General features: G+C 33.3%; 213 protein-coding genes, 3 tRNA genes, 3 rRNA genes, 1 other RNA gene and 3 pseudogenes (2 of these 223 only partly in view). 49 read left to right on the plus strand and 174 right to left on the minus strand.

All coding sequences use genetic code 11. The features are described 5' to 3' along the window. Positions 1–351: the 3' portion of an alpha/beta fold hydrolase gene (locus G314FT_RS09130; protein WP_257700865.1), read on the plus strand. The gene continues 339 nt to the left of window position 1, outside the view; only the last 351 of its 690 coding nucleotides appear in the window; the start codon falls outside the window, past its left edge; it ends in the stop codon at positions 349–351. 39 nt (positions 352–390) lie between these two features. Here the strand turns inward: G314FT_RS09130 and G314FT_RS09135 are convergent, their stop codons facing one another. The 3 genes from G314FT_RS09135 to ppdK are packed head-to-tail and all read right to left on the minus strand — an operon-like array spanning position 391 to position 4,490. Beyond that, a complete protein-coding gene (locus tag G314FT_RS09135) occupies positions 391–1,221 on the minus strand; it encodes a pyruvate, water dikinase regulatory protein (protein ID WP_257700866.1) in 831 nt (276 codons plus the stop codon). Beyond that, entirely contained in the window at positions 1,208–1,840 is a 633-nt protein-coding gene (locus G314FT_RS09140; RefSeq protein WP_079345118.1) for a helix-turn-helix transcriptional regulator, read from the minus strand. Before G314FT_RS09140 ends, G314FT_RS09135 begins: the two co-directional genes overlap by 14 nt. A gap of 13 nt (positions 1,841–1,853) precedes the next feature. Continuing rightward, entirely contained in the window at positions 1,854–4,490 is a 2,637-nt protein-coding gene (gene ppdK, locus G314FT_RS09145) for a pyruvate, phosphate dikinase (RefSeq protein WP_257700879.1), read from the minus strand. Positions 4,491–4,663: 173 nt separating this feature from the next. Here ppdK and G314FT_RS09150 point away from each other — a divergent pair, with 173 nt between their 5' ends. After that, on the plus strand, positions 4,664–5,545 hold the full coding sequence (locus G314FT_RS09150) for a YitT family protein (protein WP_257700888.1): 882 nt from the start codon (positions 4,664–4,666) through the stop codon (positions 5,543–5,545). Positions 5,546–5,561: 16 nt separating this feature from the next. Here the strand turns inward: G314FT_RS09150 and G314FT_RS09155 are convergent, their stop codons facing one another. Beyond that, positions 5,562–5,810 carry a KH domain-containing protein gene (locus G314FT_RS09155; protein ID WP_125958135.1) on the minus strand — a complete coding sequence of 83 codons (249 nt, stop codon included), beginning with the start codon at positions 5,808–5,810 and terminating at the stop codon, positions 5,562–5,564. Positions 5,811–5,823: 13 nt separating this feature from the next. Then, a complete protein-coding gene (gene rpsP / locus G314FT_RS09160) occupies positions 5,824–6,099 on the minus strand; it encodes a 30S ribosomal protein S16 (protein WP_117974025.1) in 276 nt (91 codons plus the stop codon). A gap of 531 nt (positions 6,100–6,630) precedes the next feature. Here rpsP and G314FT_RS09165 point away from each other — a divergent pair. Next, positions 6,631–7,039: pseudogene (locus tag G314FT_RS09165) on the plus strand (IS30 family transposase); the annotation flags it as partial. Positions 7,040–7,097: 58 nt separating this feature from the next. Here G314FT_RS09165 and G314FT_RS09170 read toward each other — a convergent pair. The 17 genes and pseudogenes from G314FT_RS09170 to uvrB all read right to left on the minus strand — a co-directional run. Beyond that, entirely contained in the window at positions 7,098–7,832 is a 735-nt protein-coding gene (locus G314FT_RS09170) for a potassium channel family protein (RefSeq protein WP_257700892.1), read from the minus strand. Positions 7,833–8,004: 172 nt separating this feature from the next. Continuing rightward, positions 8,005–12,246: a 2-hydroxyacyl-CoA dehydratase gene (locus G314FT_RS09175; RefSeq protein ID WP_257700894.1), complete on the minus strand. Its 4,242-nt coding sequence runs from the start codon at positions 12,244–12,246 to the stop codon at positions 8,005–8,007. Between the two features lie 181 nt (positions 12,247–12,427). After that, positions 12,428–12,781 (minus strand): phage holin family protein, encoded by a 354-nt coding sequence (locus G314FT_RS09180; RefSeq protein WP_257700896.1) that lies wholly within the window; start codon positions 12,779–12,781, stop codon positions 12,428–12,430. Continuing rightward, the gene (locus G314FT_RS09185) at positions 12,781–13,101 is read right to left on the minus strand and encodes a PspC domain-containing protein (RefSeq protein WP_117974017.1); all 321 of its coding nucleotides are present in this window, start codon (positions 13,099–13,101) and stop codon (positions 12,781–12,783) included. The genes G314FT_RS09180 and G314FT_RS09185 overlap by 1 nt, the downstream gene beginning before the upstream one ends. Before the next feature lie 17 nt (positions 13,102–13,118). Next, complete coding sequence (gene liaX, locus G314FT_RS09190; RefSeq protein WP_257700897.1) at positions 13,119–14,618, minus strand: daptomycin-sensing surface protein LiaX; 1,500 nt, start codon at positions 14,616–14,618, stop codon at positions 13,119–13,121. Positions 14,619–14,803: 185 nt separating this feature from the next. Next, the gene (locus G314FT_RS09195; protein WP_257700899.1) at positions 14,804–16,108 is read right to left on the minus strand and encodes a murein hydrolase activator EnvC family protein; all 1,305 of its coding nucleotides are present in this window, start codon (positions 16,106–16,108) and stop codon (positions 14,804–14,806) included. 137 nt (positions 16,109–16,245) lie between these two features. Continuing rightward, on the minus strand, positions 16,246–17,631 hold the full coding sequence (argH, locus tag G314FT_RS09200) for an argininosuccinate lyase (protein WP_257700901.1): 1,386 nt from the start codon (positions 17,629–17,631) through the stop codon (positions 16,246–16,248). 4 nt (positions 17,632–17,635) lie between these two features. Next, positions 17,636–18,832, minus strand: a complete 1,197-nt coding sequence (locus tag G314FT_RS09205) for an argininosuccinate synthase (protein WP_257700902.1) — start codon at positions 18,830–18,832, stop codon at positions 17,636–17,638. Between the two features lie 193 nt (positions 18,833–19,025). Then, on the minus strand, positions 19,026–19,703 hold the full coding sequence (phoU, locus tag G314FT_RS09210) for a phosphate signaling complex protein PhoU (RefSeq protein ID WP_257700904.1): 678 nt from the start codon (positions 19,701–19,703) through the stop codon (positions 19,026–19,028). Positions 19,704–19,741: 38 nt separating this feature from the next. Beyond that, positions 19,742–20,494 carry a phosphate ABC transporter ATP-binding protein PstB gene (gene pstB, locus G314FT_RS09215; RefSeq protein ID WP_117974009.1) on the minus strand — a complete coding sequence of 251 codons (753 nt, stop codon included), beginning with the start codon at positions 20,492–20,494 and terminating at the stop codon, positions 19,742–19,744. Between the two features lie 11 nt (positions 20,495–20,505). Continuing rightward, positions 20,506–21,315 (minus strand): phosphate ABC transporter ATP-binding protein PstB, encoded by an 810-nt coding sequence (pstB, locus tag G314FT_RS09220; RefSeq protein ID WP_257700906.1) that lies wholly within the window; start codon positions 21,313–21,315, stop codon positions 20,506–20,508. 13 nt (positions 21,316–21,328) lie between these two features. Then, entirely contained in the window at positions 21,329–22,213 is an 885-nt protein-coding gene (pstA, locus tag G314FT_RS09225; RefSeq protein ID WP_257700908.1) for a phosphate ABC transporter permease PstA, read from the minus strand. Further along, entirely contained in the window at positions 22,213–23,133 is a 921-nt protein-coding gene (gene pstC, locus G314FT_RS09230; protein WP_257700910.1) for a phosphate ABC transporter permease subunit PstC, read from the minus strand. Before pstC ends, pstA begins: the two co-directional genes overlap by 1 nt. 28 nt (positions 23,134–23,161) lie before the next feature. Beyond that, positions 23,162–24,004, minus strand: coding sequence for a phosphate ABC transporter substrate-binding protein PstS family protein (locus G314FT_RS09235; protein WP_257702544.1), 843 nt, complete (start codon positions 24,002–24,004; stop codon positions 23,162–23,164). Positions 24,005–24,249: 245 nt separating this feature from the next. Beyond that, positions 24,250–27,072, minus strand: coding sequence for an excinuclease ABC subunit UvrA (gene uvrA / locus G314FT_RS09240; protein ID WP_257700922.1), 2,823 nt, complete (start codon positions 27,070–27,072; stop codon positions 24,250–24,252). 12 nt (positions 27,073–27,084) lie between these two features. Then, positions 27,085–27,177, minus strand: a pseudogene (locus tag G314FT_RS10565) (UvrB/UvrC motif-containing protein); the annotation flags it as partial. Further along, positions 27,154–29,085, minus strand: a pseudogene (uvrB, locus tag G314FT_RS09245) (excinuclease ABC subunit UvrB); the annotation flags it as partial. The pseudogenes uvrB and G314FT_RS10565, both read right to left, overlap by 24 nt. Positions 29,086–29,271: 186 nt before the next feature. On the opposite strand from uvrB, the gene G314FT_RS09250 reads away from it, so the two are divergent. Beyond that, positions 29,272–30,570: a C1 family peptidase gene (locus G314FT_RS09250; protein WP_257702547.1), complete on the plus strand. Its 1,299-nt coding sequence runs from the start codon at positions 29,272–29,274 to the stop codon at positions 30,568–30,570. A gap of 47 nt (positions 30,571–30,617) precedes the next feature. Here G314FT_RS09250 and G314FT_RS09255 read toward each other — a convergent pair whose 3' ends face one another. The 4 genes from G314FT_RS09255 to G314FT_RS10570 form a co-directional block, all read right to left on the minus strand. Continuing rightward, positions 30,618–31,565, minus strand: coding sequence for an LCP family glycopolymer transferase (locus G314FT_RS09255; RefSeq protein WP_257700929.1), 948 nt, complete (start codon positions 31,563–31,565; stop codon positions 30,618–30,620). 99 nt (positions 31,566–31,664) lie between these two features. After that, positions 31,665–31,889, minus strand: a complete 225-nt coding sequence (locus G314FT_RS09260; protein WP_257700931.1) for a hypothetical protein — start codon at positions 31,887–31,889, stop codon at positions 31,665–31,667. Positions 31,890–31,974: 85 nt separating this feature from the next. After that, positions 31,975–32,271: an aminotransferase class I/II-fold pyridoxal phosphate-dependent enzyme gene (locus G314FT_RS09265; protein ID WP_257700933.1), complete on the minus strand. Its 297-nt coding sequence runs from the start codon at positions 32,269–32,271 to the stop codon at positions 31,975–31,977. Next, positions 32,259–32,345, minus strand: a complete 87-nt coding sequence (locus G314FT_RS10570; RefSeq protein ID WP_423837534.1) for an aminotransferase class I/II-fold pyridoxal phosphate-dependent enzyme — start codon at positions 32,343–32,345, stop codon at positions 32,259–32,261. The genes G314FT_RS09265 and G314FT_RS10570 overlap by 13 nt, the downstream gene beginning before the upstream one ends. Positions 32,346–32,439: 94 nt before the next feature. Here G314FT_RS10570 and G314FT_RS09270 point away from each other — a divergent pair, with 94 nt between their 5' ends. Beyond that, positions 32,440–32,676, plus strand: a complete 237-nt coding sequence (locus tag G314FT_RS09270; protein ID WP_257700935.1) for a FeoA family protein — start codon at positions 32,440–32,442, stop codon at positions 32,674–32,676. Then, positions 32,666–34,579 carry a ferrous iron transporter B gene (gene feoB / locus G314FT_RS09275; protein WP_257700937.1) on the plus strand — a complete coding sequence of 638 codons (1,914 nt, stop codon included), beginning with the start codon at positions 32,666–32,668 and terminating at the stop codon, positions 34,577–34,579. Before G314FT_RS09270 ends, feoB begins: the two co-directional genes overlap by 11 nt. Positions 34,580–34,622: 43 nt before the next feature. On the opposite strand, the gene G314FT_RS09280 is transcribed toward feoB, so the two are convergent. The 5 genes from G314FT_RS09280 to G314FT_RS09300 form a co-directional block, all read right to left on the minus strand. Beyond that, entirely contained in the window at positions 34,623–34,829 is a 207-nt protein-coding gene (locus G314FT_RS09280; protein WP_257700939.1) for a heavy-metal-associated domain-containing protein, read from the minus strand. Positions 34,830–34,924: 95 nt separating this feature from the next. After that, on the minus strand, positions 34,925–36,223 hold the full coding sequence (gene asnS / locus G314FT_RS09285) for an asparagine--tRNA ligase (protein ID WP_257700941.1): 1,299 nt from the start codon (positions 36,221–36,223) through the stop codon (positions 34,925–34,927). Between the two features lie 21 nt (positions 36,224–36,244). Further along, positions 36,245–37,432: a pyridoxal phosphate-dependent aminotransferase gene (locus tag G314FT_RS09290; protein ID WP_257700951.1), complete on the minus strand. Its 1,188-nt coding sequence runs from the start codon at positions 37,430–37,432 to the stop codon at positions 36,245–36,247. A gap of 12 nt (positions 37,433–37,444) precedes the next feature. Continuing rightward, positions 37,445–37,924: a cell wall elongation regulator TseB-like domain-containing protein gene (locus G314FT_RS09295; protein ID WP_257700953.1), complete on the minus strand. Its 480-nt coding sequence runs from the start codon at positions 37,922–37,924 to the stop codon at positions 37,445–37,447. A 25-nt stretch (positions 37,925–37,949) separates the two neighbouring features. Continuing rightward, positions 37,950–40,643, minus strand: coding sequence for a helicase C-terminal domain-containing protein (locus G314FT_RS09300; RefSeq protein ID WP_257700955.1), 2,694 nt, complete (start codon positions 40,641–40,643; stop codon positions 37,950–37,952). A gap of 174 nt (positions 40,644–40,817) precedes the next feature. Here G314FT_RS09300 and G314FT_RS09305 point away from each other — a divergent pair, with 174 nt between their 5' ends. Further along, the gene (locus G314FT_RS09305) at positions 40,818–41,681 is read left to right on the plus strand and encodes a hypothetical protein (RefSeq protein ID WP_257700957.1); all 864 of its coding nucleotides are present in this window, start codon (positions 40,818–40,820) and stop codon (positions 41,679–41,681) included. Between the two features lie 80 nt (positions 41,682–41,761). Further along, complete coding sequence (gene gloA / locus G314FT_RS09310; RefSeq protein ID WP_257700959.1) at positions 41,762–42,136, plus strand: lactoylglutathione lyase; 375 nt, start codon at positions 41,762–41,764, stop codon at positions 42,134–42,136. 295 nt (positions 42,137–42,431) lie between these two features. On the opposite strand, the gene G314FT_RS09315 is transcribed toward gloA, so the two are convergent. From G314FT_RS09315 to udk, 10 genes are all read right to left on the minus strand, one after another. Further along, positions 42,432–42,505 (minus strand) — tRNA-Asn (locus G314FT_RS09315). A gap of 26 nt (positions 42,506–42,531) precedes the next feature. After that, positions 42,532–42,605: transfer RNA gene (locus G314FT_RS09320), tRNA-Asn, on the minus strand. A gap of 11 nt (positions 42,606–42,616) precedes the next feature. Further along, positions 42,617–42,732: ribosomal RNA gene (gene rrf, locus G314FT_RS09325) — 5S ribosomal RNA — on the minus strand. Positions 42,733–42,811: 79 nt separating this feature from the next. Beyond that, a 23S ribosomal RNA gene (locus tag G314FT_RS09330) occupies positions 42,812–45,723 on the minus strand. 180 nt (positions 45,724–45,903) lie between these two features. Beyond that, a tRNA-Ala gene (locus G314FT_RS09335) sits at positions 45,904–45,976 on the minus strand. A gap of 68 nt (positions 45,977–46,044) precedes the next feature. Beyond that, a 16S ribosomal RNA gene (locus G314FT_RS09340) occupies positions 46,045–47,602 on the minus strand. Together the 16S, 23S and 5S rRNA genes with 3 tRNA genes alongside form the textbook arrangement of a ribosomal RNA operon. 285 nt (positions 47,603–47,887) lie before the next feature. Next, complete coding sequence (locus G314FT_RS09345; protein ID WP_257700960.1) at positions 47,888–48,256, minus strand: hypothetical protein; 369 nt, start codon at positions 48,254–48,256, stop codon at positions 47,888–47,890. A 71-nt stretch (positions 48,257–48,327) separates the two neighbouring features. Next, positions 48,328–48,696, minus strand: a complete 369-nt coding sequence (locus G314FT_RS09350) for a CvfD/Ygs/GSP13 family RNA-binding post-transcriptional regulator (RefSeq protein ID WP_257700962.1) — start codon at positions 48,694–48,696, stop codon at positions 48,328–48,330. Positions 48,697–48,825: 129 nt separating this feature from the next. Next, the gene (locus G314FT_RS09355) at positions 48,826–49,410 is read right to left on the minus strand and encodes a peptidylprolyl isomerase (RefSeq protein WP_257700964.1); all 585 of its coding nucleotides are present in this window, start codon (positions 49,408–49,410) and stop codon (positions 48,826–48,828) included. Positions 49,411–49,430: 20 nt separating this feature from the next. Beyond that, positions 49,431–50,063: a uridine kinase gene (gene udk, locus G314FT_RS09360; RefSeq protein ID WP_125957531.1), complete on the minus strand. Its 633-nt coding sequence runs from the start codon at positions 50,061–50,063 to the stop codon at positions 49,431–49,433. A 181-nt stretch (positions 50,064–50,244) separates the two neighbouring features. Between udk and G314FT_RS09365 the strand changes: the two genes are divergently transcribed. Together G314FT_RS09365 and G314FT_RS09370 are read left to right on the plus strand one after the other, a co-directional pair. Continuing rightward, entirely contained in the window at positions 50,245–50,886 is a 642-nt protein-coding gene (locus G314FT_RS09365; protein WP_257700973.1) for an ABC transporter ATP-binding protein, read from the plus strand. A gap of 1 nt (position 50,887) precedes the next feature. Then, a complete protein-coding gene (locus tag G314FT_RS09370) occupies positions 50,888–51,646 on the plus strand; it encodes an ABC transporter permease (RefSeq protein WP_257700975.1) in 759 nt (252 codons plus the stop codon). 51 nt (positions 51,647–51,697) lie between these two features. On the opposite strand, the gene G314FT_RS09375 is transcribed toward G314FT_RS09370, so the two are convergent. The 8 genes from G314FT_RS09375 to lpdA all read right to left on the minus strand — a co-directional run bounded on the left by G314FT_RS09375 (position 51,698) and on the right by lpdA (position 61,002). Beyond that, the gene (locus G314FT_RS09375) at positions 51,698–52,255 is read right to left on the minus strand and encodes a recombinase family protein (RefSeq protein WP_257700976.1); all 558 of its coding nucleotides are present in this window, start codon (positions 52,253–52,255) and stop codon (positions 51,698–51,700) included. A 586-nt stretch (positions 52,256–52,841) separates the two neighbouring features. Continuing rightward, positions 52,842–53,906 carry a butyrate kinase gene (gene buk / locus G314FT_RS09380; protein WP_257700978.1) on the minus strand — a complete coding sequence of 355 codons (1,065 nt, stop codon included), beginning with the start codon at positions 53,904–53,906 and terminating at the stop codon, positions 52,842–52,844. A 12-nt stretch (positions 53,907–53,918) separates the two neighbouring features. Further along, a complete protein-coding gene (locus G314FT_RS09385) occupies positions 53,919–54,821 on the minus strand; it encodes a phosphate acyltransferase (protein WP_257700980.1) in 903 nt (300 codons plus the stop codon). 19 nt (positions 54,822–54,840) lie between these two features. Then, positions 54,841–56,409, minus strand: a complete 1,569-nt coding sequence (locus G314FT_RS09390) for a 2-oxo acid dehydrogenase subunit E2 (protein WP_257700982.1) — start codon at positions 56,407–56,409, stop codon at positions 54,841–54,843. 21 nt (positions 56,410–56,430) lie between these two features. Continuing rightward, complete coding sequence (locus G314FT_RS09395; protein ID WP_257700984.1) at positions 56,431–57,408, minus strand: alpha-ketoacid dehydrogenase subunit beta; 978 nt, start codon at positions 57,406–57,408, stop codon at positions 56,431–56,433. Positions 57,409–57,410: 2 nt separating this feature from the next. Further along, positions 57,411–58,514 (minus strand): pyruvate dehydrogenase (acetyl-transferring) E1 component subunit alpha, encoded by a 1,104-nt coding sequence (pdhA, locus tag G314FT_RS09400; protein ID WP_257700986.1) that lies wholly within the window; start codon positions 58,512–58,514, stop codon positions 57,411–57,413. Between the two features lie 15 nt (positions 58,515–58,529). Then, positions 58,530–59,573, minus strand: a complete 1,044-nt coding sequence (locus G314FT_RS09405) for a PTS sugar transporter subunit IIC (protein WP_257700987.1) — start codon at positions 59,571–59,573, stop codon at positions 58,530–58,532. A gap of 22 nt (positions 59,574–59,595) precedes the next feature. Then, a complete protein-coding gene (gene lpdA / locus G314FT_RS09410) occupies positions 59,596–61,002 on the minus strand; it encodes a dihydrolipoyl dehydrogenase (RefSeq protein WP_257700989.1) in 1,407 nt (468 codons plus the stop codon). Between the two features lie 187 nt (positions 61,003–61,189). On the opposite strand from lpdA, the gene G314FT_RS09415 reads away from it, so the two are divergent. Both G314FT_RS09415 and G314FT_RS09420 read left to right on the plus strand, forming a co-directional pair. Next, entirely contained in the window at positions 61,190–62,089 is a 900-nt protein-coding gene (locus tag G314FT_RS09415) for a LysR family transcriptional regulator (RefSeq protein ID WP_257700991.1), read from the plus strand. A 90-nt stretch (positions 62,090–62,179) separates the two neighbouring features. Beyond that, entirely contained in the window at positions 62,180–63,178 is a 999-nt protein-coding gene (locus tag G314FT_RS09420; protein ID WP_257700993.1) for a D-2-hydroxyacid dehydrogenase, read from the plus strand. Positions 63,179–63,471: 293 nt separating this feature from the next. On the opposite strand, the gene G314FT_RS09425 is transcribed toward G314FT_RS09420, so the two are convergent. Genes G314FT_RS09425 through opp3b form a run of 4 tightly spaced genes read right to left on the minus strand, consistent with a single transcriptional unit; the run spans position 63,472 to position 67,467 of the window. After that, entirely contained in the window at positions 63,472–64,422 is a 951-nt protein-coding gene (locus G314FT_RS09425; RefSeq protein WP_257700995.1) for an ABC transporter ATP-binding protein, read from the minus strand. Positions 64,423–64,434: 12 nt separating this feature from the next. After that, positions 64,435–65,475, minus strand: coding sequence for an ABC transporter ATP-binding protein (locus tag G314FT_RS09430; RefSeq protein WP_257700997.1), 1,041 nt, complete (start codon positions 65,473–65,475; stop codon positions 64,435–64,437). 22 nt (positions 65,476–65,497) lie between these two features. Beyond that, the gene (gene opp3C / locus G314FT_RS09435; RefSeq protein WP_257700998.1) at positions 65,498–66,526 is read right to left on the minus strand and encodes an oligopeptide ABC transporter permease; all 1,029 of its coding nucleotides are present in this window, start codon (positions 66,524–66,526) and stop codon (positions 65,498–65,500) included. Then, entirely contained in the window at positions 66,526–67,467 is a 942-nt protein-coding gene (gene opp3b, locus G314FT_RS09440; protein WP_257700999.1) for an oligopeptide ABC transporter permease, read from the minus strand. The genes opp3C and opp3b overlap by 1 nt, the downstream gene beginning before the upstream one ends. A 95-nt stretch (positions 67,468–67,562) precedes the next feature. On the opposite strand from opp3b, the gene G314FT_RS10575 reads away from it, so the two are divergent. Beyond that, the gene (locus tag G314FT_RS10575) at positions 67,563–67,898 is read left to right on the plus strand and encodes a DUF3899 domain-containing protein (RefSeq protein WP_423837504.1); all 336 of its coding nucleotides are present in this window, start codon (positions 67,563–67,565) and stop codon (positions 67,896–67,898) included. Positions 67,899–67,931: 33 nt separating this feature from the next. Here G314FT_RS10575 and G314FT_RS09445 read toward each other — a convergent pair whose 3' ends face one another. From G314FT_RS09445 to G314FT_RS09510, 14 genes are all read right to left on the minus strand, one after another. Then, positions 67,932–69,593, minus strand: coding sequence for a peptide ABC transporter substrate-binding protein (locus G314FT_RS09445; protein WP_257701001.1), 1,662 nt, complete (start codon positions 69,591–69,593; stop codon positions 67,932–67,934). A gap of 229 nt (positions 69,594–69,822) precedes the next feature. Beyond that, a complete protein-coding gene (locus G314FT_RS09450; protein WP_257701003.1) occupies positions 69,823–70,200 on the minus strand; it encodes a DUF956 family protein in 378 nt (125 codons plus the stop codon). Positions 70,201–70,302: 102 nt separating this feature from the next. Beyond that, positions 70,303–71,214 (minus strand): PTS system mannose/fructose/sorbose family transporter subunit IID, encoded by a 912-nt coding sequence (locus G314FT_RS09455; protein WP_257701005.1) that lies wholly within the window; start codon positions 71,212–71,214, stop codon positions 70,303–70,305. An 18-nt stretch (positions 71,215–71,232) separates the two neighbouring features. Next, complete coding sequence (locus G314FT_RS09460) at positions 71,233–72,051, minus strand: PTS mannose/fructose/sorbose transporter subunit IIC (RefSeq protein WP_125957540.1); 819 nt, start codon at positions 72,049–72,051, stop codon at positions 71,233–71,235. A gap of 21 nt (positions 72,052–72,072) precedes the next feature. Next, positions 72,073–73,059: a mannose/fructose/sorbose PTS transporter subunit IIA gene (locus tag G314FT_RS09465; RefSeq protein ID WP_257701013.1), complete on the minus strand. Its 987-nt coding sequence runs from the start codon at positions 73,057–73,059 to the stop codon at positions 72,073–72,075. Between the two features lie 17 nt (positions 73,060–73,076). Continuing rightward, complete coding sequence (locus tag G314FT_RS09470) at positions 73,077–73,592, minus strand: mannose/fructose/sorbose PTS transporter subunit IIB (RefSeq protein ID WP_257701015.1); 516 nt, start codon at positions 73,590–73,592, stop codon at positions 73,077–73,079. A 140-nt stretch (positions 73,593–73,732) separates the two neighbouring features. Beyond that, on the minus strand, positions 73,733–76,546 hold the full coding sequence (locus G314FT_RS09475) for a sigma-54-dependent transcriptional regulator (protein WP_257701017.1): 2,814 nt from the start codon (positions 76,544–76,546) through the stop codon (positions 73,733–73,735). A 161-nt stretch (positions 76,547–76,707) separates the two neighbouring features. Beyond that, the gene (locus tag G314FT_RS09480; RefSeq protein ID WP_423837505.1) at positions 76,708–78,222 is read right to left on the minus strand and encodes a flavocytochrome c; all 1,515 of its coding nucleotides are present in this window, start codon (positions 78,220–78,222) and stop codon (positions 76,708–76,710) included. A gap of 163 nt (positions 78,223–78,385) precedes the next feature. Next, positions 78,386–79,903, minus strand: a complete 1,518-nt coding sequence (locus G314FT_RS09485) for an AcpB/EbpR/MafR family transcriptional regulator (protein ID WP_257701019.1) — start codon at positions 79,901–79,903, stop codon at positions 78,386–78,388. A 141-nt stretch (positions 79,904–80,044) separates the two neighbouring features. Further along, positions 80,045–80,287, minus strand: a complete 243-nt coding sequence (locus G314FT_RS09490; RefSeq protein ID WP_257701021.1) for a hypothetical protein — start codon at positions 80,285–80,287, stop codon at positions 80,045–80,047. Positions 80,288–80,307: 20 nt separating this feature from the next. Further along, on the minus strand, positions 80,308–80,970 hold the full coding sequence (locus G314FT_RS09495) for a hypothetical protein (RefSeq protein ID WP_257701023.1): 663 nt from the start codon (positions 80,968–80,970) through the stop codon (positions 80,308–80,310). A gap of 160 nt (positions 80,971–81,130) precedes the next feature. Further along, entirely contained in the window at positions 81,131–82,516 is a 1,386-nt protein-coding gene (gene gad / locus G314FT_RS09500) for a glutamate decarboxylase (protein ID WP_423837506.1), read from the minus strand. 65 nt (positions 82,517–82,581) lie between these two features. After that, positions 82,582–85,035: a YhgE/Pip domain-containing protein gene (locus G314FT_RS09505; RefSeq protein WP_257702552.1), complete on the minus strand. Its 2,454-nt coding sequence runs from the start codon at positions 85,033–85,035 to the stop codon at positions 82,582–82,584. A gap of 11 nt (positions 85,036–85,046) precedes the next feature. Further along, positions 85,047–86,471 carry an amino acid permease gene (locus tag G314FT_RS09510; RefSeq protein WP_257701025.1) on the minus strand — a complete coding sequence of 475 codons (1,425 nt, stop codon included), beginning with the start codon at positions 86,469–86,471 and terminating at the stop codon, positions 85,047–85,049. 301 nt (positions 86,472–86,772) lie between these two features. On the opposite strand from G314FT_RS09510, the gene G314FT_RS09515 reads away from it, so the two are divergent. After that, a complete protein-coding gene (locus tag G314FT_RS09515; protein WP_257701027.1) occupies positions 86,773–88,239 on the plus strand; it encodes a helix-turn-helix domain-containing protein in 1,467 nt (488 codons plus the stop codon). 2 nt (positions 88,240–88,241) lie between these two features. Here the strand turns inward: G314FT_RS09515 and G314FT_RS09520 are convergent, their stop codons facing one another. Further along, entirely contained in the window at positions 88,242–89,069 is an 828-nt protein-coding gene (locus G314FT_RS09520) for a LysR family transcriptional regulator (protein ID WP_257701029.1), read from the minus strand. Positions 89,070–89,177: 108 nt separating this feature from the next. Between G314FT_RS09520 and G314FT_RS09525 the strand changes: the two genes are divergently transcribed. Continuing rightward, a complete protein-coding gene (locus tag G314FT_RS09525; protein WP_257701031.1) occupies positions 89,178–90,182 on the plus strand; it encodes a YeiH family protein in 1,005 nt (334 codons plus the stop codon). 46 nt (positions 90,183–90,228) lie between these two features. Here the strand turns inward: G314FT_RS09525 and G314FT_RS09530 are convergent, their stop codons facing one another. The 4 genes from G314FT_RS09530 to G314FT_RS09545 are packed head-to-tail and all read right to left on the minus strand — an operon-like array spanning position 90,229 to position 92,220. After that, positions 90,229–90,774, minus strand: coding sequence for a cysteine hydrolase family protein (locus G314FT_RS09530; protein WP_257701033.1), 546 nt, complete (start codon positions 90,772–90,774; stop codon positions 90,229–90,231). An 11-nt stretch (positions 90,775–90,785) separates the two neighbouring features. Then, positions 90,786–91,478: a 5'-methylthioadenosine/adenosylhomocysteine nucleosidase gene (locus tag G314FT_RS09535; protein WP_257701035.1), complete on the minus strand. Its 693-nt coding sequence runs from the start codon at positions 91,476–91,478 to the stop codon at positions 90,786–90,788. Between the two features lie 12 nt (positions 91,479–91,490). After that, positions 91,491–91,661 (minus strand): cell wall synthase accessory phosphoprotein MacP, encoded by a 171-nt coding sequence (gene macP, locus G314FT_RS09540; protein ID WP_257701037.1) that lies wholly within the window; start codon positions 91,659–91,661, stop codon positions 91,491–91,493. A 10-nt stretch (positions 91,662–91,671) separates the two neighbouring features. Next, complete coding sequence (locus G314FT_RS09545) at positions 91,672–92,220, minus strand: NUDIX hydrolase (protein ID WP_257701039.1); 549 nt, start codon at positions 92,218–92,220, stop codon at positions 91,672–91,674. A gap of 183 nt (positions 92,221–92,403) precedes the next feature. Between G314FT_RS09545 and G314FT_RS09550 the strand changes: the two genes are divergently transcribed. Together G314FT_RS09550 and G314FT_RS09555 are read left to right on the plus strand one after the other, a co-directional pair. Beyond that, positions 92,404–93,075 (plus strand): 5-bromo-4-chloroindolyl phosphate hydrolysis family protein, encoded by a 672-nt coding sequence (locus G314FT_RS09550; protein WP_257701041.1) that lies wholly within the window; start codon positions 92,404–92,406, stop codon positions 93,073–93,075. Further along, complete coding sequence (locus G314FT_RS09555; protein WP_257701043.1) at positions 93,075–94,268, plus strand: toxic anion resistance protein; 1,194 nt, start codon at positions 93,075–93,077, stop codon at positions 94,266–94,268. The genes G314FT_RS09550 and G314FT_RS09555 overlap by 1 nt, the downstream gene beginning before the upstream one ends. 42 nt (positions 94,269–94,310) lie before the next feature. Here G314FT_RS09555 and G314FT_RS09560 read toward each other — a convergent pair whose 3' ends face one another. Further along, on the minus strand, positions 94,311–94,757 hold the full coding sequence (locus G314FT_RS09560; RefSeq protein WP_257701044.1) for a Fur family transcriptional regulator: 447 nt from the start codon (positions 94,755–94,757) through the stop codon (positions 94,311–94,313). Positions 94,758–94,823: 66 nt separating this feature from the next. Continuing rightward, the gene (lspA, locus tag G314FT_RS09565) at positions 94,824–95,279 is read right to left on the minus strand and encodes a signal peptidase II (RefSeq protein ID WP_257701046.1); all 456 of its coding nucleotides are present in this window, start codon (positions 95,277–95,279) and stop codon (positions 94,824–94,826) included. Between the two features lie 191 nt (positions 95,280–95,470). Here lspA and G314FT_RS09570 point away from each other — a divergent pair, with 191 nt between their 5' ends. Continuing rightward, entirely contained in the window at positions 95,471–95,683 is a 213-nt protein-coding gene (locus tag G314FT_RS09570; protein WP_117972725.1) for a cold-shock protein, read from the plus strand. Between the two features lie 17 nt (positions 95,684–95,700). Here the strand turns inward: G314FT_RS09570 and G314FT_RS09575 are convergent, their stop codons facing one another. Beyond that, the gene (locus tag G314FT_RS09575) at positions 95,701–96,126 is read right to left on the minus strand and encodes an EbsA family protein (RefSeq protein WP_257701048.1); all 426 of its coding nucleotides are present in this window, start codon (positions 96,124–96,126) and stop codon (positions 95,701–95,703) included. A gap of 84 nt (positions 96,127–96,210) precedes the next feature. Here G314FT_RS09575 and G314FT_RS09580 point away from each other — a divergent pair, with 84 nt between their 5' ends. The 6 genes from G314FT_RS09580 (at position 96,211) to ald (ending at position 103,126) form a co-directional block, all read left to right on the plus strand. Then, the gene (locus G314FT_RS09580) at positions 96,211–96,630 is read left to right on the plus strand and encodes a reverse transcriptase-like protein (protein WP_257701050.1); all 420 of its coding nucleotides are present in this window, start codon (positions 96,211–96,213) and stop codon (positions 96,628–96,630) included. 67 nt (positions 96,631–96,697) lie between these two features. Beyond that, a complete protein-coding gene (gene cls, locus G314FT_RS09585) occupies positions 96,698–98,137 on the plus strand; it encodes a cardiolipin synthase (RefSeq protein WP_257701052.1) in 1,440 nt (479 codons plus the stop codon). A 168-nt stretch (positions 98,138–98,305) separates the two neighbouring features. Beyond that, positions 98,306–99,709 carry a TrkH family potassium uptake protein gene (locus G314FT_RS09590; RefSeq protein ID WP_423837507.1) on the plus strand — a complete coding sequence of 468 codons (1,404 nt, stop codon included), beginning with the start codon at positions 98,306–98,308 and terminating at the stop codon, positions 99,707–99,709. Positions 99,710–99,849: 140 nt separating this feature from the next. Then, complete coding sequence (locus G314FT_RS09595) at positions 99,850–101,193, plus strand: Mur ligase family protein (protein WP_257701054.1); 1,344 nt, start codon at positions 99,850–99,852, stop codon at positions 101,191–101,193. A gap of 1 nt (position 101,194) precedes the next feature. Then, positions 101,195–101,881 carry a type 1 glutamine amidotransferase gene (locus G314FT_RS09600; protein WP_257701059.1) on the plus strand — a complete coding sequence of 229 codons (687 nt, stop codon included), beginning with the start codon at positions 101,195–101,197 and terminating at the stop codon, positions 101,879–101,881. 126 nt (positions 101,882–102,007) lie between these two features. Next, a complete protein-coding gene (gene ald / locus G314FT_RS09605; protein ID WP_257701061.1) occupies positions 102,008–103,126 on the plus strand; it encodes an alanine dehydrogenase in 1,119 nt (372 codons plus the stop codon). 47 nt (positions 103,127–103,173) lie between these two features. Here the strand turns inward: ald and manA are convergent, their stop codons facing one another. The 6 genes from manA to G314FT_RS09635 all read right to left on the minus strand — a co-directional run bounded on the left by manA (position 103,174) and on the right by G314FT_RS09635 (position 110,539). After that, on the minus strand, positions 103,174–104,136 hold the full coding sequence (gene manA, locus G314FT_RS09610) for a mannose-6-phosphate isomerase, class I (RefSeq protein WP_257701063.1): 963 nt from the start codon (positions 104,134–104,136) through the stop codon (positions 103,174–103,176). A 52-nt stretch (positions 104,137–104,188) separates the two neighbouring features. Continuing rightward, positions 104,189–105,211, minus strand: a complete 1,023-nt coding sequence (locus G314FT_RS09615) for a serine hydrolase domain-containing protein (protein WP_257701064.1) — start codon at positions 105,209–105,211, stop codon at positions 104,189–104,191. Between the two features lie 74 nt (positions 105,212–105,285). Next, entirely contained in the window at positions 105,286–106,170 is an 885-nt protein-coding gene (locus tag G314FT_RS09620; protein WP_257701070.1) for a VOC family protein, read from the minus strand. Positions 106,171–106,297: 127 nt separating this feature from the next. Beyond that, entirely contained in the window at positions 106,298–108,142 is a 1,845-nt protein-coding gene (locus tag G314FT_RS09625; protein WP_257701072.1) for an ABC transporter ATP-binding protein, read from the minus strand. Then, the gene (locus G314FT_RS09630; RefSeq protein WP_257701074.1) at positions 108,139–109,857 is read right to left on the minus strand and encodes an ABC transporter ATP-binding protein; all 1,719 of its coding nucleotides are present in this window, start codon (positions 109,855–109,857) and stop codon (positions 108,139–108,141) included. The genes G314FT_RS09625 and G314FT_RS09630 overlap by 4 nt, the downstream gene beginning before the upstream one ends. Positions 109,858–109,861: 4 nt before the next feature. Continuing rightward, positions 109,862–110,539, minus strand: coding sequence for a TetR/AcrR family transcriptional regulator (locus tag G314FT_RS09635; RefSeq protein WP_257701076.1), 678 nt, complete (start codon positions 110,537–110,539; stop codon positions 109,862–109,864). 151 nt (positions 110,540–110,690) lie between these two features. Here G314FT_RS09635 and G314FT_RS09640 point away from each other — a divergent pair, with 151 nt between their 5' ends. Both G314FT_RS09640 and G314FT_RS09645 read left to right on the plus strand, forming a co-directional pair. Beyond that, complete coding sequence (locus G314FT_RS09640; protein ID WP_257701077.1) at positions 110,691–111,680, plus strand: NAD(P)/FAD-dependent oxidoreductase; 990 nt, start codon at positions 110,691–110,693, stop codon at positions 111,678–111,680. A 65-nt stretch (positions 111,681–111,745) separates the two neighbouring features. Beyond that, positions 111,746–112,252: a phosphatidylglycerophosphatase A family protein gene (locus G314FT_RS09645; protein ID WP_257701078.1), complete on the plus strand. Its 507-nt coding sequence runs from the start codon at positions 111,746–111,748 to the stop codon at positions 112,250–112,252. A gap of 5 nt (positions 112,253–112,257) precedes the next feature. Here the strand turns inward: G314FT_RS09645 and G314FT_RS09650 are convergent, their stop codons facing one another. Genes G314FT_RS09650 through G314FT_RS09665 form a run of 4 tightly spaced genes read right to left on the minus strand, consistent with a single transcriptional unit; the run spans position 112,258 to position 115,663 of the window. Then, positions 112,258–112,896 carry a TIGR01906 family membrane protein gene (locus tag G314FT_RS09650; protein ID WP_257701080.1) on the minus strand — a complete coding sequence of 213 codons (639 nt, stop codon included), beginning with the start codon at positions 112,894–112,896 and terminating at the stop codon, positions 112,258–112,260. A 3-nt stretch (positions 112,897–112,899) separates the two neighbouring features. After that, entirely contained in the window at positions 112,900–113,664 is a 765-nt protein-coding gene (locus G314FT_RS09655; RefSeq protein ID WP_257701082.1) for a TIGR01457 family HAD-type hydrolase, read from the minus strand. A gap of 10 nt (positions 113,665–113,674) precedes the next feature. Continuing rightward, complete coding sequence (locus tag G314FT_RS09660; RefSeq protein ID WP_257701084.1) at positions 113,675–114,277, minus strand: YutD family protein; 603 nt, start codon at positions 114,275–114,277, stop codon at positions 113,675–113,677. A gap of 18 nt (positions 114,278–114,295) precedes the next feature. Then, on the minus strand, positions 114,296–115,663 hold the full coding sequence (locus G314FT_RS09665) for a bifunctional metallophosphatase/5'-nucleotidase (protein ID WP_257701086.1): 1,368 nt from the start codon (positions 115,661–115,663) through the stop codon (positions 114,296–114,298). Positions 115,664–115,744: 81 nt separating this feature from the next. Here G314FT_RS09665 and G314FT_RS09670 point away from each other — a divergent pair, with 81 nt between their 5' ends. Continuing rightward, on the plus strand, positions 115,745–116,218 hold the full coding sequence (locus G314FT_RS09670; protein WP_257701088.1) for a methylated-DNA--[protein]-cysteine S-methyltransferase: 474 nt from the start codon (positions 115,745–115,747) through the stop codon (positions 116,216–116,218). Positions 116,219–116,228: 10 nt separating this feature from the next. Here the strand turns inward: G314FT_RS09670 and G314FT_RS09675 are convergent, their stop codons facing one another. From G314FT_RS09675 to gpsB, 10 genes are all read right to left on the minus strand, one after another. Further along, positions 116,229–116,978 carry a tyrosine-protein phosphatase gene (locus G314FT_RS09675; protein ID WP_257701089.1) on the minus strand — a complete coding sequence of 250 codons (750 nt, stop codon included), beginning with the start codon at positions 116,976–116,978 and terminating at the stop codon, positions 116,229–116,231. Positions 116,979–117,096: 118 nt separating this feature from the next. Further along, positions 117,097–117,681, minus strand: a complete 585-nt coding sequence (locus tag G314FT_RS09680) for a hypothetical protein (protein ID WP_257701091.1) — start codon at positions 117,679–117,681, stop codon at positions 117,097–117,099. A gap of 60 nt (positions 117,682–117,741) precedes the next feature. Then, complete coding sequence (locus tag G314FT_RS09685; RefSeq protein ID WP_257701092.1) at positions 117,742–117,918, minus strand: hypothetical protein; 177 nt, start codon at positions 117,916–117,918, stop codon at positions 117,742–117,744. Continuing rightward, a complete protein-coding gene (locus G314FT_RS09690; protein WP_257701093.1) occupies positions 117,918–118,598 on the minus strand; it encodes an NAD(P)H-dependent oxidoreductase in 681 nt (226 codons plus the stop codon). Before G314FT_RS09690 ends, G314FT_RS09685 begins: the two co-directional genes overlap by 1 nt. Before the next feature lie 65 nt (positions 118,599–118,663). Next, positions 118,664–119,554 (minus strand): beta/alpha barrel domain-containing protein, encoded by an 891-nt coding sequence (locus G314FT_RS09695; RefSeq protein WP_257701095.1) that lies wholly within the window; start codon positions 119,552–119,554, stop codon positions 118,664–118,666. A gap of 111 nt (positions 119,555–119,665) precedes the next feature. Continuing rightward, positions 119,666–121,009, minus strand: a complete 1,344-nt coding sequence (locus G314FT_RS09700; protein WP_257701097.1) for a TrkH family potassium uptake protein — start codon at positions 121,007–121,009, stop codon at positions 119,666–119,668. A gap of 103 nt (positions 121,010–121,112) precedes the next feature. Next, complete coding sequence (locus tag G314FT_RS09705; protein ID WP_257701099.1) at positions 121,113–122,615, minus strand: carboxypeptidase M32; 1,503 nt, start codon at positions 122,613–122,615, stop codon at positions 121,113–121,115. A 1-nt stretch (position 122,616) separates the two neighbouring features. Continuing rightward, positions 122,617–123,774, minus strand: a complete 1,158-nt coding sequence (locus G314FT_RS09710) for a THUMP domain-containing class I SAM-dependent RNA methyltransferase (RefSeq protein ID WP_257701101.1) — start codon at positions 123,772–123,774, stop codon at positions 122,617–122,619. Between the two features lie 78 nt (positions 123,775–123,852). After that, positions 123,853–124,225: RNase P RNA component class B (gene rnpB / locus G314FT_RS09715), an RNA gene on the minus strand. 17 nt (positions 124,226–124,242) lie between these two features. Further along, positions 124,243–124,671 (minus strand): cell division regulator GpsB, encoded by a 429-nt coding sequence (gene gpsB, locus G314FT_RS09720; RefSeq protein WP_257701102.1) that lies wholly within the window; start codon positions 124,669–124,671, stop codon positions 124,243–124,245. A 255-nt stretch (positions 124,672–124,926) separates the two neighbouring features. Here gpsB and recU point away from each other — a divergent pair, with 255 nt between their 5' ends. Together recU and G314FT_RS09730 are read left to right on the plus strand one after the other, a co-directional pair. Continuing rightward, positions 124,927–125,547, plus strand: coding sequence for a Holliday junction resolvase RecU (gene recU / locus G314FT_RS09725; protein WP_257701104.1), 621 nt, complete (start codon positions 124,927–124,929; stop codon positions 125,545–125,547). Next, complete coding sequence (locus tag G314FT_RS09730) at positions 125,537–127,783, plus strand: PBP1A family penicillin-binding protein (RefSeq protein ID WP_257701106.1); 2,247 nt, start codon at positions 125,537–125,539, stop codon at positions 127,781–127,783. The genes recU and G314FT_RS09730 overlap by 11 nt, the downstream gene beginning before the upstream one ends. A gap of 47 nt (positions 127,784–127,830) precedes the next feature. Here G314FT_RS09730 and nth read toward each other — a convergent pair whose 3' ends face one another. The 3 genes from nth to G314FT_RS09745 form a co-directional block, all read right to left on the minus strand. After that, the gene (gene nth, locus G314FT_RS09735; protein ID WP_257701108.1) at positions 127,831–128,475 is read right to left on the minus strand and encodes an endonuclease III; all 645 of its coding nucleotides are present in this window, start codon (positions 128,473–128,475) and stop codon (positions 127,831–127,833) included. A gap of 8 nt (positions 128,476–128,483) precedes the next feature. Next, on the minus strand, positions 128,484–129,188 hold the full coding sequence (locus G314FT_RS09740; protein WP_257701109.1) for a DnaD domain-containing protein: 705 nt from the start codon (positions 129,186–129,188) through the stop codon (positions 128,484–128,486). Between the two features lie 410 nt (positions 129,189–129,598). Further along, positions 129,599–130,525 carry an NAD(P)H-dependent flavin oxidoreductase gene (locus G314FT_RS09745; RefSeq protein ID WP_257701110.1) on the minus strand — a complete coding sequence of 309 codons (927 nt, stop codon included), beginning with the start codon at positions 130,523–130,525 and terminating at the stop codon, positions 129,599–129,601. A 235-nt stretch (positions 130,526–130,760) separates the two neighbouring features. Here G314FT_RS09745 and G314FT_RS09750 point away from each other — a divergent pair, with 235 nt between their 5' ends. Continuing rightward, positions 130,761–131,372 (plus strand): FMN-dependent NADH-azoreductase, encoded by a 612-nt coding sequence (locus G314FT_RS09750; protein ID WP_257701112.1) that lies wholly within the window; start codon positions 130,761–130,763, stop codon positions 131,370–131,372. Positions 131,373–131,460: 88 nt separating this feature from the next. Here the strand turns inward: G314FT_RS09750 and G314FT_RS09755 are convergent, their stop codons facing one another. The 17 genes from G314FT_RS09755 to G314FT_RS09835 form a co-directional block, all read right to left on the minus strand. Next, positions 131,461–132,687 carry a hypothetical protein gene (locus G314FT_RS09755; protein ID WP_257701114.1) on the minus strand — a complete coding sequence of 409 codons (1,227 nt, stop codon included), beginning with the start codon at positions 132,685–132,687 and terminating at the stop codon, positions 131,461–131,463. A gap of 201 nt (positions 132,688–132,888) precedes the next feature. Continuing rightward, a complete protein-coding gene (upp, locus tag G314FT_RS09760; protein WP_257701116.1) occupies positions 132,889–133,518 on the minus strand; it encodes a uracil phosphoribosyltransferase in 630 nt (209 codons plus the stop codon). A gap of 81 nt (positions 133,519–133,599) precedes the next feature. After that, positions 133,600–134,838, minus strand: a complete 1,239-nt coding sequence (gene glyA, locus G314FT_RS09765; protein ID WP_257701117.1) for a serine hydroxymethyltransferase — start codon at positions 134,836–134,838, stop codon at positions 133,600–133,602. A 57-nt stretch (positions 134,839–134,895) separates the two neighbouring features. Next, positions 134,896–135,933, minus strand: a complete 1,038-nt coding sequence (locus G314FT_RS09770; RefSeq protein ID WP_257701118.1) for an L-threonylcarbamoyladenylate synthase — start codon at positions 135,931–135,933, stop codon at positions 134,896–134,898. A gap of 14 nt (positions 135,934–135,947) precedes the next feature. Continuing rightward, positions 135,948–136,787: a peptide chain release factor N(5)-glutamine methyltransferase gene (gene prmC, locus G314FT_RS09775; protein ID WP_257701120.1), complete on the minus strand. Its 840-nt coding sequence runs from the start codon at positions 136,785–136,787 to the stop codon at positions 135,948–135,950. Continuing rightward, on the minus strand, positions 136,780–137,850 hold the full coding sequence (prfA, locus tag G314FT_RS09780; RefSeq protein WP_079347721.1) for a peptide chain release factor 1: 1,071 nt from the start codon (positions 137,848–137,850) through the stop codon (positions 136,780–136,782). Before prfA ends, prmC begins: the two co-directional genes overlap by 8 nt. Next, positions 137,843–138,439, minus strand: coding sequence for a thymidine kinase (locus tag G314FT_RS09785; protein ID WP_257701126.1), 597 nt, complete (start codon positions 138,437–138,439; stop codon positions 137,843–137,845). The genes prfA and G314FT_RS09785 overlap by 8 nt, the downstream gene beginning before the upstream one ends. 113 nt (positions 138,440–138,552) lie before the next feature. After that, entirely contained in the window at positions 138,553–138,906 is a 354-nt protein-coding gene (locus G314FT_RS09790) for a prepilin peptidase (RefSeq protein ID WP_257701128.1), read from the minus strand. A gap of 68 nt (positions 138,907–138,974) precedes the next feature. Then, the gene (locus G314FT_RS09795) at positions 138,975–140,456 is read right to left on the minus strand and encodes a DEAD/DEAH box helicase (RefSeq protein ID WP_257701129.1); all 1,482 of its coding nucleotides are present in this window, start codon (positions 140,454–140,456) and stop codon (positions 138,975–138,977) included. An 89-nt stretch (positions 140,457–140,545) separates the two neighbouring features. Further along, positions 140,546–141,124 (minus strand): TVP38/TMEM64 family protein, encoded by a 579-nt coding sequence (locus tag G314FT_RS09800; RefSeq protein WP_257701131.1) that lies wholly within the window; start codon positions 141,122–141,124, stop codon positions 140,546–140,548. A 114-nt stretch (positions 141,125–141,238) separates the two neighbouring features. Then, positions 141,239–142,222 (minus strand): ornithine cyclodeaminase family protein, encoded by a 984-nt coding sequence (locus tag G314FT_RS09805; RefSeq protein ID WP_257701133.1) that lies wholly within the window; start codon positions 142,220–142,222, stop codon positions 141,239–141,241. A 13-nt stretch (positions 142,223–142,235) separates the two neighbouring features. Beyond that, entirely contained in the window at positions 142,236–143,114 is an 879-nt protein-coding gene (locus tag G314FT_RS09810; protein WP_125957650.1) for a sulfite exporter TauE/SafE family protein, read from the minus strand. 2 nt (positions 143,115–143,116) lie between these two features. Then, positions 143,117–143,926, minus strand: a complete 810-nt coding sequence (locus G314FT_RS09815; RefSeq protein ID WP_257701136.1) for a TrmB family transcriptional regulator — start codon at positions 143,924–143,926, stop codon at positions 143,117–143,119. A gap of 236 nt (positions 143,927–144,162) precedes the next feature. Next, a complete protein-coding gene (locus G314FT_RS09820) occupies positions 144,163–144,966 on the minus strand; it encodes an ABC transporter ATP-binding protein (RefSeq protein WP_257701141.1) in 804 nt (267 codons plus the stop codon). Between the two features lie 18 nt (positions 144,967–144,984). Further along, entirely contained in the window at positions 144,985–145,860 is an 876-nt protein-coding gene (locus G314FT_RS09825) for an ABC transporter permease (protein WP_257701143.1), read from the minus strand. Between the two features lie 26 nt (positions 145,861–145,886). After that, positions 145,887–146,846 carry an ABC transporter substrate-binding protein gene (locus tag G314FT_RS09830; RefSeq protein ID WP_279348156.1) on the minus strand — a complete coding sequence of 320 codons (960 nt, stop codon included), beginning with the start codon at positions 146,844–146,846 and terminating at the stop codon, positions 145,887–145,889. Between the two features lie 386 nt (positions 146,847–147,232). After that, entirely contained in the window at positions 147,233–147,835 is a 603-nt protein-coding gene (locus G314FT_RS09835) for a carboxymuconolactone decarboxylase family protein (protein WP_257701145.1), read from the minus strand. Positions 147,836–148,014: 179 nt separating this feature from the next. On the opposite strand from G314FT_RS09835, the gene G314FT_RS09840 reads away from it, so the two are divergent. Beyond that, a complete protein-coding gene (locus G314FT_RS09840; protein ID WP_257701146.1) occupies positions 148,015–148,380 on the plus strand; it encodes a YxeA family protein in 366 nt (121 codons plus the stop codon). A gap of 136 nt (positions 148,381–148,516) precedes the next feature. Here the strand turns inward: G314FT_RS09840 and G314FT_RS09845 are convergent, their stop codons facing one another. Beyond that, positions 148,517–149,437, minus strand: a complete 921-nt coding sequence (locus G314FT_RS09845; RefSeq protein ID WP_257701148.1) for an RluA family pseudouridine synthase — start codon at positions 149,435–149,437, stop codon at positions 148,517–148,519. Between the two features lie 259 nt (positions 149,438–149,696). On the opposite strand from G314FT_RS09845, the gene G314FT_RS09850 reads away from it, so the two are divergent. Then, positions 149,697–150,722 carry a lactonase family protein gene (locus G314FT_RS09850; RefSeq protein ID WP_481000445.1) on the plus strand — a complete coding sequence of 342 codons (1,026 nt, stop codon included), beginning with the start codon at positions 149,697–149,699 and terminating at the stop codon, positions 150,720–150,722. A gap of 44 nt (positions 150,723–150,766) precedes the next feature. Here the strand turns inward: G314FT_RS09850 and G314FT_RS09855 are convergent, their stop codons facing one another. The 6 genes from G314FT_RS09855 to G314FT_RS09880 form a co-directional block, all read right to left on the minus strand. Beyond that, positions 150,767–151,279 carry a DUF3278 domain-containing protein gene (locus G314FT_RS09855; RefSeq protein WP_257701157.1) on the minus strand — a complete coding sequence of 171 codons (513 nt, stop codon included), beginning with the start codon at positions 151,277–151,279 and terminating at the stop codon, positions 150,767–150,769. A 5-nt stretch (positions 151,280–151,284) separates the two neighbouring features. Next, positions 151,285–151,485, minus strand: a complete 201-nt coding sequence (locus G314FT_RS09860) for a helix-turn-helix transcriptional regulator (protein ID WP_257701159.1) — start codon at positions 151,483–151,485, stop codon at positions 151,285–151,287. Between the two features lie 147 nt (positions 151,486–151,632). Continuing rightward, on the minus strand, positions 151,633–152,574 hold the full coding sequence (locus G314FT_RS09865) for an NAD(P)-dependent oxidoreductase (protein WP_257701160.1): 942 nt from the start codon (positions 152,572–152,574) through the stop codon (positions 151,633–151,635). A gap of 15 nt (positions 152,575–152,589) precedes the next feature. Beyond that, positions 152,590–153,810 carry a peptidase T gene (gene pepT / locus G314FT_RS09870; protein ID WP_257701161.1) on the minus strand — a complete coding sequence of 407 codons (1,221 nt, stop codon included), beginning with the start codon at positions 153,808–153,810 and terminating at the stop codon, positions 152,590–152,592. 54 nt (positions 153,811–153,864) lie between these two features. Next, positions 153,865–153,996, minus strand: coding sequence for an LPXTG cell wall anchor domain-containing protein (locus tag G314FT_RS09875; protein ID WP_257701165.1), 132 nt, complete (start codon positions 153,994–153,996; stop codon positions 153,865–153,867). Between the two features lie 279 nt (positions 153,997–154,275). Continuing rightward, entirely contained in the window at positions 154,276–155,931 is a 1,656-nt protein-coding gene (locus G314FT_RS09880) for a peptide ABC transporter substrate-binding protein (RefSeq protein WP_257701166.1), read from the minus strand. Between the two features lie 240 nt (positions 155,932–156,171). Between G314FT_RS09880 and G314FT_RS09885 the strand changes: the two genes are divergently transcribed. From G314FT_RS09885 to G314FT_RS09915, 7 genes are all read left to right on the plus strand, one after another. Next, a complete protein-coding gene (locus G314FT_RS09885; RefSeq protein WP_257701167.1) occupies positions 156,172–157,629 on the plus strand; it encodes an ABC transporter substrate-binding protein/permease in 1,458 nt (485 codons plus the stop codon). Continuing rightward, positions 157,622–158,344 carry an amino acid ABC transporter ATP-binding protein gene (locus tag G314FT_RS09890; protein ID WP_257701169.1) on the plus strand — a complete coding sequence of 241 codons (723 nt, stop codon included), beginning with the start codon at positions 157,622–157,624 and terminating at the stop codon, positions 158,342–158,344. The genes G314FT_RS09885 and G314FT_RS09890 overlap by 8 nt, the downstream gene beginning before the upstream one ends. 52 nt (positions 158,345–158,396) lie before the next feature. Then, entirely contained in the window at positions 158,397–159,548 is a 1,152-nt protein-coding gene (locus G314FT_RS09895) for a pyridoxal phosphate-dependent aminotransferase (RefSeq protein ID WP_257701170.1), read from the plus strand. Positions 159,549–159,610: 62 nt separating this feature from the next. Then, positions 159,611–159,874 (plus strand): hypothetical protein, encoded by a 264-nt coding sequence (locus G314FT_RS09900; protein WP_257701171.1) that lies wholly within the window; start codon positions 159,611–159,613, stop codon positions 159,872–159,874. Between the two features lie 122 nt (positions 159,875–159,996). Beyond that, on the plus strand, positions 159,997–160,875 hold the full coding sequence (locus tag G314FT_RS09905; protein WP_257701172.1) for a cation diffusion facilitator family transporter: 879 nt from the start codon (positions 159,997–159,999) through the stop codon (positions 160,873–160,875). A 20-nt stretch (positions 160,876–160,895) separates the two neighbouring features. Then, positions 160,896–162,035, plus strand: a complete 1,140-nt coding sequence (locus tag G314FT_RS09910; RefSeq protein ID WP_257701173.1) for an NAD(P)/FAD-dependent oxidoreductase — start codon at positions 160,896–160,898, stop codon at positions 162,033–162,035. Further along, positions 162,036–162,191, plus strand: coding sequence for an SPJ_0845 family protein (locus G314FT_RS09915; RefSeq protein ID WP_257701174.1), 156 nt, complete (start codon positions 162,036–162,038; stop codon positions 162,189–162,191). Positions 162,192–162,222: 31 nt separating this feature from the next. On the opposite strand, the gene G314FT_RS09920 is transcribed toward G314FT_RS09915, so the two are convergent. Further along, positions 162,223–162,504 carry a glycine cleavage system H family protein gene (locus G314FT_RS09920; RefSeq protein WP_257701182.1) on the minus strand — a complete coding sequence of 94 codons (282 nt, stop codon included), beginning with the start codon at positions 162,502–162,504 and terminating at the stop codon, positions 162,223–162,225. A 16-nt stretch (positions 162,505–162,520) separates the two neighbouring features. Next, positions 162,521–162,877 (minus strand): arsenate reductase family protein, encoded by a 357-nt coding sequence (locus tag G314FT_RS09925; RefSeq protein ID WP_257701184.1) that lies wholly within the window; start codon positions 162,875–162,877, stop codon positions 162,521–162,523. A 158-nt stretch (positions 162,878–163,035) separates the two neighbouring features. Here G314FT_RS09925 and G314FT_RS09930 point away from each other — a divergent pair, with 158 nt between their 5' ends. Continuing rightward, positions 163,036–163,689 (plus strand): metal-dependent transcriptional regulator, encoded by a 654-nt coding sequence (locus tag G314FT_RS09930; RefSeq protein WP_257701186.1) that lies wholly within the window; start codon positions 163,036–163,038, stop codon positions 163,687–163,689. A gap of 26 nt (positions 163,690–163,715) precedes the next feature. Here the strand turns inward: G314FT_RS09930 and G314FT_RS09935 are convergent, their stop codons facing one another. The 5 genes from G314FT_RS09935 to obgE all read right to left on the minus strand — a co-directional run bounded on the left by G314FT_RS09935 (position 163,716) and on the right by obgE (position 168,528). Next, positions 163,716–164,900: an FtsW/RodA/SpoVE family cell cycle protein gene (locus G314FT_RS09935; RefSeq protein ID WP_257701187.1), complete on the minus strand. Its 1,185-nt coding sequence runs from the start codon at positions 164,898–164,900 to the stop codon at positions 163,716–163,718. 4 nt (positions 164,901–164,904) lie between these two features. Next, complete coding sequence (locus tag G314FT_RS09940) at positions 164,905–165,333, minus strand: LapA family protein (RefSeq protein WP_257701188.1); 429 nt, start codon at positions 165,331–165,333, stop codon at positions 164,905–164,907. Between the two features lie 18 nt (positions 165,334–165,351). Then, positions 165,352–166,083, minus strand: coding sequence for an SDR family NAD(P)-dependent oxidoreductase (locus G314FT_RS09945; protein WP_257702556.1), 732 nt, complete (start codon positions 166,081–166,083; stop codon positions 165,352–165,354). 81 nt (positions 166,084–166,164) lie between these two features. Next, a complete protein-coding gene (gene rnz / locus G314FT_RS09950; RefSeq protein ID WP_257701190.1) occupies positions 166,165–167,094 on the minus strand; it encodes a ribonuclease Z in 930 nt (309 codons plus the stop codon). 117 nt (positions 167,095–167,211) lie between these two features. After that, positions 167,212–168,528 (minus strand): GTPase ObgE, encoded by a 1,317-nt coding sequence (gene obgE / locus G314FT_RS09955; protein WP_279348157.1) that lies wholly within the window; start codon positions 168,526–168,528, stop codon positions 167,212–167,214. 305 nt (positions 168,529–168,833) lie between these two features. On the opposite strand from obgE, the gene G314FT_RS09960 reads away from it, so the two are divergent. Beyond that, entirely contained in the window at positions 168,834–169,595 is a 762-nt protein-coding gene (locus G314FT_RS09960) for a peptidylprolyl isomerase (protein ID WP_257701192.1), read from the plus strand. A gap of 45 nt (positions 169,596–169,640) precedes the next feature. On the opposite strand, the gene G314FT_RS09965 is transcribed toward G314FT_RS09960, so the two are convergent. Continuing rightward, complete coding sequence (locus G314FT_RS09965) at positions 169,641–170,174, minus strand: hypothetical protein (protein ID WP_257701198.1); 534 nt, start codon at positions 170,172–170,174, stop codon at positions 169,641–169,643. 221 nt (positions 170,175–170,395) lie between these two features. Between G314FT_RS09965 and mvk the strand changes: the two genes are divergently transcribed. The 4 genes from mvk to fni are packed head-to-tail and all read left to right on the plus strand — an operon-like array spanning position 170,396 to position 174,511. Beyond that, on the plus strand, positions 170,396–171,346 hold the full coding sequence (gene mvk, locus G314FT_RS09970) for a mevalonate kinase (RefSeq protein WP_257701205.1): 951 nt from the start codon (positions 170,396–170,398) through the stop codon (positions 171,344–171,346). Then, entirely contained in the window at positions 171,340–172,341 is a 1,002-nt protein-coding gene (gene mvaD / locus G314FT_RS09975; RefSeq protein ID WP_257702560.1) for a diphosphomevalonate decarboxylase, read from the plus strand. The genes mvk and mvaD overlap by 7 nt, the downstream gene beginning before the upstream one ends. A gap of 13 nt (positions 172,342–172,354) precedes the next feature. Further along, complete coding sequence (locus G314FT_RS09980) at positions 172,355–173,464, plus strand: phosphomevalonate kinase (RefSeq protein WP_257701211.1); 1,110 nt, start codon at positions 172,355–172,357, stop codon at positions 173,462–173,464. Positions 173,465–173,470: 6 nt separating this feature from the next. Next, the gene (fni, locus tag G314FT_RS09985) at positions 173,471–174,511 is read left to right on the plus strand and encodes a type 2 isopentenyl-diphosphate Delta-isomerase (protein WP_257701213.1); all 1,041 of its coding nucleotides are present in this window, start codon (positions 173,471–173,473) and stop codon (positions 174,509–174,511) included. A gap of 32 nt (positions 174,512–174,543) precedes the next feature. Here the strand turns inward: fni and G314FT_RS09990 are convergent, their stop codons facing one another. Genes G314FT_RS09990 through G314FT_RS10030 form a run of 9 tightly spaced genes read right to left on the minus strand, consistent with a single transcriptional unit; the run spans position 174,544 to position 180,438 of the window. Further along, on the minus strand, positions 174,544–174,879 hold the full coding sequence (locus tag G314FT_RS09990; RefSeq protein ID WP_257701214.1) for a DsrE family protein: 336 nt from the start codon (positions 174,877–174,879) through the stop codon (positions 174,544–174,546). A 1-nt stretch (position 174,880) separates the two neighbouring features. Further along, positions 174,881–176,071, minus strand: coding sequence for a nucleotidyltransferase (locus G314FT_RS09995; protein WP_279348158.1), 1,191 nt, complete (start codon positions 176,069–176,071; stop codon positions 174,881–174,883). Positions 176,072–176,125: 54 nt separating this feature from the next. After that, a complete protein-coding gene (locus tag G314FT_RS10000; protein WP_257701218.1) occupies positions 176,126–176,866 on the minus strand; it encodes a class I SAM-dependent DNA methyltransferase in 741 nt (246 codons plus the stop codon). Then, the gene (gene rsfS / locus G314FT_RS10005) at positions 176,866–177,207 is read right to left on the minus strand and encodes a ribosome silencing factor (RefSeq protein WP_257702562.1); all 342 of its coding nucleotides are present in this window, start codon (positions 177,205–177,207) and stop codon (positions 176,866–176,868) included. The genes G314FT_RS10000 and rsfS overlap by 1 nt, the downstream gene beginning before the upstream one ends. 27 nt (positions 177,208–177,234) lie before the next feature. Continuing rightward, positions 177,235–177,834 (minus strand): bis(5'-nucleosyl)-tetraphosphatase (symmetrical) YqeK, encoded by a 600-nt coding sequence (gene yqeK / locus G314FT_RS10010; protein WP_257701220.1) that lies wholly within the window; start codon positions 177,832–177,834, stop codon positions 177,235–177,237. After that, positions 177,824–178,462, minus strand: a complete 639-nt coding sequence (locus G314FT_RS10015; RefSeq protein WP_257701222.1) for a nicotinate-nucleotide adenylyltransferase — start codon at positions 178,460–178,462, stop codon at positions 177,824–177,826. The genes yqeK and G314FT_RS10015 overlap by 11 nt, the downstream gene beginning before the upstream one ends. Positions 178,463–178,473: 11 nt before the next feature. Continuing rightward, positions 178,474–178,785, minus strand: coding sequence for a ribosome assembly RNA-binding protein YhbY (gene yhbY, locus G314FT_RS10020; RefSeq protein ID WP_257701224.1), 312 nt, complete (start codon positions 178,783–178,785; stop codon positions 178,474–178,476). 20 nt (positions 178,786–178,805) lie between these two features. Continuing rightward, positions 178,806–179,915 (minus strand): ribosome biogenesis GTPase YqeH, encoded by a 1,110-nt coding sequence (gene yqeH, locus G314FT_RS10025; RefSeq protein WP_257701232.1) that lies wholly within the window; start codon positions 179,913–179,915, stop codon positions 178,806–178,808. Then, positions 179,908–180,438 carry a YqeG family HAD IIIA-type phosphatase gene (locus G314FT_RS10030; RefSeq protein ID WP_257701234.1) on the minus strand — a complete coding sequence of 177 codons (531 nt, stop codon included), beginning with the start codon at positions 180,436–180,438 and terminating at the stop codon, positions 179,908–179,910. Before G314FT_RS10030 ends, yqeH begins: the two co-directional genes overlap by 8 nt. Positions 180,439–180,784: 346 nt before the next feature. Here G314FT_RS10030 and G314FT_RS10035 point away from each other — a divergent pair, with 346 nt between their 5' ends. Together G314FT_RS10035 and G314FT_RS10040 are read left to right on the plus strand one after the other, a co-directional pair. Further along, entirely contained in the window at positions 180,785–182,176 is a 1,392-nt protein-coding gene (locus tag G314FT_RS10035) for a CAP domain-containing protein (protein WP_257701243.1), read from the plus strand. Between the two features lie 116 nt (positions 182,177–182,292). Then, entirely contained in the window at positions 182,293–182,586 is a 294-nt protein-coding gene (locus tag G314FT_RS10040) for a bacteriocin immunity family protein (RefSeq protein ID WP_257701246.1), read from the plus strand. A gap of 43 nt (positions 182,587–182,629) precedes the next feature. Here the strand turns inward: G314FT_RS10040 and purD are convergent, their stop codons facing one another. From purD to G314FT_RS10115, 15 genes are all read right to left on the minus strand, one after another. Further along, positions 182,630–183,883 carry a phosphoribosylamine--glycine ligase gene (purD, locus tag G314FT_RS10045; RefSeq protein ID WP_257701248.1) on the minus strand — a complete coding sequence of 418 codons (1,254 nt, stop codon included), beginning with the start codon at positions 183,881–183,883 and terminating at the stop codon, positions 182,630–182,632. A 14-nt stretch (positions 183,884–183,897) separates the two neighbouring features. Next, on the minus strand, positions 183,898–185,442 hold the full coding sequence (purH, locus tag G314FT_RS10050; RefSeq protein ID WP_257701250.1) for a bifunctional phosphoribosylaminoimidazolecarboxamide formyltransferase/IMP cyclohydrolase: 1,545 nt from the start codon (positions 185,440–185,442) through the stop codon (positions 183,898–183,900). Beyond that, positions 185,435–186,013 (minus strand): phosphoribosylglycinamide formyltransferase, encoded by a 579-nt coding sequence (gene purN / locus G314FT_RS10055; RefSeq protein ID WP_071457274.1) that lies wholly within the window; start codon positions 186,011–186,013, stop codon positions 185,435–185,437. The genes purH and purN overlap by 8 nt, the downstream gene beginning before the upstream one ends. After that, positions 186,010–187,056, minus strand: a complete 1,047-nt coding sequence (purM, locus tag G314FT_RS10060) for a phosphoribosylformylglycinamidine cyclo-ligase (protein WP_257701253.1) — start codon at positions 187,054–187,056, stop codon at positions 186,010–186,012. Before purM ends, purN begins: the two co-directional genes overlap by 4 nt. Before the next feature lies 1 nt (position 187,057). Beyond that, on the minus strand, positions 187,058–188,476 hold the full coding sequence (gene purF, locus G314FT_RS10065; RefSeq protein WP_257701254.1) for an amidophosphoribosyltransferase: 1,419 nt from the start codon (positions 188,474–188,476) through the stop codon (positions 187,058–187,060). Next, positions 188,461–190,683, minus strand: a complete 2,223-nt coding sequence (purL, locus tag G314FT_RS10070; protein ID WP_257701256.1) for a phosphoribosylformylglycinamidine synthase subunit PurL — start codon at positions 190,681–190,683, stop codon at positions 188,461–188,463. Before purL ends, purF begins: the two co-directional genes overlap by 16 nt. A 1-nt stretch (position 190,684) precedes the next feature. Next, positions 190,685–191,365, minus strand: coding sequence for a phosphoribosylformylglycinamidine synthase subunit PurQ (purQ, locus tag G314FT_RS10075; RefSeq protein WP_257701258.1), 681 nt, complete (start codon positions 191,363–191,365; stop codon positions 190,685–190,687). Positions 191,366–191,367: 2 nt separating this feature from the next. Next, positions 191,368–191,619 carry a phosphoribosylformylglycinamidine synthase subunit PurS gene (gene purS, locus G314FT_RS10080; RefSeq protein WP_257701260.1) on the minus strand — a complete coding sequence of 84 codons (252 nt, stop codon included), beginning with the start codon at positions 191,617–191,619 and terminating at the stop codon, positions 191,368–191,370. 2 nt (positions 191,620–191,621) lie between these two features. Beyond that, positions 191,622–192,335: a phosphoribosylaminoimidazolesuccinocarboxamide synthase gene (gene purC / locus G314FT_RS10085; RefSeq protein ID WP_257701262.1), complete on the minus strand. Its 714-nt coding sequence runs from the start codon at positions 192,333–192,335 to the stop codon at positions 191,622–191,624. A gap of 217 nt (positions 192,336–192,552) precedes the next feature. Next, a complete protein-coding gene (purB, locus tag G314FT_RS10090) occupies positions 192,553–193,848 on the minus strand; it encodes an adenylosuccinate lyase (RefSeq protein WP_257701263.1) in 1,296 nt (431 codons plus the stop codon). Positions 193,849–193,862: 14 nt separating this feature from the next. Next, positions 193,863–194,993 carry a 5-(carboxyamino)imidazole ribonucleotide synthase gene (gene purK, locus G314FT_RS10095; protein WP_257702564.1) on the minus strand — a complete coding sequence of 377 codons (1,131 nt, stop codon included), beginning with the start codon at positions 194,991–194,993 and terminating at the stop codon, positions 193,863–193,865. Then, on the minus strand, positions 194,977–195,462 hold the full coding sequence (gene purE / locus G314FT_RS10100) for a 5-(carboxyamino)imidazole ribonucleotide mutase (protein WP_423837510.1): 486 nt from the start codon (positions 195,460–195,462) through the stop codon (positions 194,977–194,979). Before purE ends, purK begins: the two co-directional genes overlap by 17 nt. Before the next feature lie 73 nt (positions 195,463–195,535). Then, the gene (locus G314FT_RS10105) at positions 195,536–196,942 is read right to left on the minus strand and encodes a gluconokinase (protein WP_257701265.1); all 1,407 of its coding nucleotides are present in this window, start codon (positions 196,940–196,942) and stop codon (positions 195,536–195,538) included. A gap of 128 nt (positions 196,943–197,070) precedes the next feature. Continuing rightward, positions 197,071–200,073: an ATP-binding protein gene (locus tag G314FT_RS10110; RefSeq protein ID WP_257701267.1), complete on the minus strand. Its 3,003-nt coding sequence runs from the start codon at positions 200,071–200,073 to the stop codon at positions 197,071–197,073. Between the two features lie 201 nt (positions 200,074–200,274). Further along, positions 200,275–202,299: a urocanate hydratase gene (locus tag G314FT_RS10115; protein ID WP_257701269.1), complete on the minus strand. Its 2,025-nt coding sequence runs from the start codon at positions 202,297–202,299 to the stop codon at positions 200,275–200,277. A gap of 247 nt (positions 202,300–202,546) precedes the next feature. Here G314FT_RS10115 and hutI point away from each other — a divergent pair, with 247 nt between their 5' ends. Continuing rightward, the gene (hutI, locus tag G314FT_RS10120) at positions 202,547–203,812 is read left to right on the plus strand and encodes an imidazolonepropionase (protein ID WP_257701271.1); all 1,266 of its coding nucleotides are present in this window, start codon (positions 202,547–202,549) and stop codon (positions 203,810–203,812) included. A 78-nt stretch (positions 203,813–203,890) separates the two neighbouring features. Here the strand turns inward: hutI and G314FT_RS10125 are convergent, their stop codons facing one another. The 8 genes from G314FT_RS10125 to ftcD form a co-directional block, all read right to left on the minus strand. Continuing rightward, entirely contained in the window at positions 203,891–204,769 is an 879-nt protein-coding gene (locus G314FT_RS10125; RefSeq protein ID WP_257701273.1) for a YitT family protein, read from the minus strand. Positions 204,770–204,793: 24 nt separating this feature from the next. Continuing rightward, positions 204,794–206,092, minus strand: coding sequence for a histidine--tRNA ligase (gene hisS / locus G314FT_RS10130; RefSeq protein WP_257701283.1), 1,299 nt, complete (start codon positions 206,090–206,092; stop codon positions 204,794–204,796). A 133-nt stretch (positions 206,093–206,225) separates the two neighbouring features. Beyond that, positions 206,226–207,779 carry a histidine ammonia-lyase gene (hutH, locus tag G314FT_RS10135; RefSeq protein WP_257701289.1) on the minus strand — a complete coding sequence of 518 codons (1,554 nt, stop codon included), beginning with the start codon at positions 207,777–207,779 and terminating at the stop codon, positions 206,226–206,228. Between the two features lie 71 nt (positions 207,780–207,850). Next, a complete protein-coding gene (locus tag G314FT_RS10140; RefSeq protein WP_257701290.1) occupies positions 207,851–209,200 on the minus strand; it encodes an APC family permease in 1,350 nt (449 codons plus the stop codon). An 86-nt stretch (positions 209,201–209,286) separates the two neighbouring features. Further along, positions 209,287–209,898, minus strand: coding sequence for a HutD/Ves family protein (locus G314FT_RS10145; RefSeq protein ID WP_257701292.1), 612 nt, complete (start codon positions 209,896–209,898; stop codon positions 209,287–209,289). 17 nt (positions 209,899–209,915) lie between these two features. Then, entirely contained in the window at positions 209,916–211,592 is a 1,677-nt protein-coding gene (locus G314FT_RS10150) for a formate--tetrahydrofolate ligase (RefSeq protein WP_257701294.1), read from the minus strand. 43 nt (positions 211,593–211,635) lie between these two features. Then, entirely contained in the window at positions 211,636–212,262 is a 627-nt protein-coding gene (locus G314FT_RS10155) for a cyclodeaminase/cyclohydrolase family protein (protein WP_257701296.1), read from the minus strand. A gap of 13 nt (positions 212,263–212,275) precedes the next feature. After that, positions 212,276–213,175, minus strand: a complete 900-nt coding sequence (gene ftcD / locus G314FT_RS10160) for a glutamate formimidoyltransferase (RefSeq protein ID WP_257701305.1) — start codon at positions 213,173–213,175, stop codon at positions 212,276–212,278. A 596-nt stretch (positions 213,176–213,771) separates the two neighbouring features. Between ftcD and glmL the strand changes: the two genes are divergently transcribed. Next, positions 213,772–215,154 (plus strand): methylaspartate mutase accessory protein GlmL, encoded by a 1,383-nt coding sequence (glmL, locus tag G314FT_RS10165; RefSeq protein ID WP_257701306.1) that lies wholly within the window; start codon positions 213,772–213,774, stop codon positions 215,152–215,154. Between the two features lie 45 nt (positions 215,155–215,199). On the opposite strand, the gene G314FT_RS10170 is transcribed toward glmL, so the two are convergent. The 12 genes from G314FT_RS10170 to G314FT_RS10225 all read right to left on the minus strand — a co-directional run. Beyond that, entirely contained in the window at positions 215,200–215,493 is a 294-nt protein-coding gene (locus G314FT_RS10170; RefSeq protein WP_257701308.1) for a hypothetical protein, read from the minus strand. A gap of 110 nt (positions 215,494–215,603) precedes the next feature. Beyond that, the gene (locus G314FT_RS10175) at positions 215,604–217,130 is read right to left on the minus strand and encodes a glucosaminidase domain-containing protein (protein ID WP_257701309.1); all 1,527 of its coding nucleotides are present in this window, start codon (positions 217,128–217,130) and stop codon (positions 215,604–215,606) included. Positions 217,131–217,321: 191 nt separating this feature from the next. Then, positions 217,322–218,041 (minus strand): MIP/aquaporin family protein, encoded by a 720-nt coding sequence (locus G314FT_RS10180; RefSeq protein ID WP_257701311.1) that lies wholly within the window; start codon positions 218,039–218,041, stop codon positions 217,322–217,324. A gap of 10 nt (positions 218,042–218,051) precedes the next feature. Further along, positions 218,052–219,878, minus strand: a complete 1,827-nt coding sequence (gene glpO / locus G314FT_RS10185; protein WP_257701312.1) for a type 1 glycerol-3-phosphate oxidase — start codon at positions 219,876–219,878, stop codon at positions 218,052–218,054. A gap of 17 nt (positions 219,879–219,895) precedes the next feature. Next, a complete protein-coding gene (gene glpK, locus G314FT_RS10190) occupies positions 219,896–221,401 on the minus strand; it encodes a glycerol kinase GlpK (RefSeq protein ID WP_257701313.1) in 1,506 nt (501 codons plus the stop codon). Between the two features lie 152 nt (positions 221,402–221,553). After that, positions 221,554–223,047 carry a helix-turn-helix domain-containing protein gene (locus G314FT_RS10195; RefSeq protein ID WP_257701314.1) on the minus strand — a complete coding sequence of 498 codons (1,494 nt, stop codon included), beginning with the start codon at positions 223,045–223,047 and terminating at the stop codon, positions 221,554–221,556. Beyond that, positions 223,037–224,347 (minus strand): FAD-dependent oxidoreductase, encoded by a 1,311-nt coding sequence (locus G314FT_RS10200; RefSeq protein WP_257701315.1) that lies wholly within the window; start codon positions 224,345–224,347, stop codon positions 223,037–223,039. The genes G314FT_RS10195 and G314FT_RS10200 overlap by 11 nt, the downstream gene beginning before the upstream one ends. A 90-nt stretch (positions 224,348–224,437) precedes the next feature. Beyond that, positions 224,438–224,950, minus strand: a complete 513-nt coding sequence (locus tag G314FT_RS10205) for a GNAT family N-acetyltransferase (protein WP_257701317.1) — start codon at positions 224,948–224,950, stop codon at positions 224,438–224,440. Positions 224,951–225,027: 77 nt separating this feature from the next. Further along, positions 225,028–225,930, minus strand: a complete 903-nt coding sequence (locus G314FT_RS10210; protein WP_257702567.1) for an AEC family transporter — start codon at positions 225,928–225,930, stop codon at positions 225,028–225,030. Between the two features lie 351 nt (positions 225,931–226,281). After that, positions 226,282–227,778: a right-handed parallel beta-helix repeat-containing protein gene (locus G314FT_RS10215; RefSeq protein WP_257701318.1), complete on the minus strand. Its 1,497-nt coding sequence runs from the start codon at positions 227,776–227,778 to the stop codon at positions 226,282–226,284. Between the two features lie 167 nt (positions 227,779–227,945). Then, complete coding sequence (locus G314FT_RS10220; RefSeq protein WP_257701319.1) at positions 227,946–229,883, minus strand: CDP-glycerol glycerophosphotransferase family protein; 1,938 nt, start codon at positions 229,881–229,883, stop codon at positions 227,946–227,948. Between the two features lie 22 nt (positions 229,884–229,905). Beyond that, positions 229,906–230,686 carry the 3' portion of a glycosyltransferase family 2 protein gene (locus tag G314FT_RS10225; RefSeq protein ID WP_257701320.1) on the minus strand. 641 nt of this gene lie beyond the right edge of the window, so 781 of the gene's 1,422 nt are visible here — the last part of the coding sequence; its start codon lies off the right edge, out of view; its stop codon occupies positions 229,906–229,908.

Below are 230,686 nucleotides of genomic sequence, written 5' to 3' on the forward strand. Positions count from 1 at the left end.
AAGATGGTACTGATTTCTCCAAATATAAGATTTGATCAATTAAAAAAGAGTAAGCAACTCCTTTATCGCTCCCTACATGCTGTTAGCGAACAATTATTACGTTTAAAAAAAGGAGCTAGGGTATTACGTTTAGCCATGAAAAATCTTCCTCTGACAACTAATTATCGTGAAAAATTAAAAATGCCGATTTTATTTATTTTTGGTGATAGAGATATTATCGATTTAAACAAAATGGCTCCCTTTATTGACTCATTAAAACAAGCTAAAATGGTTGTATTAGATAAAACTGGACATTCTATTTTAAAAACTAGACCTCTTCTAGTAAATAAAGAAATTAACTCGTTTATATAAAAATTCGTGATACGCTAGCAACTGCGTATCACGAATTTTTTAATTATGTTTATAAGCTTCTTCAATTAGTTGAGCTGATTCTTCAATTGATCGATTTTCAACGTTTATCACAATTGCCCCTAAAGAATCATATAAATCATGAGCAAAACTCAGCTCTTCTTTTATTCTGTCTAGGGAGACATAAGACGAACTGCCATTTAAACCAAGTGAATCTAAACGTGATTGTCTCACACGCATAATATACTCTGGACTAGCTGTTAAGCCTATCACTGGCACATTGTTCAACTGGAATAATTCTTTGGGGATTGGTACTTCTGGTATCAATGGTAAGTTGGCGACTTTGACCGAACGATTAGCTAAATACATACTTAGTGGTGTTTTAGATGTACGTGAAATCCCTAAAATCACTAAGTCTGCTTTTCTAAACCCTTTTGGATCTTTCCCATCATCATATCTCACAGCAAATTCAATGGCTTCAATTCGTTTGAAATACTCCTGATCCATTAAATAAAGTGAGCCACTCTCATGAGTTGGTTCCATATGTGTTCTGTGTGACACTTTTGTCATTAATTCTGTCATGTAATCAACATACTCAAGTCCTGTACTTTTAGCAAAATCGGCACAGACTTTATTTAATTCACTATCAACTAGTGTTGTCACCACAATCGCTTTTTCGTTTAAAGCATCAGCTAATATTTGCATTAACACTTCTTTCGAATCCACAAAGGGAAACTTTTTAATATCATAGTTTTCAAGTTTTGGGAACTGTGCTAATACTGCATTTATAATGCGCTGAGCTGTTTCTCCAATTGAATCTGATATAACAAATAGTTGTAGTTGTTTAAATTTACTCTCTCTAAAGTTGTTCATGTTTTAGTTCTCTCCCTAACTTAATAAAGTGCTGCACCACTTTGGTTTTTGATAATTTACCAACGACTTGATTGGTTTCTCGACTTAATACGGGTAGTGAATCAATTTCATGGGCGCTCAATAAACTACCTGCCTCTAAAATAGTCATATCTGGGTAAGTAACCACGAGATTAGGCATACGAGTCATAATAATCGCAATCGCTAAATCCAAATCTTGATTATTTAACAAGCTTCGTAATAAATCTTTTCGTGACACTAAACCGATTAAGTCCTTTGATTCTTCATCAATGACATAAAGTGACCCACAATCATACATAAATAGGGATGTGGTAGCATCTTTAATTGTTGTATGAGGATAGATAATGACAGGATTTGACATGACTTCATCTACTTGAACATCAAATAAATGTTCCTGTAATAATGGATCAAATGGTAATCCTGAATAGATATAGCCTACTTTTGGTCTGGCATCAAGAATACCAGTCATCGTTAAAACAGCTAAATCACTTCTTAATGTTGGTTTAGTTAATCCTAATTGTTCTGCGATTTTATCTCCACTAATCGGCTCATTCGTTTTGACAATCTCGATAATCTTTTTTTGTCGCTCGCTTAGTTCCACAAAGACACCTCTTTTATTCGTTATTAGACGCACGACGGATGGTACTTTGAGCTGCTGCAATATAAGCAATCGGAATTCTGTATGGTGAACATGACACATAATCCAAGTTAATATCATCAAAGAATTCGATTGATGTTGGGTCGCCACCTAATTCCCCGCAAACACCTATTTTTATCGTCGGTGTTGTTGAACGACCTTTTTCAACGGCTGTCTTAATCAATTCTCCCACCCCATCTTTATCAATTGTTTGGAATGGATCAACTGGTAACACGCCTTTTGAAACATATTCGTTAATATATTTTGCTGCATCATCTCTTGAAAACCCGAACGTCATTTGCGTTAAGTCATTTGTTCCAAAACTAAAGAAATCCGCAGTTTTTGCAAGTTGATTGGCAATTAAACAGGCTCTAGGTAGTTCAATCATTGTCCCTATACGGTAAAAGACATTGATATCTTCTTCTTCCATCAAAGCATCTAGATACAATTCAATTTTTTCTTTTAGTTCACTTAATTCTTTTGTTGTTCCCACTAATGGTATCATAATTTCAGGTGTTACGTCTAAACCAGTTTCACGTTTCATCTCAATGGCACTTCGAATAATCGCTTCACTTTGCATAATATAAAGTTCAGGATACGTCATACCTAAACGACAGCCACGGTGTCCAAGCATTGGGTTCACTTCATGTAATTCTTTCAAACGACGTTCAATTTCATTTTTACTCACATTCATCTCTTGAGCTAAAAGAACAATATCTTCTTCTTTCGTTGGCATAAACTCATGCAATGGTGGGTCTAGTAAACGAATAACCCCTGGCAAGTCATTTAATGTCTCAAATATTTCTTTAAAATCGTCCATTTGATAATCTAAAATAACTTTTAACGCTTTTTCGCGTTCAATATAGCTATTTGATAAAATGAAACGTCTCATTTGAATCAAACGTTCTGCACCAAAAAACATGTGCTCTGTACGAATCAGTCCGATACCATCTGCACCAAAGTACAGTCCTGTTTTGATATCACTGACTGTTTCAGCATTCATTCTCACATCAAGTCGAGCATGCTTTTTAGCCCAAGCCATAACTGTATCGAAATAGTGAGAGGTTTCTGTTACTTCCACTTCTAATTCTCCAAGGTAGATAACACCATTAGAGCCATCGACTGAAATCACGTCACCTTCGTTTAATTGACCTCCTGGATACACCACACGTTTTAAAAATTCGTCGATTTCTAATTCGCTACATCCAGCGACACAACATGTTCCCATTCCACGAGCAACAACTGCTGCGTGAGACGTCATACCACCACGACTTGTGACAATAGCCTCACTTGCTACCATTCCTTCGATATCCTCTGGAGACGTTTCTTGACGCATTAGAATGACCTTCTCACCTTGTGCTGCCCACTCTTTTGCCGTTGCTGCATCAAAACAAATTTTTCCAACAGCCGAGCCAGGACTAGCTGGTAACCCAACGTCAGATACTTTCACCGCTTTTTCTAATGCTACTTTTGAAAATTCTGGGTGAAGTAAATGACTGATCATATCAGGATTTAATGTCATTAAAGCATCTTCTTCTTGAATTAATCCTTCTTCAACCAAATCAACCGCAATTTTCACACTTGCTTGAGCTGTTCGTTTTCCATTTCGTGTTTGTAAAATATATAATTTCCCTTTTTCTACAGTAAACTCGATATCTTGCATGTCACGATAATGTTGCTCTAACAAATGAGCTAGACGAGTAAATTCTTCATAGACTGCAGGTAAATCATTTTTCAATTTTTCGATTGGTTCTGGCGTACGAATACCTGCTACAACATCTTCACCTTGTGCATTGATTAAGTACTCACCAAATAATTTATTTTCACCAGTCGCTGGATTTCTTGTAAAGGCAACACCTGTTCCACTGGTATCTCCACTATTTCCAAAAACCATTAGTTGAATATTAACAGCTGTTCCAATATCATCCGGAATACGGTTTAACTCGCGGTAAATATGTGCTCGCTCATTATTCCAAGAATGAAATACTGCTTCAATCGCTAAATGTAATTGTTCTTTAGCTGATTGTGGGAACGGTTTCTTTTTGATTTCTAAAATAATACGTTTAAATTCTGTTACAATGCTCTTTAAATCGTCACCAGTCAAATCACTATCTAATTTTACCCCATGTTTTTGTTTATAAAATGTTAAATAATTTTCGAAATATTGCATATCAATTCCAAAGACAACGTTTCCAAACATTTGCAACAAACGTCGGTAGCAATCATAGGCAAATGCTTCGTCCTCTGTTAATGAAGCAAGTTGTTCTACTGTTTCATCATTTAATCCCAAGTTTAAAATGGTATCCATCATACCAGGCATTGAAAATTTTGCTCCACTGCGAACAGATACAAGTAATAAATCTTTATCGCCTTCAAATGATTTATTGGTTTTCTTTTCTAACAAACTCAAATGCTCATCTATTTCTTTTTTTAATTCATCTGATAATTCTTTTGTTGTATTTAAAAATGACATACATGCTTCAGTCGTAATAGTAAACCCTGGTGGAACTGGTAAGCCTAAGCGTGTCATTTCAGCCAAGTTTGCTCCCTTACCACCTAATAGGTCTTTCATATCTGCATTGCCTTCATCAAACTGATATACTTGTTTTAACACACTAACTCCTCCAATTAACTTTTATTAGTACCTGTTATTTATTATATAGTACGTCATATATAAAATCAATAAGTATTTAATAGGCTTTATTAAAAATATTTTAATGAATAAATCAAAATTGCTTTTAAATTTTTTAAAAATAAGTTACGATATATTTTCAAGGAGGAGTCATTATGGTACAAGCTGTACAAAAAAAATTGGGGACTAGATTTAGCGATACATTGTTCATTATCATCGGAACATTCTTTGTGGCATTTGGATTCAATGCTTTTCTATTACCGAATCATATCGTTGCTGGAGGGATTAATGGTTTAACCATTATCTTAAATGAGACACTAAATTTAACGCCAAGTATTGTGTTATTTTCTGTTAATATGGTCCTGTTATTATTAGCTTTTTTACTGTTAGGAAAAGAAGTTTTTTTCAAAAGTATTTTAGGAAGTCTGTTAGTTCCTTTTTTTGTGTCCTTACTCAATGGATTTTCTTTAGATCATATTGAACCTATATTATCCGCTATTTTTGGTGGAATCACTATTGGTATTGGTGTGGGATTAGTCTTTGTTGGAAAAGGGTCTACAGGTGGTACTGCACTAATTGCATTAATCATTCAAAAATTTGTTCCAATTAAGTTAGGTATTATTTTAGGAATGTGTGATGGTTTAGTTATTTTATGCGCATTGTTTGTATTCGATGTTCAAACAGTGTTATTTGCTCTTATCGCTCTGTATCTAACTAGTCGGATGGTCGATAGAGTTCAAGTAGGTCCAAAATCATCCAAAAATGTCTTAATTATTTCAAATGACTACAAAAAAATCAGAGCTCAAATTGTGTCTGATTTAAATTTAGGAGCTACTTTAATTCCAATAGAAGGTGGATTAAACTTAGAAAATAAAAAAATGGTTATGGTAGTTATAAAAGAGGAACAATTCATGACACTAAAAGAATCAATTTTATCAATTGATCCATCAGCTTTTGTTGTGATAACAAGTGCTCACGAAGTCGTTGGTAGAGGTTTTACAACAGATAAACAAATAAAAAAAGCAAGCGTTAGATAAATCTAACGCTTGCTTTTTAATTATTATCATCTAGAATATTCAAACGAATTCTTTTAGAATCATTCGTACGAACACTGTAAACAATCGTACGAATTGCTTTTGCAACACGACCTTGTTTACCAATAATTCGACCAATATCTTCTGAAGCCACTCTTAAGTTGTACTCCATAAATTCTTCAGATTCTTCAACATCTAAACGAACAGAATCAGGTTGACTAACTAACGGACGGACAATGGTTAATACCAAATCTTTTGCATCAGTCATTCATATGTCCACCTTATTTTTTAGTATATTTAGCTTCGTGATGTTTTTTCATAATTCCTTCACGAGATAAAATGTTACGTACTGTATCAGAAGGTTGAGCTCCTTTTGATAACCAGTCTAAGATTAAGTCTTCTTCAACTTTTACTTGAGCTGGATCTGTTAATGGGTTGTAAGTTCCCACTACTTCGATGTAACGTCCATCACGAGGTGAACGAGAATCTGCTACTACCATACGATAAAAAGGTTTCTTTTTAGAACCCATACGTTTTAAACGAATTTTAACTGCCATTATTAAGGCACCTCCAAAAATTTTTTGATTTGTTTTAATCACAAAGCATAGTTTAACAGTTTTAATTACTCTTGTAAAGTGTTTTTTCTTTACAGGTTAATTTTTTTGTTTAACCCAAATTTTATGTCGCTTGTCTGATCTTTTGTTCCAGTTTTTCAGTCGAAAAATAATTATAATTGACCATTCGATAAAAAGAAAATGCGATCGGCATACTGTTCTAAATTATCCAATAAATGAGAGACGATTATAATCAGTTTTCATTCATTTCTTTTTTTACCATAATCATTGTCTCATATCAAGTGAATACTTACCTACTAAACCATTAATATAATATGACATATTCAATTCATTAATTAACTCTTTAATGGATATTTTTGATTTCTAAATCTTTTTATACATCATTAAATGCTCTAAACCAGTTTTATGATTATACAAACCTTGCTGGTCTAACATCTTTATTTTTTATAAAGTTTAATTTGCTTCAATTTTGTCGTATTTCATTATTTAATCATACCATCAACGTAATAAGGACTATCAAAAGTGATTATTACGTTAAAACCAATAGGCAGACGAGCAATAGATGTCGAAAATAGTTTAAATAATTGGTTTAAAAAGTTTCCATGCCATCTATTTAAATCAACCACATTCGATTGTGGTAAAGAATTTTCTAATTGGAAATCAATCAGCAATCTAAATGATCTTGATATTTATTTTGCCGATACAGGAACACCTCACAACGAGGCTTAATGAAAACTCTAATAGGTTATTACGTAAAGATAGTTTGCCTAAACAAATGGATTTCAACGAAGTGGAGAAATCTTTTATCCAATCTATCGCATCTAAAAGAAATAATATTCCTAGAAAATCATTAAACTATAAAACACCATTGGAAGTATTTTTGAGTTATGTAGACAATGATATTTTGTCTAGCTTAATTTGACAAATGAAATAATATAAAATAAAACAGCCTCATATAAAAAATCGAGGCTGTTTGTTTATCATTTTTTAGTATTATCTATTTTTTGTTGTTTCTTTTTTTCTAATGTTAACCAAGCTTCAATTATTTCTAAATCTTCCTTATTAAAAGATTTTTGTTTTAGTAATTCTTCAATGATATCATCTGCTTTTTTATGATTGGTCTTCTTAGAATGACTAATAATACGCGTTAAGTTACTCGTGAAAGTTGAAATAATTCCAACACCTAAGACCATTAGTATCCCACCGACAAGTCGTCCTAATCCGGTTTGAATCATAATATCCCCATAACCAACAGTTGTGACAGTCTGCATCTCCCACCAAATCAAATCCTCATAATTTGTGATATTAGGCTCGATCCATAGTAATGGTAATGGTAAAAAAATAAAAATAATCAAAAAAGTATTAAAAAGTTTTCCTGTACCGGTTTCTCGTAATTTCAAAAATACAGGCAATAAATACCGTTGTCCAAGCGAAGTGATTTGTATACTCTGCATGATAAGCGGAAAAAATTTTACCAAACGAAATGCATGATGAAATGGGATAATCGCAATAAAATCTAAAAAATGATGTTTTAAATAATCCTTTTTATTGTCTGTTTTCCATAATGTATAAAAACTATCTAAAGCAAAAATAAGCAATATTATGATATCTATTATTTCTTTGTATTGAAAATTAATAACATTAACAACGATTGAAATAATAATCAATAGAAACATCATGAGTAAATAAATTTTTTTAAATTTTTCTTGGTTCATTACTCTCTCCTACATGATTAATCTTTAAAATTAAACAATTGTTCTTAAAAATTGAAAAGGAATGATCATCTCATCATTTATAATGACCTAGCCTATCTCATACACACTGATAAAAAAATCATAAAATAACTTTATAGTAAAAATCAAGTTTTGTTTTTAATTTTGTTTATCTCTAAACTTTAACAGTTGGTTGCATATTTTTCTTAGCGGTTGATAGCATCAAACGAATACGATTTAATTGATTAACAACAGATACTCCTGGATCATAATCAATCGCCGCAATATTTGCTCTAGGGTATTGGTGACGCAATTCTTTTATTACCCCTTTTCCAACAACATGGTTAGGTAAACAGCCAAACGGTTGCATACATACAATATTATTAACACCTGTTTTTAATAAATCAATCATCTCACCAGTTAAAAACCACCCTTCCCCTGTATGGTTACCGATTGATAGGACTTTACTTGCATCTTCTGCTAACTGTTTAATTGAGTGGACCCCATTAAATCGTTTCGAATTATTTAACGCTTTTGACATTGGCTTTTCAATTTTCTCAATTAGTTTAATCGCAAATTCTGCATATACTTTATTTTTCTTTGGCATTCCTAGATTTTCATATTTCCAAACTTGATTGTATAAAGAATAGTTCATAAATCCAATCAAATCTGGCACAACAACCTCAGCACCTTCCTCTTCTAATAATCTCACAATATCATTATTAGCAGTTGGAGAATACTTTACAAAAATTTCTCCCACAATTCCTACTTTAGGTTTATTGGTTTCATGTAATGGAATCGTATCAAAGTCACTGATAATTTGTTTCATATTTTTATTAAATAATGTCAAAGAACCATTACGTACATTTTTTTCTACTTTTTTAAGCCATGACTGATGTAATGCATCTATTTCACCTTTATTTATTTCATATGGACGTGTACGATAAACCAATCTCTCAAACAAATCACCGTACAAAACTGCCACTGCAATACGTTTTAACATTGGCAAAGTAAACTTAAATCCTGGGTTTGTTTCGACTCCTTTATTACCTAGAGAAACTGATACAACAGGGACTTGAGAAAATCCTGCTTCTTTTAACGCTTTTCTAAGAAGTGGAATGTAATTTGTCGCACGACACCCACCTCCTGTTTGTGTCATCAGAACACTCACGTTATCTAAATCATATTCACCACTTTGTAAGGCCTCAACAAGTTGTCCAATAGAGATAATCGCTGGATAACAGGCATCATTGTTCACATATTTCAATCCTACGTTCACTGCTTCTTTATCCATCATTGGTAGACACACAACATTATATCCTGATGATTCTAGTGCCACATTAAATAATCCACTTTGATGGATAGGACTTAACATTGGCAACAGTAAGGTATGTTTTTTTCGCATTTCTTTAGTAAACGTAATTTTTTCAGGTTCATCAAATTGAATTTCTGGTTGATAATGATTTCTTTCTCTCTCTTTCATTGCAGCTTTAAGAGAACGAACACGAATACGAATAGCACCTAAATTTAACCCTTCATCAATTTTTAGTACGGTAAAAATTTTACCATATCTATCTAATATTTCTTCCACTTGGTCAGTTGTCACAGCATCTATCCCACAACCAAATGAATTAAGTTGAATCATTTCTAAATGCTTATTCTTTCCAACCACTTTAGCTGCTGCATATAAACGAGAATGATACACCCATTGATTGACTACACGCAAATTGTCTACTTCTTCCAAATGAGAAATACTATCTTCTGTTAACACATGAAACCCTTCTTGAATAATAATTTGTGAAATACCATGATTGATTTCTGGATCAATGTGATATGGTCGACCCGCTAGGACAATCCCTTTTTCACCTTTTAACGTCAACATGCGAAGAGTCTCTTCACCTTTTGCTCGGATGTCTTCTTTAAATTTCTCCAACTCATCATACCCATGTGTTAAGGCATTTGTCACTTCTTCTTGTGTCACATCAAAATCTTTAAAGCACTCATATAAAACATGTGCCACTGAATCAGGATCCGCTAAGTTTAAAAATGGGTTACGATAATCCACTTTTCCCTCTCTGATGTCATCCATATTATTTCGTAACACATCAGGATAACTTTGAACGATTGGACAATTAAAATGATTGTCTGCTGACTTTTCTTCTTGTCTTTCAAAGATAACGCCTGGATAAAAAATCAACGGAACTCCGTCACCAATCAATGACTGAACATGTCCATGCGATAGTTTGGCAGGATAACAGACAGTATCACTCGGTATCGTTTCCATGCCTTTTTCATAGACTGACTTATTCGAGCGTGGTGAGAGTTTCACCCTAAATCCTAAATCGGTAAAAAACGTATGCCACAATGGATAATTTTCATACATATTAAGTACACGTGGTAACCCTATTTCTCCACGAGTTACTTCTTTTTTACGAAGTGGTTTGTATTTAAATAAACGTTTATATTTATAATCCACTAAATTTTCTTTTTTATCTTCTTTTTTAACTTTAATTCTAGCTCCACGTTCACAGCGATTTCCCGTAATAAATTGACGGCCATCGGAAAAAAGTGTCACAGTTAGCATACAATGATTTTCACAAAGTCCACAATCCATCCTATCTTTTTCTACTGATAACTCATCCAGTTCTTCCGAAGATAACATGGTAGACTCATCGCCTAACTCATAATCTTCTAATGCAATAAGCGAGGCACCAAAAGCTCCCATTAATCCAGCAATCGACGGTCTAACAACCTCACGCCCGACAAGTTGTTCAAAAGCACGCAAGACAGATTCGTTATAAAAAGTTCCACCTTGGCAAACGATTTTTTCACCTAATTCTTCTGGTCTTCGTACTTTAATCACTTTATACAACGCATTTTTAACAACAGAATAAGACAAACCAGCAGAAATTTCTCCAACAGATGCACCTTCTTTTTGGGCTTGTTTTACTTTTGAATTCATAAATACGGTACATTTTGACCCTAAATCAACAGGGTTACTAGCTTCTAGTGCCAAGTCAGCAAAATCTTCTACTCCATAATTAAGTGATTTTGCAAATGATTCAATAAACGAGCCACATCCAGATGAACAAGCTTCGTTTAACTGGATAGATGATAAAACACCATTTTTAATCGTCATAGCTTTCATATCCTGTCCACCAATATCTAAAATAAAGTCCACACCTGGATTAAAATAATTGGCAGATTTATAATGAGCTACTGTTTCAACTTCTCCAATATCTATTTTCAATGCGTGTTGAATTAATTTTTCACCATAACCAGTAATCGCTGATTTGGCAATAAAAGCTTTTTCAGGCAATTGTTTGTAGACTGCTTTTATGATACGAATGGTCGTTTCTAGTGGTTCTCCTTCGTTATTACCATAGTAAGAATAAAGAAGATTTCCTTCCTCATCAATCAATGTTAATTTTGTTGTTGTTGACCCTGCATCAATTCCTAAAAAGACTGCTCCTTCATGTGTCGCTAAATCTTTCTTCTGAACTGAGGCTTTATTATGTCGTTCTCTAAATTGATTTAATTCTTCAGCCGTTTGAAATAATGGCTCTAAACGATCAGACGTCGATAATTCTGACATGTCCTCTGTTTCCAACAAGTGAATTAAATCACTTAAAACATTAGCCTTAGACCCTTCAGAAGCAAGTGAAGCACCCATTGCCACAAATAATTGTGGATTGTCAGGAAAAATGACATCTTCATCTTTAATATCTAATGTTTCGATAAATCGTTGACGTAATTCTGACATAAAGTATAAAGGACCACCTAAAAAGGCTATTTTTCCTTTTATTTTTCGTCCAGAAGCTAATCCTGTGATTGTTTGATTGACAACAGCCTGAAAAATACTGGCTGCAATATCTTCTTTGGCAGCACCTTCATTAATTAAAGGTTGCACATCTGTTTTAGCAAAGACCCCACATCGTGAAGCAATTGGGTAAATAGTATGATAATTTTTTGCAAGTTCATTAACACCATTAGCATCTGTTTTTAAAAGAGTTGCCATTTGGTCGATGAAAGCCCCTGTACCACCAGCACAACTACCGTTCATTCGTTGTTCCATTGCACCATCAAAAAAGGTTATCTTCGCATCTTCACCGCCTAATTCAATCGCCACATCAGTTTCCGGTATTATCTCTTCTACCGTTTTCGTACAGGCAATCACTTCTTGGATAAATTCAATATCTAAAATATCAGCTAAACCAATGCCGCCTGAACCTGTGATATTCATTGTTAATGGTTGGTCACCAATTACTTCTTGTGCTTCTTTTAATATTTTAATTGTGGCGGTTTTAACGTCGGAATAATGACGTTCATACTTAGAAAACAATATATTATTGTCTTCATCTATCACAATTAATTTCACTGTAGTTGATCCTACATCAATGCCAGAACGTAATGTCATCCTTCTTTTCCTACTTTCTTTATCTGTTCTTATAGTTCATTTTCAAAACTTTTTCATAAATACCAGTTTAAATCAAAAGACATAAAAAATCTAGCAAAGAGATAAACTAACGGATAATCATATAAATAAACAAAAAAAGCATACAGTGTTAACACACTATATGCTTTACTATCATACAATTTTAATATCTATCGACATGTCTATTAATCACAATGGAATTAATCAATGAAAGAAGTAGCGAAATAAATACTGCTGCTCCTAAACTAGAGAAAGCAAAGTTTTGTTCACCGACAATCACTGATGTAAATTTTAACATAATCCCATTTATCACGAAACTAAACAAACCAAATGTTATGAGTGTAATAGGTAGTGACAAGATATGTAATATGGGTTTTACTAATACATTTAATGCCGATAAAACAACACTTGCCACAATGGCTATCATAAAATTATTAACATAAAACATGGAAGGAAATAATACAGATAATGAGATGAACGCCAACGTATTAATAATTAGACGTTGAAAGTATGTCACTAAAAGTCACTCCAGTCATCTTCTTCTACTTTTTGTGCTTCTTTTCTTGGTCGTTTTGCTTTATATTGTTTAGATGATTCTTCATAATTATAACCGCCATATCCTTCATATGGAGAACGTGGTCTACTTTGTTTATTTGAACCTGGAACAATTAAGGCTAGCAAAATATATAAAATAATTGGTGAACCTAGTGTAAACATTGATAGAATCACATAAATGATTCTTACCAAGGTTGGATCGATATTAAAATATTCTGCAATACCTGCTAATGTTCCTGTTAAAACAATATTATTACTTGATTTTGTTAGTTTTCTTCCCATTTTTATCACTCCATCTATTAGTCATTATCTTTCAAGTAAATACTTCCTGTTGTAGTATTTAAAGATAATTTAACCATATTATCATCTTGTCGAACAAATTCAACCATTTGATTCATTCGCTCTTTCTTTTCTTTTAAAATATCAATGTTATCAAAACGATTTTTAATTGAGCCAAAGTTCGTTTGGCAATCCGCTTGAATACCTACTTGTTTTGCAAGTGATACTTTAATATCACCATTTACTACAGTTGCTTTAATTTTTTTTGTTTTTAAATCATTTGAAGTAACTTTTACTGTTCCGTTAATTAATGATACATTAGTATGCTCAATAACAGATTTACTGATTAATTCACCGTTAACAGTTTGACCAATAAAATCAACAATGTCACTATCTTCTACTTGAATATCACCATTAACACCTTCAACTTCAAGCATAGTTGCTTTAATATTTTTCACCTTCATTTTACCATTTGTTGATTTGAGGAAAATATCACCCAGTAACATATCTTCAACTTTAATATCGCCATTTAACATTTTCACTGATACATGATCAAATAAATGTTGTGGTAAATAAAAATCTAATTCACAACTTAGTCGTTTGTTTGGTACTTGAAATGAAATGTTTTCTTCATCTACAACAATTTCACTACGCTCAATGAATGCTTCAAATGGTGTGTTGTTGTTTAATTTACCATAAAACTTAATGTTTGCAACAACCTTAACATCTGGTTGATTCCATGTTTTAAATTTAACTTTACCATTTGCTACTTTGACATCAATCAATGTAGCTGTACTATTTGGATAAAGAAATTCATGTGTAAAACTATGAGAACTTACACCAGGTACTTTGATGTTAACGTCTTTCCATTCAACATTATCAGAAACGGTAGAACTAACCGCATCCACTGTTTTTTTCAAAAACTCACCAAAGTATTTCCCTGCTTCTTCTACTTTACCAGAAGCATGGTTTATTTTTTCATTGGTTTGTTCTTTCCAATCTTTTGGAATATCAAACCCTAATATTTTTTCTGTTTCTTGTGTATCACGACGCTCTTTTTTTATCGATTTTAATTCTTCATTTAATTCTGCTTTTTCATTAGATAATTGAATATCTGTTTCTTTTAAATAAGCTAAGTCTTTTTTTAGTTGCTCTCGCTCAGCTTCTTTTTCAGGAGTCAATGTGTCTAAATCTTCCATTGTATCAAAGACTGTCAGTTGTTCTTCAATTTCTCGAATATCTTGTCTTAATCCTTGAATTTCAACTGTTAATTCATCATATTCTACAGATTTTCTATTTTCTTCTTCTGCTAATTTTTCTAACACTCTTTCTAATACTTTACTATCATTGTATCCTGTTTTGGATTGGCTTTCTGCTGATTTATAATTTACTTGCTTGGCTTCATTATCAATTAATTTTTCATCTTTTTCTGTGGCAATATTTTCTAATAGTACTAATGCCTCATCAGTAGTTAAAATGCCTTTTTTAACTAAGTCTAAAATTCGTTCACGTTCGTTCATTATATATCCTCCTCTTAACTTCTTTATCTATAACATTACTAACCTACACTCATATTATGTCTTATTTTTAAACAAATGTCATAGGACTTGAGTTGGATTTATTCCTGTATACCAAGACTTATTCGTTTATCATTCTAAAAAATAAAAACCTTAAAATAAATTTTAAGGTTTTTATAGCTTACTGACTAAAACGATAAGATAGACGTTGGATTAATAAATCCATTCCATAAACTAGAACTAATACCAAAATGTAAATGAGCTCCTGTTGAATTTCCTGTTGATCCAACTGTCCCAATTGTGTCTCCTGCGTCAACTACTGAGCCAACACTTGTGCCGATATTTGTCATATGCATATAGTATGTGTACAATCCATTGTCATGTAAAATAATCACGTGATTACCAGCACTTGGATGATAACTTGCTTCCACTACTTGACCAGCTCTAGATGCCAATATTGGAGTTCCTGCTCCAGTAGCTAAATCAATTCCATCATGATGATCTCCTGAGTAACCAGTTGGATCCGTTCTTGAACCAAACCCACTCGTTATCGTATACCCTCCAGAAAGTGGCAATGAGAAGCCATCTTGACTTGGTAGTGAGACTGTTTCTTTTTTATCTTCATCTGTTTTGGTATTATTATTACTCTTTCCAATCGCACTAGATTGCTTAGAAATTGAAAGACTCGATTGAGCTTCTAATTGTTTGGCTTCTGCTTCTTTTTGTTCTTTTTCACGTTGTACTTGTAACGCTTTTTTAGCTGCTGCTTGTTTATCCGATAATTCTTTCAAACGCTTTTTATTTTCTTCAGAAATACGTTTAGCTTCTGCTTTTTGTGATTCATATGCAGATTTATTATCCGTTTCTTTTGATAACTCTTTTAAAATTTTATCTGCCAAAGCAACTTGCTCTGCTTTACTTTTTTCTAATTTTTCTTGTTTTGTTTTTAACTCTTTAGCTGTCTTGTTAACATCATCAACTTTTTTATTTAATGTTTCTTTTTTCTTAGCTAAGGTAGCTTGATCTTTTTTTTGTTCATCCATAATATCTTTATTTGCTGAGACTAACTTGGAATAGGCTACTGTTCGACTAAGTGCATCAGATATTGATTCTGATTCTAAGATAACATTGACTAAGTCTTGATCTTCCTTATTTAACTGCATAGAACGAGCTTGACTTTCTATTTGTTTGTTACGCTTATTAATAATGATTGTTAAATCATCTATTTCTTTTGTTAATGAATTAATTTCTTTTTCTAATGATGCCTTTTCTTCTAACACCTTATTAATATCTTTATCCAATTTCGTAATAGTTGAATTTAAATCAGATAGAGTTTTATCTGATGCATTTTTCTTTGCATTTAACTCATCTATTTTTTTTTGAGAGTCCTCTATTTTTTTATCAACACTCTCAGCATGAATAACAGCCGGACAAACAAATCCAGATAGGGTTGTTGTTAATAAAGTAAAGGCAATAATTTTTTTAAATCTCATGTATAGTCTAACTCCAATTCTATCTCTATTTACCATCTTCATTATAAACTATAACATAAATTCTTCATAAAATGGTTACAAAAAAATTACATTTTTCAATCATACTATCTTAGTCCGCCAACTCTTATATGATCACTTTACTCACTTGATAACGTTGATTTTGCCAGAGAGATTTGATGCTTTACTTGTTCAAAGCCTGTTCCACCAAGACTATTTCTTCGTTTCACAGCTGTTTGAGACTGTAACACATCATATATGTTATCCTCTATTAAAGGAGATAATTCTTTGTAACGAGTTAGAGGAACATCTTGTAAATAACAACCAGCAGTAGTACATTCTAGAACAAGTGATCCTACAATTTCATGTGCTTGTCTAAATGGTACTCCCTTAGAAGCTAAATAATCTGCCAATTCTGTTGCATTAGAAAAATCTTTTTCAGTTGAATAAAGCATTTTTTCTTTATTTATTGTCATTGTTTCAAGCATCCCTGCTAAAATATCAATTGACACACTAATTGTTTCAACAGTATCAAACATACCCTCTTTGTCTTCTTGTAAGTCTTTATTATACGAAAGTGGTAATGACTTCATGATAGTTAATAATGACATCAAATTCCCATAGACTCTTCCTGTTTTACCACGAATTAATTCTGCCATATCGGGATTCTTTTTTTGTGGCATAATAGAAGAACCCGTTGAAAAAGTATCTGATAGTGAAATATACTGACATTCATTAGAGCACCATAAGATTAATTCTTCACACATACGAGACATGTGCATCATCAAAATACTGGCATTTGATAGAAATTCTAAAATAAAATCTCGGTCTGATACAGCATCAAGTGAATTAGTATAAATATCTGAAAACGCCATTAAATCAGCGGTTAACTCTCGATTAATTGGAAATGTTGTTCCAGCTAGTGCTGCAGCTCCTAGTGGTGAAATATCTGTGTGTATCATATTAAAAGTAAAACGATCGCTATCACGTGTGAACATACTATAATATGCCATAAAATAATGACCTAAAGAAATTGGCTGTGCATGTTGCAGATGAGTATATCCTGGCATAATGGTTTCAACATGATCATTAGCTAGCGTCACTAGTACTTCTCGTAAATTTTTTAATTTTTGATTAACTACGCTTAAATGATATTTTAAATACAAATGCATATCTGTAGCAACTTGATCATTTCGTGAGCGAGCAGTGTGCAACTTTCCGGCAACTGCTCCTACTTTTTGGGTTAATAATACTTCCATATTCATATGAATATCTTCATTCGTTACATTAAAAACAAGTTTTCCATCATGATACTCAGTTAATAATTCTTCTAAACCTTTAACTAATGTTTCAGATTCTGCTAAATCAATAATGCCAGTTTGTCCAAGCATTTTAGCATGCGCAATTGAACCTTTAATGTCAAACTCTGCCATCTTTTGATCAAACGTGATAGAGGCTCCAAATTCTTCCACCCAATGCTCTAAACTTTTTTCAAATCTACCGCCCCATAATTTTTCATTTTTCATTCTATTACTCCTTTGAATCATTGACTTCTGCATTAACTTTTGTAGGCAATCCCCATAATTTGATAAAACCAACTGCTGCATCTTGATCAAATGTATCGGCGCTTGTATAAGTTGCTAAGTTTTCATCGTATAAAGAATTCGGTGATTTTCTTGCTACAACAGTGGCATTCCCCTTGTATAATTTCACTTTTGCGGTTCCATTAACTACTTTTTGCGTTTCTTTAATATATGCTAAAATCGCTTGTGTTGCTGGATTAAACCATAATGCATTGTATATTAGATTAGATAATTCGTTTTCTAAAATTGGTTTAAAATGTGACACTTCGCGCACGAGTGTTAAATCTTCAATCTCTTTATGAGCTGTTAATAGTGTCATCGCTCCTGGGCACTCATAAATTTCACGTGATTTAATTCCAACTAAACGATTTTCAACGTGATCGATTCGTCCTACACCATGTTTTCCAGCTAATTCATTCAGTTCTTGTATTAATTCTGCTAGACTATATTTTTTTCCATTAAGACTTACTGGAACGCCTTGTTCAAACTTAATATCCACATACTCAGGAGTGTCTGGTGCATTTTCTGGAGAAACAGTTAAAGCATATGCTTCTTCTGGTGCTTCATTCCATGGGTTTTCTAAAACACCACATTCATTGGCACGTCCCCATAAATTTTGATCAACTGAATAAGGATTATTTAAATCAGCTGGAACTGGCACGCCATTTTCTTTAGCGTAATTGATTTCTTCTTCACGAGACCATTTCCACTCACGAACAGGAGCAATCACTTTAATTTTTGGATCAAGTGAGGCAATTGCCACTTCAAAACGAACTTGATCATTTCCTTTTCCTGTACAGCCATGTGCAATCACTGTTGCATCAACTTGATGAGCTAATTCTACTAATTTTTTTGAAATTAATGGACGACTTAAAGCCGATACTAATGGGTATTTTTGCTCATAGTAAGCATGTGCCTGTAAAGCTGGTAAAACAAACTCTGTCGCAAACTCTTCACGAACATCAATCACATAAGATTCAATAGCGCCAACTGTCAGGGCTTTTTCTTTAATAAAATCTAAATCTTTCCCTTCACCCACATCTAAACATACCGCTACCACATCATAATCTTTTTTCAACCAACTAATTGCTACTGATGTATCCAATCCACCTGAATAAGCTAAAACGACTTTTTCTTTTGTCATATTATATTCCTCCATTTTCTACGAGTTAAATTATGTTCAATATTATCCGTTTCAAGTTACATTGTCAACATATTTATTCATAAAAAAACGCAAAAATTAATATTTATTCTTAGAAAGACATTTAAAGTGAATATAAAAGCTTCAAAATGTATAAAAAAAACACTTAGATAATAAATCTAAGTGTTTTGATTAATTATTCATCTTCATGCATGGTTGCTGCTAATTCGGATATTTTACCTGTTCTTAAGTAGATAATCCACTCACAGATATTGCAAACATAATCGCCGATACGTTCTAAATATCCAGCAACCTGTAAATAATCAGCTCCTACAATAACTGTTTCAGTATCTTGTTCCATCGCTTTAATTGAATGACGATAAATTGATTTAAAATAATCATTCGTTACTCTATCACTTTGAGCAATTTTGATTGCTTTATCACTATCTGTATGAATATAAGCATCCAATACAGAACTAACCATTCCCATTACGTGTGTCGCCATATCAGATATTTCCTCTTCAATCGATAAAACACGTTTGTTTCCTTTTAATCGAATCGTTGCTTTTGCAATTGAAACAGCATGATCTCCCATACGTTCTAAGTCGGAACTTGCTTTCATGATTGTTACAATGCGTCTTAAATCTGTTGTAACAGGTTGTTGTAGAGCAATCATTTCAAAACTCTTCTTTTCCAGACCTAATTCCTGTGCATTGATTTCGCTATCAGATTCAATCACATCTTTTGCTAGTGATTTATCATGGTCAATAAATGCACGTACAGAATTACTAATCGCTGTATTTACATCATTACCCATGTTTTCAAATTTATCATGTAGATTTTGTAAATCTTCTTCAAATTGACTTCTAAGCATTTTCCTTCATCTCCTTCATCTTGCCTTATCTTTTTTGGTTAACCAAACTTACCAGTGATATAATCTTCTGTTTCTTTTTGTCCAGGATTTAAAAATATTTTTTTCGTTTTATCATATTCAATTAAATCACCATTTAGAAAAAATGCTGTTTTATCTGATATACGTGAGGCTTGTTGCATATTATGTGTTACCATAATCATTGTATAGTCATCTTTTAATTCTAACAGCATATTTTCTATTTTACCACTAGAAACTGGATCAAGAGCACTAGTTGGTTCATCCAATAAGATAACTTCAGGTTGAACAGCTAATACTCGAGCGATACATACCCGCTGTTGTTGTCCACCAGACAAAGAAAGTGCACTTTTATTTAATTTATCTTTTACATCATCCCAAACCGCTGCAGCTTTTAGACTTTCTTCCACTATACGATCTAATTCTTCTTTAGAGTGCTTTCCTTCCAATCGTAAACCATAAATAACATTTTCATAAATACTAAATGGAAAAGGATTAGGTTGTTGGAACACCATTCCAATTTGTTTACGTAGTGTGACAATATCTGTTTTTGGACTATAGATATCATTATTTTTATACGTCACTTTTCCTGTAATCGTTACAGATGGAATTAAATCATTCATTCGATTTAACGTTCTTAAAAAAGTTGATTTTCCACATCCTGATGGGCCAATCAAAGCCGTAATTCCACCTTGATCAAAATCCATCGTAATTCCCTTTAAAGCTTCATTATTACCATAATATAAGTGCAAGTCGTTTGATTCAATTATTGACATGACGTTCCTCCTTAACCAAAGTGACCTGAAACATAATCTTCGGTTGCTTGTATTTTTGGACGAGTGAAGATTTTTTTCGTTTGATCATATTCTAACACCTTACCCATGTAAAAGAACGCAGTATAATCACTAATACGAGACGCTTGTTGCATATTATGTGTTACGATGACAATCGTGTAATCTTCTTTTAAATTAATTAATGTTTCTTCCACCTTACTAGTAGAAATTGGATCTAGTGCACTAGCTGGTTCATCCAGCAATAAAATATCTGGTTTCATCGCGATAGCACGAGCGATACAAAGTCGTTGTTGTTGTCCACCTGATAATGCTAATGCACTTTTATGTAAATCGTCTTTTACTTGATCCCATAAAGCTGCCTGTTTTAAACTTGTTTCGACTGCTTCATCCAAAGTTTGTTTATCTTTTTGTCCATGACGTTTTAAGGCAAATGTAATGTTTTCATAAATAGATTTACTGAATGGATTAGGTCTTTGAAACACCATTCCAATATGTTTTCTCATCTCATAAACATCAACTTTTGACGAATTGATGTCAATGTTTTTATAAATAATTTTTCCTGTCACTTTTGTCCCGTCGATTTGATCATTCATGCGATTCAAAGAACGTAAATAAGTTGATTTCCCACATCCTGAGGGACCAATAAGAGACGTGATTTTATTTTTTTCAAATTCTAGTGATACCCCTTTAATCGCCTCATTATCACCATACCAAACATGTATATCTTTTGTCTCTAATGCCAAATTCTGTTTATCTTTATTCATTGTTATGATATGCGTATCATCGGTATTATAAGTTTTCATTTAAATCCCCAATCTAAGCTGATGTAATTTTTTTATGAAGTTTCTTACCTAAGAAACGTGCTAAAAAGTTAAATAGTAACACAGCAATAATTAACACAGCAGAGGCTCCTGCTGATACTTGAGCGCCATCTGGCATGTTACCCTCACTATTAATTTTCCAAATATGAACAGCTAGTGTTTCTGCCTGTCTAAAGATATTTAATGGACTAGAAATGCTTAATGGGTTCCAATTAGTAAAATCAAGTGCTGGAGCACTTTGTCCAGCAGTATAGATTAACGCTGCGGCTTCACCAAAAATACGACCTGCTCCTAAAATAACCCCTGTTAAAATACCTGGTAGTGCTTCAGGAATCACAACACGTGTGACAGTTTCCCATCTTGATAAGCCAAGAGCTAATCCTGCTTCACGTTGTGTATAATGCACAGCTTTTAATGATTCTTCAACATTTCTTGTTAAGAGGGGTAAGTTGAAAAACGTTAAAGCTAATGCACCAGAAATAATAGAAAAGCCTAAACCAGCTTGAATAACAAACACTAAGAATCCAAATAAACCAACAACCACTGAAGGAAGTGAACTTAATACTTCAATAGCTGTACGAATAGCATTAGTAAAAAAGTTTTTCTTTGCATATTCTGATAAATAAATACCAGCTCCTAAAGAAATTGGAATACTAATTAGCATCGTAATAATTAATAAGTAAAATGAGTTAAACAACTGAATCCCAATACCACCACCAGCTTGAAAACTCTTAGATGGTGTCGTTAAGAAACTCCAACTGATATGAGGTAATCCACGACCTAAAATATACAAAATTAAACTAGCCAGGATTAATGTAATAATACCTGCAACGGCGTATAATACGCCTGTTGCTATCTTATCCGCTTTTTTTGCATTCATTATTTCAGCTCTCCTTTTTTACCAATTAATCGTGTCACAATATTAAAGAATAGAGACATTAATAGCAATAGTAAAGCTAATGACCAAAGTGCATTGTTTTCAAGTGTTCCCATAACAGTATTTCCTATTCCCATAGTTAACACACTTGTTAAAGTTGAGGCTGGTGTAATTAAGTTATGTGGCATAAGTGAGGCATTACCAATAACCATTTGAATTGCTAAAGCTTCCCCAAAGGCTCTTGCCATACCAAATACAACAGCAGTTAAAATACCTGGAACTGCCGCTCTTAGCACTACCTTATAGATTGTTTGCCAACGTGTTGCCCCAAGTGCTAATGATGCTTCACGGTAATGTCTTGGTACGGCTTTTAATGCATCAATTGTCATTGATGTTACTGTCGGTAAAATCATAACAAATAAAACAAAAGTTCCAGCCAAAATACCAAATCCAGACCCTCCAAATACATTACGTACAGTAGGAACCACAACAGATAGTCCAATAAATCCATAAACAACTGAAGGGATACCAACAAGTAATTCAATAACTGGCTGTAATACTTTTGTTCCTAATTTTGGTGAGATTTCTGTCATAAAAACCGCTGCACCAATCGCAAATGGTGTTGCAATAATAGCAGATAATAGTGTCACAATAAACGATCCTGTAATCATTGGCAATGCTCCAACCAATGGTTTTCCAGAGTCACTCACAGATCCTGGGTTCCATTCTTTCCCAAAAAGAAAATCAAATAGATTTACTTTATCTTTAAAGAAGGTGGCTAAACCTTTACTCGCTACAAAATAAAAGATAGCAACGACGACGACAACAATAAATAAAATGGCAATAAAACTAATCGTCTTACCAAATTGTTCCAACTTTGCTTTTTTTGACTTTTTTAGCAATTTGCTTTGAATATCTTCCAAAATATATCCTCCTATAAAACAACAATTTTTATTTGGAAATTTCTTTTATATTACCTTCAACATCACGCTCAACTTGCATTTGTGATACTGGTATATAACCAAGTTGAGGAACAATATCTTCTTGTACTTCATCAGTCAACATATATTCTAAAAACTCTTTTGTTAACCCTTTTGGTTCTCCTTTTGTATACATATGTTCATATGACCAGATAACCCATTTATTATTTTTAACGTTATCTTCTGTAGGTTTTACGCCATCAATACTTAACGTTGCCACATCTTTTGTTACATAAGAGAAAGCTACATAACTAATTGCGCCAGGTGTCGTACTAACAATTTGTCTAACCATCCCAGTAGAGTCTTGTTCTTGTGCTCCTTTTACTTTTTGACCATCTAAAACCCATTGTTCAAATGTATGACGACTACCACTTCCTGCAGCACGATTAATCAAAACGACATCTTGATCTTTTCCGCCAACTTCTTTCCAATTGGTAATTTCACCTGTAAATATTTTCCTTAAATTTTCCATTGTGATGTCTGACACACCAACTTCTTTATTAATGATTGGTGTTAATCCAACAATGGCGACTTTATGATCAACTAATAGTTTACTGTCAATTCCTTCTTTTTCTTCTGCAAATAAATCGGAATCACCTATTTGTACGGCACCAGCTTGAACTTGACTTAAACCAGTTCCACTACCTCCACCTTGTACATTAATAAATTTACCTAAATGATTACTACTATATTGTTCACCAGCTGCCTCAACAAGTGGTTGCATGGCAGATGATCCAACAGCATTGATAGATTCTCCATTGTCAACTGCGCCACATCCTGTAACAGTCAATAAAAACCCTACTGATGCGATCATTTTTAACACTCTTTTCACGAATGTCCCCCCTAAATTTTTACAAAAAATTTACATATTGAAATAGTTTCTGACTTATCTCATGATAAACATATAATTTAGTAACATAAATTGCAAGTCTTTTTACATTTAATTTACAATGTAACCGCTTTATAAAAAATCTAATAAATTTATACAATTTCTTTACTTAGAATAACAAAAAACGACAGAAATTAATCTGTCGTTTTCATCATAATATAGTCCTCATTTTAACGTTCCATCACTTCTTTTAAATAATAACCTGTATAACTTTCTTCTACTTTAATAATGTCTTCTGGTGTTCCAGTTGCGATAATGGTTCCACCACCATCTCCACCTTCTGGTCCTAAATCAATCACATAATCAGCCGTTTTAATGACATCAAGATTGTGCTCAATAACCAGGACAGTGTTTCCACTATCCACTAATCGATTCAGTACTTCTAGAAGCCGACTAATATCTTCTGTATGTAATCCTGTTGTTGGTTCATCTAATATGTAGAAATTTTTACCTGATGAACGTTTATGTAATTCACTGGCTAACTTCATACGTTGCGCTTCTCCACCCGATAATGTCGTAGCGGATTGCCCTAATTTCACATAACCTAATCCAACATCGACAATCGTTTGAAGTTTACGATGAATTTTAGGAATCGCTTGAAAAAAGTCAACAGATTCTTCCACTGTCATCTCTAATATTTCTGCAATATTTTTTCCTTTATATCTCACTTCTAATGTTTCAGAATTATATCGTTGACCATGACACACTTCACAAGGAACATACACATCTGGTAAAAAGTGCATCTCTATTTTAATGATACCATCACCACGGCATGCTTCACATCGGCCACCTTTCACATTAAAACTAAAACGCCCCTTTTTATAACCACGTGTTTTGGCTTCATTGGTTTTAGCAAACAAATCACGTATATCATCAAAAACACTGGTATAAGTTGCTGGATTACTTCTTGGTGTTCGACCAATCGGACTTTGATCAATGTCAATAATTTTTTCAATCGATTCATATCCTGTAATTTTATCAAATTTACCAGGTTTAGCTGAGTTACGATTAATTTTTTGAGCAAGTGCTTTTTTTAAAATCGTATTGACCAATGTACTTTTACCAGAACCAGAGACACCAGTAACCGCAACGAATTTACCCATCGGAAACTCAACCGAAATATTTTTTAAATTATTCTCTTTTGCTCCAGTAATTTTAACACGTTCACCGTTGCCTTCACGTCGCTCTTTAGGTACATCGATTTTCCTTTTACCAGATAAATATTGACCCGTTAATGAATGTGGATCTTTTTCCACTTCCTCTGGTGTTCCAGCAGATATAATTTCTCCACCCTGTTCACCAGCTCCTGGACCAATATCGATTAGGTAATCTGCCGCTCGCATTGTATCTTCATCATGTTCCACCACAACTAATGTATTACCTAAATCACGCATCTTTTTAAGCGAATCAATTAACCGATTATTGTCTCGCTGATGTAAGCCAATAGAAGGTTCATCTAAAATGTATAGTACACCTGATAGGTTTGAACCAATTTGCGTAGCGAGACGAATACGTTGTGCTTCTCCACCTGATAATGTTCCCGCAGAACGACTTAACGTTAAATATCCTAATCCGACATTTTCTAAGAAACTTAATCTATCTTTTATTTCTTTTAAAATTGGTTGAGATATCATCGTATCTTGTTCACCAAACGTTAACTTGGACATATAATTTAATGATTTATTTACTGATAAATCACTAATCTCTCCAATATGTTTCCCATCAATTTTTACCGATAAGGCTTCTTTGTTTAGTCGATAACCATGACACGTTTCACACGTTAATTCTGTCATATATAGCTTCATTTGTTCTCTTGTATAATCACTATTCGTTTCGTGATAACGACGATTAATATTTGTCAAAATCCCCTCAAAAGGAATATCAACATCACGCACGCCACCAAACTCATTTTTATAGTGGAAATGGAACGTCTCTTCATCAGACCCTCTGAACAATAAATCTTTTTGTTTTTTTGTTAATTCTTTAAATGGTGTATCAAAATCAATACCAAATTGTTCGCAGGCTTGTTCTAACATATTTGGGTAGTAATTTGAGCTGATTGGATTCCATGGTACAATCGCTCCTTCACGTAATGTTTTCGTCTCATCTGGAACGACCAAGTCTGCATCTACTTCCAACTTAACACTTAATCCATCACACTCTGGACACGCACCAAATGGCGTATTAAATGAAAACAATCGTGGTTCAATGTTTCCAACTGTAAAGCCACAATAAGGACAAGCGTAATGCTCACTAAACAAGATTTCCTCTTGTCCAATAACATCAACTAATACATACCCCTCTGCTAGACGTAACGCCAATTCAAGCGAGTCAAATAATCTAGAACGCACACCATCTTTAATCACAATACGGTCAACAATGATTTCTACATCATGCTTTTTATTTTTTTCTAATTCTGGTACTTCAGAGATATCATACGTTTCCCCATCAACACGTACACGTACAAAGCCATCTTTTTTGATTTTTTCAAATACTTTTTTATGTTGCCCCTTTTTCCCACGGATAAGTGGTGCTAAAATCTGTATTCTTGTTCTTTCTTCTAACTCTAACAATTTGTCAGTCATTTGTTCTGGAGATTGGCTACTGATTTTTGTGCCATCATTAGGACAAATAGGCTCTCCCACTCGAGCAAATAACAACCTCAAATAATCATTTATTTCTGTAACTGTCCCAACCGTTGAACGAGGATTTTTACTTGTTGTCTTTTGGTCAATTGAAATGGCTGGGCTCAATCCATCAATGCTATCAACATCCGGCTTATCCATTTGCCCTAAAAATTGTCGTGCATAAGAAGATAAACTTTCCACATAACGTCGCTGACCTTCAGCGTATAACGTATCAAATGCTAAGGAACTTTTTCCTGAACCAGAAAGTCCTGTAATCACGACGAGTTTATCTCTTGGAATGGTTATATCTATATTTTTTAAATTATGTGCTCTTGCACCACGAATCACTATTTTATCATTTGCCATATACCTTATCTCCTATTTACTTGCTTTTAGTTCTAGCAATGTATCTCTCAATGTGGCAGCTTTTTCAAAATCAAGTGCCTTTGCAGCATCTTTCATTTGTAACTCAATATCAAGTAAAACAGCTTCTTTTCCATCTCTATCCATTGCATTGTATTGTTCTTTAATAGATACTGACTCAGCTGAGTCACCTTCGCTTTCTTTTGTAATGCGAATCAAATCACGAATATCTTTCTTAATTGTTTTCGGTACGATACCGTGTTCTGCATTATATTCTTCCTGAATGGTCCGACGACGACTCGTTTCTGACATCGCGCGTTCCATTGAATCTGTAATCTTATCAGCATACATAATAACTTTACCATCTGCGTTTCTTGCCGCTCGTCCGATGGTTTGGATAAGTGAGCGTTCACTACGTAAGAATCCTTCTTTATCAGCATCAAGTATGGCAACAAGTGACACTTCAGGAACATCTAATCCCTCACGCAATAAGTTAATCCCAATTAATACATCAAATTCACCTAATCGTAAATCACGAATAATTTCCGTTCTCTCAAGTGTTTTTATATCACTATGTAAATATTTCACTTTAATCCCTAACTCTTTAAAGTAATCCGTTAAATCCTCTGACATTTTTTTCGTTAACGTCGTAATAAAGACACGTTCATTTCGTTCAACACGTTCATATATTTCACCGACTAAATCATCAATTTGTCCCATAATCGGTCTTACTTCTATTACTGGATCAAGTAACCCTGTTGGTCTAATAATTTGTTCTACAATGTCATCTGTTTGTTCCATTTCATACGGTCCAGGAGTAGCAGACACATACATGATTTGATCCACTTTTTCTTCAAATTCTTCTAATCTAAGTGGTCGGTTATCTAACGCACTAGGTAATCTGAAGCCATAATCCACTAACATTTGTTTTCTCGCTCTATCGCCATTATACATGCCCCTAATTTGAGGCATCGTAACATGGGATTCATCGACCATTATCAAAAAATCATCAGGGAAAAAGTCGATTAACGTGTAAGGTGCTTCTCCTTCGCGTCTTCCATCCATATGTCGTGAATAATTTTCAATACCAGAACAATAGCCCATTTCTCGCATCATCTCAATATCATAGTTCGTCCGTTGTTCTAATCGCTGAGCTTCTAATAACTTTTCTTCACTTCTTAGTTCTTTTAATCGCCAATCTAATTCTTTTTGAATTTTAGCGATGGCTTCTTCTAAATGCTCTTCGTTTGTCACAAAGTGAGTCGCGGGGAAAATCGCCACATGCTCTCTATCTCCAATAATTTCTCCTGTTAACGCATTAAATTCCCTAATGCGGTCAATTTCATCACCAAAAAATTCAATTCTTAAAGCAAAGTCATCTTTTGACGCTAGAAATATTTCCACAACATCACCGCGTACACGGAAACGTCCGCGCTGAAAGTCAATGTCATTTCGTTCAAACTGAATATCAACTAAATTTCTAAGAAGTTGATCTCGTTCCATCTCCATTCCTTCACGTAATGACAAAACTTGATTTTGATATTCTCTAGGATCACCTAAGCCATAAATACAAGACACAGATGCCACAACAATCACGTCATTTCGCTCTAATAGGGAACTAGTCGCTGAATGGCGTAATTTATCTATTTCATCATTGACACTTGAGTCTTTTTCAATATATGTATCACTTGAAGGAACATAAGCTTCTGGTTGGTAATAATCATAATAACTCACAAAATACTCCACTGCATTATTTGGAAAAAACTCTTTAAACTCACTGTATAGTTGTCCAGCAAGTGTTTTATTGTGTGCAATAATCAGGGTAGGCTTATTAACTTGCTGTATTACATTAGACATGGTGAACGTTTTACCAGATCCTGTTACCCCCATTAATATTTGAGCTTTTTCATTATTTTCTATATTCTTGACTAATTGTTTAATCGCCTCCGGTTGATCCCCAGCCGGCTCATATTTTGACACTAAATCAAAGGTATTGTTTGTTTGTCTATCAATCATGCTGAAACTCCTTTAGATTTACTTATTTTCTCAATTTTATCATACCGAACATACTTTCGCAAAACAGTTCGCTTTATAAAAAAATAATCGATTTAGTGTTATTTTGAAGAATGTTGGAGTAGAATGGAAACAAAAGAAAGGTGTGGTTACATGGTTAAATCAATTTCAAATGAACAAATCAAACATATGGAGCAAAAATATCTTGCTAATCGTGAGCATTTATTAAGCCAACGTGCAGTGATGAAAAATGGTATTTTAGCCTCATCAGAAAATCAAAAAGCAGTTATTGAAAACAATCCCGTTTTCTCTATCGACTTAGATACAGGAAACGTGACAAATCAAAAACAAAGTGGTCGTTGTTGGATGTTTGCAGCCCTTAATACATTCAGACATGATGTCTTAAACAATCATCACATCAAAGACTTCGAATTATCTCAAAACTATACATTTTTCTGGGATAAATTTGAAAAAGCAAATTATTTCTATGAAAATATTATCAAAACAAGCAACCAAGAATTAACAAGTCGTGAAGTGGCGTTCTTACTTGCAACCCCTCAACAAGATGGTGGACAATGGGATATGCTTGTGGCGATTATTCAAAAATATGGTATTGTGCCAAAAACAATCATGCCTGAAACATCAAGTAGTTCAAGCAGCCGTGAGTTAAACACTTACTTAAACAAAAAATTAAGAAAAGATGCTTTAACACTTAGAACCTTAATAGGTAATGGTGCATCCGAAGAAGAAGTTGAAACACGCAAAGTTGAATTACTACAAGAAATCTATAATTTACTAAGTACCTCTCTAGGTACACCACCAACTGAATTTGATTATTCTTACTATGATAATGATGGTAACTATCACTTAGAACAAGGATTAACTCCAACTTCTTTCTATGATAAATTTGTCGGAACTGATTTAGATGATTATGTCAGCATTATCAATGCGCCAACTAAAGACAAACCATATAATCAAGTTTACACAGTTGATATGCTTGGCAATGTTGTTGGCGGAAAAGAAGTTCGTCACCTGAACGTTGATATTGAAACATTCAAAAACTTAGCTATCGCTCAATTAAAAGATGGAGAAAGCGTGTGGTTTGGTTGTGATGTTGGCCAATCATCAACAAGAGATACTGGTATCATGGCAACTGATATTTATAGTGTTCAAGACACGTTGGATATTAACTATGATATGAGTAAAGCTGAACGTTTAGATTATGGCGAAAGTTTAATGACACATGCGATGGTCTTAACAGGTGTGAATTTAATCAATGACAAACCAACTAAATGGAAAGTTGAAAACAGTTGGGGAGATAAAGTTGGAACAAAAGGTTATTTTGTTATGAGTGATGATTGGATGAGTGAGTATACTTATCAAGTCGTTGTCAATAAAAAATATCTTTCTGATGACTTAAAAGAAGTCGTTGAAAAAGATGACGTCACTGTTTTAGCTCCTTGGGATCCAATGGGGGCTTTAGCATAAAATAGAAAAAAGAGTTGGCCACTTTTAAGTGGCTAACTCTTTTTTTATTATTGTAGTTGTGATTTAATTAAATCTTGTACACGAACCAGTTCTGTTTCAGGAATTTCCTGATAAGAAATTCCATCAATCATCACTCCTTCGCCTTGTAAAGTATCAGTTTCGATATGTTTAAAACTATCACGATATTTCATCGCTATTTCAAACATCTCATCAGGTTCCAAATCAGTCTTCATATTATTTTCTATTGCCTTTAGTATATCTTTGTACCGTTTAACACCCGTAAAACCTAATGCCTTATCAGCAATTGCTTCAATGACTTGCTGTTGTCTGGCTTGTCTACCATAATCACCATTAGGATCTTCATACCTCATACGCGTATATGCAAGTGCTTCTTTACCATTCAATTTGATTGGTCCTTTTTTAAAGGTCATACCATCTTGTTCAAATTCAAATTTATTTGTTACCTCTACCCCATCAACTGCATTGACCAATTCTTCAAATCCCATCATGTTAATCCAAACATAATGATTTAAATGCATATCTAATAAATGGTCGACAGTATCCATAGCCATTTTAGCTTGTCCATAAGCATATGCATGAGCTATTTTTTCTACTGAATTATGTCCCACAATTTCAGTCCGCGTATCTCGTGGAATACTAATTAAAGTTGTTTTCTTTTCTTTAGGATTTACTGTTGCGACAAGCATCGTATCTGAACGTCCCACATCATTTCGTCCAAAATCACCAGTATCTAGTCCTAATAATAAAACAGAAAAAGGCTCTCCCTCTTGAATATTTTTATCATCAGATCTTCCTTCAACTGGTTCGCTTACCTTATTCGCCACACCTTTTACATCAAAATAAGTTTTGGCCAAGAAAACTCCTGTTCCTACCATGATTAGTAACAAAATTGTCACCAATACTATTATGGATTTTTTTAATCCACTCGACTTCTTTTTAACATTTTTTTTACGTCTACTTTGTTGATTATCCATCACACATCTCCTAAAAAACCAATTTTATAGCACTAATTTTACCATAATGATTATTAGTCCTATCAGTTTTTTAGGTTAACCTTAAATAATTTTTAAAGTCTATGAATTTTTTATTGCTTTTTCTAGATTTTTAATAGCTAACTCAATATTTTTAGAATGTGTTGCTAAATTGATACGAATAAACGTCCCACTGTGTTTACCAAACCATTCCCCATAATCAATCGCTAAGTTAGCTTTATCTTGGATAATTTCTTTCATTTTATCTTGTGTGATATAACAAGATAAATCAACCCATGATAAATATGTCTGTCCCCTGTTTTTCATATACAATCACTTCAGGTAATAATTCATTAAATAATTGAGTTATTAAATCAAAATTATCATCTATGATTTGATTCAATTCATCTAGCTACTGTTCTCCAAAATCATAACTTGCTTGAGTAGCAATAACCCTCATCAAACTGGTTGGATTGCTAATTATCGTCTTGATAAATTCATCATATCTTACTCTTAAATCAGTTGATGGAATAAAACTATGCGAATGAAGTAAACTCGCTAAGTTAAATGATTTTGATGCAGCATTCAACACAATTAATTTATCAAAATCGACACCATCTACTCCTAAATAACTAATAAATGTATGACCTTTTGCTACAAAATCTTGATGAATCTCATCAAAAATCAATAAGACATCTATTTTTGACAAATATCAGATATTTTCTTTAATTCCTCAAGTATCCACACACGTCCAACAGGATTATGCGTTGAACAAAAAAACAATGATTTACAAACACCTGTATAATGGGTTGATTAAATATTATATTAGGTATAGAATAAAGATAAATTAGGCAAACCTAAAAAGGAAGAGAGTTTTATGAAAACATTATTAAATTTAAAATTGAATGATCAAGCAACCATTGGTCACATTTCACACCCTGATGCTGACATGAAGCAAAGATTGTATGATTTAGGTTTTTATCCAGGAACCACAGTCAAGAAATCACTTATCAGTCCAAAAAGTGATCCAATTGCTTACCGTTTGAGAGGAACAACTATTGCATTAAGAAATTCTGATGCACAATATGTGGAGGTGTATAGCGATGACAACTGAAGAAAAAGAGACCTTTGTTATTGAACGTAAAAAAGAATCGGATGTTGTGATTACATTAGCTGGAAATCCTAATGTGGGTAAGAGTTCAGTTTTTAACGAACTAACCGGGCTAAGACAGCACACTGGTAATTGGCCTGGAAAAACGGTTGATTTAGCCCAAGGACGAACTGAATTTGATGGGCAAGGATTTATATTAGTTGATTTACCCGGTACCTATTCCCTATCAGCTCACTCGGCTGAAGAAGAAGTCGCACGAGATTTCATTCAATCAAATGAATCTCAAGCCACTATCGTTGTCTGTGATGCAACAAGTCTAGAGCGAAATCTAAATCTAGTATTGCAAATCATGCAACTGACACCAAACGTTATTGTGTGTGTTAACTTATTAGATGAAGCGAAAAAGAAAAAAATCCATATTAATTTAGAAAAATTACAAGAATTACTTGGTGTACCAGTCGTTGGAACATCTGCTGTAAAAAAACAAGGTCTTGATACATTAATGGAAAAAACAAAAGGAGTCATTGATGGTGACATTACATCAAATCCATTTATGATGGAAGCTTTGCAACAAATACATGCTGATAAAGAAACTGAAACACTAGCCATTATGGATAGAGCAAGTGTCATTGCAAAAGAAGTCACGATATTTGAAGATAAAAATTTCGATCTAAAAGACCAAAAATTAGATAAACTTCTCACACAAAAAAGCACTGGTATTCCTATTATGATTTTATTATTAATGCTTATCTTTTGGTTTACGATTGAAGGAGCGGATGGTCCTTCAGATTTTCTAGCTGATAATTTTGACAAATTTGGTAATTGGCTTATGACCATTACAACGAGTTGGGGTGTCCCACATATTATCCGTGATGTGTTGATTAATGGCGTGTATAAAGTTTTATCAACTGTTGTTGCAGTGATGTTGCCACCTATGGCTATCTTCTTTCCATTATTTACCTTATTAGAAGATTTTGGGTATTTACCTCGTGTAGCATTTAATTTAGACAAACATTTCCAAAAAGCCGGAGCATGCGGGAAACAAGCATTAACCATGTGTATGGGATTCGGTTGTAACGCAGCTGGTGTTGTTGGTGCTAGAATCATTGATTCTCCTAGAGAAAGACTTATTGCCATTATTACGAATAACTTTGTACCATGTAACGGTCGATTTCCTATTTTGATTACAGTTATCACCGTCTTCTTTACTGGAGGAGCAGTTGGACTCTTAGGCTCAATTAAATCAGCAGCCTTTTTAACTGGGGTTATTTTACTCGGGGTGTTTACGACTATTTTTGTTTCACGTTTATTATCAAAAACTGTTTTAGAGGGGATTCCTTCTTCATTTACATTAGAGTTACCGCCTTATCGAAAACCTCAAATTGGACAAGTGATTGTACGTTCGATTTTTGACAGAACACTCTTTGTATTGTGGCGCGCCATTATTGTAGCTGCCCCAGCAGGGCTAGTGATTTGGGTATTAGCTAATGTTTCAATTGGTGATCAATCCATTTTACAGAGTGTGACTGGATTTATCGATCCATTTGCTAGACTTATGGGATTAGATGGTACTATTCTGATGGCCTTTATTTTAGGTTTACCGGCAAATGAAATTGTTATTCCTATTATGATTATGGGTTACATGGCAACTGGGACTATTACAGACTTTAGTTCGCTTGATCAGTTTAGACAACTTTTACTAAGTAATGGGTGGACTTGGTTAACAGCTATGAATGTCATTTTATTTACTCTTTATCATTGGCCATGTTCTACCACCCTACTGACAATTTATAAAGAAACAAAAAGTAAAAAATGGACATTTGCTTCATTTATTATCCCAACAATCATTGGTGTAGTGATGACTATGATGACAACAGCAATTGCTCATTTGTTTCATTTAGTTTAAAAAACAAAAAAACTCGACTGATTATTCAGCCGAATTTTTTTATTTAAAAGCTTGGTATGTAACCTAAATCTTCAATTTTATCTGCTATATCTTTAATAGCTATCTTTGATTCATCATAGACTACGTCTGCTTCTTTATTTTCTAAAGATACATCAACATCATTTACACCATCAAGTTCTGATAAGCCTTTTTCCACGCGAGCTTTACAATGTCCACAGCTCATTCCATCTATTGCTATTTTCTGTTGCATGTTACTCACCTCTTCTAATTAGTTAGTGTAAGAGTATGTCTTTTTTTATCTGTCGTCAAACAAAAAAGCCCCTTTAAAAAGGGGCTTTTTACTCTCTATGGGTAAATACGGTGTAATAAACGTGGGAATGGACTTGCTTCACGGACGTGATCAATACCACATACCCAAGTAACAGTTCTTTCTAATCCTAAACCAAATCCAGAATGAGGAACTGCACCATATTTTTGTAAATCTAAATACCATTCATAATCTTTGCGATCTAAACCATCTTTTTCAATTTCCGCTAGTAAGTAGTCGTAACCGATGGCACGTTCACTACCACCAATAATTTCTCCATAACCTTCTGGCGCGATTAAATCGGCGCGAATCACCACGTCATCTCTTGTTGGATGTGGTTTCATATAGAAGGGACTCATTGATTTTGGATAGTTTAAAATGAATACTGGTTTTTCAAAATGGTTGGCGATAAATGTTTCATGTGGTGAACCAAAGTCATCCCCCCAAGTAATATCTTCAAATCCATTTTGTTGTAATAATTCCACTGCTTCATCATAAGAAATACGTGGGAATGGTAATTCTGTGTATTTTCTTAATAAGTCTTTATCGCGTTCTAACACGTCTAAAGCATAGTCACAATTTTCTAATACTTTTTCAATCATGAATGCGACATATTGCTCTTGAATTTCTAAACTTCCTTCTTGATCAACAAATGCCATTTCAGGTTCCATCATCCAGAACTCAGTTAAATGACGACGAGTTTTTGATTTTTCAGCACGGAATGTTGGTCCAAAAGAAAATACTTTTCCAAAAGCCATTGCAGCAGCTTCAAGATATAACTGACCTGTTTGTGATAAGTACGCTGGAGAACCAAAATAATCTGTTTCAAATAATTCAGTCGTACCTTCTGGTGCACTACTTGTTAAAATAGGTGGATCAATTTTGATAAATCCACGGTCATTAAAGAATTCGTATGTTGCACGAATTAATTCATTTCTCACTTGCATAATAGCATGTTGTTTTGATGAACGTAACCATAAATGACGATGATCCATTAAAAAGTCAGTTCCGTGTTCTTTTGGTGTAATTGGGTAATCATGACTCTCACCAACCACTTCAATCGTTTGAACCCCAATTTCATAACCAAATTTTGAACGAGTATCTTCTCTGATTTCACCAGTGATGATGACAGATGTTTCTTGATTTAAACTTTTTGCTAATTCAAATGTTTCGTCGCCTACTTCATTTTTTACTACAACACCTTGAAAATAAGCTGAACCATCTCTAAGTTGTAAGAAGGCAATTTTACCACTTGAGCGTTTATTGGCTACCCAAGCACCTATTTTAACAACTTCCCCAACATGTTTTTTTGAATCAATAATGTTTATTGTTTCCACTTTAGCACCCCACTAATGATATTAAATTCGTTTACTATCAATGAATTTGTTTATTTGACTGATTGCTTGTGTCAAAGTATCCATATCTGTTGCATAACTAATGCGCACATGATGACTTGTGCCAAATGCTTCACCTGTTACAACAGCAACATGCGCTTCTTCTAGTAAGTCATTTACCCAATTCGTTACATTATCATACCCACACATAGCCATTGTATCTTTGATATTAAGATATAAATAAAATGCGCCTTGTGGTTTTTCCACCTTCACACCTGGTATTGCCTGAATTAATGGAAATATATCGTTTAATCGTTGTTCAAACGTTTGACGCATTGATTCCACAATATCTTGATTGCCACTCAACGCTTCAATGGCAGCATATTGACTTACTGTTGCAGGGTTGCTTGTTGATTGTGAAATTACTTTAGACACTTGAGACACAATCTCTGATTGACATAGAGCGTATCCAATACGCCAACCTGTCATAGCATAGGCCTTAGATACACCATTAACAACAATTGTTTGTTTTTTAATCGCATCAGACAAACTCACTATTGATGTAAATACATTACCATTATAAACTAATTTAGCATAAATATCATCGGCAATTATATAAATGTTATTTGAAACTGCCCAATTTCCAATTTCAAGTAGCTCTTTAGCTGTATAGACAGTACCTGTTGGATTAGAAGGTGTATTTAAAATTAAGATACGTGTTTTATCAGTTCGTGCTTTTTCTAATTCTTCCACTGTTACACGGTAGTGGTTTTCCTGTGTTGTTTCAACAAATACATTTTTTCCATCTGCTAGTTCTACTTGCGCACTATAACTTACCCAATAAGGTGTTGGAATAATAACCTCGTCACCTGGGTTTAATAAGGTTTGAAATAAGGCATATAAAACATATTTTGCCCCATTCCCAATGAATACCTCATTTGTCTGATATTCCACGCCATAATCAATACGAGTCCGTTCAATAATAGCTTTTTTTAATTCAATTAAACCAGTTGCAGGTGTATAAAAACTTGATGAGCCATCTTCAATTGACTTTATGGCTGCTTGTTGAATCGACTTAGGCGTAGAAAAATCCGGCTCTCCAATAGTCAAATTTAATACATCTACACCCTTATTTTTTAACGCTTTTGCTTTTGCTGCTGCTTGTAATGTTGCTGATTCTTTCAAATTTTTTACTTTTTTAGAGAACCCCATTTTTTCATCCCCTTAAATTTTTAGTGTATCTTCTTTAACTTCTCCTGAGTAAAAATCAACTAAATAATACGCTAAATGGCCGTCTTTACTAGTCGCTGTTATTTCCCATACAGGTTTATCATCAACTAACCCCAGTGATACTTTTTTGATTTTTTTTGTTTCATTCTTTTTCAAAACAGCCTTGATGGCATCATCTTGTGTGACTCCTTTGTTAGCATATATCACAAATGCTTCCTTTCCATTTTCAGGTATCATCACAATTTTTTCTTCATTATTGTTGTCTCTTCCCACAACGCTAAAGGTATTTTCTTGTCTTGTAAACCAATAAAACTCATCAATCTTATCAATATGACCTAAATTTTTGGCAATCGTCACTGCTTGTTTTTTGGTTGAACGATAAGTTGACGTTGAACGATAAAGAATCGCACTTATTATTACAATAATCGCAATAAGAGTTATCGTCAAATATTTTAACAATTTATTTTCACGCATATACTCTCTCCTTTAGGTTATTTTACTAACTTTTATTTTTTAAAAACTGCTTACTATTATCTACTAGTTCAGGTAATGTTACCGGTAAAATATCTAATTCTTTTGGTAAATAGGAGCACAAAATAGTACTATATCTACTATTTATTAATCGATCATCAAGTAACACTAAAATTCCTTTATCCGTTGGACTTCTCAACAATCTTCCTACTCCTTGACGTAACTTAATCCCAGCTTGCGGAATAGCATCCTCATAAAAAGGATTAACTCCTTGTTGCTCTAAGTAATGATATCTAGCTTGAACAATCGGTCTATTAGGTGGTTCAAACGGTAGTTTAGTCATGACCACAATATCTATTGACTGTTTACTAAAATCCATGCCTTCCCAAAAGCTATTAGCACCTAAAATAATGCACTTATTTCCTTGGTTAATCTTCTTTAAAATTTTTTCTTTCGTACCAGAAATTCCCTGGGCCAGAATTAATACTTCACCTTGATTAAAATAATCTATTAAATATTGATAGGTTTTTTCAAGTAAGTTGTGCGAGGTAAATAAAACTAACATCGTTTGTTCATGTGTGTTATACAACTTTTTAACAACTTTATAAATTTGTTTAGAAAACTCTTTTGTTGAAGATAAATTAGGATAATTAATCCCTTTTATCAAGTACAACCTAGCTTGATTTTTATAATCAAAAATAGTTGGTAATGTCTTCTTAGCTACATTATTTAATCCTAATTTATTTTCTAAAAATGATGACTCATTATCTAACTGTAGGCTACCACTTGTATAAATAATTTTTTTAGCTTGATGATACCAGTTATATTGTTGAATGGATAAATTTTCAAAGTTAATCATCGATAAAACTAAATGCGATTTTTTGCGATATGCCCACTTCACAAAATCATCATCATAATCATAAAAAAATTGGTTAAACCATTCAGATATTTCAATGACTCTATTTAAAGTATTAAAAAAATCTTTTTCAATTAGAGTAGAACCCACTTGACTCTTTTCTAATATATCTTTTTTCAAATGTGATAACTCTCTCAATAATACTTTAATCTGTTGAATACTTCGTTTAACCATTGGCACTTGTTGTAGAAATGTTAATAACTCAACCATCACTTCTTCTCTTACCTGATGTAATCTATAGTAATTAAAAAAACATTCCTCTAACCAATCTAGAGATTCTCTCAATTCTTGACTAATATTTCCAATCATAAGCCCTTGTCTTTCCCATAAAACATTAAACTTAGACAAATCACTAGATATTTCAATTAGATGATTTAATTCATAACCAAATTGAGAAAATGATAATTTTTTAGTAGACAAATTTTCTATTAAAGCAGGTAATTGATGTGCTTCATCTACAACAACTAATTCAAATTCAGGTAAAAATGGCTCTTTTTTTTGGCTATCTGCAAATAAAAAAGCATGATTAACAATGATAAAATCAGCAAATCGACATCTATCATTTAAATAATTAAAAAAGTCTTCCTCATAAAATAAAGAGGAATCCAATAATTCCATTTTACCTGTATGTTGAACATGTTGATAAAATATATTATTTTTACTAACATTTACTTCGTCCAAATCACCAGTCGTTGTTTCAAGAAGCCAAACTAATACAGCCATTTGACAGATAGCATATGTTTTTTGAGGTACTGGATTATCTAATGTTTGCTTAAATGACTCCAAACTAATATAGTGTGAAGCACTTTTCACAACAACGCCGTATTTAGACATACCAGTTAACTTATTTAACAGTGGGATATCTTGATAAACTATTTGATTTTGCAACATAATAGTAGATGTTGAAATTAATACTTGTTTAGAGCTATTAACAAAAGATAAAGGATATAGGTAACCCATTGTCTTACCTGTTCCAGTTTCAGCTTCTATAAAGAAATCCTTTTCTTGGCTTTCTTTTGCTAAAAATTGATAAATATCCTCAGACATTTCTTTTTGATTTGCTCTCAAAATATCTAATGCACTATCAAATGTTTCATTTGTATAACCAACATTATAACGATAATCATAATTTTTTTTCTTTAAAACAAGACCATCTATCATCATAAGGTGATTCTCTTTTTTTAATTCTTTTTTTCGTGTCTCATCCAATACCATCTGGAACAGATCATGATTATTAACACCTAGTTCTTTAGATAACTGAGTTAATTTTTCTAATGTCATTTCAGGTAGCTCTCTCAATTTATCAATCATTTTGATAAATCCTTGAGCAGTTACATAAGCATCACTTAGTGCTTGATGAGGATTAACATGCTCTAATGCCATTTCAGATGCCATGTCACTTACCCTAAAACCATTAGAGGTTGGATATAATACTTGAAATATCTCAACAGTATCTAAACAAGGGCTTTTTAAAGGTTCAATACCAGCCCTCACTAATTCACTATTTAAAAAATTAAAATCAAAAAACACATTGTGTGCTACAAACACGCAGCCATCAAGAAGTTGTCTTATTGTGTAAGCCACATCTTCAAAATAAGGCTCGTTTGCCACATCTTTATTTGAAATACCAGTTAATTCAGTGATATGCTTTGGTATTGAGCGTAGTGGATTAATATCAATCGACATTTGATTTACAATTTGCTGGTTTTCGACAATTACACAAGCAAATTGAATAATTTTATCCATTTCTTGATTGGTACCAGTTGTTTCAATATCTACAACGGCAAATAAACTTGATGCTTCCATTACCCCAATCCTCTCTATTTTTACTCACCATTGTATTATACTATATTCTAATAATAAGTCATTAGATAAAAACATTATCTAAATCTAGGTATGTGTTTGTTTTAACCTTCAAACTATGGTTAAATATATTTAGACACAAATTTATATTTTGACATAGAAAGGTATCGTAAGCATATGAAGTACTTGAAGACAGTTGGATTAATCATCATTATTTTTTGGATATTTGCCCTTTTCTTAACCTACACACCAAGTTTATTTTGGTATGCATATCTTTTTATTTCATCCCTTGCGCTTTTTTTAGCTATTACTTTAATCATCTATTTAAATCCAGAAATATACTATAATATAAATGATTTTTTTACTCACTATTTCAAAAGCCATGATGAAATCACTTTAAATGATGAAGATGATTATTACATTATCCCTCATAAAAAGAAAAAAAAGAAAAGAAAAAAGAAGAAACATTATGATATTACTTCATTTCGTCAAAGAAAAGATACCCATTCTGATCATATGATTATTAATACTTCTTCTTCAAATATCAGACATAAAGAATATTTGCATACATGTATACCGCAGATAAAAACACAAGAAAAGCAACAACTACTATTTGAAATTATTTTAACTTTAAAAGAAGAACATTTTTTCTCAAGTTTATATGCCGGAATATCTGATAATGAATTAACTGAAAATTATGAAGAATACCATGATCGCAAAATTTTTGAATTATATGATCACGTCATTCCAAATGCTTATGCTAAAATATTATATGATCCAAAATCGACTAATAATCGATTAAGTATTTTTATACCAAATAAAAAAAATCATGATGCCGATTTTAATTTAGGGTTTATTGCCATTGAAGACAGTTATAAAGCCGATACCTTGATCAATAAATATACTAATATACAAGTCATTCCAACTATTCTTGGTGGAACTTATAAAGAAGTTAAAAAAAATGATGACAATATAATCTATATCAAAACAGATTTTATTCCTTATGATTTAACAATCTCTTTAGCTTTTTATAATATCTAAAAACAAATCGAAAAGCTAGAAATGAGTTCAATATCATGTTAGTATAGTATTAGTTTAATATGAAGGGATGGATAATAAATATGAAAATGGCTCATACATGTGTCAGAGTAAAAGATTTAGATGCTTCTCTTGAATTCTATAAAAAAGCATTTAACTTTGAAGAATCTCGCAGACGTGATTTTCCAGAAAACAAATTTACACTTGTCTATTTAACATTACCAGATGACGATTATGAATTAGAATTAACTTATAATTATGACTCTGAAGGATACGATTTAGGGAATGGTTATGGTCATATTGCTATATCTACAAATGATCTAGAAGGACTTCATTCTAAACATAAAGAAGAAGGTTTTAACATAACTGAATTAAAACATTTACCAAATGTACCACCTTCTTACTACTTTATTATTGATCCAGATGGCTACAAAATCGAAGTCATTCGTGAAAAATAGTTCTAAGTGTTTAAGTGATAGTATTGATTAAATTTCTATTTAATCAATACTATTTTTTTATTTATGAAACAAACATATATACCGTGCGTGAAAGAAATAACTTTAGTATTAAAAAATTCCTTTTGATTAAAACATACCAGATGGCATTTATCAAGATAATCTTGAATCAAAAGACAATACAAAAATATATTCGAGAACAAGAAGCAGATAACAGAATAAGAGGTAGCGTAAGCAAACGAGAGTATACGAATCTATTTAATAAAAAAAAACCTAGAATAAACTAGGTTTTTGATAGCTCCGGCAGTAGGACTCGAACCTACGACATCATGATTAACAGTCATGCGCTACTACCAACTGAGCTATGCCGGATAATTATTAATTTTTTTATTACTGTACTCCGGCAGTAGGACTCGAACCTACGACATCATGATTAACAGTCATGCGCTACTACCAACTGAGCTATGCCGGATAATGATATAAGCACGGCAACGTCCTACTCTCACAAAGGGAAACCCTTCACTACCCTCGGCGCTAAGAAGCTTAACTTCTGTGTTCGGCATGGTTACAGGTGTATCCTTCTTGCCATCGTCACCGCACTTATATGTTTTTTATTGAGTGATGATTCACTCAAAACTGGATGTTAAGTTAGTATCAATATAATTGTCCACCGCTATCTTGGTTAAGTCCTCGACCGATTAGTACTAGTCCGCTCCATACATCACTGTACTTCCACTTCTAGCCTATCTACCTGATCATCTTTCAGGGGTCTTACTTCCTTAAAGGAATGGGAAATCTCATCTTGAGGGGGGCTTCACGCTTAGATGCTTTCAGCGTTTATCCCGTCCATACATAGCTACCCAGCAATGCCCTTGGCAGAACAACTGGTACACCAGAGGTATGTCCATCCCGGTCCTCTCGTACTAAGGACAGCTCCTCTCAAATTTCCAACGCCCGCGACGGATAGGGACCGAACTGTCTCACGACGTTCTGAACCCAGCTCGCGTGCCGCTTTAATGGGCGAACAGCCCAACCCTTGGGACCGACTACAGCCCCAGGATGCGACGAGCCGACATCGAGGTGCCAAACCTCCCCGTCGATGTGAACTCTTGGGGGAGATAAGCCTGTTATCCCCAGGGTAGCTTTTATCCGTTGAGCGATGGCCCTTCCATGCGGAACCACCGGATCACTAAGCCCGACTTTCGTCCCTGCTCGAGTTGTAACTCTCGCAGTCAAGCTCCCTTCTGCCTTTGCACTCTACGAATGATTTCCAACCATTCTGAGGGAACCTTTGGGCGCCTCCGTTACCTTTTGGGAGGCGACCGCCCCAGTCAAACTGTCCATCTGACACTGTCTCCCACCACGATAAGTGGTGCGGGTTAGAATGGTCATAACACAAGGGTAGTATCCCACCAGCGCCTCCATCGAAACTAGCGTTCCGATTTCTACGGCTCCTACCTATCCTGTACATGTGTCACAAACATTCAATATCAAACTACAGTAAAGCTCCATGGGGTCTTTCCGTCCTGTCGCGGGTAACCTGCATCTTCACAGGTACTAAAATTTCACCGAGTCTCTCGTTGAGACAGTGCCCAAATCGTTACGCCTTTCGTGCGGGTCGGAACTTACCCGACAAGGAATTTCGCTACCTTAGGACCGTTATAGTTACGGCCGCCGTTTACTGGGGCTTCAATTTTGAGCTTCGCTATTGCTAACCCATCCTCTTAACCTTCCAGCACCGGGCAGGCGTCAGCCCCTATACGTCATCTTTCGATTTTGCAGAGACCTGTGTTTTTGATAAACAGTCGCTTGGGCCTATTCACTGCGGCTGAACTTGCGTTCAGCACCCCTTCTCCCGAAGTTACGGGGTCATTTTGCCGAGTTCCTTAACGAGAGTTCTCTCGCTCACCTTAGGATTCTCTCCTCGACTACCTGTGTCGGTTTGCGGTACGGGTCATTTGTTTCTAACTAGAAGCTTTTCTTGACAGTGTGACATTGAGACTTCGGTACTTTATTTCCCTACTCATCACAACTTGTTCTTAAAGATAAAAGCATTTGACTCTTATCAAAACTCGTTGCTTGAACGTGCACTTCCAGTCGCACGATCTCATAGCCTCCTGTGTCCCTCCATTGTTCAAACAAAACAAACGAGTACAGGAATCTCAACCTGTTGTCCATCGCCTACGCCTATCGGCCTCAGCTTAGGTCCCGACTAACCCTGGGAGGACGAGCCTTCCCCAGGAAACCTTAGTCATTCGGTGGACAGGATTCTCACCTGTCTTTCGCTACTCATACCGGCATTCTCACTTCTAAGCGCTCCACCAGTCCTTACGATCCAGCTTCAACGCCCTTAGAACGCTCTCCTACCATAGAACCAAAGGTTCTATCCACAGCTTCGGTAACATGTTTAGCCCCGGTACATTTTCGGCGCAAGGGCACTCGACTAGTGAGCTATTACGCACTCTTTAAATGGTGGCTGCTTCTGAGCCAACATCCTAGTTGTTTGTGCACCCTCACATCCTTTTCCACTTAACATGTATTTTGGGACCTTAGCTGGTGGTCTGGGCTGTTTCCCTTTCGACAATGGATCTTATCACTCACTGTCTGACTCCCGGATATAAATGAATGGCATTCGGAGTTTATCTGAATTCGGTAACCCAAGACGGGCCCCTAGTCCAAACAGTGCTCTACCTCCATCATTCTCAAATCCGAGGCTAGCCCTAAAGCTATTTCGGAGAGAACCAGCTATCTCCAAGTTCGTTTGGAATTTCTCCGCTACCCACACCTCATCCCCGCACTTTTCAACGTACGTGGGTTCGGTCCTCCAGTGCGTTTTACCACACCTTCAACCTGGACATGGGTAGGTCACATGGTTTCGGGTCTACGACAACATACTCATTCGCCCTATTCAGACTCGCTTTCGCTACGGCTCCGCTTCTTCAGCTTAACCTCGCATGCTATCGTAACTCGCCGGTTCATTCTGCAAAAGGCACGCTATCACCCATTAACGGGCTCTAACTTCTTGTAGGCACACGGTTTCAGGTTCTATTTCACTCCCCTTCCGGGGTGCTTTTCACCTTTCCCTCACGGTACTGGTTCACTATCGGTCACTAGAGAGTATTTAGCCTTGGGAGATGGTCCTCCCGGATTCCGACGGAATTTCTCGTGTTCCGCCGTACTCAGGATACTCATAGGTGTGTTGTCAATTTCATCTACGGGGCTTTTACCCGCTACGGCTGACCTTTCCAGGTCGATTCGACTATCCACAACAGCTACCACAGCTGAGTCCTACAACCCCAATAAGCAAGCTTATTGGTTTGGGCTGTTTCCGTTTCGCTCGCCGCTACTAAGGAAATCGATTTTTCTTTCTCTTCCTGCAGGTACTTAGATGTTTCAGTTCTCTGCGTCTACCTTCTAATAGCTATGTATTCACTACTAGATAATATCCTATAAAAGATACTGGGTTCCCCCATTCGGAAATCTCCGGATCATAGCTTACTTACAGCTCCCCGAAGCATATCGGTGTTAGTCCCGTCCTTCATCGGCTTCTAGTGCCAAGGCATCCACCGTGCGCCCTTATTCACTTAACCTTTTCTAACCTTACGGTTAGCTTGTTTTTTCATTAACTATTAACTAGCGATAGATAATAGTTAATACATTTCACAGTTCTTTAAAAGAAACTGTTCAACGCGGTGTTCTCGGTTTATGTTGATGTCTAACTTCAACTATCCAGTTTTCAATGAACAATCTATATGATGATTTCTCATCAATGGAGCCTAGCGGGATCGAACCGCTGACCTCCTGCGTGCAAGGCAGGCGCTCTCCCAGCTGAGCTAAGGCCCCTATTAAGAGTAAACCTCTCAAAACTGAACAAAGTAAAAACGTAATGTGTTTTCCGTAATTATCCTTAGAAAGGAGGTGATCCAGCCGCACCTTCCGATACGGCTACCTTGTTACGACTTCACCCCAATCATCTATCCCACCTTAGGCGGCTGGCTCCAAAAGGTTACCTCACCGACTTTGGGTGTTACAAACTCTCGTGGTGTGACGGGCGGTGTGTACAAGGCCCGGGAACGTATTCACCGTGGCATGCTGATCCACGATTACTAGCGATTCCGGCTTCATGTAGGCGAGTTGCAGCCTACAATCCGAACTGAGAACAGCTTTAAGAGATTAGCTAAACCTCGCGGTCTCGCAACTCATTGTACTGTCCATTGTAGCACGTGTGTAGCCCAGGTCATAAGGGGCATGATGATTTGACGTCATCCCCACCTTCCTCCGGTTTGTCACCGGCAGTCTCGCTAGAGTGCCCAACTAAATGATGGCAACTAACAATAAGGGTTGCGCTCGTTGCGGGACTTAACCCAACATCTCACGACACGAGCTGACGACAACCATGCACCACCTGTCACTTTGTCCCCGAAGGGAAAGCTCTATCTCTAGAGTGGTCAAAGGATGTCAAGACCTGGTAAGGTTCTTCGCGTTGCTTCGAATTAAACCACATGCTCCACCGCTTGTGCGGGCCCCCGTCAATTCCTTTGAGTTTCAGCCTTGCGGCCGTACTCCCCAGGCGGAGTGCTTAATGCGTTAACTGCAGCACTGAAGGGCGGAAACCCTCCAACACTTAGCACTCATCGTTTACGGCGTGGACTACCAGGGTATCTAATCCTGTTTGCTCCCCACGCTTTCGAGCCTCAGCGTCAGTTACAGACCAGAGAGTCGCCTTCGCCACTGGTGTTCCTCCATATATCTACGCATTTCACCGCTACACATGGAATTCCACTCTCCTCTTCTGCACTCAAGTCCTCCAGTTTCCAATGACCTTCCTCGGTTGAGCCGAGGGCTTTCACATCAGACTTAAAAGACCGCCTGCGCTCGCTTTACGCCCAATAAATCCGGACAACGCTTGCCACCTACGTATTACCGCGGCTGCTGGCACGTAGTTAGCCGTGGCTTTCTGGTTAGATACCGTCAAGGTGATAACAGTTACTCTATCACTTGTTCTTCTCTAACAACAGAGTTTTACGATCCGAAAACCTTCTTCACTCACGCGGCGTTGCTCGGTCAGACTTTCGTCCATTGCCGAAGATTCCCTACTGCTGCCTCCCGTAGGAGTCTGGGCCGTGTCTCAGTCCCAGTGTGGCCGATCACCCTCTCAGGTCGGCTATGCATCATGGTCTTGGTAGGCTGTTACCCCACCAACTAACTAATGCACCGCGGGCCCATCCACCAGTGACACCGAAGCGTCTTTTATACTTTTGCCATGCGGCAAAAGCAATTATGCGGTATTAGCACCTGTTTCCAAGTGTTATCCCCCTCTGATGGGCAGGTTGCCCACGTGTTACTCACCCGTCCGCCACTCACTTCTTCTCGGTGGAGCAAGCTCCGGTGAGAAGAAGTGCGTTCGACTTGCATGTATTAGGCACGCCGCCAGCGTTCGTCCTGAGCCAGGATCAAACTCTCAATAAAAAGTTGATAACATCTTACGATGTTTAGCTCATTTGTTTTAAAACTTGCTAGCGAATTGTATTCACTAAATATGGTTTGTTTCTACATAGTAGAAACGCCCTACACATTTGGTTCGTCTTACTTTGTTCAGTTTTCAAAGGTCTAAACTTTGTTGCCGTAACAACTTTTACATCATATCAAATTGTTAGTTATTTGTCAACGTTATTTTAAAAATTATTTTTTTATTAAATAACGTCGTTGTGACAACTTCTATATATTACATCCTGTGAATACTTTTGTCAACAACTAATTTAAAAAAGGCACACCACTTACGTTAAAATGTTGTAATACCATACGCAAAGTAGAAGGTTCTTCCCATAAAAACTCTGAATTCAATACACTGGTTTCAATATTCTCTTCATCTAAACTAAATACAAAAAGTGGTAATTTTTCATCTTCAATATTGATATTAGTCAATTCAACTAAATCCATAGCATCAGAATTCAAGCCAACTGATTGAGTCAACTTATCTAATATGCAAGCTAAACTTGTATAATTGGTATCAATAGTTGTTTGAATAAAACTAACTGTTTCTTGATCTTTTTGCACTAAAAATTTTTTATGACCATCTTGTTGATTAAGAATGACTGTCCCAGCTACTCTAGACTGTTCCAATATTACACACCTCTTATTTAATAGTTATAATAAATCGACAAATGCAATTATAACATATTTTCAGAAATATATCAGTTATTTTCCGTAATATCATCTAAAAACCCATCAACCCAATGTGATAAATTCTTATCAATGCTTTCAAAACCTATATTCTTATATCTATTTGTAAAATATTTTTTCTTTTTATATAAAACAGGTGGTGCATCTTGAAATACTCTTAACGATAAACTAATTTTCTTTGTGTACTCATCAATATCAATAATTTGAACTTTCACTTTTTGCTTAACTGTCAATTCTTCTTCTATATTTTTAATAAATCCATGCTTCACTTCTGATACATGAATCAAACCTTGTTGATTATCTCCAAGAGACACAAATGCCCCATAAGGCTGAATCCCTGTTATTTCACCTATCAATATGTCTCCAATTTTTAATGTCATGTCCTTACTTCTCCTAAAATAAATTTTCTTATAGTCATCATTTTAACATAAACATCATAGACTATTCACTACCCTTTACAATATAAAAAGAAAAAGCCACTCACCCAAATAGGCAAGTGACAAAACATCTTATTCTTCTATTAAAACCTCATCGATTGTTACATCATGCATTGGTCTATCTTGTGAATCACGACTGACACTAGCAATTTCATCCACAACATCCATACCTTCAATGACATGACCAAAGACTGTATGTCTAAAGTCTAACCATGGTGTTCCACCATTATGATATGCTTCAATGATTTCTTCTGGGAATCCAGCACCTGCTAATTGAGATAGCATGTTAGATGGAACATTTTTATTTTGAACAATAAAGAATTGGCTACCATTTGTATTTGGTCCAGCATTGGCCATAGATAAAGCACCTCTTAAATTGAATACCTCTTTAGAGAACTCATCTTCAAATTTTTCACCATAAATACTTTCTCCACCCATACCTGTTCCAGTTGGGTCTCCTCCTTGAATCATGAAATCAGGAATAACACGATGGAAAATGATACCATTGTAGTAACCTTTTTTACTTAATTCAATAAAGTTTTTTACAGTTTTTGGTGCTTGTTCAGGGAATAGGGCAACTTTAATGTCACCTCGACTTGTTTTAATTGTTGCTGTTACTTTAGCATTTTCTAAATCTAATTGTGGAAATGTTATCATTTATAATTCCTCCTAATTTGTTATTTTTCAAGTATACTTCTTACTTTAGTTGTTAACAAGTCTATTGCAACTTGATTTTTGCCACCTTCTGGCACAATAATATCCGCATATTTTTTTGTTGGTTCTATAAATTGTTGATGCATTGGTTTAACTACACTTAAATACTGTCCAATGACAGAATCCAATGAACGTCCTCGATCATGCATATCTCTTTTAATACGGCGGATAATTCTTATATCATCCTCAGTATCTACATACACTTTAATATCCATCAAATTTCTCAATCGTTCATCTTCTAGTATCAGGATACCTTCCAATATAATCACTTCTTTTGGCTCTTGATAAATCACTTCTTTACTACGAGTATGTGCTTCATAATCATAGACAGGTTTTTCGATGGCCTTATATTCCATTAAATCTTGTAAATGCTCAATCAATAAATCAGTATCAAATGCAAATGGATGATCATAATTTGTATTTAATCTTTCTTCAAATGATAAATGACTTTGATCTTTATAATAAGAATCTTGTTCAAACAATAAAATTGAGTGATTTGGTAATGCTTTTAATATCGCGCGACTTACACTTGTTTTACCACTTCCAGACCCACCAGTCACACCTATGACAATCGGTCTACCTTCTGCTGCCGTCATTAATATCCCCCGCTCGTTTTTTATTCCTTCTTTGATATCCTACTCTATAAGCCCCATGATTTCAATATAAAGTAAATAAATCTCGACCAAACAAAGTAATTATTATTTAAGCATTAATATTAAATAATAATTATTATAATGATATACTATAGATATATTAATAGAAAAAAGGAGATTACTTATGCATTCATTATTCAATTTAGAAAACGTTTTTTTTAAACCGCAAAATCAAACGATTCTAAACGACATTAATTTATCAATCAACTCAGGAGATTTCATCACTATTAGCGGTCCATCAGGAAGTGGGAAGAGCACCTTACTAAAAGTGCTAGCCTCGATGATTACACCTACCTCTGGAAAATTACTTTATAAAAATAAAGAAATTGACAAAGAAAATATTACTGATTATAGGAAAGAAGTATCTTATTTTTTCCAACAACCTACTCTCTTTGGTGACACTGTTATGGATAATCTGATATTTCCATTTGATATTCGACATCAAGAATTCGACAAATCTAGAGTAACAAAACTGTTAGAGACATTCAAACTTAATGAATCTTACTTAAGTAAAAAGATTATTGATTTATCTGGTGGAGAAACACAACGTGTTGCGTTTGTTAGAAATCTCATTTTTGAACCGGATGTATTGTTGTTAGATGAAGTCACTAGTGCTTTAGATGACGAAAATAAAAATATTATCCAACAATTTATTTTAAATGAGTTAAAGGGAAAAACTATCCTATGGGTAACTCATGATAGCAATGAATTTAGCTTAGGTACACGTCAAATCACCATTATTGACGGGAAATTGGAGGAAAAATAATATGACTGATTTAAATATTTCAAATACATCGCTATTATTGGCAAGCTTGTTAATTGTGATAGCTTTAATTATTGATTACAAAGAAAAACTAGGATTAGGAAAAGATATTTTCGTTTCTGCCATTCGAACTGTGGTTCAATTATTCATCATTGGATATGTTTTAGGGTTTGTTTTCCAACTGGATAATATGATTTTAACCTTAGTCATGGTTGCTTTTATTATTTTAAATGCTGCACATCATGCCGGAAAACGTGCAAACCATTTAGATAAAGCCTTTCAAATTTCTCTGATTTCAATTGGTTTTGGTACAATTTTATCACTGTTTATTCTATTTATATCTGGAACTTTAAAATGGACTCCTTCACAAATTGTTCCAATAACCGGAATGATTGCCAGTAATGCGATGACTGCCGTTGGGGTTGGCTATCGTACAATGTCAACTAAATTTGAAGATCAACGTCAACAGGTGCAAGAAAAGCTTGCATTAGGAGCAACAAAAAAACAGTCAACCTTACCTATCGTAAGAGAAAGCATTAAATCTGCCATGTCACCAAGTATTGATCGGGCAAAAACAGTTGGTTTAGTCAGTTTGCCTGGTATGATGTCTGGGTTAATGTTTGCCGGTATTGATCCAACAACTGCCATTAGATATCAAATCGTTGTGATGTTTATGTTAATTGCGACTACTGGATTTTCAACTATGATTGCCAGTTACTTATCCTACAAACAATACTTCAACGACTTCTCTCAATTAAAATAAACAAAGAAAGACTAGTAAATGTTTTAAATGTCATTTACTAGTCTTTTTGTTTTATCTTTCTTGTACGTATTTATAAGCTGTTCCCAAAGAAATGTTACATTCCTCTGCAATTTGTCTTAATGTATATCTATTGTTGTTATATAAAAATCTAATTTGGTCGATTGTTTCTTGAGAAATTTTTGGACGTCCACCAACACGACCCTTACGACGTGCTTCTTGTAATCCTTTAGTTGTTCTTTCTCTGATAATCATTTTTTCCATCTCAGCAATTTTTAATACCATTTCCAAATAAGCAGCATTGTCAATATCACTATATGCTTCACCTTTTTTAATAACAACTAATCCAATACCTTTTTCTTTTAATTGTCCTAAAAATTCTGCTAATTGAATAACTGATTTTCCTAAACATCTTAATTCATATACAACTAGTTGATCACCTGATTCTAAACTAGCAACAATATCAGTTAATACCGTGTCGCTTTGTGAAATCTCCTCATTCGTTTCCTTTTCAATGGATACAGTTTCAATGTTTAAACTATTTAACCCATCGATTTGTTCTCTCACATAATTTTCCTCACTAGAAGCATAAACATATCCTATTTTTTTCATAGCTCCTACCCCCTATTATTTTTGTTATTAAATTTTTGGTGCGTTTCATTTCTTGGCTATGTTCATACTATATCGTTTTTTAAAAAAACCTGCCATATCAAACTTTACCTAACAATACGTAAAAAATGACAATTAATCATCTTTAAATGAAAGTTCATGAAAATAGCATATTTTGTTATTTAAAATTCTCTAAAAATTCATATAGATACGCAATTATTAATTAAAAAATCATGTTTTTATAAATAAAAGTAACATTATGAATAAAAAAATTTCATTTAACGCATTTTATATTAATTGATAAAATAAACAAGAATAGAATCAATACATAAAAAAAATAAAAAATATTTTACTATTTTTTATATTAGTATGAATGTATCCACGGTTTTTAAAAATATTGAAGGAAAAAACATTTAGTATTAAAGACAACGAATAATTAACAAAAAAATTAAATTAACTAAATCTTTATAAAATCAATATAATGGCAAGATACAACCCTTTGAGTTGTAAACTTAACCCCAACCAAACTGATAAAATTAATAAAAAAGATCAGCTTCCACTCTTTCATTATGAGTAAAAGCTGATTTTTTTATATACTAAATTCTTTAGCTTCTTCTTCTCCTGAGAGAACTCTTAAAGCACCATTTCTTAAAGCTTCCATTTCAAATTCTCCTGGAATACAACTAACAGGAGCAATAAAAGAAACTCTTTCTTTAATCCAATCGACTAATCGATCAGAATAAGCTAAACCACCTGTAATCACAATATTATCTACACGACCACATAAAACAGTTGCTAACTCACCAATTCCTTTTGAAACTTGGTAAGCCATTGCTTCAAAAACTAATCTTGCCTCATCATCGCCTTGATCGATACGATTTTCAACTTCAATCCCACTATTTGTACCTAAGTAAGATATCATACCACCTTTTTTTCTTGTCCATTCAATGACTTCTTTTTCTGTCATCTGATAACAAAATGGAATGAATTCTTTTAGACAAAGACTACCTGTTCGTTCAACCGAAAATGGTCCTTCATCATCAATAGATAAGTCAATCATACGACCTTTTTGATGGGCACTTATTGATGATCCACTTCCTAAATGAGCCACAATTAAATTGCTTTCTTCATAAATTTTACCTGTATCTTCTGCTGTTTTCATTGCAATAGCTCTCATATTTAACATATGCCCAATACTACGTCTGTTGACACCTTTTAATCCAGATATTCTTGATAAATCATGAAATTGATCAACTGTAATTGGGTCATAAATCATTGCAATACACTCATCATGACTAAACTCTTTAAAACCACGTGCCAACAGAGCTCCTAAATTAGAAGCGTGATGCACATCTGTTTTATTTACTAACCAGTCAGTCATCTCATCATTTACTAAATACCCACCTGCATCCACTGGAGGTAGTGACCCTCCACGACCAACGACAGCATCAATATCAGTCAACTCTATATTTTCTTTATCTAAATAATCTTTAATAAAAGTTAATCGATAATCATATTGATCTGCTATTGTAGGAAATTTTTCCAAATCTTCTGAATCATGATACACATTTGTGTTTAAGATTTCTTCTTTGTCTTCAAAATAAGCAATTTTTGTTGATGCTGATCCTGGATTAATAACTAATACTTTTTTCAAATTTTCCACCTCTTACATTGCACATGCAATCATTAATGAATTCATTTTTTCTTCTACTGTTGAGCCACGAGATGTAATAATAATAGGAACAGTTGCACCTAAAACAAGTCCTGCCATTTTTCCTTGTCCAAATGTCATCATACTTTTACCTAATAAATTGCCAGATACAATATCTGGAACAAGTAAAATATCGACTTCACCTGAAACAGGACTGTCATACTCTTTTTCTTTTGCAATATCTTTACTTAAAGATAAATCCAATGAGATTGGTCCTTCAACAAAAATAGAAGTGTCTGCTTGTTTAGTAAATCTTTCTTTTAGTTCGTTGGCGTCTAATGATGCTTGTAACTTAGGATTCACATTTTCACTAGCATCTAACACACCCACATTTGTCTGTTTATAACCAAGTTTTTTGGTTAATGATAAGGCATTATTTAACAATTTTTCTTTTGCATCCACATCAGGAGTAAGTAACATACCACCATCCGTTAAAAATAGTAATTTGTGATAATAAGGGATTTCATTGATTGCAACATGAGATAATGTATCTGAATCTCTTATTCCTGACTCTTTATTCACAACAGCTTTCAATAAATCTCTTGTCTGTATATGACCTTTCATTAACACATCACCTAGACCACTTTTGATGATGGAAACTGCCTTTTCGGCAATTTCCACATCTCCAATAATATCTATAATATCAACGGATAAATCGTCATGCTTTAATTCACTCATTAACTCAGAAATGACTTTTTTATCTCCAACTAATACAGGATTCAATAGACCTTCTTCTTTTAATGTCATCACAGCTGTTAAAGTTTGTTTATCAACTGGATTAGCAACGACCACTTTTTTAGGAGCTGCACTTGTGGTTTTTAATTGTTTCTTTAATTCATCAAATGACTTTAATACCATTTTAGTGTTCCCCTATCTCTTAATTTTTTAACAACATTAAATTAGGATCACCTAGTGCTTTTTTGAATACTGCTAACGCACTTTGCGCTTCAACACCATCCACTAAGCGATGATCAAAGGCAAAAGATAATCTCATAATAGAAGCAATTTCCATTTCACGATCTTGATTTACAATCACTTCATCAGAAATACGAGAAATGCCCATAATCATTGATTCAGGGTAATTGATGATTGGCGTAGACCACACACCGCCAGCTTCAGGCATTCCACCAATATTTGTAATGGTTGCTGAACTGCCACTCATATCATCTCTTGTTAATTCATTATTCATTGCTTTTTTCGATAACTCTGAAATCTCTTCTGCAATCTCAAACACACTCTTACGGTCAGCGTTTTTGATTACTGGGACAAACAATCCATGATCTGTATTGGTTGCAATACCAATATTGATATTTCCACGATGAATGATTTCTGATTTTTCCATATTAACTGAAGCATTCAATGATGGATAAGCTTTCAACATTGCAACCATTGCTTTAACAACATATGGTAAAAAGGTTAATTTAACGTTTTCTTCTTTTGCAATTTCTTTGTATGTATTACGATGCTCGACTAATTTTTCTGTTCGTAACTTATCAAATACTGTCACATGTGGAATTTCAGTACGACTTGTCACCATCGCTTTGGCAATCGCACGGCGTAAAGGTGACATTTTTTCTACCCAATCCTCATTCGCTGGTTGTACTGGGGCAGAGGCTTTTATTTGTTTTGGTTCTTCCACTTTAATTGTGTCAGTAACAGTTGGTTGTGTTACTTCGACTGGTGACCCATTTTCTAAGAAAGCATCAATATCTGTCTTTAATAGTTTATTATTTGGTCCTGTAGGGGTAACCAAAGCTAAATCAACTTGTTGTTGACGCGCATATCGTCTAACAGAAGGTAGTGCTCGTACTACTTTAGATGATGACTCTTTTCTAGTTTGTATAAGGGGTTGACCCACCTGTTTGTCCTCTGTATTTCGGGTAGTAGATTGTTTTATTACAGACTCTCCTGTATTGATTTCGATAATTCCTTCGTCTACTTTTGCTACACCATCTGGAACTAAAATTTTCACCACTGTTCCAGCAACTGGGGATGGTATTTCCATGGTTGATTTATCATTTTGAATTTCGACTAATGGGTCATCTGCTTTTACAGTATCGCCTTCTTTTACAAACCATTGTAAGATGTCTGCTTCTGTTAATCCTTCTCCTACATCTGGTAATTCAAAAATATAATTGTCAGATGTTGCTTGTGTTTCTACAACTTCCTGTGTAACAGCTACTTCGACAGGTTCAGCTGAAACAACTGTTTCTCCTGTATTAATTTCAATAATGCCTTCATCTACTTTTGCCACACCATCTGGAACTAAAATTTTCACCACTGTTCCAGCAACTGGAGATGGTATTTCCATAGTTGATTTATCATTTTGAATTTCGACTAATGGATCGTCTGCTTTTACAACGTCTCCTTCTTTTACAAACCATTGTAAAATATCTGCTTCTGTTAATCCTTCTCCTACATCTGGTAATTTAAATATATAAGCCATGAGTACTCCTCCTAGATTTTTCTATTCAGCCATTGTATTTCTAACTTGTTCTTCAATCGTTTTCGCATTTGGTAACCAAACAGATTCTGCTTGTCCAAATGGGAAATGACTATCTGGTGCAGCAACACGACCAATTGATGCTTCCAATTCATACATAGCGCCTTCTGCAATTTCTGCCATAATCTGATTGCCCACACCTGTTAAACGCTGTGCTTCTTGAACAACCACTACTCGACCTGTCTTCTTAACAGATGCTAAAATCGTGTCAATATCAAAAGGTGCTACAGTACGTAAGTCGATTAACTCAATCGAAATGCCATCTTTTTCTAAGGATTCGATGGCTTTTTTCGATTCATGAACCATCGCACCATAAGTGACAATCGTAATATCTGTTCCTTCTTGTACAACATGTGCTTTGTCTAAAGGAATCTCATATGATTCTTCAGGCACTTCTTCTTTAATCGAACGATAGAGTTTTAAATGCTCTAGGAAATAAACTGGATCATTATTTCGAATAGAAGCGGTTAATAGTCCTTTCGCATCATATGGTCCACTTGGGATAACAATTCGAATACCAGGTGATTGACTAAATAATCCTTCTAAGTTGTCCGAATGTAACTCTGGTGTCCCAACACCACCACCAAATGTCGAGCGAACTGTCACAGGAACTCCTTCTGTTCCTCCCATACGGTAACGATGACGAGCTAATTGACCCAATAATCCATCAATGGCTTCCATAGTAAATCCTGAAAATTGAATTTCAGGAACTGGACGATAGCCACCAAGAGCTAATCCCATTGCCATTCCCATAATTCCAGATTCAGCTAAAGGTGTATCAAAAACACGGTCAATTCCTAATTTGTCACTCATACCATCTGTAACACGGAATACACCTCCGTTTGTTCCAACGTCTTCTCCAAAAACTAAAATTCTTTCATCTCGTTCCATCTCTTGAGTTAAGGCTTCATTGATTGCCTGTACCATATTTTTAATAGCCATCTTTAGTTTTCCTCCTTAAGTTCATACATTTTAATTTCTTTTGCGATGCGTGGTGTAGGAACTTCAAACACATTTCTTAATAATTGAGAAACTTTTTGTTTTGGTTCATTATCTGCTGCATCAAGTGCCTCATTCATTTCTTCCGTTGTTTGATTAATCACTTCTTGCTCCATCTCTTCGTTCCAAATACCTTTTTCACCTAAATGTTTACGCATACGAATCATAAAATCTTTTTCTAACCACTCATCTAATTCCTCTTGTGTACGATATCTTGTTGGATCATCAGACAATGTATGCGGTCCAAAACGATACGTTAATGTTTCGATTAATACAGGGCCATTTCCTGCCATTGTATATTCACGTGCTAACTTCGTCACTTCATATAGAGCTAATGGATCCATACCATCCACTTGAATTCCCGGAATACCTGCTGCTGCTGCTTTTTGAGCTAGGGTTGGTGCTTTACTTTGCATGTCACGAGGAACAGAAATACCATACTGGTTGTTTTGTACAATAAATACTGTTTGAGATTCAAATACTCCAGCAAAGTTAATCCCTTCATAGAAATCCCCTTGTGATGATCCACCATCTCCAATGTAAGTCATCGCTACTTGATCTTTACCATCGCGTTTGTAAGCCATTCCTAATCCTGCTGCTTGAACATATTGCGACCCAATAATAACTTGAGCTGGAAGTCCATGAACTCCTTCCGGTAAAATATTAGCTGCAACGTGTCCGCGATACCATAAAACAGCATTTTTCATTGGCATGCCATGACTAATCAATGGAATCACATCACGATACGTTGGGAATAGAAAATCTGTTTTCTTCATAGCAAATAATGTTGCTAGTTGAGACGCTTCTTGTCCTTCTGAAGGTGGTAAGTTACCAATACGCCCTTGACGACCTGCTAAAATGAGGCGTTCATTAACTGTTCTACCCCACACTAAGTTTTTCATTAATGCTACTAATTCATCATCTGTTAACGAACTCTTTAATCCTTTATTTACTAATTTGGCATTTTCATCTAGTATTTGTACAAATGGCACAGCATCTGCACTTTTTTTCATCATGTCATTAAATAATTTAAATTCTTTTGTAGTCATTCTACTCTCTCCTTTTTAGTTGAAGTTCAATTTATAATCATCCGCTTTTGCTACACCCATTTTTTTATTGAAAACATAATTAAAAATAAAGCCTAAAACAAGTGGTGTAATTAAAAAGGCAAAGACGACTTTTATAATATTTAACGCTGACCATCCATTTGGTGCTAAAGCTAAAGCGTTGATTGGTCCGATTAAACCACTAAATCCAAACCCTGCACTAAATGGTGTTCCCTGTAAATCAAGAAAGGCTGCAAGTGATCCTGTAATGGCTGCATTACATAAAATTGGAACCATAATTTTTGGTTTCTTTAGAACGTTTGCCATTTGCATTTTTGGTGAGCCAATAAAATGTGCTAATGATGTTGGAACAGCATTTACTTTCCAACCAGCAATACATAATCCAAATCCTGCCGCACAAATTCCTAAATTAGCAGCACCTGAAGCGATACCTGATAATGAGATAGCTGTGGCAATTCCTACTGTGGCGATTGGTGACACGATCATCATCGAGAACATCAGAGCAATAGCAATGGCCATTGGAACTGGTTGTAAATCTGTTAGTGTCGCAATAAAATTTCCTAATAACGTTGTCACTGATTTAACATATGGTAGTAACAAAAGACCTAATCCACCACCGATAACGGTTACAATAGTTGGAATAACTAAAATAGTAAATGCTTGTAGTTTTTCACCTAGTAATAATATAAGTAACACAGCAATTGCAGCAGTTAGTCCGGTATTAATAACATCTCCTGAACCTTGGAAAATAAACCCACCATCAGGATTCACTCGTGCTACTCCCGATCCAACAACACACGCCATTCCTAATGATCCAATCTGAATCGGTGTAAATTTAAAGTTAATAGCTACTGCTACTCCAACCACAATAGGCATCAATGTTTGGGCAATACCAGTAGCTGTTAGACCAAATGACCAATCCAGTGCTTTGGATAATTCACTTAATAATGCACCTGGAATTAGCGAAACGACTACTCCCAGTGCGACACCATTTAAAATATTCATTGTATAATCTTTTGGTTTGATTCCTTTAAGTCCCATTTTTTCAACTCCTATAGTTTTTTTAAATATGGATAGGTAAACCTAGACCAACTTCTGCGGCTTCCATGATAGCTTCGCTGACAGTTGGATGTGGATGAACTGTTAAAGAAATATCTTCTAATGTAGCATCTGTTTCAATTGCTAGAGAAATTTCTGAAATCAAATCACTCGCATTGACCCCTGCAATTTGTCCTCCAAGGATTTCTCCTGTTTGTTTATCACTAATGATTTGTACTAGTCCTTCAGTTTTCCCCATAGATAAAGCACGTCCATTACCTGATAATGGAAACTCAGATACAAGAACGTCATAACCTAACCCTTTTGCTTCAGTTTTTGTTAAGCCAGTTGATGATAATTCTGGATCTGTAAAGCAAACAGCTGGCATCACACGGTAATCTACTGACACATCTTTACCTGAAATAACTTCTGCCGCAATTTTTCCTTCATAACTGGCTTTATGTGCTAATGCTAGACCGGGTACAATATCCCCAATGGCATAAATATGTTCCACACTTGTTTGACAAGTATCATCTACTTCAATCAAACCTCTATCAGACATTTTTACACCAATTCTTTCAAGCCCTAACTCACTTGTGTTTGGTTTTCTACCAACTGATACTAAACAATACTCACAATCAATCGATTTTTCTTTTCCATCAATTTCATATGTTACGGTCACACCATCATCTTTGATAGTCGCTTGTTTAGCTAATGCCTTTGTTTCGATGTCTACATTCAGTTTTTTAAATGATTTTTCTACAAATGAGACCAATTTTTTATCAAAGTTTGGTAGTATAGATGATTGTCCTTCTAATATCGTAACTTTTGTTCCTAGATTGGCAAAAACACCTGCTAACTCACTTCCAATATAGCCTCCTCCAATCACTACAAGGCTTTCTGGTATTTCTTTAATATTTAGTAACCCGGTTGAATCCAATACTCTGTCGCTAAATTTAAACCCGGGAATTTCGATTGGCGTACTACCTGTTGCAATAATTGCATTGTCAAACGTATAAGTTTCACCGCCAAATTCATGCATCACCCTCACTTTATTTTCTTCCATAAAGTACCCAGCGCCTTCAATCACATTAACGTTGTTTTTCTTTAATAGAAACTTAATGCCATCTGTTAATTTTTTTACCACTTGTTCATCTTTCCATTTTTGTATTTCTTCAAAATCAATGCTCACATCTTTTGCTTTAATTCCAGAAAAAGAAGAGTTGGTTATATCATGATAATAATGACTTGATTCAATAAGTGCTTTTGATGGGATACATCCAACATTTAAACAAGTTCCTCCCATATATTCTTTTTCAATTAAAGTAACTGATTGTCCAAGTTGTGCAGCTCGAATAGCGGCGACATATCCTCCTGGTCCTGCTCCTATTACCACTGTCCCTAAACTTGATTCAAAATCCCCAACAACCATTTTTGACACGTCCTTTCTTTGACTTTGCTTATGCTTTCTCTGTGAGTTATACTGTATATACTTATTTAAAACCCTGTTAAAGAAAGCGCTTTTAATAACGCACTTTCAGTATAAGTTCTAATGACCTTTTTTTGAAATTGATAATTTCTATAGCAGGATAAATTTTTTATGAAATGAGGAAGTTTTTATGGAGTTTAGGCAGATACGTTATTTTATCGAGATAATTAAAGCTCAAAACTATTCACACGCTGCAAAAAATCTTTTTGTTACTCAGCCAACATTATCTTGGAATATGAATAAACTACAAGAAGAATTGGGTGTTAAATTACTATATCAAGTAGGTAATAAGGTCATGCCTACCACAGCAGGAAGTATCTTATTTAACAAAGGACAAGAAATTTTAGAAGATATTGAACGACTCACTACTGAGATTGAAACAGATAACACATTAGAAAAAAAAGAATTAGTCCTTGGATCAAATGCTGTCATATCACCTGTATTCATGCCATTAATCGAAAAATTTATGGCTATTTACCCAAATTTTTCGATTACTATAGAAGAACAAGGATCAATCAAAACCCAAAAGAAAGTGGCCAAAGGTGAATTAGAAATAGGCATTGTGTCATTTCCTATTAAAGAAGAAAATTTAGAAATTGAACGAAATATTTTTCATACTATGAAGTATGATGCATCAATTTTAATGAGGGATGATCATCCATTAGCTTCAAAAAAATCTCTCAATTTAAAAGATTTAAAAGACTACACCTTCTCATCTATGAGCAAAGACTATGTGTTGTGGCATGTGCTTCAAGGTATGACACGAGATGTTGGCTTTATACCAAAAATTGATATTATGAGTAATAACCATGAAGTATTAGTCAATAATATTATGAAAAACAATACGTTAGCTCTGTTACCCATTCAGTTAAAAGATTTTTATGACAATTCTCCACTAACTTGGGTACCTATTAAAGATAAAATTAAACCATTTGATATTGTCGTGATTCATAAGAAGAACACGCCACTTAGCCCTGCAGCGGCATTATGCTTAGAATTCCTTACCAATCAAAAAATAATAAATGATTAACTAAATCTATAGACCTATCAATTATACTAATTAGAACAATAACACCCTTCATCTTATACTGTACTTATCAGGGTATAAGGAGGAAAAAAAATGAAGAAAATTATGATGATGGGTGCTAGAGAAGATGAAAAACAGTTTGCTGATAAATGGGCTAAAGAAAATAATGTCGAAGTTGTTTTAACTAATGAGGTACTTAATGAAGAAACTTATCACTTGTTAAAAGGATTTGATGGTTTAAGTCTCCAACAAACAATGGGGATTTCAAATGATATTTATGCCCAACTGAGTAAAGATGGCTTTAAACAAATTGCTCAACGGTCAGCCGGTATTGATATGTACAACTTAGATGTTGCAAAAGAAAATAATATTTTAATTACGAATGTGCCAGCTTACTCCCCAAACTCTGTCGCTGAGTTTGCAGTTGGAAGCGTTCTAAATTGTTTAAGACATACAAAATTAATTAATAAACGAGTGACAAATCATAATTTTAGTTGGGATAAATCAATCTTGTCTAAAGAAGTCAGAGAATTAACGATTGGAATATTAGGGACTGGTCGTATTGGTCAGTTAACAGCTGAGATGCTCAAAGGCTTTGGTGCAACGTTGATTGGTTATGATCTTTATAAAAATAAATCATTGGAAGCTATTTTAACATATGAAGATAATTTTAATACGTTTTTAGCATCATGTGATGTCATTTCTATTCATATGCCTCTAACAGAAGAAAATTATCATTTATTTAATGAAGAAACCTTTGCAAAAATGAAGCCTGGTTCTATTTTAATTAACGCTTCTCGCGGTGCAATTGTTAACACAAACGATTTAATTAAGGCTCTGGACTCACATCAATTAGCATCTTGTGCACTTGATACTTACGAAAATGAAATGCCTTTTGTGACAAAAGATTTTAATAATAAACCTATTAATGACCCGGTGTTAGAAGAATTAATACAACGAGATGATGTTATTTATACTCCCCATATTGCTTTTTACACTGAAACAGCTGTCACAAATTTAGTGTCAGGTGCACTTGATTCATGTTTAGCCATATTAAATGGTGAAAGACCGCAAACAATTGTTAATCTATAAATAAAAAAAGCCATCCGTTTCCGCTGATGGCTTTTTAGTATCTCTAGAAAAATTATTTCTGTATATACCGTAAAGACACTCGATAAAAAAACTGATAACTAAAACATAAAACCTTCGCATAATTTAATAGAGTTATTATACGTTGTTCACTTACATTTCTATCATCAGTTTATTGTTTTCTAATACTTTTTTCAATTATTTTCTCAATATAAATAATGACATAGTATCCTTTTAAATACCAAATTCTATTGCCCTATCTAAATTTTCAAGTCACTAAAAAACAGTAGATTTTCCTACTGTTTTTTCATCTCTTGTAATTTTTCTTGATATTTAGGTACTGCTGATTCACTACAATACACATAATGATCTTCACTAATTTCTCTTAATGATAAATCTGTAGCAGTTGTTTTTTCAGGTTTGTAAGTAGTCCTTACTCTATGACGTTCATACTCAGGGTCAGGTAATGGAATGGCGGATAATAAGCTTTCTGTGTAAGGATGTAATCCATACTTATAAATCTCCTCTGCACTTCCAACTTCTACCAATTTTCCATAATACATCACCCCTATACGATCACTGATATATTTAACCATTGATAAATCATGGGCAATAAACAAATAAGTCAGTTGTTGTTTTTCTTGCAACTCTTGTAATAAATTGACAACCTGTGCTTGAATAGAAACATCCAAAGCAGAAATTGGTTCATCACAAATAATAAATTTAGGTTCAACCGCAAGAGCTCGCGCGATTCCAATACGTTGACGTTGACCTCCTGAAAATTCATGTGGATAACGTGTCCCATGACTTGGGTCAAGACCAACAAGTTTTAATAATTCATCTACTCGTTTATTTCGTTCACCTACATTTTTGGCTAACTTATGAATATCAATGCCTTCTGCTATAATATCTCGTACTTTCATACGAGGATTTAAAGAAGCATATGGGTCTTGATAAATCATTTGAACATCACGTCTAAATTGATTCATACGATCACGACCATTTATTGAAGCAACATTTTCACCGTCAAAATTAATCTCACCACTTGTCGGGTTGTATAAACGGATAATACTTCGACCAGTTGTGGATTTACCACATCCAGATTCTCCAACAAGTCCAAATGTTTCGCCTTGATTAATATAAAAACTAATATCATCAACTGCTTTTACTTCATCAGAACGACCAATATTAAAATACTGTTTTAAATGTTTAACCTCTAAAAGTTTATTTCTTTTTGAAACTGTCATATACAACACTCCTTATGCAAACTTTTTCTTGTACTCTTCTTGTCGTTTGACAATCTCTAATGGCGGTGTCACTTTTGGTGCGCCTGGTGCTAATAACCAAGTAGCCGCATAATGAGTAGGTGACACTTTAAAAAATGGTGGAGCTTCGATTGTATCTATTTCCATAGCATATCGATTTCTCGGATAAAAGGCATCTCCAGTAGGTGGATCCAATAAATCAGGTGGAGAGCCTGGTATTGCATACAATTTTTCTTCTTTTGTTTCAAGTGTTGGCATAGAACTTAAAAGTCCCCATGTATAAGGATGTTGAGGATTGTAAAAAATCTCATCAGATGTTCCAATTTCAACAATTCTACCACCATACATTACAGCTACTCTATCAGCTACATTTGCTACAACACCCAAATCATGTGTAATGAAAATAATAGAGGTTTTAATTTTTTGCTGAATATCTTTCATTAATTCAATAATTTGTGCTTGAATCGTTACATCCAAAGCCGTTGTAGGTTCATCTGCTATTAAAATTTCAGGATAACATATCAATGCGATTGCAATAACAATTCTTTGACGTTGACCTCCTGAAAATTGATGTGGATAATTTTTTAATCGTTTTTCAGCATTTGGGATCCCCACTAGGTTTAATAGGTCCAATGCTCTTTCTAATGCTTCTGTCTTACTAACTTTTTTATGTTTTCTAAGAGATTCAGCTACTTGATTTCCTATATTCATTGTTGGATCAAGTGATGTCATCGGATCTTGGAAAATCATTGCAATATCTTTTCCTCGAATTGACTGCATCTCTTTCTCACTCTTATTTAATAAATTTTTACCTTTAAATAAAATATCACCATTTGTTATGCGTGCATTATTTGCTAGTAAACGCATAATTGCTCTTGAAGTGACTGATTTTCCAGATCCTGACTCTCCCACAATTGCTAAGGTTTCTCCTTTATGTAAATCAAAGTTCACCCCTCGTATAGCATGAACTTCACCAGCAAAAGTATCAAAAGAAATATTTAAATCTTTTACTTCTAATATCTTATCTACAGCCATTATGATTCCTCCTGTTAGTTGTTTAGTCATTCATCTTCGGATCAAATGCATCACGCAGTCCATCAGCAAGTAGATTAAAACAAATCATGATGACTGACAACGTAATAGCCGGTGCCCACATTAAATGAGGTAAAAATCGGAATGTTTTATACCCTTCATTTAATAATGTTCCAAGAGATGCTGTTGGAGGTGTTAATCCTAATCCAATGAAACTCAAGAAAGCTTCAAAAAATATAGCAGAAGGGATACTAAACATCATCTGTACAATAATAACACCTGAAATATTTGGTAATACATGTTTAAAAGCAATCTTTGACTGTTTTTCTCCTAATGTTGTCGCAGCTAATACATACTCTTGGTCTTTAATTTTTAACGTTTGTGCTCTAACAATACGAGCCATTGTAATCCAACCAGTAACAATCATCGCGAGAATAATTGATAACATACCTGGTTTAAAAACCATCAACATTAAAATCATGACCACCAAATTCGGAATACCTGATAATACTTCAAGTATACGCTGCATAATCGTATCAACTCGTCCGCCCTTCATTCCCGATACAAGTCCATAAATCACTCCAAATGTTAAGTCAAGTAATGCTGCTGTCAAAGCAATAATTAATGACATACGTGTACCCATCAATAGACGTGATAATTCATCACGACCTAGTCCATCTGTTCCTAAAATAAAATATTCATCTGTTGGAACTTTAGCTTGTTCGTATTTGTTCACTCGAGTTCCACCAATTACTGCTGTCCCATTAAACCCATTAATTGAAACCCCAGGTATTTTGGGTGGTAAATTAATATACTGTGGATTTTGCTTAGTTGGGTTATGTGGTGTGACCCACGTTGAACCAAAAGCAACAATAGCGATAACGATTAATAAAATCATAGAAGTAACCGCTGCTTTATTTTTTTTTAGTCGTCTCCATGAATCTTGCATAAAACTTAAAGAAGGAGCACTAATCTTTTCACTTTCAAATTTTTTTGATGGAGGTAATGGGTTAAATAGGTCTTTTGGTATATCTTTTATATTAATTTTATCCATTAATCTTTTCCTCCTTCTGTCACACGAATCCTTGGATCCACTATTCCATAAAGTAAATCTACTATCAAGATAACCACTACTAACATTGTTGAGAATAAAACTGTAACAGCCATGATAGTTGGGTAGTCATTGGTCATAATTGACTTAACAAATTGTTCCCCAATCCCTGGAATAGCAAAAATATTTTCAACAACTAATGATCCAGTCATAAGAGAAACAGCTAGAGGTCCTAACAATGTAATTAAAGGAATCAAACTGTTTCTTAAACCATGTCTAAAGACAACTTGCATACGACTAAATCCTTTTGCTTTTGCTAGTTCAATATAATCACTACTTAGTACCTCAACCATTTCCGTTCTAATAAATCGGGCAGAATCTGCTAATGGTGACATAGCAAGTGCCAACGTCGGAAGAATCGTTGATGAAAAACCTTCCCACTTGGCAATTGGCAAAATGCCAAGTTTAATGGCAAAAACATATTGTAGTAAAACGGCAAAAACAAAATTTGGTATTGATCTTCCAAGAATAGCTATTAAGGTAGCTATCGTATCAACCCAAGTATTCTGTCGCATAGCTGCAACCGTTCCTAATAATATTCCAACAAGTGTTCCAAAAATAATTGCTTGTGATCCAAGTTGAACAGATGGACCAATGCGCTCTTTTAATAATTTCGATACTGGTTGGTTTTTAAATTGAAAGGAAGTTCCAAAATCACCTTTAGCAACATTACCTATATAAAGTGCATACTGTTCAATTACCGGTTTATCTAAACCAGCTTGCTTATCTAATATTTCCCTTTGCTCAGGAGATAGCTTTTCTTGGTTAGCATATGGTGATCCAGGTAATAATTTCATTAAAAAAAATGTAATCGTTATAATTAACCATAATGTTAACAACATATAGCCTACCCGCTTAAGAAAGTACTTAGCAAAATTCCCCATTTAATTTCCTCCTATTAATTTAAAAACACATTGACTTTTACTTTTCACTTCACTTAAAATAATATTTACTATATCTTTTCAAGAAAGTGGTCATTATGCCTAAAAAAACTATCCTAACTTTACTTTTTTCATACTTCTTTGTTCCAACTTATTATATTATTACAAAAAAACCTATCACAAAAATAACCTTATCTAATGGGTATTTTTTACTAGCCTTACTTTTTTTAATTATTTCAGTAATCATTATCGTACTCTCCTCTGGTTTTTTTGATCGATTTCAAGAGCAAATGCACCAGTTAATTCATCGTAAAAAAAATAGAGAAAAGGAAGAGTTCACTCCCTTTTCTACGACATTCTCTTTTTCTCCAACTTATTGGTTAATAGTTGGTATAGTCCTAGGAGCTAGCAGTTTCCTACTAATAATTTTCTAGTCTAAGTAGTCTAGTGATTGATCTATCATTAGGCTATTTTACTTTGTATGCCCATTTATAATCATAACGAGCGCCTGCTGGATGAACCACTACATTTTTAATTTTTGGTGATCTTAAATGTGCTTCAGCAGATTGGATTAATGGAATCATTCCCATATCTTCCAGGATAATATCTTCAGCATCAACCATATCTTGCCAACGTTTTTCTGGATCCGATACGTCTGTTACACTTGCTGCTTCTACTTTTTTGTCATATTCAGTATTTGAGTATTTTCCTCTATTATATGAACTTCCTGTAACAAATAAATCAACAAAACTACTTGGATCAGCATAATCTGCTACCCAACCACCATACACTGTGCTAAAATCACCGGAGTTAGAACGATCTAAACGAACTGCAAAAGGGACTGGACTTAATTCAACGCTTAAACCATCTAACTCATCTTCAAGTGATCCTTTAATAAATTCAGTCGCTTTTTTAGTCGAATCATCATCTGAAGATAAAATACCTATTTCAAATTTATCTTTTCCTAATTCTTTTTTCGCTTTTTCCCAATAATCTTTTGCTTTTGTTGCATCATAAGAAACTTTATTCTTTGTTTCCTTTGTAAAATCTTTTTTAGTTGTCGGACTATCAGCGACACCATCTGGAACCAATCCTTCAGCAGCCACAGAACCATCTGATAAAATTTGAGTAGCTAATGCTTCACGATTAATTGAATAAGCTATTGCTTTTCTGAAATTTTCATTTTTAAAAGGTGAATCTTTTTTATCTTGATTTAACTCTAAATACCGAACACCCGCTTGTTTGTCAGTCACAAAATCTGGACTATTAGCCATTTGCTGTGCTAACTCTCCATTCAGTTTAATATCTTCAACTTGTCCATCTTCATAAAGACTTAAACTAGTTGCATCAGATTTAACCACACTTACTTTAATCTTATCTAACTTCACATTGTCCTTATCCCAATACGTATCATTTTTTTCATATGACCACTCTGTGTCTGTACCAGGTCCATCAAATTCTGCTAGCACAAAGGGACCATTATATACAGCATTTTCACTTGTTGCAGCATATTTATCTCCATATTTTTCAACAATATCTTGACGTTGTGGTAAGAATGTAGAAAATGATAGTAACTTTTCAAAATAAGGAGTTGGTCTTTCTAAAGTAATTTCTAATTCATAATCTCCAACAGCTTTAATACCTAACTCACTCTTATCTTTTTTACCAGCCGTGATTGCTTCTGCATTTTTAACTGCTCCATGTAAGTAAGCATATTCGGACTGAGTTTTTGGATCAACAGTTCGTTGCCAACCATAAACATAATCTTTTGCTGTAACTGGCTCTCCATCTGACCATTTTGAGTCTTCACGAAGCTTCACCTTATACGTTAGACCATCTTCACTAATTTTTACTTTTTCTTTTGCACCAGCTGGTTCTAACTCTTGTTTATCATTTAACCTGTAAATTCCTTCGTAAACGTTATTTAAAGCAACAGAACTAATTACATCTGTACTCAAGGATAAATCAGCCGTAGGCATCTCTTGTGGTACATTTACTGTAAAAACTTGTTCATCTGCTAATTCCTCTTTCCCACTTGTGCTATCTTCAGTTTTTGCTGTATCATTTCCACAAGCCGCTAACGCTAAAACTGTTACTGACATTAATAAATACTTCATTTTCTTTTTCATCTAGTGCTCCCCCTTTTTAAATTAAAAATAAATTAGATTATTCTAATAATATAATGAATATAATATATGATTGTGATGATAAAATCAATGATATTTCAAATTTAATTTATAAGAGATTTATTTTACTATATTAAAAGACTTTTAAATAATCATTTAGCATAGCATTTCATTTCATAAATAATAAAACTTTCGGCAAAATGAATGTAAACTCATTTTGCCGAAAGTTTTATTATTTATTCTTACCAAATTTTGCTCTAATCCCCCGTTTAACAACATCCATAAATCCAAGCGATTGAACCATTCTTTCTGGATTAACATACTCTCTTATAGCACGTAAGACCATTTTAGGTTTTTTAGAAGAAAAAGTATAGGTTCCATTTTTTTTAGTCTGAATAGCATATCTTGGAATCCATTTACCTTTAAACATAACAGAAGCAATAACATAATCAACTTCTTCCCAAGGTATTTGAATAAATTTTCTTGGATCACGTCCATGATAAAATTCAAACCCCTTATCACCTATCATAATCTCCCCATAATCTGTCAAACCAGTAAATGCTGTTGCATCTATTACTAAATCGATTTTTGTATTAAGAGACTGAACCATCAAGTCACTTCCTTTACTTTTCACTTTTCTTTTAACACTATATCAAAAAATAGCTACTATTTAAAAAAAGAGGCCTATATAAGACCTCTTAAAACTTATTTTTTATAGTAACCCAATCACATGACCTAAGATACCAACAACGAATAAACCGATGATAATAACAATTGGACTTACTTTTTTCTTAAGTAACCACATACAGAAGAATGTTAATAATAATGGTGCTAAACCTGGAATTAATTGATCCAGGTTATTTTGTAATGTTGTCACTTTAACATCACTTAACGCTCTACCTTGTGCGACTTCTTCAAAAGCTTGTCTAACGCCTGCCATACCACTTGGTAGATTAGCCCAATCAACAAAAGCTCCTTTATCAAGAGGCACTTTGGAAACAATTGGTTTAAAGTCTATTGATACCCAACGTTCTACTAAGGCTGCTAAGACAAACATCCCTAAAATAGAAGCACCTTTTGTCACATCTTGTAATAAACCACCTGATAAGTCATCTGTAATTTTTGATCCAGCACGGTAACCAAATTCTTGTGTGTACCACATAAATCCCCAACGAATTAAGTTCCAAGCCACAAAGAAAATAATTGGACCAAGAATACTACCACCTAATGCAAGAGATGCACCAAGCGCTCCAAGCATTGGACGTAGCGTAAACCAGAAAACAGGATCTCCAACACCGGCTAATGGTCCCATCATCCCAACTTTAACCCCTTGAATTGCCACGTCATCAATTTCAGATCCATTAGCTCTTTCTTCTTCTAAAGCCAATGTTACACCTAAAATAGGAGAAGCAATATATGGATGTGTGTTAAAGAATTCTAAGTGACGTTTTAATGCGTCTGATTGTTCTTCTTTTGTTTTGTATAATTTTTTGATTGCTGGAATCATTGAGAATGCCCAACCACCATTTTGCATACGTTCATAGTTCCAAGAACCTTGGATAAATGTTGAACGCCAAGCAACAGTCAAGCGATCTTTTTTTGATAGTTCTATCTTTTCTGCCATTTTTTCTTTCCTCCTAAATTAGTAATCATTTAAAATATCGCCTAATGGGTCACCTGTGTTACTTCCTCCACCTGAAGATGAAGAACCACCCATTTTAGATAAGTTAATATAAATTAACGCAAATGCCACACCTAATGCACCTAATCCCATTAACGTAATATCAGAAACTGCGGCAATAACAAATCCCATTGCAAAGAATGGCCATACCTCTTTTGTTGCCATCATGTTAATAACCATAGCGTAACCTACCGCTACAACCATTCCCCCACCAATTGCCATACCTTCAGTTAACCAAGCTGGCATTGATTCTAAAAAGTGTTGCACCGTTTCAGCTGGAATAAATAAAAGTGCTGCAGCTGGAATGGCAATACGAATTCCTTGCATACATACAGCCATAATGTGTAAGCGTTCAATTTTACCCATATTTCCTTCTTCGGCTGCTTTATCCATCATATGAACGATTGGTACAGCTAATGTACGGACAATCATTGTTAAGAATAATCCAGCGACTGCTAATGGAATAGCGACTGCGATTGATGATGACACTGCATCTTTAACAGAAATTGATTGAGCTCCTAATGCTTTAACTAAAATAATAGCAGATGCTACTGAAGCAAGTGCTGCATCTGGTGCCACTGCTGCTCCAATATTTGCCCAACCTAGAGCGATCATTTGTAATGATCCTCCTAAAAGAATTCCTGCTTCCAAGTGACCTGTAACTAATCCAATTAATGTACATGCAATCAATGGTTGATGAAATTGAAATTCATCTAAAATACCTTCCATACCTGCGAAAAAGGCTACAATAATAACTAAAATGACTGATATAACAGACATGATATCCCTCCTATAAATGTTTTATTTTCCTAAATCAGTTTTTGCTTTTTTAACCAACTCATCCATATTAGCTCGTGAATCATTTGGTACTTTACGAACATCAAATTTAACACCATCAGCTTTTAATTGCTCAAAAGCTTTAACGTCATCTTGTCCCATAGAAAGGACTTTATTTACTACAACTTTTCCAACAGAGTGGGCAAGTGACCCAACATTTACTTCGTCAATCTTCACGCCACCATCAATAACACGAACAACATCTGCCGGATTTTCAAATAACAATAACGCACGTGTTCCACCAAAACGTGGATCTTTTGCAATTTCTATCATTTTTTTCACGGGAATAACATTTGCTTTTACTCCTGGTGGTGCTGCTTGTTCGATTAGTTTCTTACGTAAATCATCTTTTGCAACTGAATCCGATACCACAATGATACGTGTTGGATTGGTTGCTTTTGTCCAAGCTGTTGCCACCTGACCATGTAATAATCGTGAATCAATACGTGCCAACACAAATTTGATTTTCCCATCACCAATGACTGTTCCTGGTGGGATTGAACCCATTTGTGCTTCTGGTTGAGCAACTTCATTTTTCTCTTCTTCTGGTTCAAGTTCTTCTGGGCGAACTTTGATTCCATCTTTTCCTGTTGTTACAATTTGAGACGCGATTTTATGAGCGCTTGTTTCTGATAATCTCATCGCATATGCTTCAATTAACATTGGTAAGTTTAATCCGCTGACAATTGCCCAATGGTCCTTATGTTCTTCAAATAGTGTATTTGCTTGATTAAATGGTGTACCTCCCCATAAATCAACTAAAAAAAGGACTTCCTCTTGCTGATCAAATGTGTCAATTGCTTCGATAATTTTTCTTTTAACATCATCTGGACCTTCACTAGGCATCAATGTAACGGCTTTAACATTTTCTTGTTCACCAAAAATCATTGAACCAGATTGCAAGATTCCTTTAGCAAACTCACCATGACTTGCTAAAATAATTCCAACCATATTTGTGACCTCCTATTTTATATCATTTTCTTTTTGTCAGTTTTTAATTGATTCTTTTTTAATAAATGAATCAAATCAACAGGACTATCAGAAACAACTTTTCTGACATCAATAGTTATTCCTTGATTACTTAAAAAAACAAAAGCTTCCTCATCTTTGTCATCTATTGCCACAGCGTTGGTTATCATATGTTTACCAGTTTGATAACTCATTCCACCAACATTGAGTGTTTCAATTTTCACACCAGATTCTACCACTTTTTTAACGTCTGAAGGATTCGTAAATAATAGCATTGCTTTAATAGAATCATTAAATCGTGGATCATGATAGATTTCTATCATTTTTTTCACTGGAATCACATTAACAACAATGTTAGGTGGTGCTGCTTGAATAAGTAATGTTTTTCTAAGGGCATCCTGTGCCACATCATCACTAACAACAAGAATACGATTTATTTTTGAATGTTTTGTCCAGACTGTAGCAACCTGTCCATGAATCAATCTGTCATCAATACGAACTAATCGAATATCCATATGATGCCTCCTTTTCTTCATTTTAAACATTCTATAAATATATAAGCAAAATTCATGCCAACTTTTCAAAAAACTATTAAATCAGTTAATAAAGCACAAAAAAGATACACTTAGAACAGTGTATCTTTAGTGTATATATACTATAAACTTAATTGATTCTCTATAATATTGACAACATACACTAACTCATCATTTGGTATTTCTAGCTGAAACAATTGTTCTAATAAACTTAGACTTGATTTTAATGAATCAATATAGTTCTTGTTCTCTAATTGATTTAATTCTGAGGTAGTTGCTGACAGCGTATCATTTCTTAATATGCGTTCAACCATTCCAGATAAGTGCATGGTTAAAGAGATATAAAAAGAATACTCTTTTTTATTTGATAAAATATTTCGATCAACCTTCTGACAAATTGTCCACAATGGCTCAATTAATTTAGTCGCATTAATAAAAGTGTAATAATCATTAATATAATCTACACATGTTTTTTTAGCCTTATCTTCAGTTAACGTAAATTCTTCGTCAGATGTAAATGTATGAGATACGATATTTCCAATAAATGACGGACCTTCTTTAGAAAATAGTTGATCCATTGTAATAAACGGAACGGATAAATTAGGATTCTTAATTCCTGTACTTGCTAATAAATGGTATTTTTCCTGTACCAATGGTAATGTCGTTTCTAAATCTACTATTGACATTGTGATTACGTCAATATCTTCTTCCATATATAAAGTAAGGTAATCATTGATTAATTCCTTCATTCGCTGTGCTGTCCCTTGCCCCGATGCACAAATAGCCAATATTGCTTGTGGTTTGTCCTTTTCAACGCTTACTTCAGATGTATCCTTTGCATGGTATCCGTGAAAATAACTTAGAGATTGATATAAATCTGTTAAATCTCCTTCAAGTAAACTCGCTTTTCTACCGGCTTCCAAAACTAATGCTGTTGTCACCATGTCAATAATTTTAACATTAATAGCAGTTTTTTCTTTTATATCCTCTGTAAAAGTTGTCAAAGATCCCATATCTACTAGCAACAATACTCCGCTTCCTTCATCTACTTCACTTACTTCATGTATGACTTTATCTAATGCTTCAGTAGGAGACATGTCAAGAGGCATATCTACGGCACGAATATTATTTACTTTTAACAGCTGACTGACAACTTCCACCATACTTGAAGCAGTACTTCTACCATGAGCTGCAACAACAATCCCTATTCTCCCATCCTTCGCTGATTCATTTAAAGAAATCAACAAAACAGTTAAATAATTGATTTCAGATTGAGGCAATATAACCTGATGTTCCTCTTCAATAATTTGCTTAAACACTTTTGCCACATGATGTTCTTTCGGATATGTTTCTATCATTTTAATGATATTTTCATCATTTCCAGTTTCTATTTGGATACCTTCTTTATAACGATTCAAAAAAGAGCTAATGTGAAGGCCAATTGCATATAAAAAATTTTGTTCAAATTTGTAACCTGCTTGTTCCACAGCGTATTGATACAACATACGCGTTGTTTTAATAACTTTACTATCAATGATTTCTCCTAATTTATTTTCTGAATCAAAATTAAAGCCATGATTACGGTAAAATGATTTCAAGTGAACGTTAATATCCGTTGTAATAAAATGATTGATGGCTTCTTGGTTAAACCCATCTTCTTTTAATAATGCTGCTTTATCACCAATGATTTCATATAAATTATAAGGTAGTTCATAACTATCCCCTTCATAAGTCTCAAACGATTCATTAGGCGAAATTATCATTTTTGATTCTAATAACTGTGTCAACTCAGCCATTGTATGTCGATCACTGGCTAAATGTACGAGTCCTTCTTTTATCCCATCATTTAATTCATCCATCGTAATCGTGACATCCTGTTGATCCATGTGTTTTAAAAATGACTGTGCCGTGACAAGTTGAACATTCGATTTCAATTGCCCTACATTTCCATATGACACACTTCCAATCAATGCTTTTATCACGTCTTCCGTTAAAATAATTCGTCGATTAATACGTTGTGCTTCAATAATCATCATATTTTTTACTAATTCGACTTTTTCTTTTGCACTTCTTTCCTTAAAGTTTGGAAGTTTAATAGTAATAGGAATTCGCCTAACAAATGTATTCAACAGAGCTGAGTTAGGGTCTTCTGTTGTGGCACAGATAATACGGACATTTGCTTCTCTTGTTTTAGTCGACTCTCCTAATTTTGAATATTTTCCATTATCCATAAAATAAAAAATCATTTCTTGTCCCTCTGGTGGCAATCGATGAATTTCATCTAAAAATAAATACCCATTATTTGCTAAAGTCATCAAACCATCTTTTTCTTCATCTGCTCCTGTAAAAGCTCCCTTTATATGACCAAATAAATGACTCATTAATAATTCTGGATTACTAGCATAGTCTGCACAATTAAATACTACTAATTCTTTATTCTCATCTATTATCTGTTGCTGTTTAGCATATTGAAACATAGTATGAGCAAAGTAGGTTTTTCCAGATCCTGTTGGACCTGTAATCAAACAATTTAATCCATTTGGTGGATATAAAATAGCCGCTTTTGCTTGCATGATAGCATTCTTCATACTACCCTTAATGCCAATAATTCGTTTAAAAATATCATCAGAATAAATTAAATTAGATTTAGAAAGTTTTGTCGCATCAGTTTCTTCTTGATAACTTGGAACATACTTTGATAGGGGTTCATGTTGAAAAATCGATTTGACAACATATCTGACTGGCCTACCATCTAACTTTTCTACAATTCCTTCTCTTACTAATGTATTTAGATCTTTACTAGCATTACTACGCTGAATTTTTAAAAATTCAGCAACTTCTTTTGTTGTAACTCCAGATTCGCTAGCTAAATTGGTAGGGGAAAGATTCTTTGTTTGGTTAACAACATAATTATAAACCTGATCAATTCGTTTCATTTGTTTCCTCCTATAAATGATACACTAATATCATTGTATACTAGTGTATTATTACAGCAAAATTAAAATCGCTTTTTTATGTCTCTTTTATATAAAACGATTGTAAAAAAAACTAATCTCTAAAAAAAGAGACTCGATTATCGAGACTCTTAAAACACTAATTATTTAACAAATTTCGCTGATTGTTCTCCAGCTTGACGACCAAATACAATGATATCACCGACTGAATTTCCACCAATACGATTACTTCCATGTAATCCACCAGTCACTTCTCCTGCAGCATACAATCCAGTAATTGGTTGATTGTCTTTATTCAGCACTTCTGTTTTATCATTGATTTTTACACCACCCATTGTGTAATGGATACCTGGTGCGATTTTAATAGCATAGTATGGACCTTTGTTTAACTCATTATCCATACCAGTCTCACGAGAAAATTCTTTATCAGATTTTGCTTCTACTGCTTTGTTCCAATCAGTCACAGTTGTATCAAGTGTTTTACCATCCATATCAATTTCTTTAGCTAATGCTTCAATTGAATCAGCAGATTTTACAAATCCTTGTTTTTCATAAAAGTTAATTGCTTTGACTCTTTCTTTCACTCCAGCATCAAAAATTAAGTAAGCGGATTTTTCAGGTAAAGCTGTAATAGCAGCAGATACATTATCACGTGTGCCCATTTCATTTGTGAATCGTTTACCTTCTTGACTAACTAAAATACCACCTTCACCACGAACAGCTTCACCGATCAATACTCCTTTGTCTTGTTGAACAGTTGGGTGAATTTGGATTTGATCCATATCAACTGTTTGTCCTCCAAGTTTTTCAATCATGCGAATACCATCACCGGTACTGCCTTCTTGATTTGTTGTGACATACCCTTTAAGTTCAGGTTTTTCTTTTTCTAGCATTTCTGGATTAGCTCCATATCCACCAGTTGTCACAACAACAGCTTTACCATGCACTTCTTTTTCTTTGCCTTCAACCGTTACTTTAACGCCATCAACTGTTGAATCATTTTCTAAAATCTCCGTTACATCAGCGTTAACAAAAATTGGAATGTCTTTTTCATGAATATTATTTAATAATCCATGAACTAAGTATTCACCAACTGCTGATCCATCTTCAGGTCTATGAGTTCTTTTTTCACTCATCCCACCAGTGATAGTCAAGTTGTTTAATTTAATACCCATTGAATCTAACCAATCAATGGCACTTGCTGAATGATCAACATAGTAACGTAATAATTCTTTATCGTTTGTTCCGTGTCCACCTTTAAGTGTTTCTTCATAGAATTTATCATTTGAATCTTTAATGCCAGCTTCTTTTTGATATTTTGTTTCTGAAGCATTCATTCCACTTGAAGCTTTCATTGTGTTCCCACCAGCTACTGGCATTTTTTCTAAAATAACTGGATTTTTACCATCTTCTTTAGCTTGTAGAGCCGCTGACATTCCTGCTCCACCAGCGCCAACAATAATAATATCATACTCATTTTTTAAATCTTTCGGATCAGTGTATTTTTGTTCTGACGCACCAGATGTAACATCTGATGTACTTGATTTTGTTGATGTACTTTGTGCTGTTTTATCAGCTGTTTTTTGTCCCCCACAACCAGATAGCATCATTAAAGTAGCAAAACTAATGGTTAATGATTTGAATAGTTTACTTTTCATAAATCTAATCCCCTTTTTTAATTGTTAAATTACTAACATGCTTAGAAAATAATACCCTAAATCTGCTATTTTAACAACAAAAAGTTTAACGATTATTTCACAACTTATTCTTTTTTAATGAAGATAAGGCTTTTTTCATTTGTTATTTAAAAAAGTATTTTATTTAATCTATCATAACGTATTTACATTGATATATGCTCTTAACTAATTTATCCAATTCTTCGTAATCTCTTAAAGTTAACGGAAAATCAAAATATTGGATCGTTGAAGCCATACAGCCATTGCAATCAAAAATATTTGAAACATTTGTTAATATAACATCTGCTTCTTTAGCGTCACATGTATCAATAAATTCAATATGGTATTTTCCAGAATAACGATATGTAATATCTCTTTCTAATAACGTTTTCGTTAAATATGGCAAATCACATTCTAATAAAATACAAATGGTCGGTTCAAAATAGGTCAATGGTTTAATCATAGAAAATAATAGCATGTATTTTTGAACTAAAAAACGCTTTTGTAAAAATATCGAATCATTAGTTTGATTATAAACCTTATCCACTAGACAATGTAACTCTGAATATAGTACGGTGTATTTTTCCTGTGTATCATCCAACATATAACGTCCATCCATTGTCAAAGATACATGATGAAATAATTTACAAAATAGATGGGTACAAAACGTTGTTAGAAAAAAAGACTCATAATAGTTTTTGGGAATAGGCAATAGTTCTTGATGGAATGTCTCAACCAGTGAGTTGGTTACAGCAAATACATCCGAGTTATTTTTTTTATGATAAGCCAACACTTGTCTTGTTAAATTGTCACATTGATAGATATTCATTCTAAGTTGAATTAGTAGTAAATAAAAATAAATTTCAGCTGTTAATTTTTGCTGTCTTTTTAAAAAAAGAAGTTCTAAAAAGGGAGCTTGATTTAAAATCTGATTAATATTGACATAATCTTTCCATTCAGCTTCAAATGTAACTACGTGATTTTTGCCTAATCTGAACAAATTAATAGCTAGCATATAAGCAAGTTGTTTCCTTTGTGTTTGAGTCAAACACATCTCTAATGCTTGATTCAACTCATCGACTACTTCATAAACCTTTAATTGACTAACTTGTTTAAAGGGCCAGTCATTTCCTTTAAAACCATACCATGTTAAATAATAAGTCAACAATCGAATTTGTTTTTCTTCTCCCACTATCCTAAAATTAATATTGGATAAAGACAAATGATATCTTTTCAAATAATGACGAATTTTTTTAAGTCCTTTTCTGACCTTACTCTCACTGATAAAATGATCCATTGAATACTTGGTCACTGATTGGAACTCTTCAAAAAATATTTGTTTTAACATCATAAAAGTTTCATCTTGTTCTAAGACTAATTGTTTAAATCGATTCAATCCTTGACCTTTAGGGGTTTCTAGGTAGACACCTCTATATTTTTCGTAACTTAAATACAATCTGTCCTCTTCTTTTTCGTCTTTATTAAACTGTTCAATGCAATCTTTTAATTGAATCACATAGCGTTGAATGGTTCTTTCCACAACATTCAATTTTTCACTAATATCATGCATGCTATACCATTCATTTTTTTCTGATATGATTGAAAAAATAGATAAAATATTTCGACTATTTGCATCTAATAACATAAATAAATCTGTTTCCATATTTCAATAGCTCCTATATCTTATGACAGTAAACAAAGTGACAGACCAAGTAAAAGGTACAAATTAAGCGGAATAATTTTCATTACCCCGCCCAATATCTATTTATTTAAAAAAGATGTCGACTAAACTGTCATTTATTTTTTAGTCCCATTCATCAACAAGATTGTCTAATTCTTTTTCGTTATAATTATCGTATTTATCAATTTCATGTAAAATCTTTTTAATTTCATGAATGGCTTTCTTTTCTTCAAACCAGCATTTTACTGATTTTTCATGACCTTTTTCCATTTCATCATTAATTTTAGCTAGTGTTTCATCAAGATTGCATAATACATCAGAAATCTTATTAATAGCTTTTTCTTCTTTTTTAGCAAAATCTGTCATTTGTTATCACTCCTGTTTGATTATTTTTGTAATTCTAAAGGTAATTTAACATCATAAGTGTGTTCCACTTTATCACTGTCATCACCTTTTTTGTGTCCATCAAAAGTTAATTTGATTTCTTTGACTTGGTCAGCTTGATCTAATTTATCGAAAGTGAAGTAAACATGGCCGTCTTTTTGTTTATCTTTAGCAAAAATATCTTCCCAGTAATCTCTGAAATGTTTACCTGTAATTTCTGTGCCATCCTTTAATACTAAGACAGCGTCACTTGGATGAATGCTAACATCTTCTTTTCCATCATTTTTCAAAGTGAAGTCCATAGACATTAAACCTTTGTATTCATTGTTTTCTTTATCTTTGTATTTATCTACTTCGACAATTTTCACTTTATCGATTTTAAAATCGACATTTTCCCAGCTTTTATCTTGCCAATCAGTATCATATTTTGCTTCTAGTTTTACTTTAGGATCATTGTCCCCTTTAATGATTTCTTTAAATGAACCATCATCTTTTAAGCTAACACTTTCGACATCAACTTTTTCACCATCTTTTAATGTTTCAGTTGTAGATGATACTGTACCTGCTTCAACGGTTCCTTTTACTTCTTCTTTAGAACCGCATCCACCTAATAGTAATAATAATGTTGCTCCGACAGTGACACTTAATAATGCTGTTTTTTTCATAATTGTTCCTCCTGAATTTAACTAATGTCTAATAAGAATTAGTTATTTAATTAATTTACAATATATATTATATTTTTTAATTTTATCTAATTTATGAATAATATTTTCTGTTTTTTAGATACATTATGAAATACAATTTCACAATTTATTCATTATCTAATTAATGCTCAGGTTTCACCGTTGTTTTAACCGGTTCCTTATGACATAAAATTCTTGCTTGACTTAATTCTTTTATCGCTGCATTAAAATCCTTTGCAAAAGCGTTTGCCATATTTTGACCCATATCTGCACGACACACAAATCGTTGAACAATCGTGTCTTGCATATCCTTAGGAAATGGATAAGATGGAACTTGCCATCCTCTCATTTGTAAACGATCAGACAAGTCATACAGTGACCATTCTACATTAGCATCCTCTTTTAACGTGAAACAAACGATTGGTAAATTTTCTCCTGTATTAAACATTTTAAAAAGTCCAGTTTCTTCAACGGTTTTAGCTAAAGACATGGCTACTTTTTTTGTTCGCTCGTGGATTTCTTTGTATCCATTAAACCCAAAGCGGTAAAAATTATAATATTGCCCAATAATTTGGCTAGCACTTCTAGAAAAATTAATCGCCATTGTTGGCATAACACTACCTAAATAACTCACTTCAAAAACCAATTCTTTTGGTAGATACTCTTCGTCTTTCCATAACACCCATCCAACACCAGGATAAACTAAGCCGTATTTATGACCAGATGAATTGATAGAAACCACATTTTTCAATCTAAAATCCCACAATAAATCTGGTTCGATAAATGGTACAAATAAACCACCGCTTGCTGCATCCACGTGAATCACTAAGTCTTGATTGTGTGTTTGATTGTATTCTTCAACCAGCTCATCTAATTTTTTAATATCGTCAAATTTTCCAGTATAAGTAATACCTAAAATACCGACAATCCCAATCGTATACTCATCAACATAGTCCATGACAGTATCTGTGTTGATACTTAAATGCTCACTATCAACTGGGACTTCACGCATTTCAATATCCCAATATACACAGAATTTTTCCCAACATACTTGATAAGCTGATGAAATAACTAAGTTTGGTCGTTTTGCATTGATATCTAATCCATTTTTCTTAGCACGATCTCGCCATCTAAATTTCATCGCCATCCCACCGAGCATACAAGCTTCACTTGAGCCAACAGTTGAAGTCCCCATCACACGATCTCGGTTTGGTGCATGCCATAAATCAGCAATCATTTTCACGCATTTTTGTTCCATAGCTGCCGTTTGGGGATACTCAGATTTATCAATAGCATTTTTTTCCATTGTTTCTGCCATAATAGCCGTCACTTCTGGTTCCATATAAGTTTGACAAAATGTCGCCAAATTTTGTCGAGCATTTCCTTCATTGATTAATTCATCTTTTATTAATCGATAAGCAATAGATGGATTGATTGGATCCATTCTCATTTTATCTAACATTACTGCTTCTTCTGATGCATTTGATCCAAAGATTGGTACAACTGATTGATTTTTTTCGCTAGTCATAACTAGACCTCCTAATTTTCATTCATATATATGTAAACGAGATAACAATCTCATTTAGGCAATAATTATTTTTCTAATGCTTGTAATTTTTGATTATCATTTAAAGCAGAGATATTTTCTAAATGTTTTCTTTGTAAGTAATCCATTGAAAATCTTAAAAGTATCACAAAGAAGATAAAGATACATAATAAGGTGATAATACTTCTATTAAACATTGGTGCGCCAATCCCTCTTGAGATGGCTTCTCTAAATCCGTAAATGGAATAGGTCATTGGTAAATAAGGATGGATGGCATTAAAGAAACTATTCTGTAATGGTAATGGGAATGTTCCTCCAGCTCCTCCAAGTTGTAACACCAATAAAATCATCGCAACAAATCGACCTGGATTATCAAATGTCATCGCTAAAAACATAATCAAGAACATGTAACTCCATGCCGTTACAATTCCCACTAGATAAAGTTTGCCAACTTGATCGACGGGTAATTTTAATAACAACATGATAGTCGCTTCGATAATTGCCATAATCGTTGATACGACAAATCCCATCGCGACTTTACTTAACCACCAATCGCGACTGGATTGACCTTCCATTGAAACACGTCTGATTGGGAAGATAAAGTTGAATACAATACAGCCAACAAATAACGCAAGTGACATAATGTATGGTGCTAATGCTTGACCATAATTTTTTACTTTACTGTATTCAATATTTTTTAATCCTGTTGGTGCTGCGAACATTTTGACGTTTTTATTATTAAATTTCAAACGACTAACTAATTTATCTGCTTGTGTTAAAGCACTTGCCATTGTTGTTGCGCCAACTCTTAGTTGATTGGCTCCACTCATTAATTTCGGTGTGTTATCGGTTAATTTTGTGAGTCCTTGGCTTAATTCATTGGCTCCACCATCTAAACGTGTAACGCCTGATATTAATTCTGGCATTTTACCTGACATCGTGTTTAATCCATTTGTTAAGGCATCACTTCCAGCTGACAAACGATTAATACCATTTAACGCAACAGGTGCTTCATTCACTAGGTTATCCACTTGAGATAATCCTGTTTCTAATTCATGCAATACATTTTGAGTGTTGGCTAAATTAACATTGTTACCAAAGCTTTCTAATAAATCAGTGGTTCCTGCTTTTATATTTGAAATGGATTCTTTCATTTCTCCTGTATTTTCTGACAATCCCTTAGCTAATTGACTCATCATTGTTGCTTGTTGTGATAATGATTTTGCTTGCTGACTTGCACCATTTAGTCCTGTTTGAACTTGACTAACGATACCATCAATGTCAGCTGAAGAACTTTTAATATCTGTCACTAATTGTGTTGAGAAGCTAGTAACTTGCTGTGATAGTTGTGCAATCAACTCTTGTTTAATATCATCACTTATTCGGCTATTTTGTTGAATGATACCTTCTAATACTTGTTCAAATTGTTGTGTGTCCTGAGAGACTGTCTGATTGATTTTTCCAATCACTTGGCTAAACCCTGATAATTGATTACTTAATCCAACTAAATCAGCTGATAAGGCAGTTGATACACTAGAAACTTCACTCAACTCTTTTGAATCATTTAAAACTGATTCAACTTGTTGATTAATCTTTTCAATATCTTGTTTTAACAAATTAGCTGAAGATCCTGATAAACTGGCTTCCACATTTCTTAAACTGGCTTCTAACTCTTTTGTACCATTTAGTAAATCTGTCACACCACTTCCAACTTCATTTAATTTCCCTGAGAGTGGTTGAAGTTTGTCATTGACTTCGTTTAGTCCATTAGATAATTGTGTCGCACCATTTTGTAATTCCGTTACCCCGTGTTTTAACGGAGAAACATTAGACGCTAACTCATTTACACCATTTGCTAATGTATTTGAGCCATTAGCTGCAGTAGACACACCATTCGTATATTCACCCAAACCGTTATCAAGTTTTTTACTGCCTATTGCAAGTTCTTTTGAGCCATTCGTCAATTTTATCAAATCTTGTTTACCCTTTTGACCAAGTGCTAAAGCTGTTTTAACATAAGCTGCGGTCACACTTTCTCGCACTTTCGCTTCCAACTCTTTCGCGCCAATTTGTGCCATATCCAATCCAATATAATTTAGCGAACCATTTGTTGTGTACTGAATTTCCATTTGATTAGGAGAAGGATTTAAAAGACTCGTCGCATTTTTTGAAAAATCTTTTGGAATCGTGACAATCATGTAATATTTCAAGTCCTTCATGCCATCCATTGCTTGCTTTGCATCAACAAATTCCCATTTAAGTTGTTTGTTATGTTTCAATTCATCAATGACACTCTTCCCAACATCAACTTTTTGGCCTAACATCTCAACTGGTTGATCTTCATTTACCACGGCAACAGGTAAATGGCTCGAACGGTTATATGGATCCCAAACAGATTTATCAAATACACTCGAATATAATATCGGAATAAAACAGATAGCTATCACAGAAATTAATAGTATTTTATTATGAAATAACTGTTTAAATTCCTGTTTAATCATTTGCACGTTAATCACTTTCTTTCTTTATTAGTTAAATTAATTGAATGTTTTTTGCCATATATGTGATAGAACACAAATGGTAACAATACGGTTATAACAGAACTAAAAGCTAATGTTATTAAGTAGGTTTTCGCTTCATTTGCTTTTAATTCACTTGGCGCAATAAAGGAAGAAACTAATGCTAATAAAGACATTCCCATACCCAAACTTGCTAACAACGCTTTTACTTTTCTTCCTCCTGGTACTTCATAAGCTCTTTTTAATCCTTGATTTGATTTCTTAAAAATTAAAACGAAATACCCAATAAAAAATAATAAATAGCCACATAAATAAATCACGACTGTCAATGAAATGGCTGTTAAAAATGACACAGCATTTCCTCCACCACCAAAAGTTAAAACGGCAGCCCAAATGGTAACAATCACTCCTTGAATGATTAATAGTGTTGTTGGTACCCCATTTTTATTTATTTTTTGACAATTTTTTGGTAGTAGTCCTTGATCGGCAACATAACGCAGGCCTTCTGTTGGACTGACAATCCATGAACTAACTTGAGCTAACACACCAAAAGCCAACATAATCGCAAGTATTTCAACTAGCCAAGACAATTCTGGATGACCTTTTAAAATGAGAACTTCAAACGCTTGAATGACCCCACTATTAAGAGATAGATGTTTAACCGGTACAACCATTGAAACAGTCGTGCCACCAATAGTACTTAATACGATTCCTGTAATAACTAAGTAAATCATCATTAACGGATAATTCTTTTGTGGATTATCAAGTGATTTAATATGTGAGGCGGATGCTTCCACTCCAACATAAGCTAAAATAAAGGTCACTAAAGATGAAAATGTCTGCTTATTAGGAAAAAATGACTTATCTAAAAATGAATGTGTTACAGCATGACCTGTAGCAACATATTTAATGGTAAAAATCAGTAGAACTGTAACTGGAATAATAATCCCAATTACAAATCCAGCTTTTGCAATTTGAGATGTGGTTTTTGTCCCTTTAAATTGTAAAAATGTTAATAACCAAAAAATTAAAACTACCACTAAAAATTTAATGAGCTTATTATCATTCATCTCTGGAAACTTCAGTGCATATGATAAAGCCCCTATGATAAAATAACTCATCGTCACAAAACCAACTGTGATTTGAAACCACTGGAAGAAAATAGCCGCAAAGCCAAATTTTTCCCCTAAAGTTTTACCTACCCATCCAAAAATTCCTCCTCCATCAAATGCCTCTACAGTACCAATTTCTGCTGCACATAAGGCAACTGGTAAAAACCAGAATAGACCACATACTAATAAGAAAAAAATAAGTGTCTTCCCCGATTCAGCGAACGTTGGGTACTCATAGACTGTGATAAATAACGAAGCCGTCATGGCAAAAAAACTGAATAAAGATAATTTTTTTGTATTCTGCATGATTTAAATCCTCTCTACTAAACATTAGAAATAATTGATTTGTTAAATCTCTTTACAATACGTCAAATATCAAATAGCATTGTAAGTGCTGATATTATTAACCTATCTTCTATCTCTATAGCAACGATAAGTATATCGCTTAATTCATACTTAACTTAGAACATCTAATGAAAAGAAAACTAAAAAACTTTGATTTTATTGACCTAAAATCAATTTTTATGCGAATTGTCTTTTTTTATAAAACAGATTATACTTGTTTCATTAGTATGTCTGATTTATTTTCTTGAAAGGAATGAAATCATTGATTGATTTATTACTTGAACCCAAAATAAAAATGACTATCTCTGTCATTAATATCATTTACAATCATTACGATTGGACACAAACGTCCTACCTATCTAAAGAATTAGCAATCTCTGAAAGGACAGTCCAACATTACATAAAAGATATTTTAGAAAGAAAAAAAGAGTATGATTTAATAACAGAAAATCAACTTTCTATTGATTATCTAAAAATTAAAGGAATAAAAATTACTGACTATTCAAATGACTTTGAAGATTTTAAAAAATTCGTGGTTCAAAGTAGTCAAACTATGATCCTATTAAACGACATCATTAATCAACGAATCGTCTCCGTAACAAACTATTGCCAAATACATTTTTTAAGTGAAACAACAGTTAGAAAAAATCTCAAACGAATTAGAGAAGCCTGTCACGTTTATGGAATTGATTTAGTTCATTTAAAATTAGTTGGTGACGAACGTAAAATAAGATATTTCATTGCTTTATTTGATACAATGGTTAGTCGAAATGCTTATTTTTTACTCGACGGTATAAATTATGAGGAACTAAAACAGAACTTTGATGATTTTTTAAAAAAAGCAAATTTTCAAATATCTGATGTTAAAAAGCAAAAAACGATCAATATTTTTTTAATTCATTTACAGCGAATTGGTTTCAATCAACTTATTATCATTAGTGATAAATTCAATCGCTTTCTAGCTTCTCATCCTATCTATCCTTATGTTGAAGAATTATTCCATCATTATTACGTTTTTAATCAAAAAGAAATTGCTTATTTTTTCTATATTATGACACTTGATGAAGAGCTAAATAGAAAACAGAACACCAATCTTGTTTACAATTTTTTTAATGAAAATCAATTAGAACTAATGACAATAACTGATTTAATTTTTTGTGATTTATTTCCATTATTTCGCCCCTTATCAGATGAGGATATTTACTTAATGAAGAGAGATATTTTCTATACTAGTTTTGTTACAATGGTATTTAATCAATTGGTATTCGAATATAAATATGGTGTCACTGTTCACTATGATTTAGAACAATACCCTATCATCACTGCAAAATTTACAAAGGTTATCAAAAAACATTTGATTGAAACAGGCTTTATATCGAATAGTCAACTAACGATTCTTTTACAACAATATTTTTTTCGTTTTCTTTATTTTGTTGATTCAAAACACCTATATAAAGTCGTATCGATTCATATAGAACCAGCATTTGACTATCTGCACCAAAAGCAAATGAAAGAATATTTGGATTTATATTTTAATCATCAAATAAACTATCAAGACTCTTACTCAAAAGAGCGGACAGATATTGTCTTAACTCCGTTTCATGAAACAAGTGAACATTCGCTCTACACAGGTACACCCATTATTATGGTAAAATTTCCACTTAACCTAACCTTTCTTCAAAAAGTAGAGACCATCATTAAAGAAAAACAAAAAAAAGACGAAGAATGAATTCATTCTCCGCCTTTTTCTTTTGCGTACTGTTCAATGACTGCTTCAATTTCTAATAATATGGGATGTGTCAGATAATCTTTTTTTAAAAAATAAAATAAACGTTTATAATTCACACCCAATTCTTGATATGGCATATGTTTAGAAACTGACACACGTGAAATAATACTTTTTCCAATACCTTTTTCAAGTAATCTCACAATCATTTCATTATTTTTTACACATAAACGCTTTGGTTGAATATTTTCTTGTAAAAAATAACGCTTGGTATAATGATATACACCTGAAATATCTTCCCGGCACAACCACAGATCACTCTCAAGATTACCAGCAATCACCAACTCATCTGTTAAAAACTCTTTTCGACATACAGGACCTGTTTCCAATGGTTTTTCAATAAATCCAAAATGCGCTCGATGCTGTAAGACATTTTCCAGAACTTCTTCGGAATTATGCATATCAAGTTCAAAATATACTTCAGGAAATCTCTTAACTAACCGACTCATTAAATCAGGTAAGTAATAGATAGAAAAAGTATTCGATGCACTAATAACACATTTTACTGGATTATTTCCAACCTGTTTAATCAATCTCTTGGTTTCTAACCAGTCATCTTCTAAATTTAATAGCCTTGTATACAGGATAGTTGCTTCTTTTGTTGGAGACATCTCCTGTTTCGTTTTTCTAATAAACAATTTACAATTTAGTTCTTCTTCTAATTGTTTCATTTGACTAGAAACAGCCGGTTGTGAAATGAATAAATTTTCAGCCGCTTTTGTAAAGTTTCTCGTCTCGTATGCTTCTTTAAATGTTAAAAACAATTTAAACATCTTTACACCTACTATTTGTTTTTGTAATAGTTAATATTCTAACTATTTATTTTTAAAATGTAAACTAAACCAGTATAATCAAATTATGTTAACTTTGGAGGAATGAATATGAAACAATTGAAACAAACTATCTACCCTGGTCTTCTCTTATCCCTAGCGATTGCTAGCGTATCAAAAATACTCGCCATATGGTTACCTTCACTCGGAGCTGGAACCATTGCTATTTTATTAGGTATTTTATTAGGAAATCTTTTTTTTAATCAATCAGTTTGGCAAAAGGGAACTAAATTTTCAGAAAAAACACTATTGGAATTATCCATTGTTCTACTTGGAACTACCGTAACCTTTCAAACTATTGTACAAATTGGGGGTTCTGGTATTCTATTTATTATGTGTCAAATGACACTAACGATTCTATCAGCTTACTTTATTGGAAAAAAATTAAAATTTAACCAGACGATGTCATTGCTGATGGCAGGAGGAAATGCTGTATGTGGTTCATCAGCTATTGGTGCAATCGCACCAGAAATTGGGGCTAAAGATAAAGAAAAAGGACAAATTATTACCTTAGTCAATTTATTAGGAACTGTGATGATGCTGACTCTTCCTATTATTGGTGGTACAGTTTTTACAGATAATGTGATGGCAAAAAGTGCTTTAATCGGTGGAACGCTTCAATCAGTCGGTCAAGTTATTGCCAGTGCCAATATGGTTAGTTCACAAGTTGTAGAAATGGCAACTTTATTTAAAATTTTACGGATCATGTTCTTAGTGATTGTTGTATTTGCTTTTGGAAAAATTGCTAACCAATCAACAGACAACAACCTAGCAATACAAGAAAAGGCTAAGAAAAAATTTCCGCTTCCTTGGTATATCATTGGCTTTATCATTTGTTGTGTCTTAAATAGTGTCATTCATTTTCCAACTATATTAAGCCAAACAACGCACTCAATTAGTGGCTGGTTTGAAATTACTGCTTTAGCAGCTATTGGATTACGGATTAACGCAAAAGAATTTTTTAAAGAAGGCCCTCGATTTTTAGCGTATGCTGGAAGTGTAGGAATTGTTCAAACGATTGTTGCCATTACTTTAATAAAATTATTATCCATTTAACAGATAAAAAGCAAGCCCTAAAATCAATAGGAGCTTGCTTTTTGATTTAAATAATTGTCGCACCAAGCGTATTTTTAAAATGGCCTAAAGCCCATTTATGACCAACTTGATCAAAGCTTTGGACAGCTTTTTCATGAATTACAATATTGTATCCTAAATTATAAGCATCGATAGCGGTATGTAACACACAAATATCTGTACACACCCCTACTAAATGAAGTGTATCAATTTTTCTTTCTCTTAATCGAATGTCTAAATCTGTGCCACTAAAGGCTGAATAGTGACGTTTATCTATCCAATACACCGTATCTTTTCCCTTATTTTGTTGATACACGTCATTTAATCCTTGATACAATTCTCTTCCTTTTGTTCCAAAAATATTATGAGGAGGAAATAAATTATTCTCTGGATGATACTTATCTGTGTCATCATGACAATCAATAGCAAAAACAATGTAATTTCCATCGTCAATAAATTGGTTAGTTAAACGGACCATCTCTGTTTCAATGGCTTGACCGAATTCACCAGTCGTTAATTTCCCATCACTTGCAACAAAATCATTTGTATAATCTATTGATATCAAAGCTCCCATGTCTTCACTCCTTAGTTTATTTGTTTCACTAATTCAATGACCATTTCAGCAGATTTTTTTCCTGCTTCAATAATAAACTCATCAAAATTTACACTAGCATTTTCATCGCCTACATCACTAATTGCACGAATCACAACAAATGGGCACTTATATTGATGCGCCACTTGAGCAATCGCCGCGCCTTCCATCTCATTAGCTAAAACATCAGGAAAATGTTTTTTTATGTGGGCTATTTGTTCTTGACTATGGACAAATGTATCTCCTGAAACAATCAACCCAATGCGTGTTGCTAATTGTTTATCCTCAGCTACTTTTATCGCTACACTCATGAGTTGATTACTTGCTTCATAAAATAATGGCATCTGTGGCATTTGCCCATATTCATAACCAAACGCTGTAACGTCCGAATCAAAATAAGCTAATTTATCAGAAATGACAATATCTCCAATTGATAAACCTTTACCAATACCACCAGCAGATCCTGAATTAATTAAACAATCAACATGATAATGACTAATTAGTAACGTCGCTGTTAACCCAGCTAAAACTTTGCCAATACCTGATTGTGTTACTACAATCTCATGTGTTCCAATACTCCCTGAATAAAATGACACACCTGCTTCATGCCATTCTTTTTTATTTTCTAGTTGGTTTTTTAATAACACAACTTCTTGTTCCATTGCCCCAATGATTCCAATTTTCATACATAAACTCCCTTACAGTTTAAAAATAGCATACAACATAATGACTAATAATATGACGATAATCACAATCGCTCTGTTTAACCATGCATTACGTTGTTCGTTTTTATTATGCTCTCTTACACGACTTCTTGTTAAAATTTGTTGTGACTTTGTTTCTGCTTTCTTTTGTTTTTCTTTCGACATGATAAACTCCTTATTTCATTTGCATTTCCCATAATAGAATAGCATATAATGTCTTAGCATCACAAATTGTACCAAGACGAATGTGTTCTTTCACTTCCTCTAAAGATAACTCCACAATATCTAAAAATTCATCCTCATCTCTTGGTAAAGGATTATCGGCTTTTTTGATACCATTAGCTTGAAATAGGACCATTCTTTCATTACAAAAACCTGGAGATGTAACAAAATCAGCCACTTCAACCATTGAATCACATTGATAAAAGGTTTCTTCCTCTAATTCACGCTTAGCTGTTTCTAACGGGTTATCTTCATATGCTTCAATTTTTCCTGCTGGTATTTCTAAAATACTTTTTTCTATTGCTTTACGAAACTGTTTGACTAACACAATGCGATTCATCGGTGTAATGGCTAAAATACCAACTGCTCCATTATGAAAAACCAGTTCACGTTTCGATTTTTTTCCATTAGGTAATTCAACAGTATCAACACACACATCAATCACTGATCCTTTGAATACCTCTTTTCTTTCGAGCGTTTTTTCATTAAATTTATCTTTCATTCATGCCTGCTCCTTGTCAATTAACTTATTTATGTTTATGATACCTTTAAAGAGACGTTATTTCAATAAAACTCACTGTATCCTTATACTTATTTATAAATCAAACTTGGGACTGATAATGTTTTTACTTCCTTATGATAAACTAATACTATACAAAAAATACAGGAAAAGAGGAGTGACAAAATGAAGAGAAAAAAAGACACTATCACCGCTGTAATTGGTTTTTTAATAGGAATGTTCGTTTTGACAGAGATTGACGAAAATCTTGGTGCAGTATTCGTCTTAATTGCCATTGGTTGGGTCATTTATCGAAGAATGAATAAGAAAAAAAACAAAGGGGCCGTTCCCGGATTATCAAAAGAAAAAGAAGAACATTATTATGAAGCTGGGATGACTGATAAAGAAATTACTTTCTTTCGAAACACCCTATCAGAAGCCAAACAGCAAATTGATCAATTAGAAATAAATTTTAAAGACAGTCCTAAATTAAATGCAATAAATTTGAGGTATGATACATTAAAAGTAGCAAAAGCAATGTTCAAAGAGATTGTGAAAGAACCCAAAAAATTACATATGGCTGATAAATTTTTATACAACCATTTACCAAATTTAGTTGAAATGACAACTAAATATGCTGAAATTTCGGATCATGAAATTAAAAGTAAGGAGACCTATAAGATATTAAATAATAGTATTGGAGCAATTGAACATGTCTCACAACTAATCATTGATGATTACAAAGAATTTGTTTCTGATGACATTGAAGATTTAGAAGTGGAAATCTCAATTGCACAACAAAATAAAAATAGAGAAGACTATAAAAAACATCTATCTGATGATCAGGAGGAATTGTAATGTCGGATAAATTAAAAAAAGCTGAACCCATTGATAATACTTTAGAGGATTTATTAAGTAATCCTTTTTCAGAATTGGAACAATCTGACTTATTAAATCAAGCTGAAAAAAAACAACAAATAACAAAAGCCCAAACGTCAACAAAAGTAATTGATAGACTATCAGATGAAAGAAAACAACAAGCACAAGAATTAGCCAATCAAATCGATACAAATGACAGTCAATCTATTTTAAGTTATGGTGTTGCGGCACAACAAAAATTAAGTGAATTTTCACATACAATGCTAAATCATGTACAAACACAAGATATTGGTCCAATGGGAGATTCTCTAACTGAATTAATGTATCGTTTAAATGAAGCAAGTCCTAGTGAACTTGAAGCAAAAGATGGAAATCTATTTAAGCGCATGTTTGGAAAGGTAAAGCAATCCATTTATGAAACAACAGCAAAATATCAAAAAATTGGTGCTCAGATTGATAAAATAGCTGTTAAACTTGATCATGAAAAAAATGGATTACTTGAAGATAATACCATGTTAGAACAACTCTATCATAAAAATAAGGACTACTTTGATGCCTTAAATATCTATATTGCAGCTGGGGAATTAAAAATTGAAGAACTTCAAACAAAAACGATTCCAGAAGCGATGGCACATGCTGAACAAACAGGTGATCAAATGGACACTCAAATTGTGAATGATTTAAATCAATTTGTCGATCGTTTAGAAAAAAGAACCTATGACTTAAAATTAGCAAGACAAATTACCATACAACAAGCACCACAAATTCGTTTGATTCAAAATACGAATCAAGCACTAGCTGAGAAAATACAAGCTTCTATTAATACAGCCATTCCTTTATGGAAAAATCAAGTGGCAATTGCTTTAACTCTTTTAAGGCAAAAAGATGCGGTTACAGCTCAGCGTCAAGTATCTGAGACAACAAATGATTTGTTAGCCAAAAATTCTGAGATGCTAAAAATTTCAGCCATTGAAACAGCAAAAGAAAACGAACGTGGCATTGTTGATATTGAGACACTACAAAAGACACAAAATGATTTAATTGAAACCATCCAAGAAACGCTTAAAATTCAACAAGAAGGCAAAGAAAAACGCCGTAATGCTGAATTAGAATTATCAATGATGGAAGAAGATTTAAAAAATAAATTACTTGATATGTCAGGTAATAACTAATAAAAAAGTCCATACTTCTCATAAAGAGAAATATGGACTTTTTTATATAGCATCTTCTTCTAATTTTTGGCAATCTGGACAAATACCATACATTTCTAAACGATGATCGTTTATCTTAAAACCAGTTAATTTTTCAGTAGCCGCTTCAACATCACCCAAGCCAGGATAATTAACATCTACTACTTTTTTACATTTTTCACAGATTGCATGATAATGTTTCTCCGTTGTAAAATCAAACCGACTTGAAGAATCACCATATGCCATTTCTACAACAAAACCAATCTCAGTAAACAATCTTAAATTGTTATAAACAGTCGCCACACTCATGTTTGGAAAACGATGTTCCAACTCTTTATAGATATCATCTGCCGTAGGGTGTGTGTGACTTTCGATTAGATATTCCAAAATAGCATATCTCTGTGGCGTTATTCTTATATCAGCTGCTTTTAACTTTTCAATCGCTTCGTCAACTAAGTGATTTTTTGACATATAGCATCATCCTCACTATTTATATTAATTCTATTTTACTACTCTTTATTGATTTTCGCAAGATACTCATCTAGTAGAGTTTTCTTCATCAAAAAATAGAATATAAATAAAGATGCACACAACACCAACAACTAAACAAATATCTGCTACATTAAAAATGGGAAATCTAATAAACTCTGTTTGAAACATATCCACCACATAACCTTGTCTAAATCGGTCAATGAAATTACCAATAGTTCCACCAATGACAAAACTTAGCCCCACTGTTAACCATTTATTTTTATATCTATTTTTATATAGTAGGTAAGAAAAAATACATAAAGCTATCACTCCAACTAATAAAAAAAACCACATATGGCCTTCAAAAATACTCCATGCTCCACCTTCATTTCTAATATGGGTAATGGATAAAATAGGGTTAGTCATCGTTGTATCATACAAATCTAAATGTTGTACCACCATCAATTTAGTTAATTGATCTAAAATAATACTTCCTATAATAATAAAAACATAAAGAAACATTGGTTCATCTCCCTCATCGATAAATAATATCTTGTAATCTAGTTAAACAATAAGTACAGTATATAACATTTTTTTGAAAGAACAAACTTTATTTCTAGATGCTTTTGTATAAATTTTTGTTATTTGACGAATATTCGTTCTAAACGTATAATAATCAGTGTGAGACAAGAAAAAACCTGGAGGAATGTGAAATGAAACAAGGTTTAGTGAAATGGTTTGATGTAAAAAAAGGATATGGATTCATTATTTACGATCAAGATGAGGAAATCTTTGTTCATTTTACTGCAATAGAACAGGATGGGTTTAAAACACTTTTTGAAGGACAACAAGTTAAATTTGATATTAAAGAAGGAGCTAGAGGCTTACAAGCATCGAATGTTTCTGTTATAGATGAAAAGAAATGAGTTGATTAATCTTCAACTCATTTTTTATACCCATTTACCATGCATGATAACTGGGATGACTCTTCTAAATGATGAATAAAATTCGTTTTAGATGATGGTAGCATTAAATAAGAACGTTCATGTTGGTTTGTGACTAGTGTAAAGCCATATTTACCCACTAAAACTTTTTTTATTTTACTAATATCTATTGTGTATTCATTTTTTTTTAATACCGCATTCACTTTAATTTGATCTTGAGTTAAGATTAGTTTTCTCCTTGTTCCTAAATAGAAAAAAAATAAAAAAATAAAAAACGTCACTATACTAAATAGATTAATCCGCCCTTGTTCTTCTAATAAACCAATCATACTGGCAAAAAATAATACAAAGGTCAACGACCAATAAATCACTGTATCAGCTAGTATTGGTTGATATCTATATATGTGAATTTTATCCTCACTCATCACTAACCTCCGTTACAATTACTCTATTCTAAGATATAATCTTAACACAATATATACGAATAAAAAAATGAAATGAGGATTTTTATGATAAAAATTAATACTGATGCTTCAACACATCCTAAATACCAAGTAAGTACTGGCTGTTTTATTATAAAAAAAGAAGGACAGACAATCGTAGAAACATTTCCTTTAGATGCGACAGATAACCATATAGCAGAATTTCAAACCATGATTCTAGCTTTAGAATACTGTCTACAAAATAATTGGCAAAAAGATTTAATTTTTATTTATTCTGACAGTAGTATTGTGGTTAAATCATTTCATAAACGTTATGTAAAAAAAGATATTTTTCTACCACTCTTATCAAAATTGCTTATTTTGAGTCAAGGGTTTAGCGATTTAACCATTGAATGGATACCACAAGAATCAAATAAAATGGCTGACCATCATGCTAAACAAGCACTAAAAAAAGAGTTAAAGCGTCAAAAAAAGAGTCCTAAATGATAAATAATTAGCTAGGTATATCACTATTTTTTTGCTAAAATAAGGTATCAAAGAAAGGGGGATATTAATGAGTGTCCTGTTAATCATTTTATATTTAATCAACTTACTATTTGCTCTGTTTTTAATATTTTATAGAGAGCGTGATACTAGTGTTACTTGGGCTTGGTTATTAGTCTTTATGTTTATCCCATTTTTAGGATTTATTTTATATTTATTTTTTGGTCTCGGGCTAAGTAAAAAGGAACGATATGAAATTAAAAATCAAATTACAATGGATTTTAGCTCGCTAGATGATATTTACGATCCAACATTGCAATTATATGATGATTTACCTTCAGATAGTAAACATGCTCAACTTGCCTATTTCATGTCCAATTTAAATCATACACCTTTAACGCATCATAACAGCGTCACCATATTAACCGATGGAGAGAAAAAATTAGAAGCATTATTAAATGATATTAAACACGCTAAAAAGTTTATCCATATTGAATATTATGCTTTTGTGACAGATAAAACGGGTATGAGGGTAGTTGATCTATTAACTGAAAAGGCAAAAGAAGGGGTAGAAGTTTGCCTATTATATGATGAATTAGGCTCTAAAGGAGTTAAAAGAACGAAGTTTTCTAAATTAATTGAAGCTGGTGGACGAATCCAGACTTTTGTTACCAGTGAGAAGGCCATTTTAAAGTTTCGTGTTAACTATCATGACCATCGAAAAATTGCTGTGATTGATGGAAAAATTAGTTATGTTGGTGGATTTAATATCGCAGATCAGTACGTTGAAACAACTAAAAAATTTGGCTACTGGCGTGACACTCATCTTAGAATTGACGGCCCTGCTACCTCTATCTTAGAATTACGCTTTTTATCCGATTGGAATGTTTCCGTCCCTGATGATAAAAAACTTATTGGAAAGCTTGATTATTTATATCATGAAAAACCAAATGAGAAAGCCACAACTGATATTCAAATTATTGCTAGTGGACCGCATGATGAGAAGCAACAAATTAAATTAGCTTTTACAAAACTTATCACCAGTGCTAAAAAACGGATTTGGATTCAAACACCATACTTTATACCAGATGATACAATTCTTGATGCTTTAAAAATTGCCAAACAGTCCGGAGTAGATGTTCGAATTATGATTCCAAATAAACCAGATCATCCTTTTATCTATAGGGCAACACAATATTTCGCTCAAGTTATTATGAAGCATGATGTTGATGTCTTTATTTATGAAGGTGGATTTCTTCATTCTAAAGTTCTTATTATGGATGATGAAGTAAGCATTGTGGGTTCAGCTAATCAAGATATTCGCAGTTATAAACTGAATTTTGAAGCCAGTGCTGTTATGTATGATAAATCTATCAACGATACTTTATCTCATTATTTTACAGAAGACTTAAAGCAATCCAAAGAATTAACACAACAAATGATTGATGACATGTCTATTTGGTTGAAATTCAAACAAAAAACAGCACGATTATTTTCACCAATTATGTAATTTAAATAAGTGATAACAATTATTTTTTTAATTGTTATCACTTATTTTTTATTACTAAGAGTCATAAAATAGAAGCATCCAAATTTAGAGTCTTTTTTGTTAAGACTAGTTTAATCAGACATAAGTTGTTATACTAGTTGAGATATTATCAGACAAGGAGGAAATACTATGCCTCGTTTAGAGTTTTCGTATATGAAATTAAAGCATCTAAGCACTCGGTACATTAACCAACACCTTTCTAGTATCCAAATTATTTTTCTATATTATGTTTTAATTACAACTGTCGCTTACTTTTTACTTAATTTACCATTTTTTCATCAAGATAATGCTAATTATTCAACCTTTGATATGATTTTTATGGCTATTAGTACGGTTAGTGTGACAGGCTTAAGTACTTTCAATATTAATGAAGTATTTAACCAACGTGGGATTATTTTACTTGAAATTCTCTTTCAAATAGGTGGCTTTGGTATTATGATGGTGTCAACTTTTTTCTTCATTTTATCAAAGAAGAAAATTTCTCTAAAGCGTCGGCAATTAATCATGACTGATATGAACTCTCCAAAGCTTAGTGGAAGTATTCGATTAATCAAAAATACTATGCTGACTTTATTAGTTATACAATTACTATTTGGTCTTGTCTTTTCTACCCATTTTTATTTTGCTGAACATCATCTTGATTTAGTTGATTCGTTGTTCCATGGATTTTATCAATCCATCTCAGCAGTAACAAACTCTGGATTTGATGTAACAGGTGAATCAGTCACCCCTTATAAAAACGACTTTTTCTTTTTACCTATTTTGATGCTACTTATTATGATTGGCGGGATTGGGTTTCCAGTCTTAATGGAAGTAAAAGAGTGGTTATTTTATAGAAGAGAAAATCATAAGTTACCTTTTCGTTTTTCCCTATTCAGTCGATTAGCGATTAGTATCTATATTGTATTATTTATCGTTGGAACGATTTTAATCTATTTATTAGAAAAAAACCATTTATTTATTGATATGAGCGAACCACAAAAATGGCTGACATCCATGTTCTATTCTACCACCACACGAAATGCAGGTTTACAATTAAATAATCTAAATGATTTTCAAACACCTACCCTATTACTTTTTTCAATGTTAATGTTCATTGGTTGTAGTCCAAGTTCTGTCGGTGGTGGTGTTCGAACAACAACTGTTGCGATATTAGGTTTATATATGTATAGCTTTATAAAAGGACAAGAAAACGTTACTATATTTAACAGAAGAATTGATCGAACAGACATAAAAAAAGCCATCGTTGTGTTTAATTTATCTGTCTTTATGTGTTTTTTATCTATTATGATACTAACGATTACAGAAAATGAAACAATGATTGCGTTAATTGTAGAAGTCGCTTCTGCCTTTGGAACAACAGGACTATCACTAGGTATTACCTCTTCTCTTTCTCCAATTGGTAAAATTGTTATTGCCATTTTAATGTTTGTTGGACGTATTGGAATGCTTTACACTTTAATGATTTTTATTCCAAAAGAAAAACATGACCGTGGCTACATTTATCCAGCTGAAAAAATTATTATTGGTTAATGACACTACTTAGAACATATTTTTTCATGTTCTAAGTAGTTTTTGTTATCTTATAATAGAATCTTATGCATTTTTTTAATCTTTCAATTCTTATTTTATGGTATCATGATTAAGTTAATGTATACACAGGAGGAATGTATATGAGTTTTAAAAGTGGATTAGCAACAACAGTTGGTAAGTCTTCACAATGGATATTAAAGACCTTTTTTAAAGGTGGCAGTAGTCTACCTGGTAAATTGGCATTAAAAATAGATCCAACAATCCTTTCTAGTTTAGCAAAAGACTATGATGTGATTGTTGTAACAGGAACAAATGGAAAAACGTTAACTACTGCTTTAACCGTTAATATATTAAAAGAGGAATTCGATTCTGTTGTTACTAACACAACAGGAGCAAATATGTTACAAGGTATTGTATCAACCTTCCTTCAAGGAAAGAAAAATAAGCATGGCAAAAACATTGCTGTTTTAGAAATTGATGAAGCCAGTTTAAATAAAGTGACAGAATTTTTAACACCTGAGTTATTCTTATTTACTAATATTTTTCGTGATCAAATGGATCGCTATGGCGAAATCTATACAACGTACCAATTAATTGTTGACGGGGCTAAAAAAGCACCAAATGCACCTATTTTAATGAATGGTGATTTACCGATATTTAACTCTATCGACACTATCAACCCAAGAGAATATTATGGATTTAATCATACTGATGATGAAGAACAAATGGCTCATTATAATACTGATGGTGTGCTGTGTCCTCATTGCCACCACATTCTTCACTATAAAATGATTACTTACAGTAACTTAGGTGATTATTATTGTCCAAATTGTGACTTTAAACGTCCTGCACTTAATGTTTCTTTAACTGATATTAAGCACATGACCAATGTCTCTTCCACTTTTACTATTGATTCACATGATTATCAAATTGAAGTAGGTGGGATGTATAATATATACAATGCTCTAGCCGCCACTGCTGTTGCTAAGCACTATAATATTTCATCTGATAAAATTAAAAAAGGGCTATCTTACGATGAGAAAGTATTCGGTCGTCAAGAAGTTATTGAAATTGGCGATAAAAAATGTACCCTTGTTTTAGTAAAAAACCCTGTTGGGTTAAATCAAGTTATTGATACGATGAAATTATCTCCTTACCCATTCTCTCTAGCTGCACTACTAAATGCCAACTATGCTGATGGAATTGATGTTAGTTGGATTTGGGATAGTCAACTAGAAGAGTTAGGTGAATTAGATATTCCTAAAGTCATTTCTGGTGGAGAACGTCAGAGTGATATGTCACTTAGACTTAAAGTCGCAGGAATACAAGAAAATAACTTAATTGAAACCTCTTCACTAAATCAAATTATTGAAGAAATCAAAACTGCTCCTACTGAACATGTTTATATTTTAGCTACTTATACTGCTGTATTAGGCTTAAGAAAAGAATTAATTCAGCAAGGTTTTATTAAGGAGGATGCCTAATATGTCAGACTTTCAATTAAATTTTTGCCATCTTTATGGAAATTTACTTAATACATATGGTGATAATGGTAACCTACTTTTACTAAATTACTACGCAAAAAAATTAGGTATTTCGATAGAAACAGAAATTATCAGCGTCTTTGAAGACTTTGATGATACAAAATATGATTTCGTTTTTTTTGGTGGGGGACAAGATTATGAACAAAAAATTGTTTCTGAAGACATTCAAACAAAAAAAGACTCTATCACTCGTTACATCGAAAACGATGGTGTCATGCTAGCTATTTGTGGAGGTTTCCAACTACTTGGTGAGTATTATATTGGGGCTAATGGAGAGAAAATTAATGGTATTTCTGCTCTTCCACACTATACTTTAAGTCAAGACAATAACCGTTTTATTGGTGATATCGAGATCTATAATAAGGAATTTAATGAAACTTATTATGGTTTTGAAAATCATAACGGTATGACTTTTTTAGGTGATGGTGAAAAAGCTCTTGGAGCTGTTATTAAAGGCTATGGAAATAATGGACAAGATAAAACGGAAGGCGTTATTTATAAAAATGTAATGGGATCTTATTTTCATGGTCCATTGTTAGCAAAAAATAAGCAATTAGCACTGAGATTAATCAATATGGCTATGAAAAAAAAATATCATGTCACGTTTTCTTTGGATGATTTGAATTAGAACACAAGATAAAACTTGTGTTCTTTTTTCTTATAAACAGTATATTATTAGCATTATTCTTACATTTTATGTATAATGATACTGTCATAATCTTAACAGGTTATGAAAGAATAGGAGTGAAAAAAATTGAAAATAGGCGTACCAAAAGAAATTAAGAACAATGAAAACCGTGTTGCTTTGACTCCACCATTTGTCAAAATTTTAGTGGAAAAGTCACATGAAGTATTCGTACAAACTCAAGCAGGAGTAGGTGCTGGCTTTGAAGACAGTGCATATGAAGAAATGGGTGCAACCATCGTTCAAAATCAAGAAGACGCGTGGGATGTTGATATGGTCCTAAAAGTTAAAGAACCATTAGCATCTGAATATCATTTATTCAAACCTAATCAAATTTTATTTACATATCTTCATTTAGCCCCTAATAAAGAATTAACTGATGCTTTACTAGAAAACAAGATTACAGCAATTGCTTATGAATCCGTTCGTTTACCCGATGGTTCATTGCCTTTATTAACACCAATGTCGGAGATTGCTGGTCGTATGGCGCCACAAACTGGTGCATACTTCTTACAATCTATTAACCAAGGTTCAGGTGTTTTATTGTCTTCTGTTCCTGGTGTTGAAAAGGGACAAGTCGTTATTATTGGTGGTGGTGTTGCTGGTATGAATGCTGCTAGAATTGCCATTGGTTTAGGTGCCAAAGTAAGAATTTTAGACATTAATCCACAACGATTAGCACAATTAGAAGATATTTTTGGAAATGACATCGAAACAGTGATTTCTAATTCTCATAACATTGAAAAATCAGTTAAAATAGCTGATTTAGTTATTGGTGCTGTTTTAATACCTGGACGTAGAGCACCAAAACTTGTTACCGAAAACATGATTAAACAAATGAAACCTGGTTCTGTTGTCATTGATATTGCAATTGACCAAGGTGGTATTTTTGAAACGACTGATCATGTAACAAGCCACGATAATCCAACTTATATTAGACATGACGTTGTTCATTATGCGGTTGCAAACATGCCTGGTGCAGTAGCTCGCACATCAACTCTTGCTTTAACAAATAATACGTTACCATATATTGTTAAGTTGGCTAATCAATCTTTAAAAGAAATTGTTGCAACTGATGAAGCTCTAAGAAATGGATTTAATACATACAATGGTAGTTTAAATTCAAAAGTAATTGCTGAAGATCAAAATCGTTTAGATGACTATAAACCAATCACAGAATTATTATAATGAAACTAAAGACATCATGTTTGAAAATCAACATGATGTCTTTTTTATTATCTATCCTTTTTTCCAGGCTCTGATGCGATGATATCCATATCACCTTCTAATACCCATGTGTCAATACCATTGGGAATAATGAAATGCATTCCTTTTGAGAGTTCATACGTTTGATCAGCACCGATTTTTAAATAACCAAATCCTTCAATAACACTCGCTAATGTGTATGGTGCATGAGATTCAATCTCTAATATTCCATTGACATTCCACTCAAATACATCAAAATAATCTGATTCAATAAATGTTGTCACACTTGATTGATTGTCATTTAATTGTGTGATTTCTAGTTTAGGGTCAACATGAGGAACAGTCGTCACATCAAGTGACTGCTGAATATGTAATTCACGCGTGTTTCCATTGTCATCTGCTCTGTCATAATCATATACACGATAAGTTGTGTCACTGCTTTGTTGCGTTTCTAAAATCATAATTCCACTACCAATGGCATGAATTGTCCCACTAGGAACATAGAAAAAATCACCTTTTTTAACAGGTATCCGTCTCAATAATTGATTCCACTCACCAGAGTCTATCATTTTTTTTAATTCTTCTTTTGATTTAGCATGATGACCATAAATAATTTCCGCTCCAGGTTCTGCGCTAATGATATACCAACATTCTGTTTTTCCTAATTCTCCCTCATGACTTAACCCATAAAAATCATCAGGATGGACTTGAACAGATAAATCCTCTTCAGCATCTAAAATTTTAGTCAATAATGGAAATACGTCTTCTTTTGGATTACCAAAAAGTTCCGGATGTTTTTCCCATAAATCATCTAACTTTTCTCCCTTGAACTCCCCATTTTCAACCGTACAAACACCATGAGGATGTGCACTAATTGCCCAACATTCCCCTATCGTTTTACTAGTTAATTCATAACCAAACTCAGTCGATAATTTTTCTCCACCCCAAATTTTTTCTTGGAATACTGGTTTTAAAAATAATGGTTCTACCATCTTTTTCCCCTCACCTCATCTATATTGATAAAAATAGTATATCATTTCTTGTTTAATTCGTCTGTTCTTTTTGATAAACTTCAATTAATTCATCACGTTTTCTTAAATAATCTTGTCTATTATCATAAGGATGGACTCGATTTGATAAAAAAATAAAAGCCTCTTGTTCAATAATATCTATCAACATAAAAGTACCAGTATAACCAGTATGATATAATATTGGATGTTTTTTTTCTAAATGATACTTTAAATCCCAACCTAGTGAACGAGATAAATCGTTATTCGGTGTAAAATCATTTAATAATAACATCACTGTTTCTTCTTCTAAAAATACCTCTCCATTTGGTAGCCTTCCTTTATTTAACATCATTTGAACAAATTTAAAACTATCGTCAATATTACTAAATAACCCCGCACTGCCACAGTGTTCCTTTAATTGATATGCTTTTGGATCATGTACTTCTCCTTTGATTAACCCTCGATTTTTCGTGAACTCCGTTGGCGCACATAAAGAAGTGTTTATTTTACTAAAACCACTATGCACCATATTTAAGGGGATTAAAACTTCCTTTTCAAATATATTATGAACATTCTGTCTATAAATCTCTTCAAGCATAAATCCTATTAATAACGTTCCCGTATCTGTATATTTTTTTTCTCTACCCATTTTTTTATAATCCACTGGTAACATTAACAACGCCTCTTTTAATTCTTCAGCCGATAGCTCATCTCTATTGTCAATGTACCCTGAAATAGCTGAGGTATGTGTTAACAGATGTCTTAACGTTACCTTGTCTTCATGCCATATGGGTAAATACGTATTAAAAGGCACATCAATGTTTAATTGATTTTGTTCAATTAATTTTAATACAACAGTATTAGTCATCATCACTTTCGTAAGTGATGCCATATCATATAAGACATTAGAGGTTGCTTTTTCTTTAACAGGTAAAAATTGTTTATACCCCGTATTTTCCCTTACAACATTACCTTGACTAAAAAACAAATAATTAGCACCTGGAATGATGCTTTCTTTACACAATGACTCAATAAATTGAATGGTTTTAGAATACATTCTATCTCCTTCTAATCCACAAAAAAGCTGATAATTCTAACTAGTCTTACCAGTAGAGATTATCAGCCTTCTTGCTATTTTTTGTTCTCTTTTTTAAATACAATAAACCACAAATGAATACCACTTGGATCATATAATCCAATAATTCTCTTGCCTTTATTATAGTAGAAGTCACTACCAAGTGTCTCAAGATTCTCCTTTAATGAAAGTAAATCCTCCATTGTTGGGACATCAAACGTTACGTGGTCTACTCCTAAGTCAGTATCACGAATAACAGGTGACATGTCATTTGATTGTGATTCATTAATTGCTAGCTGGTGATGATAATCGTTAACTGACAATAAATGAGTTGAACTAAAATCATCATCTTTTATTTTGAACCCTAATTTCTCAGCATAAAAATTATAAACCATTTCTAAATCCGATACTGATAAATGAACATGTCCCACTTTTGTTTCATCTGGAACTGATGTGTATTCACCTTTCACATTGTTTAAACATTGTTGAATGTTTAATTCTTTTGTTACACCATCTATTTTACCATCTACCATTGGCCACTCATCTTTTGGCTTATCCCAACTAAATTCTAAACGATTATTTTCAGGATCACTGATATAAACTGACTCACAAAAACCATGATCACTTTCGCCTTCAATTGGATAATTTAATAACATGAGATGCTTAATAAAACGAGCAAGATCGTCTCGAGTTGGAAAAACAAACGATGTATGGTTTAATCCTGTCTGAATATTTGATCCTTCCACGCCATCTGGTGTCGAAATCAATCCCAGCAATTTTCTTTTCTGGCTACCAATACCTAAGATCGCCATATCATTTTCTTCATTAATCAAATCAAACCCAACAACTTGTTGATAGAAACTTAACATTCTGTCAAAATCTTTTACCTTAATGGCAACAGAAGTTAATTTGGTGTTTGGATTTAATGAAAAGTTAACCATAATATTCATTTCCCCCTAAATTTTCGAATCAATGTCTTTTCCCTCAATATCACTTTACATTGTAACACCTTTTATCCAAGAAATTCCATTATTATATTCGGAAAATTAGATGAATATCATTTTTTTATTAAATACTTATCCCTGTCGAAAATTGACTATTATATAATTCAGCATAGAAACCGGCTTTTTCAAGTAATTGATCATGATTTCCCGTTTCAACGATGTCCCCTTGATCCATCACAATAATGTTATCTGCATCACGAATCGTTGATAATCTGTGAGCCACAACAAAACTTGTACGACCTTCTAATAATCTATCCATTGCTTCTTGTATCAATATTTCAGTTCTTGTATCAACACTTGAAGTGGCTTCATCTAAAATCAAGACATCAGGATTAACTAAAAAAGCACGAGCTATAGTAATTAACTGTCTTTGGCCTTGAGAAATGTTTGAAGCATCTTCATTTAGCACAGTGTCATACCCTTCAGGTAAACGGCGAACAAATTCATCAACACGTGCTGCTTTTGCTGCACGGATAACCTCTTCTTCACTGGCATCCATATTTCCATAACGAATATTATCAAATATCGAACCAGTGAATAGCCAAGTATCTTGTAGTACCATTGAAAAATGAGAACGTAATGTTTCACGTCTTATATTTCTAGTGTCTTTTCCTTCATAAAGAATGGCACCACCTGAAACATCATAAAATCGTTCCAACAAATTAATAATAGTTGTTTTACCCGCTCCTGTTGGTCCAACAATTGCCACTTTTTGCCCTTCGAATACATCAAGATTAAAATCTTTCATCAATAACTCACTATCATCGTACCCAAACGCCATATGTTGAAATGATACAACAGCATCAGTTGGTATAATATTTGTTTCATCTACTTCTACATTACTCATTTCTAACTCATCTAATACTTCAAAAATCCGTTCTGCTGAAGCAATAGTTGATTGAATTGTATTCAACAAATTAGCCATTTGACTAAGGGGTTGTGCGAATTGATTCGTGTATTGCATAAATGCTTGAACATCCCCTAAAGGCATATTTCCATTTGCAACCTGTATCCCACCTAATACGGCGATAAACACATAACTAATATTTTTAACAAAGTTCATTAAAGGCATGATAATGGCCGAAATAAATTGTGATTTCCAACCAGATTCATAAAGTTTTTCATTTTGAACTTCAAATACCTCAATATTTTCTTTTTCATGATTAAAACTTCTCACTACAGTGTGTCCACTATAGCTTTCTTCTATTTGATTGTTTAATAATCCCAAACTAGCTTGTTGTTTACCAAAATAGCGTTGAGATTTTGGTGCAATAATCATGGTAATGATTAAACTAAGTGGAACAGTTAATGCTGCTACAATCGTTAATTTCCAACTAATTGTTAACATCATCCACAATACCCCAAAAAACATCAAAATACTAGTGACAAATTGTGTCAATGTTTGTTGAAGTGTTGTTGCAATGTTATCCATATCATTAATGGCACGTGACATGATATCCCCATTTGAATGAGTATCATAATAAGAAACAGGAACTCGGCCCATTTTTTCTTTAAATTCTTTTCTTAATTGATACACTGTTCGTTGAGAAATACGTGTCATAATAAACTGTTGCAGAAAACTAAAAATAGCAGAAGCAACATACATCGCTAGAACAATCATTAAAATACTAGCAATTTTATCAAAATCAATATTGATTTTTCCTACTTTTCCACCACTCATCATCGTTTGTTTGGCTCTCATTAATCCAGAAAAAATTTCAGTTGTTGCTTCCCCTAATATTTTAGGTGTACGAATTTGAAATATTGTTGAGGCAGTAGCTAACACAAACACTAATGCTATTAAATACCATCGTTTTAACATATATGACATCAAACGTTTGGTTGTTTTCCAAAAATTCTTTGGTTTGGCTTTTTTTCCTTTTACTCCACCAGGTCCATGTTGTCTCATGCTATTTCCTCCTTACTCAACTGTGATGAAATGATTTCTTGATAAGTCTCGTTTGTTGCTTTTAAGTGTTGATGATCACCACGTCCTACCATCACACCATCATCTAATACAAGAATGGTATCGGCATCCACTACTGTACTAATTCTCTGTGCGACAATCACGACTATTGATTCAGTAATGGATTCTTGTAATGCTTTTCTTAAAGCCGCATCTGTTTTGAAATCCAGTGCTGAAAACGAATCATCAAAGACATATACCGAAGCTTGTTTAATCAACGCTCTTGCTATACATAGTCGTTGTCTTTGTCCTCCAGAAAAATTTGTTCCACCTTGTTCTACTTTACTATCTAATCCATCAGGTAATTCAGACACAAACTCTTTAGCTTGAGCTATTTCTAATGCTTGCCAAATCTCTTCTTCTGTTGCATTTTCTTTTCCATATTGCATATTTGACCGAATTGTTCCTGTAAATAACACTGCTTTTTGTGGAACAAAGCTAACTTTTTCACGCAGTTCATGTTGTAACACATCTTTGACATTGCATTCATCAACAACTATTTCTCCTTCTGTTGTATCAAAAAAACGGGGAATTAAATTAACAAGTGTTGACTTACCAGAACCGGTCCCACCAATAATCGCAACTGTGTCACCTTTTTTAGCGGTAAAATCAACACCAGATAGAGCGGGTTTTTCAGCACCGCTATAACTATAACTAACTTGTTTAAAAGCTAGTGAGCTATCATGACTAAATTCTTTTGGTGTATCAGGATTTTTAATATCATCCTTCATATCTAGTACTTCATTAATACGAACTGCTGAAGCTTGTGCACGAGGGACAAAAACAAAAATCATCGCCATCATGACAAAACTCATCAATATTTGCATGGCATACGTCATAAATGCCATCATGTTCCCTACTTCAAGCGTTCCAGCCGCGATATTATGACCACCAAACCAAATAATTGAAACGTTTGTGACACTAATTATTAACGTAATCACTGGTAGTAGAAATGACATTAACGTATTTACTCTAATCGCAGTATTTGTATAATCTTTATTGGCATCATCAAAACGATTTTCTTCAAATTTTGTTTGATTAAACGCACGGATAACACGAACACCTGTTAGTCCTTCACGAAATACTAAGTTCAATCTATCTGTTTTTTCTTGCAAACTTTTAAATAATGGAATAGCAAAATACATTGTCACCCCAACAACCACAATAATTAATGGGATAACGTATAAGAAAATTTTTGTTAACTCTCTATCTCGATAAAACGCTAAAATACTTGCTCCAATTAATGTGATTGGTGCATTAATCATGATTCTTAAAAACATTTGACTAACCATTTGGATTTGATTGACATCATTAGTTGTTCTCGTAATTAATGATGCTGTTCCTATCTTGTCAAACTCGCGTTGAGAAGAATATTCTACTTTTTCATAAATCTCTGAACGCAATTGTTTTCCTAATTTTTGCGCTTGCCTTGTCGCAATAAACGTATTAGCAATAGATGCTAATATACCTACAAAGGAGATACCAATCATCACAAACCCAACTTGCCAAATATACGAGATATCTCCTTTTGTTACTCCGTTATCAATAATATTGGATGTTAATGTCGGCAAATATAAATCACTCGTAATTTGAATAACCATAAATAAAATGGCTCCCAATACAGCTGGTAGAGACATTCGCTTAATAATTCTTAACATAAGTCTATCCTCCTATTTTATCTTTCGTTACCCCGTGGGCAATCCAATTTAATTTCATATTAAATTCTGTTTTAACTCTTTCAATATCAATTTCTTTACCCATTTGTTCTGAACGGTAAACTTCATTGATAGAAGCATGCATTGTATTAAACAATAAACGAAGTAATACTTTTAATTCTCTAACATTTGAAATAGCCAACGAAGAGTAATCAATCGTATTAATTAATTGTTCATACTTATGATAACGTTGTTTTTTACGACCCTTTAAATGTTGTACTGCTCTTCTTTCAGCGTCGAGTCCATCAAATATTTCACTAGAGCGCTTGTAATCCATATACATAAAAATATTTTTTAATAGTTTAGCATGTTGACTTTTTAATACTAAATGAATAAAGTAATCAAAAAATTCCTGCATGGTTAAAAATAAATTTCCTTTATTTTCTTTAAATAACTCCATAAATGTTGTTTCAGGTTCTTTCACCAACATATCACAAATGTAGTAGAATACATCATCTTTATCTTCAAAGTATTGATAAAAACTCCCTCTAGGAATATCTGCATATTTCACAATATTGGCAATAGACGATTGATGGATCGGTACAGAAGAAAATTCTTTTTCGCAAGCTTCAATAATTTTTTGTTGCTTCTCCTCTTCTAAACGAAAAAAAGTGGGTTTTGGCATAGTGATTATCTCCTTACTTTTTTATGACATGCTGTCATTATATATGACAGCATGTCATAAATCAATTATAAACCCTTAATAAATTCAAATTAGTTTATTTATCTTAACAGGTCATTTATACTTTAATTATTGATTAGTAAAGGAGTTTCACATGACAAACGAATTATATGATATTACCATTATTGGAGGAGGCCCAGCAGGTATCTTTGCCTCTTTTTACGCAGGAATGCGTCAAGCCAAAACAAAAATTATTGAATCCTTGCCTCAACTTGGCGGACAACTTAGTTTACTCTATCCGGAAAAGCTCATTTACGATGTAGCAGGATTTCCAAATATAAAAGCTCAACAATTAGTCGATCAATTAGTTGAGCAAATCAAACCCTTTCATCACACGATTTGTTTAGATGAAGAAGTTTTAGATATAAAAAAAGAAGGTGACATCTTTAAACTCACAACAAAAAAAGAAACTCACTACTCGAAAACCGTTATTATCGCTGCTGGTAATGGGGCATTTCAACCAAAACGTTTAACGACTGAAGGTCATGAATTCTTTGAGGGAAATGGATTACACTACTTTGTCACTAACATGGAAAAATTTAGAGACAAAGACATCATGATTTGTGGCGGAGGAGATTCAGCAGTAGATTGGGCATTAATGCTTGAAAAAATAGCTAAGTCAGTTATTTTAGTTCATCGCCGTCCAATCTTTCGCGCACACGAACATAGTATAGAGCTCTTAAAGCAATCGAGCGTTACCATCGAAACACCTTTCGTTATTCAAGAACTGCATGAAATTGATGGAACATTAGGTGGTGTTACCTTATTCAATCCAAAAGAAGATCTTTCAAAAACATTTCATGTTTCGGATTTATTAGTTAATTACGGATTTTCTTCTTCACTAGGGCCAATAAAGAATTGGCCAATTGAATTAACACGTCAATCAATTGTAACGGATTCTGCCACTAGAACGTCTGTTGATGGTATTTTTGCGATTGGGGATATCTCAACCTATGATGGAAAAGTTGAATTGATTGCAACAGGATTTGGTGAAGCGCCTATCGCTGTTAATCATGCAGTAAACCACATAAATCCTAAAGAACGTGTACAACCTATGCACAGTACAAGTTTATTTAAACAATAATCATACTTGTTATAACTATTTTACTGGGTTATACTATGTAACAATACAATTAAGAAGGTGTAAAAATGACGATAAAAAAAGAGACATTAAAGAAAATGTCTAGACAATTATTAATTGATCGTGGTGTCACTATTAAAGATATTGCAGAACTTGTTTATTTTCTACAAGAAAAATATGTACAAGATTTAACACTTGATATGTGTGTGGAAAACGTTGAGGCTGTTCTAAATAAACGCGAAGTTCAAAATGCTATCTTAACAGGAATTCAGTTAGATATCTCTGCTGAAAACCATCAAGTACTAGAACCTTTACAAGAAATTTTAGAAACAGATGAAGGCTTATACGGTATAGACGAAATTTTAGCTTTATCAATCGTTAATATCTATGGTTCAATTGGTTTTACTAACTATGGCTACATTGACAAAGTAAAACCAGGGATTTTAGAAACATTAAATTCACATGAAGGCAATCAAGTTCATACTTTTTTAGATGATATCGTGGGAGCTATTGCTGCTGCCGCTGCTAGTCGCCTCGCCCATTCTGAACCTGATCGATTAAACGAAAACCAGTGATGCTTCTATGCATCACTGGTTTTTTTTAATTCCTTTTTTCCTTTAATAAGTAATATCATTAAAAATAAAATAAACAAAATAAAAAACAAAGTAAAACAATGGAAAAAATATTCTTGAGGCAGGACTAAAATAATAGGATCTGTCTCAGGGTAAAAAATCCAGGCATCGTTATTAAAGAAAACTTCATGAAATAAGACAAAGAATTGATTGAAAGCAACAATCATAAAAAAAGCCAACGCTCCTAAACTTAATAAAATACCTTGTATCATTGTATTAAGAGTCCATACCATCTTATCTTTAAATAAACGATACAAATACCGTACACTTGGAACTAATGTTACCAATAAGATCGCATAGTTCAACTGAAATAATCGTTTCACTTCAACAAAATGAAATGCCCCTTCAGATGAAGTTGGAAAATCTTTCATCGATAGTTTTTTTACCCAAAAGAAATTTAAATATCGCATCAAGTCATCATAATTAGATAAAATGGTGTGTTTACTATACTCTGTGTATTCTGTAATACCTAAATAATGAATATCAAACACATATAACCATCTAGCATTAATTGTCAACGTAATCGCTAGACTTAATAAAAATAGAATTAATATAACCCTGTTTACTATCTCCTTTGATTTTACCACTAGCTATACCTGCCATTCATCTAAAGAATCAATGACCTTTGTAGGAGCAATAGGAAGTGTTGCCACATCTTCTTTTTTTGTAAATCCTGTTAAGACTAATAATGTATCTATATCATTATCAATTCCTGCTCGGATATCTGTTTCATAATTATCGCCCACCATCATGACTTCATTCGCAGCTAATTTTAACCGCTCTAAAGCTTTTTTCATCATAATTGCTTCTGGTTTCCCGATATAAGTTGCACTTTTTTGTGTTGCTGTCTCAATTCCTGCAATCAAACTTCCAGCTCCTGGCATCAAACCACGATGGGTTGGAATATTCTTGTCAGGGTTTGTGCCAATAAAGTGTGCCCCTTTTTGAATAGCTAGTGTCGCAACTGCTAATTTTTCATAGGTTAAATCTGTATCAAGAGCCACAACCACATAATCAGGATGTTCCTCATCTAACACAAATCCTGAAGAAAAGATGGCCTCTTTTAATCCCTCTTCACCAATCACATACACTTTTTTTCCTAAACCCTTATCATTCATATAATCAACTGTAGCTAAACTTGCTGTGTATATGGTATCAGCAGAAACATCAATATCAAAAGAGTCTTGTAATCTTTTTTTTACCACATGGGGTGTCTTAGTTGTATTATTGGTTACAAATAAAAAAGGTATATTCTTTTCTTTTAGTCGATCAACAAATCGCTTACCAGCCTTAATTGGCTTGTCTCCTAAATAAATGGTGCCATCTAAATCTATTAAATAGCCTTTATAAGTCATTTTTTCTCTCCTAATCTTCTTTTTTCTTTATTTTAAAGTGACGTTCTTTAGTTCCTTCTTTACTTTTAGGTGGTTTATTATTTTTTTTATTAGTCGATTGACTATTTTTTGATTGATTGCTTCCTTTAGGTTTTGTTTTTTTATTATTTTTAGCGTCATATTTTTTTTCACTAGTATGTGCTTGGTTTTTATTTTTAGACGATTTAAAGCTGGAAGAACGACCCTTTCGTTTAAAATCTCCAATTTGCTCAATAACAAAATAGGCACATCCAAAATTACAAAATTCATATAAGTAATCATTCAATGTATTAATTTTAGCATCAAGCGGTGCACTCTTAAAATCATCTTTAAAAAAACCACGCAATCTTAATTGATCATAGCCCCAATCACCAACAATATAATCATATTTTGATAAAACATCATTATATCGTTTAATAACTGTTTCATAATCAAATCCATCTCGATATTCTTTTACCAATCGATATGTCCCATCAGCTAATGGGAAAGAATCTGGATGATAATTTTCTAACATTTCCAAAAGAACTTCATCTACTTCTTCTGGCTGAACGTCGATATCTTCTACTTCTTCTAATTTTTTTATTTTTTTCGCCATCATTCTTACCTCTATCTTCTAATCATCATTTTGTTTATTTAAGTACATTGCCACACTATTCCTTAAAAAACTAGGTCCTAATATTTCAATCTTACCTGCTATTTCAATGGTAGGAAAAAATGGTATAAATGCTAAATGGTCAACTGTCACAAAACTATAATATCTATCCATTTCAATTGGTTTCCCTAACCAAAATCCTTCATGTATTTTTTCATTATAATTAAAGCCATCATACCATATTTCACCAAAATATTTTCCTCTAAATTTCATGCCGATAATAGGAAATTTAAGTAAAAAGTCACGATTTTTCACAACCTCTTTAGCCAATCTAATTAAGTCTTTTCCTTGTAGTGTTACTTTTATTAAATTCATTGGGTGAGGTAAACAGTCATGTAGGTCTTTTTCATCTATCTCTCCTGGTCCTAAATCTGTCAGAAATAATCCAGAATTAACCATCGCCACGTCACATCCACTACTTTTTTCCATGGCCTTTAAGGCTATTTTTATTAAAGAATCTCGTTTATTTAGTTTACTGGTCACGTTGCCCACATTTCTACTTTCTAACAACTGATCCCCCTGATTTTTGTAACTAGTAATTTCATTTATATCCGCAATCTCTTGTGATAATAGATTTATATCAATCGTTTTAGCTGTTTTTTTTATAATTTTTCCATTATGACACTCAATTGATACATCTCCTACATATTCTCCAAACTTACCTGCAGCACATAATAATACGCCATTTTCAATTAATCCCTTTGGTAATAGATGATGAGTATGTGCACCTAAAATAATATCAATTTGTGGGTATTCATTTGCCATTTTCTTATCATCCATAATACCTAAATGGGATAATAAAATGATAATGTCCACTTTTTCGGAAAGTTCATCAATCATCTGTTTTGCGGCTACAAATGGATCAACCACATCCCAACCAAATGGACTATAACTCAATACCATCGGTGCCGTTAAACCAAACACTCCTATTTTTACCTTTTGGGTAGTTTCCACAATAGTGTAAGGTTTTGCCCAAGTAGGATAATCATTAGTTAATTTATCTTTTAAATTACTTAAAACAATAGGAAAATTTGCTTGTTTATATAGATGATTTAATACTCGTTTACTATTTGTAATACCTTCATTATTTCCAATTGTGACAGCATCATAGTACACTTGATTCATCAAATTTACATTTGCTATGCCGTCCGTTGCTTCAGTTAAAGGGTGTACTCTATCCAGAAAATCTCCCACATCAAATCTAAAAACATCGCTTCCTTGATTTTCATATTTTTTAGTTTCCTCATTTAGCCAACGACGAATTTTAGGCCATCTTTCTAAATGTGAATGTATATCATTTGTATGTAATAAATGAATAATCTCTTTCATGACTAACATCCCTTCTCATATCTTTTATACTATCATATCTCATTAAAATTGGGTATTATGATAAATAAAGGAGTCGATTATATGGCTTATAAAATTAATAACTATTTTTTAGATATTGAACAAAAAAATCAAAAAATATCACGTATCTATTTTATTAATCCTACAGACGTATCAAATATTAATAAACCTACCGATTCCATAATAAATCAATGTCTAATTGAACTTCATGAATTTTTATCATATAATAGAAAACATTTTACTGTACCACTAGACTTAAGTACAGGAACAGCTTTTCAACAAAAAGTTTGGCGCACCTTGTTAGATATTCCCTATGGTCAAACATGTACCTACAAAGATATCGCCATAAAAATAAATCAACCAAAAGCCTATCAAGCTGTCGGACAAGCTTGTAAAAAAAATCCTATCCCAATGATCATTCCCTGTCACCGAGTCATCAGTCAATCTAGTCAACTAACAGGCTACTTTGGAACATCCGAATTTGGCTTAACGATTAAACAATCACTTATTACATTAGAAAAAGGAAATCACGAATGATTTCCTTTTTCTAGATTGTATATAATGTTTGCATATCTTTAGAAAATGTTGTTGGAAGTTTTAAAATATCTGTAAAATAATTTTCTATGCTACCAAAATGTTGGTTAATTAATTCAAATGCATAATCAAGGTAATCTTTATTAACGGTTAACATCACTAACATATTAGCCAATTGTTTAGTTGATGCTCCTTTTTCTTTCATTTCATTTAAAATCGCATCATTTGCCGCTTTTCTAGAATCATTTGTTTTCAAATAATCTTCATCTATTGCCTCTTTGGATACATTTAAACTAGATAATATCAAAGCAGCTGCAAATCCTGTTCGGTCTTTTCCAGCAAAACAATGAAATAATGTTGCTTCATTTGGCTCAGTCAAAAAATCACTTAAAAATTTAGAGTAACCTGTTTGTGCATCTTTTGATAAAACAAGCTCTTCATAAATCGTCATCATCGCTTGTTGAGGATTATATTTGGGATTTAATAATTCTTCTAGACTAGCTCCTTGATTAGCTGTTTCACCTAAAATATCAATATGCTCATAGGATACACCTGTTATGGTATCATCAGGACTTTGACTAACCTCAGTGTCCCCTCTAAAATCAACAATTTTTTTTAAACTGTATGACTTAACTAATTCTTCTTTATCTTCTGTTGAAATATGGACTACTTCACCACTTCTTAAAAATTGATGATTGACTACTTTTTTATTATCTAAGGTCACAATACCGCCTAAATCTCTAAAATTGACTAATGTATCCATTCTGTTCCTCCTAAAAAAATCATTTAATATGCTACATCTTACAGTTTACCAAACTTACGTTTTTTTTAGTAAGGTTAATTTTGAATTTTTTTCAAAAAAATATAAAAAAGTGATGAAGTTATTCACCACTTACAGTTGTCATTTGATCTGCTACATACTCAACTTTAATACTTTTAGCTATTTCTTTTAAATCTAGTATTTCTTTATTGGTTAATTTATCTTTTCCAAACATCGTTACTGAAAAGATAACATCTCCCGTCCTCCCCTTATACATCAGAGCTTTTTTATCTTTCGACGGCTGAAGAGCTTCTTCCATCACTCCTAAATATTGAACAGGTTCTTCTTCTCCCCACTTAACACCATCTAATACATAACCTGAGATATCACCATACATTTTTTGAGTATTGTCAAACGCATCTATTTGAATATAAGTATTTCGATTATTTTCCTGTTGAAAAGTTCCCCATAATGTTTGTTGGTTAAATTTCCCTTCGGATAATACATCATATTTTTCATTATTAAAACTAATTTTAGAGTGACCTACAAGCATATTATTAACAACAGTACTACGCTTTCCTTTTTTATCTTTAATTACCATACCAACCGTACTTTCAGTTGTTTCTTTTGTATCGCTTTTTTTATTTCCACAACCACTTAGACCAACTAAAAATAGAAGTAGTATTAAATATTTTATATTTTTCATTGGTTCTCCTATTAAATATGTTTTTCTTTACTATAACAAATTTAGTCTAAAAGATAAATACTACCACTCATTTGGACTCCATAATAATCCATCTAGCTCAGCTTTTGCTTGTTCAATTCGTTTATATTGTTCGCTTAAAATATCTTCTAACTCATTTAAAAAAGCACTCACCTCATATGTTTGAGTTTCTCTTTTTAATAAAGATAATTCATTTAATACCCATTCTTTTTCTTGCACTACTCATCCCTCATCTCTTCCAATGTCATCAATAAGCTATCTAACTCTAAACGATTTTCTTCTAATGCATCCCGTATTGATGATAATCGATTTTCTTCATCTTTAATGACTTGCTTTTGTTCTAATTCAACTAATCGCTTGATAGCCCAATTTTCTCTAACAGAAAAGCGACTATCCTTTTCTTTTGTCAAATAATGCTGATAGTTAATTAATAATTGTTTTTTATCATTTTCTTTTAAATAAGAAAATAATGCAATTGGAAAAGGTGTTAAATAAATCATTTGACACTTATAAGCAATTGCCTGAAAAGGTCTCAATAACTCTGAAATGGTAAAATGTTCTGATGCACCTGCTTGAAAAGAAGATAGCTTTTGCCCCATATTAATCACAATGCCCAACTCTTTATCTTTTAGAGCGTCCTTATATAATGAAGTAGTTAGTACTTTTTCTAGCCATTTGTATAAAATATCTGGTGCTGCATACCAGTACATTGGAAATTGAAAAATAATCCTGTCCTGCTTTTTTAATAATTCCTGTGTTTTGACTAAATCAAAAGTACTTAATTCCTCTTGTATATCGTATATTTCAACCGATGATAAAGAAGCACAACTTTCTTTTAAAAATGATTGCAACCCAGATTCATGTGAATTGGGATGGGCGATAACCACTAATGTTTTCATAACTCTCTCCTAATCTTTGCTATAAAAAGACCATCTGCCTGTCTCAGATGGTCACTCTTTACTTTTTATGTATTTGATGCATTAAATATCGCGTGAAGTGTTTGTCTTAAATGAAAATCAAATTCTAAATCACTTTCTTGATAACTTAGTCCTTCTGTTAGTGCTCTTGAAAAACTAGCAATCATATCATGATTTTCACTTAATTTTTTATCTGCTTCTGTTTGTCTTAAACCACTTGAAGAAGCTAACATTCGTACAATATTTGGATAACCTAATAAATCATGATAAAAATCTGCTTCTGTCGGTAACGTCAATTTCAACATGATTTTCACGTCATGATCTAATTGACTTAATTCCTCGTTTAATGCATTTTTTAAATAAATTTCTGCTTGCTTTTTGTCTGGAATATGTAACTCAATATCAGGCTCTAACATTGGTAAGTAACCTAGTGCATACACTTTTTTTGCTAAATCAAATTGTTGTTTGACCAGTTGCTTTATGCCCACTTCATTAGCTGAACAAATTAATGAACGGTATTTAAATCCAATGAAAGGGAAGTCTTTTGCTTTTTCCACTAGCTCATCAAATTCTGTTAACTCATCCATCAATTGGACACCCTCTCTAAGAGGAGCTAAACCTTGATCAATTTTCAAAAACGGCAACATACCTTTTTTATTCCACAAATAGTTTGGTACAGGTTCTGAAAAAACTGTTCTCTCTAATGCATCTTTGTATAAAATAACACCTAATACATATTTTGACGAAAACTCATCACTAATAATCATACGTGTGCGCATATCATGAATAATGTTATGCATCTCTTCAGATGTTTGATACGTTTCATCTGGCACACCATACTGTCTTAAAGCACCTGGGGTACTCAAATCCCCCTGATCCATCGCTGCAATAAATCCTGGATGTGTCTTTACAATAGTTAATGTTTTTTCATCTAGCATGTCACATTCTCCTTTAATTTTATTATGCTCATTATAATACATAACACACAAAAATTTAAATTAAATTTTGAAAATTTTCAAAAATAATTTCCTTAAAAAAGGCGTTCGCTTCTAACCTATCAAAACAGTTTCTTTTGGATAGTTAAATTTATTTCCCATATCTTTTAATTCTTTTCTTAATAAAGCATACATGACTGTATAGAGTCCTACTCGACCAATAAACATCAAACACATAATAAGTAATTTACCAAATAGAGTCAAATGAGGTGTTAAGCCCATTGTTAAGCCAACAGTCGCAAATGCAGAAACTACTTCAAACAAGACATACTCTATCCCAGAATGTTGTGGACTATATTCCGTCATAGATAATACCAACGCACTTAATAAACATAATAAACTCGCAAAGAAAAATAAGACAAAAGATTTCATCACAATATTTCGTGGAATAGAACGCTCTTGCCATTCTGCTTCATCTCGGCCTTTTAATGTACTGACTAATTGAATCAAAAGAACCCCTAATGTTGTTGTTTTGATTCCTCCAGCTGTTGAACCCGATGTTCCGCCAATAAACATTAAAACTATTGTTAAAATGAGACCTGCATAACTCATTGAACCATAGTCAATTGAAGCAAACCCTGCTGTACGAGGTGTCACACTTAAGAAAAATGAATTGGTAAGCTGTTTTACAAACGACATCTCATAAAATCTATCCGTAACAGAAAATAGTACTGTTCCACCAATCAACAAACTTAACGTAACCATCAAAGCAATTTTAGTATGTAAAGAAAAACGACGATGATCTTGCCAATGAATTAAGTCGTACCATACAATAAATCCAAATCCACCTGAAATAATAAGTCCAGAAATAACTAATAACACATAAGGATTCTGTTGATAACCTAATAAACTATCACCAAATAAATCAAATCCTGCATTACAAAAGGCAGAAACAGCATGAAATATACTATAAAATATCCCACGTTTCATTCCATATTCAGGTATAAACTGAAATCCTAATAAAATGACACCTAATAACTGAACACCAACAGAAAATTTCACCACAAATTTAAGTAATTTTACCACGCCACCATGGTTATTTAAATTAAGCATCTCTTTAATAACTAAACGCGATTGCAAAGACACTCTTTTTCGAAACATCATGGCCACGATTAATGCAATCGACATAAATCCTAAGCCACCAATTTCAATCAAAATCATCATAACAATATGCCCAAAAGGACTAAGTACTTGTGAAATATTAATAGGGGTTAATCCAGTTACGCACACAGATGATGTCGCAACAAATAGTGCATCAATATAAGTCAACTGCTTCCCTGTTTGATGACTTATCGGTAAAAATAATAGAAAAGATCCAATAAAAATAATAATTAAAAACATCAGGGTGATAAATTGGACCGTATTGAATCTTCTTAATCCCTTTTTATGACTTTCCATGTAATATGTTCTCCTCTAAACTAATCATATTGACCTATTGTACCCTTTGCTTTATACTTTCTCAACAAAAAAAGTTACAGAATCATCTGTAACTTTTAAAAATTTATGCTTCAATCTCATAAACGTTGAAATATAAATCACGCATATAATCAATCAAGTATTGTGGATTTAAATTTTCTCCAGTGGCTTCAACTATTAGTTCTGTTGGTTTTTTTGAGCTTCCATATTGATGGATGTGTTCGGTTAACCACTCTCTAATGGATGAATAATCATCACTTGATAAAACTTTTTCTACATCAATATCTTTGTTCATCGCATGATAAAGTTGCGCCGCATACATATAACCTAACGCATAAGATGGGAAGTAACCAAAACTTCCACCTGCCCAATGAACATCTTGTAATACACCTTCTGTATCATTTTCAGGACGAATACCTAAGTATTCTTCATATTTATCATTCCATACTTTTGGTAAATCTTTCACTTCTAAATCACCATTAAAGAGCATTTTTTCAATTTCATAACGAATAATAATATGAAGTGGGTAAGTGAGTGAATCTGATTCGATTCTAACTAAACTTGGTTTCGTTAATTTCAATCCTTTATAGAAATCTTCAGTCGAAACATCTGCAAAGGTATCACCTGTTAATTGTTTTAATCGTTCAAACTGTTTATACCAAAAAGCTTGGCTTCCTCCTACAATAATTTCATTAAATAATGATTGAGATTCATGAATTCCCATAGACGTTCCACCAGAAAGTGGCGTGTAGTCAAATTTTTCATCTATATTTTGTTCATACATACCATGTCCAGCTTCATGAATCACACCCAATGTCGCCATAATAAAATCATTGTCATCCCAACGTGTTGTAATACGAGCATCGTTGCGGTTTAAATCTAACATGAAAGGATGAACCGTATCATCTAAGCGTCCTCTTGAAAAATCATATCCTAGTTGTTCAACAACTTGTGTGACAAATTCTTTTTGGATTTCTTTTGACACTGTACGATGGATAAAATCTGTGTTAGGAGCTGTTCCTTTTTCTTCTAATTCTTTACGAATTGACATGATGCCCTCTTTGACTTGATTAAATACATCATCTAACACTGCTACTGTAATACCAGGCTCATATTGATTTAATAAGACATCATAATCTGTTGCTTCATCTTTACGCCACAATGGAATAAATTCTTTTGTCATTTTAACAATATCTGTCAAGATTGGTTCAAAAATAGAAAAATCTTGTTTTTCACGTGCTGTTACCCATACACTATGTGCATTTGATAGTAAACGTGAATATTCTTGAAAGCGATCTACTGGTATATTATTATTTAAATCATAATTTTCTTTTGCCTTTTCAAATACTTGTTTTCCAAAATCTGATAATTCATCTGGATGGTCTGAAAAGTACTCCATATACTTTCTCATTGTTTCATTAGTTGATTTATCAAAAGCCATACCTGCTAAATAACTAGACATTTCTGCTCTATATCCAGCTGACTTTTCAGGCATACCTGTTTGACTATCCCATTCTGCTAATCCGACTGCTTCATTTAATAACGCAATTTCTTTTAAATAAGCTAAAAATTCTTGTTCTTGACTCATATTAATTTACTCCTTCATTTTTTGGCTTTCTTGGTGGACGTGTTCCCCAATATTGGAACAAATCTGTTCGCAACGCCCCATTATATAGTTTACGTTTTTTCGTTGCTTTTGCCCCATAAAAACTTTCAAACTGTAAATCACTTGTTAAGATGTATTTACTCCACGTTTTAAGTGGACGATAAACGTCTCCCATTTGTTTATATAATTCTCTTACAGCATCCTCTTCTCCTAGACGTTCACCATACGGAGGATTAGCAACAATTACACCATACTCTTTATCTGTGGTAAAATCACGCAATTGCATTTGTTTAAAGGTAATATCTTCACCTAAACCAATTTCTTCTGCATTTTTCTTAGCAATTTCAATCATTTTTGGATCAATGTCTGTCCCTAGAATATCTAATTCTGTTTCATAATCAACTTGTGCCTCCGCTTCAGCTCGTAATGTTTCCATGACAGATTCATCTACCCATGGCCATGTTTCAAATAAAAATTCACGGTTAAATCCAGGTGCCATATTTCGACCAATCAACGCAGCTTCAATACAAAAGGTTCCAGACCCACAAACTGGATCATAGAAAGGTCTATCTTTACGCCACGTTGTTAAAGAAATAATAGCTGCTGCCATATTTTCTTTTAAAGGTGCGCCACCTTTTTCCAAACGATACCCTCTCTTAAATAAACTTGGTCCTGTTGTATCAAGAGTCAATGTCACTTTATCTTTTAAAAGTGCTACCTCTATTGGAAATTGAGCCCCTGTCTCTGGCAAACGACCATATCTTGAATAGTAGTCACTCAAACGATTAACAATCGCTTTTTTTGTCAAAGCTTGGCAATCTGATACACTAAACAATGTTGATTTAATCGATTTACCTGATACTGGAAAATTAGCGTCCATTGGTAAAAAATCTTCCCAAGGTAACTCTTTAACTTGATCAAATAAAGATTCAAATGTTTTGGCTTCAAACTCACCGATAACAATTTTAATTCTATCTGCTGTTCTTAACCATAAATTTGCTCGACCAATTGTTTCAATATCACCATAAAAAATAGCTTTACCGTTTTCAACATGACAATCTATTCCCATATCTCTTAGTTCACGACCAACAAGAGCTTCAATCCCACTTGCTGCTGTTGCAATTAATTTATATTTTTTCATTTGTTGTAACTCCAATTAATTTTTTATTTTAGAAAAAAAGCCTTCCATCAAACTGGAAGGCGCCCTGATGTTGTAATTTTCTATAAGCCATGTTCTGTATCAATTATTGCCAGGTACAATAATTAACGATAATCATCTGTCTACAGAATTCATTCTGTCCCATCTCTAAGTTCAATTCCTTGAGATAGGTGCCCCTACCATTGTTTGGGTTGCTCGCTCGAGGGGTTTACCCGTTCCACTGATTTTATTTCTAAAATCACTTCGTCACTGTGGCACTTTCAAGGATACTTTAGCATAGCATAAGCCTTAGCTATTTTTCCTGCCGTTACCTCTTTAAAAAGAAGTACCTTAATTTATGGTTTCATTAAGCACGAACACTACAGACATCTCAGTCTGTGCGAGCATGGACTTTCCTCACCTTACTTAAAGTAAACTGCGATTATCCGAAAATTACAATTTATTATATTTTTAATAACGACGTGTTGCTCCTAAGTCTTCATTATCTAAAAATTTTTGAGCCGCTGAAGATAAAGACTCACGAGCTTGCTCATTCATATTAACAGAAGATGAACTAGAAGGTTGTTCTAATTTTTTACCAAAAACTTCTTTTTCCAAATTAGATAATCGTTTTAATATATCAAAATTTGTCACAGAAGATGGATTTGGCACTTCCTGTTTCATACGAGATAACGTTGCCTGACTCTGTGTTAACTGATCCACTTTGTTAACCAAACGATGATTTTCTTCCTTTAATGCTAATAATTCTTGATTGTATGTTTCGTAATCTTTAATAATGGTATCCAAAAATTCGTCAACTTCAACTGGATCGTATCCACGAACTTTTGACTTAAATTCTTTTTGCAAAATATCTTTTGCTGATAAATTTAATTTAGTCACTTATTACACCTCATCTACATATCATTTTCAAATACTTTCTAAATCATTGAGTGTTATAAAATATTTATCTGATGAAAAAGATTAGATAAATACTTCCCTCCATATTATACTATAATCAGTTTTATATTGTAACACAACTGTTTTAATAAAAATATTAAAATTTTAACTAATTTGTTGAACATTCTGATAAGATTCTTCGTTTTTCTTTTCATTGTATTTCAAGGTTTGATATAATAAACAGAGGAGTGTGGTATTTTGACTATTAATTACCCTAACGGTATTCCAAAGCGTTATCAAAAAGAAGCAAAAATAAAAAAAAAGCAAAAACCATCTTTTTCTAATCGTGGAATGTCTTTTGAAGAATTCATTAATCAAAGTAATTTATACTATTTATCCAAAGAGATAGCAGTTGTTCACAAAAAACCAACCCCTATCCAAATTGTTCATGTTAATTATCCCAACAGAAGTGCTGCTGTTATTACTGAAGCTTATTTTAAAGAAGCTTCTACAACAGATTATAATGGTATTTACAAAGGTAGATATCTTGATTTTGAAGCAAAAGAAACAAAAAATAAAACATCTTTTCCACTTCATAATTTCCATGCACATCAGATTAAGCATATGAAACAGTGTCTTAACCAGCATGGTATCGTTTTTGTCCTTATTTGGTTTTCTTCGTTGCAAAGATGTTTTTTTCTTTCTGCCAACCACGTCATTGATTATTGGGAAAATAAAGAAACAAAACGAAAGTCTATACCATTAAAAATGATAGAAAATTGTGGGTATGAAATACAATTAGGTGTTGCGCCAATTGTTCCTTATCTTTCAATTATTGATCACTATATATTAAAAGGAGATTCTATTTATGAAAAATAGTTCTAACGGAAAAAAAGAGCCGCAAAAAAGACAAAAAAGGAATGTTAAAAAAGGAATACTTATTTTCCTAGCTGTCTTACTTGCTCTAATCGTTATACCCGTCATCGGCGGAGCTGGATTGTTCTTTTATTACGCGAAGGATGCACCTACCCTCGACTATAAAAAATTAGAGGATACACGTTCATCAAAAATTTATGCGATGAACGGAGATATGATTTTAGAAATTGGGGAGAAAAAACGTGAAATTATCGAACCAAATCAAATTCCTCCAATGTTAAAAGAAGCCATTATTTCTATAGAAGATAAGCGTTTCGAAAAACATAAAGGAGTTGACCCTATTCGGATTGCTGGAGCTGCTATTTCAAACATAAAAGGAACTAGCCGACAAGGTGGTAGTACTTTAACACAACAGTTAATTAAACTGTCTTTCTTCTCAACTAAAAAGGAAGATCAAACAATTAAGCGAAAAGCCCAAGAAGCATGGTTAGCAGTGGAATTAGAACAGAAAAAATCAAAAGATGAAATACTAACTTACTATATTAATAGAGTTTATATGGCAAACGGTATATACGGAATGCAGACAGCCGCAAAAAACTATTTTAATAAAAATCTAGATGAATTATCATTAGCCCAATATGCTCTTTTAGCTGGCATGCCACAAGCTCCAATTGATTATGACCCATACACTCATCCAGATATGGCAACAAAAAGACGTGATTTAGTTTTAAGTGAGATGTTAAAAGATAAAATTATTTCTCAAAAAGAATATGAAGAAGCTAAAGGAACAAAAGTAGAAGATGGTCTAATGCCATTAAAGAAAGACTCTACCACGCAAGTTGTTACAGATAACTACGTTAAACAAGTCATTGATGAAGTACAATCAAAAACAAATAAAAATGTGTATACTGATGGATTAGATATCTATACAAATATGGATTTAGATGCACAAACTTATTTATATAATCTCGTAAATAGTGATGAATCTGCTATTAATTTTCCTGATGATGAATTTCAAGCAACTGCTACTTTAATTGATGTAAAAAATGGTGATGTTCGCGCACAAATTGGTGGACGAAAATTAGGTGATGGTGCTCTAAATGATAATAAAGCAGTCACAGCTAAACGAAATATTGGGTCAACAGCTAAACCCTTGGTAGCTTATGCTCCAACCATTGAAGATTTAAATTATGGATCTGGTCAAATTTATGCCGATATGCCCTATCAATATTCTGATGGAACTGAGGTATACGATTATGACCGTTCATATCGTGGAAATTTAACTATGAGAGAATCTCTCGTTGATTCTAGAAACATCCCTGCATTAAAAGCTTTGAAAGAAGTAGGCGATGATAAGTCAAAAGACTTTATTTCAAGTTTAGGCTTAACAAATAAAGTTTATGAAGGAACTGCCATTGGATTCGAATCTTCTTCTGAAAAACTTGCGGCATCATACGCTGCGTTTGCTAATGGTGGAATTTATTATGAACCAAGTTATGTTAACAAAGTTGTATATTCTGATGGAACTGAAGAATCTTTTGATTCCAAGGGTCAGCGTGCAATGAAGGAATCAACTGCTTTTATCATTACTGATATGTTAAAAGATGTCATTAACCGTGGTACTGGTACTCAGGCACAAATAAATGGTATTGTTCAAGCTGGAAAGACTGGAACGAGTAATTATGATGATGATGTGCTTTACAAAGTAAAAGGTGAAGGAAGTCCGGATATTACATTTGTCGGATATACACCAAAATATTCTCTGGCTGTTTGGACAGGATATGACGATTATTTCCAACCCATCACTTTATATAATCAACAATTAGCTATGGATATTTACAGGGAATTCATGTCTTATCTTTACCAAAATATTGAACCAACGGACTGGAAACAACCTTCTAACGTAGTAAGAATTGGAAATGAAGTTTATGTTAAAGGGCACACACAACAAACTCAACCAAGTTACAATTACTATAAACAATCAGAAGGAGTAACTGATTATAACTACTATCAACCAGAAGAATCTAAAGCAACAAAACCTTCATCTAAAAAAGAAGAGACTAAATCAGAAAAAAAAGAGGAAACGCCTGAAGCAACTAAAGAAAAACCAACAACTAATGACAACAACCAAAATAACAGTAATCAAAATAACAATGATAGTCAAAATAATGAGACTAATAATAGCGAAGAAAACAATGCATCCTCTCCTATAAACTCTCAATCTCATAATAATAATTAATAAATACCTTATAATGATTTTGCTTGTAAAATCATTATAAGGTATTTTTATTTTTTCATATTTTTTTGCCCTTCAGCACATAAATCTAATAACAAACATCCTTCACATTTTGGTTTTCTAGCTGTACAGTGGTAACGACCAAATAGAATCATCGTATGATGAGTATCTACCCAACGTTCTTCCGGTACTTTTTTCATCAATGTTTCTTCCACTTCATCAGCTGTTGCAGACTGCTTACAAATTCTTAACCTTTTACTAACTCGTTCAACATGTGTATCTACTGCTATAGAAGGCACATTAAACATATCTCCAGCCACCACATTAGCTGTTTTTCTTCCTACTCCTGGTAAACTCATTAATTCCTTCTTTGTACGAGGAACTTCCCCGTCAAATTTGTCAACTAACAGCTGGGAAGTTTTAATAATATTTTTCGCTTTTGTTTTATAAAGTCCAATTGTTTTAATACGCATCATCACATCTTCTAGCGGTGCTTTAGCTAAATCATTTGCTGTTGGGTATACCTCAAATAAAAATGGCGTCGCTTTATTTACTGACACATCTGTTGCTTGAGCACTTAATATCACTGCTATCAGATACTGAAATGGGGTATCATGATTTAATTCCCCTTTAGCATTTGGATAAAATTCTTTCATCAAATCAATGGCTTCCATCGTTCTTTTTTTAGATAACATATCTTCTCCTATTTATCATGTGGATTTAGCCAATTATACATCGGTATTTCTGGCAGCTTTTCATCAGTTGTTGTCTGTTTTTTTTCATCTATTTCTTTTAAACGCTGTTTTTGATCCTTTTGTATTGCTTGTTTAGAATGCAAATTTTTTCTTTCCCAATTTAATAAAATTCGGTCCATATACTTTAAACTATAAGCTTGGTTTAGTATGGCTTCACGAAGAGCTAATTCAATTAATTCAACGGAATATTTATCCTCATTTAACCACTGTTGAATAGTCTCCATTTCTATTGGTGATAAAGATCTACCAAATTCTTGTTCAAACTTATTAAATAAATTTACTTTTTTGTCTTCTTGAATTTTTTCTGTTGTCTGAACTGCTTCTTTAGTCATAACATTTTCTATCTTTTCATAGACTAACGTTAAATCATAGCGATCTTCTGTTTTGCCAAATTCATTACGACTTGTTTCAATAGATAAAACGCCTTTTGTCATTAATTGTTGAACCATTTGATAGCCTATTTCATTTGTTATGCCCATATATTGTGCAATGATATCCATTGTTGGAAAATCATTTCCTTTTTGACTACATTGTAATAATTGTAAATAAAGTATCATTTCAGAGTCCGTCATACCAATTTTTTTATAATATTTAAACAATAAATTTGAAACAGTTGTTGTCCCTGAATTTAAGTAATAATCTAGTGATAACATTTGCCCACTCCTTCTTTTAAAGTATAACAAATAAAAAATAAAAAATAAAAAATAAAAAACAGAACACTGCCTTAAAAAAGAAGTTCAACCTATCAGTTAACTATTAAAACAATACGCATCATGTTTTTTTACTTTTATGAATATTTATGATTATTGAAACGTTTTTATGACGTAACAATTATTTTGATTTCACCCTACATTAACACAAAGAAAGATACATCATTTGTTTAAATTCGATTCATAATTTACATCAAAATAATATCACCATTTTAAAACCTTTATTATTAGTCACTCAATAAGTGCTGATCTACTTTCTAATATCTGTACTTCCAATTATTATTTAAAATACCTTTTGACCATTTATTATACACAAAACAAAAAAGACGACTCACGTAAGTCGTCCTTTCTATCTATATTTTAGGCAGTGATACTTTTCTATACTGCTCTAGAATGTCATCATGTAATTCTTGAACTGTTTTTATTGTCGAAATTGTCCCAATAATTTGTCCAGCCATCACCGAACCATTCACCATGTCACCTTCCTTAACAGCCTTATACAAAGAGCCTATAGTTAAAGCTTCTAATTCATCTCTTGATACTTCCTTAGCCTCTAATTCTAAATAGTGACTTGTCATCTCGTTGCGGATGTTTCTTACAGGAGCCCCATTTTTTCGTCCTGTCACAACGGTTGAGGTTTCATTAGATAAAAGGATTTGTTCTTTATACGCATCTGAGACTGGGCACTCTTTTGTTGCTAAGTAAACTGTTCCCATCTGAACCCCCTTTGCACCTAATGCTAATGCTGCAGCCAACGATTGCCCATTCGATAACCCTCCTGCAGCCACAACTGGAATACTCAACGCTTGTGTTGCCGCAGACACTAATGGAAATGTACAAACTTCTCCAATATGTCCTCCTGCTTCCATTCCTTCAACAATCACCGCATCCGCTCCTAATTTTTCCATCTTTAAGGCAATGTCAACATTTGGAACAACAGGCATGACAATAACACCTGCTTCTTTTAAACGTTTCATATATGGTTTTGGTGTTCCTGCACCTGAGGTAATAATTTTAACACCTTCTTCAATCACCACATCAATAATGTCATCTCGGTTTTCCATCATCAACATCACATTAACCGCAAATGGCTTATCTGTTAGTTTTTGCGTTTTTCGGACTTCTTCTCTTACTTGTTCCGTTGTCATACCACCAGAAGCAATAACTCCAAGTCCTCCTGCTTCTGATACAGCACTAACTAATTCTGATGTCGATATTTTGGCCATTGCTCCTTGAATAATTGGGTATTTTATTCCTAATAACTCATTAATTAATGTCATAGTCATCCTCTTTCTTTTATCAAACTTTGTGATGTTCTTACTACTATAATAGTACTTGTTATTGTAAGTGGTTTCAAATCACTTTTTCTTACGCCTTCTATTATTAAAACTAATACAGTATTAGATGTTTATTTATAGTCTAAATAAAAAAACTTTGCTATTTTTCACAAAATACTTTATATTTGTAATTACTGATAAATAATAAGTAAAATATAAATGAATTGAGGAAATGATTATGTCAAATGTATTAGTTATTAAAGCACACCCATTAACAACGGATGATTCACGTACCCTTAAAGTATTAGATACCTTTTTGACATCTTACAAAGAAAGTCACCCAACAGATATGGTTGAATTCGTTGATGTTTACGATGATTTCATACCAGAAATTGACAAAGATATCTTAACTGGTTGGACTAATTTAAGAGAAGGAAAAGAAATTACGGAAGAACAAACAAAAAAAATTGAACGTTTTTCTGAATTGACTGAACAATTTCTGAATTCAGATAAAATTATCGTAGCTAATCCTTTATGGAATTTAAATATTCCAACTAAATTAAAAGCATGGATTGATACCATCGTTGTTGCAGGCAAGACGTTTAAATACACTGAAACTGGTAAAATCCCCTTGGTTCCAGGGAAAAAAATGTTGCACATTCAAGCAAGTGGGGGCATTCACTCTGGTGAAGATACTTCTTCTAAATATGTCAAAGAGATCTTTAACTTTGTTGGTGTAGAAGAAACAGATTCTATTATCATTGAGGGATTAGACTATCAACCAGACAAAGCAGATGACATCTTGGCATCTATTATTGAAAACACAAAAGAATTAGCTAAAACCTTCTAAGAAAATGGTTACATCATAACTAATTGATGTAACCATTTTTTGAATTTTACTCAAAGAAAAAAACCATCTATCTGACGGTTTTAAACTATTATTTCTCTTTATAATACGACATTGGCCATTTATCAAAGAAAGTATTCATAAATAGCATTGGCATCATGTAAACAAATTGACCACCTAAAATACCTAACATAGGATGCCCTAATCCTAAATGATTTCCTCCAAAAGGCCATAACTGAAGTGTTTTAAGCCAAAGTATTCCTAATACTGAGCCAATAGTTATCACAATGATTAATTGAATAACAATACGTTTCCATGCTGATGGAACCACTTCTTTATTTGGGTAATCATCAAAATGATGATGCCATGTTAGCAACACATTAATAATCGTTAACACGAATGATGCAACTGCTAAGTCTGGATCAATCCCAATTTCTGTCGCAAGGGGGGTTAGTAACTGGCTAAGTATTGGTAGCATAACGAATGCCCCAATCACCGCAATAGCTAATCCAATCAACCCTGAAATAGGTTGACGCGTCGTAAAAAGTTTCTGTGGGTATCCTTCTGCTCCTTCTGCTGGCAATAAGAAGAAGAAAATAAACAATTGACACCAAGCAATAGCTGTTGACCATGACCCAAAAGGAATTTGAGTAATTGCTACTCCATCAATTTGTAACTGGAAAAAACTTGGAACGATAAACACAATCCAATTAAACAGGGCTAAAAATAATCCTAAAAATAGTGTTCCAAATGAAATAGACCAATCGGATTGACTGTACTGACTAAACGGGTATTTACCAAATAAACTAACCAATGGTATTTGTGTTAAAATAACTGACAAGGCAAAGAAATTAATCGCTGACCAGCCCTTTATTGCCAAAAGAGCTTGTACATCATTTTCTGGTCTAAATAATACTTGCCAACTAAATGGTTCCCACCATAATCCTAAAAAGGTCACAAATAAACTAAATCCAATGATACCAACTAAAAATGCCATTAATGTGTATCTAATGCCTGTTTTCAAATGAGTTAAATTTCTTGTATGTTTCCCATAATTCCCAAGATTCAAACTAAACCAAACCCACGTTGAAATAACTAACCAGAAAAAAGTTCCCTCAACTGATTCTTTAAAGAAATGTCCTTGAATTTCTGTCGATAAATTATTAACACTCTCACCACCAACAAGACCAATTACTAATTGCCAAACATTTGACCAAATAATCCATCCTGCAGATGCAAATAAAATTAAAAATATCACGGATACAATACCACTTAGTAAAGGATGTTTGATCCTTTTAGCAATCACAATATTTTCCATAACCTTCTCCCTTATATTTATTTTGTTATATTCGCGCAAAATATAAGTTTAATTTATAATAATTTGTAATCGATTACAAATTACAGAATATTATGATATCTAATAGTTTTTTTAATAGTCTTTAGCTATTGACAAGGTAATATAAGTCATGATTCACAAAAAAATCCCCTAGAATAAATCTAAGGGATTGACTACTCATTATTATTTAGTACCAAATAAACGGTCACCAGCATCCCCTAAACCAGGAACAATGTAACCTTCTTCGTTTAATTTTTCATCTAAACCGGCAGTATAGATATCAACATCTGGATGAGCTTCTTGAAGAGCTTTGATACCTTCTGGAGCTGATACTAAACAAACAAATTTAATATTTGTTGCACCACGACGTTTTAATAAATCAATTGCCATAATAGCTGATCCACCTGTTGCTAACATTGGGTCTACAACAAATAATTGTCTATCAGCAATATCTGCTGGTAATTTAACAAAATATTCAACTGGTTCTAAAGTGTCATGGTCACGATATAAACCAACATGTCCAACTTTAGCTGCTGGTATTAATTCTAACATACCATCAACCATTCCAATACCTGCTCTTAAGATTGGGATAATCGCTACTTTCTTACCAGTTAACGTTTTTTGTACTGACGTTCCCATTGGTGTTTCAATTTCAATGTCTTCTAATGGCATATCACGAGACACCTCATAAGCCATTAACATAGCAATCTCATCAACAACTTCTCTGAAAACCTTTGTTCCACAATTTTTTTCTCTGATAATTGTTAACTTGTGTTGGATTAACGGATGATCTATCACTTGAAATTTTCCCATAATGCGATTCTCCTTTTAAATTTTATTCTTATCTATTGTAGCCGAAAAAAAGGGAATTGACTAGTCAATTCCCTAAAAATTTTATTTATAAAGTGGATGACTCTTTAATAGCTCTGCTACTTCTTTTCTCACTTTCTCTAATACACTCTCTTCTTCATGATAAGTTAGTGCTTCAACAATTAATTCAGCTACTTTTTTAGCATCTTCTTCTTTAAATCCACGTGTTGTAATAGCGGGTGTTCCAATACGGATGCCACTTGTTACAAATGGACTTTGGCTCTCAAATGGGATGGTATTTTTATTAACTGTAATATGCACACTATCTAAAATAGCTTCTGCTTCTTTACCAGTTAACTTAAATCCTGTCACATCTATCAATAATAAATGATTATCTGTATCACCACTAATTAAACGAGCTCCTGGTGTTTGATTGATTACACGAGCCATAGCCTTAGCATTTGCTAATACTTGTTTACTATAATCTTTAAATTCTGGTAATAGTGCTTCTCTAAATGCCGCAGCTTTTCCTGCTATTACATGCTCTAATGGACCACCTTGAATACCTGGGAAAATAGCACTATTTATCTTTTTAGCTAATTCTGGAGAGTTAGTTAAAATAAGACCACCTCTAGGACCTCTTAATGTTTTATGAGTCGTTGATGTCACAATATCTGCATATGGAACTGGATTTTGATGTAGACCTGTTGCAACAAGTCCAGCAATATGAGCCATATCCACCATTAATTTAGCTCCAACACTATCTGCTATTTCTCTAAATTTCTTGAAATCAATGTCTCTAGAGTATGCACTTGCTCCAGCTACAATCAGTTTTGGTTGATGTTTTCTTGCTAAAATTCTCACCACTTCATAGTCGATAACTTCTGTCACTGGATCTACACCATATGACACAAAGTTATATGTTTTACCACTAAAGTTTACTGGAGAACCATGCGTTAAATGCCCACCTGCTGTTAGGTCCATTCCCATCACTGTGTCGCCTTCTTCAACTAATGATAAATAAGCTGCAGTGTTAGCTTGTGAACCTGAATGAGCCTGAACATTAGCAAAATCAGCTTGAAATAAATCTTTCGCACGATCAATTGCTAAATTTTCTACTACATCAACAAACTCACAGCCACCATAATATCTGCGTCCAGGATATCCTTCAGCATATTTGTTTGTTAACACACTTCCTTGAGCTACCATAACAGCCTCAGATACAAAATTTTCTGAAGCAATTAGCTCTATTGTTTCTTGTTGTCTTTGTTTTTCATTAGCTATAGCATCCCACAAAACAGCATCTTCTTTTTTATAATCCATATGCAAACACACTCCCGATTTTTTATACCATTGTACCATATTTCTTTATGATTATTATTATTTTCTAAAAAATGTTTGATTTGCTGCTTTTTTTAGTCGATTCATATAACCCATATTTTGGCTTACTTCAGGATACCCTTCTGCTAAAATCACACCATTATATCCCACTAATTCAGTATCGAGGGCTCTTAATCCACCAAACAAATGATGCATAGCAGATTTAACTTCTTTTTTGTCTGATAGTATATAGTGAGCAAATACCGAATAATCCCCTAAACGACTCACTATTTCTTTATTAGATAAAATAGCGACTGTTTTATTTAATTGTTGGTAATATTCAACCGCTTCTTCCCAATTATCTAATTCACTATCTATCATTACCACTGGTGTGTCAGGAGAATAATGTTTGTATTTCATACCTGGCGATTTTGGGGCGTTGTGTTCATCAATTAAGTGTGTATCTATCGCTATTTCACCAATAACTTGTTCAATCTCTTCTTTTGTAATCGCTCCTGGTCTTAAAATAGTCGGCATGTTAGGATTACTCATATCTAACACGGTCGATTCTATCCCAACCTCACATTCACCGTCATCTAGTATCCCTTCAATCTTTCCGCTTAAATCATTCAATACGTGAATGGCAGTAGTTGGACTTGGTTTACCTGATGTATTAGCACTTGGACCAACTAGTGGTGTACCTGACTGACGAATCAATTCAAGTGTGACAAGGCTATTAGGCATTCTAAAAGCAGCTGTATTTAAATTAGCTGTTACACTGGTTGATAAATTATTGTCCTGTGCTAAATTAAAAATAAGCGTTAATGGTCCTGGCCAGAATGTCTTCATTAACTGTAAAGCTTTATCAGGAATACTATCAACATATTCTTCTACCATCTCTTTTGAATTCACATGAACAATCAAAGGGTTATCACTGGGACGTCCCTTAGCTAGATAGACTTTTTTCACCGCTTCTGTATTGGTCGCGTCTGCTCCCAATCCATAAACAGTTTCAGTTGGAAATGAGATGAGTCCCCCTTGCTTAATAATTTTTGCTGCTTCTTTTATTTCATCATGATGATATACTTTTGTATCCATCTTTACACTTCCTTTTAGTAAACTTTAACGATTCGGTCATGTCCTGACATGTCTTTTACAATTTCTACTATTTTATTAGGAAAATACTCTTGAAATATCTGTGCTACGCTACTTCCTTGTTTATACCCTATCTCTAAATAAATCTTTCCATCACTTGTTAATAATTGCGTTGCTTCTTTTGCTAGTTTTTCATAAATAGCCAACCCGTTATCGTTAGCAAATAACGCTAATTTCGGTTCATAATTTCTTACTGATTCATCCATTTCTTCCCATTCATCAACGCCAATATATGGTGGGTTAGATAAGATAATATCAAACATCTGATTTGCCATTGGTTCAAGGGTATTTCCTTCATAAAACTCAATGTCAGTTTCTAAACATTTAGCATTTTTCTGTGCTATTTTCAATGCTTCGGGTGATAAATCAATCGCCTTAACCGTCCAATTAGGTCTGTTCTTTTTCAAACTAATGGCAATAATACCTGTTCCTGTTCCAACATCCACCACAACTTTTTTTTCAAGGTCACTTTCTGTTAAACAACATTCTACAAGTTCTTCTGTTTCTGGTCTAGGAATTAAAGTATCTTCTGACACTAAAAAACGTTCTCCATAAAATTCACATGAGCCAATCAAATATTGTGGTGGATAATCCTGACTGACCTTTTCTAAATCATTTGATAATCTGTCCAATAAATCTTTTGGAACATCTTTTTTAAAATGTAACAACAAGTCTGTTTTTGTCCATTGATTATACTCAAGTAACAAATATTCAGCAATTGAAACGTCTTTATCATGTGCTTCTAAAAAAGAAGAAGCCCATTTCAGGACTTCAAAATATGTAACAGGCTTATCCATTTAATTTCTCCAATTGAGCTGTTTGATCATAAATAATTAAAGCATCTACAATTTCGTCTAATTTTCCTGCTAAGATTTGATCTAATTTTTGAATCGTTAAGCCAATTCGGTGATCAGTGACACGATTTTGTGGAAAATTATAAGTGCGAATACGTTCGGAGCGATCCCCTGTACCAACAGCCGATTTACGATTTGCATCATACTCACTACGACTTTCTTGTTGTAATTGGTCATACACTCTAGCACGTAATACCTTCATTGCTTTTTCTCTGTTTTTTAACTGAGAACGCTCATCCTGCATCGCAACAACAATGCCTGTTGGGATATGTGTCAAACGCACAGCAGAGGCAGTCTTATTAACGTGCTGTCCACCAGCTCCACTTGCATGATAAATATCCACACGGATGTCTTTATCTTCTAAATCTAATTCAACTTCTTCTGCTTCTGGTAACACAACAACTGTTGCTGTTGAAGTATGAACACGACCTTGAGATTCAGTTGATGGGACACGTTGTACACGATGTGCACCACTTTCGTATTTTAGTTTTGAAAAGACACTGTCACCTGTAATCATCACAGTCACTTCTTTGTAACCACCAATATCAGTGATATTAGCGTCCATCACCTCAAATGTCCATCCTTGGTTTTGAGAGTAACTTTGATACATTTCAAACAAATCTCCTGCAAATAATGCCGCTTCATCTCCACCAGCAGCTCCACGAATTTCTAAAATGATATTTTTATCATCATTAGGATCTTTTGGTAATAAAAGAATCTTAATTCGTTCTTCTAATTCTTCTTTTTCTGTTTTTAATTCAGATAACTCTTCTTTAGCCATCTCTTGCATCTCATCATCAAGTTTTTCACCTAATAACTCTTCAGTATCTGAAATACCTTGAGTGACTTCTTTGTATCGACGGTACACGTCAACTGTTTCACGTGTTCCTGCTTCTTCTTTTGATAGCTCCATGAAACGTTTTGTGTCACTGACGACATCAGGGTCACTTAGTAATTCCGCTAATTCTTCATAGCGGTCTTCTATCGCTTGTAATTGATCAAACATTTTCTTCATCCTTTCGATTTGACAGTGGTGGATTCACATAATGCTTACGACAAACTGGGTAGTAAGCTTCATTGCCACCTATTTGAATTTGTTCACCTGTATAAACAGGTTTATTGTTATCCATTCTTAGATTCATTGTGGCTTTTTTATGGCAAAACCAACAAATTGTTTTTAATTCTTCTATTTTATCTGCGTACAATAATAAATACTTAGAGCCCTCAAACAACTCATTTTTAAAATCATTTTTAAGTCCAAATGCCATCACTGGAATATCTAAATCATCCACAATTTTAGCAAATTGAACCACATGAGCTTGTTCTAAAAATTGAGACTCATCAACTAGGATACAGTATGGTTTATCAGTCATCTTTTTTACTATATCATAAACATTGGTTTCATGAAAAATCGGAATAGCCTCTCGTCGTAATCCAATGCGACTGGATATAATACCAATCTCATCTCTTGTATCCAATCCACTGGTCATCAAAACGACTGGTTTATTTTGCTCTTCATAGTTGTGAGCAACCTTTAAAATTTCAATCGTTTTCCCACTATTCATCGCACCATATTTAAAAAATAATTGAGCCATTTATTTTACTCTCCTTAGTTTATCCTATGATAGTATACTGTAATTTTAGAAAAAAATCATCCAATCAAACACTTTTTTACTATTTATAATAGATTTTTTCATAGAGAGTTTTTTTAATAATCCGTCTGATTCAACCTTGATAGTACGATAAACCAAATGAGACACAATAAAATACCTTGTAAAGTGTTTACCTCTAATCTATATAATAACATAAATAAAAGACCTGAAAATAATTCCCACAATGTACTAACATGACCAATATGATTAAAGCAATATAAACAACGACCTTTCAAGAAACAATAAGAAAACACTGGAACTAATTCAAACCACCTTAACTCATGTTGGCAATAAGAACAATGAGATCTAGGTAGGACAATGGATTCCTGTTTAGATACCCTCTCACCCACTAATACAAAAAAAGAAGCCAAAGATGCTCCTAAGAAAAACAATAAAATAGACAAAACCATTCAATCACCACACCCTTCTTTCTATAAACATTCGAAAAAAGAAAAGAGCTCTCTTAAAAGAACTCTTTTTAGCGTTGATATTTTTGTAAATCTTGCTCATACTTTGTAACGTTTGATTTGTTCACTTTTCTCAAACGGCCTTTAATTGGTTTGGTTTGAAGTGTTTTTAATACCAAATCACCTTTACCATTTAAAATATCGACAAAAGTTGAAATATCTAATAAATCAATCACACCAATATCATCTGCAGTCATACCATCAATTTGACATAAGGCCCCAACAATATCACCGGCACGCATTTTTTGCTTTTTACCTGCATTAATGTGAATTTTCATAATGTCTTCATTAAAAGATAATCCTTTTTCTTTTCTAAGCTTTGGCGATTCTAATTGTCTATCTAAAAATGGGCGTTTCATCTCTTTAACTTGTTCACGATTCGGTCGACGCATCTCTTCTAAACTATCACCTTCCTTAGCCAAAATCGCTTTAAAAGATGATTTATCTTTTGAATTAATAAATGAAATAGCTTTACCACTTTTTTCAAAACGAGCTGTTCGTCCAATACGATGTGTATACGTTTCAACTTTATCAGGAATATCATAATTCACGACTAATTTTATATCAGACACATCTATTCCTCTTGCTGCAACATCTGTCGCCACCAAACAGTGAATGTAGCCACGTTTATAATCTTTTATCACGCGTGTTCGATCACGTTGTTCCATGCCACCATGCAACATCTCACAATTAACACCTAGTAATTTTAATTGTTTGGTTAATTCTTCTACCATTATTTTGGTATTACAAAAAATAATACTTGTTTCAGGATTTTCAACTATCAGTGTGTCCTTAAACTGAGACAATTTTTCATCATCAGCTGCCCATTGATAATACTGAGAAATTCGTTTTTTTTGTTCGCCAGTTTTTTTAATTTCCACATAGACAGGATTTTCCAAATATTTTTTAGATAATCGTTTCACCGCATCTGGCATTGTGGCAGAGAATAGAGCCGTATTTCTTTTTTTAGGTAATCTCGGCATAATTTGATCTAATTGCTCAATAAATCCCATCGCAAACATTTCATCTGCTTCATCTATAATCACTTGGTTAATTTTACTTAAATCAATTGTTTTTTGCATGATATGGTCATACAATCGACCAGGTGTTGCAACTACAATATGAGTTCGTTGTTTTAATTGTTTAACCTGCATTTGAAAAGAACTCTTTCCAAATAAACTCACGACTTTTAATCGCTTATAACGACCTATATTAAATAATTCTTCTTGAATTTGTGTCGCCAATTCTCTAGTTGGCGTTAGAATTAACACTTGTGGGTATCGTTCTTCCCACTCTACTGTATCACAAACAGGAATACCAAAAGCGGCCGTCTTCCCACTACCTGTTTGTGATTGGACCACCGTATCTTTTTTTTCAAGTAACAATGGTACGACTTCTTTTTGCACTTCTGTGGGGGTTGTATAGCCTAAAACATCTAATGCCTCAGTTATCGACTCATCAATACCAAATAGATTAAATTTATTTTTTACCATGTTAACATCCTTCATAAATAAGCCACTTGCCTATTTTCTTTATTTTAGCTTTATCAGTGTAACATGTTTTATCTAAATTACTAGCACTATTAGTTAATTTTCACCATTTTAAAAACATCTAGCAATAAATAACAATGAATAGCTACAGAAATTGGTTTTAATAATATAATCGTTTTAATATAATCTTTTAATGATATCTTTGTAAAACCAGAAGCTAGACACGCTAAATCATCTGGACCAAAAGGCATTAAAAAAGCGATAATAAGCATCCAAACAGTATGCTTATCCCCTACATCAATTAGCCTTTCTAAACGGGGCATATTTTTATCTGATGTGATTGATAAAACAAATTTTCTGCCATATTTACGCACAAGTAAAAATAGTATGATTTCTCCTATTACTAATCCAGCTGAAGCATACAATACACCAAGAACAGGACCAAATGCTAAAATACCAGCTACATCACTCACACCACCAGGGATAATTGGCACAATAGGTTGAATCATTTGAAGGAACATGAACATCATAGGACCAAAAATACCAAAACGATGAACAAATTGTTTCAATATAAGTGGATTTTGAAATAGATTATATTTAAAGGCAAAAAAAGTTGCTACAATTACTACTAATAATCCGACAATAAATATGATTTTATTTAACTTTTTCATTCAATCACCTCTACTCGTTCACTCTTTTCATCTAAACACTAATCAATTATGAATGTTTTAACTAATTTTGTCTAATAAAAAAAATCAACCACATAAGTGATTGATTTTTAAATATTATACAGTTAATCCAATATTGTTTTCTTTCGCTTGTTCCACCATTTTTTGCGCCACATACACATCTAGCACTGCTGAGCCAACTGTTTTGAAAATAGTAATGTCTTCATCATGTTCTCTACCCTGTAACTTACCTAAGCCAAGCTCTCCTAATTCACCAGCATATTTATCTTCTGATAGATAGCCATCTTCTAATGGTTGCATGAAGTCTCCTGCTTCTTGTAACACGCCATCCATTGTATCAAAGATAACTAAGTCAGATTCTTTAATAATTTCTCGTGGAATTTCGCACATATCATGTGTGTATGCTCCCACACCATTGATGTGAGCTCCCTTTTTCACCCACTCACTAGAGAATGTTGGGCGTTTAGATGTTGTTACGCTTGTGATGATGTCAGCACCCTCAACACATTCTTGTGCTGTTTGAGTTGGAATCATTGTAACCTTAAATTTTTCTGCCATTTCTTTTGCAAATGCAGAGGCTCTATCAAAATCAATATCAAAGATACGCACTTCTGTTAAATCTCTTGCTGTCAACATCGCCCATAATTGACTTTCAGCTTGTCCACCAGTGCCAATCAAAGCACCAATTGTTGCATCTTTTCTCGCCAAAAGTTCTGTTGCCGCTCCTTGCACAGCCCCTGTTCTTAATTGTGTTAAGTAAGTTCCATCAAGCATCGCATTCACAATACCTGTTTCTGCATCTAACACAACCATTGTAGCTGGTACACTTGGAATGTTTTTTTCAATATTTTTTGGATAAACCGACACAATCTTGACACCTAACGCATCTTTTCCACTGTCACATTCAACATAACCTGGCATATAAAGACTCTGTCCCTCTGCTTTTGGTACTGGAATATTCGTTCTTAATGGAATAGTTGCTCTACCCTCTGAATAAATTTTTAACGCCTCTAGTGATGCATCCATTGCGGCTCTCATATCAAAACATTTTTCAATATCTTCTTTTTTCAAAAATAACATACTCTTTTCCCCCTTAAGCTGTTTGTGATCCTTTTTTAAGTTGCGCTGCTAACATTGAATATGAGCTATATAAAAGAACAAAGATAACGACCCATTTCAACATGTAAGTATTTAAAGATTTTACTAAAAAGACTGCTACCAATACCCCTAAAACACCAAAGATTGACGTAAATAATGTAATTTTACGGCTATATTCCCCAAATTTAATAAATTGAACACTTCCAATTGGTACTGAGAAGGTACAAGCACCCATCATGATTGGAAATGCGGCGATTGGATCCATTCCTAATAAGTAAACTGTAACCATTGTCAAAGCATATGACCCAATCCCAATATTATTTAAAGCCCCATATACAAATAATAAGAATGCCGCTAAGACTAGTTTACCACCATATAACTCTGTTGCTGTTCCATTTGATTGAATCCAATTAACTTGTCCGGCAAAAATTAAGAATGCTGCAATGATTAATCCTACACCAACGAATTTTTTAATGGTATCTTCTGGTAGTTTCACTACAAATTTTGGTCCAATATAAGCACCGATTACTTGCGCTATAATACAAATCGCTAATGTTTTAATCCCCACATTTACCCCTGAAATATATGATAGAGCCATAGCTGCTACAGGTATAACACATTGTGTGTTTAATGTTCCTGGTAATTTTTTCATATTTACCCAACCTAATTTTGGATAAAGAACGGTCCCTATTGCAAAATCTGAAATACCAAATGTTGATAAGAAAAACATGATAAATGATGTAAACGGCAACCATTTTACATTCGCTTTTTCTTCTTTAAATTCTTCTTTATGACTCATTAAATCTTTCACAAAAGTAAAAGCAAAAAATCCATTGACTAATATAATTAATGTTAATAAAACTGTTCTGACCATGACTATTCCCCCTTAAATATTGAACGCACTTTTTCAAACTCGTGACCATATTTACTACGCAATTCTTGAGGTAATTCTTCAATAATTTTCAATGTATAAGCATCATGTTTGATATATTCTTTTGATAGACTGACCATCGCATTATTTTTTGTCCACGTGACGTCTGTTTGACTTGTTTCTTCTGATAATGTGCCAAACACGACTTCTTTTTCATCTCGAACAATGTTAATCCACCTAGAGCCAAAGTCTTTTAATTTTTCTTCTTCAAACCCATGTTGATAATAATGATTTAGCGGTAAGTCGTAATGATGTTCTGTATCAAATAAAATCACCACGCACTCGTCTAATTGTTTCTCAGCTTCTTGTAATAAAAATAATAGCTCATCACTGATATCCTGTTTCCATATTTGAACCAACAAACTTTTTTTAGAGTGCTTAATTAAATGCTCAACTTTTTCCAAAACATGAGAATACCCTTCAATTTTCCATAATAACTCTTCTTCTTCAGCTTCTTTTATCCCGCCTAATTGCTTATCCAAAATTGCTAAATCTTGTTTAACATCCTTTTCTAAGCGTTCAATAAATTCATCTGAAGATATCGCTCGATACAACTTTGGTTCTGATTTATTTACAATAACTAAATTTTTTTTCAATAACTTTTCTAAAATGTTATACACTTTTGAGCGTGGTACACCAGATTGTTTACTTATTTCATAACCTGTTAACTTATCTTGTTCCAACAGTGTGGTGTACACTAATGTCTCCATCTCAGAAAAATGATATTTTTTCATTATTTGTATTATTGTTTCCATAATTTTTTCAACCTCTTTTTTAGTAGCTACCTTAGTAACTACTATATCACAAAATAACGTTTACACAATCTATTTGTGATATTTTTAACATTAAATAAACCCTTTTTATAAAGTTTTCACAAGATTAAATTTGATTAAAACGCTTATAAAAGAACTTTAATCACAAATATTAAAATAAAAATTTCACGAACAAAAAAACTCAAATCAAATTGATTTGAGTTTTTATTAATTAAACACTAAGATAATATAAGTGCATCATCTGTCAGTGATTGTCCACTATTTTTTTGGAATAAGTCCATTAAATCTTGGACTTTTAACCCTTCTTTTTGCTTTCGATTGATATCAACAACAATTTTCCCTTCATGTAACATCACCAATCGATTGCCATATTTGATAGCATCTTCCATATTATGCGTAATCATTAATGTGGTTAAATGATCTTCGTAAACCATCTTTTCTGTCAACGTTAAAACAGAATGACTCGCTTTAGGATCAAGAGCCGCTGTGTGCTCATCTAATAATAATAATTTAGGTTTTACGATTGTTGACATAAGAAGTGTTAAAGCTTGTCTTTGACCTCCTGAGAGTAATCCCACTTCTTTTTTTAATCTATCTTCTAAACCTAAGTCTAAGCGTGCTAATTGCTTTTTAAATTCTTCCCGTTGAGCATCTGTTACACCTAAAGACAATCCTCGTTTTTTACCTCTAGCATAAGCAATCGATAAATTTTCCTCAATACTAAGTCTTGTGGCAGTCCCCATTCTAGGATCTTGAAACACACGACCAATATGAGCGGCTCTTTTTTCTGTTTTTTGGGAAGTTATGTCAATATCATCCAAAATAATTTCACCTGAATCAACTGAAATATTTCCAGCAATACAGTTAAGCAACGTTGACTTACCTGCACCATTTCCTCCAATAACAGTGACAAAATCCCCCTCATTTAGCATAAGATTCACACCACGTAAAACATGATGCTCATTAACAGTGCCTACTTCAAAACTTTTATGTATATTTTTTAATGTTAAAGTTGGTGTCATAATAATTCCTCCTAATCTTTATAAGTGTTTCTTTTTATTAAATTTGTTCTTAATCAAAGGTGATGATAAACAAATCGTCAACACAATGGCTGAAAACAGTTTTAAATCTGTTGGTGCTACACCTAAATACAAGACAAGAGAAATAATAAATCGATAAATAATTGAACCCAAAATAATTAAAAACAATCGTTTGACAAAACTAACATCTTTAAATAACACTTCACTGATAATCACAGAAGCTAATCCAATGACGATTGTTCCAATCCCCATACTAATATCAGCATACCCATTACTTTGAGCCATTAATGCTCCTGATAATGCAATTAAACCATTAGAAATCATGTATCCTATTATTTTCATATTATCAGTATTAATTCCGTTCGCTTCACTCATGGCGATATTATTCCCTGTTGCATGAATAGCTAACCCAATGGCTGTTCTAAAAAATAAGAATAAAAACAAAATAACAATAAGTGAAGCAATCACTCCAACAACTAATGTGGCAATTTGATTTGTCATTCCTAAATCATTAAAAATACGCATCACGGTTTTTTTTCCAAGTAACGAAACATTCGCTTGGCCCATAATTCTTAAATTCACTGAATACAAACCAGTCATTGTCAAAATACCTGCTAATAGTGCTGGTATTTTTAATTTAGTATGCAATAATCCAGAAACAAGTCCAGCTAATACCCCACCACCTAATCCCATTATTGTTGCAATTAATGGAGAAGTTCCTGACACAATTTGGCTGGCACTTATAGCTGCACCTAATGGAAAACTAGCCTCTGCTGTTAAGTCTGCCACATCTAAAATTCGGTATGTTAAATACACACCAATAGCCATAATCGACCACAAAAAACCTTGAGAAACACTTGAAATTATGATATCCATTACAATTCACTCCGCTTATCTTTATCTTATTTTATCGTTGAAGGGTCAATCCCCAATGCTTTTGCCATATCTTTATTGACTACTAATTCCAAATCAGTGGATGTTTCTACAGCTAAATCAGCCGGTGTCGCGTCCCCTTTTAAAATTTTAACTGCAAGTTTTCCTGTTTGTCGTCCTAATTTTTCATAGTCAATACCATAAGTTGCTAAAGCGCCAACTTTTACATCTTCAGCTGCTCCAGTCACAATAGGCAATTTTTTATTCTTAGCAATCTCTCCAACTGTTGACATCGTATTAGCTAGCGTGTTATCTGTCGGAATATATACGCCATCTACTTCTCCTGCTAGTGCAGTCATTACTTGTTGTACATCATTAGTAGAAGTAACGGTTGATTCTTTTACCTTAACTCCTTTTTTCTCAATTGCTTCCTTTGCTAATTTTGCTTGTATCACTGAATTTTCTTCACTGGAATTGTAAATGATTCCTATTGTTTTAGCATCAGGTACAATTGACAATAAAAGATTTGTTTGTTTGTCTATAGGAACCATATCACTTGTTCCTGTTATATTTTTACCAGGCTTTTCATTACTTTCAACAAGACCTGCTGACACAGCATCCGTCACAGCTGTAAATATGATTGGAATACCCGTTGTTTCAGTGGCAACTGATATAGCTGCTGGTGTTGCAATGGTTAAAATCACATCACTTTTTTCTTTAACTAATTTTTCACTCATGCTTTTCAAGTTAGCTTGATCTCCTTGAGAATTTAAAGAGTCAATGTCTATATTTTTACCTTCTTCATACCCTGCATCTTTTAATTCCGCAATAAATCCTTCACGTGCTTTATCAAGGGATTTATGTTCCATATATTGTAGTATTCCTACTTTTTGTATCCCCTCATTAGAACCATTATCTTTATTACCACATCCTACTAATAATCCAATAGCAGCCAATCCTACTAAACCTTTTAATACATTTTTTTTCATTTTTTCTTCCTCCATTTTTCTTTTTTACAACTTAAGCCAACAAAAAAAGCATTGACTAGATATCATAATCTAAGTCAATGCTTTAAAAAGATACAGTATCGCTATCTTAAAAAAATATTAAAGCCACTTAGATTATCTTAACAATCTATGTGGCGAACGTTGCTCATTAAAATTCCTTAGCCCCATAGATACAAACTTTCCGGTTTGCATCCATGATATACATGTCTACAAACACTATCTAAAGTAGCTAAAGTAAAAATTATTCAGTTGTGTCGGTATAGTTTGCTGTTTTTTATTCATAGCAATGCCTCACAATCTAAATTTGATAAATGTAGTATATCTATTGTTTTCTAATCTGTCAATCATTTTTCTCATTTTCATTTAATTTAATAACAATCTGCTAGAGGTAATTTTACTACTCCTGCAATGATCGAATGAATAAATGCAACTGGTAACATACCAATTAACGACAATATAACACCTAATTCGTAATAGGTAGTTGACCGATTATCTTTTTTAAAAGCCTCTTTAGTTGTGATTCTTGATAAAAATGATCCAATCGGTATTCCAAATGTATTACCCATCAGAATAATCTGTGTTGAGGATAAAATGGCTTCTGACAATGCAATACCATATTCTTTTACTAAATTGTCCCATGACTTAATAGATACCTTTCCGCGATTGTCTGCTACATGTTGAGCAAATAAGATAGCCATTTGTTCATCTAAAGGGACTTCAGTCATCCCACCACCTAACAACTCATTAATTTCGGATTGAGACATGCCTGATTCCAGTGCCATTGTAGTATGCCCATAAGAACAAACAGTACAGCCATTCACCTCTGTAACCGCCAACATAATTCTAGAATTAAAATGTTCTGATAAAACTCCTTTTTTTAATGATCGACGCCAATTTGGGATATTTCTAAAAGCATAATAAAGTCTTTTATAACGCTCACTAAATGATGCTAATTCTTTTTCTATTAACATTTTTACACTCCTAAATACATAATACTTTTATCATAGTTTATATTTATTTTCAAAGATACTTTTTTGCCTAGTCTATTTCTTATCTAGTCCTAGAGAATGAGATAAAAATCAATCTTTGGATTCGTTAATTTTTCGTTATTTTTATCTATACTTAGTAATTGAAGAGAGGATGATTTAACATGACATATTATAAAAAAGGCATAACATTTCTTATTTTAATAGCCATTATAGCCACTCCAATGTATCTTTACCATAAGTACCAGGGCGGTATATATTATTACACCAAAATTACTAAAGAACCATCAAATACTGAAGATGCACTGGATGATAGAGGTATCAAACAAGGGTCTATTTATACTTATAGCCTTTCAAGTGTTGATGACAAAGGAAATGAAAAAGACATAACATTTGATGCTTACAAAGATAAACCATTAAAAGAAAATGCTTATTTAAAAATCAAAGTAAATGATATTAAAGGTGTCCTTAATTGGGAAGAAGTTCAAAAAGAAAATATCCCAATTAAAGCAAAAGAAAAATTAAATTAAAAAGAGTAACCATTCAACTTCGAATTATGAGTTGAATGGTTACTCTTTTTTATTATATTTATTTTTTTCTTAAAATAATGTACTGTTAATCAATTAAGATACCTCTCAATATTTACGTTAGTAGAAAAACAAAAATTTATTTACTTACTTGTGTTTTCTTTATAAATGAACGTGGTATTTTAGATTTGAACACCATTTTCTTTCCAGTAGTGGGATGATTAAATACTAATGTCGTAGCATGCAATCCTAACCGTTTCAATGGATTACTCGTTGCCCCATATTTTTTATCTCCAACAATTGGATGGCCAATACTTTGCATATGAACTCGAATTTGATTTTTTCGTCCAGTTTCAAGTGACACTTCCAACAAACTATAATCATTATTTTGTCGCGTTACTTTATAATGGGTAATCGCTTTTTTCCCCCCATTATCATGTGGACTTGAGTATACTTTAAATGTTTTACTTTCAGTTAGCCAAGAAGTAATCGTGCCATTTTCTTTTTTCACTTTACCTTCGACTAGAGCAGTATAAATTCTTTCTTTAACTGATTCTTTCCAACTATCTTGTAATGCACGCTTAACAGATTCTTTTTTTGCAAACAACATGATGCCTGATGTATCCTTATCTAACCTATGAACGATAAACACTCTATTTTTTGGATGGTCTCTTTTCACATACCCCATTAGTTGATTATGTGCTGTGGGTTCATTTCCTTTATCAGTCGCAACTGATAATAACCCTTCTTCCTTATCAATCACAATAATATCATCATCTTCATAAACAACCGTTAAGCCTATTAACGCTTTTTCTTTCATCAAAGATTCATTACTTTGAATACTAACAACATCACCACTTGTTAATTTATAATTGTGTTTTGTTGTCGGAGTATTATTTACCTCAACTTGCCCTCTAGTTAAAATAGATTTTACCGCATTACGACTTTTATTAATATGTGTCAATAAAAATGGTAACAACTCATCATCTTGTTCGACAGTAAAACGAGTGCTTTGAAAACTTTTAGGTTTTATGTGTTTTGATTTTGTCTTTTTTTTCATTATCTACCTTACTCTTTCCTTATTACATAATATCCTTCATTCATCATCTTACTACAATCAGTAACAAATAAACAAGGTTGACCGTCTTTTTTCATCATCTCTTCTGTATGAAAATTTCACTAGTTTTATCACCACAACAATAGATTCCTAGTATTATCTAATGAACAAAAGAATATTTCATTTCATATTTTATCTCAAAAGTGCGTATAATTTATTCTAATGTTATAATAAACACATCAATGTGAAAGGAATGAGTGACGTGGAAAAATTTTTATTAGGCTCATATACAAGAAGAATCAGTGAAGGGATTTATGAAATCTCATTAGATACAAAAAAGAAAGAACTTGTTCACTTAAATCACTTAATAAAAGAAGACAACCCAACTTATCTAGATGTGTCAAACAAAGGGATTTTATATTCAGTAGCAAAAGAAGAAAATTTAGGTGGTGTGGCTAGTTATAAAACAAAAGGGAATGGAGAGTATACTTTAATCAATCGTGTCATGGTAGAAGGAGCTCCTCCTTGCTATGTCGCTGTTGATAACAAGCGACAAGTGGTCTACGGAGCAAACTATCATCAAGGAATTTTATATTCTTATACTATTGATGAAAACGGGGCTGTCTCACTTGCTGATAAAATCCAAGATACTGGTAACGGTCCCCATGAAAATCAAGACGGCCCTCATGTCCATTATGCCGATTTAACACCTGATAACCGATTAGTAGTCTGCGATTTAGGAAACGATACAGTTTACACCTATGATGTTGATAACAATGGAAAATTAACCGAAATTGCTAAATTTATTGCTAGTCCCGGTACTGGACCTCGCCATCTTGTATTCCATCCAAACAAATCAATTGCCTATTTATTTGGCGAACTATCAAGTGATGTTATTGTCTTGGATTATGATCCATCAACTGGTAGTTTTAAAAGTCTACAAACTATCTCAACTCTACCCGAAACACATACTGACTTTAACAGTGGCGCTGCTATTCGTATCTCAAAAGATGGAAAATTCTTATACGCATCTAATAGAGGGCACAATTCACTTGTGGTTTACGAAGTATCAAAGGATGGTAAAACTTTGAATACGTTACAATGGATTTCTGTTGAAGGAGATTTTCCACGTGACTTTAACCTATCAAAGAATGACGACTTTATTATCGTAGCAAATCAAAATTCAGATAACTTAACTCTATTTGAAAGAAACAAAGAAACTGGCTTACTGACTCTTTTACAAAAAGATGTCTTTGCTCCAGAAGTAGTGTGTGTAAAAAACAAATAAATAAAAGATGAGGTTATTCTGTTCATTGAACAACCTCATCTTTTTTATTCTTTAATTAATTTCAATTTTCCCTTACCAACTACATACATTGATCCACCAAATAGTATACTTGCAATAAACCACACACATATATTGAACCATTTTAATTCAATGGGATCGTTTAGTATAAGTGGAAATAAAAATTCCATCCAAGCAAACATAAAAATCCCCCAATTCATACCAGATAAAATAGCACCTTTTTTAATTTTATTTAATTCTTTTTTATAAGTTTCTTCATCAAATACTTCTGTTTTGACGACATCAAATTTCTTTGTTTTTACTAAAATATAATAAGAATTCAATTGCTGAATTAAAAATAAAAAGATTGTTCCTAATGACACAGTATGATGCCAAGCATCCCAGATAAAACTAATCATCATACAAACCGTGAGTAAAATAAATGTCATCATATTAGCATTAGCTAATATTTTATAAATCATCTTTTGTTGATACTCATCTCTGTCATCAATGTAACCAACAAAGCGCTTAAGTAACTTTTTTTCTATACTATCCTTCATCTTTTTTATTCCCCACCTTCTACGTTCCAAAATAATGTATTCAAGTCTGTTTGAAGTTCTTTCGCTATATTTATACATAATTCTAATGATGGATTATACGTTGTATTTTCAATTAAGTTAATCGTCTGACGTGCCACTCCAACACGCTTTGCCAGCTCAGCTTGTGATAATCCTTGTTGCTTACGATATTCTTTTATGCGATTCATAATTCCCTCTCTAAAAAATGACATATATATATGACTAAATTAACTATAATTCTCTAAATACTTTTTGTCAACTATATATGACATATCCTAAAAATCATTATGAAAAAGCCCCCTATAAAAATAAGAGGCTCCCTGCTTATAATTAAGTTAATACCCTAAATTTAAATCCACAACATTTTTTAACTCTTCATGATTCATAAATCTAATTAAATTATCCGTTAAAATAGTAAATGCACGATCATTATATTTATCCGTTGCACCGGATATGTGGGGGGTAATTAAAACATTTTGTAAATTCCACAACTCACTGTCTTTAGGTAAAGGTTCTTCTTCAAAAACATCCAGTGCTGCAAATCCTATTTTTTCTGTCTTAATATGAGAAATTAAATCACTTGTACTAACTGAAGTACCACGTCCCATATTGATAAAGATCACACCATCTTTCATATTAGAAAATAGATAGTCATTAAAATAATGATACGTCTCCTTTGTCCCAGGCATTAAATTAATTACAATATCCATTGTCTTTAACCTACTTTTCCCCTCTTGATAATTAAACGTTTGTGTAAAATGATCCACCTGTCTTCCACTTCGATTAATTCCAAAGACATCACAACCAAATACTTGTAACGTTTTTGCTAATTGTTGTGCGATACTTCCTGTCCCAAAAATTAACACCCGTTTATCAACTAAATCAGTTCCGGTATTTACTATCCCCCATTCATGTTTTTCTTGTTTTAAAATAGATTCGCGAATATTTCTAGTATAGCTAAACAGCATTCCTAGAACACTTTCAGTCATTTGATGACCATGAATACCACTTGTTGTTGTCACCATAATATCTCGTTTAGCCAATTCTTCTAATGGTAAATAATTCACTCCAGCTGAAAGAGTTTGTACCCATTTTAAAGAAGGAAAATGAATCAATGAAGGAAGGTTATCAGACCATCCATAAATAATAGTCACTTTTTCGTAATCTGATACAGCTAACAAGTCAATTGAAGCAACCCTAATTGTTGGAAAATTATCCTGAAGGTAAGTCTTTTGTTCTTCTTTTAATTCGACACATGTTAATAACCATTGAGTCATAAATCGTTTCTCCTTTTAATCACTTAATTTAACAATTTCTATCAATAATTTTGCAACAGTTTCCATCGATTCTAATGTAATAAATTCATATTGCCCATGAAAATTTTCTCCACCTGTAAAAATATTTGGTGTAGGCACACCCATAAATGATATTTTTGAGCCATCTGTTCCACCTCTAAAAGGGGTAATAATTGGGTCAATACTTAACTGTTTCATTGCTTTAACAGCAACATCAACACTTCTCATATCTTGTTCTATGATGTCTTTCATATTATAGTATTGATCAACTAATTGAAGAGAAATTCTTGGACGATCAAACGTCTTATTCATTTCATCAACAAGTCGTGTCATATAGTCTTTTCTCTCAGCAAAGCGAGCTTTATCATGATCCCGAATAATATAAGTCATTGTCGCTGAGTCGATGCTTCCCTTTAAATCATGAAGTAGATAAAATCCTTCGTAACCTCGTGTTTTTTCTGGTACATCCAATTGAGGAAGTTGTGCATCTATATTTATTGCTACTTTTAAGGCATTAACCATCATGCCATATGCTGTCCCTGGATGAACGCTTGTCCCATCTATCGTTAATGTGGCTTGAGCTGCATTAAACGTTTCATACTCAAAATGTCCAATGCGTCCACTATCAATAGTATAAGCATAGTCCACTGGAAAATAAGACACATCAAAATGGTCTGCTCCTGTCCCAATTTCTTCATCAGGACCAAAAGCAACATAAATATCACCATGCTCAATCGCTGGGTGACTAATGAAATAGTCCAACATTTCTAATATCTCCACAATTCCTGCCTTATCATCTGCACCTAAGAGAGTTGTTCCATCTGTTGTAATTAATGTTTCGCCTTTATAATCTTTTAAATTAGGAAACTCACTCACTTTCATAATAATATTCTTTTCTTTATTCAATACCACATCACCACCATCATAATTAGAAAAGACGTGTGGTGTGATATTTTCAGCATTATAATCAGCTGTATCTAAATGTGCAATAAATCCAACTGACGTCATCTTGTCATCACTATTTTTAGGTAATTTGGCTGTTAAAAACCCATTTTTTTCATTATAAAAAATACTTTCTAATTCCATTTTTTCTAATTCTTGTTTTAATAGTAAAGCAAATTCCACTTGAGAATACGTGGTTGGGATGGTACTACTACTTGCATCTGAACGTGTGTTTAGTTTGACATATGTAATAAAACGCTCTAGTAGTTTTGACATGTTATCTCTCCTTTTCTTTATAGCAAAAAAACACCTAAGAAGGTGCTTATTGTTTTATTGTTCATCTTGTTCTTCATCGTCATTAGATTTTTTCTTCTTAAACAATAAAAAGACTACAACGACAACAAGTGCAATGCCAATATATGGTAACCAATTCATAATAACTTCTCCTGTTTGAGGTAACATGCAAACACACCTCCTTTAGACATCTAGACATTCAGTATCTACTGCTTAATTATAACAAAAATCATTTTAATTTGATACTCAAAACAAAGTTAAAAAAACTAGCCCACACAATAAAAAAGAAGCAACTATACGATTTTTTATAATTACTTCGCTTTAATAATAAAAAACACCTCCGTTCAACTTCACTTTTACATGAATTCAACAGGGTGCTTTGTTATATGTTATTGATTAATTATATAAAAACTATTCTAAGTAAAATATCTATACTCAAATTTATGATTATTCTACTGACATATATTTATAGTCATATGGTGCACCTGCAGTATGACGAACATATCCTTTGATTTTAGGATTAATTAAATGTCCTTCAACTACTTGATATAGAGGAATAACAGCATAATCTTCACCCAACAATACTTTTTCAGCATCCAAATGATTTCGCCATCTCGCTTCTAAATTAGTTGCATTAGTTGTTCGTGATTCTTCTATTAACTTATCGTATTTAGGATTAGAGTATTTCCCTTTGTTGTAACTATTTCCTGTCACAAATAAATCTAAGAATGAACTCACATCATTATAATCCGCTCCCCAGCCAGTCACGACCATATCAAAATCCCCTGCAGTCGTGCGATCAAGACGAATTGGTTTTGTTACAACTGCTACGTCCGTTTCAATTCCTAATACATCTTTATAAGCACCTTGGATGTACTCGGCTATTTTTTTAGTTGAATCATTATCATCTGTTAAAATTTCAAAGCTAAGAGTGTCGATATTCAACTCTTTTTTAGCTTTTTCAAAATATTCTTTTGCTTTTTTTTCATCAAACTCTTTGTACTTACCTGAATCTTCAACAAAATCTTTTCCTGTTTTGGGATTTGATGAAAGACCTTTAGGTACAATACCGGATACAGTCTTAGAACCATCTCCTAATACATTGTTGACGATTGCTTCTCCATCTACTGCATACGACAGAGCTTTACGTAAGTTTAGGTTGTCAAAATGTTTATTTTTCTTTTCTCGATTCATCTCTAAATAAATGGTTCTTCCATCAGGTACCCCGACAAAATCAGCATCTTCTCGGTACTGTTGAGCTAATTCACCACTGATAATGACATCATCCAATTGATCATCTTCATATAAGTTAAGAGCGGTTGAGGCTTCTTTTACTACTTGCGCCTCTATCTTTTCCATTTTAACATTGTCTTTATCCCAATAATCCGGATTTTTTTCATAAGTCCAATCAACATCTGATCCAGGACCATCAAAATTTGTTAATACAAACGGACCATTGTAAACTGTTTTATCACTTGAATTCGCATAATCTTTACCAAATTCTTCTACTGCTTTTTTATTCATTGGATAAAATGTTGGAAAAGCTAATAAATAATCAAAATAAGGTGTAGCATTGGCTAATGTTATTTTTAATTCATAATCATTCACTGCTTCTATGCCTAATTCAGTCGGTTTTTTCTCTCCTTCAATGATTTCAGTCCCATTTTGAATATTTTCAAAAAGATATGCGTACTCAGACCCTGTACTCGGATCGACAGCTCGTTGCCATGCATAAACATAGTCATCTGCCACAACAGGATCGCCATTACTCCATTTCGCGTCTTCTCTTAATTTTATTGTATATTCTAATCCATCGTCACTAACTGTAGCTAATTCTTTAGCACCTGCAGCAGTTGGTTTATTAGTTTCATCTAAACGATAAATTCCTTCATTTATCTGATTTATCACACCAAAACTAACTAAGTCAGTAGCGTTTGCAGGATCAATTGAGGCAACTTCTTGTGGTATCCCCAATCTAGCAACTTGCTCAACTTCCCCTTTAGAATTATTTTCTTTTTTAGTATCAGCCTTATTTCCCCCGCATGCTGCTAATAGGAATGTTGCGCTAAATAGCGCTAACCCAACTTTTATTTTTTTATTCATCCTACTCCTCCTATTCCATCTAATGAGATTTATTCTACCTGTTCAATTAGAATAATTCAATCTTTTTTTAATTACTTTTTAATCTTTATCATCTTAATAACATAATCATTCTCAAAAAATGTATAAATAATCTTTAAAAATTGAATATAAGTTATTTTTATACATTTATCCAAAAAATATTGAATAATAATTATATTTGTTCTATAATGAAAAACATGATAAAAAGAAAGGAGTTTTGTAATGAAACACTCACTAAACAAAAAGTTAATGCTATTATTTACACTTATTATTGGTGTACTAACTACTATAGTGCCATTACATACATTTGCAGAAGAAGATACTATTTTAAAAGGAATTAAAGATAAAGGTGTGTTAACAGTTGGATTATCTGCTGATTATGCACCTTATGAATTTCACGCTACAGTGGATGGAAAAGATCAAGTCGTTGGGACTGATATTTTAATCGCTCAAAAAATTGCAGACGATATGGGTGTTAAATTAAAAGTTGAAGAGTATGGATTTGATGCGTTAATTGGTGCTCTAAAAACCGGAAAAATTGATTTAATTATTTCAGGCATGTCCCCATCTCCTGAACGATTAAAAGAAGTTGATTTTTCAGACCCTTATATGACTGTTGAACAAAAAGTAGTTATTAGAAAAGAAGACAAAGATAAATTTAAAACGATCGATGATTTTAACGGTATAAAAGTCGGTGCACAAGTTCAATCCATGCAAGAAGAACTCTCTAATGATGAATTACATGCTAATACTGTTTCTCTTCAACAAGTACCTGATATTATTCTACAACTCCAACAAAAGAAAATTGATGCTGCTGTCATTGAAGAGCCAGTCGCTGAAGCTTATCTAACACAAGACGAGTCGTTAATGTTTGCTGATGTTAAACTTGATAATGCTAACAAAGGAACAGCTGTAGCATTACAAAAAAATGCACCCGATTTTTTAAATTTAGTCAATGCTTCTATTAAAGAAATTAACGACAAATATTTAATGAAAGAATACAAACAAGAAGTGATTCCTTATATGTTCCAAGATGAATCATTTATGAAAAAATATGCCCCTTACTACATTAAAGGAACAGGATATACCATTTTCTTAGCCGTTATCGGCGTACTATGTGGGAGTGTACTTGGAACGTTACTTGCTTTAATGAAATTATCTAAAAATAAACTATTCAAAGGCATCGCTGTTGTCTATATTGAATATGTACGTGGAACACCTTTACTTGTTCAAATCTTTTTAGTGTTCTTTGGTCTCAATGTGATTGGGGTTAACTTAAGCGCTCTAGCATCAAGTTGTGTGGCCTTATCACTAAACAGTGGAGCTTATGTCGCGGAAATTATCCGTGCTGGGTTAAACGCCGTTGATAAAGGCCAAGCTGAGGCTGCACGTTCTCTTGGTATGAGTCAGAAAAAAGCGATGCAATACATCATCATGCCACAAGCGATTAAAAATATTTTACCTGCTTTAGGTAACGAGTTCGTGACAGTTATTAAAGAATCGTCTGTCGTATCCGTTATTGGGGTGTCTGAATTGATGTTCCAAGCCGGTGTAGTACGTGGCGCAAGTTTTAAACCATTCTTACCAATTTTAATTGCATCATTTATTTATTTTATTTTAACATTTACCCTCTCACGTGCATTGGGTGTAGCAGAAAGGAGAATTGGTGCCAATGATTAAGATACACGATTTAAAAAAATCCTTTGGTGATAATGACGTCTTAAAAGGAATAAATTTAGATATAAAAGCGGGTGAAGTGGTTGTGGTGATTGGCCCTTCTGGTAGTGGTAAAAGTACGTTTTTACGTTGCTTAAACTTACTCGAGACACCCACAAGTGGTATCATCGAATTTGAAGGAACCAACTTACTTGATCCAAAAGTAGATATCAATCAACTCCGTCAAAAAATGGGGATGGTGTTCCAAAACTTTAACCTCTTTCCTCATAAAACTGTGTTAGAAAATTTAACTATTAGCCCAGTAAAAGTAAAAAATGAGTCACAAGAAATAGCTGATAAAGAAGGACTTGCTCTATTAGAACGAGTTGGGCTAAAAGATAAAGCCAATCAATACCCAAAAAGTTTATCTGGTGGTCAACAACAACGTGTCGCGATTGCGCGTGCTCTAGCGATGCATCCCGATGTTATGTTATTTGATGAACCGACTAGTGCGCTTGATCCAGAAATGGTAGGAGAAGTATTGGCTGTAATGAATGCGTTAGCCAAAGAAGGCATGACTATGGTGGTGGTGACTCATGAGATGGGATTTGCCCGAGAAGTAGCTGATCGTGTCATTTTTATGGATAAAGGGGTGATTCAAGAAGAAGGAACCCCTGAAGACATCTTTTTACATCCAAAAAACGACAGAACACAAGACTTTTTAGAAAAAGTACTATAAAATAAAGTCAAAGGAGAAACCTTTGACTTTTTTATTATTAAGGAGGATATCAATGAATAAAACAATGTTAAATGCTTTTTACCAAATACCAGGTGAAAATTTATTAATGGAATTTACAGATTTAGCCAGTAAAACTCCTAACCTATTAAATTTATCTATTGGCGATCCTGACATCACAACCCCTAAAGAAATTATTGATGCTGCATTTAAAGATGTTTCTAATGGACACACGCATTATACCGCTTCTGATGGAAGTGATGACTTTTTAACAAGTGTTATCAATTTTTATAAAAAACAATATGGTTTATCTTTTGAAAAAAATCAAGTCAGAGCCACTGTGGGCGCCTTACAAGGAATGTATCTTACTCTTCAAGTTTTACTAAATGAAGGAGATGAGGTCATTATACATGAACCTTACTTTTCGCCTTATAAAACACAAGTTATTGAAGCTGGTGGTGTGCCTGTAATCATTCCAACTTATGAGAAAGATGACTTTCAAATTGATCCAACTATTTTAGAAAAAGCTATTACTCCAAAAACAAAAGCCATTATCATTAACTCTCCAAACAATCCAACTGGCGCCGTTTTTTCTAAAGATACCTTAACTAAAATAGCGGAACTCGCAATAAAACATAATTTATTTATCTTATCAGATGAAGTTTATGAGGCATTCACTTTTGGTGAACCTTTTACTCCTATGGCTTCGTTAGCGCCAGATAATACCATCACCTTTAGTAGCTTCTCAAAAACATTTGCTATGACTGGTTGGAGAATAGGTTATATGATTTCACCAAAATATATTAACGATGCCTGTCATTTATTATCTGAAGATGTGACTTACTCTGCTCCTACTCCTTCTCAACGAGCTGGTATTTATGCTTTAGAACACTATCAAGATGTATCAAAAGAAGTGGTTCATTTATTTAAAGAACGTTTAGAATATATTGAAAAACGTATCAAAGATATTCCATTTTTAAGTGTTCACTCACTAAAAGGAAGTATTTATGCCTTCATTAACATTAGTCGGACAGGATTGGACTCTGTCACCTTTTCTAAAAAATTATTAACAGAAAAACAAATTCTTGTTATCCCAGGTCAAGCCTTTGGAGAAAGTGGTTCAAACTTTATTCGATTAGCAGCGACACAAGATATTCCTGTTTTAGAAGAAGCTTTTAATCGTTTAGAAACTCTAACGTTTGAATAATTTCTAATTATTTTATCAACTCTGTTATTTATGATACACTACACATAAAAGGAGAGATAATTATGCCAAGAAAACATTCACTTATTGAGCTAAAAAATAAAGTATTATTATCAAATTTATATATTACACAAGGACGAATTGTCGTTATCTACAATAATTCTGAACGTTTTATCTATGATGATATCGACTTTTTTGAATTAGTTTATAATGGTGATGACCTATACCTTAATTTTTCTAAAAAAGGAACAGATGAAAAATATGATGAACGTATTAATTTAACAACAGTCCACAATATTAACGGGGTATTAATTAATCCCGCAGCTTAGCCTCAATTAATTTTGGGGCTTTTTATTTTATTTTTTAGGTTGCCTTAATATTTTTTTCTATCTGTTCTAAATGGTCATTTGTCTGTTATACTAACTTTCGTATCATTTAAGGAGTGAGTTTATTGACAAAAAGGATTAATGAAATTAAACAAGCAGAAAAAGGAGCCCTTATTAGTATTTTTGCTTACATTTTTTTAGCTTTTATCAAATTAGCTGCTGGTTATTATGGTAAATCTCAAGCTTTATCTGCTGATGGGTTGAATAACTTCACAGATATGATTGCTTCTATTGCTGTTTTAATCGGACTAAAAGTTTCTCGTAAACCTGCTGATAACGAGCATCGATACGGACATTGGAAAGCAGAAAACGTCGCCTCTTTATTAACCTCTTTGATTATGTTTGCCGTTGGTGTACAAGTTGTGATGGATGGTGTCCGTTCTGTGATAGACAGACAAATGGAACAGCCTAGTCAACTAGCTGCCTATGTTGGTCTATTTTCTGCAGCGATTATGTATGGTGTTTATTTAATTAATAAAAAAATTGCAGAAAAAAATAATAGTCAAGCTTTACACGCTGTTGCTAAAGACAATTTTAGTGACATGCTAACAAGTATTGGTACTTCTGTCGCTGTTTTTGCCGCATCATTTAAATTAGGTTGGCTTGATACATTAACCGCGATTGTCATTGGTTGTATTATTTTGAAAACTGCTTACGAAATTTTTAAGGAAAGTACATTTTATTTATCTGATGGTTTTGATAAAGATTTGTTAACGGTATATAAAAATGATATCCTGAATATGGATGGTATTATGGATGTCGTTAGCATTCGTGCTAGAAGTTTAGGGGCTAATGTGTTCTTAGATGTTGTTGTCTCAATGAATCCAACTCTAACTGTTGAAAATAGTCATCAATTAGTCGATCAATTAGAAACTGAGCTAAAAGAAAAATATGATATTTTTGACATTGATGTCCATGTCGAGCCTTTTTATCCAAGTAAATAAAGCTAAAAGGATATGATAATATGTCATTAAAACATAAAGTAGGAATTATAGGTGGCGGTATTGTTGGTTCAACTGCCGCCTTTTATTTATCTCAAGAACCAACTATTGATGTCACCTTGTTTGATGATGGAACTGGTCAAGCCAGCTCAGCTGCTGCCGGTATCATTTCACCTTGGTTATCACAAAGAAGAAATAAGGAGTGGTACTTTTTAGCAAGAGAAGGAGCTAAATTTTACACTCAATATATGTCAGATTTATCACGTATAGTGGATACTCAAAACATTTATCACAAAACTGGAACACTACTTTATAAAAAAACACCTAAACTTCTTGATAAATTAGAATCAATTGCTCACAAACGTTTAGTAGATGCTCCAGAAATTGGCGATATTTCGCATCTATCAGACAAAGAAATCAACCAATTGTACCCATTTATCACGTCAAGAGATGATGCCTTATTTATTACAGGTGGTGCTAAAATTGATGGAGAACAACTAATCAATGGGATTCATTCTATTTTAAAAAAAAATAATCAGTTAATAAAAACGAGCGTATCCAAGATAGAATATATGAATCATCAATGGAAAGTCCATACTAAACATGACATTTTGATGTTTGATTCATTAATTTTAAGTGTTGGGGCATGGTTACCTCAGTTGTTAGAACCACTTCACTATCATGTCGATATTAGACCACAAAAAGGACAATTAATTGAAGTACAATCTAATCTTTCTACGGGAGATTTACCTGTTATCATGCCAGTTGGAGAATCTGATATCATCCCTTTTTATGATGGAAAAATATTAATTGGTGCTACTCATGAAAATGATGAAGGATTTAACTTAACACCCGATCATACACAATTAGAGCATCTAAAACTAATGGCAAGTGATACTATTAATTCTTTAGCTGAATTACCTATCACACGACACAGAGTGGGAACTCGTGCTTACACATCAGATTTTTTACCATTTTTTGGCGAAGTAAGAGACCTTAAAAACTTGTGGGTTGCCAGTGGCTTGGGGTCTTCTGGTTTGACAACTGGACCAATAATTGGTAAAATATTGGTAGACTGGTTATTACAGAAAGAAACAAATTTTGACAGTTATAAAGCTCAACCAAATAACTATATCAAACCTATAACCTGGGAGGAATTATAAATGGGATTAACATTTAAACGAAAAGACTCACTTGAAAAGATGTTTGAAGAATTTGCAATAGAACCAAAAGAGGACAAAAAAGATAAACCTGAAAAGGAAAAAACAACCGTTAATTTTTCAGTCAATCCATCGCCTACTGATAAGGACAAAAAATAAAAAAGAATCCACACATTATGTGGGTTCTTTTTTATTTGACAATATATAACCAAGCATCTTTTTCATCAAGTAACTTAGGATTTTTTTCAGCTTCTTCATTAATTGATACAATAGTACCTGCAACAGGTGAATCATATTCAACAACTGCTTTTTCAGCTTCTAATTCAACGATAGGATCACCTATTTTTATCTCTTTTCCTACTTTTGGCAACATTACAAATGTGATACTTCCTAAATCGTCTTGAGCTATAGAAGTTAAGCCAACCATTTTCCCCATCTCAACGTCTTTAACCCATAATGTTTCTTCTGACATATTAACACTTCCTTATTTAGTTTAACAATAATGACTCATAATCTGTTTCTTTAAATCCTAATAACACTTTATCTCCTACTTCTAAAATAGGTCGCTTAATCAACATGCCGTCAGCAGTTAAACGTGTTGCAGCCTCTTCTTTAGAAAAATCATTTACAATTTCTTTTAAATGTTGTTCTCTATAACGTACACCACTTGTATTAAAAAAACGACGAATTGGATAGTCATTTGTGTCCATCCAATGAATTAATTGTTCTTTTGTAGGTGGTGTTTCAATCATATCTATTAAGTTATACTCAATGTTATGTTCATCTAACCAAGTAATCGCTTTTTTACAAGTTGAACATTTAGGATACCAATAAAAAGTTGTCATTTTCTCACCTTCACTTCTTTATTTAATACGTTTATAGTATAGCATATCAATTATTAAAAAAAAGATTCATTTTTTCTTTTTTCTAATATAATCTTGAATTTTATGATAGAATAAATTAGTTAATATATTTTAGCAATTATTTTGTAGGAGGGACAAGCATGTCAAGATCTTCCAATAAAGAAGACTATTTAAAAGCAATTTATGAAAATAATGGAATTGACGAATTTGTTTCAAACAAAACACTCTCCCAACATCTTCATGTATCCCCAGCATCTGTTAGTGAAATGGTTGAAAAACTGCAGAAAGATGGCTTGATTGAGTATAAACCTTATACTGGTGCTAAATTAACTTTAGAAGGATTAAATCAAACAATTATCATCATTCGAAATCATCGTATCATCGAAACATTCTTATATGATAAATTGGGATACTCTTTATATGATTTACACCATTTATCTGAAGAATTAGAACATGTCAAAGACTCTGTCTTTTTTGATAGACTCTATGACTATCTAGGTAACCCAACAAATTGTCCCCATGGCGGTATTATCCCAACAGAAGAAAATTACCGCGAACAAGCGATTATTCCCTTAACTGAATTTAAAGTTGGCGACATGCCAATTATTGGCCGTGTGATGGATGATGTATCTGTCTTAACTTATCTGGATAGTATCAACTTATCTATTGGTGATACCATCACTATTTTAGATATTGATGACTTCAATGAATTAATTATATTCAAGATTAATAAAGATGACTCACAACATCATATTAGTAATAAACAAGCCAATATTATTTTTTCAACAAGTTAAGCCACAAAAACAAGCTAACATAGTCATTAAACTACGCTAGCTTGTTTTTTCGATGAATAATGATATCTCATGTTCATAACTAAACCAACACCAATCATATTACTAACTAAAGCTGAACCACCTTGACTAATAAAAGGTAAAGGGATTCCAGTTAAGGGAAGCAAACCAATATTTGCCCCAATATTCTCAAAAACATGGAAAAGAATCAACATCACCACACCAGCTGTCACATAAGAAAAAAATACATTTTTTGTTTCAAAACAGGCATGAATCATTCGATAAATCAGTAGTAAATATAAAAGAATCACGAAAACACTACCTACAAAACCAAAATTTTCCGCAATTACTGAAAAAATCATATCAGATGATCTAACAGGAACGTGAACATCAGATACATTGAATCCTTTACCAAAAAAGCCACCAGTCGCTATAGCCAATAATGCTTGAACTTGTTGATAGGATTGACCTGTCGGATCAAAAAATGGATTAATCCATGCATCAATTCTAGCAAACTGATAGGATTTAAATCCTAATCTATACAAAAATTGACGACCATTTTCTGTTGTCACTAAAAAAATCAGTGTGACACCTAATACTAAAAAGACTCCCACAACGGATAATACAATTTTCCACGAAATACCAGAAACTAAAAATATACCTCCTAATATAGCCAAAAACACTAACATCGTACCAAAATCATTTTGTAGATTAAGTAATATAGCAATAGGCAAAGTAACCAACAACATCTTGCCTATTAATAATCCATCCGTTTTCATATCTCGTTTTCCAAATTCTTGATTATGCCTTGTCACGACGTATGATAGCATTAATATATATAATATTTTGACTAGTTCTGCTGGTTGAAACGTTAATGGCCCAAATCGAAACCAATTTTTCGATCCTGTCTCTATAGCAAGAGCTGCATCATAAAAAAACAGTAGCGCAATCATTAATATAATCCCCATAATATAGGCATATGGTATTAATTTCCAAATTATATCCGGTTTAATCACCATTGTGACATATAAAGCAATTCCCCCAATGGCATACCATAAAATTTGCTGCATCATTTTTTTTATGGCATCAGCAGAAGAATACTCACCACTAATAGCAACATACATTGACATTAACCCAATAATACTCAATAAAAAAACAGGCAATAAGATTCGATAATCAACCTGATGTAACTCCCTTTTTTCTACTCTTAACATACTATTAATCCTTCTTTGTTACTTCAACAATTTCAGGTTCTTCTTCAGGAGTTGACGTAGTTGTTGAACTAGACATCATTTGGTTGACTAATTTGTGTCTTAAATCAGAAATTTCAAGCTGACTTTCTTTTAACTTTTGCTCTAATTCAACTCGTTGTTGGTTGTCATCTCCTTCTAATTGAGTATTTTTTGAATCAACTAATTGTTGATTTAATTCTTTCACTAAACGATTTTTCTTCCAGATAGTACCTATAGTACCTATTAAAGCAATTAATGCTCCAATGATGACTGAAGTAATAATAATTAATACTAATGGTACCCGTTGTTTAGTAAATATAAAATTAATTGTAATAGGTTGGGCATTAATCACAGCAAATAGTACCACGACAAATAACAATAATAAAATTACAATCGTTTTTGTTGTATTTTTCATTGTATTTATGTCACTCCTTTATTTTTTATTAAACAAGCCTCCAGCTAAAATATCACCTAATCTAGGAAACATTGTGTAACCAATACTTCCTAATTCCATTATCCAAGGCGTATTAATTTCACGTCGATTACTTCCAATTGTATCAACAATCTTCTTAGCTAATCGCTCAGGTTCTGTAACAAATGCTGAAACTTGTTTTAAATAGTCACCTGTTGGATCTGCTGTATCGAAAAAGCTCGTTCTCATTGGTCCAGGATTAACGATTAACACTTTAATACCAAATGGTTTTAATTCTAATCTTAGTGCATTTGACCATCCAATCACCGCAAATTTCGTTGCCGCATACACACTAGATTTCGGTGTTGCCATTTTTCCTGCTTGGGATGCGACATTAATGATATGACCTTTTTTATTTTCAGCCATCATCACAGCTACTTTTTGCGTTAAAGTCATTAATCCTAAAATATTAACTGAAAACATCAAATCTATCTCTTCTTGACTTGTCTCTAAAAATGGTTTAAAAATACCAACTCCTGCATTATTAACCAACACATCAATAGGTAGCTCATTTTCTTCAATAAATGTAACTAATTGTTCTACACTATTATAATCAGAAATATCCAATGAATGAATCAATACTTTCCCAGTTGTCATAGCTTGGGATGTACTTGCCACTTTTTTTAATTTTTCCATATTTCTAGCACATAATATCAAAGACGCATTTTTTTTTGCTGCCTCATAAGCAATCATTTCACCCAATCCACTAGATGCTCCTGTGATTAATACATAGTTATTTTTCAATGTTTTTACTGTCAATCTGACTCCTCCTTTTTATTTTTTTAAAGGAATATCAAACACATCAAAATCTTTTACAATTGTAGAAGATTTAAACACAGTCTGTGCTTCATGCTGTAATTCAAGTGCCTGTCTTCCTAAGTATCGTGCACTAATATGTGTTAAATACAATTGCTTAACGTTTGCTTTCTTAGCTACTGTTGCTGCTTGTAAACTGGTTGAATGATAGTAATTTCTTGCTAACTTACCTTCAGAAGCACTAAATGTACTCTCATGTACTAAGCAATCAGCGTCTTCAGCTAAGGTATAACAATTAGGATGCGTTCTAGTATCACCCAATATTGTTACAATACGACCTTTGATATTAGGCCCTAAATAATCTTTTCCATTAATAACTCGTCCATCTAGTAAAGTCACCATTTCGCCGTCTTTAATTTTTTTATAGATAGGGCCTGGCATAATTTGTTCTTCACGTAATTTTTGAACATTTAATTCACCTGGATAATCTTTTTCCACTACTCTGTAACCAAAACATTCAATCCGGTGGTCCAAATAATCACAATACACACTAAATGTTTTATCATCAAAAATAAGCCCTGGTTTATCTATTTCAATAAATTTAATTGGGTATTTTAAATGTGTATCAGAAATCCTAAGAGTTAATTCAATGTATTCTTTGATTCCTTTTGGCCCATATATTTCAAGTTGATCTGACCCTCCTTGAAATGAACGACTACTAATAAGTCCTGGTAATCCTAAGATATGATCCCCATGTAAATGCGTCACAAATATTTTAGCGATTTTTCGAGGACGAATGGTCGTGTGCAGTATTTGCTGCTGTGTTCCTTCCCCACAATCAAATAACCAAACTTCATTTCTTTCATCTAATAATTTTAAAGCAATGCTAGTCACATTACGTTGCTTGGCAGGTACTCCCGCACCTGTTCCTAAAAATTGTAGTTCCATTTTTCCCCTGCTTTTCTTTCATTCTTTTTAATTATAACAACTATTGTATCAATTTTTAAAGAGTATCGCACCTTAAAAAACAAAAAAATGAGAAAGAATAACTCTTTCTCATTTTGATTAATCCACAAATTCAAACACAAAATCTTTGATACGAACTAAATCACCATCTTTTGCTCCCATGGTTCTAAGTGTTTCATCTACACCCATACCACGTAATTGACGAGCAAATTTCATTGTACTTTCTTCTCTATCAAAGTTTGTCATAACAAATAATTTTTCAAGTTTATCACCTGATAATACCCATGTGGCATCATCTTCACGTGAGACACTAAATTCAGGTTCATCTTCTTTAAATGTATAAGTTACAACATCTTCTTCTTCCTCATCTTCAAAATATAGAGGAAACTCTGGTGTGACTTCTAATAAATCTGCTGTAGCATTTAACAGTGGTGCAACTCCTTGTTGTGTCACACCTGAAATTGGAAAGATTTTAATATCATCTTCCCATTCATCTGTTTTCAATTCTGCTAATTTTTCTTTAAAAATGGCTAAATTTTCTTCTGCGTTTGGCATATCCATTTTATTAGCCACAATTAATTGTGGTCTTTCCATCAAACGTAAATCATAAGATTCTAGTTCTTTATTAATCAATTGATAATCTTCAAATGGATCACGGCCTTCCATTCCACTCATATCTACTACATGTAAAATAACACGAGTTCTCTCGATATGACGTAAAAATTGTGTCCCTAATCCTACTCCCTCGGAAGCCCCTTCGATCAATCCTGGTAAATCTGCCATAACAAAACTGCGTCCATCACTTGTTGTAACCATACCTAAATTAGGAACAATGGTTGTAAAATGATAAGCACCAATTTTTGGTCTGGCTTTTGATACAATGGATAACAATGTTGATTTTCCAACTGAAGGAAATCCAACAAGACCAACATCAGCTAAAACTTTTAATTCTAACTCGATTTTTCTTTCCTGTCCTGGCTCTCCATTTTCTGATATTTCAGGTGCAGGATTTCTTGGCGTCGCAAATCGAACATTCCCACGTCCACCACGTCCACCTTTAGCAACTAAAAGTGTTTGACCTTTAACTAATAAATCACCTAAAATTTGACCTGTTTCAACATCTCTTACAACCGTTCCTGGTGGGACACTGACATAAGTATCTTCAGCCCCTCTACCATGCATTCCTTTACTCATCCCATGCTCACCAGGATGTGCTTTAAAGTGACGATTGTATCTAAAATCCATTAAAGTACGTAATCCTTCATCTACTTGAAATATAATACTTCCACCACGACCACCATCTCCACCAGCCGGTCCTCCATCTGGAACATATTTCTCTCGTCTAAATGCCACCATTCCGTCTCCACCATTACCGGCTTTCACGTCAATTGTAACTTGATCTAAAAACATGGACATGTTAGTCCACCTCTTTTCTATTAAAATCTCTTTTCTATTGTATCTGTTCATTTTTTGTTTGTCTACAAAGTTCATCATTTCTTCACTTTGCTTTCCTACTATTGAACCTTGTTCCATAGTATAGAATATAGGCTTTTATTCATTAACGCAACTAAAACAAAAAATTTACATGAAAATTGTTGATGAAACAACTCTTCTTAAAAGATAATTTACTTTTATACCTCCTTTTGTAATTGGCAAGAGTTTTAAAGTCTGTTACTATTATGAGGAGGTTACAATTTAAATAACATACGGAGGCTTTATTAATGAAAAATAATAAATGGCTAATTGCTTCAACAACTCTTCTTTTATCTTTGGCTCTCTTTTCCGCTTGTGGTAACAATGATTCTTCGAAAAATACTACTTCAACCAGTCAGTCGAATTCATCTTCTATTGCATCCAGTACTGAAACATCCGAATCAGTTGATATCAACTCTTTAGAACTTCCACAATTATCAACTGAGGTAGCAAAAGATGAAGATTTGGTTGAAATGGTTACAACAGAAGGATCAATCAAAATTAAACTATTCCCTAAAATTGCTCCTAAAGCTGTGGAAAACTTTATGACACACGCAAAAGATGGATACTATGATGGGTTAATCTTCCACCGTGTTATAAATGATTTCATGATTCAAGGTGGCGATCCTGAAGGAAACGGAACAGGTGGAGCAAGTATTTGGAATAAACCATTTGAAGATGAATTCTCAAATCAATTGTACAACTTAAGAGGTGCTCTATCTATGGCTAACTCTGGTGCAAATACAAATGGGAGTCAATTCTTTATCGTTCAAAATAGTGATGACATGTCTGATGGATTATTAGCAGAAGATGTTCCAACTAAGATTATCGACGCTTATAAAAAAGGTGGCGCACCTCACTTAGATGGAAGACATACTGTATTTGGACAAGTTATTGAAGGCATGGATGTTGTTGATAACATTGCAAAAGCTGAAACAGGAGAAAATGATAAACCTAAAAAAGATATTAAGATTGAAAAAATCAATATTCTTCAAGAAGCAACTGAATAATTAAAAAATTCTACTAGCTGATAGACAACAGTCAGTAGAATTTTTTTATGCTTGATTTAAAAAGTAAAAATCTGACAAGCTTGACAAGACAGACCATAAAATCATTAACAATGTTAATATGATATTAAACGATTCCCCCACAAAGGTAACAATGCCTATCATTAAAACGGAAAACAATACCACATTTATGATAAAGGCTACTGATAATGGCATACTGAGAAATTTTTTGTGAAGCCAATCTATCATAGAAACATTTTTTATTTTATCTTCTCTCACATTTTTTACAGCATATGTACCTAACAAAGCAATTGGCAAAGATAATATACCAACGAGTACGTAACTACTGATATCAACCATTCCAGGGGATAATGAAAATAAGCTAAACAACATAATAAACATTATGCTAAAAATAACCTTTAAACTGATAATCTTAAATAAACTACCTATAACAATCAATAACAATGTCGCTATAGGTACTGCCATAGACATCATATCTTCCGAATCCTTTAAAGAATTATACGTTATTATAGATACTACAATTCCCATTGCGATGATTGAATCAATTATACTTTTATTCATATAATCCCTCATTTTTATTAATTTTAACATTTTCAATTGTTCATTGTCTAATATAAAACAACAAATAACTATGATTCGTTCATTAAACATTTTTTTCTAAAAATAATATAAGAATTTATAAAATATTGGCTAGTTTTAGTTGTTATATAGTCATTTATTGTATTATGCTAAGAGAGATTCATTCTTTATGAAACATGACACGTTATAAAAGGAGTTTGTACATGGTACCAAAACAAACTGGATTGGGGCAATCACATGGAAAAATTATCTTGCTAGGAGAACATGCAGTAGTTTATAATTATCCATCGATTGCTATACCTTTTCCTAAAACATCTATCCAAACAATCGTAGAAAAAGCGACATCTCATCAAACTATCTCTTGTGACTTTTATACTGGATTACTTGATGACATGCCAGAGTTATTAGATAGCTTAAAAGAAGCCATTCACCTAAGTCTGAAGACATTAAATCAAGAAACTTATCCTTTATCTATCACTATAAAGAGCACCATTCCTGCTGAACGCGGTATGGGATCAAGTGCTGCAGTTGCTGTCGCGACTGTTAGAGGGATTTTTGATTATTTTGATACTGAATTAACACAATCAAAACTACTCGAACTGGTCAATACATCTGAAAAAATCGCTCATGGTAACCCAAGTGGGTTAGATGCCCTAATGACAAGTTCCTCTTCACCTTATTATTTTATTAAAGGACAAGAAGAGGTTCCTTTAAATATGGTTTTAGAGGCTTACTTAGTCGTTGCCGATACTGGTGAAACTGGACAAACAAAAGAGGCTGTTGAAAGTATTAGTCAAAAGCTACAACAAAAAAATTCTCTACATTATCAATTTTTAATCAGCTCTCTTGGTGACTTACCAAAAAAAGGAAAAGTTGCATTAGAGACTAATCAAGCAAAAATTTTAGGTAATTATATGACACAAGCTCACAATATCTTAAAAGAGTTAGATGTATCTAGCGAAAAATTAGACGAACTTGTTGAAGAATCCCTAAGTCACGGAGCTCTTGGAGCAAAATTAACCGGTGGCGGTCGCGGTGGATGTATGATAGCATTAGCGATGGATAAAAAATCGGCTCATGAAATTGCTCAAGCTTTAGAAGTTCATGGAGCAAAACAAACATGGGTTTATGAAATGAGTGAACAACTATTATGAGACAAATTGGACGCTGTCGTGCCCACACAAATATAGCCTTAATTAAATATTGGGGTAAAAGAAATAATGATCTTTTTTTACCAATGAATAGTAGTCTATCTTTAACCTTAGATGCTTTTTATACTGATACCTCTGTTACTCTTGATTCTAATCTTGAAATGGATGAGTTTTTCCTAAATGGAATGAAACAAGACAAAGATGAAACAAAAAAAATTAGTCGCTTTCTTGATTTATTTCGTCAAACAGCGAACAGTGATGTACATGCTAAAATTGAAAGCTACAATCATGTACCAACTGCGGCAGGTCTTGCTTCCTCTGCTTCTGCTTTTGCTGCCCTTGCTGGTGCTGCAAATACTGCTTGGCAACTTAATTTAGACAAACAGACACTCTCTACTTATGCTCGTCGTGGAAGTGGAAGTTCAACTAGAAGTATCTATGGTGGTTTAGTTGAATGGAACATGGGAGAAGGAGATATATCTGAATCCAGTTACGCAATCGAAATTGATGACGCATCATGGGACATCGGAATGATTGTCATTGCGATTAACAAGAATAAAAAGAAACTATCAAGCCGTATTGGAATGAAACTAACAGTCGATACCTCGCCATTTTATCCAGTATGGGTAACCGAAGCGAAAAATGATTTAATCGCCATGAAAGAAGCTATCAAACAAAAAGATTTTATCAAGCTTGGAGAAATCACTGAATCAAATGGGATGAAAATGCATGCAACTATGCTTGGAGCAACTCCTCCTATTTCATACTGGGAACCTGATAGTGTTAAAGCAATCAATAAAGTTAAAGAAATTCGTAACAATGGTATTCCTTGTTATGTTACAATGGACGCTGGACCGAATGTAAAGGTATTATGTAGACAATCACAAATGTCTGACATATTAGATAAATTAAAAGAAAGTTTTACAAATGATCAGTTAATTTGTTCCGCTGTTGGAGAAGGAATTAAACAATTAACTGACACAGAATGGAGTTACTAAAGGGGAGATTTTTTTGATTAAAGCAAGTGCACCAGGAAAATTGTACATCGCTGGTGAATATGCTGTACTAGAACCTGGAAACCCTGCGCTAATCGTTGCATTAGATCAATTTATTACTGTAACGCTAAAAAAAGCAGATACACAAGGAAGTATTTGTTCATCTTATTCAAATGGTATTTCCATTCCTTGGACAAGAAAAAACGGAAAATTTTACATGGATGAGCGCGATAATCCTTTTTCTTACATTGCTAGCTCTGTAATGATTGTTGAATCGTATTTAAAAGAACTAGGATTACCATTAAAATATTTTGATTTAACGATTGAAAGTGAATTGGATAATAAAGATGGACGAAAATATGGACTTGGTTCAAGTGGTGCGGTTACTATTGCTACTATTAAAGCCATGTTACAATTTTACGATATTAACTATAACGCAGAATTACTTTATAAATTAGCAGCAATTACTCATCTTTCATTGCACAGTAACGGATCATTTGGAGACCTAGCTGCCAGTTCATTTGAAGGATGGGTTGCTTACTCGTGCTTTGAAAAAGATTGGGTATTAAATCACCTAGAAAATAATTCACTTACTTTGGTAGAGCTATTAAAAAGACAATGGCCAAAACTAATGATTGAACCACTTGAAGCCCCAACGAATTTAGATTTGTATATTGGTTGGACAGGAACACCAGCTTCAACGACATTACTCGTTGACACAATGAATGATGAGCAACATGAAATGAACGGTTTTTACCGAGACTTTTTAGAAAAAAGTGCAAATTGTGTCAAAGATTTAATTAAAGCTTTCAAAGACGGAAACATTGAAACATTTCAAGAGGGTATTCGTTTGAATCGTTCTCTTCTCACATCATTAGCACAAAAAAGTGGAGTTGACATTGAAACTGAAGCCTTATTAAACTTGTGTCAAAGTGCAGAAGAATTTGGTGGAGCTGCTAAATCTTCTGGTGCTGGTGGTGGTGATTGCGGCATTGTTTTATTTAAAAAAGAAGATAATGCTTCTTCAATGTTAGAAAAATGGGAAGAACATGGTATTACAAATTTACCACTGAAAGTTTACCGCACTCCTAATACCACACATCAAGCAATTGTATCGGAGGTTTAATGTTCTATGACGACTTCTTGGAATCGTAAAGATCAACATATTCATTATGCTGAGATGCAATACAGCCAACCTAAGTCTAATGGCTTAGATGGTGTAAGATTTGTTCATCAATCTTTTTCTGAAATTAGCGTGAAGGATGTGTCCTTACACACCAATTTGGATACTTTAAAACTGGCTGTTCCCTTTTTTATTAATGCGATGACTGGTGGCAGTGATAAAGCAGCGATCATCAATAAAAACTTAGCCTATGTAGCTCGTGAAACAAATATAGCTATGGCGGTGGGGTCTATCAGTATTGCTTTAAACGACACGACACAGCAAGAATCCTTTAAAATTGTTAGAAAGACAAATCCTAATGGTGTTATATTTGCCAATCTAGGTGCCCATCACTCTGTTGAAAATGCTAAAAGGGCCGTTGATTTGATTGAAGCCAATGCTTTACAACTTCATTTAAACACACCACAAGAACTCGTTATGCCAGAAGGTGATCGTGACTTTTCGAGTTGGCTAAAAAATATTGAATCAATTGTTAATAACCTTAATGTCCCAGTGATTGTTAAAGAAGTTGGTTTTGGTATGTCCAAAGAAACGATTCAACAACTGATTGATGTTGGGGTAACTATTATCGATGTAGCAGGCAAAGGTGGAACAAACTTTATTGAAATCGAAAATCAACGACGAGAACTTAAAGAATATTCTTATTTATATGATTGGGGACAAACAACTGCTGAATCGCTATTAGAAGCTAGAAAATTTTCATCACAAGCAGCGATTGTTGCCTCTGGCGGTATAAAAACACCACTTGATATGTTAAAAAGCTTTGGCTTAGGTGCGGTATCAACTGGATTATCTGGTGAGTTTCTGCATCTTATTTTAACCAAAGGAACAGATGAAACAATTCAGCAAATTGAGCGCTTTAAGGAAGAATTAACACACTTAATGGTCTTAGTTGGAGCAAAGTCCATCGCAACTATAAAAGATCAACCTCTTGTTTTAGATAGTCAACTAACAAATTGGTGCTATCAACGGCATCTGCCAATAAATTAAAAAGTGTAGCGAACCGTTATCTAACAGGTTCGCTACACTTTTATATAAGAAAAATGTTGTTGCTGTAACTCAACTAAGCGAAAGACGCCTGAGGGAACTATTTTTATCTTCGTTAAAAAATCACTCGCTTTTATCCCTTGATTTGCCATAGCTTTTTGACAACTTGAAAAAGTAACACATCCCGTTTGGCTAAGATGTTCTATCTTCTGACATACAACACTATCTAGATACCCTTTTACAGCTGGACCATTAGCGACTACTTCAACCTTGACCTCTTTCTCACTTTGGCTCATCTCTAAAAAATTTTTAACATTTGCTAGACAAGTTGGCCACATCGACTCATCATGAATATGAAAAACGACTTTCATGTTAACACTCCTTTCTTAAATAAATGGGAGCACGATAATAATCTTGCTCACTGACAATACTTTTTTCAACTAACTGATAAATCTGACCAGCACGTATATCTAGAGCCAATTGACTCTCATTTTTTTTACTAATTTTAGTGATAATTGGTAACTCACTCGTATTTTTTTCTTGTTTTAGATACTGCCTACCTATTTCATTAAAGCCAAGCACTCTTAGATAGGCTTGGTTCCAAACATGCTCAATCTCCTCTTGCCTCACGTTTAATAACAAATAAGTTGCTAATCGCTGTAACCTTGCCCAAGTATATCGCTTTGTTTTTACCATCTCAATGAATTCAAACATATTATGTGCTTTTTTCGCGCACTCTTTCAAACGATATTCAATGCCTTCAGTTAATTGATAGGTTTTAGTTAATTCATCTGTTGAATGACTCAATAATTGATACTTGAGTAATGGCCAGTAATCTTCCCATGAATGAAGTAACAATTGATTTAAATCTGCCAAACTTTCTTTAGGCAATGTATGTGAAATACTGGAAAGATTATTTTCTAATGCTTGTTTTCTTATTCCTGTAGCACTTGAAAATGTTTGCTCTTGTATGTCTTCTTCATGATACCCTGACCCTTCTCGATTAATTGAAATAAGGGACATCGGTCTATTGTATCTAGCGTTTTCCTTTGCATAAGCCATTCCTAAAATATGATTAGGTGAAGAAAAATCTAATGGGACACTTGGTAATAATTCACGATAAATTTGTGTCATTTGTTGCGGATAGCTCTGTCCATTATTTTTTAACTCTTGATACCGTAAATTGATTAATGTTTCCTTCTCCACATACTCTTTTCCAAATTCGCCATAATCTAGAGATTTTATTGTATCCGTGCCAAAACAAAGCGCCTCTACATGTAAACTTTGAAGTAGTTTCACACCACCTTTTGCAAAATAATCGGCTGATTGAACAGCATAGGCAAACGGCAATTCAATCACTAAATCAGCACCATGTTTTAAAGCAACTTCTGCCCGATGCCATTTATCAATAATAGCCGGTTCTCCTCGTTGTAAAAAATTACCACTCATCATAGCAACCAAGACATCTGCTTTTGATTTTTTTTTAGCTTGTTCTAAATGATACTTATGCCCATTATGAAATGGATTATATTCCACAATCACGCCACAACTCGTTAATCTCATCACGTTCTCCCAACATAGTAAAATAGCTTAGAGAACAAGTCTCCAAGCCATTTTTTATTTTTGACAAATGAAAAACCAACGTTTTGACTCATCTTCTGGTTGATTATCGGTAAAATCTGCACAGACTTTTACTTCTGAAAAACCAGCCTGTTTTAATAACGATTGGTAGGTTTCAATTGTATAGGTTCTTTCTTCATGTAACTCATCATAACGTCTAAATAGCTCATCTTGATTATTTTCTTTAACAAAAAATGTCAAAAAGTGCTCGACGCTATAAGGAACATCTCCTGGATAGCTTTCCCATAAAAAAGCAAACTCATCTGTTTGATAGTGATAACTATATTCTGAAAATTCTTCTTCTATTTTAAAAATAGAATGAACGTCAAATAAAAATGTTCCATCTGATTTTAAAGAGCGATAGACTTCGTTAAAAACAGTTTGGACGGCTTCCTCATCTGGCATATAACATAATGAATCAGAATAACACGTAACCACATCATAGTCTTCGTTTTTATTCAAATCAAGCATATCCCCTACTTCAAAAGATAATAAGTCATCTTCTGGCGTGGTTCTCTCTTTGGCAAGCTCAATCATTTCTTTGGATAAATCCAATCCGACAACTTGATGACCTAAATTAGCCAATTCAACAGATAATATGCCTGTTCCACAAGCTAATTCTAATATTTCTTTGGGATTATCACCTATGTGACGGGTTGTAAAATTCAACCAATCTTCATAAACCGTTTCATCCATGACTTCATCATAGATTTTGGCAAATGTTTTATACGTGGTCATTAACTTACTACCATGTTATCAATATTTACTAATGGGGCATCTGACCATAATTTTTCTAAATTATAGAATTCACGTTCTTCTCCATAAAAGACATGAGCGATCACATCACCTAAATCGATTAATACCCATCGAGCTGACTCTTTTCCTTCAACACGTCTAACCTCAATATTATGTTTGTATGCTTCATCTACGATTTCTTTTGCGATAGCTAATACCTGTTTATCACTATTTCCATGACAAATCACAAAATAATCTGCTAATAAAGATACCTTAGATACATTTAATCCCACGATATCCTCAGCACGTTTGTCATCTGCTGCTTTTACTACTAATTCTAAAATCTGCTCACTATTAATAATGAATCCCTCCTAATTACTTACAACCCAATAATTATATGTTTCCAATGTTTTTGGGTAAATCTTTTTTTTGCTTTTTAACAAATAATTTAATGTATGATACGTTTCATATGCTACTGCTTCATCTAAATCACGATTAGCACACTCTCTTGCTTCAATTACACCAGGAAAATCACGACCATCTTCAATATAGTCTGCTACATAAATGACTTTTGCTAACTCTGTCATCTCTTTAGCACCTGTTGTATGAAGTCTAATAGCATCGAGAATTTCTGGATTTATAATACCTAATTCTTTTTCAACTAAATAAGCACCTAACACACCATGCCAAATAGCATTTCCATAATCCAGTAAGTCATTAGAAAAATCATGTGATTCAATCAAATCTATCATCTCATCATCCAATCTTTCTTTAGCATAATCATGCGTTAAAGCCGCAATACTCGCTTCTTCTTTATCGACATGATACTTTTCTGCTAACTCAAGTGCTTTTTTTTCTACTCGTAAGACATGTTGAAATCGTTTTTCTGACATTTGTTGTGATATTTTATCCATTAATTCTTCACGGGTTAAATCAGTATTTTTTTTACCATAAACTAACTCAGTTGTCATGTTTGTACAAGTCCTTTTTCTGTATATAGTCTATTACATCGTCTGGCACAAGATACTTAATCGGACAACCTCTTTGGATATTTCCTCTTATTAATGATGAACTCACATCAATTCTAGGAGAATCTACCCATATTAGAGGATATTTCGACACTTCTGGGTAACCACTACGCTTAATCGCAACAAACTGAACCATTTGAACCAATTCGTCAATTCGATACCATTTTGGTAGATACTCAACCATATCTCCACCTATAACAAAATAATAATCTGTATTAGGATTTTTTGCAATTAAAGACTCCATTGTGTCAAAAGTATAACTTTTACCTTCTCGAAAAACTTCTTCTAATTCAACATTTAAATAGGAACTTGACTCTGTTGCTAACGTCAACATATCTACTCTGTGAGTGGCATCAATAACTGTTTTTTTATCTACATGTGGTGATTGATATGTCGGCATTAAATAAAATTCATCTAATCCTAACTGACCATAAACTTGATCAGCCATCACTAAATGTCCTATGTGAACAGGATTAAATCCGCCACCTAAAATGCCCACGCGTTTTCTATGTTGATTTAATGTGTCAACTTCTTCCTTAACAAGCGCATGTTCTTGTTGTTTAGTCATCATAAAAAATCCCTCTACATTTTTTTAACAAGCGGTGAAATTTTTTGATATTTATCTTTAGAAGATGGTCGGTATAACACAATAATGCGTCCAATAATTTGAACTGCTGAACAACCGAGTTCTTCTTCCATACGCCATGCTACATCTTGAATGTCCTCATCAGTATTTTGTAATAACGTGATTTTAATCAATTCACGTCTTTCTAAAATATCATCCACTTGATCATAAACTGTATCAGTTAATCCATTTTTTCCAATTTGAACGATTGGGTCTAAATGATGTGCTTGACTTCTTAAAAATCTCTTTTGTTTTCCACGTAATTCCATATATATTTTATCCCTCTTTCTTAAATCAAGGCTTTTCTGATAATAACATCAACGCCTTTTGGTGCCCATCCTGCCACAACACAAGGTTTAGGGATTGTGACCCATCCAAGTCCTGCAAAAACTAAATCTGTTTTTTCTTTCACTGAAAATTCAAAACGAACCAACTCTGGAAAATCTGCTACTTCATTTTCTCTCGGTGGTTGTAGTAATCCTCCAACATGTTTTTCATAAAATTCACTTGCCGTTGCAAGCTTTGTCCGATGAAGAACTAGTTCATTTGAAACATAAGCAATAAATCCCATTTTTTCACCTTGAATCACATCAAAACGAGCTAATCCTCCTAAAAAAAGTGTTTGCCCATCATTTAATTGATACACTTTTGGCTTGATTTCTTTAGTTGGTGACACTAATCGTAAATCTTTTTTTCCAAGATAATGCGCCATCTGATGACGATGAATGATTCCAGGTGTATCAATTAAACAACTACCATCTTCAAATGGAATTTCTATCAAATCAAGTGTTGTTCCTGGAAATTGAGACGTTGTAATAACATTATCGACACCTGCTGATTGTCTAATAATTTCATTGATTAATGTTGATTTACCAACATTTGTTACACCTACTATATACACATCTCTACCATCACGATACTTATCAATCAACTCAAGTAAATCACTTATATCTTGCTTACGTTTAGCACTAGTCAACGTCACATCTACTGGTCGTAAACCAGCTTCGTGAGAGCGTTCCTTCATCCATTGAATTAAGCGTGGTTTTTTAAGTGATTTAGGTAAAATATCCGCTTTGTTTCCAACTAAAAGAACAGGATTATCACCAACAAATCGATGTAAACCTGGAATTAAACTTCCATTAAAATCAAAAATATCCACAACATTGACAATTAATGCATCCACGTCACCTATTTTATTTAACAATGCTAGAAAATCACCATCTGTTAAATCCACATCTTGAATTTCGTTATAGTGTCTTAAGCGAAAACAACGTTGGCAATACAGTTCTCCTGATTCTAATCCTTTTTCCAAAGCAGATTGTGGTGTGTATCCTATTTTATTTGCGTCTTCTGTTTGTATAGTTGAACCACACCCTATACATTTTAGTTCATCAGTCATTTAATGACGTCCTCCATTTCATATCTGGATGTTTCTTTAATAAATACGACATGATTTTCGTTTCCATCGCACGATTAATACGTGTATTCCATGCATCCGTTTCAACAATTGGTTTCACTAAAATAGTTCGAATCCCTGCACTATTTGCTCCTTTAACGTCAGTCATCAATTGATCTCCTATCATGACTAAGTGTTTTGCTGGCAAATCATAGCGTTTTTCAACTTCTTTAAACCCTTTGCTAAAAGGTTTCATCGCACGTGATACATAATCAAGACCTAAATTTTCAACAGCTTTTTTAATGCGAGATTCTTTATTGTTAGAAACAACAATCACTGGTATATTTGCTTCTTTCATACATTGAATCCACTCAAGTAGTTCAGGTGTTCCATCAGGATTGTTCCAAGCAATCAACGTATTATCCAAATCTGTTAAGACGGCATCAATTCCTTTTGATTTCAACTGAACAGGTGTAATATTATAAATTCTATCTACCATCCACGTTGGTTTATATTGATTAAACATATCTTCTTCCTTTCAAAAAAAATAGAGGCTCTAGGCACTCTACGTCATTTGTTATTATACGCTATTTTACTTAATATTTCATCCGTTATGATAAAAATATCCTTAAACATATTCATTAGAAAAGAGAATGATGCATTTATTTACTTTAACTTATGGTATCGTATTCACCTCAATTAATAATCCTGACATTATCACTATTCTAACAAAAATTAATAAACAATAACTAATAGTTTCATCAATTAAAAATAAAACAAAATGATAATAAAACGTTATTTAAAAATAAATATTATACACTAATATACATTATGTGTATAATAAAATATATAAAAAGGAGGAGATTTATTTTATGTTTAACAAAAAAACAATTCTTAAAAGTGTATGTATTTCTGCATTAACTTTAGGAATTGGTTTATCATGTTCACAAGGTGTCAAAGCTAATGAAAAAGGTTGGATAGCAAACACTCCAGATATGATTCAAATCGATGAATTTCAATCTGAGTATATTATTAAATGGGGAGATACATTATCTGCTATTAGTATTAAAACTGGAATTAGCATTGATACTATAGTTAAAGCAAATAATATTAACAATCCTAATTTAATTTATGTTGGAGATAAATTAGTCTTTAATTGGGATAAAAAAACAGTAAGTTATGTTACTTCTGATGGAAAAGTACTGGGAACTACACCAATTGAAAAAAATTCTTTCACAAATCAAACTAAACAAATTAAAGGAACTACTTCAAAAACAGTTAAACCAACTAACTCAGTTAAACCAACTAATCCTGTTGAACCAACTAATCCTGTTGAACCAACTAATCCTGTTGAACCAACTAACCCTGTTGAACCAACTAATCCTGTTGAACCAACTAATCCTGTTGAACCAACTAACCCTGTTGAACCAACTAATCCTGTTGAACCAACTAATCCTGTTGAACCAACTAATCCTGTTGAACCAACTAACCCTGTTGAACCAACTAACCCTGTTGAACCAACTAATCCTGTTGAACCAACTAATCCTGTTGAACCAACTAATCCTGTTGAACCAACTAACCCTGTTGAACCAACTAATCCTGTTGAACCAACTAATCCTGTTGAACCAACTAATCCTGTTGAACCAACTAATCCTGTTGAACCAACTAATCCTGTTGAACCAACTAATATAGCTTCACAAACTATGCTAGATCTTGTTAATCAACATAGAAAAAATCATGGATTAAATGCTCTAGTACTATCAAATCGATTAACTGAAGCAACTGATATTCGTGCTAAAGAAAATACTCATGAATTTTCACATACTCGTCCTAACAACACAAGTTGGGAAACAGTCCTAGATGATATTAATTATGAAACAAAAGCTGGGAGAGAAAATATTGCTTGGAATCAAAATGTAGATGAAAGTGATGAATTTATCGCAGATTATTTCTTTAATCAATGGAAAAAAAGTGATGGTCACAACGCTAACATGCTTGGTTCTGAAAATACAGATTTAGGTTTTAGTTTCACTAAAGATGGAGACCGTGTATATGGTGTTCAAATATTTACTAGTGGTGAAGTAAACCCTAAAAATAATGAAGCAAATAATACTTCAACTAACACAACGGAAGAAGATAAGAATACAAATAGCACCATAGAAGAAGATAATATTGTTCAAAATAACGAACAATCTACAACTCAATCTCCTTCATTAGATAATGATGAAGCAACTGATTCAGTTAATTCATCTGATAACCAATAATTTTTTCGAAATCACTCACTCAATCTAAGTGAGTGATTTTTTACTCTAATAATAACACCTTACTTGAGGTATGATATAAAAAGAAATAAAATAAATCTTGAAAAGGAGATGTTATTATGACCAAAAAAGCAAATAGTCAAGACATTTTAGACATGATTAACGAACTATTAACTAAAGAGTTAACTAATAAAGAAAAAAATATTTTTGTCCAAGCAAAACTTGCGTTAGAGTCTAAACATTATCTGCCAAGAGTCACAGCAGACTTACGAAGTTCACTGACTCCTTTGGCTATGAGTAACCAATTATCAAAAGAAACAGGAGAATTATATTTAACGATAACTAACTATCCATATACTAATAATAATTTAGGTGGCGGATTAATCAGCGTTTTTGGTAATAATCTAAAATAACAAAACAAGCTAATTAGGCAAATATCCGCCTAGTTAGCTTGTTTTATTTTCCAATATCTGTTCTATAATAAAAATCAGTTAACTGTTGCTCAGATAACCAACCATATACTTTTCCTCTCGCTTTTTCGAGTGTTGCTCCACTACTTTCAGCCATAAATACTCGACCACCATTTGAGATAAGAGAATCATTTTTACTTGCAACCCCTGCAAAGAAAATATTCACTGCTTTATTCGTTGCATCAATGTTTAAAGGTTTTCCTTTTTCATAACTATTTGGATAGCCTTTTGCAGAGACAACAACACCTAAGTCAAATCCAGTATCTTTCCAAGAAACTTTCGTTGATTTATCATCAAAAATAGATTCGATTACTTCAACTAAATCTGTTTCTAATCTTTCAAGCAAGACTTGTGTTTCAGGATCTCCAAAGCGAGCATTATACTCTATTACTTTCGGACCATCTTTTGTCAATATTAATCCTGTATATAAAATCCCTTGAAAATCTCTTCCTTCTTTTTTCATCGCGTCTACTGTAGGGTAAACTATTTTTGACAATGACTCTTGATACACTGAATCTGTCACATATGGTACAGGACTATATACACCCATCCCACCTGTGTTTGGTCCTTTGTCTCCATCAAAAATAGCTTTGTGATCTTTAGCTGCAACCATTGGATACACAAAAGATTTTCCAACAAATGACAAGAGAGAGAATTCTTTACCAACTAAAAATTCTTCTATCACAATTTTTGGTTCTTCACTATCAAAAATATTATTTAACAAATTATCATCTACAGCTTGTATTGCTTCTTCAATGGTTTCTGCAATCACAACACCCTTACCTGCAGCTAAACCATCTGCTTTGATGACAATCGGTAATTCTTGTGTTGATAGATAATGAATTGCGTCATCTCTATTGGTAAACGTTTCATAATTTGCCGTTGGAATATCATATTTTACCATTAGTTGTTTAGCAAAATCTTTTGAACCTTCAATAATGGCTGCATTTTTTTTAGGCCCAAACGCTTTTATCCCTTTTGTCCCTAAAAAATCGACTAATCCATCTATTAAAGGGACTTCAGGTCCGACAAATACCCAACTAATCTCGTTATCCTGACAAAATGATACAATAAATTCTTGATCACTTTCGTTTCCATCTACTAACTGAATCCCATCTATTATCATTCCAGCGTTTCCTGGTAAACAATAGACTGCTTCAACTAGTGGACTTTGTAATAATTTTTTACTAATTGCATGCTCACGTCCACCACTACCAATTACCAATAGTTTTCTTTTCATCAAGTATTCTCCTCTTAATGTTTGAAATGTCTTGTTCCAGTGACAATCATTGCAATACCATACTCATTTGCTACATCAATTGATTCTTGGTCTTTCACACTGCCCCCTGGATGTATAATTGCTTTTATCCCATGTTTTGCTGCGTATTCAACACTGTCAGGCATAGGGAAAAAGGCATCACTAGCTAAAACAGCTCCTTTTGCTAAATTACCTGCTTGATCAACTGCCAATTTTACTGACCCGACACGATTCATTTGTCCAGCACCAATACCTAATGTATGACGGGCGTTACCGACAACAATCGCATTACTTTTTACAGATTTAACTACTAACCACATTTTTTTCAATGCATCAATGTCTTCAACTGTTGGTAATGTATCCGTAACAACTGTCCATTCTGTCTCATCGTCACTTTTAGTATCAGACTCTTGCACTAGTAAACCACCTGAGACACTGACTAATTCCCACTCAGATTGGTTTGGTTTCGTTGTGTCTAATTGAAGCAAACGACGATTTTTCTTTTTCTCTAATATCTCTAAAGCGTCAGCTGTAAAACTTGGGGCAATAATAATTTCTAAAAACAATTGATTTAAACTTTCAGCCAAATCAGCATCAATTTCACGATTAAAAGCTAGTACGCCACCAAAAATCGAAATCGGATCACTTTCATAAGCTAGGCTGTAAGCTTCATGTATCGTTTTTCCAAAACCAACACCACATGGATTCATATGTTTCACAGCAACCACTGTTGGTTCATCAAATTCTTTGACTAAATGTATCGCTGCATTAGCATCTTTATAGTTGTTATAAGATAATTCTTTCCCATGTAATTGTTTTGCTGTTCCTATTCCGATTTCTGATTGATTATCATCTGATTGGTAGAAATACGCTTTTTGATGATTGTTTTCACCGTATCTTAAAGTATCAACTTTTGTATAGTTTAGTGACAATTGGTTTGGTAACCCTTTTTCATCATTTTCTTCTGACAAGTAATTAGCGATGCTTGCATCATAGTCTGATGTGGTTGCAAATACTTTTGCTGCTAATGATTGTCTTGTTTTAAGTGTTGTGTCCCCTGCTTCACTCAATTCATTTAAAATAACCTCATAATCACTACTATCAACAACAACCGTCACACTAGCAAAGTTTTTCGCGGCACTTCGTAACATACTCGGGCCACCAATATCAATTTGTTCAATCGCTTCATTTTGTGTCACATTAGGTTGAGCAATGGTTTCTTTAAATGGGTACAAATTGATACACACTAAATCAATCATCTCTATATGGTGTTCTTTTAATGTGTTCATGTGTTCTGAATTATCTCGTCTAGCTAATAATCCACCATGAATAAATGGATGCAGTGTTTTGACTCGTCCATCAAGCATCTCTGGAAACTTCGTTACTTCTTCCACACTCAAACACTTAATCCCCTCAGATTCAAGTATTCGTTTTGTTCCGCCAGTTGAAATAATGTCATACCCTAACTTAACTAACTCTTTTGCAAAATCTGCTACACCAGTTTTATCATAAACGCTAATGAGTGCACGCTTTTTAGACATTCTTAAATTCCTCCAAGATAAATTGATTTAAAATAATTGGTAATACATGATGCTCTAATTGATGCATCTCTTCCTCAAATTCTTCTAAAGAAAGCTCACGGTTAATTGCTAAACTTTCTTGATAGATAATTGGGCCAGTATCCACACCTTCATCCACTAAATGAATCGTCACACCAGTCTTTTCATCAGTGCTTTCATAGGCTTCTTTTATGCTTTTATTTCCCGGATATTTTGGTAATAAGGATGGATGCAAGTTAATGATTTTCTTTTTATATTGATTCAAAAGTGTTGGGCCGATAATTTTCATATAGCCTGCTAACACAATGAGATCTATTTCTTCATTTTCTAGCATCGTCAAAATGTTTTGTTCGTACTCTTCTTTTGTCTGATGTACCTTTTTTTCCATCACAAAATAAGGCACATCATACTTTTTTGCTCGTTCAATCACGTAGGCATCTTTTTTATCACAAAATAAACAGACCAATGTTCCAGCAATATTTCCTTGTTGACTCGCTTTAACTATTGCTTCAAAATTTGATCCGTTTCCTGAAGCAAAAATGGCAAATCTCATCGACTCTCTCCTTTAATGTGAACAGATCCTGTCGCACCTAGTTCAACTTGTCCAATTGTATAAGCAAGTTCATCATGATCATTGATATAATCTAAAACTGTCTGAGCATCTCTTTTATCAACTGCTAGTACCATACCAATTCCCATATTAAATGTACTAAACATATCTTTTTCGCTGATATTTCCAAGTTTTTGTAAACAATCAAAAATAGGTAGTACTGGCCACGTGCCTTTTGTTATAGTGGCTGATATATTCTCTGGTAACATTCTAGGAATATTTTCATAGAAACCTCCACCAGTAATATGAGCAATGCCTTTAATTTTTTGCATTTTAATTAATGGTAAAACACTTTTTATGTAAAGTTTTGTTGGCGTTAATAACACATCACCTAAAGTTTTTCCATTTAACTCATCCAAAACTGTGTCTAAAGAAAAATCATGATCTTTAAATAAAATTTGTCTAACTAAAGAAAAACCATTTGAATGAATCCCGCTTGATGCAATACCGATTAATACATCACCTTCAGAAATAGTCGATGAATCGATTATTTCTGATTTTTCTGCTAACCCAACTGCAAACCCTGCTAAATCGTAATCATTTTCACCATACATATCAGGCATTTCTGCTGTTTCGCCACCAATTAAGGCCATTTTAGATTCAACACACCCATTAGCAACACCTTCAACAATTTTTTCTATTTTTTCAGGATAGGTTTTTCCTGTTGCAATATAATCCAAAAAGAATAAGGGTTCTGCTCCTTGAGCTAAAATGTCGTTTGCACACATCGCAACACAATCAATCCCAATTGTGTCATGTTTGTCTGCTTCAATGGCAATCATTAATTTTGTTCCCACACCATCTGTTCCAGAAACAAGGACGGGCTCTTTCACATCATACTGACTTAAATCAAAGCAGCCACCAAATCCACCTAATGCACTCATCATTCCTAAACGTTCTGTTTTTTTTGTGTGAGCTTTAATTCTTTCTACGACTTCGTATCCTGCTTCAACATTGACTCCTGATTTTTCATATGCTGTTGACATACTAGTCCTCCTTGTTTTCTCTGTATTCATAATCATATAAAGGTGTTGGATAATCACCATTGAAATACGCCATACATAACCCGTTATAAGGGGCATCTAACTTTAATCCTATAGAATTAATCAAACCTTCTTCTGTTAAAAATTCTAACGAATCAGCTTCAATGATTTCTCTGATTTTTTCGGTTGAATAATTAGCAGCGATCAACTCTTCTTTTGTTTGAATATCAATCCCATAAAAACATGGATATGCTAATGGAGGTGATGAAATTCTAACATGAACTTCTTTTGCACCAGCCTCTTTTAACAAACGAACAATACGTTTTGAGGTTGTCCCACGAACGATTGAATCATCCACTAAAATCACACGTTTTCCTTCCACAACACCACGAACAGCAGATAGTTTTAATCGAACACCTTCTTCTCGCAGTTCTTGTGTTGGTTGGATAAACGTTCTAGCGACATATTGGTTTTTTACTAATCCCATTTCATAAGGAATAGAACTTGCTTCAGCATACCCACTAGCCGCTGAAAGAGAACTATTAGGCACACCAATGACCATATCTGCTTCAACAGGATGTTCTTTAGCTAATGTTTTTCCCATGCGTTTACGAGCAGAGTGAACATTAATTCCTTTGATGTTTGAATCAGGTCGTGCAAAGTAAATGTACTCCATTGAACAAATTGAATACATCGTCTCATCAGTGTAACGATAGCTTTTTAATCCGTTATCGCTAATCTCAATAATTTCACCAGGTTCGACATCTCTGACAAACGTTGCCCCAATTGTATCTAAAGCACACGTTTCACTTGTTACGACGTAAGCACCACTATTCATACGACCAATAGATAAAGGACGAAAAGCATTTGGATCAAGCGCTGCATACATGGCATTATCTGCTAATAATAAATAAGCAAAGCCACCTTTCACAGTATTTAATGCTTCAGACAACTTATCAATAAATGTTTCTTTGTTGCTACGACGAATTAAATGCATCAAGATTTCTGTATCGGAATTCGAATGAAAAATAGCCCCATCTTCTTCTAGTTCTTTACGTAATGTTTTCGCATTAATCAAATTTCCATTATGTGCTAATGCTACATCTCCATCATAAAAACGAAATAAAAAGGGTTGGATATTAATAATATCTCCCTCACCACTTGTGCCGTAACGAACGTGTCCAATAGCAGAATGCCCTTTTAAATTAGCTAATAAATCTGGGTTAGCAAACACTTCATGTAACAGCCCTAATCCTCGATGACCATGCAGACGATTGTTTTCTAATGACACAATCCCCGCACCCTCTTGTCCTCTATGTTGTAAACTATGTAAGCCATAATAAGTCATTTGACTGGCATCTTTATGATCCCATACTCCAAACACACCACATTCTTCATTAATCCCTTTTATTTCATGAGACATGGTATTGCTTCCTCCCATACTTCTTTGGCTTTTGCAACTGGTAATTCTAATGAATCATCGGCTGTACTAACTTTTATCACACCATCATTTGTCACTTCACCTAATAAAGTAGCATCTTTCTTTAAAACAGATTCAAATGCTTCTTTATTTTCAGGTGACACACTGACAACAAATCGTCCTGATGTCTCAGCAAACACTAATTCTGTTGCTAGGTTCGTCTTAATATCAACACCTAGTCCATTTCCAAATGTTGATTCAATCACACTAATTAATAGTCCACCTTCAGCACAGTCATGAGCACTTTTTACATAACCTGATTGAATCGCTTGTAATAGTTTTGCTTGGATAATAACTTCTTCTTCTAAATCAACAGCTGATATGGTTCCAGAAATCTTACCAGTTAGTAATTTTTGAATTTCACTACCTGAAAAATCAGCATTCGTTTCACCTAATACATAGATTAAGTCTGATGCTTCTTTAAAATCTTGAGTTGTAACATGTGATAAATCCTCAACTACACCAACCATTCCTATCATAGGTGTTGGGTAAATAGACTGATTATTCGTTTCATTGTATAACGAAACATTACCTGAAATAACTGGCGTATCAAATGCTTCACACGCTTGAGCAATTCCTCTTGCTGCTTGATCTAACTCATAGAATCCTTCTGGTTTTTCTGGTGAGCCAAAGTTTAAACAGTCTGTAATAGCTAATGGTCTTGCCCCACTTGCCACAATATTTCTAGCAGCTTCACTCACCGCCATTTTTCCGCCTTCTTTTGGATCTAAGTACAAGTATCTCGCATTACAATCGGTTGTCATGGCAAGTGCTTTTTGTGTTCCTCTCACACGTAGGACAGCAGCATCACTACCTGGACCAACGACAGTATTAGTTCGTACTTGTGAATCATAGGTTTCATACAATGATTGTTTCGACGCAATCGTTGGCTGTGCTAAAAGAGATAACGTTGTTTGTTTAAAGTCTTTTATTTCAGGTTTATATGCTTCTTGTTTTTCAAATTCGATGATGCGTTTTGGTTTTTCTTGTTCATTATGATACACCGGGGCATCTTCTGCTAATGAGTCAACCGGAATATCAGCAACTTTTTCACCTTGGAAAAATAATTTATATCGCTTATCATCTGTTACATGCCCAATCGTCACAGCATCTAAATCGTAAGATTCAAATAGTTCGATGACTTGTTGTTCTTTTCCTTTTTTGATACAAAGTAACATTCTTTCTTGTGATTCAGATAACATCATTTCATAAGGTGTCATCTCTGTTTCACGCTGAGGTACATCATCTAAATAGAGTTCTAAGCCTGACCCAGCTTTTGATGCCATCTCTGAACTAGAAGACACCAACCCAGCAGCTCCCATATCTTGAATTCCAACTAAACAATCTGAATGATTTAAAATCAAATCAAGACAGGCTTCCATCAACCCTTTTTCCATGAATGGATCACCTACTTGTACAGCAGAACGTTGTTGTTCTTCTCCCTCTACAAATTCTACTGAGGCAAACGTGGCACCATGAATCCCGTCTCGTCCTGTTTTGGCCCCCACGTACATAATTGGATTGCCAATGCCTTTTGCTTGTCCTTTTTGGATGTCTTCATGTCTAATTAAACCAACACACATAGCATTCACTAATGGATTGCCTTCATAACATGCGTCAAATGCAATCTCACCACCAACTGTTGGAATCCCAATACTATTGCCATAACCACTAATTCCTGCGACTACTTTTTCGATTAAATATTTTGTCCGATTCGTTTCTATCTCACCAAAACGTAAAGAATTTAACATTGCAATTGGTCTAGCACCCATACTAAAAATATCACGAATAATTCCACCAACTCCTGTAGCTGCTCCTTCATAAGGCTCAACCGCTGATGGATGATTGTGACTTTCTGCTTTAAACACTACTGCTAGTCCATCTCCAATATCTACAATCCCAGCACCTTCACCTGGACCTTGTAAAACATGTTGATTTGATGTTGGAAAATGTTTTAACACAGGTTTACTATTTTTGTAAGAACAATGCTCACTCCACATGACAGCAAACAAACCTGTTTCTGTGTAGTTGGGTAAACGACCTAAAATTGAATCAGCTATGTACTCATACTCAGAATCTTTCAAACCCCATTCTTGATAAATCTTAGATTCTTTTACTTCTTCTGGAGTCATTGTTTGTGCTTTTACCATGTTATGCTGTCACCTTTCTTAAATGATTTACGATTGATTGAAATAATTTTTTTCCATCAGAACTTCCAAGTAAATCTTCCATTGCACGTTCTGGATGGGGCATCAACCCAATCACATTGCCTTCTTTATTTGTAATCCCTGCAATGTCTTCCACACTGCCATTTGGATTTGTTTGGTCATAAGTAAAAATGATTTGATTATTCTCTTTTAATTCTTTTAATGTTTCTTCATCACAGTAGTAATTTCCTTCACCATGAGCAATTGGCAAGGTGATGATTTCATCCTGTTCATATTCATTTGTGAACATCGTTTGGTTATTCTGCACTTTTAATGGTTGCATACCACAAATGAATTTTAGTGATGTATTGTTTAACAAAACACCTGGTAAAAGGCCTGTCTCTGTTAATATTTGGAATCCATTACACGTACCGAAAACTGGTTTCCCTTCACTGGCAAATTGTTTAACTGCTTCCATCACAGGACTTGATTTAGCGATAGCTCCACACCTTAAGTAATCACCATAAGAGAAACCACCTGGTAATAACATGACATCATATTCTGACAAATCAGCTGCTCTGTGAGAAACATATTCTGCTTCTTCCCCAATTACATCTTGAATAGCTAACAACAAATCTTGATCACCATTTGAACCAGGGAAAACAACTACACCAAATTTTGCCATGATTAGTTAACCTCCGTAACAGTAAAGTCATATGTCTCCATATTTGGGTTGGCTAGTAAATTATCACTAATATAATCAACTTTTTCTTTTGCTTCTTCTTTGCTTTGGGCTTGGATGAAGAAATCAAATACTTTCCCCACTCGAATGTCTGACACTCCTTCTTCATCTAAACGTTTGATTGCTCCTTCAATCACCGCAGCTTGGGGATCTAAAATGGATGCTTTGTAATTGACGTATACTCTTACTTTAAACATGGTTATTCTCCTTTTATTTCATTTAATCTTTTGGCCACTTCTTTATAAACACTCACCAAATCTCCTGTATCCTTACGATAAACATCTTTATCTAATGACGCTAATGTTTCTTTATCCCATAAGCGACAAGTATCTGGTGTCACTTCATCTGCTAAAATGATTTGTCCACTACTATCTCGTCCAAACTCTAATTTAAAATCGACTAACGTCAAACCAATAGACGAAAACAGGTCAATTAAGATGTTATTTATTTTCAATGCTTGCTCTTTAATCAATGCTATGTCTTCTTTTGAAGCAATTTTTAAATAATCAATATGGTCTTCATTTATAAAAGGGTCATCTAACGCATCATCTTTATAGTAAAATTCCAGAATCGGTGTTGGTAATTTTAGTCCCTCTTTAATACCAAATCGTTTTGAAAAACTTCCAGCTGAAATATTTCTGACAACAACTTCTAAAGGTATAATCGTTACAGATTTAACCAGTTGTTCAGTATCACTTAATTGTTTAATCCAGTGATTGTTAATACCTTGTTCAGTTAAATAACTAAATATTTTAGAGCTAATTTCGTTATTCAATTGACCTTTACCTAAGATTTCATCTTTCTTTTTCCCATTTAATGCTGTCGCTTGATCCAAATAGACTAATCTCAACTCATCTAACTTATCCGTAGAATGTACGCTTTTAGCCTTACCTAAGTATAAAACTTCTGACATTTAAAAACTCTTCCTTTCTTATTAAAGAACATTAAAATATAAAAAACATAATATCATTCACTTATTAAATATATAGTAACAAGAGTTTTTTTTGACGTCAATTTTTTATTAACATTTAAACGATTAAAACTTTCTAATGTTCGCTTTTTAATAGTTTTTATATTTTAAGAAATAAAAAAAAGCTCGTGAAAATTAATTTCACGAACTTTTTCATGTTTTATGATAATCCAACACGATTGAATAAATCACCCACATGTTTTAAATGGTAATTATAATCAAAGGCATCATCTAAATCATCACTAGATAATACTGACATAATTTTTTCATCTGACTCAAGAAGCGGTCTAAAATCTGTTTGTTCATCCCATGCAATAGCTGTTTTAGGTTGAACTAAATCATACGCTTCCTCGCGAGACATTCCTTTATCAATTAATTTTAATAAAACACGTTGACTATAAATTAATCCAAAGGTTGCTCCCATATTACGTTTCATATTTTCTGGGAATACTGTTAAATTCTTAACAATATTAGTAAATCGTTGTAACATATAATCTAGTAAAATAGTTGAATCAGGAATAATAATACGTTCTGCTGAAGAATGAGAAATATCCCTTTCATGCCATAAAGACACATCTTCATAAGCTGTGACAACATGACCTCTTAGTACACGTGCTAACCCTGTCATATTTTCAGAGCCGATTGGATTACGTTTGTGCGGCATTGCAGAGGAGCCTTTTTGACCTTTTGCAAAAAATTCTTCTACTTCGCGTGTTTCAGATTTTTGTAATCCTCTAATTTCTGTTGCAAATTTTTCGATACTTGTTGCAATTAAGGCGATAGTCGCAATATATTCTGCATGTAAATCACGTGGTAAAACTTGTGTTGAAATCTCTTGTGCTCTAATCCCTAACTTTTCACAAACAAACGCTTCTACTTCAGGTGGTGTATTGGCAAACGTCCCTACAGCACCTGAAATTTTACCAGCTTCAACACCACGAGCTGCATGATCAAAACGCTCGATATTACGTTTCATCTCTGAATACCATAATGCCAATTTAAGACCAAATGTTGTTGGTTCTGCATGAACACCATGCGTTCTTCCCATCATAACAGTGTATTTATGTTCTAATGCTTTTTCTTTGATAACTTGTAAAAAATTATTTAAGTCTTTTCGTAAAATATCGTTTGCTTGCTTCATTAAATAACCGTATGCAGTATCTACAACATCTGTACTGGTTAAGCCATAATGTACCCATTTTCTTTCTTGACCTAAACTTTCAGATACAGCACGTGTAAAAGCAACCACATCATGACGTGTTTCTTGTTCGATTTCAAGAATGCGATCAATATCAAATGTTGCCTTTTCTCTAATTAATTTTGTATCTTCTACAGGAATTTCTCCCAAACTAGCCCATGCTTCAGAAGCTAATATTTCCACTTCTAACCATGCAGCATAACGATTTTCATCTGACCATATGTTTCCCATTTCTTCGCGAGTATAACGTTCTATCATTGCCCTATCCTTTCTTATTTCCAAATATCCTGACGATGAATATCTTCAAGTGTCTCTGACACACTATTTGATAATATCGTAATGTGTCCCATTTTTCTACCTGGTTTTTCAACTTTTTTTCCATAAAAATGAAAATGCCAATAACCTTTTTCACTCACTTGAGCAATCGCTTTTGTTTGTTCATCTCCTATAAGATTCACCATGATTGCTGGAGAAAGTAATTCAACAGTTGGCATCGCCCACTGACAAATCCCTAAAATATGAGCATCAAATTGACTAATGGAACAAGACTCAATTGTGTAATGACCTGAATTATGAGGTCGAGGGGCTATCTCGTTCACGAGTATTTCTTCTCCATCTGTGACAAACATTTCAATAGCAATTGTTCCACACGCCCTTAATTCCTGACTAATTCGTTTAGCTAAGCCAACCGCCTTTTTTTCACACACTTGGCTTACTCTAGCAGGAGCGATACTAGTAAACAAAATATTATTGACATGTTTATTTTCTGCCAAAGGAAACACACTGACTTCTCCAGCTAAATTATTAGAAATAATCACTGATACTTCTTTCTCAAAAGACACCCATTTTTCTAAAATACATATCGCTTGATCCAATAAATCACGACACTTATCCATATCTGATTCCGACTTTAAAACAACCTGACCTTTTCCATCATACCCACCAACAATTGTTTTTAATACACTTGGAAAACCAATTTTCTTACAAGCTTCTTTTAACTCATCAAAAGAAGAAACAATGTTAAATGGCGCAACAGGTATGTCATGTTTTACTAAAAATTCTTTTTCTAATTGTCTATTTTGAGATATTTTTAATAATTCCGTTCCTTGAGGTAATTTACCTTGTTGTTCATACGGTTCAAGTACGGTAGCATTAACATTTTCAAACTCATACGTTAACACGTCTGACTGACTGGCTAAAGTGTTAACTGCAGCCTCATCATCATACTCAGCCACAATATGCCAGTCACTTACTTGAGCTGCTGGGCAATCTTCACTCGGATCTAATATTCCAACAACAAAACCTTTTTCTTTAGCACTTTGAGCCATCATTTGTCCTAGTTGTCCACCACCAATAATTCCAATTGTTTTTGAAGGAATAATCACATTAGTCAAACTGTTCACCACTTTCTAAAACGTTTTTTTCCAATGATTCTCGGTAAGTGTGAATTTTTTTTCGTACAACGTCATTACTGATACCTAATATCTGTGTTGCTAAAAGCCCTGCGTTTTTAGCACCTGACTTACCAATAGCTGTCGTTGCTACTGGTATACCACCCGGCATTTGAACAATAGACAACAATGAGTCCATGCCTTTTAGTGTTCTTGACTCTACTGGTACACCAATAACTGGCAAGGTTGTTAAAGCTGCCACCATACCAGGCAAATGCGCTGCACCACCTGCTCCAGCAATAATAACCTTGTAGCCTTTTTTCTCAGCTTCTTTAGAAAAAGCGAACATTAATTCAGGAGTACGATGAGCAGATACAATTTTTTTATCAAAAGATATACCAAAATCATCTAATACGTCACATGCTTCCTTCATCGTTTTCCAATCAGATATACTACCCATTATAACAGCAACATCACTCATAATGATTCTCCATTTCTCTCTTTTTTATCATTGTAACAAGTGATATTTCTACTGTCAAAATTATACGTAGATTTTAATTGTTTTTTTTAATAAAGTTCGTGTTTAACTCTTTTTTGAATAATTCATAGCTCTTGGTATACAGCTGATGATTATCTTCTGTATAAAACGTACGTCGATGATCTGATAATAAATGTGTTTTTACTGGATTTATCAAACTCACTGCACCAAAATTAGGCTCATTATAGATTGATTGGACTATGTTTTGACCAAATATATCGGCTGTCATCATAGACAATAGTTCATTCGAGAAGAATCCACCATTAATTGTAATTTCTCTTGGTTCTAATTCAACAAGTTCACTGATATAACGTAAATTATATAATATTCCCTCAACTAAGCTTCTTACTAAATGATATTTTGTGTGTTTAAGACTTAATCCTATATATTGACCTTGTGGTGTTGCTTGCCAGATTGGTGCTCTTTCACCAGTTAAGTATGGGAAAAATAATAAGCCATCACTTCCGACTGGAGCTTTTTCTAAAGCATCATTTAAGTTTTGATAAATGGATTCTCCGTTAAAAAATACTTCTTCCGCCCAGGACATAATTTGACCACCATTATTAGTTGCTCCACCAACAACCCAATAAGTATCATTTAAGTAATAACAAAATGTTTGGCCAGTTTCATCTAATTCAATTTTTTTAGATAATTTTCTAACTGCTCCACTAGTTCCTATCGTAATAGTATTTAATGTGCCATTAGCAACATAACTAGCGTAACTAGCTAAGCAACCATCACTTGCTCCAATGTAAACGGGTATATTAGGTGTTAAAAACATGTCGTCTGCAATTTTTTCTAAAAGAGGGGCTGAATAATTAGTATCCACAAGTGATGCTAATAAGGATACCCCAATCCCTACTTTTTGTAGTATCTCTTTATCCCATTTTTTTTCATGAATATTAAATAATCCTGTTGCTGAAGCAATGGAATAATCCACCACAAACTCCCCTGTTAATTGCTCCATTAAGTAGTCTTTCATTCCTACCCAACGAGTGACATCTTTAAACCATTTTTCTTTTTGAAAATGTCCAATTTTAGCAAAGGGAGACATTTCATGAATTGGCGTTCCAGTTTTTCTATAATATTTTAAATAGTCTTTTTCTAATTTTATGTCGTCAATAAATGGTTTACTCTGAGTATCTAACCAAATATACATCTCCTCATCTTTTCCCTCAACAATTGGCATGATTCCATGCATCGCTGTTGTTAACACAAGCGAATCTATTTGATACCCTTTTTGCGTCAACGAGCGTACACCTCTTACAATTTGACGATAAATATGTACTGGACTTTGGTATACTTTATTTCCTCTACCTGTATAAGTCTCTATAGGTAAGCATAATTGCTCAATAATAATATCTTTTTCAAAAATTTGTAATTTTATATTTGTTGTTCCAACATCAATAGCTAAAGGATACATGATATATCCACCCTTCTTTTTCGTTATGCTTTTATTTTAACATCATTTTCTCACTTTCACTAAGTTTCTTAAATGATAAAATAAAAAAACCTATTTTTTGACTTCCATTCAAAAAATAGGTTGATTCATTAATAATAATTTATAGTCTTTAATTGATTGATTTCATAAGCATCTTGATAAACATTTAAATAACTACAAATTTCTTCAATCGACAAAACATCTTCCAAATCATCATGATGATACTGATGATAGTTCATATATTTAGCATACTCTATCATCCCAATATCTCGGCAATTTCCCATGTGTTTAGCATGTTTTTCTCCTTGAGTCAGATAAAATTGTGCCTTTTGAACGTGATTTTTTTGTGCATATAAAATAGACAAGTAAGCATCAAGTTTTGCACGTTTCCAATAGAAATTTAAACTTGAAAAAATTTCCTCTGCTTTTAAGAAATAAATTTCTGCTTCATCATAATTTTCTAGCGCAAACAAAGCAACTCCCTCATTAATATAAAATATTGTTAAACTAGAGAGAGCTTTATTGCTTTGACATAAGCAAATGGCTTTTTCAAACATCTCAACCGCTTCTTTATACTCACCTGAGTTCATTCGGATTTCTCCCAAGTAGTTGTAAGCTGCCGCGATGCTTACTGAATATTTTTTGCTAATCTCTTCTGTTAGCATAAACGTGTTAATGGACTCTTGCAATAATTTTTCGGCAACCGTATTATTGCCACTCATCATATGGTACAGTCCTTTTAACCTAAGTAAAATACCAATTGATTGATGATTGTTTTCTCTAATGGATAAATCTAGTGCAAGCTCGATATAATAAATCATCTCTTTTGGCTCATTTATTTGAATATAATAATAAATCATTTGCTTATAGCCGTTTAATAAATACGCTTGCTCATTCAACTCTTTTGCTCGATGTAACACACTTTGGATGTTGGATACTCCTCTATCATACTCACCATATTTAATTAAAAATCGCCCTTCAAGATATAAGTATTGTAACTGCAACAAATTGTATAAATCAGTCTGTTTTTCTTCTTGACTTAATTGAGATAAACGCTGATTAATTTTTTCAAATTGTTCGGTTGCCCACTCTTTGTTAAAACTAAATGGATCAACACCATACTGTCCTTCTACTGGAAATAGCTCATGATAAAAGCCTAAATACCCTTCAAAATATTTAAGACGATACTTTAATCCTTTTAATTCATCTTTCCCATGTTTATAGTGATAAGCAATCGTATCATATTGCAATATATCATTACCACCAGGTTTTAATTGTGATTCTAGAAATTCTGCAATACGGTGATGTAAGACTCTTTTTTTTGCCAACGATTGTGTCATATAAACAAATTCTCTTAACTTCACATGAGTAAAACTTGTCGCAATCTTATCACGAACCACTTTTTCTACCAAAATATTTTTAGAGACCAGTCGTTCAATCATTGCCACAATATCATAGCTTGATTTATCTGTTAAAAAAACCAAACTATCAATTAAGGCATAATCATAAAAATAAGAGATAATAGATACTAATTCTTGCTCTTCTTCTGATAAATATAAGAAACGGTTGCGTAAAGCATCTTTCATCTTAACAGTCATCGTATTCAAATTCGTGTTACTTTTTAATAGAGAGACATATTCGATTAAAAAGAATAAATTTCCCTCTGTATGTTGATAAACATTGTCAACAATCGTAGTGGTCACATCAACATCAGGTAATTTTTTCCGAATAAATCCATCTGTTTCTTCATAAGAAAATGGCTCCAAATTAATAACAGCTAATTTTCCACTTTGCTTCAATGTATTGATAAACTTATCAAGTGGGTATCTCTCAACGCTTCGTGCTGACATCAAAAACATCGCATTTGTGTGACAATGAAGCATCACAGTTGTTAGTAAATCTAAACTCGATTCATCCATCCACTGTATGTCGTCAAATAAAAAAACTAATTGTTTCTGTTCTGACAACTTGTTAATCGCCTCAATCATCAGATCTGACAACATTTTTTCCTTGTAAGGTTCCGTATCACTATGGGAAATCACATCTAAAAAAGGTTGGGTGAAATTGGGAAAAACTTTTCGAATAACTTTTTGCCAAAGTATGGGGTCAATTAATTCTTGTTCTTCAATCATTTCGCTCAACTGATCAATTATTTTTTTCCATGGACGCAATAAATGTTTTTCTTCTGCTTGATAGCACTGAGTTTCAATCACTTTAAACTCATCTTCTACACTATCAATCGCTCGATTAATTAAGGCACTTTTCCCTATCCCAGCTTCTCCTCTAACCACTACTGATTGATAAGCGTGATGTCGTTTAAACGCTGCAAAGTTAACTGATAATTGTTGCAACTCACCTGAACGCCCGTAAAATAATGAAGAAAAGCGTTGATTTTTCGTAGTATTTTCAGAAACAATTTTCTCAAGAGAAGCATCATAAATTGCTTTTGTCTGTTTATTAGGCGTCACCCCTAATTCTGACTTCAAAAGATTAGATAATTTATGATACACATCGACTACTTTATTATCTCGTCCTTGTTGTTGATAAAACGTCATTAAATATTGGTAATTAATTTCATTAAATTCATCAATAAACATTAACTGTTCAATGGTTTCTTCTACATGTTCATTAATTCCTTCGGCTATGTCTTTTTTAATTCGTCGATGCACTGTCTCAATAAATTTTTTTTCATAAAAACTTTTCATACGAACAACCCAAAAGTCAAATCCTTCACATTCTTTTAGATAAAATCCCTTTAAAAACTCGCCTTTATAAAGGTAATAATATGTTTCAGAATCTTGTGTAAATTGTTCCACATCACTGGTTAAATTGATTGAATCATTCAACATCAATATTGATTTATTAGGAGAAATAATAAGCTCCATTCCTAAACTTTTATTGGCTTGATAGATAGCATTTCTCAAGTTTTTTTTAGCATTTTTATCACTTTTATCTGGCCACAACAAACCAGACAATTCATCTCGGCTAACTGTTTTATTGATTAATAAGTAATAAAGCATCGCATTAATTTTAGAAAAAGAAAACAACACTATCTCACCATTCAAACTGACTTCTGGTGTTCCAAACAATCGACAATTCAAATAATTCCCCATACTTTAAAACGCTCCCTACTATTATCATTCTTACCTTTGTCTGTATAAAAAAAGACACACATAATACATCTTCAATATAATTATACTATTTTATAACATTAAAAGAAATCGTTTTCCAAATAAACAATAACAGATAAAAAAACCTTCACAATTTTCGTGTGAAGGCTATTAGAAATTTGGATAGGAAGTCCACTCTAATCGTTATTTAAATAATTCGCTTACAGCTGATTTCACTTTTTGATCATCAGCTAAGTATGGAATCGTGATATGGTCTGAACCTTTTCTCATTTCATTGTATTCCATTGACGTTTCGATTGCATGGTCATTTCTTGCCCAACTACGACGAGCCACGCCACCCATAGTGTCCCATGCAATAGCAGATTTAATGATGTCATCTGTCAATTCAGATCCATCTAATACTAAACCAAATCCACCATTAATAGATTTACCAATACCAACACCACCACCGTTATGTAGTGCGATTAAACTCATACCACGAGCAGCATTTCCTGCATAACATTGTGTTGCCATGTCAGCTGTCACGTTACTTCCGTCTTTAATATTTGATGTTTCACGGAATGGAGAGTCAGTTCCTGATACGTCATGATGATCACGACCAATCATAACAGGACCAATTTCACCACGGCGAACCATTTCATTAAATTTAAGGGCAATATTAACTCGACCCATAGCATCTTGATAAAGAATACGAGCTTCTGTCCCAACCACTAATTTGTTATCTTCAGCGTCACGAATCCAGTTATAGTTATCACGATCTTGATAACGACGAGTTGGATCAATAACTTCCATAGCGGCTCTATCAGTCGCCATTAAATCTTCATGCTTACGTGATAAACATACCCATCTAAATGGACCATAACCATAGTCAAATAACATAGGTCCCATAATATCTTCTACATATGATGGCCAGATAAATCCATCTTTATCGTCCACACCATTTTTAGAAATTTCTTTAATTCCTGTATCGTAGATAGCTTTCATAAATGAGTTACCGTAATCAAAGAAGTAAGTTCCTTTGCTTGTTAATGATTTGATCACGTTAAAGTGACGTTCTAATGTATCATCAATCATTTTTCTAAATGTATCTTGATCTTCAGCAAGCAAACGAGTTCTTTCTTCAAATGTGATACCTACTGGACAATATCCACCTTCATACACATTGTGACAAGAAGTTTGATCTGATAATAAATCAACATGGATATCATGTTGGTCAACATATTCAAGTAAGTCAACAATATTACCGTGATAAGCAATAGATGTTGAATCTTTATTGTCTAAATATTCTTTTGCTAATGTCATTGTTTCTTCTGGCGTTTCAGTCACATGACTAATCCAACCTTGTTCTAGACGAGTGTCGATACGAGAGCGATCAACTTCTGCTACGATTGTCACTGATTTAGCAATTTCACCAGCTTTACCTTGAGCCCCACTCATACCACCTAAACCAGATGTTATAAATAATTTTCCAGTTAAATCACCATCATCTGGAATCCCTAATTTCAAACGACCAGCATTTAATAATGTATTAAATGTTCCGTGAACAATTCCTTGAGGACCAATGTACATCCATCCTCCAGCAGTCATTTGACCATAGTTTGTTACACCCATTTGTTCTGCGATTTCCCAATCATGAATGTTATCATACTCACCAACAAGTAAACCATTTGTAATGATAACTCTTGGTGCATCTTTTTTAGAAGCAAATAACCCTAATGGATGACCTGATTCAAGAACTAACGTTTGTTCATCTGTCATCTCTTCTAAGTAACGTTTAATTAATTGATATTGCATCCAGTTTGAACAGACTTGACCTGTTTCACCGTAAGTTACTAATTCGTAAGGATATAATGCAATGTCAAAGTCTAAGTTATTATCAATCATCACTTGCATTGCCTTAGCTGCGGTACATTTTCCTTTGTACTCATCTATTGGTTTACCATAGATACGTTCTTTTGGATACCAACGATAGCCATAAATACGACCTCTTGTTTTTAATTCTTCTAAGAATTCTGGAATCACTTGATCATGAAATTGTTCTGGTACATAACGAAGCGCATTTTTTAATGCCAATTCAGTTTGTGCTTCAGTTAAACGAAATCCTCTATCTGGGGCACGACGAATGCCTTCTTCAAATTTCGGCATATCTGGTAACACATCTGGCAATTTAATCGTCATTGCTTTACTAATATCAGTATTTTTAATCATTGTTACTTCCTCCTTAGTTTATCTTGAGTTACTTATCTCTTTTCCTGTAGACATAAGTGAATGAATCATTAAGTTATGGCCTTAGTTTATCCTCCCATAGTCTATTATGGGTCAATTCACATCAAAAAGTCTCTTTTTTTCTCTTTTTTTTCTAAACAATTTTTTTTGACCCTTTTTAGATGATACAAGACTACATTATATTCATTAAATGGTTATAATTAGTGTAAGAATAAAAGGAGGAATATTCATGAGAGCAGATAAACTATTAGTACACTTTAGTCAAATTTTTTCACCGATAGATAAACAACGAGCATTAAAGGGAGCAGAAATGTCTGAAGCAACCATTATTGAAGATGGTTACATTGCCATTAAAAATGGTAAAATTTTAAAAATTGGTAGTGGGACTCCTGACGAATCTCTAATAGGTGATCATACAAAAATTCATGATTATACTGGAAAACTTGCAACACCAGGATTGATTGATTGCCATACACACTTAGTTTATGGTGGCAGTCGTGAAAATGAATTTGCCAAAAAATTAAATGGTGTCTCTTACCTAGATATCTTAAAAGAAGGTGGCGGTATTTTAAGTACTGTACGCTCAACAAAGAGTGCTTCTTTTGACACGCTTTATAATAAATCAAGTCATTTATTAGATGAAATGTTAATCCATGGTGTGACAACAGTCGAAGCAAAAAGTGGATATGGTCTTGATTGGGAAACAGAAAAAAGACAAATGGAAGTAGTCAAAGAACTCAACCACACACACCCTATTGATTTAGTATCTACTTTTATGGCTGCACATGCTATTCCAGAAGAATTTAATGGTGATGGTGATGCATTTATTGACCAAATCATCAGTGAGATGTTACCAAAAGTAAAAGAAGAGAAATTAGCTGATTTTTGTGATATCTTCTGTGAAACTGGTGTATTTACAGCAGAACAATCACGTAAATTGCTACAAGCTGCAAAAGATTTAGACTTTAAATTACGAATTCATGCTGATGAAATTGATTCAATCGGTGGCGTAGACGTTGCAGCTGAACTTGAAACAGTGAGTGCGGAACATTTAATGGCTGCTACTGATGAAGGGATTAAAAAAATGAGTGAATCAGGTGTTATTGGTAACTTATTACCAGGAACAACATTCAGTTTAATGGCGGATACTTACGCCCCAGCTAAAAAAATGTTAGATGCTGGTATGGCAATTACATTGTCTACTGACTCAAACCCTGGAAGCTGTCCAACAGCAAACATTCAATTTATTATGCAACTTGGTTGTTTCAAAATGCATTTAACACCAATACAAGTATTTAATGCTGTGACAATCAATGCTGCTTACTCAGTTGGTTTAGGGGAATCAATCGGAAGTTTCACAGAAGGAAAACGTGCTGACATTGCCGTATTTGATGCTCCAAATATTGATTATCCATTGTATTTCTTTGCAACAAACTTAGTCAAAGATGTTTATAAAAATGGAGAATTGGTTTCAAAAAATCGTCAACTTGTATAAGTCTTATTTTTACCTGTCATGTGAAAATGAGTTTATAAAAAGCCACCTAGCAAATCGCTAAGTGGCTTTTCTATTTATTTAAAATTCAAAATCATCAAATTTTCCAATTGTGTGGACATTTTCTGAGATACTAACAAAGGCCTCGTTATCCGCTTCTTTGATTGCTTCTTCCAATAGTGGCATTTCATAGCGCGTAATAACCGTCAAAAGAACTACTTTTTCACGATGATCATACGCCCCTTCTGCTTCATTTAAAATTGTCACACCTCTAAGCAAACGAACTTTGAGTTCTGCAATCACTTTTTCAGGTTGTCTAGTAATAATTAATGCTTGCATTTTTTGTTGTTTGGTAAAAATAAAATCTGTTACTTTACCACTTACAATGATAGATAGCAAACTATAAAATGCATATGGAAAACCAAATAAGTAACCTGCTGCTAACACAATAAGTCCATTAATAATCATTGAAATAGAGCCTATACTACGACCAGTTTTACGTCGAATAGCAATGATTCCAATATCCAATCCACCTGTAGCAATACCATTTTTTAGTGCTAACCCTAAGGAACTACCACCTATTGCCCCACCAAACAGTGCACAGATAATTGGGTCTTTTGTCAAAACAATTTCAGGTACAATACTGATAGCAATAGAAGCTGCTGTAACACTTAATAAAGTAAAAATAACAATTTCTTTATTCATTTTTTTCCAACCATATAATAAAAAAGGTAAGTTCAATAAATAATAAATGACAGAGATAGATAAACTTATACCAAACCATTTTTCAACAACCGTATTTATAATCTGTGAAAATCCAGTAATTCCTCCAGTATAAATAGAGGCCGGGTGCCAAAACATATTAAGTGCAATCGCATATAACAATGCATACAAGAAAATAACCGTTAGTTTACGCGTATAATCAGCAATAGAGTTGGAGTCTTTGTTAAACTGTTTCATGATAAGCCTCCTCCAAAACCTCTTTTATTCTCCTATAATGTCGTGATAAACATCTGTAAAAGAAGTATAGATATCAGCTAAAGGAACGGTTGATTCCTCACCTGTCACCATATTTTTAACTCGAACATTTTTCTCTGCCAACTCAGACTCACCGATGACTAAGACCATTCTGGCATTTAATTTATCTGCCGATTTAAATTGTGCTTTAGCTTTACGATTTAAAAAATCACGTTCACAAACAAATCCAGCTTGTCTAGCTGCTTGTGCTAATTTTAAACTTTCACAATTGGTTTCTTCACCTAAACCAACTACATACACATCGACATTTGTCGCAGCAGGAATTTCTACCCCTTCTGCTTCCATTGTGATTAACACACGTTCAATTCCCATACCAAAACCAAAACCTGAATCATGACTATCTGGTCCATTAAACTCTGAAACCAATCCATCATATCGTCCACCAGCACAAATTGTGGTAATCGCTCCATTAAATCCTGGGGCATTACTCATAATTTCGAATACTGTGTGATTGTAGTAATCAAGACCTCGAACCATTCTATGATCGACTACATACTCAACACCCATTGCATCAAGCAACGTTTTCACTTCAGTAAAGAAGGCATTTGACTCTTCATCTAGATAATCTAAAATTGACGGTGCATTTTTGACAATTTCTTTGTCTTTTTTATCTTTACTATCTAATACACGTAATGGATTAGTATGTAAACGACGTTTTGAATCATCACTTAGTTGATCGCTTAATGGTTCTAAATAATCAATTAACGCTTGACGATAAACCATACGATTTTCTCGTGTTCCTAATGAATTAATCACAAGTTGTGTGTGCGTTACACCCAAACGTTTAAAGAAATCTAGTGCGACTAAAATCCCTTCAACATCAGTTGCAGGATTGCTACTCCCTAATACTTCAATCCCCATTTGATTAAATTGACGCAAACGTCCAGCTTGTGGGCGTTCATAACGAAACATTGGTCCAATATAAAATGCTTTAAATGGGTTTTGATGTTCTGGTCCAAATAATTTATGTTCGACATACGAACGAACTAATGGTGCTGTTCCTTCAGGACGTAAGGTGATGTGTCGATCACCTTTATCTTTAAAATCATACATCTCTTTTGTTACAATATCTGTTGATTCACCCACACCACGCATTATGACTTCAATATGTTCAAACATTGGCGTTCTGACTTCATGAAAGTCATATTTTTTTAATACATCACGAGCAGTTGATTCAACAAACTGCCATTTTTCTGATTCACCTGGTAAAATATCGTTGGTTCCTTTTGGTTTCTGATATTTCATCGTCATACACCATCCTTTTCTCATTATATTCATACTACATAAAATTGAGTCGATACTCAATAGTTATCAAAACTTATTTATAAATAAAGCTCTGAATCTTAAACAATTCAGAGCTAAAATATTTATAATATAATTATTTTGCAAAATCAAATTCAATTTCTAAATCAACCACTTCTTCAACAGCTTTTAATAATTCTCCGTTGATTAAAACATCTGTTGCTTTTTCTAACTCATCATACATTTCAATGTCTTTATCTAAGTCAATAAATTTCACATATTTTCTAAAGACATCATAAGCAACTTGAGTTCCTTTACCTAATACACCGCGATCTTTGATGAAGTCAATAGCTTGACATGCTGCCATCATTTCAGTTGCGACGATACGACGAGAATTTTTAGTAATGTCTCTAGCAGTTCTTGCAGCTGTTGTTCCCATACTCACAAAATCTTCTTGGTTTTCACAAGATGTAATTGAATCCACACTTGCTGGATGTGATAAGATTTTGTTTTCTGATGCTAATGAAGCAGCTGCATACTGTGTAATCATGAATCCTGAGTTAACGCCAGGATATTTCACTAAGAATGAAGGCAAGCCACTTAAGTTAGTATTTACTAAACGTTCCACACGACGTTCTGATACATTACCAATTTCAGCAGATCCAATTCCTAAATAATCAAAAGGTTGTGCCATTGGTTCACCATGGAAGTTACCTCCAGAGATAACATCACCACTACGAGTGATGATTGGATTATCTGTTACAGAGTTAATTTCGATTTCAACTTTTTTCTTCACATAAGCCACAGTGTCTTTACTTGCTCCATGGATTTGTGGCATACAACGTAATGTATACGGATCTTGTACACGTTCAGCTGTCGCTTGAGTTGTTAAGGTACTTCCTTCAAGCATTTGACGAATATTTTTAGCAGTTGCTAATTGTCCACTTTGAGGACGAATAATATGTAATTCTTCATCAAAGGCATTTACAATCCCATTATGCACTTCTAAAGATAATGCTCCGGCAATGTCTGAAAGTTTTAATAATTCAATGGAGTCATGTGTTGCTAATGCTCCGATTGCTGTTAAAACGGTTGTACCGTTAATTAAGGCTAAACCTTCTTTTGCTTCTAAGTGAATCACTTCAACGCCTGCACGCGCCATTGCTTCTTTACCTTCTAGTAATTCACCGTCATAATAAGCACGACCCAATCCTAACATTGGCAATACCATATGAGATAATGGAGCTAAGTCCCCTGAAGCTCCTAAAGATCCTTTTTCTGGAATATGTGGTACAACGCCATTATTTAACATAGCCATTAAGGTTTCAATGGTACTTAAACGAATACCTGAATAGCCTTTTAATAAAGAGTTAATACGAATTAACATAATCGCACGAACTTCATCTTCTCCTAATGGATCACCAAAACCACTTGAGTGAGTACGAATTAAGTTTTCTTGTAATTGTCTAGTTTCTTCTTGTGGAATACTTACTTTAACAAGGGAACCAAATCCTGTATTGACACCATATGTTACTTTTTTACTCGCTACAATATCATCAATAATTTTTCTTGATGCATTTACCGCTTCAATTGCTTCTTGTGATAACGTGATTTTAGCCCCTTTTCTAGCTACTTCTACCACTTGTTCCAATGTTAAATCGTTACCTGTTAATGTAATTACTTCAGTCATTATTACTTCCTCCTAAACTCATTTTCAACTTAATAACTCACTTTAGTCACTTAATACCTTTTAATTACTTATTATTCACTCGCTTTTTTACCATTTAATACAAAATAGAATATTGCAGCAATCACAATACCAATACCACCAGCAATTAAACTCTTACTATTGGCACCCATTGCAAGCATCCACACACTAACTGCGACAGCTAATAGTGGAATAACTGGGCCAAATGGTAGTCTAAAGGCTGTTTCAACGCCAGGATTTTTCTTACGTAAGAAAATAACGGCAATCGCTGTTGGGATATATTGAATAAATCTAAATACAACGCTCAATTCTGCTAATTGTTCGAAACTTCCACTTAATAATAGTAAACAAGTTAATACACAAGAGATAATAATTGCTACATAAGGTGCATCTTTTTTATTTTTCTTAGAAACAATTTTTGGTAATAATCCTTCATCAGAAATACTTGCACCATAACGAGGAATCATCATTGAGTCCCCAACATTTAAGCCAAGAATTGAAATGAGTGCACCGATGGAAATAATCCATCTACCAGCAGGTCCTATCATCATAGCAAATGCATCTTGTACAGGTGCATTTGTTTCTAAAATACCTACACCAAGCATGGCAATTGTTCCGGCAATAATCATAAAGTAAAGGATTGATACAATACTAATTGATCCAATAATTGCTTTTGGAACATTTTTCTTCGCATTTCTCATCTCACCAGCGACAACTGGTAAAGCTTCAAATCCGATAAATGCATAGAATACTGTCATTGAGGTTCCTGCCATCGCTTTTGATATTGTCATACCTTCTTTAAGTTGTAGGAATGGCGTAAAGTTACCAGCGTCAAATCCATTTTTAATAAAAAATATACTCATGAATGTGAAAGCAATAATAGGAATCAATTTTGCGATTGTGATACTTATGGTAAAAATTTTGGATGTTTTAAGTCCTGTACTATTAATAATAGATAATAATATCACTAAAATAACACTAATCGCTTTGTTATGTCCTTCCAAAGCAGGAATTGTTACTATCAATAGTTTAGCAAATCCTGCAGCCATTGCTGACCATGCAATAATCGTTACAAACCATCCTAATAATCCAACAACAAACCCAACTAAATCACCAAAAGCTGATTTAGAATATTGGAACGCACCACCATTTTTGTCAAAATAACATGCCACTTCAGCAAAACATACTGCCAAAAGTAACACCAACACCGCATCAAATACCATGGCTAATAGAGAAGCTGGTCCTAAATCTCGATAAATTGTTTGTGGTAATAAGAAAATACCTGAACCAACTACTGCATTAATACCGTAAAGCGTTGCACCACCTAAACTAAATTTTGAACTCTCTGAGTCTATTTCGGTTAATTTAATCCCATCAACCGGTGTTTTTGTTTCGGTAATCATAAGGGGCCCCTTTCCGATCATCTGATCGTTAACATAATTTGTTCATTTTTAATATTTAAAAATGCTTCCTATCCAAATTATTTTTATTAGAGCGACTTTTCATTTTTCCAAACAACAACTTCGACAACTGCTGGTGATTGTTGTGGTTGATGAGATTCTATACTAATCATCGAAATCGTACGACCCTCTTCTACCATGACACAATCTCCGGCTTCCAACTTGGCAACATGTTTTTCTTCTTGGTCTATATACGTCATGACTCCATCAACTAACATATAGTAAAAGTATCGAACACAAGGTAATAACTGTCTATCACGAATACTTGAAACAGCAGACATTTCACTAGTGTAGGTTGGTTTAAAGATAACGTTAAAGTCTTGACATTTTCCTACACTATTTGTTTTATCTGCTCCATCAAACGCATCAACTTCAAACGGTTTCATTTTTTTATTAACAGTAAACGATTCTGATTCATGTGTTAGTTCTAATGGATGATTCAATGACATCAACAAACGCTTATAGCCAGGTAACGCTGAAAATGTACTTTCTTCGATTTCTACTGAAGCCGTAGAAATGCGGTAGTCAAATTTTCCAGGCTCATACTTACCCGTTGGTGGGTAGAGAAACACTTGGGTCGTTTCTCCCCCACTCCAACGAGATGTTTGATGATCATTCTTTTTAAATAAATGATACGACATATTTTTTCCTCTACCTTTTAGAACAATCCGGTAATGTTACCTTCTTCATCAATATCAATTCTTTCAGATGCAGGTGATTTTGGTAGTCCTGGCATTGTCATAACTGCGCCAGTTAACGCTACAATAAATCCTGCTCCAGCTGATACTTTAAGATTTTTAATCGTAATGGTGAAATCTTTTGGTGCGCCAACAAGTGTCGCATCATCAGAGAATGAATATTGTGTTTTTGCCATACAAATTGGCAATTTATCATAGCCTAATTCTTCTAATTGTTTTAATTGTTTTTTAGCTGGTCCAGTTAATTCAATTCCTTTACCACCGTAAACTTTTTGCACAATCTTAGTTAATTTTTCTTCGATTGAGTCTTCTAAGTCATATACATAGCTGAAACTATTATCTTGCTCTGCTAATTCCATAACTTTTTCAGCTAACTCAATACCACCTTCGCCACCATTAGCCCAAACGTCAGATAAGACCACTTCAACACCACGTTCTTTACATGCTTTTTCAACTGCTTCGATTTCAGCATCTGTATCTAATGGGAATTTGTTAATTGCGACAACAACAGGTAATCCATAAACCTCTTGAATGTTTTCAATATGTTTATCTAAGTTAGTTAATCCTTTAACAACGGCTTCTACGTTTTCTGGTTCTAATTCTTTCTTAGGAACACCACCATGCATTTTTAGTGCGCGAATTGTTGCCACTAACACAACGGCATCAGGTTTGATATTTCCTAAACGACATTTAATGTCGATGAATTTTTCAGCACCTAAGTCTGCACCAAATCCAGCTTCTGTAATCGCGTAATCTGCATATTTCATTGCCATTTTTGTTGCGATAATACTGTTACAGCCATGTGCAATATTGGCAAATGGTCCACCATGAATAATTGCTGGTGTGTGTTCTAATGTTTGAACTAAGTTTGGATGAATCGCATCTTTAAGTAACGCTGCCATTGCGCCTTCTGCTTTCAAATCGCCAGCAGTAACTGGTTTTCCTTCAAAATTATATGCTACTACCATGTTTTTAAGTTTTTCTTTTAAGTCATCAATATCATTTGATAAACATAACACAGCCATAATTTCTGATGCTACAGTAATGTCATAACCATCTTCTCTCGGAACACCATTGACGCGTCCTTGTAATCCATTCACAATATGACGTAATTGACGGTCATTCATGTCAACAACACGTTTCCATGTAATGTTACGGCTATCAATACCTAACGCATTACCATGATGAATATGGTTATCAATCAAAGCAGCTAATAAGTTATTTGCTGCACCAATTGCATGGAAGTCACCTGTAAAATGTAAGTTAATATCTTCCATAGGGACAACTTGAGCATGTCCACCACCTGCTGCCCCACCTTTAACACCAAATACTGGTCCTAATGATGGTTCACGTAAAGCGATCATTGCCTTTTTACCTAATTTAGTAAAGGCATCAGCTAACCCAACAGATGTGGTTGTTTTTCCTTCTCCAGCTGGAGTTGGTGTAATAGCTGTGACTAAAATTAATTTACCGTCTTTTTCATTTTCTAGCCTAGTTAATTCACGAGCATCTAATTTCGCTTTATAATTACCATAAAGTGTTAAATCCTCTTCTTTTAATCCTAATGGAGCCGCTACCTCTTTAATTGATTTCATTTCAACTGAATTTGCGATTTCGATATCTGATAAATGTGTCATAACTTTTTATTCAACCCTTCCATTTAATTAATTAACATCTTTTTTAAACGACTTTTAATGTTTCCTCATAAATTTCATCTGCTAATAAACAACCCTTAGCTAATAATGCTTCACCGTCTTGTCGATAAGACGCAACAAATTCTTCATTCTTAATACCTGATAAATTAATTAAAACATTCAGCCATGCGCCTTGAATTCCAGCTTTTAAGCTAAGTGCGGCAACACCTAAGTCACTTGCTGCATTAGTATTTGATTTTCCAATAGCACGTTTTGTCACTTCAAGTGCTTCTAACATTAATTTCATCATATCTAGTGGTGATTTAGCTGCTCCTTCTAAAGCTGATTGCATAGCCGCACGTCTAGCTGCTTTTTCATCATCTGTGTCTTTTGGCATACTAAACACTGCTGAAACTGCGTTAAATGCTTCTGTATCTTTATCTATTGCTTCAAGTAAATTCTTTTGGAGTTGTTTTGTTTCATCGAACACTAATTTAATTTCATCTTCGTATTCAGCATATTTCTTTTTACCGATTGTTAATTCACAAACCATTTTTGTTAAAGAAATTCCCATTGTTGCAGATAATGCCGCTGCTGATCCTCCACCAGGAGCGGGAGCATCTGATCCCAATGTTTCAATAAATTCACTTACCGTTAATTCGACTAATTTCATCTTTAGCAGCTCCTTAGTTTAATAAATGATTTTCTAATACTTGTTTACCGTAATCAAAGTCTTCTACTTGTAAGTAGTATTCCGCACAATCAATCAATGCTTTTGCTGGTGTTAAACCAATGATTTCACTACCAATAATATTTACACCATAACGTTTTGCTTCAAAACGGATTGTTTCAAATGTACGATAAAGTGGTGTTCCTTCAAAGTTAACCATGTTCATAGAAACTTGGGCGATATTTCTATCTTCTAGCATTACGCCGATACCTTTACAATATTTAAATCCGCCACCTGATGCACGAATGATACGAGCAATTTTGTTAGCAATGTCAATGTTATCAGTATCTAAATTCACATTAAAGGCTACTAATGGCATTCTTGCTCCAACTGCTGTAATTCCTGCTGTAGGATGGATAGCTCTTTCACCAAAGTCTGGAGCCCATTCTTCTTCTTTTAATTTTTCTGGCATGCCTTCAAATTGTCCTTTACGAACTTTTGCCAAGTTTTTACGAGTTGGTGCAGATGCTGATTCTTCATATAAGAAAATTGGAATATCTAATTCATCGTTGATACGTTTTGCTACTTTTTTTGAAATGTCGACACATTCTTCTAACGTTACATCTTTAATCGGAATAAACGGAACAACGTCTGTTGCACCCATTCTAGGATGTTCTCCTGTATGTTTTGTCATATCTATATTTTCACTTGCATATTTTACTAATTGAAAAGCAACTTCTTGAATACCATCTTCATCCCCAACTAGTGTAAACACACTTCGGTTATGACTTTTATCTGAAGAGTGATCTAATAAAGTAACCCCGCCAACACTTTTTGCCACTGAAACTAACCCATTAATGACTTCTTCATTTTTACCTTCACTAAAATTTGGGACACATTCAATAATTTTTGCCATTATAAACAACATCCTTTCAATTTATGGTTTGATACACGTAAAAACTATGTACAAATACTATAACCTACTTTTACAATAAAAAGTAAGAATTTACATTTTTCACTCCCTTACTTTTATTAAAATAAAGCACAACTTTTTGGGTAGCGCTTTCAATCGACACCCAAAGAATAGCACCCTTTAAATAACAAGTCAATAACACTTTTATATAAAAAGACAACTTGTGAAACAATTAGTAATAGTCATTTTTTGTACAATTTTTTAATTTTATTTGCTAACAAAAACCAAGTTAAAAAAATCGTTTTTTCTAGTCTTAATCTTTTGACCTTTTTTTGACAATTTTGCCGTTGAATAAGATGAAGAGTTAAATTAACATTGTCATATCAACATTTATTATATAGTAAAGCTAGTTTATCAATAGAATTTTTTTATCATATTAACCATTTAAAAATCTTATCAAAAATAAAATGATTTTTTATTCTAGTTTTACTCATTAAAATTTCATCGTGTTTAAAAAAGGATTTTGACGATTATTAGATAAAAAAATTGTGTTAAAAAAATAATTAAATAACAAAAAAATATTTTTAGAGGTGGTAAAAATGGCGATATATTTACTAGCAGATTTTGGAAGTACCTACACTAAATTGACTGCGATTGATGATGTGAAACAAGACATTATTGCAACTAGCAAAGCCTATACAACAGTTAAAACAAATGTATTAGATGGATACAACCAAGCCTATAACGATTTGTTTTCTGGTGTTAACAAACCTCATATAGATAAAGTATTAGCTTGTTCCTCAGCTAAGGGAGGGTTTAAAATGATCGCTATCGGTTTATCTCCTACTTTAACCGCAGAAGCTGCTAAACGAGCGGCTTTAGGTGCTGGTACTAGAGTGTTAAAAGTCTACAGTTATGGATTAAAGCCTCATGATATAGAAGAAATAGAACAACTTCAACCAGACGTTATCCTTTTAAGTGGGGGAACAAATGGAGGAAATGAAAAAAATATTTTAAAAGACGCTAAATTATTAACCGAACTTTCATTAGACATACCTATCTTAGTAGCCGGAAATGAAGAAACTTATCCGGAATTAAAAGCGATTTTCAAACAATTTTGTGTTAATTTCTATTTAACAGAAAATGTAATGCCGCAAATCAATCAACTAAATGCTGGACCAACTAGACAAATATTACGCCAAATATTCATTCATAATATCGTGAAAGCAAAAGGAATGGGTGACATACAAGCTACATTATCTAACGACATTATTCCTACCCCCTCCTCTGTTTTATATGCTGCAGAGCTTTTATCAAAAGGAACAAAAAAAAATAAAGGTTTTGGAAATATCCTTATTGTTGATGTAGGTGGAGCCACGACGGATATCCACTCCATTGGTAGCGGCAAAAAACAACAAACAAACGTCCAATTTGATGGATTAGAAGAACCCTTTAGTAAGAGAACTGTCGAAGGAGATTTAGGAATGCGTTACTCTGCTACTAGTTTATTAGAAAGTACCTCTTATCAGTCATTTGCTACTTATACTTCTTTTGATGAGGAAACGATTAAAGAAAAATGTCATTTTAGAAGTCAACATCCTGAATACATTGCTGATACTATAGAAGAAAAAATCATAGATAATACTATTGCAAAAATCGCTATTAAAACAGCGATTAGTCGCCATGCTGGCTACTATGTAAAAGAGCAAACACCTTCTCGTAAGATTTATCATCAATATGGCAAGGATTTACGGCTCTTCACGACAATTATTGGTACAGGTGGAATTCTTGTTCACAATGATCACCCTGAGGATGTTTTATCAGCTGCTCTTTCACCAACTAATAAGACTCTCTTAACACCTGAACAAAGTTCTTTATACTTAGATAAAGCATATATACTTTCAGCAATAGGGTTATTATCAACAGTGGATAAAGATTTAGCTTTTAACATTGCGATGAAATATCTTACTAAATTAAACTAAAAAAATCCTCCGAGAATAGCTTCTCGGGGGATTCTCATTTTCTTTTTAGAAGTAATTAGTGATAAACGCAACTGTTTCTACATCTAATCCTAATCCTTCAAAATCTTTTTCAAACTGTTCTAATTCTTTTGCTTCATACTTATCATATTTATCAACATCATGCAATAGACGTTTAATCTCATGTAATGCTCTACGTTGAACATACCATTTTTTAATTTCACGTTTTTTATCAGGAGTATCTTCTAAACTAACTTCTTCATCTAAGTATTTGTCTAATTTTTCCATTACTTTAGCAATATCATCTAATACTTTTTCTTCTTTCTTATCATAGTTTGTCATATAAATCTCCTCCTAAAATAGCACATTTATTATTACATGGTTAGTCTACTACTATTTAGTCAAAATTGAAAATGATAACCTATAAAAAACGGCTATCTATTCACATTTAATTAAAAATCAAAATATGATGTTGGGTTTAAATAATGTTTCCACATATCTGTACTTATCCCAAAATGTAAATGACTTCCTGTTGAATTTCCAGTGCTACCAACTAATCCAACAATATTGCCACTTGTTACTTTTTCTCCAAGAGACACACTAATTGAATTTAAATGGAAATAATTTGTGTATAAATCATTTAAATGTTTGATAATCACATAATTTCCTGCAGACGGATCAAATCCTGTTCCAACAACCACACCATCACTAGAAGCAAGTACAGGTGTATTAGCAGCAATAGCTAAATCGATTCCATCATGATGTTCACTTCCCCTTTGTCCAAATGGGCTTGAAATAATGTATTTTTCATCCAATGGTAATGTAAAGATGGCTTTTTTCTTTGATTCTGGATTCATAATTTCATAAGTATCTACTTGTTTATTATGTTTTGTTACACGCTTACCTTTTTTCACTGCTTGATCAAAATAAGTTAAATCATATGTTTCAATTAAAGAATTTAATTTTTCATCATAACGTGTATCTGTCGCATATTTTCCTGTTAAAAAAGCAGTTGCTTCTTTATATGACTTAGCTTCCTTTTTACTGACTCCTTTATAAAAGTTTTCATTAGATGCTAGTCCTGACTTCATTAATTTTGCATAATCTTCAAGAGATTCTTTTGTTGAAGGGTATTTTCTAAATTTTGCTTGAATACCATATAATTGACCAGAACCATTATCTTCTAATGTATAAAAAGAAGCTGATTCACCCTTATATTCGCCTTTTATGCCAAATAAATTATAATTTGGATAAGCTGATAAAGAGCTTTGACCACTTCCAGATTCTAAAATAGCTTGTGCAATCATGACTGAAGCATATAAGTCATATTCTTGACCAATTTTTCTAGCATATTCACCTATCTCATTAATGAACTCTTGTGTTGTTTTTGTGACTGAAAAATGAATTGGTGAATTTTCTTTATTACTAGTTATTTGACTGGCATCACTAAAATAAGTAGCTTCTGACTGAGCAGGATAACTAACAACTGGTTTTTGCTCTGGTTTTTGTTCCGGTTTTTGTTCCGGTTTTTGTTCCGGCTTTTGTTCTGGTTTTTGTTCTGGTTTTTGTTCTGGTTTTTGTTCTGGTTTTTGTTCTGGTTTTTGTTCCGGCTTTTGTTCTGGTTTTTGTTCCGGCTTTTGTTCTGGTTTTTGTTCCGGTTTTTCTTCTGGCTTTTGTTCTGGTTTTTGTTCCGGCTTTTGTTCTGGCTTTTGTTCTGGTTTTTGTTCCGGTTTTTCTTCTGGTTTTTCTTCTGGTTTTTCTTCTGTCGCCTGGGTGTCATTAGGTATATTTTCACTTATGCCATTTGTTTCATTTTCAGAAACTCTCTCTACTGATTGGTCTATTTCTTCAATAGATTTTAGTTGTGATACATTACTATCTGTTTGAGTTGATACATCTACTGCATCTGATAAGATCCCAACAGATAAACTTTGACATATTAATGTCGATACAAGCAAGTATGGTGCAATTTTTTTCATTTTTCGTTCCCCTTAATAATTTATTTTTATTGGTACTACATTTAAGTTACTACTAAGATAATAGCTTTGATTGTATTATCATTTATTTATTTAAAAAAAACAAGTTAATAACACTAAAAGCATCATTATTACAATAAAAAAGCTACTAAGTGACATGCATCACTTTAGTAGCTTTTTTAATGAATAATTTACTATAGTGGTATCATCATCCACACAGCTGCAGCTAACGCGCCACCCACTAATGGCCCTACAACTGGTACCCAAGAATATGACCAATCAGACTCACCTTTATTTTTGATTGGCAACATTTGATGTGCAATACGTGGACCCAAATCACGAGCTGGATTAATTGCATATCCTGTCGGACCTCCTAGAGACAGGCCAAGTGATAAAATTAATATTCCAACAACAACTGGATTGAATCCATCTGCAAATGTATTTTGTCCAAATGCTAACAAACCAAACACTAAAACAAATGTTCCAATTGCTTCAGTCACAACATTTGATGTATAATTACGAATCGCTGGTCCTGTTGCAAATGTTCCAAGAATAGCTGCTTCATCTTTTGTTGCTTCAAAATGTGGTAAATAAGTAATCCAAACTAAAATTGCTCCTACTATACCACCTAAAACTTGTGCGATAAAGAATGGTGCCACTAAATTCCAAGAAAAATCACCTACTATTGCTAATCCTAATGTCACAGCGGGATTTAAATGAGCCGGTCCCATAAATCCAGAAATATAAACTGCGATCGTTACAGCTGCTCCCCATCCTAATGTTACAGCTACCCATCCAGCTCCTTGAGCTTTACTCTTATTTAAACTAACAGCAGCTACTACACCATCACCAAGTAATACCAAAATCAATGTTCCTAAAAACTCACTAAAAATTTGTAAACTCGTTGCGTCCATTATATTTAACTCACCCTTCTATTTTCAAGTCTGATAAAAATGATTCTGACATTGCATTATCTAATTCTTTTGTATAATTGCTCACTTCTTCTTGTGTCCACTCAAAATATTGAGACATAGCATTTATAATAGCCTCTTTTATCTTCTCTAATCGATCACGTTTAAATAATAAATAATTTGTACGTCTTAACACATAATCAACTGGCGTTAATGTCATCTCTTCTTCAAGCGCATACATTAAACTCATCGATTCTGCTTTTGTTAATCCCATAAAATCAACTTTATCATATGACAAGACTTTATTTATATTTGCTCCATAAAGATTAGCTAAATCACTAGCTTCTTCTTTACTCAAGCCTTGTTCTATAGCTAATTTTGTAAATACTTCAGTCATTTCTTCGACTTTTGTTGGATCAAATTCTCCACCTGAGACAGGATAACTCTTAGAGTCAACCAAATGATACTCTCTACCAAAGTTTTCTTTTAAAATTGAAGCAATCAAATTTAATGCTCCTTCTGCCATCAAGCGATAATCGGTAATCTTTCCACCTGCTAATGTCACTAATCCATCTTTTGTCACATCTAAGCTACTTCCACGTGACACAGAAGAAGCAGATACCTCTTTTTCACCACTACTTGTCTTAGCTTTTTTGATGGTCTGTTCAATGGATTCTTTTGACCCTATCCCTGCTTCAAAATCTTTTACAGATCGAATGACTAACTCTAAACTTTCATCTGACAACGATGCTTTTGATCCACCATTATAATCTGAACCAGCATTTCCAGATAAAAGCGGTCTCAATCCTGCCCAACTTGCTTCAATATCTTCTAGTGTAATATCTCGTTTAGGGAAACGATTATTAACAACTTTTAACAAATAATCAACATCTTCTTGTGTCACTGTTGGGTGCATCAAATCTCCTGTATAATCGGTATCTGTTGTGCCGAAATACGTTTTATTCTCTCTTGGTATGACAAAGACCATTCGACCATCAGATAATCCTGTATCAAAATAGACTGGTTGTGTCACAGGTAACTTATCATAATCAACCACTAAATGAACCCCTTTAGTTGGTCTCATTTGGTTTGTCACAGTCTGATCTTTTGATAGTCCACGAATAGTATCACTCCATGGTCCAGTTGTATTTACCACAATATTTGCGTGAATTTCATACGTTTCACCTGTTAACACATCTTCTACATGGACACCTGATATTTTATGATGATTATCATAAATCAATCCTATCACTTTCGTTTTGCTTAATAAATGAGCTCCATCTTCATGTGCTTTTTTAATATTTTCTATCACTAATCTGGCATCATTATTTTTAAAGTCAAGATAAATGCCACCACCAAGAAGTTTGTCTTGATTTAAATGAGGGCTAACTTCCAATACTTCTTCTTTTGTTAGTACACGATTTTCATATTTTGTTCCGGTAACGTGTGCTAAATTATCATATAAATCCATTGCTACTTTTAAAGAAAATAGAGAAAATGTATTGTTTGGTTCATCATAGATTGGTAATAACATTGGATTAGGCTTTGGGATATGAGGAGCTATTTTTTGGACATTTGCCCGTTCACTCACTGTATCAGATACCACTTCAACATCAAATGTTTTAAGGTATCTGATACCTCCATGTACTAGTTTAGTCGAACGTGAAGATGTTCCTTCAGCAAAATCTTGCATCTCAACTAATGCGGTACTCATACCAGAAGCAGCGGTCTGTAAAGCCAGACCCGCTCCTGTAATACCGCCACCAATAATTAATACATCAACCGGATGATTTTTTAAATAATTAATACTTTCTTGTCTTGTTTTTAAAGAAAAACTCATTGTCATCAGTCCTTATATTATTTAATTCTCTTAAACATTTGTGTTGCTTTGACTGCTTCTTTCCATCCTTCATACAACTCAGTACGTTCTTCCTCACCCATTTTAGGAGTAAAGATCTCACCTTCTTGGGTAAATTCTCTTAATTCATCTAAGTCTTTCCAGAAGCCAACTGCTAAACCAGCTAAGTAAGCAGCACCTAATGCTGTTGTTTCAAGATTTGAAGCACGTTGAACATTTATATCCAATATATCTGCTTGGAATTGTAATAAAGAATTATTGTTTGCCGCTCCACCATCCACTTTAATTAACGGAATTTTCACACCAGCATCTTTTTGCATCGTGTCAATAACATCTTTTGATTGATATGCAATGGCTTGTAGCGTTGCTTTAACAAAATCTTCTTTTGTTGTGCCTCGTGTTAAACCAAACACTGCTCCTCTAGCATCTGGATCCCAGTATGGTGCACCTAATCCTGTAAAGGCTGGTACGACATATACACTGTTATCACTTGTTGAATCATTCGCTAATTGTTCTGATTCTGCAGATGATTCAATCATACGTAACCCATCTCTTAACCATTGAACAGCTGATCCAGCAACAAAAATACTACCTTCTAATGCATAATAAACTTTTCCATTAATACCGTAACCAATTGTTGTTAATAATTTGTTGTCGGATAATTGAGGTTTTTCACCAGTGTTCATGACGATAAATGCACCAGTTCCATAAGTGTTTTTAATTGATCCTTCTTCAAATGCTAATTGACCAAACAGTGCTGCTTGTTGGTCCCCTGCCATACCAGCGATTGGCACTTCACTACCATAGAAGTGGAAACTTTGAGTATAACCGTAAATTTCTGAGTTACTTTTTACTTCTGGTAATAATGATTTTGGAATGTTTAATAATTCTAAGATTTCGTCATCCCACTCTAAGTCATGAATGTTATACATCATTGTTCTAGCAGCATTTGAGTAATCTGTTACGTGAGTTGCTCCGTTTGTTAACTTCCATAATAACCATGTATCAATTGTTCCAAAAGCTAATTCACCTTTTTCTGCACGTTCTTGAGCACCATCTACATGATCTAAAATCCAACGAACTTTTGTAGCTGAGAAGTAAGCATCAACGACTAAACCAGTTTTTTTATGAATCATATCTGCGTAACCGTCTTCATTTAATTTTTCAGCTAATGGTGCAGATTGTCTTGATTGCCATACAACGGCATTATATATTGGTTTACCTGTTTTTCTATCCCAAATGACTGTTGTTTCACGTTGATTTGTAATACCTATACCTTTAATTTGCGTTGGACGAACGCCTGACTCGATTAACGCACCGGCAATAACGGACTGTACTGAATTCCAAATCTCATTTGCATTGTGTTCTACCCAACCAGATTCAGGAAAAATTTGAGTAAATTCTTTTTGAGAACTACCTACGCTATTTCCTGCTTTATCAAAAATAATTGCTCTAGAACTTGTTGTTCCTTGGTCTATCGCCATAATATAAGATTTTTCTGTCATTGATAATTCCTCCCAAACACTTAAGATAGCGTTTTCTTTTTGATAAATTCATTCTACCTTTTTTTTGATAATACAAACAGTCAATAATTATTTAATTTTAAAAATTATTGACTGTTTCAAGTTATCTCTATACCAAACATGAGTTATACCAATTATAATTGAATTTTTTTAACAGTCATATCTTTTTTCATTTTACGAGTTGATATGTTCCTAATGAGTTGTATAATATGAGCCATATCATAGCTTGTCCCTAATTCTGAAAGTAAATATACTTCAGTATTGATATGCGTCAATGGTTTGTTAGTAATAACTAAATCAAAAGATTGATTATCTTTATATTTACTACAACTAACTCCATTTAAACAATTAATTTTTTTTATTAATCGTGTAGTGGACACTTCCTGGTAAACATCCTCTAATAGTAATTTCACACCTATTTTAACATTTTTATTAATCTGACTATCGATTAAAGCTATGACATGTAAATATTGTAATTTAGAATAAGCAATCAGCTGAGCATTGTTCTCGCTTGAAAACCCAACATAGTCACCTTCAACTGAGTCGAATAAGTTCTCAACTAAAGGATAAATAACATGTCCTGACCATTCTTTCTCCGTTTCTAAAATATACTCTCTAGATAAAGATTCAATCATTCCATAAAAAAAGTATAATCTTGAATGAATACGAGATAAATAGTAATTAATTTGACTTTCTAATTGGTGAGATAATTTAAGTGGTGCATAATATAATATCAAAGATTCTAAAATATACGTATCAACTAATCCCACAGGTGTAAATTTTGATCTAATAATGGCATACTGATGGTAGTCTTGCTGAGATAGTACTTGAAAACTCATAAGAAAACTAAAATGAATCATAGCTTCTTCTTCATCTACCTCAACAGCATAATGTCCCAACAGACGTAATACAATCGATTTTAGCTCTAAAAACAAATAATCTTGTTCATAAGGAATCATTTTTTCTTTTAATTCTGTGTAAATAGGTGACATAAAACTAATTCTTTTTTTGGAGATAAGTAGCCACAAATTGATTCGTTTCATGTTTTCTTCTGAAAAAGAGACACCCAATCCCCTCTGAATTGCCTGAATTAATGATTGTTGCTTGAAGGGAATATCTTTTTGTGCGTAATTATCTAAATACCAATAAAAACAATAGTAAAAATATCGTATCTGACTTTCTTCTCCAATCAACTTTCCTTGCCAAATAGTTAATCTAAATTCTTTTAATAAGATATTTAATTCTTTTATTTTTCTAAAAAGAGTGGACTCACTAATACCAATGCGTGTTGTTAAGGCTGCTGTTGAGTAATCAAAGTGATGATATAAATAATTCATAATTTGATACTTGATTGACTGTTTATATAAGTTAAGTTCAATCATTTCTAATGAAAAACTTGGAGCTAACTCTAAAGACACCAAGTATCCATCATAAGTTAAGGTTGCTAGTCCTTTGTATTCATCATTAATCCAAACTAAATCAGCGATGTATGTTTCAAGAGATGATTTTGTAATATCAAGTTCTTTTGCTAATGTACTGATTTGTGACATGCTATCCTTTAATAGCAAATGCTTTAACAACATTAACTGCTTTGCCTCTTTTTTTTCAAGTAGATCCTCAAATTTCACTCAAGTCATCTCCTTTTCCAAACGCATCGCCGAAACTCAGAGATGTATTTGCAAAGACTGCATGATAAAAATGCGGTAGTTGATTTAATGTCCTAATATCTATTTTTTCTTTAATCATTAAGGCGAAGGTATTAATTTTATCTAGTACAGGCTCTTTCGAAATAAGTTGAACGCCTAACAAATGATACGTTAAGGCATTATATACTAGTTTCACTGTAACATCTTTTTTATAAATAGTTGATATAGGTAACGTCATCATGACACTTTTGACTCTCTCATCATATAAAAAAGCCTCTGACTCCATTAATCCTGTACTAGCTAAATAATAATCAAATAACTTTACACCAATCGTCTTCAACATTGGTCTGAGTATTTCTTTTTTTTCTATCATATTTTTAGCACAAGTTAAGCTTGTCTGAACAGCATTAACAATCAGAGGTGCGTACACATTAGTTTGAAAAATAAAGCTTGGCACTTGAATCAAGTCTCCTACAGCAAACACGTCTTTAACAGATGTTTCTAGATAATCATCTACGAAAATAGTATTATCGCTATTAGATTTTAATTGATTATCAAAAATAGATAACTCTGGTCTCACACTGTTAGCGCTTAACACTAGTTTCTCTTTAATGTCTATAGCATTTCCACTAGAAAAAAGAAGTATTGAGTCGTCAATTTGCTTGACAGTTTCATTAAAGTAAAACGTCAAGCCTTCAATTTTTCCTGTTGTAGTATAAAACGATTCCAAAAAATCTTTATCAAAATATTTATACAAAGGATAATCCATCGTTTCAATCACATGAACCGTTTTTCCATGATGAATTAATCCGCTTGCTAATTCCATACCAGCCTGTCCAGCCCCTATGACAACAACTTCTTGTACTTCAGTAAGAGATTTTAAAGTGATTTCCGCTGATTCTCTATCTTTATATGTTTTGATATCACTAAATTCATCAAACATCTTCGATGATTTTTGTGAAGAACCAGTTGCCAATACCAATTTATCAAATAGTTTAATGCCATTAGAAGTTTGAATCATTTTATTCGATAAATCATATGATGTCACTTCTGTAGAAGTTAACACTATGATACCACTTTTTTCAAGTTCCTCTTTTGTCATGAAATAGGCTTCATCTAAAGTATCAATTTCACCGTTTAATAACATAGATAAACCACTTGGGATGTATCCTATCTTTTCCTTTTTTTCAATTAGTAATACATCAAATGAAGGATATAATTCTTTCACTTTTATGGCACAATAAACGCCAGCAAAAGACCCTCCAACTATTGTCACATTCATTTAAACACCCCCTATTCCCGTAAAAAATCGATTGATTGACATCATCAATCGATTTTAGCAAATTTTTATCTCAATTAACAATCTTTTATTTTATGATGTCATAACTAATTCATAGGCTAATCGTTCTCTATCTATAGTTGAATCAACAAGTACTAGCCCTCTATACGCAAAATTAAATTTTTCCAATAAATTTTGCATCGTTTTGTTCATTCGATGTGTATCAATTCTAACAGATTGGTACCCTTGACTTAGTGCAATACTAATACTATTGGAAAAGAAATAAGAGGCTAGTCCTTTTCCTTGATAGTTTGAAGAAATGGCTACCCGATGTATCACAACATAATCATTAGTTTGTATCCAGTTATCTAATATGCTATAGTCTTTATCTTCTTGATTAATCATCGCCAAGTATCCTACAACATCGTTATTATAAACTAACACATAACCATAATTTTCTTCTATGTCTGAATAAATTAATGACTCATCAGGCTTACCTTCTTGCCATTGAGGACTTCCTGTTTTCCTCAATACCTCTTTTGCCTCTTCAATAATTGTCATAATTTGTGGAACATCTTCTCTTTTGGCTAATCGTGTATAAATCACTTCTTTTTCCTCCACATTCAGTTTTAAAAATTATACCATATAAACAAAAAAAGTATCCTCTCAGATACTTTTTTCGTTTATATTAATGACATAATAATTGGTAATGTTACCATACTTGTGACAGTTGTCAATGCAATATATTGTGATACTTTTGTTCCTTCACCAGCGTATTCTTCTGCCAAAATAGCATCCAGTGAACCCACTGGCATTGAAGCAAGAAGCACTAAAACACCTAAAATAATTGGATCTACGATAAAGAATTTCAATACTGGAATAAAAATAATTGGTATAATAATTGCTCGAACAAATAAAAATAACAAATTATCTTTATCTAAAAACAATTCTTTTAGTTTAACTTGAGAAAATAAACTACCATTGATAATCATTGATAAAGAAGCTGTCATAATAGACAAATCAACATTAAACGTATGAATTGGCTTTGGTAACTTAATACCTATCATAAACAATAAAAAACCAACTACAGCTGCTAAAATTGCCGGAGTTGTTAGGATACTTCTAATTCGAATTTCTCGGCTATTTGATAAAAACATAATTCCTACAGTGAATAAAAACAGACTTGTTACAGTATTGCAAACAACTAATACAATCAATCCAACTTCTCCATAAAGTTTCCCAACAATAGGAATACCAATAAATAAGATATTAGAGAAAGTTAAACTTACTACCCACAAACTTCGTAACATCTCTTTTTTCTTAAATAAAGTTGCAATTAAATACGTAATAAGTAATGTTGCCACAATCATAATAAATGTATAAATAGCCGTTTGTTTCATCATAATTAATAACTTATCACTTTTATCCACTTGAAAACTATTAATAATGGCTGCAGGTAAAGCAACTGTTGTCAGTAAATAACCAATATAAATATTGGCTCCTGGTGAATATTTCCCCCGTTTATTTAACCAGACACCGACAAACATAAAAAAAATCAATACGATTGTTTCATTGAACACAGTCATTCCCAACTTATTTTCCCCCAATTCTTGACGTTACACCCTTACTTACTAAACGTCTGAACTTATTTTATAGCTCACTTAAAACACTGTCAATGTGGACTTTATAAAGAATAGGCTTACATTCAATTATTTTTTTATTTGTGGGTTAATAAGATAGATAGAAACAAAAAGAAAAAGTTGATAAATCTAATAATGTTGTACCAACATACTATCTTTATACCTTATAACATCTCTAAATAATAATAAAAAAGACCTAGATAATTACCTAGATCTTTGTTCATATCAATGACTTATTAAGTTTTAGACTCACATAATTTAGCATAAGTGTCCTTTTAAAACTATTCTATAAATAAATCAAAACCAACTTTTTATTTTCGTTATAATTCTTTCAAATAGACTGTCTTTTTTTAATTCCTTATCAATTTTTGAAACAGTACTATCCACTTCACCATCGACTGATTTTTTAAAATTTTTGTCTTGTGTAACATCAGGTTTATTTTTTCCTTCTTCAGCCAAAACAACTTCTTTTAAATCATTATTTCCGATAACGATATTAGTCGAATTAGAGTAAGCAAATGTACCTTCTGGTGACCATTGATTAATAACGGAAATATTCTGATTTTTCATTTGATTATCCCAAATATTGACACTATCACTATAACCAACTAATATTCCAGCATAAGGATTCGAATTAGCTTTAAATTGAGCATTTGTATTATCCATACTACCTAATGGCTTTGGATTGGTTAATTTATTATTATGAACATCAACATTAGAAGCACCTACAATCATTATTTGACCATTATATGCCCCTACCCAAGCGCCATCTTGGACATTTTGGTGATTAGTATTGTTTCCATCAAAGTCATTTTCTGAAATTAAAATATTATCAATTTGAGCTTTTTGTTGGTTACCATCGTCATCTTTATCATAAAACACCTTTTCTCCCATACCATAAAGAAGTACACCAGCATCATCATTGTTCAAAAATTTATTTTTTCTTATAATGACGTCTTTCACAGCTCTAAGCGAATGATTTTTAAAATCTGCTGGTTCTATATTAATCCCTGCGGAAGGATCTGTTCCTTTTGTTTTTTCAATGACATTATTTTCAATTAATAAATTCTCAGCATTTTCAATTGATATACCTTGTCGTCTGTTATTCGAAATATGAGAATTTTTAATTTTTATATTACTATTTGATGTCTTTGATTCTTTATCTGCAAATAAATCAATTCCATCTCCCCACATATCAGAGATAGTAACATTATCTATTATAATATTGCTAGAGGATACCATTAAAATCCCCCAACCAGTTTCACCGTTATATTCAGGATTTCCACGTCTAAGTTTAGCATATTTATATATATGATCTTCTCTGTCACCTAGTATCTGCCCACCATAAATGGATACATTACTAGACTCTTTAAGATTTAGCACAGTATAACTATAAAATTCATTTGGAATAGCTTTTAAAATAGCATCATCATCCATAAGAATCGTTGTATTAGATTTAACCTTTAATCCGACTGATGTGTTAACAAAACGTTGGACATTCTCCTTTGTCGATTCAGAGTCATTAGTATTAATCATGTAAGTTCCCTTAGGAAAATAAACCACTTTTTCTTTACTACCACCAACTTCATCTAAAGCTTTTTGAATATTTTTAGTGTCGTCATCTTTTCCATTTCCTACTGCTCCAAAATCGGAGACATCAATGACATTTTTTTCTTCAACTTCAATATTATATTTTTTCATAAGATCTTTTGAACTAACTGCCTCTACTTTAATACTCATAAAAAAGAAAGTAGCTATCATACCTAACAACACAAAATATTTAGTGTATTTCATAAAAATATACTCCTTTCTGATAAAGTACACTATTACACAAGTGACATTTAAAGTCAAACATCTTATATTAAAAAAACATCCAATCAATCTCATAGTAGATTTGGATGTTTGTATTTTAATATAAAAAAGAAAATTAATTATTACAATGGTGTCATAATATTACATAACTACTTGTTTAATTGATGATACAAATTTAAAGATGCGTCTAATATACGTTTTCTAGCATTTGTATCTTGATATTTATATAATTTCTTCAATTTTCTCTCGTGTTTTTTCAACATGTGCTCTCTTTGAAAAGCCTTATCTAATTTTTTAATCATTCTTTTTCTATTTCTCACTATATCACCAGGTAAAAATCTACCTAGCTTTGCATCTTTTTTTGCTTCAACTAATTTAGTATCAAATTGATAATAGACAATTGATTTTCTTAACAAAGCAAAATCCAAAGCTGCACTTGAATAATCAGTCAATAAATAATCATTCTCTACTAACTCATTTTGCAAAATATAATTATCATAGCTAGTATCAATATATTCTGAGGTAAATAAATGTCTATATTGATTAAAATTAGGATGTAATAAAAATTTAGCTTTTATGTTATATCTTTTTAATAGTTCAATAAATTCTTCATCATTCAATAAACTTTGAAATTCTTGATAAAACTCTGTTTCCATAAATTTTTCATCACTTAATCTATTTTGTCCTTTTCTCCATGATGGAAAAATCAATAATTGCTTATAATCTTTTGAAATAGACTTCCATACCTCATACTTTGCAAATAATTCATCAAATCGAGATAAACCAGTTAGAGCTATCTCATCTTCAGAGTAAAAATAATCATTTTTTATAATTTTCTTTTCTCTATCAGAACTACATATAAATAAATTAGTAAATTCTTTTTCTTTTTTCGCATACATAAAAGATAAATCACGTACACCTAAAATACCATGTTGTAAGAAGACTTTAAATGTATTATCTAATTTATTTTGGAATTTTAACATTTTAGTTGGCTCAGCATACATAGAACTGTGAGAATGAAAAATCATGTCAGCATCCATAAACTTTTCAAAATGTTTCATACTCTTATAATAAACAACATTATCAGGATAGTCAGTAAGATTAACTAAATCTGGAGAATGCTTATCAATAATATAAAAACAATCAAATTGGTCCGAATGATTATCCACCATAAATTTAAATTGATTAAATGCAGTATCCTGTGCTTTTTCAGGATATTCACAAAAAAGAGCTGTTAATTTCTCCGACTTATGAGTCTTCGCTTCTAAATTAAATCCCTCGCGAGACGCATATGGAATACTTTCAACAATAATAGAAGACATCTCATTTAATGTTTGATAAAATTTCATTCCAGTTAAATTTTCTTTATATTCTTGTAAAAAATAAAATTCCTGACTATTTTCATTTCCGACCCGATGTCTTCTAGCAAATAAATAATTAATTTGCGTTTGAAACATAACGGATAAATCAATAATATTATTAAAATAATTAGAATATCCTTCAAACTCTTTAAAATGAATCGAAATCTCAGGTGTAATATGAAAATACAATCTAGAAACATATTCTAAATCTTCTTTTAAGATAAATTCTGCTCTATTAGAAGCGATACACCATCGATTGATTGTTCCTCTAAACGTAAAAAATAAGTCCCCACTAATGACAGGTGATACCAGCGTTCTAAGTTCAACAGCTACTTCAACAATACCTTCATCTATTTGATTAACGGAATAAATTTGAGGATTAGATCTAATAAAACGATGACTTATTGGTAACTCTCCAACTAAAATTCTCATATATTTTTGTTTGGAAGGATATAAAGAAATGACCGTATCTTTAAAACTATCATACAAATTTTCATTTTCTTGTAATACTAACTCAGAAAGATCAATTAATTCATTTCCTTCATCATCTATAATTTTTAAAATACTTGCTTTTCCACTAGTTAATTCATAAATATCTGTAAATGGAATGACGATGATTCCTTCATGTTCCATATACTTCATTCTATTTTGTTTAAATTCTACATTAACATAATCATTTGGACAATTACTTATATGAAATCCATTATTTTTTATTAAAACTTCCATGACATCCTCCAATAAAAAACCTTTACACTAAGTTATCTGGGTTATTTCTTTTTATTTCTCCCCATTCATGTTTTTTCTCTTTGCTTGTAAATAAGAATTTTAACGTCCCTAATAACTTAGCGTATAGAGAAATCCAATGGTAAGAAAATGCTTCTATTACTGCTAAAAATAATAAATAAATTCTATCTAAATAGGAAATTCTTTGTATTTTTGTATTTTGAGCTATAACTGTAAAAGTAAAGAACAAGTTAATAAAATAAGATAGAAGGAAAACAAACACTGCCTCTTGCCATGTTACAACACTTACCATAACAAAATATATACCTAAGCCTAATCCAATTGTTTCCATAAAGAAACTAATAATTTCTGTAAAAATAAATAAAGGTAGTCCAATAATCCCAACATTTTTATAATTTTTATTAAATATCATTTTTCTATATTTAAATATCGTTTGTAAGAAACCTATTTGCCATCTAGAGCGTTGCTTAACTAAATCGCCAATTGTTGAAGGTGGTTGTGTCCAACAAACAGAGTCATAAATAAATATCTGTTTACTAGATAAATTATGATCATCAATATATTTTCTAATACCTAAAGTTAAATCAAAATCTTCTCCGATTGAGTATGTATCATATCCATTTATTTCTCTAAGCATATCTAATTTATAGACACCAAAAGCCCCTGATATAATAACTGTACTATCTATATTACTTAAACTAGATCTAAATACTAATACACTTCTTAAATATTCTAAATATTGGAAACCAGTTAATAAATTCCACGTTCTAACTTTAATTGATCTT

It is taken from the genome of Vagococcus luciliae, from assembly GCF_024637875.1.
In the GTDB taxonomy this organism is placed as follows: domain Bacteria; phylum Bacillota; class Bacilli; order Lactobacillales; family Vagococcaceae; genus Vagococcus; species Vagococcus luciliae.

What these genes read in the sequence shown, in the direction of transcription:
- G314FT_RS09135 (WP_257700866.1), bottom strand. Translation starts at nt 1,221, where the DNA reads ATGAACAACTTTAGAGAGAGTAAATTTAAACAACTACAACTATTTGTT.
- G314FT_RS09150 (WP_257700888.1), top strand. Translation starts at nt 4,664, where the DNA reads ATGGTACAAGCTGTACAAAAAAAATTGGGGACTAGATTTAGCGATACA.
- G314FT_RS09155 (WP_125958135.1), bottom strand. Translation starts at nt 5,810, where the DNA reads ATGACTGATGCAAAAGATTTGGTATTAACCATTGTCCGTCCGTTAGTT.
- rpsP (WP_117974025.1), bottom strand. Translation starts at nt 6,099, where the DNA reads ATGGCAGTTAAAATTCGTTTAAAACGTATGGGTTCTAAAAAGAAACCT.
- G314FT_RS09170 (WP_257700892.1), bottom strand. Translation starts at nt 7,832, where the DNA reads ATGAACCAAGAAAAATTTAAAAAAATTTATTTACTCATGATGTTTCTA.
- G314FT_RS09175 (WP_257700894.1), bottom strand. Translation starts at nt 12,246, where the DNA reads ATGACATTACGTTCTGGCATTGATGTAGGATCAACTACAGTGAAATTA.
- G314FT_RS09185 (WP_117974017.1), bottom strand. Translation starts at nt 13,101, where the DNA reads ATGGGAAGAAAACTAACAAAATCAAGTAATAATATTGTTTTAACAGGA.
- liaX (WP_257700897.1), bottom strand. Translation starts at nt 14,618, where the DNA reads ATGAACGAACGTGAACGAATTTTAGACTTAGTTAAAAAAGGCATTTTA.
- G314FT_RS09195 (WP_257700899.1), bottom strand. Translation starts at nt 16,108, where the DNA reads ATGAGATTTAAAAAAATTATTGCCTTTACTTTATTAACAACAACCCTA.
- argH (WP_257700901.1), bottom strand. Translation starts at nt 17,631, where the DNA reads ATGAAAAATGAAAAATTATGGGGCGGTAGATTTGAAAAAAGTTTAGAG.
- G314FT_RS09205 (WP_257700902.1), bottom strand. Translation starts at nt 18,832, where the DNA reads ATGACAAAAGAAAAAGTCGTTTTAGCTTATTCAGGTGGATTGGATACA.
- phoU (WP_257700904.1), bottom strand. Translation starts at nt 19,703, where the DNA reads ATGCTTAGAAGTCAATTTGAAGAAGATTTACAAAATCTACATGATAAA.
- pstB (WP_117974009.1), bottom strand. Translation starts at nt 20,494, where the DNA reads ATGTCAATAATTGAATCAAACGACTTGCACTTATATTATGGTAATAAT.
- pstB (WP_257700906.1), bottom strand. Translation starts at nt 21,315, where the DNA reads ATGAAAACTTATAATACCGATGATACGCATATCATAACAATGAATAAA.
- pstA (WP_257700908.1), bottom strand. Translation starts at nt 22,213, where the DNA reads ATGAATGCAAAAAAAGCGGATAAGATAGCAACAGGCGTATTATACGCC.
- G314FT_RS09235 (WP_257702544.1), bottom strand. Translation starts at nt 24,004, where the DNA reads ATGATCGCATCAGTAGGGTTTTTATTGACTGTTACAGGATGTGGCGCA.
- uvrA (WP_257700922.1), bottom strand. Translation starts at nt 27,072, where the DNA reads ATGGCAAATGATAAAATAGTGATTCGTGGTGCAAGAGCACATAATTTA.
- G314FT_RS09250 (WP_257702547.1), top strand. Translation starts at nt 29,272, where the DNA reads ATGGAGCAAAAATATCTTGCTAATCGTGAGCATTTATTAAGCCAACGT.
- G314FT_RS09255 (WP_257700929.1), bottom strand. Translation starts at nt 31,565, where the DNA reads ATGGATAATCAACAAAGTAGACGTAAAAAAAATGTTAAAAAGAAGTCG.
- G314FT_RS09260 (WP_257700931.1), bottom strand. Translation starts at nt 31,889, where the DNA reads ATGAAAAACAGGGGACAGACATATTTATCATGGGTTGATTTATCTTGT.
- G314FT_RS09270 (WP_257700935.1), top strand. Translation starts at nt 32,440, where the DNA reads ATGAAAACATTATTAAATTTAAAATTGAATGATCAAGCAACCATTGGT.
- feoB (WP_257700937.1), top strand. Translation starts at nt 32,666, where the DNA reads ATGACAACTGAAGAAAAAGAGACCTTTGTTATTGAACGTAAAAAAGAA.
- G314FT_RS09280 (WP_257700939.1), bottom strand. Translation starts at nt 34,829, where the DNA reads ATGCAACAGAAAATAGCAATAGATGGAATGAGCTGTGGACATTGTAAA.
- G314FT_RS09290 (WP_257700951.1), bottom strand. Translation starts at nt 37,432, where the DNA reads ATGGGGTTCTCTAAAAAAGTAAAAAATTTGAAAGAATCAGCAACATTA.
- G314FT_RS09295 (WP_257700953.1), bottom strand. Translation starts at nt 37,924, where the DNA reads ATGCGTGAAAATAAATTGTTAAAATATTTGACGATAACTCTTATTGCG.
- G314FT_RS09300 (WP_257700955.1), bottom strand. Translation starts at nt 40,643, where the DNA reads ATGGAAGCATCAAGTTTATTTGCCGTTGTAGATATTGAAACAACTGGT.
- G314FT_RS09305 (WP_257700957.1), top strand. Translation starts at nt 40,818, where the DNA reads ATGAAGTACTTGAAGACAGTTGGATTAATCATCATTATTTTTTGGATA.
- gloA (WP_257700959.1), top strand. Translation starts at nt 41,762, where the DNA reads ATGAAAATGGCTCATACATGTGTCAGAGTAAAAGATTTAGATGCTTCT.
- G314FT_RS09350 (WP_257700962.1), bottom strand. Translation starts at nt 48,696, where the DNA reads ATGACATTAAAAATTGGAGACATATTGATAGGTGAAATAACAGGGATT.
- G314FT_RS09355 (WP_257700964.1), bottom strand. Translation starts at nt 49,410, where the DNA reads ATGATAACATTTCCACAATTAGATTTAGAAAATGCTAAAGTAACAGCA.
- udk (WP_125957531.1), bottom strand. Translation starts at nt 50,063, where the DNA reads ATGACGGCAGCAGAAGGTAGACCGATTGTCATAGGTGTGACTGGTGGG.
- G314FT_RS09365 (WP_257700973.1), top strand. Translation starts at nt 50,245, where the DNA reads ATGCATTCATTATTCAATTTAGAAAACGTTTTTTTTAAACCGCAAAAT.
- G314FT_RS09370 (WP_257700975.1), top strand. Translation starts at nt 50,888, where the DNA reads ATGACTGATTTAAATATTTCAAATACATCGCTATTATTGGCAAGCTTG.
- G314FT_RS09375 (WP_257700976.1), bottom strand. Translation starts at nt 52,255, where the DNA reads ATGAAAAAAATAGGATATGTTTATGCTTCTAGTGAGGAAAATTATGTG.
- G314FT_RS09385 (WP_257700980.1), bottom strand. Translation starts at nt 54,821, where the DNA reads ATGGTATTAAAGTCATTTGATGAATTAAAGAAACAATTAAAAACCACA.
- G314FT_RS09390 (WP_257700982.1), bottom strand. Translation starts at nt 56,409, where the DNA reads ATGGCTTATATATTTAAATTACCAGATGTAGGAGAAGGATTAACAGAA.
- G314FT_RS09395 (WP_257700984.1), bottom strand. Translation starts at nt 57,408, where the DNA reads ATGGCTATTAAAAATATGGTACAGGCAATCAATGAAGCCTTAACTCAA.
- pdhA (WP_257700986.1), bottom strand. Translation starts at nt 58,514, where the DNA reads ATGACTACAAAAGAATTTAAATTATTTAATGACATGATGAAAAAAAGT.
- G314FT_RS09405 (WP_257700987.1), bottom strand. Translation starts at nt 59,573, where the DNA reads ATGGGACTTAAAGGAATCAAACCAAAAGATTATACAATGAATATTTTA.
- lpdA (WP_257700989.1), bottom strand. Translation starts at nt 61,002, where the DNA reads ATGGTTGTTGGGGATTTTGAATCAAGTTTAGGGACAGTGGTAATAGGA.
- G314FT_RS09415 (WP_257700991.1), top strand. Translation starts at nt 61,190, where the DNA reads ATGGAGTTTAGGCAGATACGTTATTTTATCGAGATAATTAAAGCTCAA.
- G314FT_RS09420 (WP_257700993.1), top strand. Translation starts at nt 62,180, where the DNA reads ATGAAGAAAATTATGATGATGGGTGCTAGAGAAGATGAAAAACAGTTT.
- G314FT_RS09425 (WP_257700995.1), bottom strand. Translation starts at nt 64,422, where the DNA reads ATGACAGTTTCAAAAAGAAATAAACTTTTAGAGGTTAAACATTTAAAA.
- G314FT_RS09430 (WP_257700997.1), bottom strand. Translation starts at nt 65,475, where the DNA reads ATGGCTGTAGATAAGATATTAGAAGTAAAAGATTTAAATATTTCTTTT.
- opp3C (WP_257700998.1), bottom strand. Translation starts at nt 66,526, where the DNA reads ATGGATAAAATTAATATAAAAGATATACCAAAAGACCTATTTAACCCA.
- opp3b (WP_257700999.1), bottom strand. Translation starts at nt 67,467, where the DNA reads ATGGGGAATTTTGCTAAGTACTTTCTTAAGCGGGTAGGCTATATGTTG.
- G314FT_RS10575 (WP_423837504.1), top strand. Translation starts at nt 67,563, where the DNA reads ATGCCTAAAAAAACTATCCTAACTTTACTTTTTTCATACTTCTTTGTT.
- G314FT_RS09445 (WP_257701001.1), bottom strand. Translation starts at nt 69,593, where the DNA reads ATGAAAAAGAAAATGAAGTATTTATTAATGTCAGTAACAGTTTTAGCG.
- G314FT_RS09450 (WP_257701003.1), bottom strand. Translation starts at nt 70,200, where the DNA reads ATGGTTCAGTCTCTTAATACAAAAATCGATTTAGTAATAGATGCAACA.
- G314FT_RS09455 (WP_257701005.1), bottom strand. Translation starts at nt 71,214, where the DNA reads ATGGCAGAAAAGATAGAACTATCAAAAAAAGATCGCTTGACTGTTGCT.
- G314FT_RS09460 (WP_125957540.1), bottom strand. Translation starts at nt 72,051, where the DNA reads ATGTCTGTTATATCAGTCATTTTAGTTATTATTGTAGCCTTTTTCGCA.
- G314FT_RS09465 (WP_257701013.1), bottom strand. Translation starts at nt 73,059, where the DNA reads ATGGTTGGAATTATTTTAGCAAGTCATGGTGAGTTTGCTAAAGGAATC.
- G314FT_RS09470 (WP_257701015.1), bottom strand. Translation starts at nt 73,592, where the DNA reads ATGGATATTCGATTAGTTCGTATTGATGACAGATTGATTCATGGACAG.
- G314FT_RS09475 (WP_257701017.1), bottom strand. Translation starts at nt 76,546, where the DNA reads ATGAAACGAATTGATCAGGTTTATAATTATGTTGTTAACCAAACAAAG.
- G314FT_RS09480 (WP_423837505.1), bottom strand. Translation starts at nt 78,222, where the DNA reads ATGAAAAGTAAACTATTCAAATCATTAACCATTAGTTTTGCTACTTTA.
- G314FT_RS09485 (WP_257701019.1), bottom strand. Translation starts at nt 79,903, where the DNA reads ATGGAAACAGATTTATTTATGTTATTAGATGCAAATAGTCGAAATATT.
- G314FT_RS09490 (WP_257701021.1), bottom strand. Translation starts at nt 80,287, where the DNA reads ATGACAGATTTTGCTAAAAAAGAAGAAAAAGCTATTAATAAGATTTCT.
- G314FT_RS09495 (WP_257701023.1), bottom strand. Translation starts at nt 80,970, where the DNA reads ATGAAAAAAACAGCATTATTAAGTGTCACTGTCGGAGCAACATTATTA.
- gad (WP_423837506.1), bottom strand. Translation starts at nt 82,516, where the DNA reads ATGACTAGCGAAAAAAATCAATCAGTTGTACCAATCTTTGGATCAAAT.
- G314FT_RS09505 (WP_257702552.1), bottom strand. Translation starts at nt 85,035, where the DNA reads ATGATTAAACAGGAATTTAAACAGTTATTTCATAATAAAATACTATTA.
- G314FT_RS09510 (WP_257701025.1), bottom strand. Translation starts at nt 86,471, where the DNA reads ATGCAGAATACAAAAAAATTATCTTTATTCAGTTTTTTTGCCATGACG.
- G314FT_RS09520 (WP_257701029.1), bottom strand. Translation starts at nt 89,069, where the DNA reads ATGTTTAAATTGTTTTTAACATTTAAAGAAGCATACGAGACGAGAAAC.
- G314FT_RS09525 (WP_257701031.1), top strand. Translation starts at nt 89,178, where the DNA reads ATGAAACAATTGAAACAAACTATCTACCCTGGTCTTCTCTTATCCCTA.
- G314FT_RS09530 (WP_257701033.1), bottom strand. Translation starts at nt 90,774, where the DNA reads ATGGGAGCTTTGATATCAATAGATTATACAAATGATTTTGTTGCAAGT.
- G314FT_RS09535 (WP_257701035.1), bottom strand. Translation starts at nt 91,478, where the DNA reads ATGAAAATTGGAATCATTGGGGCAATGGAACAAGAAGTTGTGTTATTA.
- macP (WP_257701037.1), bottom strand. Translation starts at nt 91,661, where the DNA reads ATGTCGAAAGAAAAACAAAAGAAAGCAGAAACAAAGTCACAACAAATT.
- G314FT_RS09545 (WP_257701039.1), bottom strand. Translation starts at nt 92,220, where the DNA reads ATGAAAGATAAATTTAATGAAAAAACGCTCGAAAGAAAAGAGGTATTC.
- G314FT_RS09550 (WP_257701041.1), top strand. Translation starts at nt 92,404, where the DNA reads ATGAAGAGAAAAAAAGACACTATCACCGCTGTAATTGGTTTTTTAATA.
- G314FT_RS09555 (WP_257701043.1), top strand. Translation starts at nt 93,075, where the DNA reads ATGTCGGATAAATTAAAAAAAGCTGAACCCATTGATAATACTTTAGAG.
- G314FT_RS09560 (WP_257701044.1), bottom strand. Translation starts at nt 94,757, where the DNA reads ATGTCAAAAAATCACTTAGTTGACGAAGCGATTGAAAAGTTAAAAGCA.
- lspA (WP_257701046.1), bottom strand. Translation starts at nt 95,279, where the DNA reads ATGTTTCTTTATGTTTTTATTATTATAGGAAGTATTATTTTAGATCAA.
- G314FT_RS09570 (WP_117972725.1), top strand. Translation starts at nt 95,471, where the DNA reads ATGAAACAAGGTTTAGTGAAATGGTTTGATGTAAAAAAAGGATATGGA.
- G314FT_RS09575 (WP_257701048.1), bottom strand. Translation starts at nt 96,126, where the DNA reads ATGAGTGAGGATAAAATTCACATATATAGATATCAACCAATACTAGCT.
- G314FT_RS09580 (WP_257701050.1), top strand. Translation starts at nt 96,211, where the DNA reads ATGATAAAAATTAATACTGATGCTTCAACACATCCTAAATACCAAGTA.
- cls (WP_257701052.1), top strand. Translation starts at nt 96,698, where the DNA reads ATGAGTGTCCTGTTAATCATTTTATATTTAATCAACTTACTATTTGCT.
- G314FT_RS09590 (WP_423837507.1), top strand. Translation starts at nt 98,306, where the DNA reads ATGCCTCGTTTAGAGTTTTCGTATATGAAATTAAAGCATCTAAGCACT.
- G314FT_RS09595 (WP_257701054.1), top strand. Translation starts at nt 99,850, where the DNA reads ATGAGTTTTAAAAGTGGATTAGCAACAACAGTTGGTAAGTCTTCACAA.
- G314FT_RS09600 (WP_257701059.1), top strand. Translation starts at nt 101,195, where the DNA reads ATGTCAGACTTTCAATTAAATTTTTGCCATCTTTATGGAAATTTACTT.
- manA (WP_257701063.1), bottom strand. Translation starts at nt 104,136, where the DNA reads ATGGTAGAACCATTATTTTTAAAACCAGTATTCCAAGAAAAAATTTGG.
- G314FT_RS09615 (WP_257701064.1), bottom strand. Translation starts at nt 105,211, where the DNA reads ATGTATTCTAAAACCATTCAATTTATTGAGTCATTGTGTAAAGAAAGC.
- G314FT_RS09620 (WP_257701070.1), bottom strand. Translation starts at nt 106,170, where the DNA reads ATGGTTAACTTTTCATTAAATCCAAACACCAAATTAACTTCTGTTGCC.
- G314FT_RS09625 (WP_257701072.1), bottom strand. Translation starts at nt 108,142, where the DNA reads ATGAGACAACATGGACCTGGTGGAGTAAAAGGAAAAAAAGCCAAACCA.
- G314FT_RS09630 (WP_257701074.1), bottom strand. Translation starts at nt 109,857, where the DNA reads ATGTTAAGAATTATTAAGCGAATGTCTCTACCAGCTGTATTGGGAGCC.
- G314FT_RS09635 (WP_257701076.1), bottom strand. Translation starts at nt 110,539, where the DNA reads ATGCCAAAACCCACTTTTTTTCGTTTAGAAGAGGAGAAGCAACAAAAA.
- G314FT_RS09640 (WP_257701077.1), top strand. Translation starts at nt 110,691, where the DNA reads ATGACAAACGAATTATATGATATTACCATTATTGGAGGAGGCCCAGCA.
- G314FT_RS09645 (WP_257701078.1), top strand. Translation starts at nt 111,746, where the DNA reads ATGACGATAAAAAAAGAGACATTAAAGAAAATGTCTAGACAATTATTA.
- G314FT_RS09655 (WP_257701082.1), bottom strand. Translation starts at nt 113,664, where the DNA reads ATGACTTATAAAGGCTATTTAATAGATTTAGATGGCACCATTTATTTA.
- G314FT_RS09660 (WP_257701084.1), bottom strand. Translation starts at nt 114,277, where the DNA reads ATGGCGAAAAAAATAAAAAAATTAGAAGAAGTAGAAGATATCGACGTT.
- G314FT_RS09665 (WP_257701086.1), bottom strand. Translation starts at nt 115,663, where the DNA reads ATGAAAGAGATTATTCATTTATTACATACAAATGATATACATTCACAT.
- G314FT_RS09670 (WP_257701088.1), top strand. Translation starts at nt 115,745, where the DNA reads ATGGCTTATAAAATTAATAACTATTTTTTAGATATTGAACAAAAAAAT.
- G314FT_RS09675 (WP_257701089.1), bottom strand. Translation starts at nt 116,978, where the DNA reads ATGGATACATTAGTCAATTTTAGAGATTTAGGCGGTATTGTGACCTTA.
- G314FT_RS09680 (WP_257701091.1), bottom strand. Translation starts at nt 117,681, where the DNA reads ATGAAAAATATAAAATATTTAATACTACTTCTATTTTTAGTTGGTCTA.
- G314FT_RS09690 (WP_257701093.1), bottom strand. Translation starts at nt 118,598, where the DNA reads ATGAAAACATTAGTGGTTATCGCCCATCCCAATTCACATGAATCTGGG.
- G314FT_RS09695 (WP_257701095.1), bottom strand. Translation starts at nt 119,554, where the DNA reads ATGCTAGATGAAAAAACATTAACTATTGTAAAGACACATCCAGGATTT.
- G314FT_RS09700 (WP_257701097.1), bottom strand. Translation starts at nt 121,009, where the DNA reads ATGGAAAGTCATAAAAAGGGATTAAGAAGATTCAATACGGTCCAATTT.
- G314FT_RS09705 (WP_257701099.1), bottom strand. Translation starts at nt 122,615, where the DNA reads ATGAGTCAAGAACAAGAATTTTTAGCTTATTTAAAAGAAATTGCGTTA.
- G314FT_RS09710 (WP_257701101.1), bottom strand. Translation starts at nt 123,774, where the DNA reads ATGAAAAAATATAAATTAATTGCAACAGCAGCAAGTGGGATTGAAGCT.
- G314FT_RS09730 (WP_257701106.1), top strand. Translation starts at nt 125,537, where the DNA reads ATGAAAAATAGTTCTAACGGAAAAAAAGAGCCGCAAAAAAGACAAAAA.
- nth (WP_257701108.1), bottom strand. Translation starts at nt 128,475, where the DNA reads ATGTTATCTAAAAAAAGAACGATGGAAGCCATTGATTTGATGAAAGAA.
- G314FT_RS09740 (WP_257701109.1), bottom strand. Translation starts at nt 129,188, where the DNA reads ATGTTATCACTAGATTATTACTTAAATTCAGGGACAACAACTGTTTCA.
- G314FT_RS09745 (WP_257701110.1), bottom strand. Translation starts at nt 130,525, where the DNA reads ATGACATTAATTAATGAGTTATTAGGAATAAAATACCCAATTATTCAA.
- G314FT_RS09750 (WP_257701112.1), top strand. Translation starts at nt 130,761, where the DNA reads ATGTCAAATGTATTAGTTATTAAAGCACACCCATTAACAACGGATGAT.
- G314FT_RS09755 (WP_257701114.1), bottom strand. Translation starts at nt 132,687, where the DNA reads ATGGAAAATATTGTGATTGCTAAAAGGATCAAACATCCTTTACTAAGT.
- upp (WP_257701116.1), bottom strand. Translation starts at nt 133,518, where the DNA reads ATGGGAAAATTTCAAGTGATAGATCATCCGTTAATCCAACACAAGTTA.
- glyA (WP_257701117.1), bottom strand. Translation starts at nt 134,838, where the DNA reads ATGGATTATAAAAAAGAAGATGCTGTTTTGTGGGATGCTATAGCTAAT.
- G314FT_RS09770 (WP_257701118.1), bottom strand. Translation starts at nt 135,933, where the DNA reads ATGGATACAAAAGTATATCATCATGATGAAATAAAAGAAGCAGCAAAA.
- prmC (WP_257701120.1), bottom strand. Translation starts at nt 136,787, where the DNA reads ATGGATAAGCCTGTTACATATTTTGAAGTCCTGAAATGGGCTTCTTCT.
- prfA (WP_079347721.1), bottom strand. Translation starts at nt 137,850, where the DNA reads ATGTTTGATCAATTACAAGCGATAGAAGACCGCTATGAAGAATTAGCG.
- G314FT_RS09785 (WP_257701126.1), bottom strand. Translation starts at nt 138,439, where the DNA reads ATGGCTCAATTATTTTTTAAATATGGTGCGATGAATAGTGGGAAAACG.
- G314FT_RS09790 (WP_257701128.1), bottom strand. Translation starts at nt 138,906, where the DNA reads ATGGTTTTGTCTATTTTATTGTTTTTCTTAGGAGCATCTTTGGCTTCT.
- G314FT_RS09795 (WP_257701129.1), bottom strand. Translation starts at nt 140,456, where the DNA reads ATGGTAAAAAATAAATTTAATCTATTTGGTATTGATGAGTCGATAACT.
- G314FT_RS09800 (WP_257701131.1), bottom strand. Translation starts at nt 141,124, where the DNA reads ATGAAAAAGTTAAATAAAATCATATTTATTGTCGGATTATTAGTAGTA.
- G314FT_RS09805 (WP_257701133.1), bottom strand. Translation starts at nt 142,222, where the DNA reads ATGTTATTTTTGAAAAAAGAAGATATTGAAAAATGTTTTGATATGAGA.
- G314FT_RS09810 (WP_125957650.1), bottom strand. Translation starts at nt 143,114, where the DNA reads ATGGTCAGAACAGTTTTATTAACATTAATTATATTAGTCAATGGATTT.
- G314FT_RS09815 (WP_257701136.1), bottom strand. Translation starts at nt 143,926, where the DNA reads ATGGAAACAATAATACAAATAATGAAAAAATATCATTTTTCTGAGATG.
- G314FT_RS09820 (WP_257701141.1), bottom strand. Translation starts at nt 144,966, where the DNA reads ATGACACCAACTTTAACATTAAAAAATATACATAAAAGTTTTGAAGTA.
- G314FT_RS09825 (WP_257701143.1), bottom strand. Translation starts at nt 145,860, where the DNA reads ATGGATATCATAATTTCAAGTGTTTCTCAAGGTTTTTTGTGGTCGATT.
- G314FT_RS09830 (WP_279348156.1), bottom strand. Translation starts at nt 146,846, where the DNA reads ATGAAAAAAAATGTATTAAAAGGTTTAGTAGGATTGGCTGCTATTGGA.
- G314FT_RS09835 (WP_257701145.1), bottom strand. Translation starts at nt 147,835, where the DNA reads ATGTTAATAGAAAAAGAATTAGCATCATTTAGTGAGCGTTATAAAAGA.
- G314FT_RS09840 (WP_257701146.1), top strand. Translation starts at nt 148,015, where the DNA reads ATGACATATTATAAAAAAGGCATAACATTTCTTATTTTAATAGCCATT.
- G314FT_RS09845 (WP_257701148.1), bottom strand. Translation starts at nt 149,437, where the DNA reads ATGAAAAAAAAGACAAAATCAAAACACATAAAACCTAAAAGTTTTCAA.
- G314FT_RS09855 (WP_257701157.1), bottom strand. Translation starts at nt 151,279, where the DNA reads ATGAAGGATAGTATAGAAAAAAAGTTACTTAAGCGCTTTGTTGGTTAC.
- G314FT_RS09860 (WP_257701159.1), bottom strand. Translation starts at nt 151,485, where the DNA reads ATGAATCGCATAAAAGAATATCGTAAGCAACAAGGATTATCACAAGCT.
- G314FT_RS09865 (WP_257701160.1), bottom strand. Translation starts at nt 152,574, where the DNA reads ATGACTCAATGGTTATTAACATGTGTCGAATTAAAAGAAGAACAAAAG.
- pepT (WP_257701161.1), bottom strand. Translation starts at nt 153,810, where the DNA reads ATGTCAAAACTACTAGAGCGTTTTATTACATATGTCAAACTAAACACA.
- G314FT_RS09875 (WP_257701165.1), bottom strand. Translation starts at nt 153,996, where the DNA reads ATGTTACCTCAAACAGGAGAAGTTATTATGAATTGGTTACCATATATT.
- G314FT_RS09880 (WP_257701166.1), bottom strand. Translation starts at nt 155,931, where the DNA reads ATGAATAAAAAAATAAAAGTTGGGTTAGCGCTATTTAGCGCAACATTC.
- G314FT_RS09885 (WP_257701167.1), top strand. Translation starts at nt 156,172, where the DNA reads ATGAAACACTCACTAAACAAAAAGTTAATGCTATTATTTACACTTATT.
- G314FT_RS09890 (WP_257701169.1), top strand. Translation starts at nt 157,622, where the DNA reads ATGATTAAGATACACGATTTAAAAAAATCCTTTGGTGATAATGACGTC.
- G314FT_RS09895 (WP_257701170.1), top strand. Translation starts at nt 158,397, where the DNA reads ATGAATAAAACAATGTTAAATGCTTTTTACCAAATACCAGGTGAAAAT.
- G314FT_RS09900 (WP_257701171.1), top strand. Translation starts at nt 159,611, where the DNA reads ATGCCAAGAAAACATTCACTTATTGAGCTAAAAAATAAAGTATTATTA.
- G314FT_RS09910 (WP_257701173.1), top strand. Translation starts at nt 160,896, where the DNA reads ATGTCATTAAAACATAAAGTAGGAATTATAGGTGGCGGTATTGTTGGT.
- G314FT_RS09915 (WP_257701174.1), top strand. Translation starts at nt 162,036, where the DNA reads ATGGGATTAACATTTAAACGAAAAGACTCACTTGAAAAGATGTTTGAA.
- G314FT_RS09920 (WP_257701182.1), bottom strand. Translation starts at nt 162,504, where the DNA reads ATGTCAGAAGAAACATTATGGGTTAAAGACGTTGAGATGGGGAAAATG.
- G314FT_RS09925 (WP_257701184.1), bottom strand. Translation starts at nt 162,877, where the DNA reads ATGACAACTTTTTATTGGTATCCTAAATGTTCAACTTGTAAAAAAGCG.
- G314FT_RS09930 (WP_257701186.1), top strand. Translation starts at nt 163,036, where the DNA reads ATGTCAAGATCTTCCAATAAAGAAGACTATTTAAAAGCAATTTATGAA.
- G314FT_RS09935 (WP_257701187.1), bottom strand. Translation starts at nt 164,900, where the DNA reads ATGTTAAGAGTAGAAAAAAGGGAGTTACATCAGGTTGATTATCGAATC.
- G314FT_RS09940 (WP_257701188.1), bottom strand. Translation starts at nt 165,333, where the DNA reads ATGAAAAATACAACAAAAACGATTGTAATTTTATTATTGTTATTTGTC.
- G314FT_RS09945 (WP_257702556.1), bottom strand. Translation starts at nt 166,083, where the DNA reads ATGATTGCTTATGAGGCAGCAAAAAAAAATGCGTCTTTGATATTATGT.
- rnz (WP_257701190.1), bottom strand. Translation starts at nt 167,094, where the DNA reads ATGGAACTACAATTTTTAGGAACAGGTGCGGGAGTACCTGCCAAGCAA.
- obgE (WP_279348157.1), bottom strand. Translation starts at nt 168,528, where the DNA reads ATGTCCATGTTTTTAGATCAAGTTACAATTGACGTGAAAGCCGGTAAT.
- G314FT_RS09960 (WP_257701192.1), top strand. Translation starts at nt 168,834, where the DNA reads ATGAAAAATAATAAATGGCTAATTGCTTCAACAACTCTTCTTTTATCT.
- G314FT_RS09965 (WP_257701198.1), bottom strand. Translation starts at nt 170,174, where the DNA reads ATGAATAAAAGTATAATTGATTCAATCATCGCAATGGGAATTGTAGTA.
- mvk (WP_257701205.1), top strand. Translation starts at nt 170,396, where the DNA reads ATGGTACCAAAACAAACTGGATTGGGGCAATCACATGGAAAAATTATC.
- fni (WP_257701213.1), top strand. Translation starts at nt 173,471, where the DNA reads ATGACGACTTCTTGGAATCGTAAAGATCAACATATTCATTATGCTGAG.
- G314FT_RS09990 (WP_257701214.1), bottom strand. Translation starts at nt 174,879, where the DNA reads ATGAAAGTCGTTTTTCATATTCATGATGAGTCGATGTGGCCAACTTGT.
- G314FT_RS09995 (WP_279348158.1), bottom strand. Translation starts at nt 176,071, where the DNA reads ATGAGATTAACGAGTTGTGGCGTGATTGTGGAATATAATCCATTTCAT.
- G314FT_RS10000 (WP_257701218.1), bottom strand. Translation starts at nt 176,866, where the DNA reads ATGACCACGTATAAAACATTTGCCAAAATCTATGATGAAGTCATGGAT.
- yqeK (WP_257701220.1), bottom strand. Translation starts at nt 177,834, where the DNA reads ATGACAACTGAGTTAGTTTATGGTAAAAAAAATACTGATTTAACCCGT.
- G314FT_RS10015 (WP_257701222.1), bottom strand. Translation starts at nt 178,462, where the DNA reads ATGATGACTAAACAACAAGAACATGCGCTTGTTAAGGAAGAAGTTGAC.
- yhbY (WP_257701224.1), bottom strand. Translation starts at nt 178,785, where the DNA reads ATGGAATTACGTGGAAAACAAAAGAGATTTTTAAGAAGTCAAGCACAT.
- yqeH (WP_257701232.1), bottom strand. Translation starts at nt 179,915, where the DNA reads ATGACTGATGAACTAAAATGTATAGGGTGTGGTTCAACTATACAAACA.
- G314FT_RS10030 (WP_257701234.1), bottom strand. Translation starts at nt 180,438, where the DNA reads ATGTTTAATCAATATAAACCAACGTGGATGGTAGATAGAATTTATAAT.
- G314FT_RS10035 (WP_257701243.1), top strand. Translation starts at nt 180,785, where the DNA reads ATGTTTAACAAAAAAACAATTCTTAAAAGTGTATGTATTTCTGCATTA.
- G314FT_RS10040 (WP_257701246.1), top strand. Translation starts at nt 182,293, where the DNA reads ATGACCAAAAAAGCAAATAGTCAAGACATTTTAGACATGATTAACGAA.
- purD (WP_257701248.1), bottom strand. Translation starts at nt 183,883, where the DNA reads ATGAAAAGAAAACTATTGGTAATTGGTAGTGGTGGACGTGAGCATGCA.
- purH (WP_257701250.1), bottom strand. Translation starts at nt 185,442, where the DNA reads ATGTCTAAAAAGCGTGCACTCATTAGCGTTTATGATAAAACTGGTGTA.
- purN (WP_071457274.1), bottom strand. Translation starts at nt 186,013, where the DNA reads ATGAGATTTGCCATTTTTGCTTCAGGAAACGGATCAAATTTTGAAGCA.
- purM (WP_257701253.1), bottom strand. Translation starts at nt 187,056, where the DNA reads ATGTCAACAGCATATGAAAAATCAGGAGTCAATGTTGAAGCAGGATAC.
- purF (WP_257701254.1), bottom strand. Translation starts at nt 188,476, where the DNA reads ATGTCTCATGAAATAAAAGGGATTAATGAAGAATGTGGTGTGTTTGGA.
- purL (WP_257701256.1), bottom strand. Translation starts at nt 190,683, where the DNA reads ATGGTAAAAGCACAAACAATGACTCCAGAAGAAGTAAAAGAATCTAAG.
- purQ (WP_257701258.1), bottom strand. Translation starts at nt 191,365, where the DNA reads ATGGCAAAATTTGGTGTAGTTGTTTTCCCTGGTTCAAATGGTGATCAA.
- purS (WP_257701260.1), bottom strand. Translation starts at nt 191,619, where the DNA reads ATGTTTAAAGTAAGAGTATACGTCAATTACAAAGCATCCATTTTAGAT.
- purC (WP_257701262.1), bottom strand. Translation starts at nt 192,335, where the DNA reads ATGTCAGAAGTTTTATACTTAGGTAAGGCTAAAAGCGTACATTCTACG.
- purB (WP_257701263.1), bottom strand. Translation starts at nt 193,848, where the DNA reads ATGATAGAACGTTATACTCGCGAAGAAATGGGAAACATATGGTCAGAT.
- purE (WP_423837510.1), bottom strand. Translation starts at nt 195,462, where the DNA reads ATGAGTGATGTTGCTGTTATAATGGGTAGTATATCTGATTGGAAAACG.
- G314FT_RS10105 (WP_257701265.1), bottom strand. Translation starts at nt 196,942, where the DNA reads ATGTATCCTTTAGCTATTGATGTTGGAACAACAAATATAAAATTACAA.
- G314FT_RS10110 (WP_257701267.1), bottom strand. Translation starts at nt 200,073, where the DNA reads ATGGGGAATTATTTGAATTGTCGATTGTTTGGAACACCAGAAGTCAGT.
- G314FT_RS10115 (WP_257701269.1), bottom strand. Translation starts at nt 202,299, where the DNA reads ATGATTAAAAATACTGATATTAGTAAAGCAATGACGATTAAATTGCCA.
- hutI (WP_257701271.1), top strand. Translation starts at nt 202,547, where the DNA reads ATGAGAGCAGATAAACTATTAGTACACTTTAGTCAAATTTTTTCACCG.
- G314FT_RS10125 (WP_257701273.1), bottom strand. Translation starts at nt 204,769, where the DNA reads ATGAAACAGTTTAACAAAGACTCCAACTCTATTGCTGATTATACGCGT.
- hisS (WP_257701283.1), bottom strand. Translation starts at nt 206,092, where the DNA reads ATGAAATATCAGAAACCAAAAGGAACCAACGATATTTTACCAGGTGAA.
- hutH (WP_257701289.1), bottom strand. Translation starts at nt 207,779, where the DNA reads ATGACTGAAGTAATTACATTAACAGGTAACGATTTAACATTGGAACAA.
- G314FT_RS10140 (WP_257701290.1), bottom strand. Translation starts at nt 209,200, where the DNA reads ATGATTACCGAAACAAAAACACCGGTTGATGGGATTAAATTAACCGAA.
- G314FT_RS10145 (WP_257701292.1), bottom strand. Translation starts at nt 209,898, where the DNA reads ATGTCGTATCATTTATTTAAAAAGAATGATCATCAAACATCTCGTTGG.
- G314FT_RS10150 (WP_257701294.1), bottom strand. Translation starts at nt 211,592, where the DNA reads ATGACACATTTATCAGATATCGAAATCGCAAATTCAGTTGAAATGAAA.
- G314FT_RS10155 (WP_257701296.1), bottom strand. Translation starts at nt 212,262, where the DNA reads ATGAAATTAGTCGAATTAACGGTAAGTGAATTTATTGAAACATTGGGA.
- ftcD (WP_257701305.1), bottom strand. Translation starts at nt 213,175, where the DNA reads ATGGCAAAAATTATTGAATGTGTCCCAAATTTTAGTGAAGGTAAAAAT.
- glmL (WP_257701306.1), top strand. Translation starts at nt 213,772, where the DNA reads ATGGCGATATATTTACTAGCAGATTTTGGAAGTACCTACACTAAATTG.
- G314FT_RS10170 (WP_257701308.1), bottom strand. Translation starts at nt 215,493, where the DNA reads ATGACAAACTATGATAAGAAAGAAGAAAAAGTATTAGATGATATTGCT.
- G314FT_RS10175 (WP_257701309.1), bottom strand. Translation starts at nt 217,130, where the DNA reads ATGAAAAAAATTGCACCATACTTGCTTGTATCGACATTAATATGTCAA.
- G314FT_RS10180 (WP_257701311.1), bottom strand. Translation starts at nt 218,041, where the DNA reads ATGGACGCAACGAGTTTACAAATTTTTAGTGAGTTTTTAGGAACATTG.
- glpO (WP_257701312.1), bottom strand. Translation starts at nt 219,878, where the DNA reads ATGAGTTTTTCTTTAAAAACAAGACAAGAAAGTATTAATTATTTAAAA.
- glpK (WP_257701313.1), bottom strand. Translation starts at nt 221,401, where the DNA reads ATGACAGAAAAATCTTATATTATGGCGATAGACCAAGGAACAACAAGT.
- G314FT_RS10200 (WP_257701315.1), bottom strand. Translation starts at nt 224,347, where the DNA reads ATGAATGTGACAATAGTTGGAGGGTCTTTTGCTGGCGTTTATTGTGCC.
- G314FT_RS10210 (WP_257702567.1), bottom strand. Translation starts at nt 225,930, where the DNA reads ATGACTGTGTTCAATGAAACAATCGTATTGATTTTTTTTATGTTTGTC.
- G314FT_RS10215 (WP_257701318.1), bottom strand. Translation starts at nt 227,778, where the DNA reads ATGAAATACACTAAATATTTTGTGTTGTTAGGTATGATAGCTACTTTC.
- G314FT_RS10220 (WP_257701319.1), bottom strand. Translation starts at nt 229,883, where the DNA reads ATGGAAGTTTTAATAAAAAATAATGGATTTCATATAAGTAATTGTCCA.